We start from the raw sequence: 215,274 nt of genomic DNA, 5'->3' as shown, positions 1-215,274 counted from the left end.
CTTCGGTTCGTGCGAATTGCGTACTCAGTTTCGCGTTCAATGAAGCAGATAAATTGTCAGCCTGCTTCCCTGAGATCGTGTCTCGCGGGTTCACAAACACAATGACCGAGTAGGTGCGGCCCGCTTTCAAAACAACAACGTCAACCAACGCGATATCTTCTGAGGCGAAGTGTTCTTCAGCAATTGCACGCGCACTTTCGACGATCTCTGCTCCGGCCGAGGCACCCACAAGCTCACCCAAACTGCTTTTGAAGTCGGACCAGTATGTGCCCGATGCGATGAGGCACAAACCGATAACAATGATTGAGTCCCCGACCGGTGCAATGAACGCCAATGGGCCAGATTGAAAAAGATAAACAAGCCCGAAGCCCAAGCCAGCAGTCCCGGTGATAACACCGTCAAAGGCCGCTGCCCGGGCTTCGAGCTTCAGTATGTCGCTATTTTTTCCTGTTTTTTTCCAACAGCGTAGGTGATTTAGCCAAAGCCCGACGCAGATCAGACAAATGGCAACCGTGTAAACACCAACGACCTCGTACTTCACGGGCGCAGGTACAGTACCACCGATATATGCCGCAATTTTGGCAACAGCATTAATGAGAGCGAATGCGACGAGGCCCAGAAGGGACAAGGACCTGAACGTGGTAAAAACTGCTTCATCGGCAGCATAGCCAAGCGGTCTTGCATCATCGGGTTGCGCAAATGACTGTTTACCTACGCGAACAGCTATAATAGCAGCAAAAAAGCCAACAAGAGAGAAAAGCCCATCAACAAGAAGCGCTTGTGAGTTCGACAGAACTGAAGCTACGACACCAGCGAAACCCATTGCAAGGTTGCCCACCATGCCAACTCGCAGGGCGGAGCTTTCGAAACTCATTGCCGTAGCCGACATTCTAGTTGCTTCCACTGGCTTGACTTGCTTCTTCCATATTTGAAGGAGCCAAGCCTTTATGTCCAGTTTCTGAAGGTCTGGCGCGATACCCCTCAGCAGCACGTAGTCCTGTGATACAGGTTGAGAATTTTGGCGGATAGACAGGTGCTTTTTTGTTGCCAGTTCCAGCGAAGTTTAGAAGATCTGTTCCGATAGGTAACTTGTCCGATTCAGCCGATGGACTCAAAACTACATTCTGATGTAACTCAGAAATTGCACTAGGGTGGGCTTTAGCAGGGGCGTCTGAATCCGCCGATGTGAGTTTTGGTAAACTTGTCATACATTGGTCCTGATGCACGAAACGCAGAAAATCCTCCGCAGCGAGCTCAATTTAGCAAGAGAAAAGCGATGAGTCGTTTTGCAAAAAACGGGCATTAACTATCAGTCGCCACTTGGCTCTGGCGCATTGCCGCGCCACCATTCTTTTTGAAGGGATCCCTAGGCCTTTTCGGGCAATGCGCACCGCTGATCGCCAGAACCAGACTGTTCTTACGGTTCTCCGGAGATGCGCGGGTGAATATAGTCCGGTTCGATCCCGTCTTTTTTCATCGCAATGCCGGTTAGAAACTGAAACATGGTTCGCCGAACAAGCCGCGCGGTTTGTTGGCCGCGGTTATCGTAGAAGGGGTTGAACTCAACGAAATCAACGCCGACGATGGTTTTTGTTGCCGCAAATTGGCGCAACATGGGGAAAAGGTCTTCGGGATGCGAACCGATGGGCGATGAGGAGCCTGTTCCGGGTGCATAGCTCATGTCAAAGGTGTCAATGTCGAAGGAAACGTAAACAAGATCTATGTCTTCTAAGTCTTTGTATATTTTTTCAAAAGTCTCTTCGACGCCGTCTCTCCTGATCTCGTGGATGTGATAAACCTTCCCGCCTTCAGAGGCCACCTGATCCCACTCCTCTGGACCAAAGACCGGTGTAGACATGCCATACTGAATGACATGGCGCCCTTCGACCATACCTTCCTGAACAGCGCGATTCATAAAACTGCCTGAATGGTAATAGGCACCAAACTTGCCCATGCCAGCGTCTCGGTCGAGATGGACATCAAAATGCACGAAAGCAACGTTGTTCTTTCCGTAGACATCAACGATACCGCGGAAAGTGCCGTTGGGAACCGAGTGGTCCCCACCAACGATGAAGGGAATTGCGCCGACGGAAGCAATCTCCCGTGTCATACGACGTATTTCCTCTAAAGTCGCAGATTGATTGTACGCATTTAGTCCGGCATCGCCGTAGTCAACCGCATTTAAGATTGTGAATGGAGCGAGAAGGGTCTCGTATTCAACCCAGCTTAAAGGGAATTTGGGGTCACCGTAGCCGCCATAGTCGCGTGTAGTTCGCACCTCGGCCGGCGCCCACATATTGCCTGCGGAGTGCGGAAGCGCTCCAGTTGGTGCGCCGAATATCGCAACATCGATTTCGCCGGCCTGTAAGTCTTCGGGTGCAAGAGCAACGGGCAGCTTAAAGAACGTTTGGATACCCACAGGTTCCATTTGCAGCTGGTATCGTTGTACGTCCATTGGTCCTGCAGGACGTCCGGATGGTTCACGTTCTGCTCGCCAGATGTCCGTAGACTTGTCCTGTTTGATATTCATCTTTGTCGGGTCGTCAGGGATCTGGTGAGGCATCGGACCGATGTTTTCATTTGGCGAAGCTGCAGCAATGTCCTTGAGCATTTGCGCTGAAGTTTCAAAAGGAATGGCTCCAAGTACCGCGGTGAACACGGCTGTGGACAACAACTTGCAGTAATTCATCCTCTTTCCTTTCAAATTCAAAGAAGTCCGGTTCTGTCATTGGATTGCGTGTGATTTTGGCGGACAGGTAGCAAGGGTGCTACGTAATTAGTGCATTTGGAATCTATCTTTGCGGAATTAACCCTTGCCGAACACAGTGCCGCGCGTACAGATTAACTGCATGGGTATACAGCGTATTCTTCTGCATGAAGCCGAAGATATTTCGGAGTTTCTGTTCCAAGCAACTGGGATGATGCCTGGCTATACTCAATTCTCAGCAGGCCCTGCAAAACTTGAATACAAGGTTGTGGATCTAGACGGCGTCACTCTGCTTTGGGCTTCGGGGATTGCTCATTGCAGGTGGCAAGACCAGATGTCTGACGATGGTCGAGTGCATTTTGGGATAGTGCTGAACGCAAAAGACGGCGTCAGATCGCTTGGTCACGAACTTGGCCCTAAAGACGCGATGCTGTTTCGCCCCGGCCAGGAAATGGACTATGTGTTTCTGGGGCCGGTTGAAACACTGGAAATAGGTGTATCCAAAGAAATTGCAGACAGTCTTGGCTGGACTTTTTCAGGAGCACCTTTGGCACGCATCCGAGGAACGCGATTGCAACAACTCGAGACTGTGTGTCGCCAAGCAAGAAAGATCACTGTGTCCAACGGTGAATATTTGAGGCCTGAACTAATGGCAGAAGTGCGTGGGATGGTTTTAGATGCTCTGGAGCGGGCGTTGTGCCCTTGGTTACCTAAAGGTACCAATTCGAGTTCGGAACTTAATGAATGCACGAAGCGATATTCGGTATTGAAGAACTTTGATCGCCTTCTTGTAGAGTTTGGCGATGGGTTGCCAGGCTTAAGCTCCATTTCAAGGGAATTGGGCGTTGGGAGGCGCACGTTGTTCTATTCGCTACGTCAGTCGCTAGGTATTACGCCAAGGCGGTACATAGAAATACGACGCCTCGCAGAATTGCGAACCCGGTTGAAAAATACCGGCCCTGAAGGAAATACAGTTACTGAACTGGCAACCGAACTTGGGTTTGGGGATCTTGGGCGCATGGCCGGAAAGTATCGTCGACAGTTTGGAGAGAGCCCGAGCCAGACGTTGCGCTCCTAGTTTAACCAGCTCTGCCTAGGTCGCTTAAGCGTTTCGCTTGGAAGTTCTCCGAACAATGACCGGTATTTGCCTGCCATACGCCCCAATTCTGAAAAGCCATGATCGTTCGCTAGATGGGTCACAGACGAGTTGTCCGGCTCGCTACGATACAAGCTTGCGCGAAGACCGTTCAAACGTACGACTTCTCGGAATCTCCTCGGTCCAATCCCATAAGCTTTTTGGAAAGCTTGAAAAATACTGCGCCTGGACACGCCAATTTCTTCAGCCAAAGCGCCAACACTGACACGTAGGTTGTTGTCTTTGTCCTGCAGTAGTCTACGGGCATCGCGGAGCAAATCAGCCCGTGCTCCACGCGACAGAACATCACTGTCATGGTGTTTGGGTGACGCCCAAGGTTGAAGGGCAACTTCTAAAGCATCGATGAGTTTAGACCGAGTGTCCGCGAGAGAGCTAAAACACCAATCTCCAGAGTCGTCATTGAGAGCCGCAGAAAAGCCTTCCTGCGCAATCGACGCCAGGCTTCTTGCGACGTCTTCAGGCACATCAGTAATTTGACCACCACGGCAATTCCACCCGAGCTTTTTGGGAAGTTCTTCCGTGAACGTAATCTCCAGAGTTTTGTATCTGCCGTTTGTGAACAACTCCGCCGTTTCACCTGGCCTCAGTAGATGGGCGGTGGTGTTAGAAATGCCAGACTGGCCTATCCGAGGGCTGCCATTTGCTGAAAGCATGATCGCAAATCGCCACTCACGCGCCAACATAGTGTCGGTCCAGAGATGTTTGCCTTCCCCTGATACTTGCAGGAGCCTGATGTCGCCAAAATCGATGCTACGGGCGCTCAGGATCGCGGGGCCAGAAGTGAATTGCATAAAGCGGGTGTCTGTATTGGTTTGCTCAAGATAGAAGTTTTCCAGTGTATCCTCATCTGCGAGATCAATTGAAAAACGATCGAATGCCAAAGCAGTTACCCCTCTATCAACAAACCCAAAGTCTCGGGGATGGGTATACAGGTCGAATGCCAATACCCGATCACGTAACTCATGCCGGGCGATTGCAAAGATGTGTGCTACTTGCACTTTTTGCACAGTCATCAATAGCCTGAGAAAATATCCTCTCCGTAGTCAAGTTAAATTTGGTCTTAAAATGAGAGGATTAGAAAGTGGCGCGTCGCTTACCAGTATTGTTCAAATGGTCCGCTCTGCTCGCAGCAACACTAGCTGGAGTGGGATACGCACAAGACAATCCCGCACCAGATTTTTCCGCTGATCCTTTAGTTGATGGGTTCCCATCTTCGATGCAGCCGTGGAGAGATCCAAGCAATCCAAATGTTCAAATCCTCGATCCTGGCTGGAACAAATACTATCTGCGCAAGGATATGGTAGGTGATAACCCTCCGCGGGAACCCGGTCCAATTGATTTACAGCGCTACTACGTCGTGCCGACCAAGCACGCATTTCCCACGTATTTCGGTTTGCCGATCGCTTTGACAACTGAAGATCTGATTGCCGGAGAGGTTGACGTGGCTATTGTTGGGGCGCCGAGCCAGTTTAATCCAGCTGACGGCAACGGCTGGGCAGCGAATTATATGCGCGTAAACCACAACTATGATTTTGCCCAGTCGGGGCATGATATGTGGTTCAACAACCAGTACTTCGATATCCTGAACGTTGTGGACTATGGAAACGCCAACGCCCACCCATCTTTAATGATGCAGAACTTTGCGGATCAGGCTGGTGTGTTTAAGGAAATCCTCGATGGCGGTGCGATACCCTTCGTAATAGGCGGAGACCATGGCACCCAGGTCGCGTCACTAATGGCGCTGATTGATCACTACGGTCCGCAGAGTTTTACAACAGTCCATTTTGACGCCCATACCGACCTTGCACCGCCTGATGGGCGACTTGGAATGTTCACCCATGGGGGTGCAGCCCTCCGTTTCGCGCACGAGCAAGGGTGGACCACCGGAGATCAGATTTTCCACATCGGCCTTCGCGGTGCGTACGAGAGCGTCGAGAGAATGGACTGGATGTTCAACAATCAGACCAACTACTACTTCATGCCGAAGTTTGAAAAAAATGGATTTGATGCAACTGTCGACGAACTGATCTCAGAACTCGAAGGACGCCGGCTGTATATCTCAATCGATATGGATGTTCTGGACGGCTCGTTGGCGCCGGGTGTATCAAACCCTGAAATAGGTGGCTTTACCACGCTACAATTCATGCAGATTCTTCGAAAGCTGGCTCTTCAAAACGAGATACTGTTGATCGATTGGGTTGAGTATTCTCCGCTTTTGGACGACCGCCGTCGCTCCACAGGCAACGTTATAAGCCGTTTGCAGCGACATACCCTGGCCGCGATGGCCGCTCGCAAAGAGGGTATCACTGATCCAAACTATGTTCATCCTGCAATGCTCGAGGATAACAGCAAGTAAGGTAATGAACTGGGCGAATGATGCGTTGCATTCCAAAGAGTTGCCTTTTTCGGAAAAGGCGCCTTGAATTGGGGCGTCTTTTTTCGGTGCGGTAACATAGGTTCAGAAATGTCCATCAGTACTTCAGACCATCCCTCGGGAAGACCTGCCGGTAACGACAGTGGTACGCCGCACTCATTTCTCTTTCATCTCGTCAGAGAGCCGTTGTTTCAGTTTCTCGTCCTCGCAGCACTTTTGTTCATCGCGCAGGCGCTTTTTGCAAAGGACCATCGAGATCTGATCGTGGTGGATGCAGTGACGCAGGAATACCTTTTCGACCAAGAGTCGGAATTGCTTTTGCGCCCGCTAAGTGAAGCAGAAAAACAGGACCTAGTCAGAAACTTCGTTGAGGAAGAGATCCTGGTCCGAGAGGCAGTGAAGCGAGGTTTTTCTGACGGATCCCGTATTCGTGCATTACTTCTTCAAAACATGCGGTTTTTCATTGCCGGAGACTTGCCAGAGCCGACAGAAGCGGAACTCAAAGAATACTTTGACAGCAACCAAGAGAAGTTTCTGAGCCCTCCCAGTTATGACCTTGAACATGTGATGTTTAATTCGATCAGCGAAGTTCCACCTAACCTTCTGGAAGAGTTGAACGAAGGCGCAGATCCCACATCCCTCAGTGACGTCGACATCACCTTTGGAAATACACTGAGATACATGGACCAGAAACGCCTTGTGCAGGCGTTCGGCGGCGAAACGGCAAAAGAGGTTTTGGCGGCCATTGACAAGAACGACGATTGGCAAGGACCGTTCCCATCCCAGACTGGGACGATTCACTTCCTCAGGGTTCTCAAGGAAAACCCCGCTCAGTTGCCTGAGTTTGAGCAGGCTCAAGATTGGGTTGCCACCCGGTGGATGACGGACAAATCCCGTGAGTTGATGGAGAAAGAACTGGAATCCGTAGAAGGCGACTACAAGATCGAGATAGCGCCGCTGCAAAAGGCCAAAGACGTTGATTAGGTTATTCCTCATCTCTGCGTGGACTGCGACGCTAATAGCGCTACAAGGGATCGGTTCTCATGCGCATACACTCGGCTTGGATCGCGCGGAACTGATTGAAACGGCTCCCGGCGAATACAGACTAGTCTCAAAAGTACCTAGTAGATTGTCTGCTGCGATATTGTCACCTGATTTGCCTGAGCAGTGTGAGTTTGGGGGGAGCCCGAATGGTGAAAGGGGATCTTATTCGGTCACATTTACCTTCACCTGTGCCACCCCCATGACATCCGAAGATCACCTGGTGCTTCCGTGGAACCGCGAAGGGGCTCTGTTGACGGTTCGTTGGTTTGGTCAGGAACCTGTCACGCGTTTGGTTAAACGAGAGGGGACGACTATCGAAGTCAACCTGGTCGAATGGCTGGCTGGTTCGGGATCTGCATCACGCGCGGCTAAGCGCTACACCGTTCTGGGAATTGAACACATTTTGGAGGGTTTGGATCACTTGCTGTTCGTGCTGGCTTTGCTGTTTCTTGTAGAAGGCTGGTGGATGCTGATCAAAACAATAACTGCGTTTACAGTAGCTCATTCGATAACACTGGGTTTGGCCACGCTGGGATTTGTTTCGCTACCGTCTGCACCTGTAGAGGCGGCAATTGCACTTTCGATCGTTTTCCTGGCGTCCGAGATCGTCTGGAAGTCCCGCGGTCGTTTTTCTTTGGCGGCAAGAGCGCCTTGGGTTGTGGCATTTGCGTTTGGACTATTGCATGGGCTCGGATTTGCTGGAGCCTTGGCCGAAATCGGACTGCCGCCATCTGAGATTCCGATTGCGCTTCTTTTCTTCAACGTTGGCGTCGAGCTTGGTCAGTTAATCTTTGTTGCTGCAGCATTGGTCGTAGGATGGGCGTTCTTGCAAATACCAGCTGCACAACGATGGGAGACAAGCGCTCAATTGATCCTCGTATATGGTATTGGAACAATCGCAACATACTGGATGATAGAGCGGACTTACTCAATTTTTGTTTAGGCAGTTTGAAGGCGTCTACTTGGCTTAAAAAACTCACGGAGGGCCCGGTATTACTTCTTCCTCTTGTAATACGCGTAGTATTCCGATGATTGTTGCGGTGCTGGTGTCGATTGATCCTCTTAGGAAAGCGCCCAGTCCACCATCTCCTATTTCACGTGGTCCGCCGGTTTCATAAACTGGGTCCAAAGGTTCAAATTCTTCAGGAAATGCAGGGCAAAACGGCCGTTCGCTCAAAAAGCGTCCAGCGACTTCCAGCAGGATGGAACGCAGCGCTTCGACATCTTCAACGAAGCTCTCAATATCCCGCAAATGCTCAAGGGGTTGAACGGCTGCGTCTATTATTTCGTAGGTTACGCACTTTTCGCTAAACCGGGCCGTAGCTGAAGCTGAAAAGTCGAAAATCCATCTGTCCATCGGTTTACCGCGTACAAAGACGTTTTCGTTTGTCTTGGTGCATTCAAAGAACTGAGTATCCAGTTTTCCTCTTAGAGAGATAATTTCACCTTGTGCCTCAACAACAAACTCACTGAGATCGGTACGGGTTCCACATGTGTCTGAAATTGGTTCGTCAGCAAACATGTCCGGTAAACGAGCTTGCAAATCACTAAAGTCAAGCACGGCTTCAATGCCAACTCGTGTTGGCGAAACCGCAGTCATAATGACATTGAGACCGTAATCAATTTCCGTTGTGCCGACGACCAGAGTGTCCTTTATGTCGAATTCGGCAACTTGTGCTGTTGAAGGGGATGTGAGACCGAAGCCGCCGATCAGAAACATCGTAAAACACACGTGCCTCATTGTTGCCCCTCGATAATGTCGCTCAATTCCATCACGTTGAGCAGTTTGACAAGTGTCGTCGCGTCTGTATCGATCAATCCCTGAATTTCGGCGCCGATGCCGCCTTCGCCAATTTCGAGCGCTTTGACGAGTGTGGCCTGCGGTGATACCGGCTCCAATTCCTTCGGGACTGTTAGGCAGATTGGGTTGCCGTCAAAATAGATCTCTGCCTGTTTGATGATTTCGGCGCGCGCAGTCTCAATGACACCGAATAATCTTGCGACAACCCCAGTAAACCCACGCGGGTCGAGTTCAAGCTCAACCACGGAAAACCTTACACATTGGTCTTCGACGAAGGCTTCCACTTTTGCCTTTGCATCAATTTCTTGTGTCAACCAAGGATTGCCCCGCTCTTGGCCCGGGGAGTTCTGATCGCAGGAAAAGAATCGTACAAACAAAGTTCCACGCAATTCGACGTGATCTTCAATCGCCTCTGTTTCTAAAATATTAACTGATACTTCTCGTGAGCAACTATCATCATAGACCCCCGATGCTAGCTCTGGGAATCGTGCTTGGATCGCCCTCAAGTCCGCCACGACGTTCGCCCGCAAACGGGTTTCTGTCGCCGGGCTCAAACCTGCGAAAAACACAATATCAAACGATTCCTCGCCTATGGGCACCTTGCTAGATAGAAGGAGTTCGATGTCGCCTTTGTATTTGGTGGGATCAATTCCTTTACGATTTTCGGCGGCTGCAAGCAGTGCTTGAGGGGTCAATTCACTTGTTGGTTTTGGTCGGTCGCGCTCGCATGCGGCAAGAATGCCAAACAGCAGAGATATGGACAAAACTATCCGAAGGGAGCGCTTCACTCTGGCAAACATGAGCAAATATAACAATCGAAGACGTCCGATAGTGTATGCGAAAATCTGATATTAGAAAAATAGTGTAAATCCTATACGCAGTCGAGGAATTTCGAAGCTTTAGCAAATACTTGGGTCTGAAAAGCAAATGCGATCAGAGCGACTTCATAGACCAGGTAACAGCGTGGCATGCCAACTTGAAAGCAAAAAACTGTTCAGAATAGGATGCCTGTAAAGATTACGGAACCCAGGCTTATTGCCCGGCACACTGCCGGTGTGGCGATTGACAAGCCGATTTCTTACCTTATCCTTAATCAGTTGATTAGCTTAAAGAACCTAGGGTGCTGGACTTAGAGTTCAGTTGCGTTCGAAGAATGGCATATTCATATTGGACGGGCGACGGGATCAGCTTTTGCCGAACCGGAGAGCCAATGAGGACCATTGAAAAGCTTATTTTGGTATGTGGTTTTCTTCTGTTCATTAACGGCTGCACCCACGTGCCATTTGACTCTCCTAAGGAAAGCTCACGGGCTATCCCCGCCGATGGGACTCGTGCCGGACGTGTAGTGTCTGACCTTACAGGTCACGATGGCCAACTATTGGCAATGCTGCCCTTGTTCGACGGCAATGACGCGCTCGGGGCGCGACTGAGAATGATCGAAACGGCGGAAAGTTCAATTGACATACAGACGTTTCTGATCAAACCGGACTTGGCCGGTTCGCTGATGTGGCTCGCCCTGTATTCCGCAGCAGAGCGAGGCGTGAAAATCAGGCTGTTGTTCGACGACGTTTTCACGACGGCACGTGATGATCAGATCGCGACACTGAATGCCCACCCGAACGTGGAAATTCGCGTTTTCAACCCGCTATCCCGAAATAGCAGTGTGGCTGTCAATTTCCTGTTGGATTTTACCCGAGTGAATCGCCGCATGCACAACAAAGTCACGATCACAGACGGCAGCTATGCAATTTTAGGCGGCAGAAACATTGCTGATGAATACTTTAGTATTGGAACAAATTACGACTTTGCCGACTTCGATCTCTTTGTGGCCGGAAAGCCTGTTCATGTCTTGTCAAACACCTTTGATGCGTATTGGAATGATGCTTGGTCCCTGCCTTTTGACGCCATAGACGATGGCGACATTGTTCCTTTGAGCGAGGCGTATGAACAGTTTCAAAAGCGCGCTCTCGACGAGGAAGTCGCGATTTACGACCGAGCCCTGGCATCTGATTACATAAGATGGCTCGAGAGTGGTCAAGTTCCTGTTTACTATGGCCGCGCAAATATCGTGGTGGATGACATTGAGAAGCTTCGCACTCCTGCTGGCACCGGACCATTTGCTGTAGGAAACGCATTTTTTAATAGTCTCGGACGCGCTAAAAAAAGCGTAATTGTTGTTACGCCGTACTTTATTCCAGAAGACTACGGTGCGGCGTATTTTGAGCAACTGGTCAGAAAAGGAATTGACGTTTCGGTCGTGACTAACTCTCTTGCCTCGACCAATCATCCGTACACTCATGGTCATTATGCGCGCTATCGTAAGCGACTGTTGCGCGCCGGAGTTAACTTTATTGAGGTACGCGCCAGCGTACCGCCTTCGAAGGAAGGCGTCGAAACGCCTTTGACCCTACACACCAAAATCGCCTTGATTGATGACGTTTATGTTTTTGTGGGTTCTGCAAATGTCGACCCTAGGTCCATCCGACAGAACTCTGAAATCGCAATGTTGGTGCGCAGCTCTAGTCTGGCGAAGCAGATCAAAGCGCAATTGGATGCGGCATTACCACTACACTCTTATTCGGTAACGCTCAACGACTCAGGAAAGCTCCAATGGGTATATGCGAATACTGAAACGAACGCGCCGATATCGAAAGAGCCATCAGCTGGGTTTTGGCGCAAACTGATCGCCAAGATTTCCGGTTGGCTGCCAATTGAACGCCAGTTGTGAAGTGGGTTTTCACAGACATTCAGCGCTAAGAAACCCCAAGACTTTGCGATGTAGGACGTAGCACAACTAACATCTTTTTCTTGGAAAAAGCGTATCTATCGGTGCCATGAGATTATAACAATTGCCAGCTGGCACGGACCCAGCCAAAAAAAACTTATAACAACACTAAAATAAGCCCCTTTGTGTCGTTCATCACTGTCCGTAACTCGCACTTGGTATCAAATCATATCGGCAAAGAGGCTCTACTCGCGTCATCGCTTCCAACGGTTTCACTGTGTCATGTGTGCCTCATATTTCGTAGGTGCGCCCCTTAACCTAAATCCATTGTGATTGATGCAGATAATACCGCTCCATACACGTTGATCATCAACTTGACGCTTGCAATGGAATCTCGGGTTTTAGGGTTCGAGCGAGCAATTTTCTCTTCGATCAAACAAAACTCAAGCATCGCCACGGCTTGTAATTTCTGACGTGAATCGTGCTAGCCGACGGGCAACAACAAGTCCTGAGCCATTTTAACTTCCACTTTACGCAAGGTTTTTCTGATCAGATTGCTTTTGCCAACTTTGGCAACTGGTTTGACGGGGCACTTTCAATATTTCAGTTGTTCGGCAAAGGCCAAATCCTGCTCCCGCAACCAGCGTCGGAAAATCCCAGATCAGCCCGTTCAGACTACAATTGATCCACTGGATCAATCGCTTAACGTCGTCACCTCGTCAGGGCCATAACCTGAAGGTCAGAGGCTCAAATCCTACTCCCGCAGCTACTTCTAAAGAACAAGCCGCCAAAGGGCAGCATTGATCGTTCCGAGCCAGACCAATCATCGCCGTCAACGTGTTCTTCAGTAGTGCTCCTCACAGTATTGTTTACACAGGCACAGTTCATTGCGTACGATCCGGTCGAATATTTCCGACTTTATAAACAAAGGGTTTGATGCCATGCCAGAAACGCTGGACCTGCATAAGTACGAAAATCTAAGTCCTTTCCAAATCAAAGACGAACTCATCAAGCTGGCACAGAAAGAGTCGCGCCAGATGGCTCTTCCCTATCTGAATGCGGGACGTGGCAACCCCAACTGGATCGCAACACAGGCACGCGAGGCGTTTTTTCTTCTGGGTCAATTCGCGATGACCGAAGCGCAGCGCCATCGCAATGAACAGCAGGTCGGTTTGGCCGGAATGCCGCAGGGGGATGGATGCTATGACCGGCTTAAGACGTATTGTGCGGATTCGATAGATAAGAATGGCCCTCCTGGTGCTGACACTCTGGTTGATGTGGTGGACTTCGCGATTGAAAAGTTCGGCTTTGCCCCTGACGATTTTGTATTGGAATTGACCGACGGCATTGTCGGTGACCACTACCCGATGCCTGATCGGTGTATGCAGCATAACGAGGCGATCGTCCATGAATACGTGATGTGGGCGATGTGCGCCGGTCACCGGCCCGATGTGAAATTCGACATATACGCGGTCGAGGGCGGCACGGCTGCGATGTGCTACATCTTCAAGGCGCTCAAGAACCAGCGTCTGCTGAATGCTGGTGACACCATCGCATTGGGCACGCCGATATTCACGCCTTATCTGGAAATGCCAGTGCTCGAGGACTATGGGCTGAATGTCGTGGATGTATCCTCGGCCGAGAAAGATCACTTTCAACTGACCGATGACGACCTCGAGCAACTGGCCGATCCGAAGGTCAAGGCTCTGTTTCTGGTCAATCCGGGCAACCCGTCTTCGGTCGCGATCAGTTCCGAGGTCATGGCCCGGTTGGTCGAATTCGTCAAAACCCGTCGTCCGGATCTGATCATCCTAACGGACGACGTTTATGGTACTTTCGTTCCGAACTTCCAGTCGGTGATGGGGCATCTGCCCGAGAACACGATCGGGGTCTATTCCTTTTCAAAGTACTTCGGCTGCACCGGTTGGCGTCTTGGCGCAATCCTGGTGGCCGAAAACAACATCTTCGACAGGATGATTGCCGAGGCGCCGGCCGAGACAAAGGCCGTGGTCAACGCGCGGTATGAGACGCTGACCCCGGATCCTTCGTCCTTCAAGTTTATCGACCGCATTGTGGCCGACAGCCGCGATGTGGCGCTGAACCACACAGCGGGGCTGTCATTGCCACAGCAGGTGATGATGACACTGTTCTCGCTGGTCGAACTGATGGATGAACAGAAAGGCTATCAGAAATTCTGCTGGGGTATCCTGAAACACCGCTTTGATGAGTTGGTCGAAGGCTTGGGCATTGAAGTGCCCGACAACCCGTTGTTCGACAAATACTACGGCATCATCGATTTCGAATTCTGGCTTCGGAAATACGTGGGCGAAGAGGTGGTTGCCTGGATCAAAGACAACGTCCACCCCCTAGATATTTCCTTCAAGCTGGCACAGGATCACGGGATTGTTCTGCTGAACGGATCGGGTTTTGATGCCCCCAACTGGTCGGCGCGGGTGTCCTTTGCCAACCTGGACGACAGCGCGTATCGGCAGATTGGTCGCGCGGTCCGGGCTGTGGCCGTTGGCTATGTGCAAGCTTACCGCGCGTCGAAAGGGTTGCCGTTGCACGGCTAGGTGCGGGCGCAAGAAGCTGAGCGGGCAAAGCTTTGGCCATCTCCCTGCCTGACGATACTTTGCAGCCTAGCCATCACCTATGGGCCGCTGGGCTTGGGGCAGTGTTCCTATGGGACAGCCTAAGGAACAAATGCCACGACCAGCGGTCCCCAGAGGGTCAGGAAGATGTTTGCCACGGCGTAGGTCATTGTAAAGGCGGGCGTTGGGGTCGCATTGCCCGTCTTTTCCAGCAGCGTTGCAAAACCCGGATTTCCCGAACGTGAACCGGTTACAACGGCGCAGGCCTCGACCGGGTTCTTGATGCGCAGGACAAAATAGTTGATCGGGAACTGTACGATCATCGGCATCAGCGTCACCAGGATTCCCAGAAGCAGGAGGGTGATGCCGTATTCCTGAATCGCTTGCAGCGCAGGTTGCCCGGCATTCAGGCCGACGACACCCACAAAAACGGCCAATCCGAAACTTTGAAGGAAATTCGCCGCACCCCGATTAATGCCGCCAATCTTGGGTCGTCTGATGCGCAAATAGCCGATGATCAGCCCCGTTACGAGGCATCCTAGCCCCGAGCCCAGTGCCACTTTGGTACCTGCGATGTTAAAGCTGATCTCGCCGATCAGATAACCGATCGCCACACCGATCCCCAACGCCACGAAATTCGTGACCGAGGCCGACGGAGGCACATAGCCCGCAAGCTTCGAAACCCGATTCAGATCGTCCTTGTGGCCGACGATACTGATCTCGTCGCCCGCATGGATTTCGGTATTTTGCAGAACCGGTATGTCATGGCCCATTCGGGTGATTTTCGAGATATGGACACCGCGCCGCTGATCCGCTGTAAGCGCCGCGCGCAGTTCGGCAAGGGTTCTACCGGTCAGTTTGCGGTTGGTGACCACAACGTTGCGACGCTCTTCCACAACTGTCAGTTCCGGCGGATACTCACCGATTTCACTACTGACAGTGCCTTCGAATTGAGTGAGAGTTGCGACAAGGCCTGAGACGACGATGACGTCCCCGGCATTGACCGACGTCTGCGGCGTTGGATCGACGGGAGCACCGTTTTGCAGCAACCGTTCGACCACGAGGTCGCCCTGGTAACCGCTCTCAATGTCCTTAACCGGTTTTCCAACTATGGCCGCATCGGCGTTCACCTGGTATGCCCGAGCTTCAAAGCGGTTCATCGGAAGGAACTCGCCTTCTTCCAGCTTGTGACCACCACCGCTGAGTTTCTGAGCCAGCTTGATAGCTTCTTGTCGCAGATCAACGCGCATAATGATCGGGATGACACTGACGGCCAGAATTGGGCCGATTGAGCCGAAGATATAGGTAACCGAGTAACCCACAGCGATGTTCGTCTTTAGCTTTTCGGCTTCATCCGAGGCAAGACCCAGCAGATCGATAGCGTTTCCTGCGGTTCCGATAATGGCCGATTGTGTCAGACCGCCAGCCGCCAGACCCGCAGCCAGTCCTTTATCCAACCCCGCCAGTCTGGCCACGACGACAACAAAGAACAATCCCCACAAGGTCATCATAAAGGCGGCCAATAGTTTGGTCAGCGCCGTCCGGTTCAATGCTGCGAAAAACTGAGGGCCTCCGTTGTAGCCCACCATGAAGATAAACAATGAAAAAAAGACGTTCTGGACATCCGCGCTCAGGTTTATGCCGCCAATCTGACCGACAAATACGGCCACAAGCAAAGTGCCCGCGATACCGCCCAGCTCAAACTTGCCGACCCGGAATTTCCCGACTCCGTAGCCCAGACCCAGACACAAAAAAAGCGCCATTATCGGAAAGGCGCGTAGTTGTTCAGTGATCAATTCCATCATCAAACCCCTGGGCTTCTACACTGCTCGAGCCGGCACTGCTTGTGACGTCTCAGCACATTGAAAAGACAATAGATTTAAACTCATTCCGCTATGTCGCTGACAGGTAAGCATCGAGGGAGAGTTCTGTCAAATTCTGACATATCGGCAAAACCGAATGCGTGTTCGCAGCCTCTCGTAGGGAACTCTGCGCCAAACGAGCCACTTCAGGACGGATTTGTTCATTTCCAGCCAGATTATTGTCACTGTCGATCCGCCCCCACTTGATCTGCACGCCGTCCCTCACTTGCCGGACCAAGATACGTTCGACCAGACCCGGGACGAGGTCCGGCGATCCGGAGCGGATCGACCGATCCGATATTTGCTTTTTAAGTGATCATTCGCGTTGCAGAGTTTCTGTCGCTCGTCCCGCGAAAGTATTAGCCGCGTTTGGTTGTTATCAACAAAGCCAGCATCCTTTAGAAAACGCCTTGCGGCTGCGGCGCGAAAGCTTGGTGCGAGAAGTCTTGGTGATGAAATTTCGGCTGCCACTCAGAATACCCGGTCCACTTAGTTTTTTGGCCACGGCGGCGAGCCGATCTCAGTGAGCCACGAGCGTAGCGTACTGACGGGCGGAGACCGTTGGTCGCCGTCCCGGCAAACGAAGCACAGGGCGTTCTCGTCTTCAACGCTGACATCACTGAGGTAGACCAGCCGTCCTGCCGCCAGATCGTCAGCGACCAGAATCTGGCGCACAAGGATGGCACCTTGCCCATCGATGGCAGCTGCAATCAAAACGGCCGAATTTGGGAAAGCCGAACTTTTCGCTTGAACATCCGGGTGGCGTATTCCGGCCTGTGTCGCCCATTTGTCCCAGTGTGGATGAAACTGATCATGCAAAAGTGGAAGCTGAATTATGGTGTCAGCGGCAACCGGACCTTCCGCCACCAAGGAAGGCGCGGCAACAACGACGAGGCGTTCCTTCCAAAGGCGCTCGCAGTAAAGCCCACTCGACGGATAGCCGCCGTACCGCAGGGCCACATCGACCTCGCTGTCAAAGAAATCGATGATTTGATCATCGGTATCCAGACGAATGGAGATGCCGGGGTGGCGCTTGCGGAACTCCGGAAGCCTCGGCACAAGCCATTTGATCGCCAGGGAAGACGAAAGCGATACCGTGAGCGAGCGCCGTGTTTTCGCGCGCTTAATCGCTCCAATCCCTTGTTGCAACGTTGCGAATGAGTCCTGTGTCGCCAGATGCAGACGTGACCCTGCATCAGTGAGTTCGACACCACCCGGCAGTCTTCGCAGCAACCTAACATCCAGGTATTGCTCAAGTTGCTTGATCTGGCGGCTTACCGCGCCATGCGTCACGCCAAGGTCATCGGCTGCTTTGCTGATGTTCAAGCGTGATGCGGCTGCGTCGAAGGCTTGTAATGCTCGAAGATGTCTGATGATCGTCATGACTGTGATTTTATCTCACATCTATGTGTCGTAAAGTCGTTTTATTATAGGCTAGATTCCGCATATCTTAGTCAGGATAAGGCGGAATAATCATAGCGTAGAAAGTGAGATGACTGGTGTCAGAGTGGCCCTGATGACCGGAACTGGCCAGGGCATTGGAAAAGGGTGCGCCGTCGAGATGGCGAAAGCGGGCTACAAGGTCTCGCTGATGTCCCCATCGACGCGATCCAAAGCCTTGGCAGAGGAATTGGGCGGGATTGGACGCCAGGGTTCGGTCCTCGACACCGATGATCTGCAAGCAATGGTGGACGCCACACTCGACAAGTACGGAAGGATCGATGCCGTCGTCAGTAACATGGGCCATGGTGGCGGCGTACCGGAAGCGATCAAGACGGTTGGCTTTGATCCGGACTTCGACGGGCCGTTGCTGGAATTGCCGGATGAGTTGTGGCACGAAAGTCTCGACATGTATGTTCTGAACGTGGTCAAACTGGCACGCATCGTGACCCCGATCATGATTGAACAAGGCGGCGGTTCATTCGTGAACATCTCGTCCATGAACACGGTTGAACCGCGCGCGCCCTACCCGATGAGCATGCTGCGCGGTGCGCTGCATAGTTTCGCCAAGCTGTTCGGAGATCGGTTTGCCCGCCACAACATCAACATGAACAACCTGATGCCTGGTTTTTGCGAGAACGTGAATCTGTCCGATCTGGCAAGACGGTCCATCCCCGCGCAACGCCCGGCAACATTCGCCGAGATCGGCCAAGCCTGTGTCTTCCTTGCCTCGGAAGGAGCGCGTTATATTAACGGGCAGAACATCCTGTCGGATGGAGGGATGAACCGTGCGGTTCGATGACTTTGGGAAGGTAAAGGCATGATCGTAAGATCGCTCGAAGGTATTGTTGGGACAGAGCGGGATGTTACCGCCCCGGGATGGAACAGCAGACGGCTGTTGCTCGCGTCCGACGGCATGGGATTTTCGATGACCGATACAATCATCGAAAAGGATGCGTTTCTCGAGCTTGAATACACCCATCACCTGGAAGCCTGCTACTGCATCGAAGGCAGAGGTCAGATCAGGCGATTTGACCAAACGACATGGTACCCGCTGGAACCTTTCACGCTATACGCTTTGGATCAAAACGACAGACACCTGGTACAAGCTCTGGACGGTGACCTCCGTCTCGTCTGCGTCTTCAACCCGCCCCTCACCGGGAGGGAGGTTCATCGCGAGGACGGAAGCTATGCGCCAATTGAATCCTGACGCGCACAGTGAGTTATTTCCAAGTTTCGGAAAAGGCGCATTGCCAATAGTCCATTCCGGGGTCATTGCGACCATCAACCGAAGCATTGTGAGAGCCCGCTTCGCGGACACGGCAGTCATCCAATTCTTTAGATCAGTTGTCCTGATTAGGATAAAACTCTTCGTTGACAGCTATTGGACTTGGTCACCAACCCTAATACCGCTTTGCAGCTGCTCCTTCCGGCCAGCATCAACCGGATTTCAATTCACTGGACTTTCGAAAGGTCGATCGTAGATTTGTGACATTCTTCGAAAGAGGTGCCCGCGTGTTGGTCAGGATCGGTTCACTCGTTTTCTGGGTATGGTGTTTGTTTTGTTTCGGCGCTGCGTCTTCTGTCGCTGATGTAGTGCACCGTTGGGTCCAGCTTGGGCCCGATGACGAAGTTGTTGTACGCGCAACCTCTACATCGCCTGACTGCCCCAACTTGCAAGTCGATGGCCATTTGGTCGCCATGAACAAAAGGGCGATACCAGACAGCCAGTTTCCGGAAATCGTCTGCGAGCATCGCGCGCCAAAAAGGGCGCAACAGATAATGCTTGAGGGAAACGCGCTGCCAATTCTAAATCCAAGCGTCCAGCGGATTGTCGTGATTGGAGATACCGGCTGCCGCATTCGGGGCGGCAGGGCTCAGGCCTGCAATGACCCGGTTGCCTGGCCATTGGAATCGATCGCGGCAGAAATTGCATCCAGATCACCGGATCTGATCATCCACGTTGGCGATTACCTGTACCGGTCAAGTGAGTGCCCAGACCCGGAAAAGTGCGGTGGTTCCCCTTTTGGTGACAATTTCCGGGCCTGGTCTGCAGATTGGTTGGACCCGGCCGAAACCCTGTTCGCTCTTGCCCCCTTCATATTTGTCAGAGGCAATCATGAAAGTTGCGGGCGCGGCGACAAAGGGTGGTTCCGGTATTTTGCACCTGGTCTCGTTCCGGATGATTGTCCGGCTGTGACTGAACCCTGGGTAGCCTCTGTCGACGGGTTTGATCTGATCGCATTCGACTCGTCCGCCGGTCCTGCCCCAAAAAGCAGCCCCGATCTGTTGCCCGAATATGGTCGAATGGCCGGGGATATGTTTGCAAACATCAGTGGCGAAACCTGGTTTCTCACTCATCGCCCACTTTGGGTAAACATTCGTGCCTTCGGTGAGCTGATTGATGGCGACGACACACAGCGCGCGGCGTTTGGCGAGGCCATGCCAGAACCATTGAACCTTGTCCTGTCTGGCCATATTCATGCGTTTCAGGCAATCGATTTGGCAGATGGGCCGGTGCAGGGGATAAGCGGCAACGGCGGGACACAGCTGGATCCAATGCCAACAGGTGCTTTGACCAATGTTGAAGTCGCCGGAAGCCTGGCAAGTCTCGTGGTCAACAACAGTGATTTCGGCTTCCTGATGTTGACCAGAGAGGTTGGAGACAGTTGGTCGATGGAGGCGATTGACGCAAAAGGAAACGCACTAAATCGATGCCTCCTGAGAAGCCGCGCGCTTTCTTGCGAGTGATATCACCGGATGGCACAACTACTCATCGCACCGGTTCAGAATGCGTAGCGCACGCCGAATTCGGTGTAGTTCTGATTTAGGACCAGATCGGCCTTTCGACTTTTTCCAAGAACCAGTTCGGCGTTGGGCAGGTCGTTCCCTGTTGCGCGTTGCAGTGCCGTTACGGGGTCGAGGCCGTGTTTGATCCACCGTTGTTGCAGCCTGCTTTCGAGTTCTTCCAATGTCGGGCTGACAAACACCGTCAGGGCAAAGACCTCCGCCAATGCATTCCAGGGATCACTGTCCATCAGAAGGTAGTTCCCCTCAACGACGACAATCGGAGTTTCTGGATGAACGGAAATCGCGTTTGCAATCGCCAGATCCATCTGTCTGTCGAACTTTGGGTGAAAGACTTCATGCTGCGCAGACTGCAGGCCCTTGATCGCCTTACAGAACCCAACCGCATCGAAGGTTTCCGGGGCACCTTTCTTGGCCAGTAGGTCCCGTGCTTCCAAGACGCGATTGTCCAGATGATAGCCGTCCATGGGCACCAGCGTTGCCTGTGGAACCCCCAAGCCCTGATCAGTGTTGAGCGATTGAACGACGGCCTCCGCCAGGGTCGATTTTCCGGATGCAGGGGGGCCGGCGATTGCGACAATCATCCGGACACCGGCCTGCCGTCGGGCGGCGATCAGGTCGCAAACGTGTTTTACGTCCTGCTCGATCACGCGGCGTCCTCTTTCGGGGGTTCCTTGGCGCCGGTCATGAAAGCCACAGCGTCGGACATCGTGTAGTCCTTGGGATCGATTGTGCAGAGCCGTTTGCCCAACCTGTGTACGTGAATACGATCGGCGACTTCGAAGACATGGGGCATGTTGTGGCTGATCAGGATGATCGGAATGCCTCGCGCCCGAACATCCTGGATGAGTTCAAGCACCTTGCGGCTTTCTTTCACGCCCAGTGCGGCTGTTGGTTCGTCCATGATGATGAACTTGGTCGCAAACGCAGCGGCACGGGCAACGGCCACGCCCTGGCGCTGGCCTCCGGACAGGGTTTCGATTGCCTGATTGATCGATTGAACGGTCATCAAACCAAGCTCGGTCAGCTTGTCACGCGCGAACTTCTCCATGGCTGGCCGGTCGAGCTGACGCAAGTATTTTCCCATGAAGCCCTGTTTGCGGATCTCGCGGCCCATGAACATGTTATCCGCAATCGAAAGGGCAGGGGACATCGCAAGCTGCTGATAGACGATCTCGATCCCCATGTTCCTTGCGTCAATCGGAGAGGTGAAGTTGACCTTCTTCCCCTCAATCAGGATCTCGCCCTCATCCGGGATCGTGGCGCCGCAGATTGCTTTGACGATGGATGATTTGCCCGCGCCGTTATCCCCGATGACCGCTAGGATTTCGCCCTGACGCAGTTCAAAATCGGAATGGTCGATGGCGGTTACATGGCCATAACGTTTTACGATCCCGCGGCCCTGCACGACTGGAGTTGTGTCTGACATCAGCCCGATACCTTTCTGATCCACTGGTCAACCGCGACCGCCGCGATGATGAGAAGTCCGATAAGCAGGAAGGTCCACTGTGCGTCCGCTCCCAGTAGCCTGAGGCCAAGCGTGAAGACGCCGACGATCAGGGCACCAAACAGGGATCCCAGAATTGAACCGCGCCCCCCGAAAAGCGAGATACCCCCGATCACAACCGCGGTGATGCTTTCGATGTTGGCCAATTGCCCGGATGTCGGCGAGACCGATCCGATACGCCCGATCAGAGCCCAGCCAGCGAAAGCACAGATCAGACCGGACAACATGTAGACCGACATCAATGTTCTGTGGACATTGACCCCTGACAGTTCTGCGGCTTCTGGATCGTCCCCCACTGCGTAGACATGTCGGCCCCAGGCCGTGTGTTTGAGCGCGTAGGCCAACACAAAGATCAGCACGAGCATGAATATGACGCCAACGGTGAATGTTGCTCCACCGATGCTGAACTTGGTGCCGAAGAACTGAAGGAAGGGGGCGTTTGCCTCGATGTCCTGGCTGCGAATGGTTTCGTTCGCGGAATAGAGGAAGTTCGTGGCCAGAACGATCTGCCACATTCCAAGTGTGACGATGAAGGGGGGAAGCTTGACGCGACTGACAAGCCAGCCATTGAGCGCTCCGATCATGGTTCCGGCGGCCAGTCCGCACATAACGGCAATTGGCACCGGAATGCCGTATCGGAAGGAAAACTGCCCCATGATGACAGAAGAAAACACCATGATCGCGCCAACGCTGAGATCGATGCCAGCGGTCAGAATGACCAGGCTTTGCGCTGCGGCCACGATGCCGACGATCTGCACCTGCTGAAGGATCAGGGTCATCGCGAAGGGCGAGAAGAACTTTGAGCCCAAAAGCAGTCCGAAAATCAAAATCGCACCGACCAGGACGATTAGCGGCACAAAGGACGGGTTAACATGCAGAAGATGCTGCAACTTCCCCAGAACGCCGTGGCGATGATCCTCAAAAGTCGCAACAGTTTCTGTTTTGCTGGCTGCGGATTCAAATCCCTGGGCGCTTTGGTTTGCTTCGGACATATCTCCCCCTTTTCGTGGGCGTTATGCCGCCCACGAGATTAGTGTACAGGAAGTTTCGGTTTGCTGGTGAAAGGAATGATGAGGCGCTTCGGCGCGCCTCATCCAACAGGCCTGCGCTTAGCCCCAGCAGAGCTCCAAGCCTTCAGCGACCGAAATCGATTCCACACCATCTACGGGCTGATCGGTAATCAGCGCAACGCCGGTATCGTAGAAGTCTTTACCGGGTGTGTTTTCTGGCTTCACGCCCTCGTCGGCCCATTTCTTCACGGCCTCAACACCAAGCGACGCCATCAGCAGGGGGTATTGCTGGCTTGTGGCACCGATTACTCCGGCCTCAACGTTTTGTACGCCGGGGCAGCCGCCATCGACCGAAACGATCAACACGTCGTTTTCACGCCCGATGGATTTCAGAGCCTCATAGGCACCCGCGGCCGCCGGTTCATTGATCGTGTGAACCACGTTGATCGTTGAATCCTTGGCCAGAAGGTTTTCCATGGCCCGGCGTCCACCTTCTTCGTTTCCGTCGGTCACGTCGCTGCCGACCAGCCGTGCATCTGTTTCATCGCCGATAACATTTGGATCCGCCAATTCCACTCCGAACCCGTCGAGGAAGCCCTGATTGCGCAGAACGTCCACGGTCGGCTGGCTGACATTCAGATCAAGCGTCGCGATTTTGGCGTCCGCTGCCGCATCACCCATTTTGGCCTTCGCCCATTGCCCGATCAGCAGACCTGCCTTGTAGTTATCTGTCGCAAATGTCGCGTCCGCCGAGTCAATCGGGCTGAGCGGCGTATCCAATGCGATCACAAGAACACCAGCGTCCCGAGCCTGCTGAACCGCGGGGACAATCGAACTTGTGTCAGACGCTGTCAGCAGAATTCCCTTGGCGCCATCGAGGATGCAGGTTTCAATCGCCTGGACCTGAGTTTCGTGGTCGCCATCGATTTTGCCAGCAAAAGCCTTCAGGGTCATGCCAAGCTCTTCCGCCTTCGCGGTCGCACCCTCCTTCATTTTTACAAAAAATGGATTGGTGTCAGTCTTGGTGATCAGGCAGACGGTCTCACCGGCCGCTTGCGCAGATGCGGCAGCCAGTGTGAGTGCAGTCGCCGATGCGGCAAGCTTGAGTAAATTTCTCATGTTGTCCTCCCATAAAATCATCGTCGTCCCGCATGGCGCGCCAGCGAGACCTACCTCCATCCTCCAATGCAGGTCGTATCCAACAAACCGCGATTCGAGCCTCGATGTCAATAAGTAAATAAAGTTTATTTATTAATTCGATCAGATATCTTTTCATAAGAAAACAAGGTGGTTATGTTCGGGATTATGGAGAAAGAAGCACTTAAAATGCTGACCGGCGGGGTAAGTCAAAGCGGTGTTCGCGATCATAACGAGCGCCTGATTTTGACGGTTTTACAACGCCATGGACCGGCAGCGGGTGCGGATGTTGCCCGGTTGACCGGCCTTTCTCCTCAGACCGTTTCAATCATCCTGCGCAAACTTGAAAAGGATGAGATTCTCAAACGTGGAACCCCTTTACGTGGGAAAGTTGGCAAGCCTTCGGTCCCGATGGAGTTGAACCCGGAAGGCATCCTTTCGGTCGGCATGAAGATTGGGCGGCGCAGTGCAGACCTGCTTTTGATCGACTTTACAGGCAAGCCGCGCCGCCAGCTTTCCACCACTTATGACTACCCGCTGCCAGAAGCCGTATTCGGATTTCTGGAGGCTGGCCTGGAAACGCTTTTGGCGCATGAGCCCCGGAAACTTCGGGATCGCGTTTGCGGGATTGGAATTGGCACCCCATTCGAGCTTTGGAAGTGGCACGACCTGACGGGGCTGGCGGCCAAACAGTTCCGGTCCTGGAAGAACGTAAACTTCTTTAGCGAGGTGGCCAGGTTCAGCAGTTTGCCTGTTTTTGTCGTCAACGATGCGACAGCAGCGTGTCACGCCGAACATCTCTACGGTCGCGGCGCGGAATACCGCGACTATTTCTACTTTTTCATCGGCTCGATGATCGGCGGCGGGGTCGCTTTGAATGGCACGGTGTTCGAGGGCAACCAGGGCAACGCCGGGGCCCTGGGCGCGATGCGCACCACCGGCCCCCTGGGCGAAAGCCAGCAGCTGATCGACACAGCCTCGCTGTTTTTGCTTGAGGACAGGCTGGTCGAAGCGGGCGTCGATCCGGGCATTCTCTGGAAGAAGCCGCAGGATTGGAGCAGCATTTCCCGGTATGTTGAGCCGTGGATTGGCACAACAGCTCAGGAATTGGCCAAAGCCGCGCTTTCGATCTGTGCTGTCATTGATTTCGAGGCAATCTTCATAGATGGGGCATTCCCGCCGGAGGTCAGGGAAGAACTGGTTTCAAGGGTGCGTCGCTATCTGGCCAACCAGGACAAGCGGGGGTTGATCCCGCCGGTCGTTGAAAGTGCAGCGGTCGGGGAAAACGCGCGCGGCATAGGCGCGGCGAGCAGTCCGATCTTTCGCCAGTTTCTGTTGAACACCAATGCGGGGCTTTCCGGAATGTAGCGGAAGCGCATTACAGGCATATTGGAGCAGAAGCTCGCAAAACCCATTCGAAACAAAATTCCCCCAAGCATCTGCACCCGGGGGAATTTCAGTTCTGTATCTTTGACCTGTCAGAACGGCTGATCGGCCAATCTCAATTGACGAAAGCCTAAATGTCGAACTTGACGCCCTGCGCCAGCGGCAGTTCGGCCGAGTAGTTCACGGTGTTGGTCTGGCGGCGCATGTATGCCTTCCAGGCATCCGAGCCACTTTCGCGCCCGCCGCCGGTTTCTTTTTCACCGCCAAACGCGCCACCGATCTCGGCGCCGGAAGGTCCGATGTTGACGTTGGCAATGCCACAATCCGATCCGGCCGCGGTCAGGAACTGCTCGGCCTCGCGCATGTTCAGGGTGAACACGCAGGATGACAGGCCCTGCGGCACATCATTCTGAATGTCCAGCGCTTCGGCAAAGTCGTCATATCCCATGACATAAAGGATCGGCGCAAAGGTTTCGGTCTTCACCACCGCGCTTTGACCGGGCATTTCGACGATAGCAGGTTCCATGTAGACGCCGGCCGGCACGTTTTCGGTCACCCGATTACCGCCAAAGACAGTTCCGCCCTCGGCTTTTGCGGCCTCCAACGCTGCGGTCATGGCCGCGCCCGAGGCTTCATCCACCAGCGGGCCGACCAAGGTGCCTTCGGCCAGCGGATTGCCGATGGGCAGACCGGCATAGGCCTTCTTCAGACGGCTCACTAGTTCCTCGTGGATCGAGTTGTGCGCGATCAGGCGACGCAGGGTGGTGCAGCGCTGACCGGCGGTGCCAACAGCAGAGAACACGATGGCACGAACCGCCATTTCCAGATCGGCCGAAGGGCCAACGATCATAGCGTTGTTTCCGCCCAGCTCCAGAATGCACTTGCCGAAACGTTGCGCCACGATGGGGGCCACCGCGCGGCCCATGCGGGTCGAACCTGTTGCCGAGATCACCGGAACATCCTCGCTGGCCACCAGCGCTTCACCCAGGGCGGCGCCCCCGATCAGGGTTTGCAGCAGGCCGTCAGGCGCATCGCCGAACCGGGCGAGCGCGCGCTCAAAAATCCTCTGGCAGGCCATGGCGGTCAGCGGCGTCTTCTCGGACGGCTTCCAGATCACCGGATCGCCACAGACCAGGGCCAGCGCCGCGTTCCAGGACCAGACCGCGACCGGGAAGTTGAAGGCCGAGATCACGCCGACCGGACCTGCCGGATGCCATGTCTCCATCATCCGGTGACCGGGGCGCTCGGAGGCGATGGTCAGACCGTAAAGCTGACGCGACAGGCCGACAGCAAAATCGCAGATATCGATCATCTCCTGCACTTCGCCCAGACCTTCCGAGGTGATCTTGCCAGCTTCCCAGCTGACCAGAGCGCCCAGATCATCCTTGGCGGCCCGCAGCTCCTCGCCCAGCAGGCGGATCAACTCGCCGCGGCGCGGTGCCGGAACGACACGCCAGGCTTTGAAAGCCGATTGCGCGCGGGCAAAGACAGCGTCCATCTCTGCAACCGGTGTCTCGTGCACTTGTGCCAGCAGGCTGCCATCGATCGGAGACGTCACCTTGAGCGTGCCGCCGTTCAGTTCGGCCTCGGTCAGATCCAAATTCGCAAGCGTGGTTTGGGCTGTCATCACAATGTCTTTCATATCTCAGGCTGCCTTGTTCTGTTTGGTGACGTCACCAGCGCGATAAAGCTGGCCGAATTCGGTGTTGAGGAAGTCATCAAGTTTGACCTGTTCCTGCCGGACAAACCCCTTCGCGGGCAGTGCGCCGATGCGCATCAGGTCAACCACGCCCAGAACACCTGCGGCGGTGGTGACCTGAATGGCGCTCCAGACCTGTCCGTTGATGGTGCGGGCAAAGGACTTGTTGATCAGGGACTTCTCGCGCAGCACCCCGTCAATCCTGCCCTTGGCGGTGCAGTAAACCAGAACGACGTCCTGGTCGGTGCGGGGCAATGCGGCTTCGAAAATCTCTTTCAGCAGATCGCGGCGGCGTTCCAGCCCCAGATCGTTCAGAAGCAATTTCAGAATGTCGCAATGGCCCGGATAGCGGATCGAGCGATAGGACACGGCCCGCGCCTTGCCTTCCAGCGTTTCCGGCAATGTGCCCAAGCCACCCGAAGTGTTGAAGCACTCGTATTCCACGCCGTCATGGCCCAGAACCTCGTAATCTTCCAGCGGTGCAGTCTTGACCAGCTTGCCGTTCACGATGGCATCGCACGGGTTGCAGTATTCGTTGATCAGCCCGTCGGTTGACCAGGTCAGATTATATTTCAGCGCATTTGTCGGATACAGCGGCAATGCGCCCACCCGCATATGCAGGCTGTCGATCTCGTCAAACTCTGCAGCCAGAGAAGCGCCGGCAATCCCGACAAAGCCGGGTGCTAGGCCGCATTGCGGCATGAACGCCGTCTCGCTGCCCTCGGCAAGCTCGCGCACCGCCTGGGTTGCGGCGACATCTTCGGTCAGGTCGAAATAATGCGCGCCCGCAGCCTTGGCTGCCTTGGCAATGGTCGGGGTCAGAAAGAACGGTGCTGCCGAAATGACGGCATCAAATCCCGTCAGCTCTTTGGCCATGCCGTCCGCGTCAGTGGCGTCGATCTGTTTGGTGCTAACGCCTATTTTCGCGATATCGCCCAAGGCTTTCAGGTCATGATCCGCAACCGTAACACTGTAATTCGGCGACCCTTTCAAAAGCGTCGCGATCATCTGCCCGATCTTGCCGGCCCCGATGACACAAATATTCCAGGACATCAGTTTCTCCACAAAAACTGTCTTGCGTGGAAAATGGCTGAAAGGGGTTACGCTTCATAGGGACCAATCTGACGAATTGCATCCAGAAGCCGTCAAAATGACGGAATTTTTGTCAGTTCGGTAGGTCGGTTGCAAAGCACCGTGGCACGTAACGAGGGTTGCAAATTGACATGACGTTGAAATCACGAACGGCTCAAAAAGCCGAAGGCCTTCTGGGCGCGGTGTATCAGGGGCGATCCGTGGGCGTGGCGCAGCAGGTTTCAATTGCGCCCTCAAACTCGAGCCGCAATTGAAAGCAATGAGACCTAAATTTCCAGCGAAATTCTGTGAGCTGGACTACGCCGCGCCCGAAAACTCGGCCCACTTCTGGCGAAGTGTCGCCGTCAGGCCGGTTGGCTGAGGTTCAGCCTGCTCCGAAATCTCTTCAGCCGAAGCCAGCACCGGAAACTCGGAGCGTACTGTTTGAAGCGACGGAGTGCTCTGCGAGAGCTCCTCACACATGACCGCGGCAATTGCGGCCTCCAACTCGGCCTCGTCCAATTCCTGTGCCGGGGACTCCATCGTCCTTAGACGCAGATACGGGTAATACGGCCTTTCATATTCCTCATGCATTGTAACACCAAACCGTTAACTCAGACATTCGCAGATCGATGCGCCACACTTGAATCCAACACATCGCCTGAAAACTTGTTCTGCCAGGAATGCGTCACACTCGCCCCACATGCGGCGGCATTGCAGCTTAAATGTGGCAAAACATTGTCAGTCGGGCAAGCTAGGAGCGGCACCGGACGGAAAAAACCGTTCAAACTGACCAGCTTAGCAAACAAAGGGGTAGGTTTTGGCGGGACTGTTTCCCGATGCTCCATTATGGGAACGATTTTTGCCCATAATCGCGACGGTCAGTTCCGGTACTCAATCGGTGTCACGCCACCGATTCACGATGGGATACCGGCGATCCAACCAGAAGGCGCGTTTGGTCAGCCTTGTTCCCGGCGCAGACTGAAACCGCTTGTACTCGCTGATGTAGATCAGATGTTCGACCCGACGGGCCTCGGCCTCGTCAAAACCTGCCGCCACGCAATCGGCGATCGAGCCGTCCTGGTCGACCAGGATCTCCAGGATGGCATCCAGAACCGGATAGTCGGGCAGGCTGTCACTGTCTTTTTGGTCCTCGCGCAGTTCAGCGGTTGGGGGCTTGTCGATAACTGATGGGCGGATGACCTCACCCGCCGGTCCCATCATCCAGTCGCGATGATTGGCATTGCGCCAGCGGCAGGTCTCGAACACGCGGGTCTTGTACAGATCCTTGATCGGATTGTAACCGCCGTTCATGTCGCCATAAATGGTGGCATATCCCACCGCGACCTCGGATTTGTTGCCGGTTGTCAGCAGCATCTCGCCAAACTTGTTGGAAATTGCCATCAGCAGAAGTCCACGCAGGCGAGACTGAACATTCTCTTCGGTCAGGTCTTCGTTTCGACCTTCAAACAACGGGGCGAGCGAATTGGTGACAGCGGCGCGGCTTTCCGAGATCGGAACAAAATCGTAGTGCACGCCCAACGCCTTTGCGACGGCCTCGGCGTCGTCCAGCGAGGCCTGGCTGGTATATTCCGATGGCAACATCACGCAGCGCACGTTTTCCGACCCAAGCGCATCTACCGCTATCGCCGCCACCAGAGCGGAATCGATGCCGCCTGACAGGCCAAGCAGGGCTTTGCCGAATCCTGTTTTCCCCATGTAATCGCGCAAGGACTGAACCATTGCGCGATAATCCTGTTCCCATTCATCCGGTTGCGGCACGATTTCTGCCGGTGCAATGCGCCAGCCATCTTCGCTACGTTCCAGATCAATATGTGTGATCGCTTCATCAAACACGGGCATCCGGAACGCCAGCTCTCCACCCGGATTCAGGCCGAATGTTCCGCCGTCAAAAACCTGGTCGTCCTGACCGCCCACCATGTTGAGGTAGATCAGCGGCAGTCCGGTTTCGACAACGCGCGCCACCATGTGGTTCAGGCGTATGTCGTATTTGTCGCGGAAATACGGTGATCCGTTGGGGATCAGCAGAAACTCGGCGCCGGTTTCTGCCAGCGTTTCGGTTACATCCTCGTGCCAGCTGTCTTCGCAAATCGGGCTGCCGATGCGGGTGTTGCCCACCGAATAGGGGCCACCCAGCGGTCCGGCGTCATAAAGGCGGACTTCGTCGAAAACCGTTTCATTGGGCAGGTGATGTTTCAGGACTTTGCTGGAAATCCGCCCACCCTTGAGGATCAGATAGGCGTTGAACAGTTTGCCATCCTCGACCCACGGACCGCCAATTGCCAGCGCCGGCCCATCGGCGCAGCGTTCAGCAAGCGATTCGACCGCAGCCATGGCCGCTTGGTGAAACACCGGCTTCAGGATCAGATCCTGCGTGTTGTACCCGGTGATGAACATTTCGGGCAACGCCACCAGATCGGCCTTTGCATCGCGCCCTTGTTCCCAGGCGGCATGGGCTTTGGCAGCATTGCCGTCGATATCCCCGACAACGGGGTTGAGTTGCGCCAGAGTGATGCGGAAACGGTCGGCCATACTGCCCTCTTGCCCTCGACTGTCCTATTGCCATTTACCAGATCGCACCGTGAGGAAAAGACAAATGCGGCAAAAGCCGTTGCCCTGCCCTGAGTGGTGCCTTAGTTTTGCGCAACAGAACGCATTCAAAGCATGACCGGCCAGGCGTGAAAACCCATGAACTTGTTTCGCATATCTATAGCCGTTTCACTTTTGGCCCTGACGGCGGTCAACGTGGCCGCGCAGGGTGACGACGTCATCATCGCCGATGACGAGGTTGGCGGCGTCTACGAGGGCACGTTTGAAAATGGACTACGTCATGGGACCGGCACGTATCGCCTGCCTGACGGTTTCGAGTATTCCGGTGAATGGTTCGAAGGCGAGATCAAGGGCAAGGGCATCGCGCGCTACGCCAATGGCTCGGTCTATGAAGGGATGTTTGCAAAAGGCCAGCCCGAGGGGCGCGGCAAGATCGTTTTTGCCGATGGCGGCAGCTACGAAGGCGATTGGGCCGGCGGATCCATCAACGGGACAGGTATCGCCGAATACGCAAACGGAATGCAGTATGAAGGCGAGTTCAAGGATGACCGCCATCACGGCAAGGGCATGATCAAGGATCCTGCCGGCTATGTCTATGACGGTGATTGGGTCGACGGCGTGAAGCAGGGCAAAGGCCGGATAACTTACGCCGAAGGCGGCGTCTATGAAGGCGATATCGAAAACGGGCTGCGTCATGGCCAGGGTACGCTGACGCTTTCTGACGGGATGATCTACACGGGGGACTGGTCACAGGATCTGATCACCGGCAAAGGCCGTCTCACCCAGGCCAACGGCGATGTCTACGAAGGGGACATGGTCGAGGGTCGGCGCGAAGGAAAAGGCAAGGCGACCTACAAGAATGGCGCGACATATGAAGGCGACTATGTGGATGATCGCCGCCACGGCAAAGGCCGGTTTCTCGGCGCGGACGGGTTCGACTATAACGGCGAGTGGTCCGAAGGCCAGATTGAGGGATTTGGTGAGTTGATCTATCCGGATGGATCAACCTATGTCGGGGACTTTCAGGCTGACCTGCCGCACGGCAAGGGTATGAACACTTTTGCGGACGGTACGATCTACGAAGGCGATTGGATCGCCGGCGTGTTCGAAGGCAACGGCAAGGCGACCTATCCCAGCGGCGTCGTCTACACCGGACAATTCAAGAATGCCCGCAGCCATGGCCAGGGCGTTCTGACATTTGCCAACGGCTACAGATACGAGGGCGAATGGGTTGACGGCGAACGGCACGGCAAGGGCAAGGCCAGTTTCGCTGACGGCACCGTTTACGAGGGTGATTTCCGGAACGGTGAGCGCCACGGCGAAGGAACGATCACAGCGCCAAACGGGTTCAGCTACACGGGCGGCTGGATTGACGGCAAGATCAGTGGTGATGGTATTGCCACCTACGCAACCGGCGACGTTTATGAAGGCAGCTTTGTTGACAACAAACGGCAAGGCAACGGCACCATGAAATATGCCAACGGGCTGGAAGAAACCGGTGTCTGGGAAAATGGTGCGCTGGCGGAAAAGGCTGACGAATCCCAGGACGCCACGGATGCGGATGAACCAACGCAGGAAAACGCAGAGGAACCGGCCGCTTCGGATGGGTGACCCTTACCTACCAGGGTATCCGTTCACCGGCCCAGTCAAAAAAGCCGCCGCTATCCGCAGGCATTAATCCTTCGATGACGGACAGCAGATTGCGGGCAGCTTCATCCGGTTCGACTGCCGGGTGCCGCCCCAGATATTTTCGCGTAAACTCGGTTTTGACCGTACCGGGGTGCAGCGCCACGCAAATCGCCTGTGCATGTGTGCGTTCCAGTTCAATTGCAGCGGTGCGCGTGATCTGATTGACCGCTGCCTTTGCGGCGCGGTAGCTGATCCATCCCCCAAGCCGGTTGTCCCCGATGGAACCGACGCGCGCGGACAGGATGGCAAAAACCGAACGCCGATCCCGAGGCAGCAACCGATTTGCGTGGCTAAGCACAAGGGCTGGCCCAACCGCGTTCAACGCGAACTGGTCCATCATCGCCGTTGAAGACAGCGACCGGATGGTCTTTTCCGGCCCGTGGCCATCGATCTCAAGCGCGCCAGTGGCGACCAGAACCAGATCAAACGGGCCCTGAAGCTTGTCCAGCGCGGAGTGAACCGCGTCGGGTTTCGTCATGTCAAATCCATCGGCCGAGCGGGACAACCCGGTCACGCTGACCTGTTGCAGGTCCAGCTGCCTGCAAATGGCGCGTCCAATTCCTCCGCTTGAGCCGATGATCAATGCTGATTTCATGTGCGCCAACCTAGAAGGATACCCGTCCGAATCAATGCCCGGCTGAAAAGGCCGGGTCCGGTCAGAGGATCGCAAATTGGTTCTTTTCATTCCTTGCGGGCTCTGTATAACCTCACAGTCATGATCAACCGCGCAGATATCCCTTATGCCGACACCGCTTTTTGCGGTGCGTCGCTGCGTGGCCTACTGATCCTAATCCGCCTCTGAGCGTGCCATTCGGCGCGCCCGCTCAGAGGAGGACGCCCGCGCGCCATAGGCTTTAGGACAGAAGAAGAAAGAGAATCCCATGACCAACGTGACCGACCAAGACCGCGTCTTGATCTTTGACACCACTTTGCGCGACGGCGAGCAAAGCCCCGGCGCCACCATGACCCATGACGAAAAGCTTGAGATCGCCGAGCTGCTGGACGACATGGGCGTCGACATCATCGAGGCCGGTTTCCCAATCGCCTCTGAGGGTGACTTCAAAGCGGTTTCCGAAATCGCCCAACGTTCAAAAAACAGTCGCATCTGCGGTCTGGCCCGCGCAAATTTCGCGGATATCGACCGCTGCTGGGAGGCGATCAAACACGCCGAACAGAACCGCATTCATACATTCATCGGCACCTCTCCGCTGCATCGCGCCATTCCGAACCTCACGCAGGACGAAATGGCGGAAAAGATCCATGAAACGGTCAGCCATGCCCGCAACCTGTGCGAGAATGTGCAGTGGTCGCCAATGGACGCGACCCGGACGGAATGGGATTACCTGTGCCGCGTTATCGAGATCGCGATCAAGGCAGGCGCGACCACGATCAACATACCCGACACTGTCGGCTATACGGCACCACTGGAATCCGCCGATCTGATCAAGCGCCTGATCGAAACCGTTCCCGGCGCAGATGAAGTCGTCTTCGCGACCCACTGTCACAATGACCTGGGGATGGCGACCGCGAACTCTCTGGCGGCCGTGATCGGCGGGGCGCGTCAGATCGAATGCACCATCAACGGCCTTGGCGAACGTGCGGGCAATACCGCGCTGGAAGAAGTTGTGATGGCCATGCGGACCCGCAATGACATAATGCCGTTCCGCACCGGGATCGATACCACCAAGATCATGCATATCTCGCGCCGGGTCGCCACGGTGTCGGGCTTCAACGTGCAGTTCAACAAGGCCATTGTCGGCAAGAACGCCTTTGCCCATGAAAGCGGTATCCATCAGGACGGGATGCTGAAGAACCGCGACAATTTCGAGATCATGCGCCCCGAGGATGTGGGATTGTCTGGCACTTCGCTGCCCTTGGGCAAGCACTCGGGCCGCGCGGCATTGCGGGACAAGCTGAACACGCTGGGCTATGAGGTCGGTGACAACCAGCTCAAGGACATCTTTGTTCGGTTCAAGGATCTGGCTGACCGCAAGAAAGAGGTCTTTGACGACGACATCATCGCGCTTATGACGCTGGATGATGACGAAGCGAACGATTTTCTGCAGCTGGTGTCGATGAAAGTCACCTGCGGCACCGGAGGTCAGGCAGAATCGACGGTTGAGCTTGAGGTTGACGGAAAGGATGTCATCGCCACGGAATACGGTGACGGCCCGGTTGATGCGACGTTCAGGGCGATCCGCGCGATCTTCCCGAACGAGGCTCATCTGCAGCTCTATCAGGTGCATGCCGTCACCGAAGGGACGGACGCCCAGGCCACTGTTTCGGTGCGGCTGGAAGAGGATGGCATGATTGCAACCGGCCAATCGGCGAATACCGACACTGTGGTGGCCTCGGCCAAGGCTTATATCCATGCTCTCAACCGCCTGGTCGTGCGCCGTGCAAAAGCCGGGCCGGGGGCGGACACGCGTGAGATCAGCTACAAGGACCTGACCTGAAGAGCGGGAAAGCTCCCGCACCCGCGGCGGTCCGGCTGCGCAGAACCACCTTGCGGCTTTGGGCCCGGCACCGCGCTTTGGCGCGGTGCCGGGCCCAAACCAATTGACTGCATCTTTGATGCCGGCAAACGGGGCGAGGGTTCCTCCGTTGTTTGCGCGAACGTCTCTCAGATCCTGTCGAACAGGGCCGTAAGCCGCGCGGTTTCATCTTCGAAACCGTACGGAGCGTTGATTATGAACATCCCTGAACCGATCATGTTGTGCCCTTCCCGGGCAGGCGGAAAGATCACTTCGTGGCGCATCACCTTTGGCAATGCCTGATTGGTCAGGGCCGCCAGCATATGCTTATGACGGTCATCGGCCAGAATCGGGTACCACAGCGCGATCACCCCGACATTCCACTTGCGGTGCAGTTTGGCGACGATCACCGGTAAACGACCATATTCGGCCTTCACCTCGTAGCTGGGATCGATCAGCAACATTCCACGACGCGGCGTGGGCGGCAGCAGGGATTGCGCCAGTTCATAGCCATCCTGCCGATACACCCGTGCGTTTCGGGCCGTTAGCGCGCCTGAAAGGGCCGCGTATTCCTTTGGGTGCAGTTCCGCGAAATGCAAATTGTCCTGTGGGCGTAACAGGCTGGCTGCGATCATGGGAGAACCCGGGTAACAGGCCGGTCCATACCGGGCCTGTATGTCCGAGATTGCCCGGGCCAGCGGGTGTTCCGGATCGAACCAGGCCTCGCGCCGCGCCCTTTCGATGCCCGCGTCCGCTTCGCCGGTTTTGCGGGCCTCCTCCGAGTCCAGATGGTATAGCCCGCGTCCGGCGTGGGTTTCGATGTAGCTCAGCGGTTTGTTTTTTTGCGTCAGATAACGCAGCGTCCAGGCCAGCAATGCGTGCTTTTGCACGTCCGCCAGATTCCCGGCGTGGTAAATATGTTGATATGAAAGCATTTTGCCTTCTAAAGTCCCTATCAATGAGGCGAAAAGGCGCTGATTGTCACGGAATCAGGCCTTTAATCGGGCGTGTTGGCACCCTATAAGTCATCCGTCCCGGAACCGTCGAGTCGCGGGCAGTAGAAAATTCTGACAGACAGGATCAGGGGAAACATGGGGATCTTTGGCAATCTGGGCGGCCTGTTCACAGCGGACATGGCCATTGACCTTGGGACGGCGAACACGCTGGTTTATGTCAAAGGGCGCGGCGTCATTCTGTCCGAACCCTCTGTGGTCGCCTATCACGTCAAGGATGGCGTGAAGAAAGTGCTGGCTGTGGGCGAAGACGCCAAGCTGATGCTGGGCCGGACCCCCGGTTCCATCGAGGCCATCCGCCCGATGCGTGAAGGGGTCATTGCCGACTTCGACACCGCCGAGGAAATGATCAAACATTTCATCCGCAAGGTGCACAAACGCTCGACCTTTTCGAAACCGAAAATCATCGTTTGTGTTCCGCATGGTGCGACACCGGTCGAAAAGCGTGCAATCCGACAGTCGGTTCTGTCCGCGGGGGCCCGTCGCGCGGGTCTGATCGCTGAACCCATTGCGGCCGCCATTGGCGCGGGAATGCCGATCACCGATCCGACCGGAAACATGGTCGTCGATATCGGTGGCGGTACAACCGAAGTTGCGGTTCTGTCGCTGGGCGACATCGTTTATGCCCGCTCGGTTCGCGTCGGTGGGGACCGGATGGACGAGGCCATCATCTCGTACCTGCGCCGTCAGCAGAACCTGCTGGTAGGTGAATCGACCGCCGAGCGTATCAAAACCACCATCGGCACTGCCCGTATGCCCGATGATGGCCGTGGTCAGTCGATGCATATCCGTGGTCGCGACCTGCTGAACGGTGTGCCAAAGGAAATCGAGATCAGCCAGGCTCAGGTGGCTGAGGCGCTGTCCGAACCAGTCCAGCAGATCTGCGAGGCGGTGATGACCGCGCTGGAAACCACGCCGCCCGATCTGGCAGCGGACATTGTGGACCGGGGGGTCATGCTGACCGGCGGTGGCGCTCTGTTGGGTGATTTGGACCTCGCGCTGCGCGAACAGACCGGTCTGGCCGTGTCGATTGCCGATGAAAGCCTGAATTGTGTGGCTTTGGGAACCGGCAAGGCGCTGGAATACGAAAAACAACTGCGCCACGCGATTGACTACGAAAGCTAAGGCGCGCACCCTTCCAATACAGGGTTAACAATCGGGCGCGAGCAGCACGGGAAGGAGTCCTGTGGCAAAGGACCGATCACAGCGCGACGAATACACCACCCCCTTACGCCGCTTGTTGCTGGGGATCGTTGTTTTGTGCCTGCTGGGTATCTTTCTGGTCTGGCGCATTGACAGCCCACGGGTCGAGAGGTTTCGCGCTCAGGTCGTGGATGCCGTGGTGCCCTCGATGGAATGGGCCATGGTGCCGGTCACGGCCACGGTCAACCTGGTCCGCGATTTCCAGAGCTATCAGCGGCTGAGCGAGCAGAACCGGGAATTGCGCAGTGAACTGCGCCGGATGCGTGCCTGGAAAGAGGCGGCGCTGCAGCTGGAACAGGAAAACGCCCGGCTGCTGGACCTGAACAACGTCCGGCTGGATCCGCGCCTGACCTATATCACCGGTGTTGTCATGGCCGACAGCGGCTCCCCCTTCCGGCAGTCTGTCGTTCTGAACGTGGGACAGCGGGACGGTATAGTCGATGGCTGGGCCGCCATGGACGGGATCGGGCTGGTTGGGCGCATCTCCGGCGTCGGCGCCGACACGGCGCGTGTCATCCTGATGACGGACGCCTCGAGCGCTATCCCTGCCACCATCCAGCCTTCCGGGCAGACCGCTTTGATCAAGGGGGACAATACAGCGGTACCATTGGTCGAGTTTCTGGAAAACCGTGAACTCGTCCGACCCGGCGACCGGGTCATCACGTCGGGCGACGGTGGCGTTTTCCCGGCAGGATTGCTGATCGGTCAGATCACCGCCGATCCGGGTGGCAGGTTGCGCGTGCGTCTGTCCGCCGATTTCGAGCGGCTCGAGTTTCTGCGCGTGCTGCGCTACCAGTCGGCGCCCGCCATTCGTGATTCCGGGGATATCGTTGGTCCGCTGCGGCCCGAAGCATCCCTGACCCCGGATGAGGCCGCAGATGGATAAGGCTGTTTCCCATCTCTGGGCCATGCGCTGCCTCTATGTTTTTCTGGTGGTTCTAGTGCTGTTTCTGCACCTGTTGCCGCTGAACACGCAGCCGGACCGCTGGCCGTTTCCGGATGTTCTGATCGCCCTCACATTCGCCTGGGTGCTGCGGCGCCCCGAATACACGCCCATCGCAATTGTGGCCGTTGTCATGCTGATAGCCGACCTGCTTCTGCAACGGCCGCCGGGGTTGCTGGCGGCACTGGTCGTTGTGGCAACAAACTATTTGCGCTCGGCAGCGCCGGGAATGCGGGATGTCGGATTTTTTGGCGAATGGAGCTCGGTCGCGGCGGTGATGACCGGTATCTTTGTGCTCAACCGTTTCATTCTGTCGGTTCTGTCGGTCCAGCAGGCCGCCTTTTGGCCGACAGTTGTTCAACTGATTTTGACCATCGCCATCTATCCCTTGATTGTACTGATCAGTCAGAATGGTATGGGCGTCCGCCGTATTTCAGCTGCGGATGCCGGTATTGTCGGGGCGCGGGCATGAAGCAGAAACGCACCAAATCCCAAGGCCTTGCCTACAAACGTCTGCCGCGCAGGGCGTTGGTTCTGGGTGGTTTGCAGGCGGTCTTTATCGGTGGTCTGGCTGCGCGGATGCGGTTTATGCAGGTTGATCAGGCCGATCAGTACCGGCTGCTGGCCGAGGAAAACCGGATCAACATCCGCCTGATCCCGCCGACACGCGGGCGCATCTATGACCGGAACGGGCAGGTCATTGGCCAGAACTCGCCGTCCTACCGGATCGTGATCGTGCGCGAAGACGCGGGTGATATCGACTCGGTCATTGCCAAGCTTTCGGAACTGATCCCCCTGAACGAGGATGAGATCGAGCGTGCCAGGACGGAAATGCGCCGGTCCGCACCCTTCCTGCCGGTCACGTTGGCAGATCAGGTCACGTGGGAGGACATCTCGAAAGTGGCGGTGAACGCGCCTGCCCTGCCCGGCGTGACGCCCGAAGTCGGTCTTACCCGCCAATATCCCCGGTATGAGGATTTCGCCCATATCGTCGGTTATGTCGGCCCGGTCAGCGACTACGACCTGAGCCAGATGGAAGACCCCGAGCCGGTTTTGCGCATCCCCCGGTTCCAGATCGGCAAGGTCGGGCTGGAGGCCAAGCAGGAGGCCACCCTGCGCGGCAAGGCCGGGGCCAAGCGGGTCGAGGTCAACGCGACCGGTCGCGTGATGCGGGAACTGGACCGCCAGGAGGGTGAAGCCGGGGCCGACCTGCAATTGTCGATCGACGCCGATCTGCAGCAATACGCACAGGCCAGATTGGCCGGGGAAAGCGCGGCGGCGGTTGTGATAGACTGCGAAACCGGCGATCTGCGTGCGATTGCCTCGGCCCCCAGCTTTGATCCCAACCTGTTTGTACGCGGTATCTCGGTCGCCGATTACAGGTCGCTGACACAGGACAAATATCGTCCGCTGGCAAACAAGACGGTACAGGGTACCTATCCACCGGGGTCGACCTTCAAAATGATCACGGCCATGGCTGCGCTTGAGGCAGGCGTGATCGGGCCCGGCAACACGGTATATTGCCCGGGTCATCTGAAAGTCGGCAGCCGCAGGTTCCATTGCTGGAAGCGCGGCGGGCACGGTACGGTCGATCTGGAAACCTCTCTCAAACGCAGTTGCGACGTCTACTACTATGATGTTGCCCTGCGCGTGGGCATCGACAGGATATCCGACATGGCCCGAACCTTCGGGCTGGGCATCAAGCACGATATTCCGATGTCGGCCGTGGCAGGGGGGCTGGCGCCAAATCAGGAATGGAAACAGCGGGTCCACGGGCAGGAATGGCTGGTCGGGGACACCGCGAACGCCTCGATCGGTCAGGGCTTCATGTTGGCCTCGCCCATGCAGCTTGCCGTCATGACCGCGCGGATCGCCACAGGCCGCGCCGTGACGCCGCGCCTGGTCCGGTCGGTCAACGGGGTCGAACAGCCCTCGGGCGCGGGTGAGCCACTTGCGGTCAATCAGCGGAACCTGTCACAGGTGCGCAAAGCGATGTTCTCGGTCTCCAATGACCGGCGTGGAACGGCCTACCGCAGCCGTATCATCGCAGATGAGTTTCGCATGGCGGGCAAGACGGGTACCAGTCAGGTCCGCAATATTACCAAAGCTGAACGCGCCGCTGGCGTGATCCGAAACGAAGACCTGCCCTGGGAACGGCGCGACCACGCGCTGTTTGTCAGCTTTGCCCCGTACGATAATCCGAAATACGCCATAGCCGTCGTCGTTGAACATGGCGGCGGTGGGTCCAAGGCGGCGGCCCCTGTCGCGCGGGACATCATGCTTCAGGCGCTCTACAACGGTACGCCCCCGCTTGAGGCGTATCCGGTTGCCGACCGCGAGCGCATCAAGGAACAGCAAAAACGGCTGGAGGGCGATCGCCGCCCCAAAGCGCGTCCGGATGAAAAGGACCGCGCATGAGCTATCTTGAATATGCCGTCAAATCCACGCCGTCGGGGTTTCGCAAGTTTCTGTATATGAACTGGCCGCTGACCCTGCTGTTGATCAGCACGGCCAGTGCCGGGTTCCTGATGCTGTATTCGGTGGCGGGCGGTTCGTGGACCCCGTGGGCCGAACCGCAGATGGAGCGGTTCGGGATGGGTCTGGCGGCCATGTTCATCGTGGCGCTTGTGCCGATCTGGTTCTGGCGCAACATGTCGGTTCTGGCCTATCTCGGCTCGATCGTTCTGCTGATCTTTGTCGAGCTTTTCGGCACGGTCGGCATGGGCGCGCAGCGCTGGATCGACCTTGGGTTCATGCGGCTTCAACCGTCCGAGGTCATGAAGGTTGCCCTGGTCATGGTGCTGGCCGCCTATTACGACTGGTTGCCGTCGCACAAGACCTCGCGCCCGCTTTGGGTGCTCATCCCTGTTGCCCTGATCCTGATCCCAACGTTCATGGTGCTCAAACAGCCTGATCTGGGTACGTCGATCCTGTTGCTGGCTGCTGGCGGTGGCCTGATGTTTCTGGCTGGTGTCCACTGGGCCTATTTCGCCGCCGTGATTGCAGCAGGTGTCGGGCTGATCGCCACAGTGTTCAATAGCCGTGGGACAGACTGGCAATTGCTCAAGGACTACCAGTTCAGGCGCATCGATACGTTTCTCGATCCTTCCACCGATCCGCTTGGCGCGGGTTACCACATTACACAGTCCAAGATTGCCCTGGGATCCGGGGGCTGGAACGGACGCGGGTTTATGCAGGGCACTCAGTCGCGGTTGAACTTCCTACCCGAGAAACATACCGATTTCATCTTTACCACACTGGCCGAAGAGTTCGGGTTCGTCGGCGGCATCACGCTGTTGATCCTGTATGCTCTGATCCTGATTTTCTGCATGGTTACCGCGCTGACGACCAAAGACCGTTTCTCATCGCTTGTGACTTTGGGCATTGCACTGAACTTCTTCCTGTTCTTTGCCGTCAACATGTCCATGGTCATGGGTCTTGCCCCGGTTGTCGGCGTTCCGCTGCCCATGGTCAGCTATGGCGGCTCGGCCATGCTGGTTCTGATGGCCGCGTTCGGCATCGTTCAAAGCGCGCATATCCATCGTCCTCGTTAATCTGAAAGGCAATCCATGACAGTGAATGTCCTGTTTTCCGCACGTCCCGGGCTTTGGCCTGTTTATGAGCCGTTGCTGCGCCAGGGCCTGTCCGAAGCCGGGCTGGAGTTTGAGTTGTCGCCAGAGATTTCACCGGAACAGGTCGACTACGTGGTTTACGGACCGACGGGCGGATTGCGGGATTTCGGGCCCTTCAGTCGGCTCAAGGCTGTACTCAGCCTGTGGGCCGGAATCGAAAGTATCGCGGACAATGAAACACTGATCGTGCCGCTGGCCCGGATGGTCGATCACGGGCTGACACAAGGCATGACAGAATGGGTCGTCGGGCATGTGCTGCGCTACCATCTGGGGATGGATCGTCACATCACCGTCCAGGACGGCGTCTGGACGCCTGAAGCGCCGCCTCTCGCGCAGCAACGGCATGTAACGGTTTTGGGTCTGGGCGCTTTGGGGCTGGCCTGCGCCAAGGCACTGGCCGCGCTGAATTTCAATGTTACCGGTTGGAGCCGCACGCCCAAGGACGTCGACGGCGTGACTTGTCTGCATGGGCAGAAGGGATTGAAAAGGGCGCTGTCTCAGGCAGAAATTGTGGTTCTGCTGCTGCCCGATACGGCAGCGACGGAAAACACGCTGAACACGGAAACGCTGGCTCTATTGCCCAAAGGTGCCCGAATCCTCAACCCGGGTCGCGGGCCGTTGATCGACGATGATGCCTTGCTGGATGCGTTGAATTCCGGGCAGGTGGGCCATGCCACGCTGGATGTGTTCCGGACCGAACCACTGCCGCCCGAGCATCCGTACTGGGCACATCCCAACGTGACTGTGACACCTCATATCGCGTCCGAAACCCGCGAGATCACTGCCGCGCAGGTTATCTGCGAAAACATCCGGCGCGGTGAGGCGGGCGAGCCCTTCCTGCATCTGGTGGATCGCCAGTTGGGGTACTGACGCCCCCCCGGATCAGGCGGCGATCAGGCCCCGCCCTTTCAGCAGTGCCTCGACACCCGGCAGACGGCCACGGAAGGCGAGATACAGGTCTTCGGCCTCGCGTGAGCCTCCGGTGGACAGGATGTTGTCCTCAAGCGCCTGGGCGCGATCAGGATCGAAGGCGCTGCCCGCCTCCTCAAATGCCGCAAAGGCGTCGGCATCCATGACCTCGGACCACATGTAGCTGTAGTAGCCGGAACTGTATCCGTCCCCGGAAAAGACATGCGCGAAATGCGGAGTGGCGTGGCGCATTCCGATGGCTCGCGGCATTCCGATTTCGGCCAGAACTTCGGCCTGTTTCGCCATGGGGTCGGCTGGGGCCGCGCCGTCGTGGAATGCCAGATCGACCAGAGCCGAGGCGACATATTCCACGGTCTGAAAGCCCTGATCGAAATTGGCCGCTTTCAGTACCTTCTCCAACATGTCCTTTGGCATCGGTTCGCCGGTTTCTGCATGCGTTGCGTATTTTGCCAGTACCTCGGGCACTTCCAGCCAGTGTTCGTAAAGCTGGCTGGGCAGTTCCACAAAGTCCCGCGCAACGCTTGTGCCCGAGATGCTTTCATAGGTCACATTCGACAGCATCTGATGAAGGGCATGGCCAAATTCGTGAAACAGGGTGCGCGCGTCGTCGTAGGACAGCAGCGCCGGGTCGCCTTTGGCGAAGTTGCAGACATTAATGACAACTGGCGCCTGTTCCTTGGGGAATTTCGCCTGCGCGCGCATTGCGCTGCACCAGGCACCGGACCGTTTGGAACCGCGCGCGAAGTAGTCCCCGATGAACACCGCGATATGCTTGCCATCGCGCGTCACCTCCCATGCGCGGCAATCGGGGTGATAGAGCGGGAAATCCAGCGGCTTGAATTCCAGCCCGAACAGCCGATTGGCGCAGGCAAAGGACGCCTCGATCATACGCTCCAACTGCAGATACGGCTTGAGCGCGGCCTCATCCAGATCATGCTCGGCCTTGCGCCGTTTTTCCGCGTAATATCGCCAGTCCCAGGCTTCCAGCGGCCCGTTGACCCCGTCCTCCTGCATCATTTGCGTCAGGGTTTCGGCATCGGCATCTGCGCGCGCCTTAGCAGGCTTCCAAACCTGCATCAGCAGGTCCCGCACCCTATCCGGCGTCCGGGCCATTTCCGTTTCCAGCTTGTAATCGGCAAAGCTGCCATAACCCAGCAGCGTAGCGCGTTCTTCGCGCAACGAAAGGATTTCAGCGGCAATCCCGCGATTGTCGGTTTCCCCGCCTTTCGCACCACGCGCCGCCCACGCGAGATACGCCTTTTCGCGCAGATCGCGGCGGGGCGAGAATTGCAGAAACGGCACGATCAAGGACCGTGACAGGGTCACAACCGGGCCATCCAGCCCTTTCTCCTTGCCGGCCGCACGGGCGGCATCGGTAACAAAACCGGGCAGACCGGCCAGATCACCCTCGGTCAACTCCATGAACCAGTCTCTTTCATCCGCCAGCAGGTTCTGGGTGAAGGATGTGCCCAACGTGGCCAGGCGGGATTTGATTTCCTGCATGCGGGTATCGTCATCACCCTGCAACGCCGCACCCGCGCGCACAAAACCGCGGTGGGTCAGCATCAGGACACGCGCCTGTTCGTCGGTCAGGCCCAATTCACCGCGCCGCGCCCAAAGATCGGCGACCCGCTGAAACAGAGGTTTGTTGGATGAGATCGCGGAAAAATGGGCCGCCAGTTTGGGTGAGAAATCGCGCTGAAGGGCTTCGCGCGCCGGGTTGCTGTCCGCACCTGCGACCGTAAAAAAGACCGCCAGAACCTTGTCCAGCTGTTCCCCGGCGGCTTCGAGTGCCTCGATTGTATTGGCGAATGTCGGGGCGTCCGGATTTGTCGCGATGGTATCGATCTGGGCGGTGTGCGCGGCCAATGCCTGATCCAGCGCCGGGGCAAAATCATCGTCCGAAATCTCGGCAAATGGGGCGATTGCAAAAGGGGTGTTCCAGTCGGACAGGATCGGGTTGGTCATTCAGATCTCCTTTGTCCGACAAGGTAGGCAGCCTGCCTGTGATGGTCCAGAGGGCGGGCGTGCACGTCGCCTGAAAAAGTCGCAATCCGGCTTGCATCGGTAGTGTGGCGCACGCAGGGTCGTCGGCAAAGGGAGACAGGATATGACCAAGCCGAACCGTCCCGCCGGGATCATGACCAGGGCCATCCACGCAGGCGATGCGCCGGATGCCTCGACCAACGCGTCTGCTCCGCCGATCCACATGAGCTCGACCTATGTGACCGAGGATCTGGCGGGTTTTTCGGCCCATGACCTGACGCCGGACAGCCCGTTTGTCTATTCGCGCTGGGCGAACCCGACGGTCGCGGGTCTGGAGGCCAAGATTGCCGCGTTACAGGGGACTGAAGCCTGTCTGGCAAGCGCGTCCGGGATGGCTTCTGCGTCAGCGATCTTTTTCACCTTTCTGTCCGCCGGAGATCATCTGATCGTGTCGGATGTTTCTTATGCAGGGGTCGCGGAACTGGCACGCGAGACTTTGCCGCGTATGGGGATCGAAGTCTCGGCGGTCAACATGTCCGATCCGGCCTCGGTGGCGGCCGCAATTCGCCCCAACACCCGCCTGATCCACACGGAAACGCCGGTGAACCCGATCGGTCGCCTGACCGATCTGGCCGCCGTCTCGAAACTGGCGCGTGACGCCGGGGCGTTGCTCAGCTGTGATGCGACCTTTGCATCGCCTTTGGGCATGGACACGGTGGGTCTTGGCGTTGATCTGACGATGCATTCGATTACCAAATATATCGGCGGCCATGGTGATGCGATTGGCGGCGCCGTTGCCGGGTCCGCCGAGCTGATCGCGAAAATGCGGATCGAGGCAGGTATTCATCATGGAGGCGTTTTGTCCCCCTTCAACGCCTGGCTGATCGCGCGCGGGGCTTCGACCCTGCCGTTGCGGATGAAAGCGCACGAGGCGGGTGCAATGGCCGTGGCGCACTGGCTGGAAGACGACCCACGTGTCACGAAAGTCATCTATCCGGGTCTTGCCTCGCATCCGCAGGCGGATCTGGCGGCACGGCAGATGTCGAACAAATCCGGCATGATTTCGTTTCAGGTAGGTAGCGCCGCGGATGGCGAGCGTATCGCGCAGCAGATGATCGAGCGGCTTGAGGTGATTCACTACGCGGTGTCGCTGGGGCATCATCGCAGCCTGATTTTCTGGATGGGAACCGATGGCCTGATGGAAACGTCCTTCCGGCTGAGTGGTGCGCAGCTTGAGGACTACCGCGCCTATGCCAGCGACGGTATTTTCCGCCTGTCTGTCGGGCTTGAAGACGCCGAAGACCTGATCGCCGATCTGGATCGCGCATTGGGTTAGCGCTACGCTCCCGCCCCCGCGGGACACATCAAAGACTTGCCCTGGCGGGGTTGGGCCGGGCCGCGCGCCGCTGGCGCGCGGCGGATTGGGTTAAACCCCGGCGCTTGCGCAGATCGGGCAATCGTCGCGTTTGGACAGGGTGATCTTGCGGCTTTCGCCGTAAAGCGCGTCATAGATCAGCATTTCGCCGCGCAAGGCCTGCCCCGCGCCGGTGATGACCTTGATGGCTTCCACCGCCATCATGGATCCGACCACACCGGGTAGGGGGCCAACGACACCCGCTTCGGCACAGGAAGGAGCCAGCCCGGGGGCCGGGGCTTCGGGGAAAATGCATTGATAGCAGGGGCCATCCGCAGCCGGATCAAAGACGCTCAGTTGCCCCTCCCATTGCGACAGCGCGCCCGAGATCAGAGGCTTGCCAAGCGCCACTGCCGTTCGGTTGGCCAGATAACGAGTGTCGAAATTGTCGGTACCGTCCAGGATCAGGTCAAAATCGCGGAATAGCTCTTCGGCGATCTCATCTGTCAGGCGGCGATGATAGGGCAGAACCACCACATTCGGGTTCTGCGCCTCCATTGCCTGTTGGGCGGAAAACACTTTGGGCATGCCGATATCCGCGTCCCGATGGATCACCTGCCGCTGCAGGTTGGCGTTTTCGACCTCATCATCGTCGATCACGCCGATTGTGCCGACACCTGCCGCTGCCAGATATTGCAGGGCCGGGGCGCCAAGCCCGCCGGCACCAATGACCAGAACCCGCGCCTTTTTCAGCCGTTTCTGCCCGGGTCCGCCCAGTTCGCGCAGAACGATGTGTCGGGCGTAGCGGTCAAGTTCGGTTTCGCTGAATTGATCAGATGGCATAGCAGGCTCCTTGGCAGGCACTGCGCGAGCGCGCAGCATCCTCAACAACCTGCCATAAATCAGAGCAAGACCGGCCGCGCCACCCAGGATCAGCCAGACGGCCGCCGATCCGCCGGTCGCCTGCCTTAGCGGGTTTCCATCCGGCAGCACCAGTTGGGCAATGATGACCCCGGCCAACAATACGGCAACGGATACATTCCGCGCCCCGCGTGAAACTCCGGCAAAATACCCGATGCCCCAAAGCCCGGCGGCAAGCCCCAGAACCAGTATCATCAGCCGCGCCCGGTCGAACCGAAGCCACTTGCCCCGCGTTCGGTGTCGGACAGGGCAACCGCGGCCTCGAACACGGCCTGCACAACCGGGGCCACCACAAGTTGCGCAATGCGTTCGCCATGCGTGATCTCGAACACATCCTGCCCAGCATTCAGAACGATCACACCCAACGGGCCGCGATAGTCGCTGTCGATGGTGCCGGGCGTGTTTGGCAAGGTAATTCCGTGTTTCAGCGCAAGCCCGGAACGGGGGCGCACCTGCACCTCATACCCGTTGGGAATTTCGATCCGCAGCCCGGTCGGCACCAGTGCCCGCTGACCCGGTTCAAGCCGGATCGGCGCGCCACCCGGCAGATTGGCCCGCACGTCCGCGCCCGCCGCGCCCGATGTTTCATACGAGGGCAGGGGAACCGAAGGGTCCGCTCCATCTTCACGGATTACACGAATTGCTACCATTGCTGCACCTCTTGCCGTGCCACGCGGGGCCGGTATCTTATTCTGTCAAAGCGTCGGCGATTTTGGCGGCCAGTTTCCGGGCCACTTCATCCTTGCCCATGCGAGGCCAACTTTCGGCCCCATCTTGCGAGATGAGGGTCACGGCGTTTTCCGAACCGCCCATGATGCCCGTCGCGGGGCTGACATCGTTCGCGACGATCCAGTCGCATCCTTTGCGCGTGCGTTTGGCCGTCGCATTTTCGACTACGTCATTGGTTTCGGCGGCAAAGCCGACAACCAGTCTGGGCCGCCCTTCCGTCATGTGCGACACACGTTTCAGGATGTCAGGGTTTTCGGCAAACTCCAGCGCGGGCAGGCCGTCGCGGCTTTTCTTCAGCTTCCGATCGGACGCGCTGGCAACCCGCCAGTCAGCCACGGCTGCGGCAAACACGCCGGCATCGATAGGCAGGGCTGCATCGACCGCCTCGGACATCTGGCGCGCGGTTTCCACTGGGATGACCTGCACGCCATCGGGCGGAGGTACATCTGCTGGGCCGGTTACAAAGATCACGTCGGCCCCCAGGGATGCCAGCGCGCGGGCCACGGCCGTGCCTTGCGCGCCAGACGACCGGTTGGCGATATAGCGCACCGGGTCGATGGGTTCGTGGGTCGGTCCCGACGTCACCAGAATACGCTTTCCGGACAGGGGGCCATTGCCCAATGCGGCCTCGATCGCGGCCACGATCTCCAGAGGTTCCGACATGCGGCCCGGTCCGAACTCGCCGCAAGCCATATCGCCTTCGTTCGGACCGACGAACCGGACGCCATCGGCCTGCAATTGCCTTAGGTTTCGTTGCGTCGCGGGATGATCCCACATACGCACATTCATTGCGGGTGCGCACAGCACGGGCGTATCCGTTGCCATCAACAGGGTCGAGGCCAGATCATTAGCGAGCCCAGCAGCCATCTTGCCCATCAGATCCGCCGTTGCCGGAGCCACTACGATCAGGTCAGCAGAACGGGACAGCTGGATATGGCCCATCTCGGCCTCATCCGTCAGATCGAACAGATCTCGGTAGAGTTTTTCTCCGGCCAGAGCGGACACGGACAAGGGCGTCACGAATTCTTCTGCCGCGCCCGTCAGGACCGGCGTCACCGCCGCACCGTGTTCTTTCAGCCGCCGGATCAGGTCCAGCGACTTGTAGGCCGCAATCCCGCCGCCAATGATCAGCAATATGCGTTTGGATGCCAGCATCATCTGCCCTTCCCGTCCCGGTCGGTCCCGACATTAGGCAACGCAAGCAGGTTGTTCCAGTTGTTAATTCTGCACACCAAAGGCTTCGCACGGATCTTCCCGCTCGGCAGCGGGGCTGTCGATTACGGTGTCAAACGTGCCATCGATAACGCCATCTTCGGACTGGCCCAGAACATAAAGCTTCAGACCGGGGCTCAGGCGCGACAGGAAGGTCGGGATACCGCGGTCTTTGCGAGCGTGGCCGTTGCCAGTGATAACCGCGACCGGCCCGCCGGTTTCATCCTTTGCGCGCAGGATCGCGCGGGTCAGGACCGCATCCCGCAACCTTTGAATCGCAACCATCTGGGGCAACATCTCGGTCGGAACCGCGTTGCAATGCGCAGCAAGCTGATCGGCCTCGCGCGCGGCCTGATCATCGGCTGACAGGGGTACCGTCAGGCCAAAGCGCGCGGCATCGGCGCCAAACGTCGTGGCGGCACCTCGTTCCATGGCAGTTCGGGCGGCCTTTCGTGGAACCATCGCCCCGTAAACCGGCGCATCCGTTGCCTCGAAGACGGGGTAATACATGCTGAGCGGTGGCCAGCCTGACTCGGCCCATTGCAGAATACGTGACAATTCCTCGGGGTCGGAGGCTGCCGTCTGAGCCAGACGTTTGGCACCTTCTTCCGTCACCATTTCCCAAACAACGGCAGAAGGCGAAACCGCCTCAAGCGCCTGGGTCTGAACCAGGTGATGGCGCGGGTTGTCGTGAATTTCACCCAGTATGACCACATCCGCCGCCTGCATGGCGGCCGTCACATCATCGGGGATCAGGCTGTCGGCCTGCGCGGGTCGCGCCAACCCGGAGGTAAGGGTCAGGGCCCAAACAAGAATCGCAAACTGTTTCATGCGATGAAGTGTTGCACCTCGCGCGATTGGCCTTCAAGGTTCTTGCGCATTTTCACAAAGGCGGCGGCTTCAAGCTGACGTACACGTTCCTTAGACAATCCCAGTTCCTGCCCGAGGCTTTCCAATGTCCGGGAAGGTTCACGCAGTTTGCGCTCGCGCACGATGAAACGCTCGCGCTCATTCAGCGATTGCATCGCTTTCAGCAACCATTCACGCAGCTGTTCGGTGTCGTGACGGCTTTCCACGGTTTCAGCGGCCTGTTCGCGATCGTCTTCAAGCGCGTCGATCCATTCGCGCCCGTCTTCATCGGCCGACTGCACCGCATTGAGCGAGAAATCTGAACCGGACAGACGCCCCTCCATCATTTCGACGTCGCGCAGCGGGACACCGATTTCGGCCGCGATCATCTGGTGAAGCTGATGGCGATCCAGTTCCATACCCTCGGTCGCTGCTTCACGTTCCAACCGGGCCTGAACCCGCCGCATGTTGAAAAACAGAGATTTCTGCGAAGAGGTCGATCCGGTCCGCACCATCGACCAGTTTCGCATCACGTAATCCTGTACGCTGGCCTTGATCCACCAAACCGCATAGGTCGAAAAGCGCACGCCGCGGTCCGGGTCAAACTTGTCGGCGGCTTTCATCAGGCCCAACCCGGCCTCCTGAATCAGATCATTCATCGGCGCGCCATAGCGCTTGAACTTGGCGGCCATTGAAATCGCCAAACGCATATAGGCGGTGATCAGGCGATGCAGCGCCTGCTCATCTCGTTCATCCCGCCATGCATAAGCCAGCCGAAGTTCGGTTTCAGCGTCCAGCAGCTCGGCTTTCATTGCCTGCCGGGACATCGAAAAATCTTTTGCGTTATCCAGTGCCATGCAAATCTCCCCTTCACAGGCGCGGGCCGGGCTTGCCATGCCGACCTAGTGTCGATACGCACAGAAAGACCAGATGGATCATTTGAAAGGTAGGGATCGTGAGCTCCGATTTAACCTTTGTACTGGGCGGGGCGGCCTCGGGGAAATCTGCCTTTGCGGAACAACTGGTTGTTTCAACTGCAAAAAGCCGGGTTTATCTTGCAACTTCACAAGTGCTTGATGGCGAGATGCACGCCAAGGTTCAGCGCCATCTGGATCAGCGCGGGGAAGGCTGGACCACGATTGAGGCGCCCATGGATCTGGCCCCGGTTCTGGCCGAACTGGCAGCGGATCAGATCTGTCTGATCGATTGCGCCACCATGTGGCTGACCAACCATTTGCTTGCAGAATCCGATCTGCAATCTGCGCAGGAGGATTTGCTGAACGCACTGCGCGATTGCCCGGCCCGGCTGGTTGTCGTGTCCAACGAAGTCGGTCATGGCATCGTGCCCGAAAACGCGCTGGCCCGCCGGTTCCGCGAGGCGCAGGGGCGTCTGAACATTGCGCTGGCCGCGCAGGCCAAGCTGGTCGTGCAGGTGACAGCCGGATTGCCGCTGGTCCTCAAGGGGCAATTGCCATGACACGTTTGTTTCTTGTCAGACACGGGCCCACACATGCCAAAACCATGGTCGGCTGGTCGGATCTGCCTGCTGATCTGAGCGATCAGGCCGCAATTGACCGGTTGCACGAGCACCTGCCATCAGATGCTCTGATCGTGTCATCCGACTTGTCCCGTGCGGCGGATACGGCAACGGCCATTCAGGGCACGCGGAGACGGTTGCCGCATCACCGTGATTTGCGGGAAATCAACTTTGGCCGCTGGGAGATGCGCGCCTTTGCCGAGATCGAGGCGGAAGATCCCGAACTTGCATTTGCCTATTGGGACAATCCCGGCGACATACGCCCGCCCGGTGGCGAAAGCTGGAACGACGTGCGCCTGAGGGTGGACCGGGCCATTGATCGGCTGATCGCAGCGCACACAGGCGCGGATCTGGTCATTGTCGCCCATTTCGGCGTTATCCTGACACAGGTGCAACGCGCGCTTGATCTGGATGCGCAACAGGCATTTTCACACCGGATCGACAATCTGTCGGTGACGCGGATTTCGCGGGACGGCAGCACATGGTCGGTTGGGTCTATTAATCACATTCCGTGATAAGAGTGCCCACAATTCTCTGATTTACTGATGCAAAGCCCTGCGGCATCGTTGCCGCATGACTTATGACCTGTATATCGGGGACCGCCTGTTTTCCAGCTGGTCCATGCGTGGATGGCTGATGCTGGAAAAGTTCGGCCTGCCTTATCGAAGCCATTTGATCGGTCTGTATTCCGGCACAATGGACGAAGACATGAAATCTCTGGCTCCGGCACGGCTTGTGCCGGCCTTGCGTTTGCCGGACGGAACTGTGGTTGGTGAAAGCCTGGCCATGGCCGAGACGCTGGTTGAACGGCACCCCGAGGCAGGCTTGTGGCCCAACGAACCGGCGGCCCGCGCAACCGCGCGCTGGCTTTGCACAGAAATGGTGTCGGGTTTTTCGGCGTTACGCAGCCAATGCCCGATGCAACTGCTTCACTGCTGGGTGGGTTTTGACCCTTCGCCCGAAACCCTGTCAGACCTGAAGCGCATCGAAACATTGTGGGATCACGCCCGTTCGGTGTCCGGTGCGGCTTCGGGTCCGTTGTTCGGCGCGTATTCTCTGGCAGATGTATTCTATACACCAGTTGCGGCCCGCATCATTGGCTATGGGCTGCCGGTGTCCTCGGCGAGCCGCGACTATTGCCTGGAGTTGCTCTCGGACCCTTGCGTAAGGCAATGGCGGGCCATGGGCTTGACCGTGCAATACGATCCTTTTCCTTACGCGCAGGACCTTTCTTCAATCCCGTGGCCCATCGGCGGGGTTTCACAGGCCAGGCCAGTTGCAAGCGGCCCCTCCGCCAATGAAAACTGTCCCTATTCCGGTAAAGTAGCCACCCACTTCCTGGAGCTTGACGGCGCAAGTTGGGGGTTCTGCAACGCGTTTTGTCGGGACAAGACGGTCGCCGACCCCGAAGCATGGCCGAAATTCAAGGCGATGGTCGGGAAATGAACACCGCCGTTAACCATTCCTAAACCGCACCCATGGCAGCAACGTCCTGTTAACCAACAACAGGAAGACAATGGTTGCCCGCGCCCACACTGTCGCATTTCAAGGGGTTGATGCCCGTCCGGTCGAAGTTCAGTGCGCCGTTTCACCGGGGTTGCCAGCCTTTTCGATCGTAGGCCTGCCGGACAAAGCCGTGTCCGAAGCGCGCGATCGTGTGCGCAGCGCCCTCAGTTCCATGGCCATCGCCCTGCCGTCCAAACGGATCACCATCAACCTGTCGCCCGCCGATTTACCGAAAGAGGGCAGCCATTTCGACCTGCCCATTGCCGTGGCCCTGCTGTCGGCGCTGGAGATCATTCCTGCCGATGCCGCGGAAGGAACAGTTGCGCTGGGCGAGCTGTCCCTGGATGGATCGCTGGTCCCCGTCGTCGGCGCCTTGCCCGCGGCCATGACCGCCGCTGCCGAGGATCGTTCCCTGTTGTGCCCCAAAGCCTCAAGCGCGGAAGCGGCCTGGGTTGATGCCACGCAAGTGATCGGCGCCGAATCTCTGGGCGATGTGGTCCGGCATTTCTCGGGTCAGTCGCCATTGCCGGTCGCGCAGCCCGGCGAAGTGACACTTGCGCCCATTACGCGAGACCTGCGCGATGTGAAGGGGCAGGAACGCGCCAAACGGGCGCTGGAAATTGCTGCGGCGGGGCGACACCACCTGATCATGATCGGCACACCGGGATCGGGCAAATCAATGCTGGCCGCCCGGTTGCCCGGTATCCTGCCACCGCTGACAGCGGTCGAAGCACTGGAAACCTCGATGATCCAGTCCCTGTGCGGCTTGCTGGACGAAGGCGGCATCAACCGCAGCCGCCCCTTTCGCGAACCGCACCACACCGCTTCGATGGCGGCCATCGTCGGCGGCGGAAAGGGTGCCAAACCCGGTGAGATTTCCCTGGCCCATAACGGGGTGCTGTTCATGGATGAGTTCCCCGAGTTTCCGCGCACCGTGCTGGAAACTTTGCGCCAGCCAATCGAAACCGGCGAGGTCATGGTCGCCCGCGCGAATGCGCATGTGAAATACCCTTGCCGGTTCATGCTAGTAGCGGCCGCAAACCCATGCAAATGCGGCTATCTGAGCGATCCTGCGCGTGCCTGTTCGCGGGTTCCGATGTGTGGCGAGGACTACCTGGGGCGCATTTCTGGTCCTTTGATGGATCGTTTTGACCTGCGAATCGAAGTTCCTCCGGTCGGGTTTACCGATCTGGATCTGCCGCCGTCAGGTGACTGTTCGGCTGTGGTTGCAGCGCGCGTGGAACGGGCGCGTGGCATTCAGGCAGCGCGATTTCAGGGAAACCCGTCGGTGCGTCAAAACGCTGATATCGAGGGGGCGCTGCTGGAGGAAGTTGCCGCGCCGGACGCCGAAGGCAGGGAGTTGCTGTTGAAGGCGGCCGAACGGTTTGGACTGTCAGCCCGCGCGTTCCACCGTATCCTGCGCGTTGCGCGCACGATTGCGGATCTCGACGGCGCGCCTGACATCCGCAAACCCCATGTGGCCGAAGCGCTGAGCTTTCGCATCAGCGCCCGGACGATGGCCTAGAGCTTTGCCTCAATTGCGTCCCAGATTTTGCCTGCGACGTTGACCCCGTCGAACCGTTCCAGTTCCTGAATACCGGTGGGCGAGGTGACGTTGATCTCAGTCAGGTAGTCGCCGATCACGTCGATGCCGACAAACACCTGGCCTTTTTCCTTCAGCAGCGGACCGATCTTGGCGCAGATTTCAAGATCCCGGTCGGACAAGCCGATCTTTTCTGGCCGGCCGCCAACATGCATGTTGGACCGTGTCTCGCCCTTTGCTGGAACGCGGTTGATGGCACCAACCGGTTGCCCGTCCACCAGAATCACGCGTTTGTCGCCGTTTTGGACATCGGGCAGGAATTTCTGCACGATCAGAGGTTCACGCGAAAAGCCCGTGAAAAGTTCATGCAGCGAGGTCAGGTTGCGGTCATTGGTATCCAGGCGGAACACACCGGCGCCGCCGTTGCCGTAGAGCGGCTTCAGGATGATGTCGCCATGTTTTTCCTTGAAGGTTTTGATTGTCTCCAGATCCCGCGCAATTGTGGTTGGCGGGGTCAGGTCAGGAAAATCCAGAACCAGCAGTTTTTCCGGGTAGTTGCGCACCCAGAAGGGATCATTCACCACAAGGGCGTGCCCGTTCAGGCGGTCCAACAGGTGCGTGGAGGTGATGTAGTGCATGTCGAACGGTGGGTCCTGACGCAGCCAGATCACGTCGAAATCGGCCAGATCCACTTCGCGTTCTGGCCCCAGAACCGCGGGATCGCCGGGAACGCGCTGTACCGTCATGTCCCGGCCAAGCGCTGTAATGCGACCTTCCTGATAAGCAAGCTGATCGGGTCCGTAGAAAAACAACTGATGTCCGCGGGCCTGTGCCTCTTCCGCCAGCCTGAACGAACTGTCTGCATTGATGTCCACGGTCCCGATTGGGTCCATCTGAAAGGCGATTTTCATGGCGTATCCCTCGTTTTCTCGCCTGATACATGGCGCAGAGGGGCAGGGGGTTCAATGGCGATCAAACCTGACCGAAGGCGTTTTCGATGATTTGAACCGCTCCGCTCGCGTCGACCAGAGCCGCGTCAAATCGGACATTCGTCAGCTGCCCATTGGGTTCATGCTCCAGAAACTGGGCTGCGGAGGTGTAGATTCGGCTGATCTGGCGGGGGCTGATCCGCGCTGCGGCCTTTTCAAAACTGCTGCTTTTCTTGACTTCTATGAAGACGATACCGTCCGCATCGCGTGCAATCAGGTCGATCTCACCACCGGCCCCGCGCCAACGACGGTGAGTGATTGTGAAACCACGCCGTTCATAATCAGCCGCGACGCACAGTTCCGCAGACTGACCCGCGTGGTAGGAAACTGACCCCCTGACCGAACGACTGGCCATTTCACTCCTTCCCGAGTTTCAGAGCCTTCTGATAGAGGGGGCGGCGCGGCAGTTTGAACATCTGCGAGACAAGATCAGCCGCGTCCCGAACCGAATGGGTTTCCAAGGCTCTTTTCAGAGCCTCTTCTACGTCAGAGTCCTTAATGTTTTGCGAATGGCCGCGATCAACCAACAAGACAACTTCGCCCTTTACGGTTTCGCCGCGATAGGCTTCGGCCAGATCCCCAAGCGTGCCGCGCCGGACCTCTTCAAATTTCTTGGTCAGTTCGCGGCACAGCGCGGCCTGACGGTCGGGTCCAAGACCCTCGGCGAGATCGGACAGGCTGGCGGCGACGCGCTTTGGTGATTCGTAGAACACCAGCGTACCGGGTATGTCGCGCAGCGCCTCAATCCGGCTGCGGCGCGCGCCCGAGGCATTGGGAAGAAAGCCTGCAAAAAAGAACGCATCCGTGGGCAAACCGGCAAGCGTCAAGGCCATCAGGGCAGCAGAAGGTCCGGGGGCACAGGTCACGGAATGCCCGGCCTCGACCGCCTGCCGGCCAAGGTCGTAGCCGGGATCGGCAATCAGCGGCATCCCGGCCTCGGATGCGTAGGCCACTGACATTCCCTGCGCCAGCGCGTCCAGGATTTTCTGGCGCGCGCCTGCGCCGCTGTGGTCGTGGTAGGCCTGAATGCGCCGCCCTTCCAAGGGAATTCCATGAATCTCCATCAGGCGCCGCAGGCTGCGGGTGTCTTCGGCGGCGATCATGTCAGCCGAGGCCAGTACATCCAGCGCCCTGAGCGTGATGTCGCGCGCCGTTCCGATCGGAGTGGCAACAAAATACAATCCCGCGCCTAATCTGACCTTCTGGAAATTCAAAGCTGGACCCTCACTGCATGACGTTTATTATCGCGGCTCAATAGAATAGCAGCGTTCCAAGCCGCCGGATCAGGGAGTTTTCATTTAGATGTTTACCGTTTGCAAGCCCGTTCGCAAGTTGGCGAAATCCGCCGTTGTCCTCGCCACTGCCGCGCTTCTGGCCGCTTGTGAGCCCGGCGGACTGGGTGGGGGTCCTTCGATCAACGCATCCAAACCGGTGCCTGTCGCCCTGCTGGTTCCACGCGGATCGGCGCAATCGGGGGATGCAGCATTGGCCCAAAGCCTTGAAAACGCCGCCCGTCTGGCCATGGCTGATCTTCAGAATGTGCAGATTGATCTTCGGGTTTATGACACTGCAGGAAACGCGGGTATCGCCGGCACGGTGGCCAAACAGGCCGTGGATGATGGTGCGAAGATCATCATCGGCCCGGTTTACGCGCAGGCAGCCAATGCCGCCGGTTTGGCCGTTCTGGACAAAAGCATCAATGTTCTGTCCTTTTCCAACAACACCAGCGTCGCCGGTGGAAACGTGTTTGTGCTGGGACCGACCTTTGAAAACACGGCTGGTCGGCTGGTGAATTACGCGGCCCAGCAGGGCAAAACCGGAATGGTCGTCGTTCACAGTAACGATGGGGCAGGTCAGCAGGGCCAAACCGCAATTATTTCAGCCCTCAGCACAAGCCGGGTCAACAATGCGGGTTCGGTTGGATTTGACCGCTCGCAGCAGGGCGTCATCGGCTCGGTTCCGACGATTAAGTCGACGGTCGATGCAACCGGGGCCGATTCGATCTTTCTGACGGCAACCACCGCCGGTGCCTTGCCGCTGTTCAGCCAGTTGCTGCCCGAAGCTGGTATTTCTCCGGCTACGACGCAATTCATCGGGCTGACACGCTGGGATATTCCGCCGCAAACACTGGAATTGCCGGGTGTGCAGGGCGGGTGGTTTGCCTTGCCGGATCCGGCAAAGGCACAAGCCTATCGCCAACGGTACAATGCGACCTATGGCGAGGCACCGCACCCGATCAGCGGTTTGGCCTATGATGGCATCGCGGCCATCGGCGCATTGGTCGGGCAGGGGAAATCGGACGCGCTGACAGGTGCCGCCCTGACTCAGAATGCTGGGTTTCAGGGCGTTGGCGGCATCTTCCGTCTGCGATCGAATGGAACAAATGAACGTGGTCTGGCGGTTGCCACGATCCAGAACAAACAGGTGGTTGTGATTGACCCTGCTCCACAAAGCTTTGCGGGCGCCGGTCTCTGAGCCCGAAGGCAGCCTGATCTGCCCGGCAAACGAGATTTTTGACAGTGAGGGCGTCAGTGCCCGTTTGTCTGAAGCCTTCGATAACTGCAATGACAATGCTGAAATGCGCGCGGAAACCGTGCGCGTTTTGCGTGATGCGCAGAAGGCCGGACGCATGGCCATCGCCAATGCGTTTGCGGAGCAACCCTTTGCGGCGCGACCATTGACGCGATCGTACACCTACCTGACGGACCAGTTGGTCGGAACCGCGATGCTGGTCTCCGGCCGATATCTTCACCCGTTGGCCAATCCGACCCAGGGTGAAAAGATCGCGGTTCTGGCGGTCGGAGGGTATGGCCGGGGCGAGATGGCCCCTTCATCCGATGTCGATCTGCTGTTTCTGACCCCCTACAAGATCACCGCGTGGGCCGAGAGCGTGATCGAATCCATGCTCTACATCCTTTGGGATCTGCGATTGAAGGTCGGGCATTCATCGCGCACGATCCGGGATTGCCTGCGTTTGGGCGCGGATGATTTCACGATCCGCACTTCGATGCTCGAGCAGCGGTACCTTGCCGGGGACAGGGAATTGGCGACGGGTCTGGAAGAGCGCCTGAAAGCGGATCTGTTCAAGGGCAGCGAGCGTGAATTCATCGAAGCCAAGTTGCAGGAGCGGGACGCACGACACCTCAAGCAAGGCCAGCGATATATGGTCGAGCCCAATGTGAAAGAGGGTAAAGGGGGTCTGCGCGATTTGCAGTCATTGTACTGGATCGCCAAGTACATATATGGCGTTCACGACGTGGCCGAGCTTGTTCCGCTTGGCTTGTTTACACCTGATGAATTCAAGGGCTTTGTCGAGGCCGAGGAGTTCCTGTGGGCTGTCCGGTCGCATCTGCATCTGATCACGGGGCGCGCGACCGAGCAGCTGGCCTTTGATCTGCAGGTCGAGGTTGCCGACCGCATGGGCTATCAGGACCGCGCCGGTCGGCGAGCGGTCGAGGTGTTCATGCAGCGATATTTCCGCGAAGCAACACGTGTCGGAGAACTGACGCGGATCTTTCTGACCAAGCTGGAGGCCGCGCATGTAAAAGGTGCGCCGCTGCTGGAACGCATCTTTCGCCGCCGCCGCCGTGTCAAATCAGGCTACACAGTGGTGCATGGCCGTCTGGATGTTGGTGACCCGGACAAGTTTCTGTCCGACAAACTGAACCTGCTGCGTCTGTTTGAGGAAGGGTTGCGGACCGGGATGCTGATCCACCCGGATGCAATGCGCCTGGTCACGGCCAACCTGCATCTGATCGACGATGAAATGCGCAATGACAAAGAGGCGCAGCGCATCTTCCTCGACCTGATGCTGAAACACGGCAACCCGGAACGCGCCCTGCGCCGGATGAACGAACTTGGCGTGTTGTCGGCCTTCCTGCCCGAGTTCGAGCCCATCGTGGCGATGATGCAGTTCAATATGTATCACAGCTATACGGTGGACGAGCACACCATACAGTGCATCGTCAACCTGGCGCAGATCGAACGCGGAGAGTTGGTTGAATCGCTGCCGCTCGCCTCGTCGATCCTGAAAGGGGGCGTCAATCGCAAGGTTCTGTATGTGGCGCTGCTGTTGCATGACATTGCCAAGGGGCGGCCTGAAGATCACTCGATTCTCGGCGCCCAGATGGCCCGCAAGATCGCGCCGCGTCTCGGGTTGAACAAGTCAGACACCGAAACGGTCGAATGGCTTGTGCGTTATCACCTGCTGATGTCGGACATGGCACAAAAACGCGATATCTCCGACCCGCGCACGGTGCGTGATTTTGCCAAGGCAGTGCAGACAGTCAAACGGCTGGACCTTTTGACGGTGCTGACGGTTTGTGACATTCGCGGCGTCGGCCCAGATACATGGAACAACTGGAAGGCTACCCTGTTGCGCGCGCTGCATGCCGAAACAAAACGCGCGCTGGAAACAGGGATGGAGGATCTGAACCGGGCCAACCGCGGGGCCGAGGCCAAGAAGGCGCTGCGTGTTGCGCTGGACGACTGGTCCAAGGCCGACCTGAAAACCGAAACCGGACGGCACTACGATCCTTACTGGCAGGGTCTCAATCTTTCCACCCACATCGAATTTGCCGAGATGCTGCAGGCTTTGGAAACCAGCGGCGACCCCGGAGCGATGGAAATCCGCCTGCACCCGGACGAAGACCGCGATGCCACCCGCGCCTGTTTCGCCATGGGCGATCACCCCGGAATTTTCGCGCGGATCGCCGGCGCGCTGGCGCTGGTCGGGGCCAACGTCGTGGATGCACGCAGTTATACGACCAAGGACGGCTATGTGACCGATGCGTTCTGGATACAGGATGCCGAAGGCCACCCATTCGAAGCCAGCCGCCTGCCACGCCTGACCCAGATGATCCACAAAACCCTCAAGGGTGAGGTGGTGGCGCGCGATGCGCTGAAATCGCGGGACAAGATCAAAAAACGCGAACGCGCCTTCAACGTTCCGACCCACATCATGTTCGACAATGACGGGTCTGAAATTTACACGATCATCGAGGTCGATACCCGCGACCGTCCCGGTTTGCTGTTTGACCTGACCCGAACCCTGGCGGCATCCAACGTGTATATCGCCAATGCTGTGATCGCGACCTACGGCGAACAGGTGGTCGACACCTTCTATGTCAAGGATATGTTCGGGTTGAAATACTATTCGGAAAGCAAGCAGCGCGGGCTGGAAGCCAAGCTGCGTAAAGCGATCACCGAAGGCGCCGAGCGCGCGGCCTCATGAAGCAGATCCGCCTGTTTTCGGGCCTGTTCACGGTCGGCTTCTGGACGCTTGCCAGCCGCATCCTGGGATTTCTGCGCGAAATCCTTCTGGCCGCCTATATTGGTCCGGGGCCGGTCATGGATGCATTTGTCGCGGCCTTCCGCCTGCCCAACATGTTCCGTCGCTTCTTCGCCGAAGGCGCGTTCAACGCAGCGTTTGTTCCGATGTTCTCAAAGCGCCTTGAGGGCGGCGAGAACGCACAAGAGTTTGCGCAGGACGCCTTCAACCTGCTGGCGTTGGCTGTGTTGGCGCTGGTCGGCCTCGTCATGGTCTTCATGCCCGCGCTGGTCTGGGTCACGGCCGAGGGCTTCTATGGCGACGAACGTTTCGATCTGGCGGTGGACTATGGGTATATCGTCTTTCCCTACATCCTGTTCATGTCGCTGGCGGCCTTGTTTTCTGGCGTCCTGAACGCGACGGGCCGGTTTGCCGCCGCTGCGGCCGCGCCGGTGTTGCTGAACATCTTTGCCTGTTCGGCCCTTATTCTTGGTGCTGTATCCGGTGGCGAAGTCATCCGCTGGCTGCTGGCGGTCATTCCGGCGGCCGGTGTCGCACAGTTGGCACTGGTCTGGGTCGCAACCGAGCGCGCAGGTATCCGTATTCGTCCCGGGCTTCCCAAGCTCAGCCCTGAGATGCGCAATCTGGTTCGTGTCGCGGTTCCTGCAGCTTTGGCGATGGGCGTGACGCAGGTCAACCTGGTGGTGGGCCAGTTGGTGGCGTCGAAAACCGAAAAAGCCGTCAGCTGGCTGTTTGCGGCAGACCGGCTTTACCAGTTGCCATTGGGTGTGGTGGGCATCGCTGTGGGCATCGTGCTGCTGCCCGATCTTTCGCGCCGCTTGCGTGCGGACGACAAGGACGGTGCGCGCAACGCCTTTTCCCGTGCGGGCGAATTCACGCTGCTTCTGACCATTCCATCGACCGTGGCGTTTGTGATCATTCCCACACCGCTGGTTTCGGTGCTGTTCGAGCGGGGCCAGTTCGGCCCCGAAGACACAGCCGCCACGGCGCTGGCCGTCGCGATTTACGGGGTCGGCCTGCCAGCCTTCATGCTGCAAAAGCTGCTGCAACCGCTATTCTTCGCCCGGGAAAACACCCGCACGCCGTTTCACTACGCGGTGGTGGCCATGATCGTGAATGCTGCCCTGGCCTTTGGCCTGTATCCGGTGGTGGGTTGGATCGCGCCCGCCATTGCGGCTTCGGCTGCCGGGTGGGCGATGGTGGCGCTACTGGCCATCGGCGCACGCCGGATGGGGGAAGAGGCCCGCTTTGACGCCCGCTTCAAGCGCCGTGCATGGCGGATCGTCGCGGCCTCGGTTGGATTGGGCGTTGTGTTGTTTGTAGCGCTGCACCTGTTCGGCTGGGTCTTTGCCCTGCCCGGATGGCGTTATCCGGCCCTGTTCCTGCTGATTGCGATTGCCGCGATCACCTATTTCGCTCTGGGCCACCTGTTGCGGGCATTTGAAGTATCGGAATTCAGGCGCGCCTTGCGCCGGTCCTGATCCGTCAGTCGCGCCGGATGCGCCCGACAATCCGGGCCCATCCGCCCGGGGCCAAAAAGAATGACAGGCCAAAGCCGGTGGCAAACCCGCCCAGATCGGCGACCCAGTCGGACGTGCCGCCAAACAGCAGGCCGAACAGCAGTTGGATGCCCATCAGCACGGCAATCAGGCTGAAAGCGCGTGACTGGTTTTCGCCGACCAGCGACAGTTTGCGCCACAACAGCCAGGTGAACGCGCCGATCAGACCGTAGACCGGTGGGAACCCGCCGACCAGCGGGTAGCGGGGATCCAGGATCAGCGCATAGGCCAGTGCACCGCCGACACCTGACAGCACAAAGATCAACAGCATGGGAAAGCCGCCAAACACCTCGGCCACCATTTTGCCCATGGCCAGCACGAACACGCAGACAAAAATGGCCTGCGTGAAATTGGCCGAGACAAAGGGATAGGTCACGAACCGGATCAAATGTTCGAAGGGCCACCGCCCGTTTTGAACCATCCAGTCGAAGATGTCCGGCGAGAAGGCATAGCTTTGCAGCGCGTCCAGCCGCCATCCGACAGCCGAAGGTCCGCCGACGATCCCGCGCGTACCAAGGGAAAACGCCAGTTCGATACCCATGATGAACAACACCAGCGCCACAACGACAGGCGGCAGAGGGTTCACGGCAGGTGTATATTGTTCGCTGCTCATTGGGCGGGCCTTTCGCGGCTGTTGACGTCCCTTGACCTCATGGGTAAGCGACGGGGGCTGATTTTTCCAGACGGGAGTTCCCTTCGATGACCGAAACTCAATTCACGCCGCGCGTGTTTTCCGGCATCCAGCCTTCGGGAAACCTGCACCTTGGCAACTACCTGGGTGCGCTCAAGCGTTTTGTGGATATGCAGGGCCCTGAATTCGAGACCATCTATTGCATGGTCGACCTGCACGCGATCACCGTCTGGCAAGACCCGGAGCGTCTGCGCGAAAAGACCCGCGAAGTCTGCGCTGGTTTTATCGCCGCCGGTCTTGATCCGGAAAAGTCGATCCTTTTCAACCAGAGCCAGGTGGCCGAACACACGCAGCTTGCGTGGATCTTCAACTGTATCGCCCGGATGGGCTGGATGCAGCGGATGACGCAGTTCAAGGACAAGGCGGGCAAGAATGCGCAAAACGCCTCGTTGGGTCTTTTTGCCTATCCTGCGCTGATGGCGGCGGACATTCTGACCTATCACGCAACCCATGTGCCTGTGGGAGAGGATCAGAAACAGCATCTGGAACTGACCCGTGACATCGCGATCAAGTTCAATCACGACTATGGGGTAGATTTCTTCCCTGTGACCGAACCGGTCATCGGTGGTGCTGCGCCGCGCGTGATGAACCTGCGCGACGGAACGCGCAAGATGTCGTCTTCGGATCCGTCCGACATGACCCGGATCAACATGACCGATGACGCCGACGCGATCGCCAAGAAGATTCGCAAGGCCAAGACAGACCCGGATGCGCTGCCGTCCGAGATCGACGGGCTGGCAGAACGCCCGGAGGCGCGCAATCTGGTAAACATCTATGCCGCCCTCAGCGACCAGACTGCCGAGCAGGTTCTGGCCGAAGCAGGCGGCAAGCAGTTTGGCGAGTTCAAACCGATGCTGGCCGAACTGGCGGTGTCGAAGCTGGCGCCGATCTCGTCCGAGATGGCCCGACTGATGGGCGAAGAGGCCGAGATCGACCAGATTTTGGCACGGGGCGCCGAGAAGGCCCGCGCGATTGCATCTCCGATCCTGCAGCAGACCTACGAAATCGTGGGCATGGTCGGCGCCAAACAGGGCTGATTACGCTGGACGTTGCCTCAACGCCTTCCTAGGTTTGCCAAAAGCTAGGGAGGGCGCCATGGCAGTCGGCAAGAATATCCGTACCTATTTCGAGGGTCAGTGGCATGACGGGGATGCCCCGATCATGCGCGCGGCCGATCACGGTGCGTGGCTGGGATCGTCCGTCTTTGACGGGGCGCGGTATTTTGATGGCATGGCCCCGGACCTTGAGGCGCATTGTGCCCGCGTGAATCGCTCGGCCGAGGCGCTGATGCTGACCCCATTCGTGACCACTGATCAGATGATCGGGATCGTCCGCGAAGGCTTGGAAAGCTACAGCCCCGATGCCGCTGTCTATATCCGTCCGATGTACTGGGGTATCGATGGCGACGCGACCGCGATCGTACCGCAGGAAAACAGCACCGGTTTTGCGGTCTGTCTGGAAGAAATTCCAATGGCGCCCGAGACCGCGTCGGCAACGCTGGGCACCACACGATTCCGTCGCCCGGTTTTGGAATCCGCAGTCGTGAACGCCAAGGCCGGCTGTCTTTACCCCAACAACGCCCGGATGTTGCAGGAGGTGCGCGGAAAAGGGTTTTCAAATGCGCTTGTCACTGACGCCCTTGGACATGTGGCGGAAACCGCAACGGCCAACATTTTCATGGTTCGCGATGGCGAGGTGTTCACACCCACCCCAAATGGAACCTTTTTGGCCGGGATCACGCGCGCGCGTCATATCAAGAACCTGCTGGCAGATGGCGTCACCGTGCACGAAGCCATCCTGAGCTTTGATGATTTCCACAACGCTGACGAAGTGTTCATGACCGGGAACATGAACAAGGTCACACCGGTCACGGCACTGGAAGATACCCGGTATCAGGTCGGCCCGATTTCCCGCCGCGCCCGTGAGTTGTATTGGGACTGGGCCGCCAGCAACCGCTAACACGTCAATGCGGCGCGCTTCCGAGTTGCCAGTATCCCCACTGTCGGGCATGATCCCGGAAACAAAAGAGGACACAAATGCGTAAGTTCCTGGTCATACTTGACGACAGCCGCGAATGCCTGAATGCCATGCGTTTCGCGGCAATGCGTGCGGCGCATACCGGCGGAGGGGTAACGGTTCTGTCGGTCATCCCTCCGGATGAGTTCAACCACTGGATCGGTGTGGCGGAAGTCATGCGGGAAGAAGCGCGCGAGCGCATTCACGCACATTTCGAGGTGTTTGCGAAATGGATGCGCGACAAGCAGGGTATCGAACCCGAACTGGCCATCCGCGAAGGCGACCCGGTGCCTCAGATCATTGAACATGTCCAGTCGGACCCTGAAATCGGGGTGCTTGTTCTGGGTGCGGGCGTTGAAAAGAAAGGGCCCGGCCCGCTGGTGACGCAACTGACACGCAACTCCGGCAGTCTTCCGATCCCGATCACTATCGTGCCCGGGGATCTGAGCAAGGAAAAGCTGGAAGCTATTACCTGAGGCCCCTACATGACCCGCCGTATTCAATTCTGGTTCGAATTTGCTTCGACATATTCCTATCTCAGTGCGATGCGGGTTGAACTGGTGGCGGCGCAAAAAGGGGTTGCCGTGGATTGGCAGCCCTTTCTTCTGGGCCCGATTTTCGCGGCGCAGGGATGGGACAATTCTCCGTTCAATATCTATCCCGCCAAAGGGCGCTATATGTGGCGTGACATGGAGCGTCTGTGCAAAAAGCGCGGGTTGGATTTCGTGCATCCGAACCCTTTTCCCCAAAACGGAGTTCTGGCCGCCCGGCTGGTTCTGGCCATTGAGGATCAGGACCAAAAAGCGGCATTTGTGCGCGCTGTGTACCAAGCAGAATTTGCCGACGGGCGCACAATCTCGGACGAAAGCGTGCTGGCTGATTGTCTTGTCGTTGCCGGGTTGCGCAGCGATATGATTGCGCGATCAAAGGATCCGGCTATCAAGGAAGCTTTGTTCGAGCAGTCCAAGCGCGCTCAGGCCCTGGACCTGTTCGGGGCGCCCAGTTTCGTAGCAGGCGACGAGCTGTTCTGGGGGGATGACCGGCTGGAGGATGCGGTCGATTTTGCCAGTACGATTTAGAATCGTTCCAAATCTTGACTTCCACGGCGCCTGCCCGCATATCAGGTACAACCCAACCGGAGCCGCGCCATGTTCATTCAAACCGAATCGACGCCCAACCCTGCAACATTGAAATTCCTGCCCGGCCAAACCGTTCTGGAAGCGGGTACGGCAGACTTCCCGACGGCCGAAGCTGCCGAGAAGTCACCCCTGGCCAAGCGGATCTTTGAGGTGAACGGCGTTACCGGAGTTTTCTTCGGCAATGATTTTGTAACAGTCACGAAGTCTGACGACGTGCAGTGGGATCACATCAAGCCCGCAATTCTGGGCGCGGTGATGGAACACTACCAGTCCGGTCAGCCGGTTATGGGCGCAGACGCCGCAACCGCCTCTGGGCACGCCGAACATACCGGCGAGGACGCGGAAATCGTCAATCAGATCAAAGACCTGCTGGACAGCCGCGTGCGTCCGGCCGTGGCACAGGATGGTGGGGACATCACCTTTCACGGCTTTGACCGTGGGGTCGTATATCTGCATATGCAAGGCGCCTGTGCGGGCTGCCCATCGTCGACCCTGACCCTGAAAATGGGGATCGAGAACCTGCTGCGTCACTACATCCCCGAAGTGACCGAGGTGCGCCCGGTTGCCGTCTGATCCGACCATACTGGCATTCGACACATCGGCCGCGCATTGCGCGGCCGCTTTGTTGCGGGACGGCGAAATCGTGACCTCCTGCGCTGAACCCATGACGCGCGGCCAGGCGGAACGCCTGATGCCGCTGCTGCACGAGGTTCTGGCCCTGGGCGGGTGTACTTGGGCGGATTTGGATGCGATCGGCGTTGGCATAGGTCCGGGCAATTTCACCGGAATCCGAATCTCGGTTTCTGCCGCGCGCGGTTTGGCGCTGGGCCTGGGAATTCCGGCTGTCGGCGTGACGGGATTCGATGCTCTGGCCGAATTTGCGCCTCAGGGCAGCATCCCTGCGATTCGCGCGCCGCGAGAGCAGGTTTATGTTTCCTTGCATGATTCTGACCCGGAACTGATCGGCCAAAAGACGGCAGAAACGTTTGGAGTCCTGGTTCTGAACGACAACGCGGATTTGCAAGCCCGCGCGATTGCCCGGATTACGTGGCGTCGCTGGCAGTCTGTATCAGAGGCACCAGCGCCGCTCTATGTCCGTGCGGCCGATGCGGCCCCATCGAAAGATCTGCCTCCGGTGTTGCTGGACGAATGAAACCGGAGGATCTTGCAAAGACGCATGCCGCGGCCTTTACCCGGGCCCGCCCGTGGAGCGCCCAGGAGTTCTGCGATCTTCTGGAAAACAGATTCACGCATGTTGTTGGAAATGAACGATCATTTGCCGTCATTCAGGTTATTGCCGATCAGGCGGAGCTTTTGACGATTGCAACTCACCCGGCCTATCAAAGGCAGGGGCTTGCAAGGCAATGCATGAAAGACTGGCACAACAAGGCAAAAAAACTGGGTGCCACACATACTTTTCTGGACGTAGCGGCCGACAATTTGCCGGCAATTTCCCTTTATCAGAGCTGTGGTTACAAGGTCTGCGGCCTGCGTAAGGGGTATTACCTTCATGAAAACAATCAGAAGCTCGATGCGATCCAAATGGAATGCAGCCTGATCTGAAGGCAGGCAAGTTTTTTACCGATTGGTCAAAATAGTGGTTGACCATGGCTGTTGCAAACGGCCTTAATTCCCGCCATCACAACAGTTATGCTCGCTCTGAGTGGGTAAAGGGGGCTATCTTGGCTCCAGCCGACAAAAAAACAAAACGGGAGTAACCAATGACCCTGATGAAATCCTTGATGGGTGCCGCAGCCGCAGTCGCGATGACAGCGGGTGCCGCAATTGCAGAACCGGCCCTGATCTTTGACCTGGGTGGCAAGTTCGACAAATCGTTCAACGAAGCGGCCCATAACGGCGCGTCACGTTGGGCCAATCAGACCGGCGGTACCTACCGCGAGATCGAGCTTCAGTCCGAAGCCCAGCGCGAGCAGGCCCTGCGCCGCTTTGCGGAAGCCGGCGCCAACCCGATCATCACCATGGGTTTTGCAATGGCCGATCCGCTGTCTGCTGTTGCAGGCGACTATCCGGACACCAAGTTCGTCGCGGTTGACGTAACCTGGCTGGACGCGCCGAACATCCGTCAGATCGGCTTTGCCGAGCATGAAGGCTCGTATCTGGTCGGCATGATGGCCGCGATGGCGTCCAAGTCCGGCACCGTCGGCTTTATCGGCGGCATGGACATTCCGCTGATCCGCCACTTCGGTTGCGGCTATGCACAGGGCGCCAAGGCTGTGAACCCGGACATCAACGTGGTAGCCAACATGACCGGCACCACCCCGGCCGCCTGGAACGACCCTGTAAAGGGTTCGGAACTGACCAAAGCCCAGATCAGCCAGGGCGCTGATGTGATCTATGCGGCTGCCGGCGGCACCGGTGTTGGCGTTCTGCAAACTGCGGCAGACGAAGGTATCCTGTCGATCGGTGTGGACAGCAATCAGAACCACCTGCACCCGGGCAAGGTCCTGACATCGATGCTGAAACGTGTGGACGTTGCTGTTTATGAAGCGATGAAAGCGGGTGAAGACCTTGAAACCGGCGTATTCGCCATGGGTCTGGCCGAAGACGGAGTTGGTGTCGCAATCGACGATAACAACCGCGAACTGGTACACCCCCAGATGGCTGATGCCGTAGAAGCTGCACGTCGTGGCATCATCGACGGGGACATCTCTGTTGTCAGCTACTACGAGAACGACAGCTGCCCGGCACTGCAGTTCTGATATCGCATGGGACGGGGGATTTTATCTCCCGTCCCAACTCACTCTGCCGCTGTTTGACTACGCGGCCCTTCGGCAATTGAGGGCAAGACATGACCGTCCCCGCCATTGAGCTCAAAGGGATTTCCAAAGCCTTTGGGCCGGTTCAGGCCAACAAAGACATTTCCATCAGCGTCGCCCCCGGCACGATCCACGGGATAATCGGTGAAAACGGTGCGGGCAAATCCACGCTGATGAGCATCCTATACGGGTTTTACAAAGCCGACAAAGGCGAGATCTGGATCAACGGGACAAAGACCGAAATCCCTGACAGCCAGGCCGCGATTGCCTCGGGGATCGGGATGGTGTTCCAGCACTTCAAACTGGTCGAGAATTTCACCGTTCTGGAGAACATTGTTCTGGGCGCTGAAGACGGCGGGCTGCTGGCCCCGTCTTTGTCCAAGGCGCGCAAGGAACTGAAAGCGCTGGAAGAAGAATACGAACTGTTCGTGGATCCGGACAAACGCATCGACGAGATCGGCGTGGGCATGCAACAGCGTGTCGAAATCCTGAAAGCCCTGTATCGCAAGGCCGAGATTTTGATTCTGGACGAGCCGACCGGCGTTCTGACCCCGGCCGAGGCTGATCAGCTGTTCCGCATCCTTGACCGTCTGCGGGCCGAGGGGAAGACCATCATCGTGATCACGCACAAGCTGCGTGAGATCATGGAGAACACCGATACGGTCTCGGTCATGCGCCGCGGGCAGATGACTGCGACGGTCAAGACTGCCGACACCAGCCCCGAGGAACTGGCCGAGCTGATGGTTGGACGGAAGGTCCTGCTGCAAGTCGATAAAGTGCCCGCCCAGCCAGGCAAACCGGTGCTGGAGATCGAGAATCTGCGGGTGAGCGATCAGGCGGGTGTCGAGCGCGTAAAAGGTATTGATCTGACGATCCGTGCCGGTGAGATCGTCGGCATCGCTGGTGTTGCTGGCAATGGTCAGTCCGAATTGCTGGAGGTTCTGGGCGGAATGCGACCGGGGCAGGGGTCCATCAAACTTAACGGCACCCCACTGGCGCTGAGCGGGCCGGGTTCGGACGGGCGCGCGCGCCGCGATCAGCACATCGCGCATGTCCCCGAAGACCGGCAGCGCGAAGGTCTGATCATGAATTTCCACGCCTGGGAAAACGTCGCCTTCGGCTATCACCGTGACCCTGCCTACAAGCGCGGCATTTTCATGGACAACGCTGCCCTTCGGGCCGATACCGAGGCCAAGATCGAGAAATTCGACGTCCGCCCGCCCAACCCGTGGCTGACAGCCAAAAGCTTCTCGGGCGGAAACCAGCAGAAAATCGTCGTTGCCCGCGAGATCGAGCGCAACCCCGACCTGCTGCTGGTCGGCCAGCCCACACGCGGTGTGGACATTGGTGCGATCGAGTTCATTCACAAACAGATCGTCGCGCTGCGTGATCAGGGCAAGGCAATCCTGCTGGTCTCGGTCGAGCTGGAAGAGATCTTCTCGTTGTCCGACCGGATTGCGGTGATGTTTGACGGTCATATCATGGGCGAACGTCTGCCCCATGAGACAGATGAAAAAGAACTGGGCCTGTTGATGGCCGGTGTGGCGGGAGAGGCCGCGTAGTATGGAAAAAATGCCCAAATGGGCCGATGTCGTCCTGATCCCGCTGATCAGTCTGATATTGGCCGCAATCCTCTCGGCACTGGTCATCCTGGCCATCGGTGAAAACCCAGTCGAGGCCGTGAAGCTCATGGTTTCCGGCGCGCTTGGGTCGACCTATGGCTGGGGTTACACCCTGTATTACGCGACGAACTTCATGTTCACGGGGCTGGCGGTGGCCGTCGCCTTTCATGCGCGCATGTTCAACATCGGCGGCGAAGGACAGGCCATGCTGGGCGGCCTTGGGGTTGCCATCGTCTGCCTCTATGTCCCCTGGCCACACTGGAGCATTGCCCTTCTGGCCGCCTGCGCCGCGTCAATGGTTTTCGGTGCGGCATGGGCTGCGATCCCGGCCTATCTGCAGGCCAAGCGCGGCAGCCATATCGTGATTACCACGATCATGTTCAATTTTATCGCAGCGGCGGTTCTGAACTATGTTCTGGTCAATGTGATGCGCCCCCCGGGGGCGCAGGATCCGGCGACCGCCCGGTTCCCCGAAGCCGTTCATCTGCCTACGTTCCAGTCCATGTTCTCGACGGCCGAAAACGTTCTGTTCAAAGGTGCCCCGGCCAATATCACCTTCTTTGTCGCGGTTCTGGCCTGTTTCGTGGTTTGGGCGCTGATCTGGCGCACCCGGCTTGGCTATGAAATCCGGGCCTATGGTCATTCGGAAACCGGGGCCGTCTACGCAGGCATCTCACCCGTGCGCATTACCATCATCGCCATGCTGATCTCGGGCGCGCTGGCTGGCCTTATGGCCATCAACAACGTCATGGGCGAGGCGGAGCGGCTGGTTCTGAACTCGACCGAGGGCGCGGGTTTCATCGGTATCGCGGTGGCGCTCATGGGGCGCTCTCATCCGTTCGGGGTGTTTCTGGCGGCGATTCTTTTTGGTTTCCTGTATCAGGGCGGGGCCGAGCTGGCGTTCTGGACCAGTATTCCGCGCGAGCTGATCGTGGTGATTCAGGCGCTGGTGATCCTGTTCACCGGCGCGCTGGACAACATGGTTCGCATGCCGCTTGAAAAACTGTTCCTGGGTATGCGGAAAGGAGCTGAGTGATGGAAACATTCCTGATCATCATCCAGGTCCTGGACTCAACCATCCGCCTTGCAACCCCGCTGCTGCTGGCCTGTCTGGCCGGGCTCTATTCCGAACGGGCGGGCGTCTTCGACATCGGACTAGAAGGCAAGATGCTGATGGCGGCTTTCTTTTCCGCCGCCGTGGCAGCAGTGACCGGGTCGGTCTGGCTGGGCTTGCTGGCAGGTATTGCTGCTTCCTTGGTTTTGTCGGCCCTGCACGGCGTTGCGTCGATCACATTCAGGGGCAATCAGTTGATCTCGGGCGTTGCGATCAATTTTCTGGCGGCGGGGATGACCGTTCTTGTGGCGCAAAGCTGGTTCCAGCAGGGGGGGCGAACACCTTCACTGATCGGCGGCGGACGGTTTGGACCGATCGAATTTCCCTTTGCCGAAGCACTAAGCGGTGTTCCGTTCATTGGCCCGATTTATTCCGAGTTGCTGTCTGGGCATTCGATTCTCGTCTACGTCGCCTTTCTGATGGTGCCTGCCACTTGGTGGATCCTGTTCCGCACCCGGTTCGGCCTGCGACTGCGCGCCGTGGGTGAAAACCCTGCCGCGGTGGATACGGCCGGTGTTTCCGTTGTGGGGCTTCGCTATGCCGCTGTTGCCATCTGCGGTCTGCTTTGCGGGATCGCCGGTGCCTATCTGGCCACCGCGCTTCAGGCGGGGTTCGTCAAGGACATGACAGCCGGGCGTGGCTTTATCGCGCTGGCGGCCCTGATCTTTGCGAAATGGAGACCCTGGCACGCGATGGGGGCCTGCCTTCTGTTCGGTCTGCTTCAGGCCATCGCCCTGCGATTCCAGAACATCGATCTGGGTGGGGTCGTCATACCGGTGCAAGTCATGGACGCGTTGCCCTATATCCTGACCGTGGTGATCCTTGCCGGGTTCGTGGGCAAGGCCGTGCCGCCACGCGCCGGGGGCGAACCCTATGTGAAGGAACGCTGATAGGTCCAGTTCGGACTAGTATCTCAGTCCTGTTCGCTGCAGAGCGGCATGCAGAGTTGATTTTGCATGTCGCACCCGCTCTAAAGGGGTATGCAAACGCCCTCTTTCATAACCCGGTCTGCAGACAGGCTTTTTTCGCTTTCCGAATCCTCGGACTCTGGCTCCGGGATTGTTGTGCGGGTCAGTCTGTCTTTGCCGCAGGTGGGTCATAAACAGAGATTGTTCGCCCAGAACGTTGCCAAGACCGTGCCGGTGCGTCGCACTTGCGGCCAGACCCATTGCAATAAGACGGGCTTTGTCACATTACACGAACACACCCAGCCCGTTTAGAGAACATCATGCAGATTTACCTTCCAATCGCCGAAGTATCCGTGAACGCCTTTCTGCTGTTGGGTCTGGGCGGAATGGTGGGCATTCTTTCCGGCATGTTCGGAGTTGGCGGCGGGTTCCTTATGACCCCGCTGCTGTTCTTCATCGGCATCCCTCCCGCTGTGGCAGTTGCGACCGAGGCCAATCAGATCGTGGCGTCGTCGTTCTCTGGCGTGTTGGCGCATTTCCGGCGAAGGACCGTGGACTTTCGAATGGGCACCGTGTTGCTGACCGGAGGTCTGATCGGCGCGGCGCTGGGTGTTGTGGTGTTCAACTACCTCAAAAGTCTGGGTCAAGTCGATCTGCTGGTGACACTGTGTTACGTCGTGTTTCTGGGTGTCGTCGGTAGCCTGATGTTCATCGAAAGCCTCAACGCGCTGCGCAAGTCAAAAAAGGCCGGAGGTTCCCCCCCCAAGCGACGTCAGCGCGGCTGGGTTCACGCCATGCCGCTCAAGATGCGCTTTCGGACTTCGGGCCTGTATATTTCGGTCATTCCACCAGCGCTGGTCGGTCTGTGCGTCGGCGTGCTGTCCGCCATCATGGGCGTGGGCGGCGGGTTCATCATGGTGCCTGCGATGATCTACCTGCTGGGTATGCCGACCAAGGTCGTTGTGGGAACATCGCTGTTTCAGATCATTTTCGTGACGGCGTTTACAACAATGCTGCATGCCACCACGAACTACACTGTTGATGTGGTCCTGGCGGTGCTTCTGCTGGTTGGTGGCGTTATCGGGGCGCAGATCGGCACGGTCATCGGGTCGCGCATGCCGGCCGAGCAGTTGCGTGTTCTGCTGGCGGCCCTGGTGCTTGCCGTATGCGGAAAACTTGCGCTGGACCTGTTGCTTCAACCCTCCGAGTTGTACTCGCTTGGCGATGCGGGAGGGCACTGATCATGATGCGTTATCTGATCGCCGTTCTGTGCCTTTTTTGCCTGCCCGCGTATGCAGAGGATGAGCAGGTCGTTCTTGGCCTCAGCCAGGACCGAGTTGCCATCACCGCAAACTTTGACGGTTCCGAAATACTGATCTTCGGGGCGGTCAAGCGCGAAGCGCCGATCCCGCCGGGCCCGCCGCTGGAAGTGATCGTTGCGGTTGCCGGGCCATCCAGCCCTGTAACGGTGCGAAGAAAAGAAAAGCGGCTGGGTATCTGGGTGAACACCGACAGCGTGTTGGTCGATCTGGCACCCAGCTTTTATGCCGTTGCAACCAGTTCACCGCTGAATTCCATCCTGTCGGACGTAGAAGATCTGCGCCACCGGGTTTCGATCGAACGTGCCATCCGGTCGGTGGGTGCCGCGATGCATATACGCGGCGCGCAGGACTTTGCGGATGCGGTTGTTCGAATTCGCGAGCATGAGGGACTTTACTCGATCCGAGAAAACACCGTGGCTGTGGATGAGCAGACCTTGTTCAGAACCTCGATCGACATGCCTGCAGACTTGACCGAGGGCGACTATGTCGCGCGCATTCTGCTGACACGCGGCGGAGAGGTTGTTTCCCAATTCGAGACGGTGATCGACGTGCGCAAGGTTGGACTTGAACGGTTTCTGTTCAACATGTCCCGCCAACAGCCGGTCTGGTACGGTCTGATGTCGCTTGTCATCGCGATCTCGGCCGGGTGGGGCGCCTCGACCGCGTTCAGATTGCTGCGCGAGAAGTAAACCTTTAGCCCCGGCCGATGTAAGGCATCGTGGTGGCCATCACCGTCATGAACTGAACATTCGCCTCGGGCGGCAGCGAAGCCATATGCAACACAGAGCGTGCCGCATCCTCGACAGACATAGTCGGGTCCGGGGTCGTGCCTTCTGCCATCGCCGCGTCGACCAGGCCCTGCACTATTTGCGTGCGCGCGTTGCCGATGTCGATCTGGCCGCAGGCAATTCCAAAGCTCCGCCCGTCCAACGACAGGCTGCGGGTCAATCCGGTGATCGCGTGTTTCGTCGCCGAGTAGTGGACCGAGTTGGGACGCGGGACATGGGCCGCTATCGAACCGTTGTTGATGATACGCCCACCTTGCGGCGACTGATGGCGCATGATGCCAAAGGCCGCCCGGGCACACAGGAACATCCCGTTGAGGTTCACGTTGACCGAGTTGTACCAGTCGTCCAGCGCGATCTCGTCAATGGTTCCGCCAGGCGCGAAGATGCCCGCGTTGTTGAACAGCACGTCCAGACGGCCAGCCTGTTTGGTGAAAGCATCGAAGGCGGCGGCGACTGCGTCCGGATTCGTTACATCGGAAACCAAGGGGACAGCGTTTTCGTGAGCCTCTGACATTGCCGTCAGAACATCGGCACTGCGCGCCAGAAGGCCGACGCGCCAGCCTTCTTCCAGAAACAACTCGGCGGTTACCCGGCCGATACCGGAACTTGCGCCGGTTACGATGATAGTCTTCATGTGTCTTCAGCCTCCAGAACCAGAGATGCCACGGGCGCTGTGCGCAGGTCATCAACGCGCAGTGGATGAGATGGCTTGGACAGGCGATTGCGCACGACCCAGATCAGCCGTTCCTGCGCGCGGGTTATGGCCACATAAGCCAGGCGCTTCCACAGGGGTTGTCCCGCCTCGGTACGACCCATTCTGGCGGCAGCGTAGATATCGGGCGCAAAAACCTGCACCGTGTCCCATTGCGACCCCTGCGCTTTGTGAATTGTCACGGCAGCACCATGCAGGAAGGTTGCCCCCATACGGGCGGCATAGGGGATAAACGGTTCTTCCTCGTCCGGTTTCTCGATCTTGACGATCGAGGCGGCGCTGACCTGCGGATCTTCAGCCCCCATCACATGCAGACGTGAAAAACCCGGTTTGCGCCCGGGACCCAGATAGATGACCTGCGCGCCCTTGATCAGGCCGCGCGCTTCCAGATCCAGCCGCTTCTTGCGGTGTTTCAGCGGCAGTTCCAGACCGTCGCAGATCAGGGGTTCACCCTCCAGCAACTCGGTGTCGGGGGCGCCGTGAACATGCCGGAAGGCGTTGATCAGGCGAATGCGCGTGGCGTTGCGCCAGACCAGAACCGGGCTGCGCGCCATCAGGTCAACCTCGACCCGCTGCCCCCAGACGACGCGGTCATCCTGCCGGGCGGTCTGCTCGACCAGCCTTTCGAAATCCTCGAACCCCATTGCCGGGTCCGCCAAGGCATGGGCAAGATCCAGAATCGGGTTATCCGCATCCTGCCGGTGGACCCGGTGCAGTGTCAGCTTCCGAGGCTCGGGCAGAGCTTCGAATACCATGCTGCCGGACTGGTTCACAGGCGCAAGCTGGGCCGGATCTCCGAACAGCAGCAAGGTTGGAAAAATCTCTTTCAGGTCCTCGAACTGCCGGTCATCCAGCATCGAGGCTTCGTCCACAAACCCGATATCGAGCGGTTCGTCCCGGCGTTTCCACCCGGTAATGAAATCCGAACCCCGGAGCCCGGCAGCGGCTAGCGCCCCGGGGATGGATTTGTTGTTGGCATAGAATGCCGCTGCCCGATCCAGCGCCTCATCCGTCAGCCCCTCGATTTCAGGGCGTTCGTCATTGCCTGCGAGCCATTCGGCAATACGCTCATATTCCGGGTCGTATACAGGCGTGTAAAGGATGCGGTGGATGGTTGTTGCGGGAACCCCGCGCAGGCGCAGAACGCTGGCCGCCTTGTTGGTCGGGGCCAGAATGGCAAGGCTGCGCTTGTCCTTTGACTTACGGCTTTCAAAATCGCCGGACACGATCTGAACACCGGTTTCGGCCAGCGCCTTGAACAATTCAGCCAACAGCAAGGTTTTGCCTGACCCGGCCTTGCCGATCACGGCCATCGTTTCTGTCTTTCCACCTCCGGGCGGCCTGAGCAGCGCGTCATCGTCAAGGTCGACGCCCGCCGATTTCAGCATCTCGGAAATGCTGTCATAGGCGGCGGCCTGATCATCGGAAAAGGTGACAAGAGGCAAGGACATGGCGCGACCCTACAGGGCCGCGTCAGTCATCACCAGACGCGGAGTCCGCTTTTCCCGAATTCAGGCCGAAAGCGCGAACCGATGTTGCGCACTGCCCCCGAACGCTGCACGAAACCACAGCCGGGACAGGTCTCGGGAAACCCCCGCCCGTTCAGCCACCCGGCTGCAGTCCTCGGCTGAATAGGGCCAGAGCCCGACCGAGATCTGATCCCGGCCCTTGCCCTGCGACCCCAGCACCACCGGCGAAGACCCTATCAGACGGTAGATCCGGATCATCCTTGCGTCGAAGACACCGGCAATATGGGTCAGGCCAAATCCTTCCATCACTTCGCCACCGCTCAGCATTATGACACCTGCCGTGTGCGGGCTGGCATTGCGCGACAGGCAGAACCGCGTAACCTACCAGATCAGCGGGCTGCGGATAGGACTGCCGCCCGTCAGATGACCAAAGACATCGTTTACCATGACCGGGCCGGTTGTCGGCAGTATCCGCATCGAACCGCCATGGCTGCCATCGGGTTCTTCCCAGATGACATAAAGCGGGTTCAGATCGTCATACCGATCCCGTTCTTCGCCGTTTTCGTCGACATCAACATCCCACCCCAGCCGGGTCTTGAACTGATCGGCGCGGTCCAGAAACATCCCCTTGGCAAGTTTTGGAAATTTATGCAGTTCGTCAGCATATACATAACGCAACATGACTTGCTCCCCTCGTCGTCCTGTGCAGGAACGAATGGGGTACAAATCCGTGGTTAATTTCCCGTTTGGTGACCGCGCGTTGCTTAAGTGGCTGTTAGGACTCGCCGTTCTGGTTTTCCCGGCTATGCGCCTCGCGATCTTCTCGGATTCGGGCCAGTGCTTTCCGCAGCAAGGGAACGCGATTGGGGCGAAAGCTTTCATCCGAAATCGTCATGTCCTGCATCCGGTCCAGACGGAAAAACCGGAAATCCCGGCGCAGGTGGCACCAGCTCAGCAGAATACTGGCCCGATCCATATAGACGATGCTCAGCGGATTGACGCGCCGCGTGGTGGCATCGCCTTTTGCATCGGTATAGGCGAACTCGACCGTGCGTTCATCCCACGTGGCCTGCCGCAGATCAGGGACATGAATCGTGGGCGTGGCCGGGCGGTCAAAACGTGTTGCCGTCAGCACCGCATGGCTTAGCCTGTGGGACTGACGCTGTGGCAGGCGGCCCTGCAATTTGCGCAGCGCCGCGCTGGCTGCGTCGGACAGGGCAGGGTCCCCGATCTGCTGCACTTCGCGCAGGCCAAGAACAAGGGCTTCAAGTTCATCATCGGTAAAACCAAGCGGGGGCAAGGTCGCGTCTTCGATCAGGGTGAACCCAAAACCGGCCTCTCCGTCGATGACTGCGCCAAGGCCGCGCAATGTGTCTATGTCGCGGTGAACCGTGCGGGCCGAGACACCAAGATCCTGCGCCAGTTGTGAGGACGTTCTGGGAGACGGGCCCGAGCGCAGGGCCTGCATCAGTTGGAACAGTCGGGTGGTTCGGGTCATGATGCAACTTAGCCTAAACCTGATGTCAGTTTCTGTCATCAGTCGAGGTTATGCATCGACCATCCCATTTAGGAGCGATTTTGATGCTGACCCTTCTGACCTTCCCATCCGCCTTTGGCCAATACAGCGCCAGCCCTTTTTGCGTGAAAACGGCTCTCATGCTCCAGCACTCCGGCCAGTCGTGGCAGCGGTCGGATCTGTTGGATCCCCGAAAGATGCCGCACCACAAGCTTCCGGTGTTGCGCACACCCGACCGGTTGGTGCCGGACAGTGACCTGATCCGGGACTGGCTGGAGGCGCAGGGCGCCGAATTCGACCGGGGCCTGAGCGACATTCAAAAGGCGCAATCGCGTGCTTTGGTGCGAATGGCTGAAGAGCACTTGTATTTTCAGATCGTTCTGGACCGCTGGGGCAATGACGAGGTCTGGCCGATCCTGCGAAACACGTTCTTTACCTCTGTACCGGCTTTGATCCGAAAGCCGGTTTCCAATGCCATCCGAAAATCCGTTCTGAAAGGATTGCAGGCGCAGGGGGTTGGCCGATTTTCGGTTGCTGAACGGATGGAACGAATCGAGCGGGATCTGGAATCCATCGCCGCATTTCTTTGGCAATCTCCGTTCCTGCTGGCGGAACACCCGACATCGGCGGATATGAGTGTTGGTCCAATTCTCGCGGCGATGCGGGCGACACCGTCGGACACTCCGCTGACGCGGCGGATCAAACAGGATAAACTGCTGAACAGCTATATTGACCGCATGGAACAGGCGATCCCATTGGTATGAGACCCTTTGAGAACCCGGCAGTGGCACAGGCTTTCGAGGAACTGCCCCAGGGCACTCGAAAGGGTGCCCTGATCCTGCGAGAGCTGGTCTTTGAGACCGCAAGCGATCTGGAAGCCGCGCAGCCGTTGGCTGAGGCGTTGCGCTGGGGCCAGCCTGCCTACCTGGCGCCCAAGGGATCAACGGTCCGGCTTGGTAGCCACAAGTCCGCCAGCTTCGCCCTGTTCGTGCATTGCCAGAGCCGGTTGATGGGCGATTTCACCTCGGCCTTTCCCGGTGAAGACCGGATCGATGGCAATCGGGCCGTGTTGTTCGATGACATTGACCAGATCGACGAAACCCGTCACGGTTGGCTGATCGCGCGGGCGCTGACTTATCACCTCTGACGGCGTTTGCGTTCGACCTTGCGCTTGATCTTGTCCTTCTTGCGCTTGGTACTGACCGCCTTGCGCCGGGTTGCCCGCTTTGCCGGCCCCCGTTCGCGCGGCAAGGCCTGATCGTCAATCGACAACAACTCCAGCTCCAGCCCGCCGGTCACAGGCGTCGCTTCAGTCAGACGAACAGTGACACGCTGACCTATGGCGATGATCAGGCCGGTGTCCGACCCCATCAGGGTTCCGGCCTCGCGGTCGAAATGGAAGAACTCCCGACCCAGTGAGCGCACCGGCACCAGCCCGTCCGCGCCGGTTTCATCCATCTTCACGAAGGCACCGAACCGGGCGATGCCGCTAATGCGACCGGTGAACTCATTGCCCACCCGCTCGCTGAGATAGGCGGCAAGATAGCGGTCGGTTGTGTCCCGTTCCGCCATCATCGAACGACGTTCGGTGTCCGAGATGTGGGTCGCGGTCTCTTCCAGGCGATCGATGTCATCCTCGGTCAACCCATCCTTGCCCCAGCCATGGGCCGAGATCAGCCCGCGATGCACGATCAGGTCGGAATAGCGACGGATGGGCGAAGTGAAATGCGCATAGTTCCGCAACGCCAAACCGAAGTGGCCGAAATTCTCGGGGTTGTAATACGCCTGCGCCATCGACCTGAGGGTGGTGAGGTTGATCAGCTCCGCATCCTCGGTTCCGGCAGCGGCGTTTAGCAGCGCGTTCAGGTGGCGTGTCTGCAACACTTGTCCCTTGGCCAGGTTGAGGCCCGCGGCCTGAGCCGTTTCGCGCAGGCTTTCCAGCTTTTCGGGGGCAGGTTCTTCATGCACCCGGAACAATAGCGGCTGGCGCTTGGCGATCAGCGTCTCAGCTGCCGCGACATTGGCGAGGATCATGAACTCTTCGATCAGTCTGTGTGCGTCCAGACGTTCGCGGAAGGCCACGCTCAGCACCTCGCCGGTGTCGCTGAGGACAATCTTGCGTTCGGGCAGGTCAAGTTCCAGTGGTTGCCGTACCGAGCGCGCCTTTTTCAGCGCGGTATACGCAGCATAGAGCGGTTTCAGAACCGGTTCCAACAGGGGTCCGGTACGGTCATTGGGATTACCGTCAATAGCCTCCTGCACTTCGGTGTAATTCAGCGAAGCAGCAGAGCGCATCAGGGCCCGAACGAAGCGGTGGCCGATCTTGTTGCCATCCGCGTCGATCTGCATTCGAACGGCGATACAGGCGCGCGGGACGCCTTCGTGCAGCGAACACAGATCACCCGACAAACGATCCGGCAGCATCGGCACCACACGGTCGGGGAAGTAACTGGAATTGCCGCGTTTGCGTGCCTCGCGATCCAATGCCGTACCTGGCTGCACATAAGCTGCCACGTCTGCAATCGCGACCCAGATGACATGGCCGCCAGGGTTCTTGGGATCGTCGTCGGCATGCGCATAGCAGGCGTCGTCATGGTCCCGTGCGTCCGACGGGTCGATGGTCAGCAACGGCATGTCCCGCAGGTCTTCGCGCCCTTTCAGGCCAACGGGTTTGGCCTTGTCAGCCTCGTCAATCACCTTGTCCGGAAAATCGTCCGGGATGCCGTGCTGATGGATGGCGATCAGCGACACGGCCTTGGGCGCAGACGGATCACCCAGCCGTTCCACGATCCGCGCACGGGGCAGGCCCATGCGGTTTTTTGGCCCGGCCTGCTCGGCCTCGACCAGTTCGCCGTCTTTGGCGCCCAGCACCGCGCCATCCTGAACCAGCCATTCGGTCTGGCCGGTCTTGTCGATGGGAACGATCCGCCCGCCCTCGGCCCCTTTGCGGAAGATGCCGACGATTTTGCGCGGGTTGGTTCCGATACGGCGGATCAGTCGCGCCTCGTAATTGTGGTCTTCCTCATGCACCACCGTCAGGCGGGCCAGGATGCGGTCCCCTTCGCCCAGCGCCGGATCGCTGGCGCGGGCAATGATCAGGACAATGGGTTCAACGCCTTCGCCATGCCATTCCAGCGGGCGTGCAAACAGATCGCCGTCAGCGTTCGGCGCCTTCACCTGCAATACACTGACGGGAGGCAGACGGTCGGGGTCGCGATAGCTGCGCTTGCGCTTTTCCAGATGCCCCTCGGCCTCTAGCTCCTTGAGGATACGCTTGAGGTCAATTCGGTCCGCGCCCTTGATGCCAAAGGCCTTGGCGATATCGCGTTTCGAGGTCAGGGTGGGGTTCGCCGAGATCCAGTCCAGGACCTCCTGCTTGGTGGGGATGCGAGTCATGAATTCGGCCTAGCACGGGGATGCGACCGCGTCATGACCAAAAAACAGTCGTGTGGATCAGGTTTGCAGATCTGCGACGGTATCCACGTCGTTCAGATAATCCAGCAGCACGAAGCTGCGATCGGGGATCGAGGCGCGTGTGTCCGCCAGCGCGTGTTCCGTCGACCAGCGCACGTTATTGAACGATCCGGGTGGCAGCGCCGCTACGCCTTGCGCACCAATCAGCCAGTACCCGCCATCTGTCGCAGGTCCAAATACCATTTGCGTCGCCCCCAGGGCGCGAAAGGCGCTTGCGATGTGGTTTCGGGTAATACCCGGTATGTCGGCACCGATCAGGCAGACGGGCCCGTCCGGAGCGCTGCGTAACATCCGGGCCATGCGGACGCCCAGATCGCCTTGCCCTTGCGCGACGCGCGGCAAATCGGCGGGCCAGATCCGGCTGGCCAAACCCTCCCGATCGGGTGAAACGGCCAGCATGATCTGCCACCGAGGATCGCGCAGCCGCCGGATCAGAGCCCTTGCCTGATGCCGAAACCACCACGCTGCACCAACCATGCCGATATCCCGACCCAGTCGCGTCTTGACCCGACCCGGGCGTGGTTCCTTGATCATGATAATCAAAGTGCGTTGCATGGATCAGGCGAAGTAATCCCCGAGAATGCGGGTATAAATCGCCTTGAGCTGTTCGATTTGCGCGACTTCGACGCATTCGTCGACCTGATGCATGGTGCGCCCGACAAGCCCGAATTCGACCACCGGGCAATGGTTCTTGACGAAGCGCGCATCCGATGTGCCGCCGGTTGTGGACAGCTCGGGAGCGATTCCGGTTTCGGCTTCGATCGCGCGCGAAACCAGATCCGACAGGGGGCCCGGCGGCGTCAGAAAGCTTTCGCCGGAGATTTTGATGCGGGTATCGATTGTGACGCCAAACTCTTCGGCAACCCGGTCCGCTTCGGCGTGCAGCCAGTCGCTCAGGCTTTGCCCGGAATGAAGGTCGTTGAAGCGGATGTTCACTGCCCCACGACATTGCGCGGGGATCACGTTCGTGGCCGGATTTCCGGTATCGATTGTGACGACCGCAAGGGTCGACGCATCGAAATGGTCCGAGCCCTGATCCAGCTGGTGGCTGGCCAGCCGGTCCATCAGCCGAGCGATGGCGGGCACCGGGTTCTTCGCGCGATGAGGATAGGCCGAATGGCCTTGTACCCCACTGACAGTGAACCATGCGGTCATCGAGCCGCGCCGCCCGATCTTGATCATATCACCCATGCGGTTCGGGCAGGTGGGTTCGCCAACCAGACAGACCGACATACGTTCGTCCGCAGCGTCCATGTAATCCAGCAATGCGGTTGTGCCGTCCAGCGCATCGGCTTCCTCATCCCCGGTGATGGTCAGGATGATGGCTCCGTCCGGCGGAGTGTCCCGTACAAAATCAATGGCTGCGGCTGCAAACGCAGCGACGCCCGACTTCATGTCCGTGGCGCCCCGGCCATACATGACCCCGTCGCGTATTTCGGCCCCAAAGGGCGGCATGGTCCATGCTGCCTCATCACCTACAGGAACGACGTCGGTATGCCCGTTGAAGCCGAAGCTGCGCGCATGGCCCTTGCTGCCCCAGCGCGCAAACAGATTGCTGATCCCGCCGCGATCCGCCCGGGTGCATTCAAAGCCCGCGTCCGACAGGACTTTCTGCAACAGAACCAGCGCGCCGCCTTCCTCGGGTGTGACCGATGGGCAACGGATCAGGTCTGCCGTCAATTGTACCGGGTCTGTCATCGCGGGCCTCTTGTCTGTATTGCTGGGCAGGTTCGTGCACAGATTCAACGAATTGGCCCGATTGCCAACCCCAGGGCGCAAATTTTCCACCTGTTTTGCCCACGCATGTCTGGTTGAGACGTCCGGAAAACATGGCGCTTTACCCCGCGATCACCTTGCCGCCCGGTCCAAAACTAAGCTAGAGGGCCGCGAAACAGGTATCTTGTCGATGAAACGCCTATTCTTCGCAGTGGTCTGCCTGACTTTCGCCGTTCTTGCACAGCAAAGCCAGGCGCAATCGCTTACGGTCTCGACCGTAACACGCCCCCCGTTTTCCTATGTCGAGGACGGGGACCAGAGCGGTTTTTCCATGGACTTGCTGGAAGCCCTGTCCAGCGCGCTGGGCTGGGAGTATTCGGTCAACCGGCTGGATGCCTTTGGGGACATGCTGAATTCGGTGCAGGACGGGACAGCCGATCTTGCGATCGCCAATATCTCGATCACCGCGTCACGCGAAACGAGTATGGATTTCAGCCAGCCGATTTTCGAATCCGGTTTGCAGATCATGGTTCCGTCCGAAGCAATGCGCCGGCCATCCCTGCTGCAGGCGCTGTTGTCGCGCGAACTGTTCATAGCGATCGGGCTGGCTTTTGCGATCCTGCTGGGCGGCGGGATGCTGATGTGGAGTTTCGAACGACGTGCGCAACCCTATTTTGACCGCAAGCTGAACGAGGCATGGTTCCCGTCTTTCTGGTGGGCGTTGAATCTCGTGGTCAATGGCGGCTTCGAAGAACGCATGCCCCGGACGCCTTTTGGCCGTTTGTTGGGGGTCATTCTGGTTGTTTCTTCGCTGTTCATCGTGTCCGTTTTCACGGCCCGGATTACATCGGTCATGACAGTGGACGCGATCACCGGCAGCGTAAACTCGGTCAACGACCTCTATGGCAAGCAGGTGGGCACGATCTCGGGCTCGACCGCGGCCAACTTTCTGAACCGTCGCGAAATTGAGTTTACCGGCTATCCCGGACTGGAAGAGATGCTGACATCCTTCGAGAAAGAGGAATTGGACGCGGTCGTCTTCGATGCACCGATCCTGTCCTATTACGCTGCGCATGAAGGCCGGAAAATCGCCTCGGTGACAGGCGGAATTTTCCTGCGCGAAACCTATGGTATCGCCTTTCCGACCGGCTCGCCTTTGGTCGAAGAAGTCAACCAGGCGCTGCTGTCCCTGCGTGAAGACGGCACGTATTCGGAAATCTACCGCAAATGGTTCGGGGCGCGGAACTAGGACTGTTCCAGCTCCCCGAAAAACGGCGTCATCTGCGCGACGATGACCGCGTTTTCATCCAGCGCCCGTTGCATCAGAGCACGTTCGTCAGAATCGATGTCATGGCCCTGCGCCTCACGCTCGGCCAGTGTGCCATAGCCGGTAACATCCAGCGGAGCAGTATCGGCCTGTTTCAGAATCGCCACGGTTTCCCGTACCGCTTCCGCCTCGTCCACGCCGCTGGCAAAACACATCAGTGCGGCACCGGTCGCGCCCTCGGGCAGACCGTCACCTTCTTTCCGTCCGATCTGAACCAGCAGCGTATAGACCTGCTGGCGAGAGGGTTTCTTTTGCTTGTCCATATCCGGGCCTTAGCGCCGCACCCGGACATGGTCAAGTTCACGGTTGCCCGGATCAGCCAGCAACGACGTTCTGTTTCTGCACGCCCAGACCTTCGATACCCAGTTCGATTTTGTCACCGGGCTTCAGATAGGTCTGCGGTGTCTGACCCATCCCGACACCCGGCGGTGTTCCGGTGGCGATCACATCGCCCGGCTGCAGGGACATGAACTGGGAAAGGTACGAAACTACTGTCGCAACGGCGAAATGCATCGTCCGGGTCGATCCGTCCTGATAACGATGCCCGTTCACCTCAAGAAACATTGCCATGTTTTGCGGGTCCGAAACCTCGTCCCGCGTCACCAGCCACGGGCCAATCGGACCAAACGTATCCGCCGACTTGCCCTTGACCCACTGGCCCGAGCGATGCAGTTGGAAATCGCGTTCAGACAGGTCGTTGATCACGCAATAGCCCGCCACATGGTCTAACGCTTCGGCTTCTGACACGTATTTTGCGGCTTTGCCGATAACCACGCCCAGTTCGACCTCCCAATCGGTTTTGACCGATCCGCGCGGGATTTCCACGGTGTCATTCGGCCCCATGATGGCCGAGGTTGCCTTGAAAAAGACGACTGGCTCCTGCGGCAGTTCCATACCGCTTTCGTCAGCATGGTCGGCATAGTTCAGGCCAATGCAGATAAACTTTCCGACCTGCCCGACACATGCACCGATCCGGGTATTCGCATCGGCTTGCGGCAATTGAGCGGGGTCCAGCGCGCGGAGTTTTTGCAGGCTCTCATCGCCCAGCGTTTCGCCGGCAATGTCATCCACAACCCCCGACAGGTCCCGAATTACTCCGGTATCATCCAGAAGGCCCGGTTTTTCCTGACCGACAGGCCCAAAGCGCAGAAGTTTCATCCTGTTTCCCTCATTCGTTCAGATCGTCCAGCCGCCATCGATGGCAAAGGGCTGTCCGGTGGTGTATTTGCTGGCGTCGCTGGCCAGGTAGAGTGCGAGTTCCGCGATCTCTTCGGCGGTTCCGATGCGCCCCATGGGCTGGCGCGCGATGAAATCCGTCATCGCCTTCTGATAGTCGCCGGTTTCGCTCAGCCGGTCATGCAGAGAGGGGCTGTCCACAGTCCCCGGACAGATCGCGTTGCAGCGAACCCCTTGCGTGACGAAATCCGCCGCGACCGATTTGGTCAGACCAATGACGGCCGCTTTCGAGGCGCAATAGGCAAAGCGGTTCGGCACGCCCTTGATCGACGAGGCAACCGACGACATGTTGATGATCGAGCCGCCGCCGTTTTCCAGCATGTTCGGCAAGATCAGCCGGGTCAGCCGATACATGGCCTTGACGTTCAGGTCGAAACTGAAATCCCAGTCGCGGTCCTCGCATTCCAGAATGGACCCGTTTGCAACATAGCCCGCGCAATTGAACAGCACGCCCAGTGCCGGCAAGTCCGCGACAGCGGCCTGCACAGCATTGGCATCCGTCACATCCAGTTGCAGCGTGGTCACGCCCGCTGTTCCATCAAGCGAGGCCAACGCGTCAGAGTTGATGTCGCATGCAATGACCTGCGCCCCTTCGGCGGCAAAAAGTTCGACTGACGCTCGGCCGATGCCTTGGCCTGCCGCTGTGACCAGGGCGGTTTTCCCGGCCAGTCGCGCTGGTGTTCCTTCGTTCGGCATACCGGACCTCATCCCTGTTCCGGCAGCAATTCGGCCGGGATATTCTGATAGCAAACGGGACGCAGGAAGCGCCGGATCGAAAGAGTTCCCACAGAAGTTGCACCGAAGTTGGTCGAGGCCGGGTAGGGCCCGCCATGCACCATCGCGTCGCAAACTTCGACCCCGGTGGGGAACCCGTTGGCCAGAATGCGCCCGGCTTTTCGCTCCAGCAGAGGCAGGAGCGAACCGGCATCCTGCGCGTCGCCCGCATCCATGTGAACGGTGCAGGTCAACTGGCCTTCGATCGTACGGGCGATATCGCGCATTTCGCTGATATCCTGAACGCGCACGATGATGCCGAGCGGGCCAAACACCTCTTCCTGCAATCGATGGTCCGATTGCCAGTCTTTGCCGGAAACACTGAACAGCCAGGGTCTGGCCGAGCGTGTCTCACAGCTTTTGCCCAGGATCCGGGTAACACCGTTGCAGGCCGCCACGCGATCTGACCCTTGCCGGTATGCGTTCGCGATTCCGTCGGTCAGCATAGTTTGGGCAGCAACCTCCTGCAGCGCAGCTGCTGTGGCCGCTTCCAGTGCGTCGGCATCCGGGCCATCGATCACCACGGCGATGCCGGGATTTGTGCAAAACTGACCTGCACCCATGGTGAGCGAACCGGCCCAGCCCACACCGATCTCCGCGGCGCGGGCAGCTGCCGCCTGAGGCAGGATAAACATCGGGTTGACCGACCCGAGTTCACCGAAGAACGGAATAGGCTCGTCCCGTTGCGCGCACAGATCGAACAGCGCCCGCCCCCCGGCCAGGCTGCCGGTGAAGCCAACTGCGCGGATCAATGGGTGCCGAACCAGCCGTTCACCGACTTCACGTGTGTCACCCTGAACCAGCGAGAAGACACCCGGGTGGACCCCGCAAACCTTGATGGCGGCGTCGATGGCCTGTGCGACGATCTCGCCAGTGCCGGGATGTGCCGGGTGCCCCTTGACGACAACCGGGCATCCGGCGGCCAGCGCCGCGGCGGTGTCACCGCCCGCAACCGAAAACGCCAGCGGGAAATTGGAGGCGCCGAATACGGCAACCGGACCCAGAGGGCGCTGTATCATCCGCAGGTCCGGGCGCGGCAGGGGCGCGCGGTCGGGCATAGCAGGGTCATGGCGCGTGTCCAGATAATCACCCTGAAGGATGTAATCTGCGAACAGGCGCAACTGTCCCACTGTCCGCCCGCGCTCTCCTTGCAGGCGGGCTGCGGGCAGGCCGGTTTCCTGGCTGCCAATTTCGGTGATTGCATCCCCCCGGGCATCGATTTCGTCGGCGACCCGGCGTAACAGCTCTGCCCGTTCGGCGCGCGAGGACCAGCCGTAGGTTGCAAACGCCTCTTCGGCGGGGTCGACGGCGGCGTCGACGTGAGATGCCGTTCCTGCCGCAAAGTCATGGGCGGGGCCTTCTGTCGGCTGCGAAGCAAAGACAGTGTCCGCGCCAATCCATTCGCCAGCGATCAGGTGTTTTCCGGTGAGCATATTGTGGTTCTTTCTTACAGCAGGCCGCGCCGGGCCAGGTTTCGCATCAGATGGGACGCCCCGAAACGCCATTCGGGGCACTCAGTCGCCAGACGCACTGTGTTGGTCAGTGTGCCCAGCTTTTCACTGGCGATGGTTACAACGTCTCCCAGCTTGTGTGTAAACCCTCCTCCGGGTGTTTCCCGATCCTGCGTCGGGGCGAACAGGGTCCCGAGGAACAGCATCAGGCCGTCCGGATACTGGTGATGCCGCCCGATCGTCTGGCAAACAAGATCTGCAGGATCGCGGCTGATCTGGGACATGGAGGAGCTTCCGTTCAGGTTGAAACCGTCCGGACCGTTTACAGTCAGTGTCAGTTCGGCCTGTCGTACATCGTCCAGCGAATAGTGGTCATCGAACAGCCGGATCAGCGGACCGATCGCGCAGGACGCATTGTTGTCCTTGGCCTTGCTCAGCAACAAGGCCGAGCGCCCCTCGATGTCGCGCAGATTGACGTCATTGCCCAATGTCGCACCCATGATCACGCCTTGCGAATTCACGGCAAGCACGATTTCGGGTTCTGGGTTGTTCCATTCCGAAACCGGGTGCAGGCCAATCTCGGCCCCGTACCCAACCGACGACAGGACCTGTGCCTTGGAAAATACCTCGGCGTCGGGTCCGATGCCCACCTCAAGGTACTGGCTCCACAAACCTTCTTCGATCAGGGCTTGTTTTGCCTTTGCAGCTGCGTCCGATCCGGGGACGATATCGCCTAGTTTCTTGCCGATGCGGGCACCGATCCGGTTGCGAATGCTGTCGGCCCGGGCCGGGTCGCCACCGGCCTTTTCTTCGATCACGCGTTCGACCATTGAGCCGGCAAAGGTGACGCCGCAGGCTTTGACGGCCTGCAGATCACAAGGGGCAAGCCAGGCAAAGGCATCGCGGACAGGGTCCAGCACCTCACCTTCGGCAGCGCGGACATATTCCACGGCATCTTCGCGTTCGAGGATGTCCCGGACCGTAGGCGCGGTTCTTGATGTGATGTCCATCAGGCTTTCACCGCGCAAGGTGACAACGCACGGGCCAATGCCGGCCCGTTCGATACGACCCAGCCACACTCCGTCGCGGTCAAATTCAGACAGGTTCATTTCAATCCCTCAGGCTGTAGGCGCGCAGCGCATTGCCGCCCAGAATTGCCGAGCGTTCTTCAGGGGTCAGACCCGAAAGCAGTATGTCGGTAACCTCGACCCAACGTTCATAGCTGCTGGCAAGAGTGCAAACCGGCCAGTCGCTGCCCCAGATCAGGCGTTCGGGTCCGAACACGTTCAGCAGATGATCCACGACAGGGCGCAGGTCGCCGATGTCCCAGCCGGGCTGCGCTTCGGTCACAAGTCCGGACAGCTTGCAAAACGCATGGCTGTTGCTGGCGATTGCGGCAATGTCATCGGCCCAGTCAGACAGCCGATCGTCCCGGATCGCCGGTTTTGATGCGTGATCCACGATAACCCGCATCTGCGGGTATCTGGCCAGCAAACTGTGCAACGGCCCAAGATGCTTGGGCAAGGTCAGCGCATCAAAGGTCAGTTCGTGAGCGATGAGCGCCGCAAAGGCCGGGTGCAGAGATTCTCGCAGCATCCATTCAGGATCCTCGATATCCTGAATCATCGGGCGCAGACCGACGAGGAGTGGGTTTTCTGCCAGCGCTGCGATCTGCTGCGGGGCGTCTGGTGCTTCGAAATCAACCCAGCCCACGACGCCTTTGACAAAGGAAGTTTTGTTCGCCAACGACAACATGAACTCAGTTTCGGCAACGGTCGGGGCAGCCTGAACCAGAACAGTGCCATCAATTCCGGCACGTTCAATCAGGGGCAGCAGATCGGCGGGCAGAAAATCCCTGTAGATAGGCCCCATCTCGGCTGTCAGCCAGCCGTAATCACCCCGATCCAGAGACCAGAAATGCTGATGAGCATCAATTCTCATGCAATCACGCCCTTTTTCAGGATGATATTGCCGTAAAGCCTGCGCTCGCCGGTCTGGACGATGACGAAAGCTTGGGATGCGCGTTCATAGAATGCAAAGCGCTCAAGGCTTTGTATTTCGACGGGGTTGTCGGCTGTCTGTTGAATGATGGATTGAAAGTCGGCCACCGCCTCGGGGACCGCCTCGGGGTCTCCCACCACCTGCATGGTCAGGGCGGGGTCGGGAACAAAATTATCCAGCGGCATGACCGAGAGAACGGCCCGAAGAATATCACTGGCCGAGGATCCATCCGCCCTCAGGCATTCGGGGCCTACGCTGGAGCCGGGAAAATTGGCGTCAGCGATAACGATGTCATCCCCGTGACCCATGGATCGCAAGGCATGTAGTAGGTCAGGGGAAAGCAGTGGATTGATGTTACGCAGCATGGGCCGTCTCCGATGGCAGGGGGGCATCCGCGCGGATCAGGCCTTCGGATTTCAGATCCGACCACAGCGAAGCGGGAATATTGCGCTCCAGCAAGGCGACATTCGCATTCACCTCGGCCGCACTGACCGCCCCGGGTACAACAGTTTTGACACATGGATGCCCAAGAACGAACTGCAGGGCGGCCGCAATCAACGGGGTGCCGTGAGCGTCACACACGGCCTCGATTTTGCGCACTTTGTCCATGATGTCCGGTGGCGCATCCACGTAATTGTACTTTGCTCCGGGAACCGCGCCGGTCGCCAGAATGCCCGAGTTGTAGGGGCCGCCCAGAATGATGCCGACATCGCGCTTTTCGCAGAGCGGCAGAAAGCTGTCCAACGCCTCCTGTTCCAGCAGCGTGTATCGTCCAGCCAGAAGGAAGCCGTCGAAATCCCCCAGACCCAGCAATTTCTCGCACACCTGCCATTCATTGACCCCGGCGCCGATCGCGGCGATTTCGCCCGCCTCACGCAATTCAGTCAGTGCTCGGTAGCCGCCGCCGTCAAAAAGCTCTCGGACCTTCGCGTCGGATGCTTCCTGACTGCCCTGGCTGAACACGCAAACATCATGCACCAGAAGAATGTCGGCATTGGCGACACCGATCCGTTCGCGACTGGCTTCGTAGGATCGCATGACACCGTCATAGGTGTAGTCGAATACGATGCGTTTCCTGGGAACATCCACGAAAGCTTCGGGTGTGACCTCGTGCGGTTCGCAGTCCACAAGAAGGCGCCCGATCTTTGTGGAAAGCTGAATGTTGTCACGTCCAAAGACGGGGATGGCCTCTCCGAAACGCTGTTCAGACCGGCCCAGCCCGTATTGCGGGGCGGTGTCAAAGAAACGGATCCCGGCATCGAAGGCCGCATGCAGCGCGGCCTGTGCGTCGGCATCGGACACCTTGCGATAGAGGTTTCCCAATGGCGCGCCCCCGAAACCCATGCGAGTCAAAGGAACAGGGCGTGAAGTTCGGTTGTTGAGGAGTTCGGTCTGAGAAACGGTCATCCTGCCTCTCGTTCTGGGTGGGAGCTGATGTTGAACAGGTGCGGCTTTTCGCGTTCCAAAACCTCGATGCGCGGCATCAGCTGTCCCAGGTGATGGCGCATCGCCTCCTGTGCGGCTTGTTCGTTGCGGTCCTGGACCGCGTCGAATATCGCGCGGTGTTCCTGCAGCGTTTCCGCAACGCGGCCCGGGGTAGGCAACAGCAGCATGCGTGCACGGCTGACCTGCAGTGAAACCGTTTGCGCCACGTCCGGTAGCCGGACAAAGCCGGTAAAGGCCATCAGCAGGGCGTGAAATTCCTCGTCGGCCTGATAGAACCCGGGGATGTCCTCATCCTCGATCAGCAGTTCCTGCAGCCGCATGTTGCGACTCAGGCGCTTGCGCTGGTCTTCGGTAAAATCACGAGCGACCTTGGCGACGGTAGCCAGTTCAAGGGCTTCGCGCAGAAAGACGCCCTCGCGGATTTCCGACATCGAGAAATAGGACACCCGCGTTCCCGATTGCGGAACCACATCCACCAGCCCTTCGGCCGCCAGCCGGGCAATCGCCTCGGCCACGGGCGCACGCGAGACACCAAGCCGCTCACAGATAGGCGCCTTTTTCAGATTTGCGCCCGGCAGGAAATCCAAGGACAGGATAGCCTGCTTGATCGCAAGATAAACACGGTGTGCCAGCGAGCCTTCTGTCACGGCAATTTCAGGCAGCAAGGTTGCGTCGATGTCTTGAGGTCGGTTCATGATTTTCGATCTAGCATACTAACATGTTAGTTGACAAGTGTGGGTTCGCTCATTAGCAATTTGTGCAGGCAAGTGGGAAAACAATGCAAGCACAGCAGAAAAACAAGGGCCTTCAGGGCAAGACGCAGGACACCGTCAGGCTGAACCCGGATGACAATGTGGTCATTGCGCTGCGGGATCTTTCGGCTGGCGACTGCCCGACAGGAGTGCCTGCGCCTTTGCCGGGTTCAATCGGGCGCGGTCACAAGATTGCCGTGGTGCATATCCCCGCAGGAGCGAATGTCATCCGGTATGGCCAGATCATCGGGCAGGCCAAGTCAGATATTGCGCCGGGCGCGCATGTCCATGTCCACAACCTTGGGATGGGAGAGCATCAGCAGGACTATGCGCATGCGTCTGCCTGCGTGCCATTGCCAGAAATACATCGCACCCGGACCTTTCAGGGGTTTCACCGGGCGGACGGTAAAGTGGGCACGCGTAATTACATCGGCATTTTGACCACCGTAAACTGTTCCGGCTCGGTCGCGCGTTTCATTTCCGAGGCGGCCGAGAAATCGGGCCTTCTGGATGCTTACCCCAACGTCGACGGCATTGTGCCGATTGTTCATGGCACCGGTTGCGGAATGTCCGGCAAGAACGAAGGCTATGCCGCCCTGTTCCGCACATTGGCAGGCTATGCGCAGCACCCGAATTTTGGTGGCATTCTTCTGATCGGTCTGGGCTGCGAAGTCATGCAGGTGTCCGATCTTGTCGGGGGGCGTCCGATCCGGCCCGATGGCGCGCTCCGCTACATGACGATCCAGAACGAAGGCGGCACGCGCCGAACCATCGAGCGGGGCCTGGAAGAGCTGCGCGGAATTGCCGAACTGGCCAATCAGGCGACCCGGCAACCCGCGCCCGTCAGTGCAATCACCGTCGGAATGCAATGCGGCGGTTCAGACGGGTATTCCGGCATCACGGCAAACCCGGCGCTTGGCTACGCCTCGGACCTGCTGGTTCGGCACGGTGGCACGACCATTCTGTCGGAGACGTCCGAAATCTACGGTGCGGAACATCTTTTGACCCGTCGTGCCGAAACCGTCGAAGTTGGAGAAAAGCTGATCGCCCGCATCCGCTGGTGGGAGGACTACACCGAACGAAACGGCGGCGAGATGGACAACAACCCCAGCCCCGGCAACAAGCGCGGCGGGCTGACGACGATTCTGGAAAAATCGCTGGGTGCGGTCGCCAAGGGCGGTACGGCGCCTCTGCGCGATGTGTACGAGTTTGGCCAGATCGTCGACAAACACGGGTTTGTTTTCATGGACAGTCCGGGGTTTGATCCCTGCTCGGTCACAGGTCAGGTGGCGTCAGGGTCGAACCTGATTGTGTTCACCACCGGGCGCGGCTCGGTTTCCGGCTATCAGCCGACACCCTGCATCAAGCTGGCCACCAATTCCGAAATGTATGCCCGCATGTCCGACGACATGGACCTGAACTGCGGCGACATCGTCACCGAGGGCGTCAGCATCGAAGCCAAGGGCGAGGAACTGTTCGAGATTCTGATCCGCGTCGCATCGGGCGAACAGACGAAAAGCGAGCAGCTTGGCTTCGGAGGGGTCGAGTTTGTTCCGTGGCAGATCGGAGCGGTGATGTGAACCGGATGCGACACGGGGACTGAGGGACAAATGGGAGGAGAAATGACGAAACTGGTCGAAATGACGGGGATTGAAAAACACTTCCCCGGCGTGCACGCGCTGAAATCCGTGCAGTTCGATCTGGTGCCCGGCGAGGTTCACGCGCTGATGGGAGAGAACGGCGCCGGGAAAAGCACGCTGATGAAAATCCTTTCAGGCATTTATCAGCGCGATGGTGGGTTATTGTCGGTCGAAGGCCGGGTCGTCAGTCCGCAATCCCCGCGTCAGGCGCAGGATCTGGGGATCGGCATTATTCATCAGGAGCTGAGCCTGATGAACGACCTGACTGTGGCGCAGAACATCTTTATCGGCCGCGAGCCGCGCAAAAGCTTTGGTCGACTGGACGATGCGGCGCTGAATGCACAGACAGCCGACATCTTTGCTTCGATGAACCTGGGGCTCGACCCAAGGGCGCTGGTCGGCGGCCTGACCATCGCCAAGCAACAGATGGTCGAGATTGCCAAGGCTCTGTCCTACCGCTCGAAAGTGCTGATCATGGATGAACCAACGGCGGCGTTGAACGATGCAGAGATTGCCGAACTCTTTGTAATCATTCGGCGCCTCAAGGCCGAAGGCGTGGGCATCGTCTATATCAGCCACAAAATGGACGAACTGAAACAGATCGCCGACAGGGTAACGGTGATGCGTGACGGCGAATATGTCGGTACGGTCGGTGCTGCCGAAACCCCGATCAGCCAGATCATCGCGATGATGGTGGGTCGCGAGGTCAAGGAAGAACCGCTGGAAGTACCCGATCTGGCCGGGGCCGAAGTTTCGCTTGAGATCAGCAACCTGTCACGGGGCGTTGAAATTCAGGGTGTCAGCTTCTCGGTCCAGAAGGGTGAGATACTGGGATTTGCGGGTCTGATGGGGGCGGGCCGGACCGAGGTGGCGCGAGCCATATTTGGAGCGGACCCGAAAGACAGTGGTGAAATCCGGGTGCACGGACAATCCGTCTCGATCAGATCCCCCAGGGATGCGGTGCGGGCCGGGATCGGATACCTTTCCGAGGATCGCAAGCACTTCGGCCTCGCTACCGGCATGAACGTACGGGACAATATCGCGCTGGCTTCGATGGATCTTTTCACCGGGACAGGCGGCGTTCTGAACGACAGTGAAATCGGCACCGCCGCCAAAAGCTACATCAATCAACTGGGCATCCGGACGCCATCCGACGTTCAGGAAGTGCGGCTGTTGTCAGGGGGCAACCAGCAAAAGGTTGTCATTGCCAAATGGTTGCTGCGGGATTGCGATATTCTGATCTTTGACGAGCCGACGCGCGGCATCGATGTCGGCGCAAAATCGGAAATCTACAAGCTGCTGGAAGAGCTGGCAGAACAAGGCAAAACCATCATCGTGATCTCATCCGAACTGCCCGAGATCATGCGGCTGAGCCATCGCATCGCCGTGATGTGCGAGGGCCGGCTGACCGGCATCCTGCCCGGCGGAAAAGACACCACTCAGGAAGACATCATGCATCTGGCCACCCAACGCAAGGCGGCGATGCAGGTTACAGGGACAGTGCAATGACCACAGCAACGGATCTCGACAAGAAAAAGCCACTTGCGGGCCTGTCAGAAAGCGGCGCGTACCAGAAGCTGCTGGCCTTCGCCAGTCTGATCGCCCTGCTGATCGGCTTCTCGATCGCATCGCCCAACTTCATGCAGACCTCGAACATGATTGCCATTCTGCAGGCAACGTCGGTCAACGGAGTGTTGGCGGTGGCAGCGACATTGGTGATCATTACCGGCGGTATTGACCTGTCGGTGGGCACGCTGATGACGTTTTGCGCAGTCATCGCGGGTGTGGTTTTGACTTATCTGGGCATGCCATTGCTGCTGGGTGTGGCTGCGGCCATCGCGGCCGGTGCGTTTTGCGGGCTGTGCTCGGGCACATTCGTGGCGAAGATGAAAATCCCGCCCTTCATCGCCACGCTGGGTATGATGCTGATCCTGAAGGGTCTGTCACTGGTGATTTCCGGCACGCGGCCGATCTATTTCAATGACACACCTGGTTTCGACCAGATCTCGCGCGGGTCGCTGATCGGTGAGGTCATTCCGGCGCTGCCGATCCCCAACGGCGTTCTGATCCTGTTTCTCGTGGCCATCGCCGCCTCGTACATCTTGGGGCGCACCGTTCTGGGCCGTTATACTTTTGCGCTGGGCTCGAACGAAGAGGCAGTGCGCCTGTCCGGTGTAAACACCGACATGTGGAAAATGCGCATCTATGCGCTGGCCGGTGCGATCTGCGGCATTGCGGGAATCCTGATCGCCTCGCGGCTGAATTCGGCGCAACCGGCATTGGGTCTTGGGTACGAGCTGGAGGCGATTGCAGCCGTGGTGATCGGCGGCACATCCCTGTCCGGCGGGCGCGGCACCATCCTGGGCACGCTGATCGGCGCACTGATCATGGCGGTTCTGACCAATGGTCTGCGGGTGCTGTCGGTCGCGCAGGAATGGCAGACCGTCGTGACCGGAGCAATCATCATCCTTGCCGTCTATGCCGACATGGCCCGGCGCAAGAAAACCGGCTGATCATTTCAGAAACGAAAAAAAACGACCAACTGGAGGAGAAAATCATGTTTACACGTCGTTTCATTCTGGGGGCGCTCAGTGCTGCCAGCCTTTCCGTTCCGGCCTCGATGGCCGTGGCCGAGGACGTCTATATCCCGCTGGTGTCCAAAGGGTTCCAGCACCAGTTCTGGCAGGCCGTGAAGGCCGGTGCCGAGCAGGCGGCGAACGAATACAATGTCACCATCACGTTCGAAGGGCCTGACAACGAAACCATGGTGGATCGCCAGATCGATATGCTGGCCGCTGCGCTGGCCAACAACCCCAAGGCCATCGGCTTTGCCGCTCTGGACAGCCAGGCGGCGATCCCGCTGCTGAAACAAGCCAATGACAAGGGCATTCCGATCATCGCATTTGACAGCGGGGTAGACAGTGACATTCCGGTGTCCACTGCGACCACAGACAATCTGGCTGCTGCGGGTCTGGCCGCTGACAAGATGGCTGAAATGCTGGGTGGCAAAGGAAAGGTTGCCGTCGTGGCTCATGACCAGACCAGCCGCACGGGCATCGACCGTCGCGATGGGTTCGTCAATCGCATTGCCGAGAAGTATCCCGATATCGAGGTCGTAACCGTTCAGTACGGACAGGGCGACCATCTGAAATCCACCGAGGTGACAAAGGCGATCCTGACAGCCAATCCAGATCTGAACGGCATTTTCGGAACCAACGAAGGATCGGCGATTGGCGTTGTGAACGGTGTGCAGGAACTGGGCACCGAAGGTCTGGTCATTATTGGCTATGACAGCGGCAAGGCCCAGAAGGACGCGATCAAGAGCGGCCTGATGGCAGGGGCCATTACCCAGAACCCCGTCGGTATCGGATACGAAACGGTAAAGGCGGCGGTGGCCGCGTCCAAGGGTGAAAGTGTACCAGCCCTGATTGATACCGGGTTCTACTACTATGACGCGTCCAATATGGAAGATCCGGCAATCGCCGCCGTATTGTACGACTAAGTCTAAACGCCCCAAAAAAAGCCCGTCGTTCGGTGGGCTTTTTACTTCGATGGCAACACACCGAATAGACACAAAGGCTCAGAAGGATCTGCGCATCGAGTGATCCCAGCGCGGTGCGTTTCAATACTGAGTTTGATGTGGATTGTTTCGGCTACGTGCTATCGGGGTCGGCAGGTCTCCGGCGAAAATGTTGGCTGACATTTTCTGCAACAAAAGGAAACCGGGCGTGGGTGCGATTGATTGCCTGAAGACCTGTCTCGACGCCATCCGGATACGGTCGCCAAGCTGCCGTGGCTCAGTCCAGAAACAGATAGTCCAACTGCATGACCGACCGCGCTTTTTCTAGCGAAATCCTCAGAAACGCGGCGATCGCCGCTTCGTTTTCTTCACGTTCGGCGGATTCGCGAAGGCGAAAATGGCCCTCAAGCCCTGCACCGCGGATCAGTTCGGATTCGTAAGCCAATGAGTTTCTGAGCGCGGGCAACAGGTGGGCGACCCGCTGCGTCGGCGTGTTTTCCCCGGCCAGTCCGACACGGCGGGCGTGGCCGATCAGGTACTCATCCGAGTAATCGCATTCGATCTCCAGAACACGCGTCCGGGCCTGATCCGCACAAAAATCCTGAATGATCTCAAGGTTTGCAGGGTCCACGCAAAGGACCAGCCTGTCAGTTTCAAAACATTCGAAAAGCATGCGCACCACGGCGCGCCGATGACGTCCACGTTTGACCAGGGTGGTTTCAATACCTCCCAGGTCCGGCAAAGGCGAATCCTGTTCGTTGAACAGGTATTCAACGCAGGGAATGTCTGTTTCCGACATGATCTGATCGACCAGCCGCTTGGCGACGTGCCACTTCTTGCAGGCGATCAGGTAGATTTCGCGTCCGGGGTCCAGCGTGTTTCCAGCTTCCCAAAAACGCGGGGCATAACGCCGGCCAACGCGCCCGCGCCCGGCCAGAAAGTCATAGAGGCTGCGCCCTTCATTCGAAATCTGGAAGTCAATGCCGTCGCTGGCATAGAGCCTGCCCAGTCTTTCCTTGAGCTCAAGCGCTTCGGGGCTGATCTTGCGGGCGAACAGATAATCCTGACCTAGCAGCATGTCATAATGGTCGTTATAGAACGTCACCGGCATGCCGTAATCCGAGAACATCAGAAAAGTCAGCGTCCGGTTCTCGATTTCCTGTCTTGGGATCAGATGGCGGACAAGCGTTTGAAAAAAGGTCTCGTCCGGAATCCAGGTTGTCGCGAAGAACCGGACGACATCGCGTCGCTGGCGCAGGAAATCCAGGATCTTTTCCACGGTCTGGCGTCGCAGACACCACCATTGGCTGCCGATCATAACCTGCAGGTCTTGCGGTATTTCACGGGTCAGGCCCATACGTTTTTGTATTTCGTATGACGCATAGAACCGCCCGCTTTGCGTACGTTCATTGAAATAGTGTCGATAGATCAGCCGGTCCTCCTTCATGCCGGTCTTGATCCAGTTGCTTTCGAAAAAGTCGTGGCTTTCGATGAAATCCAAATCGTTGCGGTCCAGGAAATCGTGAACGTATTCGGCTGTCTTGATCGCCATGCAGTCGCCTGACAGCATGTAGAAATGCGTTGCGCGCGGAAAACTTTCGACCGCTGCCGAAAGCGCGTGGAGCGTTGCCTGAACCAGCGACCAGGCACCCCAGCCGCATTTGATCCGTTTGACCGCGAATGCGACGTTCGGGTTGTCCTTCAGGGCCGTTTGTATTCTGGCGTAATCTTCAGCCTTTGCACGCGCATCGAAATGGATCGCCATGCAGTCACCGGCCGCAGTCAGTTGCCGGGCCTGCGCGATGATCGCGTCGGGGTCTTTGTGGCACAGCAAAATATAGGCAATCTTTGCCATCTGAGTTACGCGATTTCCGTTTCTGCCTGTTCGCAACCGTGATACTGAGGATGAGCGATTGAATAAACAGAATTTTTTTGCTTCTTTGGGGTCCAAAGCCGACGCGTCAATCTGAGACCCGATCGGATAAGGAGGCACAGCAGATGGGTTTTCCCGGCACCTGGATGACCGAAAGCGAAAGCATGGTTTACCGTGTTGTGCCCAAATGTGCCTGCTCGACCATCGGACAGATCATGTATTATTCCGATCATGGCAGGTTCTTTGATGGCGACATACATGATGCCAAAGATGGCATGCATAAATGGGCTTTTGGCCCGAGTCAGGACCCGATTTCAAGCAATGTCCGTTCGCATGCGTCTTATTCCTTTACCTGCGTGCGCAACCCGTACACCCGCGTTCTGAGCTCGTTTTTCGACAAGATCTGCGGCATTCAGCGCAATGGGAAACGGTATCGCGGCAACCTTGTGCCGACGCTGGTTTACAATTACGGCATCGAGGTCGGCGGCGACGACGGCAAGGGAGAGTTCGACCAGATCGCCAGCTTTCGCCGGTTCCTGCTTTTTGCGCGTGATACGATTCGCTGGCGGCGCCCGATGGATCCGGACATTCACTGGTCGGCGATGTCCGGGCATGTCTCGACCTTCATCGTGAATGGCGGGCGGTATGACCGGATTTTCTGGACCGAACGTTTCAACGACGGGATGCAGGATGTTCTGGATCACATCCAGACCCCTCACGCCATAGCATTGTCGGATATTCCGCGGTTCAACGAATCCGAAGGACACGGGCCCAAGCGCGCGCATCCGGTCGAGGCTTATTTCGACGACCTGTCGATGCATCTAGTTTATGAGATCTACAAACAGGATTTCGATCTATTCAAATACGATTTCGAAAACCCGGCAAACAAGATGCCGATCGGTGAAATCGATCTGGACGAGGTTCACGCCAAACTTGGTGATTGACAAAACCGCAAACGCTCCCGCCCATCGTCAGCGCTTCTTGCGAAACACCTCCTTTGGTTGGGCGCGGCGCCGCGCAATGCGCGGCGCCGGGCCCAAGTCCGAACGTGGCATCGGCAACGCCGATGGTGCGATTGGGCGCGGGAGCTTTTGTTAAGTAGGCAGACCCGCCGGTTCTTCGCGAAAAGAACCGGTCCGTTTCGGGGTCAAACCTGACGAACGGCCCCTTTGGCTGCACTGGTAGTCAGCTTTGCGTAGGCTTTCAGCGCGGTTGAAACTTTGCGCTTGCGCGGCTGCGTGGGCACCCACCCTTTCTCGTCCTGTTCCTCGCGACGGGCAGCAAGTTCTTCGTCCGACACGGCCAGATGGATGGAGCGGTTTGGAATGTCGATCTCGATTGTATCGCCGTTCTGCACCAGGCCGATCTCGCCGCCCTCGGCGGCTTCAGGCGAGACGTGACCGATGGACAACCCCGACGTGCCGCCCGAGAAGCGCCCGTCTGTCAACAGGGCGCAGGCTTTACCCAGACCCTTGGATTTCAGATACGAAGTCGGGTAGAGCATTTCCTGCATCCCCGGCCCGCCGCGCGGACCTTCGTAGCGGATGACCACCACGTCACCTTCCTTGACCTTTCCGGTGAGGATATCGTTTACCGCCTGATCCTGGCTTTCGCAGACATAGGCCGACCCGGTGAACTTCAGGATGTCTGCATCCACCCCGGCAGTTTTCACGATGCAGCCGTCGCGCGCGATGTTTCCGAACAGAACAGCCAGACCGCCATCCTGGCTGAACGCATGTTCTTTCGAGCGGATCACCCCACCTTCGCGGTCGGTGTCCAGCTCCTTGTAACGGTTCGACTGGCTGAATGCCTGGGTGGTGCGCACGCCACCGGGGGCCGCCTTGAACAGCTCCTGCGCCTTGGGGTTGTTGGCGATCTTGATGTCCCAATTGGCAATCGCTTCACCCATTGTGGCGGAATGGACCGTGCTGCATTCTTCGTGCAACAGGCCTGCACGGCTCAACTCGCCCAGGATCGAGAAGATGCCACCGGCGCGGTGAACGTCTTCCATATGCACATTCTCGGTGTTGGGCGCGACCTTGCACAAACACGGCACCTTGCGGCTGAGGCGATCCATGTCGGACATGGTGAAATGCACCTCACCCTCATGCGCGATGGCCAGCAGGTGCAGAACGGTGTTGGTGGACCCGCCCATCGCGATATCCAGGCTCATGGCATTTTCGAACGCATCAAAGGTCGCGATCTCACGCGGCAAAAAGCCTTTCTCGTCCAGATCGTAATGCCGCTTGGTGATCTCGACGATGCGGCGGCCGGCTTCCAGGAACAGATCCTTGCGATCCGCATGGGTCGCCAGGGTCGAGCCATTGCCCGGCAGCGCCAGACCCAGCGCCTCGGCCAGACAATTCATCGAGTTCGCGGTGAACATGCCCGAACACGACCCGCAGGTCGGGCAGGCGTTTTCCTCGATGTGCTGAACCTGTTCGTCGGTGTACTTGTCGTCCGCGGCGGCAACCATCGCGTCCACGAGGTCGATTTTCTTGACGTCCAGATCCGCGATGTCGATCTTGCCGGCCTCCATCGGTCCACCTGAGACAAAGATCGCCGGGATGTTCAGGCGCATCGCAGCCATCAGCATGCCGGGGGTGATCTTGTCGCAGTTCGAGATGCAGACCATCGCATCTGCACAATGGGCGTTAACCATGTATTCAACCGAATCCGCGATCACCTCGCGCGAGGGCAGCGAATAGAGCATGCCGTCATGGCCCATTGCGATGCCGTCATCTACCGCGATGGTGTTGAACTCTTTCGCAACACCGCCTGCGGCCTCGACCTCGCGCGCAACCATCTGGCCCAGATCCTTCAGGTGCACATGCCCGGGCACGAATTGGGTGAACGAATTGACGATGGCGATGATCGGTTTGCCAAAATCGTCATCCTCCATGCCAGTGGCGCGCCACAAGCCGCGTGCGCCCGCCATGTTGCGGCCATGAGTGGAGGTTCTGGATCGGTACAATGGCATGATGCTGTTTCCCTGTTGCCTCGGGTTGCATAGATCGGGTTTCGTGCGTTATAGCGCACGTATCACATGTGCGCTATAACGCACAAGAGGATTCGCGGGACGCTGACATGAACTCTGACGATATTACACTGAAGCTGAGGGATGTGCGCGCAGCATCCGGCCTCAGCCTGTCCAAAGTGGCCGAAATGACAGGCGTCAGCAAAGCAATGTTGGGTCAGATCGAACGCGGTGAATCCAGCCCGACGATCGCTACGCTCTGGAAAATCGCCAAAGGGTTTCAAGTGCCGCTGAGTGCTCTGATCGACACGGCGATCGGCGATCCATCCGTCTTTCAGACGGTCACGTTTCCCGGCAGTATAGAGGTCAAGATCGTGTTCCCTTTCGATCCCGCATTGGGGGCTGAGACATTCCACGTCAATCTGAACCCGAACCAGAGCCACGAATCGCCTGCACACGCGGTTGGTGTTACCGAGGAAGTCTTTGTTCTGGGCGGAACACTTGAAATTCTGCGTGGTGAGGAATGGGTGCCCTTACATGCCGGACAGGGATTGCGCTTTGCAGCCGACGTGCCTCATGGGTATCGCGCGGGGGCGCAGGGTGCTGCTTTTTTGAATATGCACCATTACGGACAGCTCTCTGACAATTCTGAAAACGGCATGGCTCATTGATGACCGATATTCTGAACACCCTCACGATCGTGGATGCAATCGGTTCGTTTGGCGCTTTGATCGTGGTCGCCGCGTATTTCGCAACGCAAATGCGAATGATGAATTCCGACGATCTGGCCTTTCCGGTGATCAACCTTCTGGGCTCGGTGCTGATCGTCTATTCTCTGGTGCACAATTTCAATCTGGCTTCGATGCTGATCGAAGGGTTCTGGATTTTGATCAGTTTCATCGGAATTATTCAGCATTTTCGCCTGCGCAGCGCGGCAGAATAGCCCTATCCAGCCTTGAACCCCTATGCTGCCGGGTATAGGGAAAAATCAAGCTCGCTCAGGGGAGGCATTGATGCAGGACGATCCGAAAACCCTCGTATCTACCGAATGGCTGGCCGCACATATCAAGGACCCGGATCTGCGGATTCTGGACGGGTCGTGGTATTTGCCTTCGCAAAACCGCGATGCCCGGGCTGAATATGACGCGGGTCACATTCCCGGGGCGCGGTTCTTCGATATTGATGAGATTTCAGACCGCCGTTCGGACCTGCCGCACATGGCCCCTCCGGTCGAGAAATTCATGTCGCGCCTGCGGGCGATGGGCGTGGGTGATGGTCATCAGGTCGTCGTCTACGACGGGGCCGGTCTGATGTCCGCAGCCCGGGTCTGGTGGCTGTTCCGGCTTATGGGTCAGGAAAACATCGCCATTCTGGATGGGGGATTGCCGAAATGGAACGCGGAAGGGCGCGAGCTCGAGGATCTGCCGCCCGTCATCCGCGACCGCCACATGACAGTCCGGGTGCAGAACCATCTGGTTCGGGACGTCACGCAAGTGTCTGCGGCAGCGAAACTGGCAGATCACGAGATCATTGATGCCCGTTCTGCCGCCCGTTTCGCCGGAACTGAGGTCGAGCCGCGGGAAGGCCTGCGTTCGGGGCATATTCCAGGATCGCGCAATGTCCCGTTTGGCCAGTTGTTGAACGCCAATGGCACAATGAAATCGCCCCAAGATTGCCGTGCCGTTTTCGAGGCTGCCGGCGTTGATCTGTCGAAACCGGCGATCACGTCCTGCGGATCTGGCGTTACCGCTGCAATCCTCAGCCTTGCGCTTGAACGCATGGGCAAGAAAGATCACTCGCTTTATGACGGCTCCTGGGCTGAATGGGGCGCCTTCCCGACCCTTCCCGTCGCAACCGGAGAGAACTGATGTTCGAATTCCTCAAGCCGCAGCCTGCGGATAAAATCCTGATGCTGATGCAGATGTACCGCGAGGACCCGCGTGATCAGAAGATTGATCTGGGCGTGGGCGTCTACAAAAATGCCGAGGGTGTGACGCCGGTGATGCGCTCGGTCAAGGCCGCCGAGCAGCGCATACTGGAAAAGCAGGAATCCAAAGCCTATACAGGGCTGGCCGGCGATCCGGCCTTTGCAGATGTGATGATCGGCCTGATCTTGGGCACGTCCGTACCGCGGGGAAACATTGCAGCTGTTGCGACCCCTGGCGGGACCGGTGCCTGCCGACAGGCGTTCGAATTGATCCGCATGGCCAACCCCTCGGCGTGCGTCTTCGTGTCGAACCCGACATGGCCGAACCACCTGTCCATTCTGAATTATCTGGGCATGGAGACGGTTCAGTATCGATATTTCGACGGCGATACCCGCGGCGTTGATTTCGACGGCATGATCGAGGATCTGAAAACCGCCAATGCGGGCGACGTCGTTCTGCTGCATGGTTGCTGCCACAACCCGACCGGCGCCAATCTGAACATGGTGCAGTGGCAGGACGTCGTAAACCTGATCAACGAGCGTGGTTTGGTGGCGATGATCGACATTGCTTACCAGGGGTTTGGCGACGGTCTGGAAGAAGACGCGCAGGCGGTCCGGTTGGTGGCGTCATCGGTCAAGGAATGCCTGATCGCGGCGTCCTGTTCCAAGAACTTCGGTGTCTATCGCGAGCGTACCGGCCTGTTGATGGCCGTCAGCGCGGACGCGGGGCAGACGGCTTTGAACCAAGCCACTCTGGCCTTCCTGAATCGCCAGAACTATTCCTTCCCGCCCGATCACGGTGCGCGGGTTGTGACGACCATCCTGATGGACGAAGCGCTGCGTGCTGAATGGCAGGCCGAACTGGAAGAAACCCGTTTGTCCATGCTGGGATTGCGCAAGCAACTGGCGGACGAGCTGCAACGCCTGAGCGGATCGGACCGGTTCGGTTTCATCGCTCAGCACCGCGGCATGTTCTCGCGCCTCGGCGCCTCGCCGGAACTGGTTGAAAAACTGCGGACCGACCATGGAATCTACATGGTTGGTGACAGCCGTCTGAATATCGCAGGACTGAATGCAACAACCGTGCCGATTCTGGCCAAGGCGATTGTCGACGTTGGAGCTTGAGTTCGCTTGCTTTGAATAAGAAAAACCCGGGCAGAACTGCCCGGGTTTTTTTGTTTTTTCTTAAGGTTTAGCCCTTGGAGAATTCCGGATAGGCTTCCATACCCAGCTCGCCCATGTCGAGCCCGTTGATCTCTTCTTCTTCGCCAACCCGCAGGCCGACCGTGGCCTTGAGAACCGAGAAGAGGACATAGCTGACCACGAAGACGAAGATGCCGATGGCGGCAAAGCCGATGATCTGGGTCACAAAGCTGGCGTCACTGTTGGTCCATGCCACGATGAACGTACCCCAGAAACCTGCGATCAGGTGAACCGGGATAGCGCCGACCACGTCGTCGATCTTCATGCGGTCCAGCATCGGGACGGTCAGGACGACGATGACGCCACCGATTGCGCCGATGATCAGCGCCTGGAACAGCGACGGGGCCAGCGGTTCGGCGGTGATCGACACCAGACCAGCCAGCGCGCCGTTCAGTACCATCGTCAGATCGACCTTGCCATACATCAGTTGCGTCAGGATCAGCGTGGCGACGGCACCCGCTGCAGCAGCCATGTTGGTGTTGGCAAAGATGCGGCTGATGTCGGCCATGTCTCCGATGGTGCCCATTGCCAGCTGCGAGCCGCCGTTGAAGCCGAACCAACCCAGCCAAAGGATGAACGTGCCCAAAGTTGCCAGCGCCAGGTTCGAACCGGGGATCGGAACAACCTTGCCGTCCTTGTTGTACTTGCCGATACGCGGGCCCAGCACGATGGCGCCTGCCAGCGCCGCGAAGCCACCTGCGGCATGGACCAGAGTCGAGCCAGCGAAGTCACTGAAGCCCATCTCGGACAGCCAACCGCCGCCCCACTGCCAGGATGCTTCGATCGGGTAGATGATGCCGGTCAGCACGATCACAAAGGCGAAGAACGGCCACAGTTTGACACGTTCCGCCATGGTGCCCGAGACAATCGACGCAGTGGTGGCGCAGAACATCAGCTGGAAGAAGAAGTCCGAACCGACGGAGGCATAGGACAGGTCGGTTTCCACTCCGGCAAGACCGACGGGTTCTAGCGATGTGGGTGCGATTGCGCCCAGGAAGCCAGGGATCATCCAGCCATCACCCGGATACATCAGGTTGAAGCCGACCAGCCAGTACATGATGGCGGCAAACGAAAACAGGCCCATGTTCTTGATCAGCTGCATCGCCACGTTCTTGGAGCGCACCAGACCGGCCTCGAGCATGGCAAAGCCAGCGGCCATCCAGAACACCAGGAACCCGCCAACCAGAAACAGCAGCGAGGTCAGGATGTATTGCGTGTGCTGCGCGGTCTCGCCAGCGGCGGCCTCTTGCGCAAGGCCCATCTGCGGCAGCACGACAAGCGCGGCAGCAGGGATGAGAGATTTCATCAGGTTCATGTGACTTCCTCGAATGACTATGAGTGGGGACGCCTTACAGCGCCTCTTCGTTGGTTTCCCCGGTCCGCACGCGCAGGGCCTGCTCGACATCGAGGACGAAAACCTTGCCATCGCCGATCTTGCCGGTTTTGGCTGTTTTGGTGATGGTTTCGACGATCTGGTCGGTCATCGTGGCGGGAACCACGATTTCCAGTTTGATCTTGGGCACGAAGTTCACCGCGTACTCGGCGCCGCGATAGATTTCCGTGTGGCCCGACTGCGAACCAAAGCCCTTGATCTCGGTTACCATCATGCCGCGCACGCCCGCTTCGGTCAGTGCCTCGCGCACCTCCTCAAGCTTGAACGGCTTGATTGTCGCAATGATCAGTTTCACGTCTTTCCCCTCTGCTTCCCGGGCAGGCCGGTTTGTTTGCACCTGCAGAAAAAGAGCCTGAGCGGGCGTCATAGGAAACGGTCTGACAGCCCGGACGCGAGGGAAATCAGGGCAAAGTTGCACATTTTTTGCACAAAATTTCCGACATGTTTAAATTTTAAGCGAATCTGAGAGGGAAATTACCGGAATTTCACACCTCTACATGACCGCGTTGCCAAGGTAAGGTGACGCAAAAGCACAATCGGGCAGAGTTTGAGCATGACTGAGTCCAAGCGCCGAAAGCCGCCACTGGTCGCAGAAAAAAGGTATCCGTCGAAGGGCCGCAAGCCCACGGCGACCAAGCGGGCTGCAAAACCCGCTGGCAAGAAATCAAACGCCCGAAAGACGGCGATGCGCAGGACTGGGCGAAAGAAAACGCGTCGCACCGGCGGCGGTGGCGGCGGCGTGTTCCGTCGCATGTTCCGGTGGGTTTTCCGCCTGCTCTGGGGGCTGACGTGGCGTGTCGGCGCAATCGTCGGGCTGTTGCTGATGTTGGCCGTCGGCGTGGTCTATTCTACGCTTCCGGATGTTGATGCGCTGCTGGACGGTCGTGCGCGTGGTTCGGTCACGCTGCTGGATCGCAACGGCAAAGTCTTTGCCTGGCGCGGTGATCAGTTTGGCGGGGTGATAACGGCCAGCACTGTCTCGCCCCATCTCAAAAACGCCGTTGTGGCGACCGAGGACAAGCGGTTCTATCGCCATTTCGGTGTCAGCCCACGGGGTGTGGCCAGCGCGGTTCGCATCAATCTGAGTGAAGGGCGCGGTCCCTTGTCGGGCCACGGTGGGTCGACCATCACGCAGCAGACGGCCAAGCTGTTGTGTCTGGGTGTGCCTTATGTGCCAAGCGAATGGGAATCAGAGGCCGCATATGAAGCTGATTGCCGGCAGGGGTCACTCTGGCGCAAGGCCAAGGAAGCCATCTACGCGATGGCGATGGAGGTCAAATACTCCAAGGATGAGATTCTCACGATTTATCTGAACCGCGCTTTCCTTGGCGCCGGTGCGCGCGGGTTTGAGGCCGCAAGTCAGCGGTACTTCGGGATATCGGCGGCCGAGGTCAATCCGTCCCAGGCTGCGATGCTGGCCGGGTTGCTGGTCGCCCCGACGCGGTTTGCACCCACCAACGATCTCCAACGCTCGCAGGACCGGGCACGGCTTGTGGTCGGGTTGATGGAGGCGCAGGGCTACCTGACAGCCTCTCAGGCATCAGCAGCGCGAAATAACCCGGCAGAGCTTTCCGAAGCCGCCGCCGCGCGGGCAGGCGGGTACTTCGCCGACTGGGTCATGGCCAGCGGGCCCGAGTTCTTTACGCGCAATACGACCGAGGACGTGGTAATCCGCACCACCCTGGATCAGCGCCTGCAGAAATCGGCTGAAGAGGCGCTGCAGTACATTTTTCAGGAAAAAGTGCGCGACGGGTCCAAGGCGCAAGCCGCGATCGTTGTGATGTCCGCTGATGGCGCCGTGCGCGCGATGGTCGGTGGTCGCAAGACCCGTGTATCGGGCGCGTTCAACCGGGCGACCCAGGCGCTGCGCCAGACCGGTTCCTCGTTCAAGCCCTTCGTTTATGCTACGGCGCTGGAACTGGGGTATTCCCCGTTGGATATCGTCGTGGACGAGCCCTACTGCATCGACATTCCCGGTTCCGGGCAATGGTGCCCCAAGAACTATACCAAGAAGTATTATGGCCGGGTCACGCTGGCGGATGCGCTTAAGAACTCCTTGAATATACCAGCAGTGAAAGTCGCCGAGATTTCCGGGCTGGAAAACGTTCGCACGGTTGCCAGCGGTTTCGGTATCGCCAGCGATCTTGCGCAGGGCCCCGCACTGGCGCTGGGCGCGTCGGAAAGCACGCTGATCGAGATGACGGGAGCATATGCCGGCATCCTGAACGGTGGCTCAGCGGTTGAACCGTACGGTCTGACGGAACTCAAGCTTCTGGGTGATGAAACGCCGGTGATGGTAACGACGACAGGGATTGGTGAACGTGTGATCCGCGATGACGCGGCCCGGCAACTGACCTGGATGATGGAGCGTGTCGTTTCCGAAGGCACCGGCCAACGCGCGAAGCTGCCGGGTTGGCAGGTGGCAGGAAAGACCGGCACGACGCAGGCGGCCCGCGATGCGTGGTTCATTGGCTTTACGGCGGACTATGTGGCGGGTGTCTGGATGGGTTATGACGACAACACGCCGTTGTCCGGAGTGACAGGTGGCGGTCTGCCCGCAGAGATATGGAGGGAAACCATGCTGCGCGTGACCGAGGGGATGACGCCCACGCCATTGCCGATGATGCTGCCGGAGCAACCCAAGCAGGTGGCAAAACCCAGAAATCCTAAACGCAAACCCGGTGGTTTTGCCAAAGCGGTGGATAACTTGCTGAAGGATATTTTTGGCGGGAACTGACCCGCGCCAAAAAAAGGGGAAGGCAGCGACCTGCGCGCCGCCTTCGGTGTTTTTCAGACGCTGGCGTCCAGCGCGGCCAGAATGGCGTCGCCCATTTCGGTGGTCGAGACCGGCTCGACCCCTTTTTCGGCCAGCAGATCGGCTGTGCGCACGCCGTCGGCCAGAACTTTCTCGATCGCGGCTTCAAGGCGGTCGGCCTCGGCGCCCTGATCAAAGCTGTAGCGCAGCGCCATGGCAAAGCTGAGGATACAGGCAATCGGGTTGGCTTTGCCCTGACCGGTGATGTCCGGGGCTGACCCATGCACTGGTTCATACATCGCCTTGGGGCGGCCATTCGCCATCGGCGCGCCAAGGCTGGCCGACGGCAGCATCCCCAGCGAACCGGTCAGCATCGCGGCGCAATCGGACAGCACGTCGCCGAACAGGTTGTCGGTGACGATTACATCGAACTGCTTGGGTGCGCGAACCAACTGCATCGCACCGTTATCGGCATACATATGGCTCAGTTCGACTTCGGGGTATTCCTGGCCGACGCGAGTAACAACCTCGCGCCACAGAATGCCCGATTCCATCACGTTGGCTTTCTCCATCGAGCACAGTTTCTTGTTCCGGCGCATGGCCAGTTCAAAGGCCGAACGTGCGGCGCGTTCGATCTCGGATTCGGTGTAGCGCTGGGTGTTGATGCCCACACGCTCGTTGCCTTCTTCGAAGATGCCGCGCGGCTCGCCGAAGTAGACGCCCGAGGTCAGCTCGCGCACGATCATGATGTCGAGGCCTGCGACCACGTCCTTTTTCAGCGATGAGAAATCCGCCAATGCGTCAAAGCATTGTGCCGGGCGCAGGTTGGAATACAGGTCCATCTCCTTGCGCAGGCGCAGCAGACCGCGTTCGGGTTTCAGGCTGAAGTCCAGATCATCGTATTTCGGACCACCCACGGCACCCAGAAGAACCGCGTCGACCTCCTGCGCCTTGGCCATAGTCTCATCCGACAGGGGCTTGCCGTGCGCATCATAGGCCGCGCCGCCGACCAGATCCTCGCTCACGTCAAAGTGAAGGCCGCGGTTTTCGCCGAACCAGTCGATGATTCTGCGCACTTCGGCCATAACTTCCGGGCCAATTCCGTCTCCGGGCAGGATGAGGAGCGAGGGGTTGGACATGAAGGGTCTCCTTGCGTTTTGTCGCAATGGCCCTAGCGTTTGCGCCGCATCGGGTCAATGAGACGAACCCGTCAAATCAGAAGGAAAACACATGTTGATACCGGGAAACGCCGTTCCTGAACTGAAAATCCAGACCGTGGGGCACGGAACGTTCGATCTGGATGCCGACAAGGGCGAAAACGGGACACTGGTGATTCAGTATCGCGGTTTGCATTGCCCGATCTGTATCCGGCAGATGGGCGAGGTGGAAGCTGCGCTGGATGACTTCGCCGCGCTTGGTGTCGAAGTGATCATGCTGAGCACAGACACGGCCGAGCGGGCGGCTGAAACTGTTGGAAAAGCGGGCACGTCGCGGCTGAGGGTCGGGCACAGTCTGCCGCTGCCTGCGGCACGAGATAACTGGGGTTTGTATATGTCCAAAGGGCGGGAAGGCACCGCCGAGGCCGCATTTTTCGCCGAGCCCGGGCATTTCTATATTGCCCCGGACCGGACGCTGTATTTCGCATGGCTGCAATCGACCCCATTTGGCCGGCCGTCGGTTTCGGACATGAAAGGCGGTATCAAATACGCGCTCGACAACAGCTATCCGCCGCGCGGTACCTACACAGGGGCGCTCTGATCGCTTACAGGCTGGCCCGCAAACCTTCGGCCAACAGGTCCCAGACCCTGCGAATGCGCGGTGTCTGTCGCATCGCCTGAGGGGCGGCAAGCCACACCGGCAATACCGGAATCTCCACGTCCAGCTGCAGAATCTCGACATCCGGATCCGCTTCAGCCACCTGCACCTGGCTGAAACCGATGCCGCAGCCGGCGCGGATCAATTCCCAATAGGCGCTTTGCAGATCGCATCTTGTGGCAAAGTTGTCCCGATTGGCGGGCCAACCCTTGTTGCGCATCTCGGTGATGATCTGTTCGTTGGCGTCAAATCCGACCAGATCATGCCGGAACAGGTCCTCGGGGGTTTGAGGGCGGCCAGCCCGATCCAGATACGAGCGGGCAGCACAGAAACAAAGCGGCACGTCCCCGAGATAGCGGGATACAATGTCCACCTGTTCGGGCCTGTACATGCGCACGGCGATGTCTGCCTCGCGATACAGCAGGTTTTCGCTGGTGTCCGTGGCAACCAGCTCAAGTTGTATGGACGGCTCCTGTATGCGGATCTGGGCCAGAATTGGCGGCAGAAGGTGATGCGAGGCAAAGACCGAAGCCGTAATGCGGACCGACCCTTCCAATTGCGTCGATTGCCCGGCCGCAGTCAGATTGAAGGCGTTCATGGCCGCATGCATCTGCTGGGCCATCGGCAAAAGCTGAGCACCTGCATCGCTGAGGCGCAGGCCTCTTGCATGCCGTTCGAACAGGGAAACACCTAAATCGGCTTCAAGGGTCTGGATCTGCCGCCCGAGCGTTGGCTGACTGCGATTGAGCTGACGCGCCGCAGCCGAGAGAGAGCCGGTTTCCGCCACTGACAAAAAGCTTTGAATCAGCGACCAGTCTGAGTGGGTGAGGGATTTATCCATTCACAGATGAATACATGATCTGCTGTTTTCGGCAATTCCCCATGTGATGTGAATGGATATCTTGGCTCTGACAGGAGAAAGCCATGACAAAAACCGTTCTCATTCTGGGGTCCACAGGCCGGTTCGGCCGAAATGCAAAGGCAGCGTTTCAAGATGCGGGCTGGCAGGTCCGCACCTTCGACCGCAAAACGCAGAGTTTGCAGGCGGAAGCCCAAGGCGTGGATGTGATCGTCAACGCGTGGAACCCGAAATATCCGGATTGGGAAAGACAGGTTCCAAAACTGCACAAACAGGTGATTTCCGCCGCAACGGAAACAGGCGCCACAGTTATCGTGCCCGGAAACGTCTATGTTTTTGACGCCAACGCGCCAGGGCCATGGTCTGCGGACACACCGCATGAGGCAACGAACCCCTTGGGTCGTATTCGGGTCGAGATGGAAGACGCGTACCGTTCTTCGCCGGTTTGCACGATCATCCTGCGGGCAGGTGATTTCATAGATACCTGTGCCTCCGGAAACTGGTTCGATCAGGTTATCGCCAAGCCATTGCAAAGGGGTTGGATCACCTATCCGGGTGATCCGGACATTCCGCATTCCTGGGCCTATCTGCCGGATCTTGCAAGAACCGCGGTAGAGCTGGCGGAACGCAGGGCCAGCCTGCCCAGGTTCTGCGATGTTTCCTTTGCGGGGTATACGCTGACCGGCTCGGAACTGGCGAAGGCACTGTCGCGTGTGACCGGAGCCCAAGTCCTTGTGAAGCCGATGCGGTGGTGGCCCATATATTTGGCCCGCCCGTTCTGGCGGCTGGCGCCGCATCTGATTGAGATGCGGTATCTTTGGAATGTGCCGCACAGTCTGGATGGAACTGCGCTGCGCGACTTGCTTGGGCGGATTCCGCAAACTGATCTGGATGTTGCATTGCGTAAAACATCGCCAGAGTTTCGTGTATCGCAATCCCAGTCATCGCACGCAGTCGGCGCCTGACAGGCGCACGCCTCAGGGCGCAGTCAGGTCGACCCAGACCAACCTGTGCCTGCTGGCGCGTTTTGCGGTTTTGCGAAGGGCCGAGTCTTCTGGTGGCCAGAACATCCCCGACCCTGCAACCGTCAGATCCGAGGATGGCAACACATAGTCTACCCGCAGTTCGCCGACCCCTTTCCAGCGAACTGTGTTGGTGTCACCCTCACCATTGCGAGGGATCGGGTCCTGCAAGCGTGGATCGGCCAGCAGTTTCCGGATTTCGTCGCGATGACCCTCGCCACCTTCGTGGTCCAGATTGGCGTCCCCGGCAATGACAAACGGGGCGGTCGGTGCCGGTCCCAAATGCCCGTCCAGAAGCAGTGACCAGAACCGAAGCTCATCGCGGTTGCGCAATCCGTTGCGGTCTTCAGGGCCGTCGAAGACAGGTGGCGTGGCATGAAACGTGAAAAGGTTCAGTTTGCCGATCGGGGTGTCGACTGGCACGACCCAGTGACCGGTTGATGACAGGCGTTGCACGTCTTGCGCCTGAGCTGAGGGAAATGGCCTTTCTGCCTGCTGTGGCAGTTGCGCCCCTGGCAAATCGCGCCACAGCAGCGCAGAGAAATCCAGCGTCTCGGACTGAATGATCTTATATCGCGACAAGACCGCAAGCCCGCCGTGCCCCGTGAAACGCCCCCAGCCTTGTGCATCGCCGGGTCCTTGCGTTTCGCCATCTCCATCCAGATCGACCTCCGTTTCCAGTCCGGAATTGGGCCGTACCGAAAAACTGTGGGGGTAGTCCAAGCCTTGGATGCGCAATTGTTCGGTGAACGCGGTCAGAGTCAGGCCGTCCAGATCCCAGTCGATACCTTGCAAAGCCACGATGTCGGGTCGAACCGCGCCCAGAACCTCGACCACTGCCTGAACCTGATCGTCACCCTGCAGTATGTCGCGCAGCAAAAGACCCGGACCTTCCCGGCTGAGTTCCGTGTTGAAAGTCGCGACGCGTACCGTCTCTGCCTGCGCTGCGAAGGGCAGCAGCAACAGGACAAGGGCGCGGATCATGCAGTCTGCGTTGACTCGGCTGTGGAGTATGCGCGGCGCTTTTCGACGATCAGCCCGGCAATGCGCAGGGTCGCCATCCCCCGCATGATCATGCTGGCAGGCAGGAAGGCCCACGCACACATGGTCCAGATCAGCGTCTGCGGATTGCTGAGCGAGATGGGATTGGCAAAATCGGTCAATAGCTTGATCAGCGCGGGAATCAGGAACGGCAGAAGGATACCGATCGAGATATTCAGTCGGCCATCGCGCTGCAGGCGGGTGACGACGTCACCGCCCTTGGTCGGGTCAAACAGCGGCAGATTGGTCCAGACATTGAACGCGCCGTTTCCTGTCGGCCAGCCGCGCAGCTTCACGGCATAAGCAAAGCTTGCAATTGTCACCAGGGCCGCGACATAGGCCACACTGGCGGTCGCCCGAACCAGTTCGATCATCGACTGCCCGGCGTCAGCAGGAAGCATCAGAACGATCAGCCGAACCGGTGAATATGGAAAGTCAGCCACGTTGGCTACAGCGAGGCCCATGGAATAGACCGCGCGTGTCAGCTCGGTCGGGGCGTACATGTTTTTGCAGATCAGCGTCAGAAACGTGACCATCGACAGCAATCCGACAAAGCGCAGCCGGTTTACCGGCGGTGCATCACGGAATTCAATGAAACTGGGGAAGGCAGAGTTGTATTCTGCAAAGGTCAGGAAAAACGCGAGGATCGCGAGAAAGACGACAATCTCGGTTCCGTTCGTCGAAGATATCGGCAGATATAACGCAGGGGTAAGCACCATCAGTGCCACCAGTATTCCACGTATCGCCGCCCCGGTTGTGCGCGCAATCAATATTCCGAACCCTTTCAAACTGGATCAGTCAGTTCTGTGCCGACTTCATTCCAACTTGTGCCTGCCGAGTGAGTCATCGGCGGATGCCTGTTTTGAAGCAAGATGAACAAAACCGGTCAATCAGCTCAAGCCAAGGGGCAGAAAACACGTGCTTTCAGGCAAAATGATGGCGCAACTGGTGCGGGATTGCATCATTTTTGACGCAAATCCGACGTGTATGTCAAATTGATACCTACATGTTGTGGGCCGCGCGTTTTCAACCCCAAGAATGCGAGCGGGGCCGCCTTGGCGACCCCGTCAGGTTGAGTATCCCCAGATTCGTTTCCAGAATCAGACCCACGGGCGGGACTGGCTGGCATGTTCCTCGAATCTGTCGATGTGATGGTCTTTTTCCATCGTCAGGCCGATATCGTCCAGACCGTTCAGCAGGCAATGCTTGCGGTGCGGGTCAATTTCGAACTCGATGACAACGCCGTCCGAGGTGGTGATCTGCTGATCTTCCAGATGCACGGTCATGCGGGCGTTTTCGCCCTTGTGTGCATCTTCCATCAGGATCGCGTGATGCTCTGCCTCGACCACGATAGGCAGGATGCCGTTCTTGAAGCAGTTGTTGAAGAAGATGTCGGCGAAGCTGGTCGAGATCACGACCTTGATGCCGAAATCCTTGATCGCCCAGGGCGCGTGTTCCCGCGACGAGCCGCAGCCGAAATTGTCACCGGCCACCAGAATCTCGGTGTTGCGGTAGGCGGGCTTGTTCAGGACGAAATCTTCGTTCTCGCCGCCATGATCGTGATAACGCATCTCGTCAAACAGCACGACGCCAAGGCCGGACCGTTTGATGGTTTTCAGATGTACTTTCGGAATGATCATATCGGTGTCGATATTGATCAGCGGCATTGGGGCGGCCACCCCGTGGACTTTTTCAAACTTTTCCATGTTCACACTCCTGCGGGAGAGGGCCGCGCCCATGCCCCGCGTTTAAGCTTCTTTCGCTTCTGTCGTTTCGTTTGGTGCGCCTTTGACGAAGAGCGCCATGAAGACCAGACCGAACCCGTTGAACAGCATCTCGATGCCAAGCAGGATGCCCAGCAACCGCAGCAGAACCGTTGGTTCCGCAGCCGCATAAGACCAGATGATGCCTGCCAGGATGATCGACAAGATCCCCGAAATCAGGGTCGGCCAGAAAAATGACGTTCCGCGCATCTGAACTGAAAGGATGATTCGGGCAATCCCGCCTGCCATGAACAGGATCAGAACAACCGTTGCCAGCGTCAGCGTACCTTCCAGCGGGTTGTCCAGGAAGGACCAACCCAGGAACAACATCACGGCCCCCATGATGAAGGACAGGATTTTGTTACCCGTTCCTTCAACCGAAAACCCCCCGGCAACCTGCAGTACGCCGGAGATCAGCAACAGCACACCCGTAACCAGTGTGACGGCAATTGACGCCACATAAGGCGCGCCCAGCACAAAGACGCCGAACGCTATGGACAGCAGCCCCAGCAGGAGCCATTTGACCCAATCACTCATTTCAGTCTCTCCCTCAAATATCTAGATATGAGGGTAGCTTACATCAGTTCACGGACGTCTGTCAGCCGTCCTGTGATTGCCGCTGCGGCAGCCATTGCCGGGCTCAGCAGATGGGTGCGTCCGCCCCGGCCCTGACGACCCTCGAAATTGCGGTTCGAGGTCGCGGCACAGCGCTCGCCCGGCTGCAACTGATCGGGGTTCATCGCCAGACACATTGAGCATCCCGCCAGACGCCATTCGAAACCGGCCTCTTTGAAGATGTCTGCCAGACCTTCTTCCTCGGCCTGAGCACGGACCAGACCCGAGCCGGGCACGACCATCGCGCGCATGCCGTCCTTGATCTTCTTGCCTTTCAGGATCGCGGCGGCGGCCCGCAGATCTTCGATTCGGCCATTGGTGCACGAGCCGATGAAGACGGTGTCGATTTCCACATCGCTCAGTTTCTGACCGGCTGTCAGGCCCATGTACTCGATCGAACGACGTGCTGCATCGACCTTGCCGCCTTCAAAATCCTCGGGGTGGGGCACTGTTGCGGTGATCGGCAGAACGTCCTCGGGGCTGGTGCCCCAGGTCACGACCGGCGCGATGTCTTCGCCACGCAGGGTGACGACCTTGTCGAAATGCGCACCTTCATCGGTGTAGAGCGTCCTCCACCAGTCCATCGCGGCTTCCCACTGCGCGCCTTTCGGGGCGTGCGGGCGGCCTTTGACATATACAAAGGTGGTCTCATCAGGTGCGATCAGGCCTGCGCGGGCACCGCCTTCGATCGCCATGTTGCAGACGGTCATGCGGCCTTCCATCGACAGATCACGGATCGCTTCGCCGCAATATTCAATGACATAGCCGGTGCCGCCGGCGGTGCCGGTCTCACCGATCACGGCCAGGGTGATGTCTTTCGCGGTCACTCCTGGTTGCAGTTTGCCAGTGATTTCCACCTTCATGTTCTTGGATTTCTTCTGGATCAGCGTCTGCGTGGCCAGAACATGCTCGACCTCAGACGTGCCGATGCCGTGGGCCAAGGCGCCAAACGCGCCGTGGGTGGCGGTGTGGCTGTCGCCACAGACGACGGTCATTCCGGGCAGGGTCCAGCCCTGTTCCGGGCCAACGATGTGCACGATGCCCTGACGAACGTCATTCACCGGGTAGTAGTGAATGCCGAAATCCTTGGCGTTCTTGTCCAGCGCTTCGACCTGAATGCGCGATTCCGGGTTTTCGATCCCGTTTACGCGATCCGGCGTGGTGGGAACGTTGTGATCCGGCACGGCAATGGTCTTTTCTGGCGCGCGCACCTTGCGGCCCGCCATGCGCAGGCCTTCGAACGCCTGCGGGCTGGTGACTTCGTGCACCAGGTGGCGGTCGATATACAGCAGGCAGGTGCCATCATCGGCTTCGTGCGCGACATGGGCATCCCAGATCTTGTCATAGAGTGTCTTGGGGGACATCGGTCCTCTCCCGTAAGTAATGAGAAATAGCTGGCGAGTTGGCTCAGGCGGCCGATAGGCGCGCCAGGACCGTGCGGGCAGCCCCGTAGAACCGTTCACGCAGACGCGCGCGGTCTTCCAGATTCTGAAGTTGGGCCACATTGAGTCTCATGCGGTTCAGATATAACGGCCACTCACGTCAATCAAGGTTCAATACCGGTGCAGTTCGCGTGCGGGCTTGCATCGCCTCGCACAGATCGCCAATCTGGCGGGCATGAACCAGGATTTGCTACCGGAAACGCTGTCCGAGCTTTACGCGAACATGACGGCGGCTTTTTCAGAACAGCTTGAAAATCTGATCGAATTGATCGTCACGCCGGGCTGGAGGCAGTACCAACTCGTCATCATCCTGTTAGTGTGGTTGTTGGCGTTCCTGCTGAAACTGCTGACACAGAGCCGGTGGGAGGCCTGGGCCCGCGCGCGCTCCGGCTGGCCGAAATGGCGACTGCGCATTCTGGTCCAACTGATGCGGCGCCTGACGCTCGTATATTTCACGCTGCTGTCCTGGGGACTTTATTGGGGGATGCAGCAGGCGACATGGCCCTCGCGCAGTTACATCATCGGTGTTTTTGCCACATTGGGCCTGGCCTGGCTGGCCATCGCGCTGGTCTCGCGGCTGGTGCGGAACCGAACGCTGCGGCAGATATTCAAGTGGTCCATGTGGGTCTATGCAACGCTGATTGCCCTGGGGTTGACCGATGATGTGGCCGGGTTCCTGGACGGGGTGGCGATTTCCATCGGCGATCTGCATATCTCGGCGCTTGGGATCATCAAGGCTGTCCTGCTGATCGGCATCCTGCTGACGCTGGCCCGGCTTGGAACGCGCGCGGCCGAGCGCGGGCTGAAAAGCAACGACGACATTACGCCCTCGATGCAGGTGTTGCTGGCCAAGGGCATTCAGGTGCTGCTTTACGGCGCGGTTTTCATGGCCGCGATCCGCACGCTTGGCTTCGACCTGACGGGGATCGCGCTGTTGTCCGGTGCGATCGGTGTCGGCATCGGTTTCGGGCTTCAGAAAGTGGTGTCGAACTTGATTTCCGGGATCATCATCCTGATGGACCGGTCGATCAAACCCGGCGATGTCATATCGCTGGGCGACACGTTCGGCTGGATCAATGCGCTGGGCGCGCGTTATGTTTCGGTCGTCACTCGAGATGGGCGCGAATATCTGATCCCGAATGAGGATCTGATCACCAATCAGGTGGTGAACTGGTCGCATTCTGACAAGTTCGTTCGGCTGGATCTGAAGTTCGGCACCAGCTATGGCGATGACCCACACAAGGTACGTGCCACGGCCATCCGGTCCGTTAAAACGGTGGCCCGGGTGCTGAGCGGCGGCTCGCACGAACCTGTCTGCCACATCACCGGTTTCGGCGACAGCAGCGTGGACTACGTGTTGCGGTTCTGGATCAGCGACCCGACCAAGGGGCTGACGAATATCCGGGGCAATGTCTACCTGGCGCTGTGGGACGCGTTCAAGGATGAGGGAATAACAATACCCTTCCCGCAGCGTGAGGTTCGCTTGCTTCCCGACGACGCAGACGCGCAACAACTCTCGAGAGAGTGAAAGGGCCAGGCGCCCTGAAATCGCCCATTCATTGAAATGTTGCATTCCCCTTGTTACCTTAATAGTACCCCAGCGCCGGGGTTTTGGCGGCGCGCAGCAAAGGAGGACTATGTCCTGTCTCTACATACACAGGCGGGTTTGCCCGCCGATGATGGTGCCAGCGTAATGGCCCACTCTCAGTCAATCAGCGACAAGCTGCTTGAACGCATCCTTTCCTCACTTTCCGATGACAAGGCCGAAGACGTCGTGCAGATCAACCTGCAGGGCAAATCGTCGGTTGCGGATCACATGGTGATTGCCTCGGGTCGGTCGACCCGTCAGGTCTCGGCCATGGCGGAAAAGCTGACGGATCGCATCAAGCAGGAATTCGGTTTCACCTCGAAGGTCGAAGGCAAGGATGCCGGCGACTGGGTGCTGATCGATACGGGCGACGTGATCGTCCATATCTTCCGTCCCGAAGTGCGTGAATTCTACCAGCTGGAAAAGATGTGGCTGCCTCAGGGCGGCAGCGCCTCGGCGAACTGAGGCGCCATCCCGGCCTGCATTAACTGGCCGGAGGCTAGAGAGACATGCGTATCAGCATAGTTGCGGTCGGGCGATTGCGCGCCGGACCGGAGAAGACCCTGCTTGACGATTATCTTACCCGATTTGACCGGACCGGCCGTGCGCTGGGCCTTGGTCCTGCGCGGGTGATCGAGGTTGAAGATAAGAAAAACGCCGGTATGGGCGCCGAGGGCGCGCTTCTGCGCAAGGCACTGCCCAAAGGGGCTGTAATCTGTACAATGGATGAGCGGGGACAGGTGTTGTCCTCTCCCGATTTTGCGCGGAAGCTGGGCAACTGGCGGGATACCGGGCGACAGGATCTGGCGCTGATCATTGGCGGGGCGGACGGAATAGATCCGGGTCTGCGCGCCGAGGCCGACTTTTCCATTTCCTTTGGGTCGATGGTCTGGCCTCACATGTTGGTCCGTGTGATGTTGGCCGAACAACTCTACCGGGCCGCAACTATTCTGTCGGGCGGCCCCTATCACCGGGTCTGACATGGCACAGCTTCTGATCATCTATCATTCACGCACCGGTGGTAGCCGTCAGATGGCCGAGGCTGCGGCAGAGGCGGGGCGGGCTGAGGCAGATGTGGTGTTGAAAACCGCCTGTCAGGCTGAGCCCGAGGACCTGCTGCGCGCCGATGGATACATCTTCTGCGGACCCGAGAATCTGGCGGCGATTTCGGGTCAGATGAAAGAATTCTTCGACCGCAGCTACTATCCGGTTTTGGGAAAAATCGAAGGCCGTCCGTATGCACAAATGATATGCGCCGGGTCAGATGGCCAAAATGCCGCCCGTCAGATCGCAAGGATCGCGACGGGATGGCGATTGAAAGAGGTGCAGCCCCCTTTGATTGTTTGCACCCATGCCCAGACGTCCGAGGCTATACTGGCCGAAAAGACCATCCCGGCCGACCAACTGGACAAATGCTCCGAAGTTGGGGCAGCCATGGCCGCCGGCCTCAGTCTGGGTGTGTTCTGATCGTCACTTCAACTGGACGATTGTCGTCTCGGCGTTCCAGCCGTCCACGCTGCAACGGGCCTGCACCTGAACCTGCGACGTGCCCGCCGGTATCGTGATGCCGCTCAGGGATCGCGTGAAAGGCTGCTCGGTCTCGTGTGGATGGTGCAGAACGCGAATACCAATCTGTTCGCCGTTCATGTTGAGAATACGCCAACCATCCGCGTAGTGATCCCAGCCGGTGTCAGGGTGACGGATGGTGACATCAAACCGCCACGTATCCCCGTTGCTGCTGGTCGAGACATTTTCGATCACGGGCGGGTCGGCGAGGGCTGGCGCAGCAAGGAGAAGGTTGAGAATCAGGTATCGCATGGTCCGAAGCTACGGTTTTGTAAGCGGATTGTTAATCACGTCTGTGTGTCTGTCTGACCGGTTGTCAGTGCAATGTGAAGAGCTGATCGGTGTGACCGTGCGTTTGGACGGTACTGATCATGTGGGGCCGAAGCGGCCACCAGATGAATGCTTGTCAGCCCTCCCTTTTGGTAATATTATTTTACCAAAAGGGAGGGTTCGCCATGGAAATGCCACTGCCTGATCCGGACGTGATTTCACGAAAGCACAGGATCACAATGCGCCTGCAACAGGTTTTGCCAAGCGATGCGATCATTCACGATCAGGCTGAAACCCGGGCCTATGAATGCGACGCCCTGACGGCATACAGGTGCCCTCCGATGCTGGTGGTTCTGCCATCTACCACGCAAGAGGTTTCGGAGGTTCTGCGTATTTGCCATCAGGAAGGCGTGCCGGTTGTGCCGCGTGGTGCGGGGACGTCTCTGGCCGGAGGCGCCCTGCCAACCGCCGACTGTGTCATTCTGGGCGTCGCACGTATGAACGATGTGCTGGAGGTAGACTACGACAACCGTTTCATCCGGGTGCAGACGGGCCGAACGAACCTGAGTGTTACCGGTGCAGTCGAAGACAATGATTTCTTCTATGCCCCGGACCCCTCATCGCAACTGGCCTGCGCGATTGCCGGTAATATCGCAATGAATTCGGGTGGGGCGCATTGCCTGAAATATGGGGTGACGACCAACAACCTGCTGGGCGTGAAGATGGTAATGATGGACGGCAGCGTGGTCGAAATCGGCGGGGCGCATCTGGATTCAGACGGACTGGACCTGCTTGGCGTCATCTGCGGCTCGGAAGGGCAATTGGGTGTCGTGACCGAGGCAACGCTGCGCATCCTGCGCAAACCGGAAGGCGCCCGGCCTGTTCTGATGGGTTTTGACGATAACGAAGTCGCCGGGCAGTGCGTGTCCGACATAATAAAGTCAGGCATTCTGCCGGTGGCAATCGAATTCATGGACCGTCTGTGCATTCAGGCCTGTGAGAACTTTGCCAAAGCCGGGTATCCGGATTGCGAAGCCCTGCTGATTGTCGAGGTCGAAGGATCCGAGGCCGAGATCGACAGCCAGTTGTCGAAGATCGTCGAGATCGCCAAACGTCACAACCCGGTCGAACTGCGCGAAAGCCAGTCCGCCGAGGAAAGCGCCCGAATTTGGCTGGGGCGCAAATCGGCCTTTGGAGCGATGGGGCAGATGAACGATTATATGTGTCTCGACGGCACGATCCCGGTTTCATCGCTTCCAAAAGTGCTGCGACGTATCGGCGAGATGAGTGAGGAATTCGGACTGCCTGTCGGCAACGTGTTTCATGCAGGCGACGGCAACATGCATCCGCTGATCCTGTTCGATGCCAACAAACCGGGCGATCTTGAGAAATGCGAAGCGTTCGGTGCCGAAATACTGAAGCTATGCGTCGATGTCGGGGGATGTCTGACCGGCGAACACGGGGTCGGAATCGAAAAGCGCGATCTGATGACGCATCAGTACGGGGCGCAGGATCTTGAAGCGCAGATGGCGGTCAAGGATGTGTTCGATCCGAACTGGCTGCTGAACCCGGCCAAAGTGTTTCCACTGGATGTTTCGGCGACGCGCCGAATTGCTGCGGAGTAGGGGGCACTGCCCTCGTCACGCGATCGCCCCGAGGATTTTGGAACAGAAGAAGAGACATGAGACCTGAAACAGAGGCCGAACTGGCCGAAATGGTAGCCGGGCTGGCGCAGCCGGTGCGAATTGCCGGGGGAGGTACCCGAGGTGTGACCGGGCCGGATGCGGACCTGAGTGTGACAGGATTGCGCGGGATCACCCTCTATGAGCCTGGTGCGCTGACATTGGTCGCCCGGGCCGGAACTTCGGTAGCGGATATCAATGCCGCGCTTGATGCCGAAGGCCAGAGGCTTGCGTTCGAGCCGATGGATCATCGCGCGCTGATGGGCACAACAGGCGAGCCGACAATAGGGGGCGTGGTTTCTGCCAATGTCTCGGGGCCGCGCCGCGTGCAGGCGGGGGCGTGTCGGGACTTTCTTTTGGGCGTGCGCTATGTCGGCGGTTTGGGGCAAGTGATCCGAAACGGTGGCCGGGTGATGAAAAACGTTACCGGATACGATCTGGTCAAGCTGTTGGCCGGGTCGTGGGGGACGCTTGGCGTGTTGACCGAGGTCTCGCTGAAAGTTTTGCCGCGCTCGGAAAGTTCGGCAACTCTGGTGTGGAGCGGGTGCGACTGGACACAATCCCTGAAACTGTTCAGCGAGGCGCTGGCGTCCCCTTTCGAAGTCACGGGTGCCGCGCGACTGCCGGGCGAATCACAGATGAAACAAACAACGTCCGAGACGGTCATTCGTATTGAAGGGTTCAGCGATTCAGTTGCGTATCGGGTTGGCAAACTGGCAGAAATGTTCAACCATCAAAAGCCCGACCGAATAGTGACCGACGCTGCGGAAAACGAGGCGATCTGGAAGGCTGTTCGTGATGTCGAGCCCTTCGCAGACACTGCGGGAAATGTCTGGAAAACGTCCGTCAAGCCGACAGACATGCTGCGCGTCGTAGACCAGCCGGGCTGCACTCATCTTCTGGATTGGGGCGGAGGGCTGATCTGGACGCTTGCGCCCGAAGGGGTCGATCTTCGGGCCGCGCTGGCCGAGGTTCCGGGGCATTCCACGCTTGTTCGGGGCAACGATGCTGAAATCGCACGGTTTGGTCGTTTTCAGCCCGAACCTGCAGGGGTGGCCGCGCTGACGCAGGGATTGCGACAGCGGTTTGACCCGAAGGGTTTATTCAATCCGGGCCTGATGGGGTAGGGTAATGCAGACAACTTTTTCCGAAGAACAGTTGCAGGATCCCGCAATCCGAAGGTCCAACGACATCCTGCGGAGTTGCGTGCATTGCGGTTTTTGCACTGCGACCTGCCCGACATACCAGGTTCTGGGGGATGAGCTGGACAGCCCGCGCGGGCGTATCTACCTGATCAAGGACATGTTGGAGAACAATCGCGTTCCGGACGAAAAGACCGTCAAACACATTGACCGTTGTCTGTCCTGTCTGGCTTGCATGACCACCTGCCCGTCGGGCGTGCATTACATGCATCTGGTCGATCACGCGCGCGAGTATATCGATACGAACTACAAGCGCCCCTTCATGGATCGTGCACTGCGCTGGATGCTGGCGCAGATCCTGCCTTACCCGATGCGGTTCAGGTGGGCTTTGATCGGGGCAAAGCTGGGGCGGCCATTTCGCTTTCTGATGCCTGATGCGCGTTTGCGTGCAATGCTGGATATGGCACCAAAACACATCCCGCCAGTGAGCCGAAACGATGATCCGCAGTGCTTTGAGTCCAAGGGCGAACGCAAAAAGCGCGTGGCGTTGATGACAGGTTGCGCACAAAAGGCGCTGAACACCGATATCAATGACGCCACAATCCGCCTGTTGACCAGATTGGGGTGCGAGGTCGTGGTCGCCGATGGCGCCGGTTGCTGTGGAGCGTTGACCCATCACATGGGCAAGACGCGCGAAAGTCACGCTTCTGCCGCGACCAACATCCGGGCCTGGACGCGCGAGATGGACAGCAAGGGGTTGGATGCCATCGTCATCAATACATCGGGCTGCGGGACCACCGTGAAGGATTACGGTCACATGTTCCGCAACGACGCGCTGGCTGCGGATGCGGAACGTATATCTGCAATTGCCATGGATGTGAGCGAGCTTCTGATGCAGCTGGATCTTCCGGAAAGTGATGACCGGGGCATGAGTGTGGCGTATCACGCGGCCTGTTCGCTGCAGCACGGGCAAAAGATCAAAACCTACCCCAAGGATTTGCTGAAGCGCGCAGGTTTCACCGTGTCCGAGCCGGCTGACAGTCATCTGTGCTGTGGCAGCGCCGGAACCTATAACCTGTTGCAGCCTGAAATTTCGGCCCAGCTCAGGCAACGCAAAGTGCGGACACTGGAAGCGAAAAAGCCCGATGTGATCGCCGCCGGAAATATTGGGTGCATGATGCAGATCGGGTCGGGAACAGGTACGCCCGTCGTGCACACGGTCGAGTTACTGGACTGGGCGACTGGCGGCCCAATGCCCAGGGCCTTGCAACAAAGCCGAACAGCCGACGGCGGTGACGTACCCATTCTGAAGTAATCGCGGTTGATGCAACGCTGCCTCAATTGCGATGGAAAAACCCCGACTGGGCCTGCGCCCTATTTTCGCCGCACCGTTTGCGTAACAAACTGTCTTTAGCAATACCGGAGACATGCGTGCGAAACTGGATCAGGGCCATAGCGTTTGCTGTGTTGCCAATGGCAGCCATGGCGCAGGACACGGGGCTGAAAAGCCTTGAGACTTCGGATTCCGGGCGCGAGTGGATGGCCGTCGGGCGGTTGGATATCGCCGGTACCGGTTTTTGCACCGGGACACTGATTGCACCCGGACTGGTTCTGACTGCAGCACATTGCCTTTTCGACAAATCGACGCGCCGTCGGATTGACCCCGCGTTGATCGAGTTTCTCGCTGGTTGGCGCCTGGGCCGCGCATCGGCGTACCGCGCTGCCCGGCAGGTCGTAATCCACCCAGAATACCGTTTTGACGGCGGAACCCCGTCAGAACGTGTCCGGCATGATATCGCGCTGATCGAGTTGTGGCAGCCGGTCCGGAACACAACGGTCATTCCTTTCGAAACTGGTGAACGCCCTGTGCAGGGCGAAGAAGTGGGTGTTGTGTCCTACGCACAGGACAGGGCCGAGGCGCCATCCCTGCAGGAGGTTTGTTCTGTCGTGACCGGGCAGGGGGGTGTTCTGGTGATGTCCTGCGACGTGGATTTTGGCGCTTCAGGCGCGCCGGTGTTTTCCTTTGCTGGTAATCGTCCCCGCATTGTCTCGGTCGTTGCGGCCAAGGCGATGATGGGCGGCAAGAGCGTCGCGATCGGTACGGCGGTTGAGGATGCGCTGCAATTGCTGCGTGCAGAACTGTCGGCGGGGCGCGGATACGGCTCTAAAACCGGTGATTCAGGCAAAAACATCGGGGCAAGGTTCGTAAGGCCATGATCAGGTTTCTGCTGTTCTTCCTGTTTTGCCAGTCCGTTCTGATCGGTGCAGCATCCGCCCAGACATCAAGCAAACGCACGCTGGTGGACCGCGATGATCTGTATGGATGGGAAGCGGTCGGACGATTGGATTTGGGGTCGCGGTCGTTTTGTACCGGAACGCTGATTGCGCAGGACCTGGTGCTGACGGCAGCGCATTGCGCCCTGGACAAGAAAACCGGCAAACCTTACCGGTCTGGCGAGGTGGTTTTCCGCGCCGGGCTGAGCAACGGCAAGGCGTTGGCCGAACGCAACGTGGTGCAGATCGCCGCCCATCCCGCCTATGGCGCGAATGAACCGCTTTCGCCTGAAGCGGTTCGCGCCGACGTCGCGCTCATGCGTCTGGAAAAGCCAATCCCTTACACGATTGCCGATCCCTTCGCCTTGCATGGCGGGCAAATTCTCAACAAGGAAATCACCATTGCCTCATACGGGTTGGGCCGGTCCGAGGCGATTACGCGCGAACGATCATGCCGAATTCTGGAACGACGTCTGGGTCTGATTACCTTTGATTGCGATATTACCTTTGGGTCATCCGGTTCGGCCATACTGGCGAAAAATGGCCCGCGCTGGCAGATCCTGTCCGTGGTGTCCGCCGTCGGAGTCTATGACGGAAAAAGGGTCGGATTTGGTATGGAACTGGCCGGCGTCGTGTCCGAACTCAAGGCGATCATGCGGCGGGATGCGCCGCAACCCAAGGCCTCGATCCGCCGGTTGCAGGTGGGATCGGGCAAGTCCAGCTCTGGTGCGAAATTCATCGGTGCTGGCGGGTCTTGAACTCGGCGAAATCGCTACCCATGTGAATTGTGCCGGATCGCCACAACGGGGTTCGGGAAACATCACCGCCCGTCCGAACGGAGGGCAACAAATCGTGAATCGCTCAAACATGAGGATACGACACATGCGTACATTTGATTTTGCACCGCTGCACCGCGCCACCATCGGTTTCGACCAGATCGCCGACATGATGGACCGCGTTCTGACCAACGACGTGGCTCAGCCCAGCTACCCGCCCTATAACATCGAAAAAACCGATGCCGACACCTATCGGATTTCCGTCGCTGTCGCCGGTTTTTCGGAAGATGACCTGTCGGTCGAAGTGAAGGAAAACGCGCTGATCGTCGCCGGTAAGAAAGTCGCCGAAGACAAACAGCGCAGCTACCTGCACCGCGGCATCGCCACGCGCGCGTTCCAGCGCCGCTTTGCGCTGGCCGACCATGTCCGTGTCACCGGCGCCAGCCATGAAAACGGCATGCTGAACATCGACCTGAAACGCGAAGTGCCCGAGGCCCTGAAACCGCGCCGGATCGAGATTTCTTCGGCGAAAGCCATCGAGAAGGATGTGGTTGACGCCAAGGCCGTGAACTAACGCGCTTTAAGATCCTGCGACGGTCTCCTCCTCCCGGACCGTCGCAACACCCGCCCCGCGTTCCTCCAGACGCGGGGCGTTGTTTTTTTGTGGGGTCAGTGAGTGGCCGTAATGCGGACAAAGCTTCCGTTCGCAGCGGTGGCTCCAAGGTCCGCTCCGCTCACGCAAGTCAGCTTCATGCAACATCGACCGGAAGTTGATGTGCCTCTCCCCATTGCCTCGGCGATTGCCCATACGTGCGCTTGAACTCGCGACTGAACTGGGACGGGCTGACATAGCCAACGTCCATCGCGGCTTCGTTCACAGGCATCCCGCCCGCGATCTTCATGGCGGCGTTGTTGAGCCGCATCGACTTAACGAACTGGATTGGGGCCATCGTCGTAACCTGCTTGAATTTGCGATGGAAGACGGCCCGGCTCATACCCGCTCGGCTTGCCATATCGTCAATCGAGATCGGCGCATCCAAGTGTGACGACACGTGCGCAATGGAACGTGCGATGGCGTTGCCAGCACCGAATGCCTGCCGTGCGAATGTGCCAGCTTCTCCCTTCAGGATCGAATAGAGCACCTCACGCAATCGCGCCTCGCCGAGAACCGCTGTATCCGTCTCGCTGTCTCCGAGCCGCAGTAGCCGCAGCAGCGCATCAGTAAAACCATCGTCCCATCGCGCGAGCCTAATTCCGGGCTCCCGCAGTTCTTCTTTGACCGAAGGCAGAACGCCCCCGGCATTTTCCATCTCCATCGCCAGCTCGGCCATAACACGTTGTTCCAGTGAGATCATAACCCCGTAGAGAGGATTGTCATGCGAGGCCAATGGCGTACCGGCCTTGACCGGTATCGACATCGGACAGCAGAGATATTGACTGCTGTCGTATTCGTATCTTCGGCCATCCAGAACGGCTTCCTTCACCCCACTCACGATGGCCACGATGCAGGGCTCGTAAACGGCAGGAACACAGGGGATTGAAAGCGTGGCGCGAAACAGCCGTACACCCTTGATGCCCGTCTCAGTCAGGCCGTCCGTTTCGGTTCGGTCTGCAATGATTTGCTTGATCTGATCCTTGCTCATAAGAGGGATGTAATGGCTCCAGATCGATGCTGGCAACTATTTTGATGCAATTGGGCAAGTATTTGCGATAATTTTGCCTGTTTCCGCGTTCTTATGAGAGCTATCTGCATTTCCATGCTTCAACAAAGTTCGCTCGGCCCATGCGCCAACGCGGATAGGAGATAAAAAATGCCAGATACCACATTTGGACCCAAAGGCTGGATGCCTGAGCGCCTCGGCGACCTCTCCGGCAAGACCTACCTCATCACGGGTGCCAACGCCGGTGCCGGGTTCCAGGCCGCGCGGACGCTCCTAAAAAAGAACGCCAAGGTCGTGATGTTGAACCGTTCGGCTGAGAAGTCTCAGGCAGCTGTTGCGGACCTGAAGAGTGAGTTCGGCAGTGAAGCAGAAGTGATCTTCATACGAATGGACCTGGCTTCGCTCGCAAGCGTGCGTGAAGCTGCAGACGAGGTTCTAAATTCCGTTCCCCGGATTGATGCGCTCATCTGCAATGCTGCCATCGCGCAGGTGCCAACCCGCAAGCTGACAGAAGATGGGTTCGAGAGCCAGCTTGGCACCAACCATTACGGTCACTTCCTACTCTGTGGTCTTCTGTTCGAGCGGATCGAAGCCTCGAAGGGTCGGATCGTTGTAGTTGCCAGTCTTGGCTACAACATGGGATTGAAGACGATCAAATTCGACGACATGAACTGGGAAGAGAGTTACGGGCCTAATACCGCATACTCACAAAGCAAGCTCGCGCAAATGATGTTCGCCTATGAACTACAGGACAGGCTTGCAGCCGTAGGGCGAACCAAGGTCGAGGCCTATGTCTGCCATCCCGGCTCGTCGGCAACGTCACTGATCAGTACAAGTGGCAGCCGGACGATGCGGTTCATCTGGTGGCTTATGACCATGACGCCGATGGTTCAAACGGCCGAGCAAGGGTCGTATCCCGAAGTCATGTGCGCCACCGAAGAGAATTTGACCGAACAACGCGCGCTCTACGGACCAACAGGCCGCTTTGAAGCCGTTGGCCCGGTCGGCAAGGGTACATTGAACCCACATGCGTATGACAAACCGGTAATGACAAGGCTTTGGGAGGTGACTGAACAAGAAACAAGCTTCAAGTGGGAGATTTGATCCAACGGGCCCCGTGCGGCTGGTGATGCTTCACCCACCATCGGACATTCGTGCTCCGTGCAGCATTTAGTAGAATGGGCTCAAGGCTGACATTAAAAGAAAAGCCCCGCGCAAATTTCGCACGAAGCACATCTTACTCAGTGTTTGAAAGTTGGATCCTCGACCACCAACCCGATCGACCAGAACACCGTGTCGCCCGCGGGCAGGATGGCCTGTCCTTCGATCTTTTCCAGAAGCTTACCGTCGGTCGAGGCCAGGAAGGGCAGCAGGTCGCGTTGGAAATCAGCAACGCCTATTGAAAGAAGGTGACGCTTTGGGTGCGCTTTTGTGGCAAGCGCACCCAAACACCGGACCGGGCCTTATCAAACCGACAGGCAGACGTATTTCATCTCCAGATAGTCTTCCATACCGTGGTGGCTGCCTTCGCGGCCTAGGCCTGACTGTTTGACTCCGCCGAACGGGCCAAGCTCGGTCGAGATGATGCCGGTGTTCACGCCGACGATGCCATACTCCAGTGCCTCGACCACTTTGTAGACGCGGCTCAGGTCATTGGCGTAGAAGTAGGAGGCCAGACCAAAGATCGTGTCGTTGGCCATGGCGATCACATCGTCCTCGTCCTCGAACTTGAACAGCGGCGCGAGCGGCCCGAATGTCTCGTCCTGCGCGACCATCATGTCCTGCGTCACACCGGTCACGATTGTCGGCTGGAAGAAGGTGCCACCCAGGTCATGCGGCAGACCGCCGGTCAGAACTGCACCGCCCTTGTCGGTGACATCCTTGATGTGTTCCTCAACCTTGGCGACAGCTTCGGCGTTGATCAGCGGACCGGTGGTGGTGCCGGAGGTCAAACCGTCGCCGACTTTCAACGCTTCGACCGCAGCTTTCAGCTTGGCTGCAAACTCATCGTAGACACCGGCCTGTACGTAAATCCGGTTGGCGCAGACACAGGTCTGGCCGTTATTGCGGAACTTGCACAGCATGGCACCTTCGACGGCTGCATCCAGATCGGCGTCGTCGAACACGATGAAAGGCGCGTTGCCGCCCAGCTCCATCGAGCACTTCATGACCTGATCGGCGGCTTGGCGCAGCAGGATGCGTCCCACCTCGGTCGAGCCGGTAAAGGTCAGCTTGCGCACACCCGGGTTTTCGCAGAACTCCTTGCCGATCTCGCTGGCACGCGAGGACGGCACGACGTTGAACACACCCGCCGGGATGCCGGCCTTTTCGGCCAGAAGGCCAAGAACCAGCGCGGATAGCGGTGTTTCGGCTGCAGGGCGGGCGACAAACGCGCAGCCAGCGGCCAGCGCGGGTCCTGCCTTGCGGGTAATCATCGCGTTGGGGAAGTTCCAAGGCGTGATCGAGGCTGCAACGCCGATCGGCTGTTTCAGAACCATGATCCGCTTGTCGCGCTGATGGCCGGGGATCGTCTCGCCGTAAACGCGCTTGGCCTCTTCGCCGAAGAACTCGATGAAGGATGCACCATAGCCGATCTCGCCAACGGCCTCGGCCAGTGGCTTGCCTTGCTCGGCGGTCAGGATTTTGCCCAGATCCTCGGCGTTTTCCATCATCAGGTCGTACCAGCGGCGCAGGATCACGGCGCGCTCCTTGCCGGTCAGCTTGGCCCACTCCTTCTGCGCGGCCTCCGCCTGTGCAATCGCACCAGCGACCTGAGCGCGGCTGAGATCCGCAACCTCGGCAACCACATCGCCGCGCGCGGGGTTGGTCACTGCAAAGGTGCCATTGTCACCGTCCACCCACTGGCCGCCAATATAAGCTTTGGTCACCAGCAGATCGGGGTTTTTCAGGATTGATTTAAGGTCGGTTGTTGCGTCCAGCATGAGTCAGTCTCCGGCAGGAAAAGATTTGCGCGCACCCAACCATGTGCCGCGGGTTTTGTCCATGGCCACTCCGGAGGACGGATCAATCCAGAATATGGACAACAGAACGTCAGCGTCGGCTGATAATACAGCTTTGGATTGTATCGTCGCGCCTATCTTTTTCTGATTGATTTTGCCAAAGTTCTGGTGATTTCGAGACCCATGGGGATGTAAATCGTCATAACATTCACTATCTCATTGGGTAGATAAGAAAAAACAAGGACAGGACAGATGTCGAACCAACAGTTCGAGGCATTGATTCAGGAAACTCAGACCAAAGTGCGTGAAAGTCAGTCACAGATCGAAGGGCTGACCTCGCGGATTGAGGCCGCGCGCGCCAAGATCGGCACTGCCGAGGCGGATATCGACATCGAGAACGCGACGCTTGAGGACGTGCATGCCCATACTGAGGTGATGAATGCGAATATCGCCGAGCTGATCATGGGGCTGGACGACGTGACCAACGCCTTTTCCAAGGATTTCGACGAGATGCGCTCGAAAACCGGGTGGGAGAGCTTTGTCGGCATCTTTGCCAAGGCCAAGTCCGAGTCGATGCGGCAAGAGAGGATGCGCACGGCCAATATCGACGACAAGCTGCAGGACCTGATCGCCAAGTCGGATGTGATCGTGAAACTGCTGGAAGGTCAGCTGTCCGTGCTGGAAGAGCAGCGGGTGAAGGTCGAGGACAATCTGACCGGCACGCTGGACGATCGTGAGGCCACCGTGGCCGAGCTGGAGGCTCTGCGCGCCGAGATTCAGGGCATGGACCCGACCATCATCACTTTGGAAAACAAGATCAGCGTTGAACAGGACGCCGCCGCACGCACTCAGCTGGAGACCGAGCTGGCCGAGCTGAACAAGCAATACAACGCCAAGGTTCAGGAAGAGCAAGTTAAGCTGGCCAAAAGCCAGACGCTGGAGCGCTATATTGAAAAGGGCAAAACCTGGGTCGATTCACTACAAAACCAGGCAGCGACGCAGATGGTGCTGATCAACAAGCTGCAGACAGACACGCAACAGCGTGTGGTTCTGTATGACGCGCTGACCAAATCTCTGAAAACCGCGCAGCAGCAGGACGTAGCCCACCGCATCAACGAGATCGGCGTGCAGACCGACCAAGAAGCGCAAACTGCCATGGCCGCCATCGGCACGGCGACCAACCAGAAAATGGCCGACATGCTCGAGGCGCATGAGGACCACATGGTCTTTGCCCGCGACGTGCTGGAGAAAAAGGCCAAGGCGGATGAACGCTTTGCCCGCCGGTTTGCCTCGATTGTCGAGAAGCATGATAAGAATTTGTATGGGGGCTCTTAAGGAAAGGCTCCGCTATGAGTGACGGCGAAAGACGTCCTCCTCCGGCGTTGTCTCGCAAGGACATTGACCTACCGGATTGGGTTGAGACGGCGATGATCGTGCGGTGGTTCGCCATTGGGATTGGCGTCGTTCTATATTGGATCACAGAGTCCTATTGGGCTATTGCGTTGAGTATGCTGGTATTCTTCGCGGTCGGTCACATCGTCTATCGCCTTTACCGGAAAGAAGATCCTGTTTCCGCTGAAATTGCGTTCTACAACGAGAACGATGGCTACCATTCGGGTGACGGCGATGGTGATGGAGATGGTGGAGACTAATGAATACTAACCCCACCCAAGACCATGTCGGCCTAACCGACACTTTCGCCTCGCGCCGCTATTTCCGCAAATTCGAGGTGATCACCGTCCACCTTCTGCGCGTGGCCGCAACGATGGAGGCGGAGGGCGCGATCAGCAAGCAAGAGGTGCGGATCGTGTCGCGTTACCTCTCGGGGTTGCTCTACACCTTCCGCGCGCTATCCATGAAGTACCTGCTGGTTGGGCGCGATACGGGGCGGTTCTTTGGCAGCCTCGCCATGGACAAGCGCGACAGCGGGTTTCCGGTGGCGGCCGAATTGCTGACCATGGCCAACGACGCGCAGCAGGCGCAGGTGCATCTGGCGAATATGCCCTCGGAAGATGATCTGAAAACCGACATGGTGCGAACGATCATCGGCGATCAGGCAATCCCCACGAAGCTACAATTTGCGCTGTCGCAAAGGCTCTACTACGAGGAATTGCTGAAGGGACAGCTTTTCTGGGCTCGCAACGATCCCGAATGCCACTGGATCGGGAATGAAGGCGAGCGGCGCAAATTTCTGATCCACTGGGCGGTCTATGACAGCCAGATCAACCTGCCGGTCATCTACCTGATGCAGTTGGAGGACAGTGGCAAAACCGCCTTGCCCAAGGACCAACGCCGCTGGCCCGAAGTGCAGGCTCATCTGATGGCGCAGTCCTTGTGCGGGTTGAAACTGGTGACCATCGCCAAAGGCTTCGACCAGGATTTCGACGACCTGCACCCCAAGCACCTGCGCCGCGTCCATGTGGGGCCGATGTATTCCTCGGCCTATACCGAGCAATCCGGCCCCCTGCGGCAGGTGCTGGAGGATGCGCAGGCGCCCGAAGGTCAGGACTGGGCACTGGCCTGGACCACCGAAGAACTGCAAAGCGAAGAGGTTATCGAGGAGCGCGCCGGTTGGTTCTCAACCGTTGAGCGCGAGGTCTTTGCGCTGGACCCGTTCGGCGGGCAGGGGGCCGAGACCGGGGCCACGCGTACCCAACGTTCCATCATCCTGCCGCAGCGCCCGTTTCAGGTGCTGGCCGAGCGCAACCCGCCGGGGTTTGCAGATGTGCGCAAGTTCGTGGTCAGCAAGGCGGGGCAGGTGTTGAGGTATTGAGATTTTCGCCTTCGGCGAGAGTATTTTTGAAAAGATGAAGTAAGGGCGGCTTTTGAGATGAGTTTGACGTCGGATCAGATGGAATTGCGTGAGGCGGATATTCGCAAGCATTATCCGGCGGCAACCGCTTTGCTGAACGGTTTCGAACACGCGCCTCGGATTGCAAAGGCGGTGGAGGTGGCGCTTGAACGGTCTCCGGGCGTTACGACTGGGCGACGATTTCGGTCGACGACACCGGGTTTGGTGACGCGGCGCACGGTGCGCGCCGATGGGGTGCATCTGGTGGAACGGATCGAGGCGTCGGACGATGGTGACACGCTGGTTTCGCTGCAGCAGGCCACCACGCAGCAGGCCATCCGGCGCGCCATCGCAATCGCTCTGGCCGTCGCTGAGGCTTACGCGGAACAGACGCCGCTGGCCGATCTAAAGCGTGCGAATTTGGCCGGGGATTTGCCCGCTGCACGCAAGACCGAGTTCTCGGAACTGCTGACGGCGGAGGCTCTGATCACGTCGCACGTGTTTGGCAATGCGCTGGCTTACCTGATGTCCTCACATCTGGGTGAGACCACGGTTGATATCGGCGAGATTGAGGAAGTTCTGACTGACAACGGCCAACTCGCTCTGCATGGCGCGTTGTGGGAACTGGACCAGACCTTTGCCAAACACGCTCCCGATGATGCGTATTTGATCGCCGCAACCAGCGCCTATGCCGAGCAACTGATGGAGAAGGCCGCCCTGCGCGCGCAATCGGCTGGCCATCTGGCCCCGTTCCAGAACGCTGCCTGGCATATCGAGTCTGACGACCTGACGATCCGGGGGTTTGAGCCAGCCTCCAAAGCCAAATCCACCACCCTGACCATGACGTTCAAGAAACCGAACGAAGTGGTGGGCAACCATATCGCCAAGTATCAGGCGATGAAGCTGGCCAAGATGCTGATGGCCTATGACTTCGACCGCCGCCTGAACCCGTTCGCGGAACTCGGCGGGTTCATCTTCACCTTCATGGGTGATGGCAAACCAGGCACCGGCAAGACAACCCTGATCCAGATGATCGCCGGGCTGATCAACGATTATTGCCAGAACGCGGGCTATCCGTTCCGCTATCAGAACCTGAGCACCGACAATATCGACAGCTATCAGGGCAAATCCGGTCAGAACGCCAAGGCGTTTATCAACACGATCATCGACCCCTCGGTTATCGGTTTTGGCACCATCGACGACATCGACCAACTGGCGGGAAAACGCGGTGACCGGCAATCCAGTGCCGGCCAGTTGGAAATCACTGCCGTGCTGATGGAGAGTTTTGCCGGTGCCAACACCGTCGTGCGCGGCAATTGCACCTTCGGCATGTTCTCGAACTACCCCGAGAATGTGGACGACGCCTTGCGCCAGCGAGCAGGCGCGCGGTTCCTGGTGGACGGGCCGCAGACGCGCGAGGATTACATCGACATCCTGCATCTGCTGATGGGCCGCAACCACGACATCCCGCTGGGCGAACACGAAGCTTATGCCGCGCAGGAAATTAAGAAGGCCGTCGCCGCCAGTTTCGAAAGCCACTCCCGCCCGCATGAGGACGCTTTGCTGCAGGTCTATGACCGGGTGTCTGGTGAGATCGGTCAGATGGATACCATCGCCAAGCTGGGCACCTACCTCAAGGCGATCCAACAGGCGGATGAGCGTTTCACCGGCCGTGCGATCAAGAATATCACCGACGCGGTCAAGGTCCGCGCGATGGATTTCGAACTGCCCGATGAATGGATGGAGAACCCCGACCTGTTCCTGTTCCGCGACTACGACACCAAGAAGGCCATGATCGAGGACCTGCGCCAACCGATCACGGTGGAAATGGTGATGCAAGAGATCAACCGCTACGCCGACAGCGAGTTCCGCTATGCCGACAAGAGCGACGAGGTCGCCATCGAGAACACCGTCCGCGAGATGGGCCGGATGGAAGAGGCCAAGCGGCGGTATCTGGAGGGGAAGGGGTGACGCCAGGTCTTGCCGAGATAGTTTCAGCGATTGCCAATACCGTCACAGCTTTGGCGGCGATTTCTGCAGCGATAGCCGCTTGGATTGGGCTGAATACTTGGAAAAAACAAACTAAGTGGCAGCATGACTACGAACTCGCTATCGAATTGTATGGTCGATTTCGCGAAAGACGTGAAATCTACAATTATTTTAGATCACCTCATTCAGTTTTGCCCGAGATCCAGAACGCGGAACGCAAAAAACAGATCGACAACGTACGCGCGAACGGAAAACGAACAGAAGCTCTCATTCTGTATTGGCAGGTGTTGAAAGAAACAGAAAACAAACAAGCTCGACTGTTCGATGAGGCCGAGTTGCGTTGGGGCGTGGACCTAAGACAGTTAAGTGAACCAATTATTGAATTGGAACACGAGCTGATTTGCTCTCTAGATGATCTTCGCGAGGTAGAAATCGGTAGTTTCCGCCCAACAGAAGAAGTAAAAAAAGAACTCGATAAAGTATTGAAAAGTCGGAGAGATTCAGAGAATCGAAAAGAGCGCTACAACAGTTGTTTCAGGCAGCTAGAGGCGGTTCTGAAGCCAAAGATTGTTCAGGTAGGATAGAGGAGGGCACTAAACAATGATCCGCCTCATCGAACAAGGCCTGATGTTCGGCAACCTCGTCCACATCTCCAGCCCGGCCTTAGTCGAGCGGTATAACCGCGCATTGCAGCATCTGGCGGGCAAAACCACAGAGCTGACGGATTTTCATGTCGATATCTCGGGCTATTCGCCGGAGGTGGGGATTGAGCTGGAGGATGAGCTCTACCTCAACCCCAACGGGGTCAACCGGCAGTTCATTCTGTTGACGACCGAGCAGAAACGCGCGCCGTTGCTGAACGTCAAATTCTCGACCTCGCGCGATATCCTGCGCGAATTCATCGAGATGAACGAGGCGCAGCTTTTCGCCCTGACTGCCACCGATGCGGTGGCCGGAGAGCTGGTGAACTCGGTCATCAAACTCACAACGCCGCGCGATCTGCTGAACCTGCGCAAGATCGAGATTGAGGCCGACACCGCGGGCGGCACTCTGCGCAAGGCACAGCAACTGGCGGGGATGGTCGAACGGTTCAAAACCGAAGAGGATGCCTGGTTCGATGATGTTCTGATCGCGAAGATGATCGAGACTGCCAAGGAGACGGGGGACGTCACGCGCAATCCTGTCCGCCTGCGCCACACCGCATTCGAGCAGCGCAACTTCTGGACGGCGCATTTCGGCGGGCTGTATCTGTTCCCGGATCTGGATCACCCGGCGGCGATTTGTATGGGGGACAGGCCGGATGGCCTGCCGATCAAGTACATCTTTGGTCCGTCGCAGCGGAACCAAATTGCAAAATTTCTCGACTACAACGATCTGGTCGAACCCATCGTCAAGGCGCGCGGCGTGGATGCCGCCGCGATCTTGCAGCAGAAGATGGATTTCCTGACCATCGATGCTGCTGCGGATGCCGATGTCGATCTGACCGGGCTGGACCGCAGGGACATGCGCCGTCTGGCGCGCAACCATTCGGACCGTCTGCCCGAGGCTTATCACGGTCTGGCGCAGTTGCTGCGCTGGGCGACGGACGGGGGGCCCTGGCCGCGTGTAACTTCGGATCATCCGGCCTATTTCTATACTTTGCGCGCCGCCGATACGCCGCACCGCGATCTGGTGAATATGCTGCTGGCCGAACTGGCCCCGCTGGATCCGCGCCAGATGTTCATTTGCCACAAAGAGCTGTTCTACCGCACTTATGCGACATGGCCGGAAACAAAAAAAGCCTATGTTGCCGAGTTCCTTGCGCGAGAGTATCAGGTGGACAAGGCAGGCGCCCGGGCCGCGCTGTTCGGGCATGAGCCGGACATGAGTGGCAGTGATCGGGTCAGCGATGATATCATCGCGCGCGTTGGTCCCTGGGGCGCAGTAGGGAGAAGTTAAATGTTGGTCGCACTCCGCTTTCTGATCCCGTTGCTGATCGTTCTGACCGTCTTGTATGTGGGCGTATCAATCTATTCCCGCCGGGTGCGACGCGGTAAACTGATCGCGCGTTGGGAGAAAAAGGGCATGACAGGCGACAGGGACGCCTTTGTCCAGCGCGGGCTGAAAAAGTACGACGGATCGTTTCGCCGCAAACTTATCCTTGGGATCTATGTCGTGCCGCTGGGCCTGATCGCGATCCTGATTTATGTTTCGAATTTCATGTGAGGGTTTGACCAATGCGTTATGTCAAATGGGCCATCATCATCCTGTTCTGGGGCACGATCGCGGCGGTGTCGAACTACACCCTGCCGCAGCATGACGTGGTTCGAATCTCGGACACCTATGAAAAACGGATCGACCCCGGTGAGAACAGCATCTTCTGGTCGGTTCATGATGTCGGCAGCGACCCGACCACACCGAACCGTGATGTGTTCTTCATCCAGACCCGCAAGACCAACGGCAAGGTCATGGTCTATCGGAACGAGGATACAGGCTGGGGCTGGCCGCCCTATTTCAAGCTGAACTCCTCGAACCTGCAGGCAGAAGCGGCAGACCTGAAATCAACAACCGAGGCGCCGCGTTGGGTGGTGGTACGTCACTACGGCTGGCGCAGTGAATTCCTTTCGATCTTTCCGAACGCCGTTAAGATATGGCAGGTCGACAGCCCGGATGTGCGGATCATTCCATGGTTCAACATCATCTTCCTGACTGTTTTCTTCGCCCTTGTTTGGGCCATCTGGGTGCGCTGGCGCAGGTTCCGAGAAGCCCGCATCGACCCAATGATGGAGAATGTGGAAGACGGCCTGTATGCCGCAGGCGACGCGATCGAGGAACGCAGCAGCAGGTTTCGCAGGTGGCTGAACAGTTGGAAGTCAAAGTAGGGCCGAATATGACTGGGCCGGCCTTGGTGTCACCGAACAATGAATTCAGCATGCAGCGCACCGGCGGCTTTGATCGTCTTCAATATGTCAATCATGTCCCTTGGAGAAACGCCCAAAGCGTTCAAACCGGCCACCACTTCTGACAAGGTTGTCGCTTCGGGTATTTCTGCCAGCCCGGTGCCTTCTTCTTCGTCAATACCTGCGACGGTTCTGGGAACGACCACCGTTTCGCCACGCGCGAACGGGTTGGGCTGGATTGCGATCGGAGCCTCTTCGACGGTGAGGGTCAGATTGCCTTGGGATACCGCCACCCTCGAGATACGCACCTCTTGACCCATCACGATGGTGCCCGAGCGTTGATCAACCACGACACGAGCCTTGGTTTCCGGCTCTACCAGGATGTTTTCGATGCGTCGAAGTGCATGTGCAGCTGATCGTGCGCCGGTGGCGGGAATGCTTAACTCCACCGTGCCGGAATCTCTCATGATGGCCACTGCCTTTCGGAATTCTGAATTGACTGCAGTTTCGATTCGTTCACCCGTTGTGAAATCCGGTTCTCGTAGGGCCAGGCGGATTTGACTGAGCGACGACAGTTCAAATTCGATTTCACGCTCAACCTTGGCGCCGGACGGAATGACGCCAGAAGTCGGAACTCCGCGCACAACGGATGCGGCCTCGCCCTCTGCCGCCCCGCCCAGAAGCTGGGATAGCGATGTCGCCTGAGCGGCAATTGATCCTGCTGTCTGAAGGGCAAGCACGAAAAGCCTCAAGCTTAAGCCAAGTGCCAGACCCGTCAGGATTTCGGTGCCGATCAGCCGCACTACGGGGAACAGTCCAGACATCGCCCCGGACGGGTCAATTGCGGAAGAAACCACGAGCGTAAATGCCACTGCTATCGCCAGTTTTACGCGGGCCGGAATGCTGCGCTCTCCGAAGGCAGGCAGAAGGGAAACCAAAGCGGAAACCCGCAGGAAAACGGCGAACAAGTGCTCAAGCTCGCTACTGATAAACGGCAGCAAGTCGGGGGGCAGGCCGATCACGCGGGCACCGTACCGACAGGTGCCGGCCTGGCTTCCAAGCCGATTTCTTCAAATGACAGAACCGGGTTCGAGATGCCGCGTGCGTGCAGGATCGTGCGCAGCAACCTGCGTCGACGGGTCGAAGTCACAACGGCCGCAAACACGCCCCGATCCGCGGTTTGCGCAACGCTTTGCACGACACCGTCTGCAAGCTTGTTGAACAGGTTGGGCGGAAGCGCGACGTCGAGACCTGCGCTTTGTGCGTCGATTTGGTAAGTGGCGAACGTGTCCTCCCACTCCGGTGCCAGTTGGATCAGTGGGATCGACCCATCTTCGCGCTTCATGTCGGCGACCAGCTGGAACCCGAGACGTTGGCGCACCAGTTCGCAAATCCCTTCGGGCAGAGTTGTGGTCAGCCGGGCCTCGGCCACGGTTTCCAGGATCAGGGCCGTGTTTCGGATGGACACCCGTTCGTCCAGCAGCAGCCGCAGAACGGAATGTAATGTATCGATCGGGACCTTGTCCGGGATCAGTTCGTCCAGCAACTTGCGGTTGGCCTCGGCCCGGCCCGGATCGCTCAGCCGAGTCATTTCGGACAAAAGACGCCGCAGCGACTTGAGTGTCAGCAGTCGGGAGAAGTTCTGCTTGATGATTTCAAGCAGATGGGTCGCCAGGATTTCGGGGGGCGAGACGATCGTTGCGCCGCTCAGGGCCGCAGCCTCCCGATCTTTGGGCAGTATCCAACGGGCAGGTGCGCCGTAGACAGGTTCGGTCACATCATTTCCGTCCGGCAGAATGTCCGGCCCTTCCTGAACCAGCGCCAATACAAGGTCGGGGTTCAGAACACCGCGCGCCTGTTCGACGCCCTGAACTTTGATAACGTAAGTGCCGGTTGGAAGATCGGCGCGATCGGTCAACCGAATTTCGGGCAGGATCAGACCAAAGCCAGAGGCGACATATGTCCGCATATTGGCGATCCGCGCGTCCAGACCGGTGCCTGGGTTTAGAACCATGCTGACCAGATCCGGCGCGAATTCCAGATGAACGTCGTCCAGGTCCAGGATGTCTCCGATGGCCTGCGGGGTCGGGGCATCGGTTTCGGGTGCCGGTGAGTGCGCTTTTGTCAGCTCGGATTTTTGTTTGCTGTAAACGCTGTAGGCTGAGTATCCCAAAACACCTGCGCCTAGAATGAAGGGCAGAAACGGCAGGCCTGGCACCAACGCAAACAGGGCCATCAGCAGCGAGACTGTGCCCAATGCAGCCGGGTGCCGCCCCAACTGCGAGAAGATGGCGCTGTCGGTTGCCCCCTGCGTGCCGCCCCGCGCCAGCAGCAGCGCGGACGCGATTGAGATAATGACCGCAGGGATTTGTGAGACCAGCCCATCACCAACCGTCAGGATCGAATAGGTTTCGAAGGCGGATGCAACCGGCATACCATGCACGATCACGCCCATGACCAGACCCATGACAAGGTTCAGCAAGGTGATCAGCAACCCGGCAACGGCGTCGCCCTTGACGAATTTGGACGCACCGTCCAGCGAGCCGAAGAAAGTCGTTTCCTGCTGTTCTGTTTCGCGCCGTTCCTTGGCTTGCTGATGGTCGATGGCCCCTGCGGACATGTCGCTGTCAATTGCAAGTTGTTTGCCCGGCATCCCATCCAGCGCAAACCTGGCTCCGACCTCGGCCATGCGGGCGGCGCCCTTGGTGATCACCATGAAGTTAACGATCAGCAGAACGCCAAACACGACGAGACCCAGAAAGATGCTTCCGCCCATGACGAATTGGGCAAACCCCTCGATCACATCACCTGCGGCGTTGGTGCCCGAATGACCCTGACCGATGATCAGTTTGGTGGATGAAACATTCAGCGACAATCGCAGCATCAGGGATGCCAGCAGGATCGTTGGAAAAGAGGAGAAATCCAGCGGGCGTTCGATAAACAGGGTCAAGGTGAAGATCAGAATAGCCAGCGCAAACGACGCTGCCAGCCCCACATCCAGAACCCAGGCGGGCATTGGCAGGATCATCATCACGATGACCGTCATCAGGGCCAGCGCCAGCAAGACGGTCGGCGAGAACACAGAGCGGGCATCGAACCTGAACACGATCACCCCCTTAGTTGAAGACGATAAAGGCGGGGGCACTATCCGCTACCGGAACCAGCGACCCCAGCATTACCCGTTTTGGCGCTTCAGATCGCGACGGAAGCAATGGAGCAGAGGAATGTGTGAAAGGATCGCGGGCAACTGCCGCATAGCTTGTCGGCTCGTCCTCGTTGAGGCGCGCCAACTCGGTCTGAAACCGCTCGGAATAGGTCTGGGCCAAAGCGGGAGTGCGAGAGTGATAGGCACCGGCCGCTGCGGGCCACGATGCAAACTCTGCAAACAGATCTTTCAGAAAACGGGCGGCATATCTGGCGTTCTGATCCGGGTCGAACATTTCGTCAATCGACCGGAATGCCTGCCCGTGCCAGCGATAGTTGATCTGGAAGCAGCCGATGTCGAAACTGCGTGCGCCCGCCTTGAAGATTTGGAAAACATGGGATTTTGCCTCGACCTCGGTGTCAAACCAAAGACCTTGCCCCTCGACATTGATCGCCCACGGCCATGGACGCAGGGTGCCAGCGACATTAAGACCGGATTCCACGCGCGCGATGGCCCGCAGGACATCCAGAGGAACCCCTTCCGACAAAGCGGCTTGCCTCATGGCCTGATCACACAGATCGGCGGTTCTTGCGTCAGGTCGTGCATGCAGCGAACGCCCGGCAAGAAGCAGAATCAGAAGAAAGGTGAATATTCGATGGGGCATTCTGCCTGTCCGGGATCTTGATCAGTCCGGGGCAGGCTAGCCGCGCATCGGTTTACATAGGGTTATCGCAGCATCAGTTCCGGTCGATCCGGCGGCCAAACACAACGCTTGTGTTGGTTCGCATGACGCCCGGGATCTTGGCGAGTTCGTCGACGAGGATGTCCAGATCTTCGATATGCGGTGCTTCGGCACTCAGCAGCAGGTCGAATTCTCCGTTGATGGACAGGCACAGTTTGACCTCGGGATAGGCTTCAAGACGTTTGATGATGCGGGCCGTTTCTTTTTGCTGCACTTCCAGCAGAACGATGACTTGTACACGCGGTGTGTCTTGCGGGCTGTGCAAAACCACGGAGTACCCTGCAATTACACCGCGATCTTCCATGCGGCTGATACGCTCGTGAACGGTGGTGCGCGCCACGCCCAGCTTTGCTGCGATCCGGGTTGTTGATTCACGCGCGTTCTGCTGAAGTGCGGCAACGATATTTCGATCAAGTTTGTCCATGGTGGCCAAGGTTTAGAGCATTAGCATACAGATGCTCAAGTTCCTGCTGACCTCATTTGTGTCGCGGCAAAATCCCGTCCCGGCAGCGCCTGGTCACAATCACGCTCGATGGATGGCGTTGAGTTTGCGGACCAAACCTCCTATCTCGTGGTTTGAGACCGAACAAAGGAAAAATCCGTGGCGAACCACTTGTACAAAAACGACCTGCCGGATGGGCTGGATTTGGGCCCGGTCGTGGCGATCGACTGTGAAACCATGGGTTTGAATCCGCATCGGGACAGGTTGTGCGTTATCCAGATGTCGGGTGGCGATGGGCACAGCCATATCGTTCAAGTCGAAAATGGGCAGACATCAGCTCCGAACCTGTGTGCCATGCTGGAAAATCCAGATGTGCTGAAGCTGTTTCATTTCGGGCGATTTGACATCGCGGCCATGTACCACACATTCGGTGCGCTGGCGGCGCCGGTCTATTGCACCAAGATCGCCAGCCGACTGGTACGCACCTATACAGACCGACACGGGCTGAAGAACCTGTGCCAGGAACTGATCGGCGTCGACATCTCGAAACAGCAGCAAATGAGCGACTGGGGTGCGGAAAACCTGACCGAGGCTCAGCTGGACTATGCCGCCTCGGACGTTCTGTACCTGCATCAGTTGCGCGATGCGCTGAACGGTCGTCTGGCACGCGAGGGCCGGACCGAGATGGCGCAGGCCTGTTTTGATTTCCTGCCGATGCGTGCCAAGCTGGACCTCGCCGGCTGGCCTGAAACGGATATTTTTGCGCACTCATGACTGACAACGAATCCTTTCTGAAAACCGCGCGGCAGGTCATCACTGACGAAGCCCGTGCGCTTGACGTTCTGGCGGACGGCCTGGATGAGAATTTTGCCACTGCCGTGCAGATGATCCTGCAGGCAACCGGTCGGATCATTGTCAGCGGGATCGGCAAATCGGGCCATATCGGCCACAAGATCGCGGCGACGCTGGCGAGTACCGGGACACCCGCCTATTTCGTGCACCCGGCCGAGGCAAGCCACGGCGATCTGGGCATGGTGTCGAAGGGCGATGTGGTTCTGGCGATTTCGAACTCGGGCGAGGCACCGGAACTGGCCAATCTTCTGGCCTTTACCCGGCGGTTCGGCATCCCTCTGATCGGTCTGTCCAGCAAGCCCGAAAGCACGTTGATGAAACAGGCGGACGTGCATCTGCTGATCCCGTCGATGGGTGAGGCCTGCGGCTTTGGCATGGTGCCTTCGATTTCGACGACGCTGACGCTTGCAATGGGGGATGCGCTGGCGATTGCCTTGATGAAGTACCGCGATTTCCGGCCTGAAAACTTCCGTGACTTCCACCCCGGCGGCAAACTCGGCGCGCAGCTCAGCAAGGTTCGCGATCTGATGCATACCGACACGCCGATCGTTTCCTCGGGCACGCCGATGAGCGAGGCGTTGCTGGTCATGAGCCAGAAGGGTTTTGGCGTTGTCGGCGTTAGTGATGCCGAGGGGCGGTTGCTGGGCATCGTGACCGATGGCGACCTGCGGCGGCATATGCAGGGTCTGCTTGACCTGACCGTCGATCAGGTGATGACCGAGAACCCGCGTACCATCGGACCGGGTGAACTGGCCGAGAGCGCCGTGGCTCTGATGACGATGCAGACGCCCAAGATTACCTGTTTGTTTGTGGTCGATCCGGCCTCGGGCGGGCGGGCTGAAGGCATTTTGCACATTCACGATTGCCTGCGCGTCGGGTTGGGCTGAAAGGTGGAAACTGTGGACCGCTATTCCCGCATGGTACAGTTCTTGAAGGTGCTGTTGCCACTGGTGGCTATCCTGATGCTGTCCACGGTGTTCCTTCTGTCCCGCAGCATCGAGACAGACGTGTCGGTTCCATTCCCGCAAACGGAAATCAACGATCGCCTTGCCGACCAGGTTATTACTCAGCCCGACTACCGGGGCATAACCCGCAAGGGCGAAGACGTGCATATCAAGGCGATACAGGCGGCCAAAGGGGCCGAAGGATCGGTCCCGACTGCGGCCGAGTTTCGGGGGCGTCTGGGGCTGTTGAATGGCGGTGTCATAACATTGGATTCAAATTCGGGCATGATCCGACCTGACAAAAAGACGGCAACTTTTGTCGGCGATGTTGTCATAACCACTACGGACGGCATCCAGGTCACCACGGATTTGTTGAACACCTCGTTGGATGAAATCCGCGGGGACACACCGGGTCAGGTTAACGGAACCGGACCGATCGGTGATTTCTCGGCTGGGCGCATGACATTTGGGACTGAAAAAAAGGATGGACCGGTCCATATTGTTTTTACAGATGGCGTAAAGCTGGTGTATGAGCCGGCAAAAGCAGAAAGATGAAGTGTGTTTGATTTTCGAATTGCCCTTGTTTGCATCGCTCTGGTGACGAGTGCCGTTTCCGCGACCGCGCAGGAAACGCAGGTGGCGTTTGGGTCGACCCAGGCGGACCCCAGTTTGCCTGTCGAAGTGACGTCGGAAACACTCAACGTCAATCAGGAAAACGGATCGGCCGAGTTTCTGGGAAATGTCATCGTGATTCAGGGCGAAATGCGTCTGACTGCAGAACGGGTTCTGGTCATCTACAACAACGAGCGTTCGGCGATCGAGCGGCTAGAGGCCACGGAAGACGTGGTTCTGGTAAGCCCTCCCGACGCGGCGCAGGGGGATTGGGCCGAATATACGATTGATTCCGGTGTGATCCTGATGAAGGGCAATGTTCTTCTGACACAGGGGCCAAGCGTCATCAGCGGCGATCAGATGAATGCCAACCTGACTACCGGCACCGCAACCATGACCGGTCGGGTGAAAACGATCCTGCAACAGGGCAACAACTGATGGCACGACCCAACCTATCCGTTGCCGACGGCACCTCGGGTCTCAGAATCGAGAAACTGCGAAAGTCCTATCGCAAGAAGACCGTGATCCGGGATGTTTCGATGACACTGGGCCGGTCCGAAGTTGTGGCTTTGCTCGGTCCCAACGGGTCGGGCAAGACGACGACGTTCTATTCTGTCGCCGGGTTGGTTTTCCCCGAGGCGGGCACGGTCACGCTGGACGGGCACAATGTCACGACTTTGCCGATGTACCGGCGGGCTCGGATGGGGATCGGTTATCTGCCTCAGGAGATGTCGATTTTTCGCGGCATGAGCGTCGAGGACAATATCGCCGCTGTGCTGGACATAACCGTCAGCCACGCCCATCGCCGCAAGGAACGTCTGGAAGAACTTTTGTCCGATTTCTCGATCGAGCATTTGCGGCGGGCCCCGGCCCTGGCTTTGTCAGGGGGGGAAAGACGCCGGGTGGAAATCGCCCGCTGCCTGGCTGCCGATCCCAAGTATTTGCTTTTGGATGAACCGTTTGCGGGTGTGGACCCTATCAGTGTTGGGGATATCCGGCATTTGGTTGCCGACCTGAAAAAGCGCGGAATTGGTGTTTTGATCACGGATCACAACGTCCGCGAAACGCTGGAAATTGTGGACAGGGCCTACATCCTGCATGACGGAAAGATGCTGATGTCCGGCACGCCGGACGAAGTTGTTGAAAACGAGAATGTGCGCCGCGTGTATCTGGGTGAAAACTTCAGGATTTCATAGGCTTGCGCTGATCTGCACTTGCTGCATGTCGGAAATTACACAAATACGCTTTTGTTTTGATTGACTCTTCCGCCGCCTCTTGGCTCAATTGGCTCATGGCAGTTTTGCGGTTCCAGTCTGGATCACGATATCCCTTCTCCGAAGGGCGCGATGGCAGACAACCACAAAACATGTCGCTACCCCCCACCCGATAAAAACAAGCTCGCCGCGTAACGTGGCGTCAGAATGGGTGTGAATTGTGAAGGAGATCACATGCGTTACCAAATCAGCGGAAAACAGATCGACATCGGCGCGGCGCTGCAGACCCACGTGCAGACCGAGCTGGGCGAGGTTGTGGGTAAGTATGCCCAGCGCCCGACGGACGCCGCCGTCGTCTTTTCCCGTTCAGCGCATGAATATGTATGCGAGACCACGGTGCATCTGTCGACGGGCCTGACCGCCCAGGCCAAGGCCCACGCAATCGAGATATATGCGGCATTCGAGGCTTGCTGCGACAAAATGGAGACACAACTGCGCAGATACAAGCGCCGCCTGAAAGACCACCATAAGGATCGATCCGAGCCGGTTGAACTCTTCGGCGCGTCCTCATATATCCTCGCCTCTAATGAATCGGAGACGGCTGACGAACCCGAATCGCTGCAGCCCATGATTGTGGCTGAGATGGAAACAAAGATACCATCTCTCAGCGTTGGCGAAGCTGTTATGCAAATGGAACTTGCAGGCGCCCCGGTGCTGGTGTTCCGTAATGAAAACAAGGACGGATTGAATGTCGTGTATCGCCGGGATGACGGCAATATCGGGTGGATCGATCCGTAACAGGCAAGATTGAAAGACGGGCCCCGGTTTTGGCCGGGGCAACGTCATGGAGCGTGATCATGGAGCTGTCGAGCATACTGAAGCCCGAAGCCGTACGTGTATTGTCATCTGCTTCCAGCAAGAAGCGGTTGTTTCAGGAAATCAGCGATGTCGCTGCCGCCACCCTTGGGCTGGACGCGCAGGAAGTTGTGGACAGCCTGCTGGAGCGTGAAAGCCTCGGCCCGACCGGGGTTGGCCATGGCGTGGCGCTGCCACATGCGAGATTGCCGCAGCTTCAGGCCGTTTCGGGCGTATTCGTCATGCTGGAAAAGCCTATTGATTTCGGTTCGGTCGACCGTCAGCCAGTCGACATTGCCTTTTCGTTGTTTGCGCCGGAAGAAGCGGGTGTCGATCATCTCAAGGCTTTGGCGCTTGTGTCGCGGACCTTGCGTGACACATCTGTCTGCGCAAAGTTGCGGGCAAATCCTGACCCCGTCAAACTTTATGCCATTCTGACTGAAGCGCAGTCGATGCAGGCTGCGTAACCTGGCTCTATTGAAAAAGCCCCCGCTATCCGGAGGCTTTGTTGCGGCCCGAGGCGATCAGCCGCCTGTGCCCATTTCCAGTGTCCACCAGATTTTGCCGCCTTTTTCCTGATGCCAGGCAAAGCCCATCTGGCTTGCCTTCGGATCCATGATGACGGCGCGCGGGCCGGGCTCCTGCATCCATGCGGCCAGGGTTTCGGTCTCGGTCTCGTAGGTTTCCGATATCGCTTCGCCCAGGAAGGTTCCGAAGTAGCCTGCGCGCGCGGCGCGATCGATGGGCGAGGACCCGTCCGATCCGAAATGCCAGGGGCGGTTCTGACGGGCCATGTCTTTGGAATGGGTGGCTGCGGCTGCATTCAGTTGGGCATTCAGTTGAACCGGTTGCAGGCCCGAGGCCTGACGGAGTGCATTCACCGAATCCAACATGCGGAATTGTAGTTTATCGGTGCTGCCGCGAATCTTGTAGACTGTCGGCAACGGCCGCCCGTCGGCCCCCAAGGCCGTGGTTGAGGTGTCCGTGCATGCCGCCAGCGCGACAAGGCAAATAACTAGCAGAGAAAGGATACGCGTCATGGTCGACCTGATAATTGTGTTATCAACGGGCATAGCGTGACTGAACGCGCTGGGCAAACGTACAATGGCCACAACACGCGTGATTCTGCCGGTTTGATTTGCGACTGAAGCATTCTGGCAATAAAATGATCCGAAATTTCCAAGTCACCTAAGCAAAGGACCCTTTGTCATGGTCAAAAAAAGTATTCAGCCCTCGACGCGCCGCGGATTTCTGGCAGGTGCGACGTCCGTGCTGGCCACGCCGGCAATCGCCCAGTACATTCCCGGAGACCCATTGCGTCCTGCTCCGGAAGCAGAACCGGCGGTTCGCCGCAATGTTTCGGGCTTCCGGGCGTTGGACTGGCAGCCCTATTTTTCCAATACCAGAAACGGTGCCATTTTGGTCGATACCGTCTCGCGGGCGCTGCATTATTGGTCAGATGATCAATCTGTATACAAACTCTACCCATCTTCGGTTCCATTGACCGAAGAACTGACCCGCCGCGGACGGACGAGCGTGATCCGGAAGGTCGAAGGCCCAAGCTGGTCGCCGACGCCGTCGATGAAGAGGCGAAATCCGGAATGGCCCGACTATATCCCGCCTGGTCCGGATAACCCTTTGGGAACACATGCTTTGTACCTGAGCTGGAAATACTATCGCATTCACGGCACCCATGACACGCGCAAAATCGGGCGCCGGTCTTCAAACGGGTGTATCGGCCTGTTCAACGAGGACATTGCCGAGCTGTTTTCTATGGCGAAGGTTGGCACGCAAGTGTTGCTAATTTGACGACATTTTCATGCACGAACCCGCTTAGCGATCAAGTTGCAATTGCAATCCCTGCGCATTGCTGATTAGAAAAAAACACGAGGTAAGTCTTAGATGTGTGGCTCCACTAATCGGAATCACGCAAATTCTGGAGGTTAATATGAAAAAACTCGTTCTCGCCGCTGCTCTGACCGCTGCTGCTTCGACTGCCTATGCTGGCAACCTGGAAGAGCCGGTTGTAGAGGCACCTGTCGTTGTCGAAGAAACCCAAGGTTCGTCGCAGGGTATCATCCTGCCGCTGATCCTGCTGGTTGTTGTTGCCGCAGCTGTTGCAGCAAGCTAATTCGACAAGCTGATCAAAGAAAAGGCGGTGGATTTATCCATCGCCTTTTTTTGTGTCCGGTCTGTGGGTCGTTCAGTCCAGCCAGCCCCTGAGATTGTCTTCGATCACCGCGCCTAGTGCGGCGATATGCGAATCATCGGCGTTGAGGCATGGGATATAAGTAAAGCCCTTGCCGCCGGCCTCCTCAAAGCTTTCCCGAATTTCTTCGTTGATTTCTTCCAGCGTTTCGATGCAGTCGGCTGAAAAGGCCGGGGCGATTACCGCGATGTTCTTTTTGCCCTGCCGCGCCAGATCGGCGACGTGATCGACGGTGTAGGGCTTCAGCCATTCCTCGGGTCCGAACCGGGACTGGAACGTCGAAACCAGCTGATCGTCTGTCCAGCCCAGCCGCTCTTTCAGCAATCTGGTCGTTTTTGCGCATTGGCAGTGATAGGGGTCGCCTTGCTGCAAATAGCGTTCCGGCATCCCGTGATAGGAACAGACGAGAATGTCGGGCCTCGTCTCCATCTCTGCATAAGCGCGCTCAACCGACCCCGCCAATGCGTCGATGTAGGCAGGTTCGTCAAAATACGCGGGTACGGTCCGGGTGGCCGGTTGCCAGACCTCCTCCATCAGCGCCCGGAAGAACTGATCATTTGCTGTCGCTGTCGTGGCTCCCGCGTATTGCGGGTAGAGCGGGAAGAACAGGATGCGGTCACAGCCCGCCGCCACCATCTCGTGTACTTTGGACTTGGTCGAAGGGTTGCCATAGCGCATGCAGAAATCGACCATCACCTGATCGCCGTAACGATCTTGCATCGCGTTGCGCAGCTTGGCTGTCTGGTCCTTGGTGATAGTCATCAGCGGGCTTTCGCCCTTGTCGTGATTCCAGATCGATTTGTAGGCCTCACCTGAACTGAACGGGCGCTTGGTCAGGATGATCCCCTGCAGGATCGGTTGCCACTTCCATTTTGGATAGTCGATCACGCGTTGATCCGACAGAAACTCGTTCAAATAACGCCGCATCGGCCAATAGCTGTAGTCATCCGGCGTGCCCAGATTTGCCAGCAAGAGTCCGACGCGACCCGTTTTGACCTTTGGGTGGTCGGCGGGTGCATGGGCGGGGCGGGTTGCGTCAGTCATTTGAGCTTCCTGAGTTTTTGTGGTCCGGCCTGAGATAAACGGAAATGCCCGGCGGTCAATCGGACAGTTTGCCTTCTTTTGTCCCTAAAGCTTCAGCTAGTCGCATGCGGGCGGACCCGGGGCGCAACGGTTGCGGTTGGCTGTCGTGCGGGGACCAGCCTGTCAGGCAGATCAATTCGAACGTCGCCAGCAGACGGCCCTGAGGCGACGCAAAGTGGCGGTTGTAGATGGTCTGGGCTTTGTCAAAGACAAGGCGTTGAGTCGGGTATTTCAGACGGGCGGTCAGAATATTGGTCTCACCCATTGCGCGAAGATCGTGCATCAGGTGCATCAGGTCACGGTATTCCGCTGTCACGGTTGCCTTGTCGGCCACGGGCAATGCAAATCCGGCCCGCTGCAATAGCCCACCCAGATCCCGCAGTTCTGCCATCGGGGCGATACGGGGGCTGAGCCCCCCGGTTACTTCGATCTCGGCCTGTCCGAGGGCTGCACGCAGTTCGTGCAGGGTTTCACCACCGGGACAGACGCCCAGCAGCAGCCCGTCCGGGCGCAGGGCGTGACGGCATTGGATCAATTGCCCGACCGGGTCATTGGTCCAGTGCAGCGCCATCGTGTGAATAACCAGATCATGCGATCCGCGCTCCAGCTCCAGAACCTCATTATCCGCGATGATGGTGGCAGCGGGCAGAAAATCGCGCCAGAGATGCGGGAACGGAGTGATAATCGCCGGTGCCGTAAAGGTTCTGTTAACCATCAAAAGCCGATCTTGCACCTCATCCATGGCAGCGTGATGCAGGAACAACGCATCGTCCCGGGCACGGGCGCGGCGCATGGTCAGTATCGAGCGATCAAACGGCGAGGGTGCAGTGTCGGCAGGCAGTTTCATGGGTCGCAAGTATCGCATGTGGCAGCGGATTCAAACCGTTGTTGCACTGATCTACCCGCCGCGTTGCCTGGGATGCGGCGTATTGACGGAATCCGACTTTGGTTTGTGCGGCTCCTGTTGGCGTGACACGCCATTCATCGGCGGGACCGTCTGCGAAACCTGCGGAATGCCGATAGAGGGCGAGGCGGATGGTCACAGAATCGAGTGCGACGATTGTCTGGCGAGCCCCCGACCATGGAGGGACGGGCGCGCAGCGCTGTTGTATCAGGGTCAGGCACGATCGCTGATCCTGAGCTTCAAGCACGGTGACAGGCCCGAACTGGCCCGAACAGCGGCCCTTTGGATGGCGCGGGCAGGCCAAGATCTGTTTCGCGACGAGATGCTGATCGCACCTGTCCCGTTGCACTGGTCGCGCCTGCTGAAACGGCGATACAATCAGTCTGCCCTGCTGGCGCAAAGTCTGGCCCGTGAAACCGGCCTGGACATGTGTCCGGACCTGCTGGTGCGTCGAACAAAAACCCCGGTTCTGGATGGCAAAACCGCAGCGGAACGGGCGGACATCCTGTCAGATGCGATCGCAGTTCACCCCAAGCGGCGAAACCTGCTGACAGGCCGCGATATCCTTCTGGTGGATGACGTGATGACATCCGGCGCGACTTTGGCAGCCTGTACCCGGGCATGCCAGATCGCGGGGGCAAATCATATTTTCGTGTTGGTACTGGCGCGCGTTGCCAAGGATGCCTAATTCGCTCAAGATTGCGCGAAATCTAGGGAACGGAACATGAAGCCGGTAGAAATCTACACCTCGCCGCTATGCGGCTTTTGCCACGCTGCCAAACGCCTGCTCAAGCAGAAGGGTATCGATTTCAAGGAAATCGATGTCCTGATGGACCCCAAGCGAAAACCAGAGATGATCAAACGGGCCTCGGGTAAACGCACGGTGCCTCAGATCTTTGTAGGTGACATCCATGTCGGCGGTTGCGATGACCTGTACGAGCTGGATCGGCAGGGCAAGCTGGACCGTCTGCTGGCGGCCTGATGAAAACGGCGCTGTTGCAAATCACTTCGTCGGATGACCCGGCAGAAAACCTCATTATGGTGCGCGCCATGATGGCCGATGCGGCAGCGCAGGGCGCGCAGTTTGTCCTGACGCCCGAGGTCACGAATTGCGTCTCGACAAGCACCACACGGCAGCGCGAAGTTTTGCAGCACGAAGAAGATGACATCACGCTGGCCGGCCTGCGAGAACAGGCCGCCACGCTTGGTGTCTGGCTGCTGATCGGCTCGCTGGCGGTCAGGACCCATGACGCAGATGGGCGATTCGCCAACCGGTCCTTCCTGATCGACCCGAAGGGTCAGATCGTGGCCCGCTATGACAAGATTCACATGTTCGACGTGCAGGTCACCGAGTCTGAGACCTTCCGCGAATCCAGGAACTATCGGCCAGGCGACAAGGCAGTGATTGCCGAGACCGATTTCGGCAAGGTTGGCATGACTGTCTGCTATGACATTCGCTTCCCGCAACTTTACGCGGCGCTGGCGCAGTCCGGCGCGCGGATTCTGACTGTTCCGGCGGCTTTTTCACCGGTTACCGGCGCGGCCCATTGGGAACCGTTGTTGCGCGCGCGCGCGATTGAGACCGGCTGTTGGGTTCTGGCCCCGGCGCAAACGGGTGAGCATCCGAAAACCCGCGGCAGGACCCGTCATACCTATGGCCACAGCCTGGTTGTGGCCCCTTGGGGAGAGGTGCTGATCGACGCAGGTAACGATCCGGGCATTCACATTTTCGATTTGGATGATAGTTCTGTGACACAGGCGCGCAGCCGTGTGCCCTCATTGACTCACGTGCGGCCTTTCGACGGGCCCTGATCCAGAACCGGAATATGACGGACGAGAAAAATGCCCTCGCGGTCACGCTTTTCAGCGAGATCCTGACCGCCGATCAGCTTTTGCGCAACCGGCTCAGCCGGGTGCTGCCCAAGGGCATGGAGATCTCGCATTTCTCGGTGCTGAACCATCTGGTCTTTGTCGGAGACGAGCGCAGCCCGGCGCAACTGGCCAACACATTCCATGTGACCCGAGGTGCGATGACCAACACTTTGGCCAAGCTGGAATGGGCCGGATACATCCACATTCGACCCGACTGGGACGATGCCCGTCGTAAGATGGTGGCGATCAGCCCCGCCGGCCGCCGTGCGCGCGATCAGGCGATTTCGTCGATTGCACCGCTGATCAACCGAGTGGTCGGAGAGTTGGGTCTGGAGCGGGTCCGCAGCACCCTGCCCGTGTTGCGGGATTTGCGGTTGCAGCTTGAGGGTGAATAGGGGCAATTCGGCATCCAGCGTCAGATGGGCGCTTGCCCCCATCTCGAACAGCTCAGCCCGGCTTCACGCTTGCGGTCACGTAATTCACGCTGAGGTCGCGGTCGGAAATTGACCAATTCCACAGGATTGGGTTGAACACGAACCCCTTGCGGTCGACCGGGTCCAGCCCTGCCTGGCGCAGCAGGTCGAACAATTCGTCTGGTGTGATGAACTTGTTCCACTCATGAGTGCCGCGCGGCAGCCAGCGCATGACCACTTCGGCTCCGAAAATCGCCATGGCGTAGGATTTCGGATTGCGGTTGATGGTCGAACAGATCTGCAGTCCGCCGCGTTTCAGCAGGTGCTGGGTCGCCGTCAGGTAGCTGAGCGGATCAGCAACGTGTTCGACAACTTCCATGTTCAGGACAACGTCGAACTGTTCGCCTGACTCGGCCAGCGATTCGGCCGTTGTGTGGCGATAGTCGATTTGCAGCCCGGATTGTTCCGCATGAATACGTGCGACGGGCAGGTTGCCTGCGGCGGCGTCGGCGCCGACGACTTCGGCCCCCAGTCGGGACATCGGCTCGCTCAGCAATCCGCCACCGCAGCCGATATCCAGAAGACGCAGGCCTTCAAAGGGTTCAGGGTCCTTCAGGTCGCGATCGAACTCGCCCGCAATCTGTTGTGTGATATAGTCCAGACGGCACGGATTCAGCATGTGCAATGGCTTGAATTTACCATGCGGATCCCACCATTCCGCGGCCATCGCTTCGAATTTTGCGATCTCGGAAGGGTCGACCGTGTTCGGATGCGCTTGCATTCCTGTCTCCGTATGCTCTTTTACCCGTAAGGACTATATAGGCCAATAATGGACAAGTACCCGGACCAAAAGCGCGCAGTTCAATATCTCTACCCGCCGACCGACCCGTTCGATCAGCGGATGGTGGATGTGGGCGACGGGCATCGCATCTATATGGAACAATGCGGCAATCCCGACGGGATACCGGTCGTGGTTTTGCATGGCGGCCCGGGTGGCGGCTGCAGTCCGGCGATGCGCCGCTATTTTGATCCTGATGTTTACCGGGTGATTCTTTTCGACCAGCGCGGCTGTGGCCGGTCCCGGCCCCACGCTGCGGTCGAGGACAACACGACATGGCATCTGGTTGACGATATCGAACGCTTGCGGGTTTTGCTGGACATACATGAGTGGATCGTTTTTGGCGGCAGCTGGGGGGCCACCTTGGCGCTGATCTACGCGCAGGCCCATCCGGATCACGTTGCCCGTCTGGTGCTGCGTGGCGTGTTCCTGATGACAAAGGCCGAACTGGACTGGTTCTATGGCGGTGGGGCCGGAAAATTCTGGCCCGAGCAGTGGGCGAAATTCACGTCCCTGCTGCCCGAATCTGAACTGCACGATACAATCACCGCCTATCACAAACGCCTGTTTTCAGGCGATCGCGCGACCGAAATCCTGTATGCCCGCGCCTGGTCCAGTTGGGAGAATGCGCTGGCTTCGATCCATTCCAACGGATCGACCGGGGAAAGCCCCGGAGAGTATGCGCGCGCCTTTGCTCGGCTTGAAAACCACTATTTCATGAATGGTGGATTTCTTGAGAAAGACGGCCAGATTCTGGATCGGATGGATCGGATCGCACATATTCCCGGCCATATCGTTCAAGGTCGCTATGACATGATCTGCCCGCCGCAGGCAGCCTGGAATCTGGCCGACCGTTGGTCCAACGCCGAGCTGAAAATGGTGCGGCAGGCAGGCCACGCCCTCTCTGAGCCCGGAATTAGCGCCGAACTGGTCCGTATCATGGACCGTGTGGCCGAGGAGGCTGTAGCATGACACGGATCGACCGCCGAGCCCTGTTTGCGTCGGGTGCCGCTGCCGCTCTGCTGGCGGCGACCGGAGCTTCGCTGGCGGATACGCCGAAATCGGGCGGGGCCTTGCGGTTGGCCGTGCCCCGTGATGACAGCCTCGAGCAAGTGGCGCGCGGCGCGGTGTTCGACACGCTGACCGAGATTGCGCCGGATGGCACCTTGCGTGCAGAACTGGCAACCAGTTGGCAAACCGATGCCGAGGCGCGCGTTTGGAATTTCGAGCTGCGCCGGGACGTTCTGTTTCACGATGGCGCGGTTTTGGAAATGGGTGATGTTCTGGCCGTTCTGGAAGAAGTCGGACAGGCCAAAGCGCTTTCCCTGACTTCGATACGATTGGAATTGGCCGCGGCCAATCCGGGCCTGCCGTTTCTTCTGGCCGACAGTCGGTTTGTCATTACACGCAAGGGGCAGGGGGTCACGCCACTGCACGCCGCGAACGGGACGGGGTGTTACCGTGTCGAGCGTGCCGAGGATGGCCGCCATTTCCTCGGGCGCAAGGTGAACGGTCACTACAAGGACGGACGGGCCGGTTGGGCGGACTCCGTGGAAATCATCGTCATTCCGGATCCAAATGTCCGCGCTGAAGCATTGCGGGATGGGTATGTCGACATCGCTGCCTTGCCTGCCTCGGAGGGGCTGAAGGGCCAGAGAGGTCTGCGGTTTTATCCCGCCGAATCGAAGATGGCACTGGCGTTGGCCGCTCATGTAGGGATGCCCCGCCAGATCGGAATGGGCCGCGCGCTGGACGACGGGCGCATCGCCGAAAGGTGGTGGGTGGCGTAATTCCGTTCAGTGTGACCTGCCGGGGGTTGCAGTTTCGGGAAACCCTGCGTATATGCAGTTTCAACAGCGGCGTGTCGGGCTAGGGTCCGGGGCTCCACCGGAAAAGATCGACGGGCCGCGCGCCCGTTTTTTTGTGCCCGATTCATGGGTAGAGAACCTGATGACAAACGACCTGATAGCCAAAGCTGCCATCGATCGGCGACTGGCCGAGATCATTACCCCCGTGATCGAGGATCTGGGGTATGAGCTGGTCCGTGTCCGCCTGATGAGCGGCAAACAGACCACGCTGCAAATCATGGCCGACAAGCCCGATGGCGGTATCGAAGTGGATGATTGCGCCGAGATTTCAAACGCGGTCAGCGCCACGCTGGATGTCGAGGATCCGATCCTTGACGCCTATACATTGGAAGTGTCCAGCCCCGGTATCGACCGCCCTCTGACCCGTCTCAAGGATTTTGAGACGTTCGAGGGGTATGAGGCCAAGATCGAAACCGCCGAGCTGATCGACGGCCGCCGCCGCTTCAAGGGTGAGTTGGCCGGGATCGAAGGGGAAGAGGTTCTGATCAACATTCCCGAGGGGTCAGAAACGATCACCATCGGTCTGCAGTTCGACTGGCTGAGCGACGCCAAGCTGGTCCTGACCGACGACCTGATCAAGGAAATGCTGCGCCAGCGCAAGGATGCCGGTGCCCTGAACGAAAACGCTTTCGACGAGATTGAGACCGAAGGGTCCGAAGAGGAGACGAACTGATGGCAATCACCTCAGCCAACCAGCTGGAGCTGCTGCAGACCGCCGAGGCCGTGGCCCGCGAAAAAATGATCGACCCCGGTCTGGTTGTCGAAGCGATGGAAGAATCGCTCGCCCGTGCCGCCAAGAGCCGCTACGGCGCGGAAATGGACATCCGCGTGTCGATCGACCGCAAGACCGGTAAGGCGACCTTCACTCGCGTCCGCACTGTTGTCGAAGATGACGAGCTGGAAAACTATCAGGCCGAGTTCACCGTCGAGCAGGCCAAACAGTATATGGAAGACCCGCAAGTCGGTGACGTCTTCGCTGAAGAAGTGCCGCCGGTTGAAATGGGCCGTATCGCGGCGCAGTCGGCGAAACAGGTGATTCTGCAAAAAGTCCGCGAGGCCGAGCGGGATCGTCAGTACGAGGAGTTCAAGGATCGCGCGGGCACAATCATCAACGGTGCCGTGAAACGCGAAGAGTTCGGCAATGTCATCGTCGATCTGGGCGGTGCCGAGGCCGTTCTGCGCCGCAACGACAAGATCGGCCGCGAAAGCTATCGCCCGAACGATCGTGTACGCGCCTATATCAAGGAAGTCCGCCGCGAGGTTCGCGGGCACCAGATCTTCCTGTCGCGTACCGCGCCGGAATTCATGGCTGAGCTGTTCAAGATGGAAGTGCCGGAAATCTATGACGGCATCATCGAGGTCAAGGCCGTGGCCCGTGACCCCGGTTCGCGCGCGAAGATTGCGGTGATTTCCTATGACGGCTCAATTGATCCCGTCGGTGCCTGCGTAGGTATGCGCGGCAGCCGCGTGCAGGCCGTTGTGAATGAGCTGCAGGGCGAAAAGATCGACATCATCCCGTGGAACGAGGACCAGCCGACTTTCCTGGTGAACGCGCTGCAACCCGCCGAGGTTTCCAAGGTGGTTCTGGACGAAGAAGCCGGTAAAATCGAGGTTGTGGTCCCCGAGGAACAGCTGTCGCTCGCCATTGGCCGCCGTGGTCAGAACGTGCGTCTCGCAAGCCAGCTGACTGGTCTGGACATCGACATCATGACCGAGGCCGAAGAGTCGGCGCGTCGTCAGAAGGAATTCGAAGCCCGCACCAAGCTGTTCATGGAAAGCCTGGATCTGGACGAGTTCTTTGCCCAGTTGCTGGTCTCAGAGGGTTTCACCAACCTCGAAGAGGTTGCCTATGTCGAGATCGACGAGCTGCTGGTCATTGACGGTGTTGACGAAGGCACCGCGCAGGAACTGCAAACCCGCGCGCGGGAATTCCTGGAAGCACAGGCCAAGGCTGCGCTGGATGCTGCCCGCGCCCTGGGCGCCGAGGACAGCCTTATTGAATTCGAAGGCCTGACACCCCAGATGGTTGAGGCGCTGGCCAAGGACGATGTGAAGACACTGGAAGACTTCGCGACCTGCGCGGACTGGGAACTGGCCGGTGGCTGGACCACGGTCGATGGCGAACGCATCAAGGATGACGGTGTTCTGGAGCCTTTCGGCGTCACGCTGGAAGAAGCACAGGATCTGGTCATGACGGCCCGCATCATGCTGGGTTGGGTTGACCCGGCCGAACTGGAACAGGCCGAAGAAGACAGTGAAATTGCAGACGAGGAGGCCGAGGCCTGATTTCAGGCCTCGGGTGGCGTGAATGGGTCGCGGTGGCGTCCATAAAGACCGGTCCGAAGGACCTGAACGCAAGTGCATCGCCACGGGCGAAGTTCAGCCTAAATATGGGTTGATACGCTTTGTGACGGGGCCGGACGGTCAGGTCTATCCGGATGTCGCGGCGAAACTGCCGGGACGTGGGGTCTATGTGGCGGCGGATCGCGCCGCACTGGACCGGGCCGTGGGCAAGAAACTGTTTGCACGCGGGTTCAAGGCTCAGGTGACCATACCGCAGGATCTGGCGGATGAGGTCGAGCGGCAGATTTCGCGCCGGGTGATTGAACTGCTGAGCTTGGCCCGCAAGTCCGGCGATGCGGTCGCCGGCTACGAAAAGGTCAAGACGTGGCTGGACCGGGAAGAGGCCCAGGTACTGATTCAGGCCACCGATGGATCGGGGCGCGGCAAGTCGAAACTGAGCACGCCGCATTTTGGAAAATACATCGGTTGGCTGACGGCGGACGAGTTGGGACAGGCATTTGGGCGCCAAACCGTGATTCATGCGGCTCTGGCCTCTGGCGGACTCGCCAAACGTGTTGTAGAGGAAGCGCAGCGCCTGCGTGGCTTGCGCGAAACGGATGACGGCGGCAAGGGCCGCTCGGAAGGGTAAGAAGCTTTATGAGCGATAGTGACGGCAAAAAGACATTGGGTCTTCGTGGCGGGGCACGCCCCGGAAATGTGAAACAGAGTTTCAGCCACGGACGCACCAAGAATGTCGTGGTGGAAACCAAACGCAAACGCGTGGTGGTCCCCAAGCCGGGTGCCAGCAAGCCAGGTGGCGGCGCTGCGCCGTCGGGTGATCCTTCACGTCGTCCGGCCGGCATCTCGGATGCCGAAATGGCGCGCCGCATGAAGGCATTGCAGGCCGCCAAGGCGCGCGAAGCCGACGAGGCTGCTGCCCGCGAGGCGGAAGAAAAGGCGCGTGAAGAAGAACGCGCCCGCCGCCGTGCCGAGCAAGAGGCCAAGGAACGCGAACAGCGTGAGGCCGAAGAACGTGCGCGCCAGAAGGCAGAAGACGAAGAGCGCAAGCGCAAAGAGGCGGAAGAAGCCGCCAAACGCGCCGCTGAGGCCCCGACCCCCGAAGAACCCAAGGCGGCCCGCAGCCCGGCCAGCAAGCCTGCGCCAGCGGCGACTCCGCGCAAGCAGGATCGCGAACGCGAACAACGTGGTCGCGGCAAAGGGCGTGACGACAACCGCAGGTCCGGCAAGCTGACACTGGGTCAGGCCACCGGTGGCGAAGGTAACCGTCAGCGCTCGATGGCGTCGATGAAGCGCAAGCAGGAGCGTGCGCGTCAGAAAGCCATGGGCGGCCCGGTCGAGCGCGAAAAGGTGATCCGCGACGTACAGTTGCCCGAAGCGATCATGGTTTCGGAACTGGCGAACCGTATGGCCGAGCGCGTGGCCGATGTAGTAAAATCCCTTATGCAGATGGGCATGATGGTGACGCAGAACCAGACCATCGACGCCGATACAGCCGAGCTGATCATCGAAGAGTTCGGCCACAAGGTCACCCGTGTTTCCGATTCGGATGTCGAGGACGTCATCAAAGAGGTCGAAGACAGCGAAAAAGATCTGCAACCGCGCCCGCCGGTCATTACGATCATGGGTCACGTTGACCACGGTAAGACCTCGCTGCTGGACGCGATCCGCGATGCGCGGGTCGTCGCAGGCGAGGCCGGTGGCATCACCCAGCATATCGGCGCCTATCAGGTCGAAACTGATGGCGGCACCACGCTGACCTTCCTGGATACGCCGGGCCACGCGGCCTTTACCTCGATGCGCTCGCGCGGTGCCCAGGTCACGGATATCGTGGTTCTGGTGGTTGCGGCCGATGACGCGGTGATGCCGCAGACGATCGAGGCGATCAACCACGCCAAGGCGGCCGAAGTGCCGATGATCGTGGCGATCAACAAGATCGACAAACCGGACGCGAACCCGGACAAGGTCCGCACCGACCTGCTGCAACACGAAGTGATCGTCGAGAAGATGTCGGGTGAAGTTCAGGACGTCGAAGTGTCGGCCATCACCGGTCAGGGCCTGGACGAACTGCTGGAGGCCATCGCGCTGCAAGCCGAGATTCTGGAACTGAAAGCCAACCCCGACCGCGCCGCCCAGGGCGCCGTGATCGAGGCGCAGCTGGATGTGGGCCGTGGTCCTGTGGCCACTGTTCTGGTTCAGAACGGCACGCTGCGTCAGGGCGATATCTTCGTTGTGGGTGAACAGTACGGCAAGGTCCGTGCGCTGATCAACGACAAGGGCGAACGCGTCAAGGAAGCTGGCCCCTCGGTTCCGGTCGAAGTCCTGGGCCTCAATGGTACGCCCGAGGCCGGTGACGTTCTGAACGTGACCGAGACCGAAGCACAGGCCCGTGAGATCGCAGCCTACCGCGAACAAGCCGCCAAGGACAAACGCGCCGCCGCCGGTGCAGCGACCACCCTTGAGCAGCTGATGCAGAAAGCCAAGGAAGACGAGAACGTGGCCGAGTTGCCGATCCTCGTCAAAGCCGACGTGCAGGGTTCTGCCGAAGCCATTGTTCAGGCGATGGAGAAGATCGGAAACGACGAAGTGCGCGTGCGTGTACTGCACTCGGGCGTTGGTGCGATTACCGAGACGGATGTCGGCTTGGCTGAAGCCTCCGGCGCGCCGGTCTTTGGTTTCAACGTACGTGCCAACGCGTCAGCCCGGAATACGGCGAACCAGAAGGGTGTTGAGATCCGCTATTATTCTGTGATCTATGACCTCGTTGATGACGTGAAAGCGGCCGCATCGGGTCTGCTGAGCGCCGAAATTCGCGAGAAGTTCATCGGCTACGCCGAGATTCGCGAAGTCTTCAAGGTCACCGGTGTTGGCAAGGTTGCTGGCTGTCTGGTCACCGAAGGTGTTGCCCGTCGTTCCGCAGGCGTCCGTCTACTGCGCGACAACGTGGTGATCCACGAAGGCACGCTGAAGACGCTGAAGCGCTTCAAGGACGAAGTGGCCGAAGTCCAGTCGGGTCAGGAATGTGGTATGGCATTCGAGAACTACGATGACATCCGCCAGGGCGACGTCATCGAAATCTTCGAACGCGAAGAAGTTACCCGCACGCTGGACTGATCCAGACACAATCAGACAAAGAAAAACAGCGGCTCATTCGGGCCGCTGTTTTCGTTTTGTCATTTCAGGTCCAGTCCAGCACCACTTTGCCGGATTGACCGGATTTCATGGCCTCAAACCCTTTGGCGAAATCGTCGACGTTGAACCGATGAGTGATGACCCGGCTGACATCTAGGCCGTTCTGAAGCATGGCTATCATCTTGTACCAAGTCTCGAACATCTCGCGGCCATAGACGCCTTTGATGGTGATCGCCTTGAACACGATGCGCGACCAGTCGACCGGGGATTTGCCGGGCGGGATACCCAGAAGGGCAATCTTGCCACCCATCACCAGCGCTTCGACCATCTGATCCAGCGCGGCTTGTGAGCCTGACATCTCCAGGCCCACATCGAACCCCTGTTGCATTCCAAGCGCAGCGATAACGTCTTTCAGGTCTTCGCGACTGACATCGACGGCGCGAACTGTGGGCACGACATGTTCGGCAAGCTTCAAACGGTCCGGGTTGATATCGGTGATCACCACATGCCGTGCCCCGGCATGACGGGCGACCGCGGCAGCCATGATGCCAATGGGACCCGCTCCGGTAATCAGAACGTCCTCTCCCAGCAAATCAAAGCTGAGCGCCGTGTGCACCGCATTGCCGAGCGGATCAAGGATCGCTCCGATTTCATCCGGGACGTCGTCTGGCAAGGGCACAACGTTAAAGGCGGGCAGCTTCAGGTATTGGGCAAACGCCCCCTGTTCGTTTACCCCGATGCCGCGCGTGCCGGGGTCGAGGTGAAACTTTCCTGCGCGGCTCTGGCGGCTGTCGGTTCCGATCAGATGCCCTTCCCCCGAGCAGCGCTGGCCAACCTCAAGACCCGTCACGTTACGCCCGATCTCAACAATCTCTCCGGCAAATTCGTGGCCGGTGATCATCGGCACCGGAACAGTATGCGCGGCCCATTCATCCCAGTTCCAGATATGAATATCGGTGCCGCAGATACCGGTCTTGTTGATCCTGATCAGCACCTCATCAGGGCCGATTTCCGGCACCGGAGACCGCACCATCCAAAGCCCTTCCTCGGGCCTGGACTTCTCGAGCGCTTTCATGGTGTTGGGTCGCATCAGATCACCCCCAACTCCTTGCCGACCTTACCAAAGGCCGCCAATGCGCTGTCCAGTTCGTCCCTGGTCAGGGCCGCATTCATCTGCGTTCTGATCCGCGCCTTTCCGCGTGGCACGACGGGAAAGAAGAAGCCCGAAACATAGACGCCTTCGTCAAACAGTCGTGCGGCCATGTCCTGCGCCAACTGCGCTTCTCCCAGCATCACGGGGATGATCGGGTGCTCGCCGGGCAGCAGGTCAAATCCCAGTTTTTCCAGACCCGCGCGCCAGTATTTCGCATTGCCGAACAGCTGAGCGCGCAGCATGTCGCCCTGTTCGACCAGACGGATGGCTTCAAGCCCTGCGGTGACGATGGAAGGCGGCAGCGAGTTTGAGAACAGATAGGGCCGCGCCCGCTGCCGCAGCAGGTCAATCACTGGCTGCGGCCCGGCGATATAGCCGCCGATTGCCCCCCCAAGTGCCTTGCCCAGAGTTCCCGTCAGAATGTCCACGTCGACACCGAAGTGATCCGGTGTTCCGGCACCGTTCGGCCCCATGAAGCCGGTGGCGTGGCAGTCATCTACCATGACGATGGCATCATACTTGTCCGCCAGTTCGCGAATTTTTGGCAGGTTGGCCAGATAGCCGTCCATCGAGAACACGCCATCCGTGGCAATCATGATATGCCGCGCCCCGTCCTCGCGCGCCTGTTTCAACCAGGCTTCAAGGTCGTTCATATCATTGTTCATGTAGCGATAGCGCTTCGCCTTGCACAGCCGCACGCCGTCAATGATCGAAGCGTGGTTCAGACTGTCCGAGATAATGGCGTCTTCGGGGCCCAACAAAGGTTCGAACAGTCCGCCATTTGCGTCGAAACAGGCTGCAAACAGGATGGAATCGTCCTTGTTCAGGAACTTCGCCAACGCCTGTTCCAGTTCCCGATGAATATCCTGCGTACCACAGATGAAACGCACCGAAGCCATGCCGAACCCTTTAGGTCCCATCGCGTTCGTGGCAGCCTCGATCAGCGCAGGGTGATCGGCCAGACCCAGGTAATTGTTCGCACACAGGTTGATAACCTGCCTGTCGCCCACCGTAATCTCACCGCCCTGGGGCGAGGTGATCATTCGTTCGCGTTTGTACAGGCCTTCTGCTTCGATCTGCGCAAGGGTGTCCGTGATGTGGGACAGGAATGCATCTGCCATGGCGACCTCCGTTCATCTGAGTCGCGTTTCTAACATAGCGGACAATTTTCCCAAATAGGGGAATTACAGTATGAAGGAAAAATTTCCGTGAAGGCGGAAATTTGCTGATGTCAGGCGTTTTTCACGATCAGGAAAACCCGTGCCGGGCCATCGGCGGAAATGGAATGCGCAATATCCGCCGCATACCGTGCGGTATCGCCTTGCTTCAGGTCCGAAACGGCGTTCCCCGAAGTGACCCGGACGGCGCCCTCCAAAACGGTTAACTGTTCCCGTGCGCCCCGCTTATGGGGCTGGCTGTTCAACGCACCGCCGTCTTCGAACTGAATATCGTAAACTTCGTGCCCACCGGCCTCTTCCGGCGGCGACAGGATGTGAATCCGGCATCGCTCGCCCATGTTATCGATACTTGGCACTTCGGTCTTCTTGAGCACCTCGATTTGATCCTTGGCTTTGGAGTCTTCCAGAAGGCCCGCAAAATCCACCTGCAGGGCGCGGGTCAGGTTCCACAGTGTCGAGATGGTCGGGCTGCTTTCGCCCCGTTCGATCTGGCTGACCATGGACCGGGAGACGCCGCTTAAGTTGGCGACCGCTTCGAGGGACAGGCCCTTGGCCCTGCGTGCCTCTTTCAGGCGGGCGGGGAGGCGTGTCAGGATATCGTCTGTGTTTTCCGTCATGACGGAATTTCATGCGCGCTGAGCGGAGCATTGTCAATTCCGTCCGTGACGGGACGTCTTGCGCGACATCATCATTCTGCGTGTGCATACTGCGGTCAAATTCAGGAGGAGTGATCCATGACCGACATCGTAATTCTCGATGGTGCTCGCACCGCGATTGGCACCTTTGGCGGGGCTCTGGCCTCGACCGCGCCGATTGATCTGGCGACCGTTGCGACCGAGGCGGCGCTGGAGCGGTCCGGGGTCGAAGGCGCGCAAATCGGGCATGTGGTTTTCGGTCATGTGATCAACACCGAGCCGCGTGACATGTATCTGTCGCGGGTTGCTGCGATGCAGGCAGGAATTCCAAATGGCACCCCCGCAATGAACGTGAACCGGCTGTGCGGGTCTGGCGCGCAGGCGATCGTGTCGGCGGTGCAGTCGCTGATGTTGGGCGATGCGGAATTCGCCGTTGCAGGCGGCGCCGAAAGCATGTCGCGCAGCCCTTATATCATTCCGCAGGCGCGGTGGGGCGCAAAGATGGGTGATGTCACCTCGCTGGATATGATGCTGGGAGCACTGAACTGTCCGTTCGGAACCGGGCATATGGGTATCACCGCCGAGAACGTCGCGGACGAGCACCAGATCAGCCGTGAGCAGATGGACGCTTTTGCAATGACCAGCCAGACCCGCGCGGCGGAAGCGATCGAGGCGGGTTATTTCGAAAGCCAGATCGCGCCAGTGCAGGTCAAGGTCAAGCGCGACATGGTCGATTTCAAGATTGATGAGCACCCGAAAGCAACCTCGCTTGAGGCGCTGTCAGGTTTGCGACCGGTGTTCAAGAAAGACGGTCGTGTTACTGCCGGAAATGCCTCGGGTATCAATGACGGGGCAGCGGCCATGGTTCTGGCGACGGCAGACGCCGCCGAGAAAGCCGGATTGAAGCCCAGGGCGCGCGTTTTGGGATATGCCCATGCCGGGGTTCGGCCCGAAGTGATGGGGATCGGACCGGTTCCGGCGGTTCAGAATCTGCTAAAGAAGACCGGGCTGTCCACCGAAGAGTTTGATGTCATTGAAAGCAATGAGGCGTTCGCTGCGCAGGCTTTGGCTGTCAATCAGGAGCTTGGGCTGGACGCATCGAAGGTTAACCCCAACGGTGGTGCGATCGCTCTGGGCCACCCGGTGGGCGCGACCGGTGCGATCATCACTTTGAAGGCCCTCTACGAGTTGGAACGCACCGGTGGTTCCAAAGGTCTGATCACCATGTGCATAGGGGGCGGCCAGGGGATTGCCATAGCAATCGAGCGCCTTTGATCTGAGATCGGGCAGGGGGGCTGTCTGCCCCCCATCGCGCCATGGCGCGATTCCCCCCGAGGATATTTTTGGCCAGATGAAGCAGGCGGGCCGGAGTTAACCCAATACTGTAATCAAAAGCACCGCCGCCGCACCGAAAACGGCGCCGATTGCGGCGGTCAGAAGTGACGCCACGATTCCGTTGCCTTTGGTTTCTTCCTGCTGGGTCTGCGCAATCAGCGCGTTTTCAACCAATCCAGGCAGGCGTGGGCCAAACCGGGCCAGAACCATTGCTGTCTTGCCGAAGTCCCGCATAACAGCGCGCGGGCCGATTGACTGTTTGATGTAATCTTCAACCACGGGACGCGCGACCTCCCAGATGTTCATGTGGGGGTCCAGTGACCGCGCGACGCCTTCGACCACAACCATGGTGCGTTGCAGCAGGATCAGTTCCGTCCGGGTTTCCATCCCGAACCGTTCGGTTACTTCGAACAGGTAGCTCAGCAAACGCCCCATGGAGATATGGGTAGCGTTCATACCGAAGATCGGCTCTCCGACCGCGCGTAGGGCCCGGGCGAACTCGTCGACGTCCTGATTGGCGGGGACATAGCCCGCCTCGAAATGCACTTCGGCCACGCGCTTGTAGTCGCGACGGATGAAGCCGAACAGGATCTCGGCATAGACCCGGCGGGTGTATTCGTCGATATGGCCCATGATGCCATAGTCATAGGCAATGATGTCGCCGTTTGCCGCGACTTTCAGGTTTCCCTGATGCATGTCGGCATGAAAGTAGCCGTCGCGCAGGGCGTGCAGCAAAAACAGGCGCAAGACCCGCTGGGCCAGATCGTTGCGGTTATGATCCGCGGCATCCAGAGCCTCGTTGTCGCCAAGCGGGATTCCATCTGCCCAGCTGAGCGTCATCACCCGGCGTGCGGACAACGACCAAACCACGGGCGGCAGCCAGAAGCCCGCATCGTCTTTGGTGTTGGCGGCGTATTCCGAAGCAGCCGCGCTTTCCAGACGCAGGTCTAGTTCGCCGCGTACGATTCCGTCGAAATGCTCGATGACCTCCATCGGGCGCAACCGGCGCGCGCCGGGGGCAAAGAGATCAACAATGCGGGCGGCAAAATAGAAAGCGTCGACATCCTTTTTGAAGGCGCGTTCGATGCCGGGGCGAAGGACCTTGACGGCGACGTCTTCGCCCGTGCTGGTCAGTTTGGCCTTGTGAACCTGTGCGATCGAAGCGGCGGCAATCGGATCGCTGAAATCACTGAAGATTTCGGCCACCGGCTGCCCCAGTTCCCTTTCCACTTCGGCCATTGCTGCAGCGCGGGAAAAAGGGGGAAGTTTGTCCTGTAACACACGCAGCTGGCTTGCCAGTTCGTTGCCTACAACATCCGGGCGGGTCGACAGCACCTGGCCAAACTTGATGTAGGCCGGACCCAGTGCGGTCAGGGCACGCGTCGCCGGCGGCATCTTGGGATCGCCTTTGTAACCCAGCCATTGGAAGGGTTTGCCCAACGTATGCGCCAGGATGCGCACAGCACGCGGGGCTTCAAACGCATCCAGCACGACATTCATGGCACCCGTGCGCTCTAAGGTGGCGCCTGTGCGGATCAGGCGGATGATATTATGAGGGCCGCGCATAGGTCAGATCTTCCATCCGGAATGCAGCGCCGCGATGCCCATGCTCAGGTTGCGGTATTTGGCATTCTCGAATCCCGCTGCGCGGACCATGTTCAAAAAGGTTTCCTGATCCGGGAATTTGCGGATCGATTCGACCAGGTACTGATAGCTGTCGTAGTCATTGGCGATCAGCTTCCCCATGCGCGGGATGACGTTGAAACTGTAGAGATCATAGAGCTTTTGCAGCCCGTCATTGGGCAACTGGCTGAACTCCAGCACCATCAGGCGGCCACCGGGTTTGAGAACACGGAACGCTTCGTTCAACGCCTCTTGCGGGCGGGTGACGTTCCGGATTCCGAACGAGATGGTGTAGACGTCAAACGTGTTGTCCTCGAAAGGCAGTGCCATGGCATCACCGACCACCCAGTTGAGGCTGTCCGACATCTGGTCGGCTTCGGCGCGCTGGCGGCCTTCGATCAGCATCGGTTCGGTCAGATCCAGAACGGTGGCGTGGCCGTGGCCCGCGCGTTGTAGGAAGCGAAAAGAAATATCGCCCGTGCCGCCCGCCACATCCAACAGCCGCTGACCAGGGCGCGGAGCCAGCCAGTCCATCATCGCGTCTTTCCAGACACGGTGGATGCCCATCGACATGACGTCGTTCATCACGTCGTATTTCGAGGCGACCGAGTTGAACACGCCCTGTACTCGCCCGGCTTTTTCAGCCTCGCGCACGGTTTCGAACCCGAAATGTGTGGTCTTGTCGCTGTTGTCGGACATTTGCCTTGCCGTTTGTCGAATTTCGCCTCTGTTATAGGGCTCTGGAACCGGGGCACAATGCGGCCCTTTGGATTAGGAGCCGTGTAATGCCGGAATTGCCCGAGGTCGAGACAGTAAGACGCGGCCTGACCCCTGCGATGGAGGGGGTGGTGATCGAAAAGGCGGACGTGAACCGACCGGATCTGCGCTGGCCGTTTCCGGAACGCATGGCCGAGCGGCTGACGGGCCAGCGGGTTGACCGGCTGCGGCGGCGGTCCAAATACATTCTGGCCGATCTCGGCAGCGGCGAGACGCTTTTGATCCATCTGGGCATGTCCGGGCGGATGACCGTCTCGGGCGATCCGCTTGGGCAGTTCGTGCACGAGCATCCGATGCCGGCAAAACACGATCACGTCGTGTTTCACATGGCCAATGGCGCGCGGGTGACCTTCAACGACCCGCGCCGGTTCGGGGCAATGGATCTGCTGCCGACGGCCACGGCTGAGGAACAAAAACTTCTGTCGGTTCTGGGGCCGGAACCCCTGGGCAATGATTTTCACGAGCAACACTTGGTCGATGCGTTTCGCGGAAAGAACACACCGGTCAAATCTGCATTGCTGGATCAGGGAATCGTTGCCGGGCTCGGCAATATTTACGTCTGCGAGGCGCTTTATCGTACCGGGGTGTCGCCACGTCGCAGGGCCAGGCAAATTTCTGCGGCGCGGGTCGCGGCGCTGGTTCCTGTTATCCGGCAGGTGCTGCAGGAGGCGATTGAGGCGGGTGGATCGTCGCTGCGGGATTTCCGCCAAGCTGATGGAGAACTTGGATATTTTCAGCACAACTTTGATGTCTATGGCCGAGAGGGCGAGCCCTGCCGGACCGAAGGTTGTGACGCCGTGATCAGGAGAATCACCCAGTCCGGTCGCTCATCCTTCTATTGTGCGCAATGCCAAAGATAGCTTGATCCAAGTTTTTCGCGTGGTAAGGAATCGTACTTGAACGGAACAACCGGAAGCTTACATCCCATGGCTTTTGAGACGATCATCGTCGAAATCGAAGACCACGTTGCCCTTATCAAGCTCAACAGACCGGACGCGATGAACGCGCTGAACACCCAGTTGATGGGTGAGCTGTACACCGCGCTGGAAGAGGCAGATGAAAACGACAAGGTGCGCTGCATCGTCATCACCGGCTCGGAAAAGGCCTTTGCCGCGGGCGCGGATATCAAAGAGATGTCCGAGATGAGCTTTGTCGATGTCTACAGTCAGAACCTGTTTGGCGACGCGAATGATCGCGTCTCGGCTATTCGTAAACCGATCATTGCTGCGGTGGCAGGATATGCGTTGGGTGGCGGCTGTGAACTGGCGATGCTGTGCGATTTCATCATTGCCGCTGATACTGCCAAGTTCGGCCAGCCCGAGATCAATTTGGGTGTCATCGCCGGTATCGGCGGCACGCAACGCCTGACCCGCTTTGTCGGCAAGTCCAAATCGATGGACATGAACCTGACCGGGCGCTTCATGGATGCGGAAGAGGCCGAGCGTTCGGGGCTGGTCAGCCGTGTTGTTCCGGCAAAAAAGCTGATCGAAGAGGCGATAGGGGCCGCGCAGAAGATCGCAGAGAAATCGCAACTGACGGCGATGGCGGCAAAAGAGGCCGTGAACCGCAGCTATGAGTTGCCACTGAGCGAGGGAATGCTGTTTGAACGGCGCGTGTTCCACTCGATGTTTGCGACAGAAGACCAGAAAGAGGGCATGGCCGCGTTTCTTGAAAAACGCGCGGCGCAGTTCCGCGACAAGTAAGCGGTGCCCTGACCAGATCGGAACAGGCGGGCCTTTGCCCGCCTTTTTCATACCTGCCTTGCGCATTAAAAGAATCGGCTTGGCAAACCTCGCCAACTTGGATAGTAAGCGCCGCTATACATGCGCGTGCGGCCCGCTCGGCCCGACTCACACTCGTGATTTCTGATCCGGTGCGGATGTTTCCGTGGCGCGCAACCCTAGATAACCGTACCGAACAAAGGTCAGAAACACATGGCTAACTCGCCTCAGGCAAAGAAACGCGCACGTCAGAACGAAAAGCGTTTCGCTGTAAACAAAGCACGCCGTTCGCGCATCCGCACCTATCTGCGCAAAGTTGAAGAAGCAATCGCATCCGGCGACAAGGACGCGGCAACCGCAGCCCTGCGCGCAGCCCAGCCCGAACTGATGCGCGGTGTCACCAAAGGTGTCTTCCACAAGAACACTGCCGCCCGCAAGATGTCGCGCCTGTCGTCGCGCGTAAAAGCACTGGGCTGACGCCGGTGCCTGACCTAGCGTCAGGTAAACAAGGCTGATCCATTTCAGAAGGCGTCGCAATGTGCGGCGCCTTTTTGCTGTTGCCGATATATCGCGCCTTCACAAAACCGAGAGATTCTTTCCGCCGGATTCCTGAGTCAATATCAGAGATTCATTGCCGCCGGCCGTTCGGTCTTGTTACCACTGTTCCAGCGATTCACTCGCTTGGGGGGACAGGCTGTCCTGGCGATCGGACTGACGGGCATCAGGAAGATCCATGGATGAATGTCGGCGACCGGTCTGGCCGGTTTGGCGATCTGCTTCGGGTCTCGGGAAACCGAGGTGCTCGGTCCTGTCTAAAATTGGAAGGTGATGCGTAACCTGGTTTTCGGGCGCGCTCCGGCTGTTGGAGCGTAGCAGTATCAGCGATGCGCAGAAAAAGAAAATCTTACCGCCGTTCTATTTGGTTCGGCGCAAGGGTGCCTTTTGCGTGAGTGAACGCCCAGAAGACCGGGTGATCCGGACAAATTCAAAAAGGCCTGAAGGCCTATAAAGAATGGGATGCGTGAGGCGCTGAATGACACAAGAGAAATGGGGACTGCTGCGTAACAAGTTGCTGAAGGTTGTTGGCCGGAACAACTACACCACCTGGATCGAACCTCTTGAATTTCAGGAGTTGGAGGACGGTGTAGCGGTGTTTTCGGTGCCGACGAATTTCATGGGCAACTATGTGAGTCAGAATTTTGCGGATCTCATTCTCTATGAACTGAACACCTCCGGTGAACCGGTAGAGCGTCTGGCCTTTCGCGTCGCGGCCAACTCGCCCGCGCGGCCGGCAGTGGAACCCGTAACGGCAGCGCGGGAAGTGGCGGAACCCAAAAGGGTCGAACCATCTTATCAGGATGATGGCAATGGTGCCCTGGATTCGCTGCAGGCGGCACCGTTGGATGCCCGCTTCACGTTTGACAGCTTTGTGGTCGGCAAGCCCAACGAACTGGCCCATGCTGCGGCGCGCCGGGTTGCAGAAGGCGGGTCGGTTACTTTCAATCCGCTGGTCCTTTATGGCGGTGTCGGGCTGGGTAAAACGCACCTGATGCACGCTATCGCCTGGGAGCTAAAAACCAAGCGCCCTGAGTTGAATGTGCTCTATCTGTCGGCCGAACAGTTCATGTACCGCTTTGTACAGGCTCTGCGCGAGCGCCGGATGATGGATTTCAAACATCTTTTCCGGTCGGTTGATGTTCTGATGGTCGATGATGTCCAGTTCATCGCGGGCAAGGATTCAACTCAGGAAGAGTTCTTTCACACTTTCAACGCCTTGGTGGATCAGAATAAGCAGATCATCATCTCGGCCGACCGCGCCCCGGGTGAAATCAAGGATCTGGAGGATCGAGTGAAGTCGCGCCTGCAATGCGGATTGGTGGTGGACCTGCACCCCACCGACTACGAATTGCGCCTTGGCATCCTGCAGAACAAGGTTCAGCAGTACAGCAGCACATATCCGGATCTGACCATCGCGGACGGGGTTCTGGAATTCCTCGCACACCGCATCTCAACCAATGTGCGCGTGCTTGAAGGGGCTTTGACGCGTCTCTTTGCGTTTGCCTCGCTGGTTGGGCGCGAGATCGATATGGAACTGACTCAGGATTGTCTGGCCGACGTCCTGCGCGCGTCCGAGCGTAAGATCACCGTTGAAGAGATTCAGAGGAAAGTCTCGGACTACTACAACATCCGCCTGTCCGACATCATCGGTCCGAAGCGCCTGCGTTCATACGCGCGTCCGCGTCAGGTTGCGATGTATCTGTGCAAGCAGCTGACCAGCCGCTCGTTGCCCGAGATCGGCCGCCGCTTTGGCGGGCGTGACCACACCACGGTCATGCATGGCGTCAAGCGGATCGAAGAGTTGAAGCTGACCGACGGTCAGATCGCGGAAGACGTTGAAATGCTGCGGCGGTCTCTGGAAGCCTGATTTCAACCCAAGCCCTTCATCAACGCCCCGGTTCACCAGGTCCGGGGCGTAATCATGTGCGCTATTGTCCACGCCTGGCCTGGAACTGTGCTTTGGAAACCACGCGGCCCTTGACGTGTTGGGCAATCCGACCCAGAAAACCATAAAAAATCCTTGTGCCTCAGGGTGGAACCGCTAACGTGCCAGTCCCGCCCATGTCGGCACGCAAGTCAGAGGAATTGAGGGTATGAAGATCAGCATCGAACGCGGCACCCTTCTCAAGGCCGTTTCGCAGGCCCAATCCGTTGTGGAACGCCGCAACACAATTCCGATCCTGGCCAATGTACTGATCGAGGCTGAAGGCAACCAAGTGCAGTTCCGCGCCACCGATCTGGATATCGAAGTGGTGGACAAGGCCCCTGCGCAGGTTGAAAAAGCCGGGGCGACCACGGTGGCGGCAACGACCCTGCACGAGATCGTGCGCAAGCTGCCCGACGGCGCGCTGGTCACGCTGACGGCTGACAGTGCTGCGGGTCGCCTGACGGTTGAGGCCGGGAGATCCAACTTCTCGCTGGCGACATTGCCGAAAGAAGATTTTCCGGTGATGGCTTCTTCGGAGTACCAGTCGAATTTCACAGCCTCCGCAGCGTTGCTGCGCCGGTTGTTCGACAAGTCCAAATTCGCCATTTCGACTGAAGAAACCCGGTACTACCTGAACGGTGTTTACATGCATGTGGCGGATGGGTCCGAGGGCGGCAAGGTTCTGCGCTGCGTGGCCACCGATGGACACAGGTTGGCGCGCATTGACGCCGACCTGCCGGATGGGGCGGCGGGTATGCCGGGCGTCATCGTGCCGCGCAAGACCGTGGGCGAATTGCGCAAGCTGCTGGACGATGACGAGATGGATATCGCCGTCTCGGTCAGTGAAACCAAGGTGCGGTTCGCAACGCCGGATATCACGCTGACCTCAAAAGTGATCGATGGCACGTTCCCCGACTACACCCGTGTCATTCCGCAGGGGAACACTCGCAAGTTGGAAGTCGACGCTGCCGAATTCGCGCAGGCCGTGGACCGTGTTGCAACCGTTTCATCAGAGCGGTCGCGGGCGGTAAAGCTGCAGCTGGATGCGGACAAGCTGGTCCTGTCGGTGAACGCGCCGGATAGCGGTGCGGCCGAGGAAGAACTGGCCGTAGCCTATGGCGACGAGCGGCTGGAGATCGGGTTCAACGCGAAGTACCTGCTGGAGATCGCTTCTCAGGTGGATCGCGAGAATGCGGTGTTCATGTTCAATTCGGCTGGAGACCCGACGCTGATGCGTGAAGGCAATGACCAGAGCGCGGTCTACGTTGTCATGCCGATGCGTGTCTGATCGCGCTGGCGCGCGATGCCTCCGGCGGGAGTATTTTGAAAAAATGAAGGGAGGGGTCGTGGCTTTGGCCCTGACCGAACTTACGGTCTCGCATTTCCGGTCCCACAAACTGGCGCGTTTGTCTTTGGATGGGCGGCCCGTGGCGATCCATGGACCGAACGGGGCCGGCAAGACCAATATCCTAGAAGCGGTTTCACTGTTTTCGCCGGGTCGTGGAATGCGACGGGCGAGCGCGGCAGAGATGACGCGGCGACCCGAGGCGCTGGGCTGGAAGCTGTCCGGGCTGTTGCAGGCGCAGGGACAGCGATACGAGATTGAGACCTGGTCGGAAGGTGGTGCGGCGCGGCAGGTTCGGATTGACGACAAGGCCGCCAGTCAGATCGATCTGGGCAAGCTGGCGCGGGTGGTCTGGCTGATTCCGTCGATGGATCGGTTGTGGATCGAGGGCGCCGAAGGGCGGCGCCGGTTCTTGGACCGGATCGCGCTGAGTTTCGACCCAAGCCATGCCGAGGCATCGTTGATCTACGAAAAATCCATGCGGGAACGGAATCGCTTGCTGAAGGAGCAGGCGAGGGATGCCCATTGGTATGCCGCCCTGGAAGGTCAGATGGCGGAGATGGGGCACCGGATAAATGTGGCCCGGTTATCGGCGCTGGACCATCTGCGGGCAGCGCAGGATCAGGCAGAAACGGCATTTCCGTCTGCTGAATTGGAGCTGGTGCAGACCGAAGGGACGATGCCCGGGACGGCGGAAGACTTGCGTTACGCATTGAATGAAAGCCGCTTTCGCGATTTGGCGGCGGGGCGGACTTTGGTTGGGCCGCATCGGTCGGATCTGTATGGGGCGTATGCGGCCAAGGGCGTGCCTGCCAGGGATTGTTCAACCGGCGAGCAGAAGGCGCTTTTGGTTTCGCTGATCCTGTCCAACGCGCGGGCTTTGGCCGGGATGGTGGGTGCGCCGCCGATCGTGTTGCTGGATGAAGTTGCCGCCCATCTGGATGCCACCCGACGGGCCGCGCTTTATGATGAGATCTGCGCGCTTGGTGCTCAGGCCTGGATGACGGGCACCGGGCCTGAGTTGTTTGCGGAATTGGGTGAGAGGGCCCAGACGCTGGTTGTCACGGAAGGCGACGAAGGCTCGGTCGTGACGCCTTAGGCGGGTTCGCTGACCTTGCGTTCCCAAAGGAAGCTGCGCATGACTTCATCCACAGGTGTTTTAGCCATGTGATTGACGTAGTTCGACATGGTCTTCTGAGCCAGACCCAGTACCACGTCCAGAACAGCACGGTGTGAGTAGCCAGCATCAAAGAAGGTTTGCAATTGCGCCTCGGTGACGTTGCCGCGGGTTTGCATCATTTGCAGGGTAAAGGTGCGCAGTGCTTCGAGTTTGGCATTGGGCAGCGGGGTTTCGTTGCGAAGCGCTTCGGTGATCTCATCCGAAACCTTCATCATCTTCGCGATGCCGGTATGAGCGGGCACACAGTAGTGGCACTCATTTTCAACATTGATGGTCTGCCAGACGACGGTTTTCTCGTCATTGTCGAAATCGGTCTGCATGAACAGGCCGTGCAGGACCTGATAACCTTCCAGATGCTGGGGGCTTTCAGCCATCACCTTGTGCAGGCCGGGCAAGCGGCCAAACGCGGCCTGGGATTTCTCGAGAAGCGGTTTGGATCCTTCTGGTGCGGATTCGAGGTCGTGGGAGGGGAAGTTGGCCATGTCGGAACTCCTGTTTTCTGGCGACTGAGTCCGAAATAGTCTTTCTTGAGTGATCACTCAAGTATATATTTGAGCGAGCGTTCAAGAATAGGTGAAGAAGATGCCCCGCAAACCCGCATATGACCGAGACGCTCTGATCGCGAAGGCCAGGGATATTTTTTGGCGTCAGGGCTGGGCCGGGACGTCGCTGAAGGATCTGGAACGCGAGTTGGGCCTCAAACCGGGCAGTTTTTATGCGGCATTTGGGTCCAAGGATGCGCTTTATGCGCTGACGTTGGAACGGTACGCGCAGGATGGTGTGGCGCGCCTTATGGCGCTGGCCGAGGAATTAGGGCCGCTTGAAGCATTGAAGGCGCAGCCACGGATCGTGATCGATTCTGCCCAGATGCCTGCAAGGGCCTGCATGTTGGCCAAAACCTACGCCGAGTTGCAGTCGAAGGATCACGAACTGGCCGAAAAGGCGAGCCGTCATATGGCGGATATGAAAGTGTGTTTTGCAACGCTGTTTCGCCGCGCGCAGGAGGCCGGAGAAATCGGCGCGGATAGTGATCCGGACCGTCTTGCGGCGCGGTATCAATCCGACCTGTTGGGGCTGCGTTTGTCGGCCGAGCGCAGCGATGTGAATGCCCTGGAAATCGCGGCGGAAATCGCGGCGGATATCGACCGGCTTTGATCTGCTGAAAAAACCAAGTTCCGCCACAAAATGTGGGGGGATCGCGTGACATTCCCCACCAGAAAACGTATAAGTTACCAAAATAATATAGGTACTAACGGCATGTCCGAAGACGCACAGGCATCACAAGAATACGGCGCGGATTCTATTAAGGTTCTCAAGGGCTTAGAGGCCGTCCGCAAGCGCCCTGGCATGTATATCGGTGATACCGATGATGGCTCGGGTCTGCACCACATGGTGTACGAAGTTGTCGATAATGGAATTGACGAAGCTCTGGCCGGTCATGCCGACCATGTGACCGTAAAAATTCACGCCGATTCCAGCGTTTCGGTCAGCGATAACGGGCGCGGGATTCCGGTCGATATCCACCCCGAAGAAGGCGTGTCTGCCGCCGAGGTCATCATGACCCAGTTGCACGCGGGCGGTAAGTTCGACAGCAACTCGTACAAGGTGTCGGGCGGTCTGCACGGCGTGGGCGTATCGGTGGTGAACGCGTTGTCGGACTGGCTGGAGCTGCGGGTCTGGCGCAACGGAAAAGAACATGTTGCCCGGTTTGAAGGGGGCGAGACATCCGAGCATCTGAAGGTCGTGGCCGAGTGTGGTGGCCGCACCGGGACAGAGGTGCGGTTCCTGGCTTCGACCAATACGTTTTCGAACCTGGAGTATTCCTTCGAGACGCTGGAAAAGCGCCTGCGCGAACTGGCCTTCCTGAACTCGGGCGTGCGGATCATCCTGATCGACGAACGTCCGGCGGAGCGGCTTGAGACCGAACTGTTCTATGAGGGCGGCGTAAAAGAATTCGTCAAATACCTGGACCGTTCGAAAACTGCTGCGATGCCCGAGCCAATCTATATCAAGGGCGAGCGCGATGATATCGGTGTCGAAATCGCAATGTGGTGGAATGACAGTTACCACGAGACGGTTCTGCCCTTCACCAACAACATCCCGCAGCGCGATGGCGGGACACATGTGGCCGGATTCCGGGGCGCGCTGACCCGGACGATCAACAACTACGCGCAGTCCAGCGGAATCGCCAAGAAGGAAAAGGTCAGCTTTACCGGCGACGACGCGCGCGAAGGCCTGACCTGTGTGTTGTCGGTGAAAGTCCCCGATCCGAAGTTCTCGTCCCAGACCAAGGACAAGCTGGTCAGCTCCGAAGTACGCCCGGCGGTCGAAAGTCTGATGAACGAAAAGCTGGCCGAGTGGTTCGAAGAAAACCCGAACGAGGCCAAGACCATCGTAGGCAAGATCATCGAGGCTGCTCTGGCGCGCGAGGCTGCTCGCAAGGCCCGCGAACTGACCCGTCGCAAGACGGCGATGGACGTGAACTATCTGGCGGGCAAGCTAAAGGATTGCTCCGAGAAAGATCCGTCCAAGACCGAAGTCTTCCTCGTCGAGGGGGACTCGGCTGGCGGTTCTGCGCAGACGGGCCGGGATCGTCTGACTCAGGCCGTTCTGCCCTTGCGTGGGAAGATCCTGAACGTCGAGCGTGCCCGGTTCGACCGGATGCTGTCTTCTCAGGAAATCGGCAACCTCGTCATGGCCCTGGGTACCGGCATTGGTCGGGATGAGTTCAATATCGAAAAGCTGCGCTACCACAAGATCGTCATCATGACCGATGCCGACGTGGACGGCGCGCATATCCGAACCCTGCTGCTGACCTTCTTCTATCGGCAGATGCCGGAGCTGATCGAGGGCGGGTATCTCTATATCGCGCAGCCGCCGCTATACAAGGTTTCGCGTGGTAAGTCAGAAGTTTACCTGAAGGATCAGGCCGCGCTGGACGATTATCTGATCAATCAAGGGGTTGAGGGCGCGGTGCTGAAACTCGGTTCGGGGGAAGAAATCACCGGCCAGGATCTGACCCGCGTGGTCGATGAAGCACGGCAGTTGAAACGTGTACTGGATGCGTTCCCGACCCACTACCCGCGCCATATACTGGAACAAGCTGCCGTTGCCGGGGCCTTTGTGCCGGGCGCGGTTGATGCCGACCTGCAAGGCGTGGCCGACAAGGTCGCCGCCCGTCTGGACCTGATCGCGCTTGAATATGAACGCGGGTGGCAGGGCCGGATCACGCAGGACCACGGCATTCGGCTGGCCCGCATCCTGCGCGGTGTCGAAGAAGTGCGCACGCTGGATGGCCCCATGCTGCGCTCGGGTGAGGCGCGCAAGACGGGCAGCTTCACGCAAAGCCTGCAAGAGGTTTACAACACCCCTGCGACCCTGATCCGCCGGGACCGTATGCAATCGATTCACGGTCCACTGGACCTGCTGCGCGCAATTCTGGAAGAAGGCGAAAAGGGCCTGTCGCTGCAACGGTACAAAGGTTTGGGTGAAATGAACCCCGACCAGCTTTGGGAAACAACGCTGGACCCCGACGCACGCACACTGTTGCAGGTGCGGGTGGATGATATGGTCGAGGCGGATGATCTGTTTACCAAACTGATGGGCGACGTGGTCGAACCGCGGCGGGAGTTCATCCAGAAAAACGCGCTGAGTGTTGAGAACTTGGATTTCTAGTTAGGTGTAGGTTTGCGCATAACACTTCGCGCACCCCATAAGTTTACGTAGTTCGCCCATAGTTTTGCGCTGCGCGTTTGTCTGCATTAGCGACGAATTCAATCAGTTTATGGCTTAGTCGTCGCGGTTATGGCCCTTTGCATTGCTCAACCCCGCAAAGGGCCTCCCTAAGGAAACTTGGATTCTCGCGAAGGTCTGCGATGCGCAGAAAACGTACTTTGCAAAGTTCAAGCCGTTTCCTGAGACCAGACCTTGATTCATTGAACGGTATTGGCAAAATGAGCCCCGAGCCGACCTCAGTTGAGGCGCGGACCTTCGCTCACGCAGCATGACAGCGCGGCCCATTGCGGTCACTCGTCCTGACATCACCATGCTGCGGCGCGGCCCGTCGAAGGAGACTTTCGCCGCACTCGCAAAATCAGGTGATGGGCCAATTCACGGTCTGCGGTACAGTGTGGTCAAACGACAACTCTGTCTACGCTCTCAATTATCTAGAACTTGTCAGGCTCGCAAAGAAATTCTTCAACTATGTGAAGTGTTGAAATGTGTGCTTCATGCACTTCGCTACTTCCACAATCGCACTCTTCCGGATGGCTCTCGCGAATCCAGAACCCGTCGGCATTGCGACGATAGAACCAGCCTTTGTTGAAACCAACGCCTGTCATGTCTAGTCCAGGATGTTCGACCATCAACTCGCATACCTCGAATTGATCTGGTCCTCTTGGGAGCACACCAACCCCCTTTTGGTAGAGCGTCATTTCGCCCATGTTTGCGTGCTGGATCAATTCGTCGACTTCGAATGCAACTGTGCCGTTTTCCTGGACAAGCGCTTCGATCTGGGGAAAGCGCATGGGTGTGTTTTTGTCGGCACTGCCGAACAAGGAAATCTCAGGCACACTCACGACGATGCCTCCAAGCGGATCGCCATCGATTGACCCGAATTTCTCTTCGATTCTCTCGCCGCGGAAAAACGCAGTTCGAGGCCAGGCTATTTTAACGAAGCTTTCCGAGTATTCCGGGAGCTCAAGGGATCTCCTGAATGCTGGAATAGAGAAACCGCCGTTGCTCACGCCTTTGATCTCCCGCCAGGGCAAGCCAAGCAACGCGTTTAGGATAGGATCTCCCTCTGGCGATGGGAAAAGTGAGTTTGTGCCTTCAAAGCCGTTCTGAGCCGCATACTCATGGAATATTGCCCGATCAGCGACGATATGCGCTCTGAAACAACCGATAGGTAAAGGAGCGTTCCGCAGAGGCCCAATGAGCCAAGCTGACTGCGCTTGAATTCGAGACACGAAGCCGTCTATTTCTAGCGTTCCAAGATCAACTACACCGGCCTGCGTCGCCATGTCTTTGTCGAAAATGTAGAGATGGCCATCACCTTCCTCGAAGGTATATTTCGCCATTCGTTTGCGGAGCCATACGGGGCGCTCTTCGTAGTCCTCGCTCATCTCGATTATTGGGTTTTCTGAGTATTTGTGGCATGCGAACCAAGCGCCCACAGACGGATCGGAAGAGCAATCAATGTAGAAAGAACGCCAGCCGTAATGCTGCAACAGAGCTTGCGTGTTTTCTAGTCGATTTCCGTGCCCCTTTTGGAAAGCGTCCAAGACGTTCTTGGCGTACCGGCTCCACCTCAGCATTTCGCTCGGGATGCAACCGGCGCGGTCGAAAGAGGTCGTAACGGTTGGGTAATGGGAAGTTTGTCCCCGGAAGAGGGCCTGTTCGCCGTGCTCTCTGATGAGAGTTTCTAGCTCCTCGACACTACTCGCTGTGATCTGCTTCATTTTGTCCCCAATTAACGGCGATAGCGAGCAGAAAATCTGATTTCTGCACGCGTATCCGGCCGCAACCCTGCACATTCGATCTGAAATCAGGTCGTGTTTATCCAACAAAAGCGGAGCTCATCACCAAGTTCAAGGGAACGGGATACAAACCAAAACCTTACACCCCTGATTTTGAAGTCATCTGTTTTGATGGCCGGAAGCTCTTCGTGGAAGTGCGACACTCGTGGTCGCGTGAACACGCCTCATAGGTCAGCTCCTGTTGATACCCAAACAGCATATGGCTCGTGATATCTTTTCGGTCTCCGGTGAGCCAAGGTTCGAACCCCTTTTGTTCGGAGATCGTACGCGCCATCGCATCTTCAGCGGTCACCGGTTTGATGAGCTTTTCGAGTATCTCCAGCGCTTCGGTATTCCAATCGACAGATACATCCCAAGCCTGCTCAGCGGCTTCTGTGCGTTCGACCTGAAGTTCATGAGTGCCCGCATCCAGGTCATCGGCATACTCGATGTTTCTGTAGAGCCCTGAGTAGGAAAAGTTTGCGGATCCGGCGACGGCACCTTTTGGCGAGCTGACGATTTTTGAGTGTAGCCGCCGGTCCCCGGTTATCCCTAACTTGTGTTTGGCAAGCTCCGGATCGAAGACACGCAAGTCAATTTTGCCGGTTTTGATGGCGTGTTTTGCCAGCACCGCGATAAGATCGTGATCCTCTTCCACTTGAAGCCCGGAGCGCTCCAGCCAGTAGAGTTTCATTTCTTCGGTGACTGGTTTGGGGTTGGTCAGCCTTTTGGTATTAGCCGTGTCGATCCCGAACGATATCCGGATCCGGATATCGCTGTCGTTTTCGGGATCCCTCAGCTCTGGCAATTCCTTCATCAAAATCGACAGTGAAGACAAGAAGTCCTGATACCCGGTGACAATCAGACAATCCCCAGAGGTGATATGGGGCCGATAAAGATTGATGACCGGCCGGTCGATATTGGTGCCGACCTTCGCAACCGGTTCGACACCAAGCTTGTCTTCGGGCTTTTGATTTGCTTCGGTGAGCTGCTTTGGTTTGGAACGCAGCCAATCAGGGAGTGAAAACAATGAACAAGACTTGGTTTTAGGACGCTTAGTCTAATATTGATACTGCGGGCATCGTCCTTCAAGACATCACAGGAAGAAACATTCGTTTTCCTGAAACTGTCGAAAACGCGCACCGGTTTTGTGGCAGAAAGCCAGGATTTCGAGATTTAACATAAGTCGCAATTATGGAGCGGTTGCAGCCCTTGCGCCTTTGTCAGCCAACCGCCGGCTAATCCGAACTTCGGACACTCGTGAACATCCCTTCAGCGGTAATCGTGAGCACAAAGTTCAAAGAGCTTCCTCGAACTCAAAGGTCAGCGATGCGCAGAATGCTGACTTTGCAAATTTACGAGAACGGCTCAAATGAAATTGCCTTTAACCAAGCAGCAACAAGTTGGGGGTGTCGTCTGGCAAACTTACCGTTCGCAGTATCCCAACAGAATCTCTGAGCGGAACCCGAAATTGCTTTAAGGTTGCGTAAACAACGTTGGTTCCTCACTTTGAGAAAACGTAATCCATAGCAAGATTGAAAGAGAATTAAATGAAACGCCTGTTTCCATCTCTGCCGGAGAACGCGACACTTGGAAGTGTCTATCAAGCCTTTCCAGATAAACTTTCTCCGCTTTGTGCGTACGAAAGCCTTGTGATGAGGGGCGAGAGCGACCTCTCGGTTGCTGAACGTGAACTCATTGCGGCCTATGTCTCGGGATTGAATGCTTGTGCGTATTGCCATGGGGCGCACATCGTTTTCGCCAAAGCCTACGGTATTGAAGTCGAGACAATCGAGGCACTGATGGAAGACCGCGATACGGCGCCCGTCGAGGATCACCTCAAACCGTTGCTGGCATACATTGAAAAGCTCACTGTCTCACCATCCCGAATGACAGAAGCCGACGCTAGAGCAGTCTACGCGGCAGGCTGGTCGGAGAGTGCGCTGTTCGATGCTATCCAAGTTTGCGGTGTCTTTAATCTCGTGAACCGCTTCATAGAAGGAACAGGTGTCCAAAGCCCTGGCACCGACCCAAGAGAAGCGGACGAAGCCACTTTAAACCGATGCCGCAGTGACAGCTTCTATACCGATTTCGGACGAGAGAACGGCCTCGACATCCCTTGAATTGATGTTGTTCTAACGTTCGAAACGCCACGAAAAGCTGGTCCGATAGAGCGGCAGATGCGTCCTTCGCTCTCGGGGTTAAATCATTCGTCGGATCAAGTCGGCGCATTCATTTATTGTTGGTGGATCCATGTTCAAGCCTCAACGATCCGTCCTGCTTTTCGTAGATAGCTCAATTTCTGATAAGGTTTTGGGGGCATGTGGGCTTTGTAGGGGTGGAGAGTTGCTTAAATTTGACGCTGAAACAACGAAATTACTTGAAATCGCCTATCAAGGCGCAGAACTGACGCGGCGAAGACAGGCTTCATTTGATGCGCTGTGCCCGGCTCCTGGTGAAACTATTTTGGACATCGGTTGTGGCAACGGGATGTTAACAGTTGAGTTGGCCCGGGCAGTTGGCTCGGATGGCTATGTCATCGGGATCGACCCAAGCGCTGACATGACGGCAGCTGCTAGAGAACGGTGCAGCGACTACGCAAACGTGGAGTTTCGTGCTGGTGCCGCAAATAGCTTGCCCATTGAGGATGAGAGTGCTGACAAGGCCGTCTCGGTACAGGTCTTTGAGTACATCGAAGACGTAGACGGTGCGTTGGCTGACACGCTGCGGTGCGTCAAACCCGGCGGGCGCCTCGTCATCAGCGATCTACACTTTGGCAGCTTGATCTGGTTCAGCGATGAGCCCGACAGAATGCAAAAGATGCTGACATCCTGGAACCAGCACTTTGTGAGTGGTTCCGTCCCGGAAAGACTGCCCGCGCTGATAAAGGCTCGCGGCGACCGTGTGGAAGATGTCTTGTCGTTCACAATGACGGATCACCAGTTGAAGCCTGATGGCCTCGCAATCATGATGATGCACCTCATGAAGCAATACACTGTCGCAAATGACCATGTTGATCCCGCAGTTGCGCAATCGTGGTTTGATGAGCAGCTCAGCCTTGCAAGGACTGGACGCTTCTTCTTTTCGATGACCCAATTTGTTGTCGTGGTGCGCAAAAAGGGGTGATTGAGCTAAGTAAATCGGCCTGGGTTCTTTCGCGGGCTTCATGAAAGTCTCGTATTGGTACTTACTCAATGGCTACAACACAGGTGCGTGGCTGCCACTTCCAGCTTGCAGCTGCATTTGGCGTGATCTAATCGCCTTATTCGGCCGATTGTCACCAAGTGTCGTCAGAACCTTCCTGGATACAGACTCACCATGTTCTGCACGTCAAGCTCACTCGAAAACGCATCGGGATTACTCCAGATCACGTCATTAATATAGTCGCGTTCAGCGTGAAAATCGTCAGCTGTAGGCCGCGGCTTCCGGGCTTCGGGGAAGCCTCTCTTGGTCCTACCGAACAGTCCACCAAATACGGTCCAGATGCTGGGTGACATTGTATGGGAAGCCATCTCATGGTCCTTTCCGAGTTGCTTGCGCTGTCGCAACAACAGTAACTGTTCACCTGTTTTTCTGGTATCCGGCACAAAATTGTGCTGTTCTAAAAAAATGAAGAACGGGTTCCGAAATTGGTCGGATATTCGTGTGTTCCTCTCTGTCTTGAGAGAAGGATCGACGCTTGCGGCCTCCAGAAAGCTAAAGGTCTCCCAACCAACGGTCGCCCGACGCATTGATGTTCTCGAAAGAGAAACAGGCTTGACGCTGTTTGAGCGTGGTACGCACGGGTTCAAACCGACCCCAGAAGCCCTTCGCCTCGTTCCCCTCGCCGAAGCAATCGAGGCTTCAGTCCTCGAATTTACCGATTGCGCGAAGGAATTGACGTCGACACAACCCATCCGTATCACCGCTTATTCGGCAAACTTCTCCGCACGCATGATTGAAATCGTAAACGAGTTTTCCGCCGACAATCAGGATGTCGCATTCGAGTTTTTGTCCAGCGTTCGGGCGCTGGACCTGATGGCGGGCGAGGCCGACATTGCTTTGCGCCTTGCAAGAACCGATCCCGATCCTGACCTGATCTGTCGTAAGATCAGCACGGCCCGCTGGTCTTTGTTCGGCAGCAAAAATTACGCGGACAAATTTGGCTTACCGGGGTCAACGAATGATCTGGCCGGGCATCAGTTTGTTACCTTTCAGCGGGACGATGTACCGAATGTATTCCACGAATGGTTGACCAATCACGTGGCACCGGAACAGATCGTTATGTCTTTCACTGAACTCGAGCTTATGCATGCGGCAATCAGATCAGGGCAAGGCCTTGGTATCAGCAATGTCAAGCTGGTGGAAACAGACATGTCTTTCATCCGATGTTTCGACGAAATCCCTGAACTTGCGGTGCCGCACCTAATGCTCATTTCGCCGGAAGCCTATCGTCGGCCAGAGGTTAAAGCCTTCGTTAAGTTCTTCGCACCTCGCTATGCGGCAATCTACAAGTAGTTATTTAGGCAAAAAGGATTGAGAACACGCGAACAAACTAGTTTGCATGTACGCCACGACCGCAGCAATAGAAGCCTTATGTGGCGAGCCCAAGGATACTCTTGAAGATGACAATGGGAGATCAAATTGATCGCCGCGCCCCAGTCGCTGCAAACCGCCTTAACTCCGACATGCCATCACGTGGTGCATGACCAGGTTAAGAACTTCAACATCGTTCTGGTTAAATGTCTGGTATCGGAATTTGACCGTTCCCCGGTCTGGCTTCGAACGTGACGGTGTAATTGCCTCAACCGTAACGCGCACGCTGATCGTGTCACCGGAATACACCGGAGCCAGCCACCGTACCTCGTCCATACCATGTCCACCCAGATTGGTTCCGGTAAGTACACCAGTGTCGCGGAACAACCTGAAAGTAAGCGCTATTGTCTGAAATCCACTGGCTATGAGACCGCCGAAAATCGACTCTGCGGCAGCCACTTTGTTAACGTGGAAGGGCTGCGGGTCATGAACCAGTGCGAAGTCAATAATCGCTCCCTCGGTCAGCGTAATGCCTCCGGTTTCGAAGGTTTCGCCAACCGACAAATCGTCGATGTATTTTCCGCTAGGCATGGCAAAAGTATAGTTTGATGCAGACTCAACCGTCAACGCGGAGCCAAGCTCGGCCGCCACTAATGCCGCATTGTCTTTCGACCATGGCAAAGATCGTAATGGAGAACTAAGTCAGTGGTCGTTGACCTATGCCGCGGCGACAAATAGGTGCGCTTCTTGCGGTACGTGCAATACGCCTTCTTTGTCATATCTAGACAAAGCGTCTGCAACCTCTTCCACGACCTTGTTGGTGACGTCAGCACCTGCATCCCTAAGATCGGTTTCGATTGGCAGCGCCATGATTTGCGCGCGAAGATCAATAAATCTTCGCTCAAGTACCAATGGCTCGTGACGAGCTATCTTGAAGCCTGCATCGACCAACAAGTTCGAAATGAGGTCCCCATCTCGAAACGAAAAAGGCGCTCTGGCTTTTACTGCGGCATCTGTTCCAACATGCCGTTCGAGAGCTTTTGCAAGCGCTCCATTGAAGGGCGACACTGCGCGCCAACATGTCAAAAATAGCTGACCGTCATTGCGCAAGATCCTATGAACCTCTTGCAAAGCGGCGGATTTGTCGGGGAAGAACTGAAGCCCCTGTTGTATGAAGGCATAGTCAAACGTAGCATTTCCGAAAGGTAACTCGGTTACATCTGCTGCATACCACTCGAGCACATGACGACAATCCGGCTGATTGGACTGCGCGACCTCAATCATGGTTTCGTTCAGATCTACGCCAACAACCCGGCCTTCGCCCGTCAGTTTCCTTGCAATCTCTCGCGTCAAAGCCCCGGTGCCGCATGCGATGTCGATAACACAAGTGCCGCTTCGAAGCTGAACCTTCTGCATTGTTGCTTCAGCCAATGGGCCGAACATCGCAGGCACACTATGGTTGTTGTACTTCTGCGCAGCCTCTTTGGTCAGCCGGAAATTGTCCGTCATCAAAAATATCCTCCTAGCAACGCGTCAATAATTGGACCGCCCAAAGTGACCCAAAATCGTAGTCTCACGAGGTTTCAACCGGAAGGCTCTCATCGGCGCTCCACTCAGCCCATGAACCATCGTACAGGCGGGACTTTTCGAACCCCATTTGGCGCAACGCAAGGAGCCCACAAGAAGCAGCTATGCCACGGCCGCAATAGGCGATGACCTCATCGTCAGTTTGAATTCCCTTGTCCTGATAGTGCTTGAGGAGCTTGGAATGATCCGCCAACTTGAATGAACCACGTTCCTTTAGTTTAGCTGCACGTTCGGCAATGGGTATGTGTGCCAAATCCGGATCGATGTTCGATATCGCCGGTATGTTGACGGCACTGGGAATATGTCCCGAGCGACCTCCCCATGTGTGAACTCCGTCGCCTCGGAAGAGGTTGTTTGGTAGAAAGTCCACAATTCTGACTCCGGGCTTACCCATCGCATCCAAGACATCAGCTTTGCGGGCAATCCAATTGCTCTGCACTGTTGGTTCAAAGTCACCATGCTCAACGGTTAGATCGCCAGTTTCAGTGGGTCGACCTTCGAGTTTCCATTGCTGCAAGCCGCCGTCCAAGACCTGCACGTTTTTATGGCCATAGTGCGAAAGTGCCCACCAAAGACGCGCAGACGCCAATGGAAGCCCGGAGTCATCGTAGACCACGACATGACTGTCGTTGGAAACACCCAACTCGCGCATCCTTTCCCCGAAGTCCTCTCGGCCGAGCATCATGTCGGGAGTGTTCTGAGTGCTGTCTGCAAGCTCCGTCGACATGCCAACATACACGGCGCCAGGAATGTGCTCGGCCTGGAACTCGCTCCTATCGTCATAGGCTACGCCCTTGCCGTTTTCCTCCCTAAACTTCCAGCGAACATCAATGATGCGCAGTTTCGGGTTAGTCAGGTTATCTGCCAACCAAGCCGTATCAATGAGCGGGCGAGTTTGGGTTGTCATACCTACTTTCTCCTCTAACCGGACGCGGGTCGAGCCGTATGTAATAATCCCCAAAATTGCTTTCGGAGTCCAATTTTGGAAAATCGGGATTTGATAAAGCAAATATGATTTAAACGGCATGTTGATGATTTCATGAGACTTCTGAAAGAAACGGATGCTGAAATCATGGCGCCTCGTAACGTCGATTTCCTTTGACTCGTTTATGGGTAGGCATGCTCATATAGCTCACTGACGGACAGGTTTGGTACAGAAAGTGGAAGGTTTGGATGCTTGAAGATCGGTACGGAAGCCCGCTAACGACCACATCACAAACTGCGCGAGACGCCTACGTTGAAGGCATCGACCGATTTCTGGGTGCTTTTGATGATGTTGAAGAAGCTTACCGTTCTGCAATGCAGGCAGATGATAGCTTTGCCATGCCCCATGTCGGGCTTGCTCGCTACCTTGTTACCGTCGGGCGTGGACAAGATGCAAAGCGTCAAATAGCCGTCGCAAAGGAACTGTCGCATGGTGTCAGCCCGCGCGAAGCCGCCCAGATCGACATTATCAGCGATCTCATTGAGGGGCGTGCACCGCAGGCCTACAGGCGCATCCGGGATCACGTCACAGACCATCCGCGAGATATTTTGCTTGCTCAGACATGTACCAGCGTATTTGGCTTAATAGGGTTTTCAGGTCAGGCTGGACGCGAGGCGGAGCAGCTTGCGTACACAACCATGTTGAAGCCGCACTATGGTGACGACTGGTGGTTTCTCTGCCAGCATGCATTTGCCCAGATGGAGGCCGGACAGATCGGCCCGGCCGCGGAAAACATCGAGCGCGCGCTTGAGTTGAAGCCAGACAGCGCACACAGTGCACATGTCAGGGCCCATCTCTACTATGAGAACGGGGAGACGGACGCTGGCTACGCTTATCTGCGCGAATTCTGGCAAGACTATCCCTTCACAGCGTATCTGCACTGCCATCTCAGCTGGCACGTCGCTCTGTGGGCGCTTGAGAGCGGCGATGTGGCAGGTATGTGGAAGCTGTTCGATGATTATGTTTCCCCCGACCGACCTCCTGCGCCACCACTGAACGTTTTGACTGATAGTGTGGCAATTGTTCACCGCGCCTTTTTGGCTGGCGAGCAAATTCCTCAGGAGCGTTGGCAACAACTCAGCGACTATGCTGTTCAGTTCTTTCCTTCACCAGGCTTGGCTTTTGCGGATGTTCACGCTGCTCTTGCGCATGCGATGGCTGGAAACAGAGAGCGTCTGGAAGCAACCATTGACGGCGCAAAGGGACCCGCAGGCCCCACCGTTGCTTCGGTAGCAGGCGCATTCCGTGCTTTGGCGGATGGAAACGCGGACGAAGCGATTGAGAAATTCGTAAGTGTCATGTCTGAGCACGAACGCCTTGGTGGTAGCCGGGCGCAACGCGATATTATTGAGTTTTCATTGGCGCATGCGCTGGCAATATCGGGAAAATCGAATGAAGCTCGACGTATCCTCAACATGCATCGACCGCATACCTCTCACGACCATGCAGTTGCCACGCTAGAAGAATAGGGTGCCCGTATTTTTGACGCCCGCAATGAGCGCAAATTACACGTTTTCAACGCCAGTTAGAACAGAAGCTGTCGCACGACGTTACCAGGCCCCAAAAGTGTTAGTTGGCGGAAAAGACCAACCTGACTGCCGACATCAGCTTTGTCAAAAGCCCGTCTTAGGTGTGCGAGCGGTGTTTGTGGTCTTGTCGGTGGGCTACTGTGGATGGATTGGACGACGCGTCACTCACGTAGCCGATAAGTTGGTCAGTCGCCAAGAAGAGTGCTTCGATCAAATGGGGCTCATATAAGTCGGGTCTATGCCTTGGGTCGGCTTTGATGTCGCCAGTATCGAGAAACAGCCCATTGTGGTAACCTCCTACCTTTAATTAGGGGGTTATTGTGATGGAATACTATGATCTCGGTAGCTACAGCCGAAAGATCACAACCTCGTCGGACGAAGCCCAGCTTTGGTTTGATCGTGGTTTGGCTTGGACTTACGCGTACAACCACGAAGAAGCGATTGTATGCTTTCAGAATGCCGTGGCTGCGGATCCAAATTGCGCAATGGCGCACTGGGGCATCGCGTATTGCATTGGGCCGAACTACAACAAGCCCTGGGAAACATTCGAAGAAGACGAGAAGCCTGACTGTATCGCCTTGGCAAAAGCGTCAATCGAGGCTGCTGCATCGTTAAAGGACAAACTGACGCCTGTTGAACGCGCGCTCATCGAAGCCATTCCAGCGCGTTATCCATCCTCATCGGATATCGAGGATTTCAGCCCATGGAATGATGCATTCGCTGATGCGATGCGAAAGGTTCACTCCGAATTCGATCAGGACCTGGACGTGTCCGCGATTCTGGCCGAGTCGCTCATGAACCGGACACCTTGGCAGCTTTGGGATTTGCCGTCCGGAAAGCCCGCCGAAGGGGCCGATACGCTCGAGGCAGTATCTGTGCTCGAAAATGCGTTCGATACACTTTCCGGAGCATGGGAGCACGCAGGACTATTGCACATGTATATTCACCTGATGGAAATGTCGCCCCACCCCGAACGGGCACTGCGTCACGGGGATGTGCTCGGCACGCTGGTGCCCGAGGCCGGGCATTTGTTGCACATGCCGACCCATATCGACGTGTTGTGCGGAGACTACATGAACGTGGTACTGCGAAATCACAAAGCCATATTGGCAGATCGCAAGTTTCTTAAGCGAGAAGGCCCTGACAATTTCTATTCCGTCTATCGGTGCCACAACTATCACTTTAAAATATACGGTGCGATGTTCTTGGGGCAACCATCGGCAGCAATCGAAGCCGCCGATGAGCTTGTCGAAACTTTACCTTCAGAGACACTTCGGCCAATGGCTGATTGGTTCGAGGCGTTCATTCCTATGAAACAACATGTATTGATCAGGTTTGGACGCTGGCAGGCTATCCTTGATCAGGAGTTACCTGAAGATGCGGAGCTCTACAGCGTCACTATCGCCATGATGCGGTATGCAAGGACGGTTGCCTTGGCCAACCTACACAGGGTCGCCGAAGCCGAGAGTGAAAAAGCCAAGTTCTATGATGCTCTGGCCAGAGTTCCTGAGACCCGAATGCTGTTCAACAACACATGCCGGGACATTCTGAAGGTCGCTGAGCAAATGATGCTGGGTGAGTTGGCCTATCACGCAGGAGAGCACGAAACGGCCTTTGACCACCTGCGAAAGTCAGTCGAGATCGACGACAACTTGCCGTACGACGAGCCCTGGGGCTGGATGCAACCCACCCGTCATGCGCTGGGTGCTCTTCTTCTTGAGCAGGGCCAGATGGAGGAAGCCGAAGCTGTTTACCGTGCAGACCTTGGCCTGGATGCAACGCTTAGCCGGGCCTGTCAGCATCCGGGCAACGTCTGGAGCCTGCATGGCTTGCACGAATGTCTCGTCCGGCGCGGTGAAACGGTCGAAGCCACCCACATTAAGCTACAACTGGACAAGGCCACTGCTCGCGCCGAGGTGCCGATCAAGGCATCGTGTTATTGCAGGCAGAACGCTTTGGCCGCAGAGTAGTCACTGATCAACAGCAATGGCTGGGGCATTTGCGAGGCCCGCTTCTGCCGTTGACCGGGACTTGTTTAACTTCGTTGATGGCAACCGTCTGGGCGACCACAAGACCGGCAATCATCGCTTGGATGCCGTTTTACGGTAAATCAGCCGCATGGTAGCATAGCGTAAGATTTGCAGTCGGGGGGCAACATGGTCTTAACATTCGCACAAATGGAAGCTCAAGAAATATCCAAAGCAAATCCAATTTCAGCAACTGACGCGCTGGCAGTACTGATCGAAGACCCCAACGCACTTGTGGTGGACGTAAGGGATAGCGCTGAAATGGCGGCCACAGGTATCAGCCCGAGAGCAATTCCGGCTCCTGGTCGCGCCGTCGCTTGGATGGCAGACCTTGAAAGTGAATACAGATCTCAAGAGTTACAGGATCGTGCAAGGCGAATTTTCACCACTTGTGGCGGAGCTCCGAGCTATCGAGGCGCGGCAGCGGCAAATGTATTGACTGCGATGGGTTTTCAAAACGTGCAGTTCATCGATGGAGGGATGGCGGCTCTGATCGCAGCGGGCTCCTCTACAAAGCAGCCTTAAAAAAGGCGAAACCAACGGTGATGAGCAAACACGCAGGGGTCAATAGAAGCTTCTCAGCTTGCAGAGTTGTGTCTCGATACGACTTGCGACTGAGATTTTAGCCAATTGACGAAAACCTTAGCCTCGGGGCGCTGAAATTCTGCCTGCGTCTGGATGTAATAGACGCCGAAGAGAGGCTCAGAGAACAATTCAATCATCCGACCAGATGACAGATCGTCCTCGAAAAAAGCTCTGGCAGAATACGTGATACCGTCACCCCGGCGAACCGCAGTCATGATCAGGTTCCCCGGCATGTGATTTATCGTCAATGGCTCGAGAGGTACGACCCCATGATAGGTGAACCAGTCGGCCGCTTCGTTGGTGCCCAGTTCCTGCAACCAAGGCAGTTTTGTCAGAGAGGCCGGGTCACGCAGATCTTGGCCTTCCACCAGTGAAGGTGTCCCGATCACGACCATGTCGGAAACAAGGACAGTATCCTCCTCTTTTCTCGGCATGCGTCTGTCGTGATACCGAATGGCGACATCGATACCACCTGGTCTTATCTGAACCAGTTCCGAAGTTGGGTTCAGCATCAAAGTGATCTCTGGATGTTCGCGTTGAAACTCTGCCATTCTCGGCAACAGCCACTCCACCGCGAATGCTGGTGACATTGTCACTTGAACGGGACGCTGTGCTGTGTGTTCTGCCAGTCGTTCGACACCCCTTCCAATGATTTCAAAGCCGATACCCAGTTCACGCGCAAGAATGATGCCTGGCTCTGTCAATTCAATGCTGCGCCCACGTTTAGCAACAAGAGCTACACCCAAGTGCCTTTCCAACGATTTCACCTGCTGGCTGACAGCCGCTTGGGTCACGTTCAAGCGTTCAGCCGCTACAGTGTAACTCCCAGCCTTCGCAACCGCTGAGAAGGCGCGCAAAGCGTTCATTGGGGGAAGGTGCAACCAATCCATACTGTAGTTTTTCTAAAGTTTTGTTAGACTATTTGAGTCGCATGATATCGACATTCTTGACATTATTCACAGTGAAATCTGCGCTGCTATTATAAAATATTGGAGCGGATGCTTTAGTGCTGATGTCAACCTAGCCGCATGCCAGGAGATCTTGATACGATGGAAAAACTTCAAGGTGGATGTTACTGTGGTGCTGTTCGATACCAGATCGCGACACCACCTGTCTGGTCGGGACATTGCCATTGTCGTTCATGCCAAATGGCCCTTGGCGGTGCCTTTGTAACTTGGGCTAAAGTGGCAGCGGAAGACTTCGTAGTTATCAAAGGCGAAATCCAACACATTGAGAAAACTCCGGGTATTCGCCGCGGGTTTTGTCGGGACTGTGGAACGACGTTGACCTATGCCGCCCTAAATGAAGTAGAGGGCCAAGACTGGAGCGCTGACGCTTGGTTTTCTGCTGTAACGTTGGACGACCCATCGATTGCGCGACCCAAGGCCCACATCTTCGTGTCACATCAGCAGCCATGGATAAAACTCGACGACGGGCTGCCGACGTTTCCTGAGTTCTAAGCAGCTTTTCGAGCGAACGGAGGAGAAAGCGATGAACACTGTTTATTCATATGCCTGCAAGGATTGCGAGGGCATGGAGGCCTGCCCAGGCAAAGTGGTTGCAGCGACCAAGGACGAAGTCTGGAAGCTCATGGAACTGCACGCGGTGGTCGCCCATGGAGAGGACCCCAGCTCGTGGGATGCCGACACTCGAGAATATCTGGAAACACTGATAAAGCCCGCGTGATCAAATAAATTAAGCTTCAAGTTCCTACGGATAATCGGCCCAAATTATCAACTTGGTTGTTTAACCGCGAAGGGCAGCTTTAGTCTGCTACTGGGAAATTGCTGGGCCCATTTGTGAGTATCCGGGTTTGGGCTGCGGCCTACCGCCAAGGCGCCTAGAAGCGCACGGCCATCACGAACCCAAATCGGAAACGTGTGAGATTGGTTTGCATCACAAACCATCCTGCTACAGCGAAACCCTGCTCCTATTCAGGCAAACCGGCTAGTCGCAATGACGCACAGTCTTTCTCCAGCCTTTTTCTGTCAGAGAAAAGTTGAGTATTCGCCCAGTCCGATATGGAAAACTGAGGGCGGTATTTCATCACATTCCGTGCTTCATCGCGAGCGGCCTCAAGGTTCTCCGTCTCTACATGGACGATTACGAGGTCGAGGTGACCAAAGCCTTCAACCCTTTGACCATATTCGGTGAATGCTTTCTTGGCTTCCTCGTATTGACCGTCGAGTCGAAGGGCTAAACCCAGAACGCCTGCATACCAACCTGGATAGTGAGGGTTCAGGGTAATGGCTTGTTGTGCGACTTGGATCGCTTCATTTGCCTGGCCATTGAAAGCTAGGGTGATTGACAGTCTGGCAGCTACGTCAGCGTGGTTTGGATTCAGCGCTAGTGCCTCGTTGAACTTCTCGATAGCCGAAACCAGCTTGCCATCGATTGCATCCGCAAAACCCGCAATAGCGTGAGCCTCTGGGTTGTAGCTGTCTATTTCCAGAGCCCGTTGAGCGCAGTCACGAGCCTCCGCTAGCGCGGCACGCCGGTCAGCAACAAATCCATGTCGTGCTTCGACAGTGCAAATGAATCCCAAAGTACAATACGGAGCCGAGTAACCCGGGTCGAGTGCAATTGCCTGTTGTGCAAATCGGCGAGCGTCGGCCTGAGCTTCCCTGGTAATTCTGCGCGAAGCCTCAACGGCCTTTAGTTGAGCAGTCCACGCGCCTAGGTTATTTGTGCCGGATCCTCTGAAACGAGCCATTTCTCCCGCCAACAGTTCGACTTGAAGCTCGGTTGCAATCCTAAGTGCGATTTCATCCTGAACTTCGAATACATCTTCAATGAGGCGATCATAGCGGTCTGCCCAAATATGCATGCCGGACTTTGCATCGATTAGCTGTGCTGTGATCCTCACCCGGTTACCGCTTTGACGGACACTTCCCTCAAGAACAAGATCGACACCCTGCTCCAGACCGACCTGTTTCACGTCAACGGAGCGACCTTTGTAGACGAATGTAGAGTTACGCGCGACGACTAGTAAATTCGGGAGTTTTGATAAAGTGGTGATGATCTCTTCGGTAATTCCATCTGCAAAAAACTCCTGATCGGGGTCAGAAGAAAGATTATCGAAAGGTAAGACGCCGATTAGCAGAGACTTTGTATGGCTAGCCGGAGTTACTCGCGGTGGGGCAGAACCTGGCGGCGACCATTGGAAAATTTCTATTGGTGACGGCGCATTCTTAAACTGTCGCTCTCCAGCGCGATAAAATTGCTCAGCGAGGCGCTCGTCAAGGCTGCGATGGACGACATCTGAAATTAACACAGCCCCTTCGTTGGAAGCCTCTTGTAGACGTGCAGATAGATTGATGCCATCGCCGAAAATGTCATCTTCGTCGAATACGACATCTCCAAGATGCACACCCACTCGTAGTTTCAATGAGGACTGAGTCGACACCTGGCTTTGAAGATCAAGGGCGCATCGTACTGCATCAGATACCGAGTTAAACTCGACTATCCATCCATCACCCATCCTCTTAACGACATTACCTCGATGATCGCTAACCAAAGGATCAAATAACTCTCGACGTAGAACACGAAGTTCGCTGAGAGTCCTATTTTCATCTGCCTTAATCTGGCCTGAGTAGTTTACTACATCGGCCGAGAGTACTGCGGAAAGTCTGCGGTCTCCATTCATGTCTATTGGTAACGCAAATTACGCTGCTTGGAAAAGACAACATGATTTCCTGAACGTCGCGCATGTCCTAGTGAATGGTTTGGTGCAAAACTGAAAAGCTTGACTGTGAATGCCTGCTTCGGGCTGTACCTGCCAAACATGCAAGCTGCGGAGAATGGCCGCTTCGAGCCCAAACCAACCGATGTTGCTGAAAGCACCAATGTCAGCGATGCGCAGAAAGCGGACTTTGCAAAGTTCAAGTCGTTTCACGAGAGCAGACCATCATTCACTGAACGGCATTGGCAAAACTCGTCCCGATCTACAGTTGCCTTGAGAGCTGGATGGAGCGAGTGCATTCGGAATTTCCGAGGTCATACTTCCGAATGCTGCGCCTTCACCAATTCAAAATGTCAGTCGCGCTCGTAATCCAAGAACGGTCACGGCTCCGTCGCTTGAGTTAAATGCTGGATTATCCAAGTACTGTATACTTGGCGTAATCGCGAAGTTCTGAGCGACCTGCCAGCGATAGAATGCTTCCACTGCGACCTGGTCTTCATCTGAATTCGGTGGGCGGCCCCAACTGGCACCAAGCCCCACTTCACTCGCTCGGAAAACGCCCTTCGTAATACCAGCGGCTGCGTATCTTTGGTACGGTGTGCTGGCATCTTCGTTTGCCCATGCAAGTCGGGCAAAAGTTCCAATGCGCGAGTCTTCGAAGGTGTAGCTCCCTGTTAGCCCCACACCGTAGTTGTCATCGTCGGTGTGCCAAAGAGCTACGTGAACGTTGTTAAATAAAAACGAAGCATCGGACACGCTTTGATCGGTCCAACCAAACTCAAGAGCTTTGAAGTAGGCGCCATCCCCAAGAGTATCAAAGCTCAGGCTATCGTATTGCCCATTGGCATCCATGACCATGCCGAGAACATAGAAATTGGTGCGTGGAATACCGATGTACCCAGAGATTCCAAACGAACCGGCCGACGGATAGCCAATAGTAGGGTTCAAGATAATGCTGTTGTTTTGGAACGACGTAAGATTGTCGGAGTATGGCGTAATGTCGAACTGCGAGAAGGCACTCATGTAGCCTACATTGACCTCAATTGGGGCATCGCCAGCGTCTAATCGCTGACGCCATTTCAAGACCGTGATCCCCCATTGTTGATTAGACCAATCCGGTGCGCTCGTTCCGACCCAACCAAAGTTGGCTGCCAGCGCCTCTGGCGGCAAGGCTGTACCAATCCGGTGGCGGTTTTCAACTCTGAAGTCCAAAGTACCTTTTCTGGAGGGATCGTGTCGGTTTAACAGGTCCCACGAAAAGAAGGCCCGGAAAATCCCACCAGTTGCGTGAGTCTCGCCTACAGAATTGTCGGACCACTGAGTGTTGAAGCTGTAGTCAAAACCCAGATTGAAGCCATAACGTTCGGCCAAACGAGCTTTCCAATCCAACCACGGTTTCAGCGCACTATCGATTGCAGGAAAATCGAATTCGGCCTCTCTGACTGCTTCAAGTTCCTCCAGCGTTCCCTCTACCGAGGTGGGAGCAGTTGGAATAACCGGTGCTGAATCGGTGGTGTTTCCAGCATCCTGCGCTCTCAATTCAAAAGGTGAAGCTAACAAGGTAAGTGTGAACAGAGTTAGAAGTGTGAAAATGCGCGAGGAAGCCACACTTGCACTTTTCGAATTTGGCTCTTGTGTACGCAATAGTTCGGTCACGATCAGATACCTGCTTTTGTACCCAACGACCAAATCGACCGCCGGGGGCATTTTTTTTGATCAGATAATTCCGAGGAAAGGCTTGCGCAGCGTACCCTCGTAGACCCACTTAGTCAGTGTCGTGTAATCCCAGACAGGCATGCGCACTGCGTCCTGAACCTTATAAGCAGCAGGCGGCAGTTCAGTGCATTCCAAAAGGATACACTTAACTTCCGGGTTACTGGCAACCAGGGCCTTTGCGCCTTCCACGATCTCGTTCTCAAGCGCGAGCATGTTGTAACTACCGGTGAGTTGCAGCACGTTTTGCATTTCTGGACCATTTTCCAGCCCTTGGATAACGAGCCGCTCCGCTTTCTGCTGGGGGGTGACGCCACAGTTCTCAATCGCCGGTGAAGCAGCAAGAGCCTCGCCATTGGCAGTCACGATGCCAACTTTTGAACGTGGCGGTAAACTCGCAATCATGGCAGGCAGTTGGAGTAGGCTGGAGGAGAAAAGAGGCGTATCGATTTGCTCGGCGATTGCTTGTTGGTAAGTTCCGTAGAACCCACAGTTCGCCATGATCGCACGAACGCCTTGAAGCTCCAGCCACTTCGCGGCCTTAACCATTTCAGCAGTAAAAGACTCGGTCGGAACGGGGGCAAGAATGTCATAGACATTTGGGGGAACGGCTTCCCGGTACAACATCGGAAAATCGAATGTTGTTGCATTGCCCATGTTGCCCGGCGCCATCGGCAAATACGCTCGTGCCTGAATAAGGCCAATTGTTACACCCCCTACATTCCTGCCGAACCACCAGTCAATATTGGCGTCTTTGCCAGCGGTGAACTCTGGAACATAGTAGTCACTCGTACGTTCTGCCGGTGGCGACAATTGTTCGGATGGGGTGGTGTACCAGTCGGGTGCCTCTGCCGGTGGGTCTGGGGTATAGAGCGCTTGTGCTTGAGCGTCACGGGTAGCGGCGACAAACCCAGCAGCTAGCGCAGCGGCGCTTCCCGCCTTAAGAATATCGCGCCGGATGAGCGAACTTGGTGCCCCATCGTCTGGTCGAATATCCGCGTCGGGGGTCTCATTGATTTCTTGGAAGCGAACTTTTTTGTCGCTGTCGTTGTTGGGATTCTCGGTCACAGTGAGCCCTCCATTTGGCGAATAGCGCGGTGTCGGAATGGGTTGCTGGCGTTAGCCGCAACGAGACATTTTATGGGGTTCACTCTGACAGTTCTGATCGTTTTCAGTCTGACGATTTCGATCAAGGCGATGCGATTATTGACGGAAATCATCAGGGCGGCGACAATAAATCCTATTCTGATGTCATAATGGCTATGTGGATCATGGACCTTGCATATTTCGAGGATCAGGCATGAGCGGCCCAACGCAACCCCTGATCCGGCTTTCAACGGGTAAGCCAGCGCTTTCCGCGCTGGACGCCGTTTATGATTGCTCTGACGAATTACTCACGCGGATTGGTTTGGCCCGAGAGTCCTTCGATGATCCGGAGATATTCGTTCATGCAATCGTCATGTACCAGTTCTTTGAGGAGGCAGCTTCCGCAGCTGAAGACCCATTCTTTTTGGCAAGGATCGGCAAAATGATAGCAGGATCAAAGTGGCCTCCCTTGATTGAGGCCGCAGATTGCGCTGTTACATTGGGATCGTTCCTCACCAAACTGGTTGTGGTGGCAACTGATCATTCGAGTTCCACCGAGCATCACTTGGATGTAAGCGGAAAATCAGGCTTCCTGTTTGGTCGCAGATACTACGACACACCGTTCGTACCAGCTCAGATAGATGGTTTCTTTGCAGCGATGTTCGGAGAAATTATTAAGCGATCCATCGGCGAAAAATGGAACCCCGATGACGTGATGGTCACAATAAGCGACCCAAACGCACTTCCGTCCGAATTTCTTGGATGTTCGGTTTTGGCTGGAGATCGACGTGGGCATCGCGTCGCATTCCCAGCAATCTGGCTAACGGAGCCATTTTCTTCCGATGACTTTTTCAAAGGGCCAATTGAACGATCTGGCACGTCGCTACCTCCGAAGCGAGTAATTGTCAGTGTTCGAGAAGCTCTCAAACCACACATTGGCGTGCAGCCATTAAACAATGAAATTGCCGCAGGTATCTGTGGTCTTTCAGAGCAGCAACTGTCACGTAAACTTCGCAAGGAAGGCACAAGCTTGGGCAAGTTGATTGCTGAATTGAAATGTGAACATGCAGAAATGCTTCTTTCTCAGCAGAAGGCCAGCGTTGCAGAAGTCGCAGAGGTGCTAGGGTATTCCGACGCAACCAGTTTCGCTCATGCCTTTCGTGGCTGGACAGGTAAGGCACCGAGTGACCTAAAAAAGCAGCGTGAAAACTAGGTGCCCTTACTGATTGCAAACTAGGACAAGATCGAGCAGGAAGAGGTCGTTCAGTCCGAAAGACAAATAGTCGGCTCGGGATATTGAAGGTCAGTGCTAAGCTGATTAGCCGTTCAGAACAGTGACGGCTTCAAGTTACCTTGCTCGCATTGACGCGAGGCCGTTGAACGGCAGGTTTGTTGCGCTCTACGAAACTGCACAGTCTAGGGCGAATGTCCGGTTTGGGCTGCCATCGGCCGAAAAAACAGGGCGCAGAGAAACGCGTAATTGAGGCCGCGGCGGTAGGACAAAAGAGTAAAGGTCGGCGTCAGCCGGTCATACCTGCCGCCCGTAGCCCATTGGTGAGAAGTTTAAAATCATCCGGTCGCCGCCACATAGACCGAAACCCGCGAGTAAGGCTATCTAACGTATCATCCTCAACCACAATACCTCGACTTGTGAACTCATCGTGACGTTCAGAAACAAATTCTTGCAATGCGTCAGAGGCGTCTCGCTCCCGTTTGAGCTGCGCGTAGGAGGCGGCGACAAATGCTGTGGCCAACGAGTTAAGCCGCGCTGCTCCCATTAGAAAACTAAGCGCTGCTTCAAAGTTGCCGTTGAAAAATTCGACCTGCCCCATAATCCAGTCGATGGCAGGCGGATGTAGCGGGTCCAGCGCCATCGCTTCCGAAACTACTTCGCGCGCCTTTTCGTGCAAGCCGAGCAATAGGAAAGCGTAGCCGCACCATGCCATCGACTCCGCCTCGTTTTCTATCATGGAAAGTGTCTTGTTGAATTGTGCCTCTGCCTCATCCCAAAGGCCAGCACAGAGATAGGAAAAACCAAGTTGGTCCTGAATGTAGACGTCCCGGTTATCCAGTGCCACGCCCTTTCGGGCAATTTTCAAAGTGTGGGCCGGTGCGTCAGCGTCCGCCAGCCCAAGCCACAAATCTATGACATATGTATCTGAAAGATACATATAAGATCGCGCGATGGTCGGATCGAGTGCGACCGCTCGTTCCAACAACGCTCTCGCCTTGGCCGTATCTCGTGCGTTCAGACCATCGCGTAGCGCCTTGCCCTTGAGCATCAGTTCATAGGCCTTCATCTGATCCGTTGGTTTCTGTGTCGAACGGTCGACGACATCGTGCTGGACCCTGCCCGGCAACACTGCGACGATATTTCGAGCCACTTCGTCTTGAACCGCCAGAACGTCTTCCAGTTCGTGGTCATATCGATCCGACCAGAGTTGAGTGCCCGTACCCGCGTCAGCGAGCTGTACCGAGATTCTCACGCGACTGCCGACCTTTCGCACGCTGCCTTCAACCAGGTAATCAGCGCCGAGAGCCTCCGCGATTTTGGCCGGATCTGTGTCCTGTGTCCGGAACCTGAAAGACGCATTTCTGGAAACAACCTTAAGCGTCCGAAAACGCGATAAACCCACAATAATGTCTTCCGCAATCCCGTCGCTGAAGAAGGCCTGCTCGGGGTCATCGCTCATGTTGTGCAGTGGCAAGACCGCAATAGTGGCTGTTCCTGACGATTCAGGCCGATCCGGTTTAGCGCATACAGCGCTTGACCCGCCAATGCGCCAAGCATGTACCGGTTCGGCAACGTTCTTTACTGTGTGCTGACCAGCATCCTCCCAAGCAACCGGTATACGATTTCCGACCACACGATATACGGCGTCCGACACCAACACACCGCCCGGTGGGGCAAGCTGCTCCAGTCTCGACGCCAGGTTCACACCGGAACCAAAAACATCTCCGTCGCGCATGATTATATCCCCAAGAGTAACGCCAATACGAAATTGGAGAGGGTCCTTACCTGCCGCTGATGCGTTTTGCCATTCAACCGCGCAGGAAACGGCGTCGACTGCGCTGTCGAAGCTGGCGAGCAGACCGTCACCCATCTGTTTGACGATGCGACCGTAATACCGACCGACAAGCGGAGCAGCAATATCGTCAATGTGCGCTGAAAGGACTTCGAGCGTGCCTTTCTCGTCCCGCTCCATCCGAGCGGTAAAGCCGACAAGGTCAGCAATCAGGATGGCCGCTAGCTTTCGCTCCACGTGTTGTCCTCCTTTCTGTTTAATACTGGTCGCTAAGTGTTTAGACCATGCGAAAATGAACAGGGTCGGTTTCTGACCTTGCTTGAAGTCGGTTTCAGCGTTGGGGAACTATGCCATTTGTCTGCGCGAAAGGCTTGGAGGACAAACAGCCGAGTTGTCCTCGCCTTGAGTTGCGCCATGTCCGCTTTGGGGCTGAAAATTCTACTCTCGGGGTTCGCGCAAAAAAAGGCCGCTCGAAAGCGGCCTGATAGATTAAACCTCGGTGGCTTCCGCGATGGCGAGTGCGTCTTCGATGTCTACACCCAGGTAACGCACTGTACTGTCCATCTTGGTGTGACCAAGCAATAGCTGCACGGCTCGCAAGTTACCTGTTCTACGATAAATCTGCGCCACTTTTGTGCGTCGCATTGAATGGGTCCCATACTGACTGGGATCAAGCCCAACCGAAGCGACCCATGACTGAACCAACCTCGCGTACTGACGAGTAGAAATATGCAGCCGATGCTGAAAACGCCCTGGCCACAAGTACTCGGATCTTTTCATTGCAGGTTGTTTCAGCCAATTCAAAAGCGAGTTTCTCGTACCACTACTAATTTCAAAACGAACGGGTATCTTTGTCTTGCTTTGGTTGACAGACGCGCGTTCCTTTACTTGTCCAGCGGCAAATACGTCTGCAACTTTCAGGCGAACAAGATCGCAACCACGGAGCTTACTATCTATTGCTAAATTGAAGAGTGCTAAGTTCCTATAATCTTCTGAAATTTCTAAGCGAACGCGTATTGCCCAGACATGCCTTGGCAAAAGCGGGCGCTTCTGGCCAATAACCCGACCTTTGTTCCACGCAGATCGGCCAACTCGAATGACGGGTAGATTTAAAGCTTGCATGACGAATACTCCACACCGCCACGCACCACCTCATCGCCCACACAGTGTCAGCGTCTATTGGTTACCATGCTTGGTCTCCGTCATGAAAAATCTGACTTTGTCGAAGCCTGACCGGCGCCACAAATATGCGATTTGGTATAGGGCGAATAGCAGAACTATGGATTCAATAGATCAGGATGGATAATCTTCGGCGTAGGGGAGAACGGAAGTGGAACGCCGCCTTACCACTATCTTGAGTATTGACGTCGTGGGTTACTCGCGGCTGATGGAACGCGATGAGGCAGCGACGCTGGCTGCACTAAAGTCGCATCGGCTGGAACTCATTGACCCCTTTGCGGCGAGTTTTGGCGGCAAGACAATCAAGCTAATGGGTGATGGTGCGCTGCTGGAGTTCGAAAGCACCGTACAGGCAATGAAATTTGCCGTTTCTGTTCAAAACGAAATGCTTTCTCGAAATTCGGACGTTCCAGAAAGCGAACGAATTGTGTTTCGGATCGGCATCAATATCGGAGATGTGATTGCCGAGGATGGAGACATTTATGGTGATGGCGTCAATGTCGCCGCTCGACTTGAAGGCTTGGCTGAGCCCGGAGGTATTTGCATTCACCGCAGCGTAAGGGACCAGGTGCAGGACAAGCTGGATCTGAATTTCGAGGATCTGGGTGAGACCGAAGTCAAGAACATAGAGAGACCAGTCCGAGCCTTCGAAGTCGTTCTGGATGACAAGGCCAAGGCTTTGGCTATTTCAGAGCCAGTTGTGCATACGAAACCACACATGTCCAAGTGGGCGCCAACTCTAATCGGTGCAGCATGCATCTGTTTGGTGCTGGTTGCGGTCATATGGTGGCGATCCAGAGATGTGGCACCCCTGACCGAACAAGAGGAGTTGGCGCTTGCCATCCCAGACGAACCGTCCATCGTCGTTTTGCCCTTTGAGAACCGCTCAACAGTTGAAGAGGTCGGCTATCTGGCAGAAGGTTTTGGAACAGCAATCACGACGCAGCTTTCGAAGTTTCCACAGCTATTTGTGATTGCTGGTTCTACTTCGATTACCTTTGCGGACAGCTTGGTCAAACCGCGAGAAATTGGTCGAGAGCTCGGTGTGCGATATGTTTTGTCAGGTAGCGTTCAGAGCGTTGGCGAGAATATTTCGATTAACTCAACACTGATAGAGACAGAGTCGGGGCACGCTCTATGGTCGGAACAATATGACGTTGGCGTCGAAGAATTGTTTTCCGCTCAGGCCGACCTTATTCGGGAAATCGCATCCACCCTGAAAATAGTAGTTGAGGAAGAAGAAATCGCGTCGCTTAGGAAACGGCCAACCGATGATCTAGAAGCGTATGAACTTTTTCTGAGGGCTGTCGCCAAAAGCAAGCTGCTGAATACTGCGAGTCGGAAAGAGGCAATAGAACTTCTGGAACGAGCAATAGTGCTCGATCCAGACTACCTTTCTGCCCATATTGAACTGAGCGGTCGCTATCTTAGCCTTTGGCGCTTTGGTGGGTCGGACGATCCAGAAACCGCGCTGAACAAAGCCCGCAGGCACGCACAGCGTGCGTTAGAACTGGATCAATCGGACTATCGCGTTCAACACCGCTTGGGCCAGCTACATTTGTTTGCAGACCACGATCATCAACTCGCGTACCAGGCATTTCAGCGGGCAATAAGGGAGAACCCCAATGATCCTGAGGTCCTATATGGTATGGGCTTTTTAAGGTCGCTTATGGGTGAGCCAGCCGAAGCGATTGAGTGGAACAACAAGGCAAAAAAGGTCAACCCACGTTATCCCGGCTGGTACAATTTTAACGCGGCCCTTTCTCAATTCCTAGTCAGAGATTACGAACAGGCAATTCTGCTGGCAAAAACCGGTGTCTCAACTTATCCAAAGTCGCTTCCTCCGCGCCGAATCTTGGTTGCAACCCTTGCTGAAATGGGACGTCTGGAAGATGCTCAGGTTGAAGCAAAGAAATTACTCGAAATCCGGCCGGACTTCCGTGTTTCTACACACAGAAACACACCCTTTATGCATACTGAGGACCAGGACCGGTATTTTGGTGCGATGGTTGCTGGTGGATTGCCCGAATAACAAGGTTTTCAAAACCCCGAATACTGGCTGTATGCGCGGTTTCCCCAAGCGTTCGCCTGCTTTGTCTCAAGGCATAGTTGATGCAAAGCTCGATTTTGAATGTCCGCTTTGGGCTGGGACCAGCCAATCATGCTTGCTGCGGAGAACGGCAACACTGAGCCCAATTTACCCGTTTTGATTGTTGTAAACATCCGGAGGTTATGCCGACCCTTCCGTCATCCATGTGCTCCACTCGGGTGATCGGTTTAGGGCTTTTCCGTCTGCACCCGCTGAATGTGCAATGCTGTAGGCTACAATACTTCCTTCTCAATGGAGTGGGGTACTATGGTGTTCGACTGGTTCGAAAACAGGGAAAATTGACAAACCAACAAAATCGCAACGGTCGTATTCGTTCAGTCTAAATTGGCCTATGGGTTCTTAAGTCACACCGTGCTGGGCAAATCTTACCAATCCTTAAAGAAAATCGCCCAAACAACAGCAATGATGACTCCGGCGCCGGCTGCGAACACCAATGCTATGGCGCTGAAGAACAAACGCGACTGGCTGGAGCGGCGGATAATCGAAAAGTGAATTCTAATCTGGCCTCTAAGCAAACCATCTGCTGCCATCGATAAAGCAAAAAGGCCAAGAGACAGCGCACTGGATCCCCCATAGCCGTTGCCATTGCTCATCCTCAGTCAATGCCAACGGCAAACCGGTTACGACAAAAAGCGCTGCGAAGACCCACATCAAATACGTAGATATCATCAAACCGGTAACCACATGCCTTATTCTATCCAGTAGTTAATCAATGCGGCTTGTGCAAATTCACCAAGATTAGGGTGGTCGCTGAAATGGTACAGAAACCTCAACACGACCTCCTTCTGTGCAGGCGTCAATTGGTTGAACTTGGACTTCCGGAACTCGTGCAGCAATTCTTTCGATGTGCCGGGGTCGAGTGCCCGAAGAATGCTTTCACTGGCATATTCCGGGCTGTCTGAATTTCGCAGAGTCCATATCAGATACGCGGGCAAGTAGTACTGAAAGGCTTTGGGGCTGAAAGCCGTGGGGGCAGCGTAACTGTATACGATCATTTTACCGGTCATCTCATGCCATTTGACCCCGCCGTAGAATTCAAGAATATCCACGTCATCCATACATTCGGGGTGAAGCAGTTCATCATCAGCAGGTGGATCAAGGCCGTCAAATGCAGCAATGATCTGAGTTGCAAGAGCTTCCGTTGTTGTCGTTACCTTTGGCATGGTGACATATTAAACTGGCTGAAACCCCGAAATCGAGCGTGTCAGCAACAATTCGGATTCGAGTGATTGCAATGGATAACGGACAGAGGCTCTTTCAGGACGTCAGTCATGAATTCCACGACAATTCCATTTATGCCCTAAAATTGGTTTCGCCTGACCCAGACAACAATGACTGGGTGAGCGAACTAATACTCGATATCGACCACATTGAGGAGTGGATCAGGCAGGACAACGAGCAATTCAGTTTTTCCGTTTCCCAGGTCAATCTGTGTTTCGAGGGCGTTTCCGATCTGTTCGTTTCCTTTTCGTTTCCGAAATCGACCGTTACACCGCTGCCAATCGACCGGATTACCCGGTCCAGAGAACCAGTTCGGATCCACGGAATAGATTATTCCGAATTTGCCTGGACCATCGGGCTGAATGACCGCCGCGGCGGTCGCATTTGCTTCCACGCTACTGGGTATCGCTTTGAAAGCGTCGGAAAACCCGTCACCTGCGAGGAACAATATATACCCAAACACTTGCGCCTACCGCAGTAGGTGCAGAAGACTGTGTGACCACCTCGGCAACGAATGCCATAGGAACCCACCTGCCATCTCACTTCAATCGCAATTGGGTACGCATTTGGTAGGAGGTACTGCACCTGTCACAGTTGGCTGCGAGTGTATTCAGCATAGTTAGACCAAATACGTAAACGAGTTTTCGTTTGCTAAGGATCAGCTTTGCCGCGCCTTTCAGATGCTACAATGCCCGCTTTGCGTGGCGATATCACTATGAGAAAGTACCGCCGCCCTGTCTGGCATGGTCGTCGCGGTCGAACCAAACCAAAGACAACTGTATCAAGCCATTGTCGTCGAGGGTCCACTCCTCCCAGCCCAACAGGCGAACAGGAGAATTTTCACGCCTTCCGGGACCGACGAGCATACCGGTAAAGAGAGCGTGGTTCCCTGATAAACGAAAATCATGCAGCAACACGGAAGAACCAGGGAAATCGCGGAAGAACGGGGCTGCGTAATCCGAAGCAATTGCTTCCCGACCTTGTATCGCCGCGCCGGAATTGAGCCGAGCCGCCCCGTCTTCTGCGAAATGTGCTGCTACCTGTGCCGGATCGTTGGAACTCCACGCAGCAGCATACGAAGAAGCTTTCTCCAGCGCATCAGCAAACAACATTTTGGTTGCTCCTTTCTCGAACATGGCCACTCTTTGGCTTTGAGGGTGAGACCATGGACTTATCTTAGACGCGTATGTGCAATAAGTCATAGGTATCCGCGTTTTAGGCGTTCAATCCCAGCGCAGCGAAAGAGTGCTCCTCAAACCGGGCGCTCGCAGACCCAGCGGCGAAAATGTCGGACGAACTAAATTTTCTTGTTGCTGCGGAGGTAACAAAAGTCCGCCACAAAGTTTGTGCCAGCCGATATTCAGTAATCACGTGTTTGGCAGGCTTCGCTGCTGTATTCTACAAATCGTGAGCGCTATTCCGTGGACCCAATCAGAGCATACGACTAGCATCAGTGATTACTCAGCACGAAGGGAGACACACATGTCGAAGTTCACTAATAGAACAACTGCCCATAGGGTTGCTGCACTCGTAATCTGCTGTTTCGCAATGGCTGCACAGGCTCAATCGGCGAGTGAGGAGATGTCATTTTTCATAACCAGTGTGGGTAAGGGGGACGGCGCCAATCTGGGCGGGCTAGAAGGCGCCGATGCTCACTGCAATGCGCTTTCTTCTGCGGCCGGTTCTTCCAAATCCTTTGCAGCTTACCTGAGCACCTCAATGTCCATTGATCGCAGCACCGACCCGATGACAATCACCAATGGCATTTCTGCGCGCGACCGGATCGGGTCGGGCCCTTGGTATAATGCCGATGGAGAGCTTATCGCCAACAATGTTGAAGACCTGCACAGTGACGGTGTGAATATCAATCTTCAAACCGCGCTCGACGAGAATGGTAACCCTGTCAATGGGCGTGGCAGTCAGCCGAACAAACATGACATTCTGACAGGCTCCGATTCCGCAGGACACTTTTCGACGGCAGGTGGCGATACGACGTGCAGCAACTGGACTTCGAATAGTGAAGACGGGTCTGCGATTGTTGGGCACCATGACCGTGTAGGTCTCAACGATGCTCGAAACATGTTGTCCTGGAACTCATCGCACGGCTCGCGCGGTTGCGGGGAGGAACATCTGCCACGTTCTGGCGGGGCGGGCCTGTTTTATTGCTTCGCAACTGACTGATCAGGCGGCATTGGAGCGCGTGTCAGCAATATTGCACCTGGTATTGCTAAGTTAGTTTTTAGGGTCACGTTCTGGAAACGGTTTTTGGGCAGCAAAGCCCGATTGCCGTTTAGACCTGTGGCCGACACCGAATTAGGAGATTCGCAATTTCTATCGACAGTTTCGCGGACTCTGAGATTGGAAAACACTTGACCGACGCTGCACGTCGTTGTCGCATGGTTTTCTTCACCGGACTACCAGCATCTGGAAAGTCGTTCCTGTTGCGTCAGCAGATATCCATTGCGATCTCCTTGGGACGTCGTGTGCATATCATGCGTTGGGACACGGGGCTCGCGGCGTTTCAGACCGAAGACATACTCGAGAGTTATCCAGATGTTTCAGATGGAACTCATCCGTTGGTACGAAGGGCCGCTGGATTGTGGGGGCGGAGAGCCCTGGCGCGATGGCTGGTAGAGAATACCGACCCCACAGACATGATTGTCGGTGAAGTCCCTATCATCGGAAACAGGTTTTCCGAGTTCATCCAGGTGCAGCCGGATCAGGTTGAACCAACCTTAGCATCCGAGGAAACCACATTCATCTATCCTGTTCCCACAAAAAGCTTGCGTGCCGATCTCGAAGCCATCCGAAGGTCAACGTTTGCGAACCCAAAACATCCTGATGAGGCCAGAGATGCGCCTCCACCGACAATGGAACTGGCCTGGCGCCTAACATGCGCCAAGGCTGTTGAATTGGGCTTAGTCTCTAAGGTTGACACCCATTCTCCGTATGAGGAGGCGATCTATGTCCGATTTTTTGAGCACCTGCTGCAACACCGAAACGCCGTCAGAATTGCGGTCGATACGATTTATTCAGATGCCGGGTCAGCCCATGACCTGAATGCGAACATCATGGAACTCAGTGCAAGCCCAAACGAAGTGCAACGTGCTGTCGCAGAGGTAGAGGCTGCTTTCACAGTCCAGGAAGTCGTCCGAGACGTCGAAAACTGGTATCAGGTGTAGTCCCGGGCAAAAGTCAGCTCCATTGGTATACCCGAAACCGATAAGGTTGGTTGCGAAGGTCCAAATTGGGCTGCGAGCGGCCAATGATGCTGACCGCAGGTAGCGGCAGTTCTAAGTTCAACCAGCCGTTGCCGGGCAGCCATTTGCTGGGTTAGCCTTGTCAGTATGAGCGCGAACGTTTCGATCATCGGGACATGGGTATTGAAGAGTTTCGTCGCGGAGTTTGACGACGGCTCCACTCTCCAACCCTACGGCGACAACCCGCAAGGCCGCATCGTCTACGCGGGCGATGGGTTCATGTCGGCTCACTTATGGAACCCCGACACCCATGTTGAGGGAACCAACTCACGTGACTACCCAAGCTACTTCTCGTACTGCGGTGATTGGTCAATTGAAGGCGAAGTCGTTCGGCACCGAGTTCATGCTTCGACCGAAGCATCTTGGGCTGGGCAGGACAAATTGCGAACCATGGCGTCAATCGGCGAGCTACTGGAATTGACGGCGGAAGAGGTCGTGTTCGGGGGAAAGGAAGGAAGGGGTATTTTGGTTTGGGAACGCCTTAAGAATTAGCCGACAGCGGCAATCGGCCAACGATCACTTCGTTCGCAACTAGGGAGTTGAAAAGTCTAGTTTCGAGTGTCGGCTTTGGGCTGCGTGCGGCCAATCATGCTAACAGCAGACAACGATGGCACCGAGCCCAATTCAGTCGTTTACAGCAGACAACATGATTTCCTGGACGTCGCGCATGTCCTAGTGAATGGCTTGGTGCAAAACTGAAAAGCGTGATTGTGAATGCCTGCTTCAGGCTGGTTGCGGTCAACCATGCTCATCGTAGAGACTGGTAGTACATGGTTCCGCAGAGCAGTGTTGGCGAAATGCTTGTCCGGGGCGCTTTGGTTCCTAGCAGGAGAGGCGCTTAGAAGAAGCGCGCACTACTACAACGACAGTCGCCATATAAGACTTCGTATGTAAAATATTGGGTAATGGCGGCAGGTAACTGTACTAGCGGTCTGGGTCTGTATCGAGTTTGCCCCAGAGATCATCAACCAGATCTGAGAAGCCATCATTCGAGGTCCCCTTGGGCAGTAGACCAGCTCTTCGCCGGCGTTCGATCTCGGCCAGTAGTTCCTCCTCTGTAGCTGTTTCAACCACATCACATCGTCCGAGGCTCTCCTCGACCGATTGTTTGATGTCTTTGAAATCAATTGCGTTCGTGACGTCGCCCGCCATGTCAGACACCTCCTGAGGATGGTAGGAGGCGTCGGAATCGAACCGACTCGTGCACTCTAATCTGGAGCAATTACAAGGATATAAGCCTCGCCCGCATACCAATGCTGCCTCCCACGGATTTTGCGTGGGTTATCGACCTCAGGCCGATATTCGATGGCAGTGGATGCGTGTGAACGTCATGACCGCAAGCTGAACCAGTTCGCATAACCATGTCAAGACGGAGCGTGCTGTACTTAGAAATTCACCGCGTAGTTCTGGGAACCTTCTAGCTTAGCGTGTGCCCGATACACTGATGCATGTTATTTTGCTGGTCAGTACAGCGTCGAGTAGCTCTCAGACAGCGAAGCGATTCGATACCCTGTAATCCGGAATCGAACTCAGAAACTCCGTCGATAGTTCGCTCTGAACCGACGCGCGTCTTTTTATCTGCGTCTGATGCGCTCCGTTCTGGAGAAATACAAAAGTCTTGATCTGACCAAACCTCAGCGGCAGCATTGACCTGCATCTTTCGAAAAATGGAGATACCGGTTGCAAGACCTTGTAAGTCTCATTCCATTTAGCGTCTCGAGTAATTTGTGATGATACGTTCCTCACCTGAATTGCTGGCAGTTTCGAGGCGTTGGTATGAAATACTCAGAACAAAGAAGAATACTGACGAGTTGCAGGATTTTTTGTCGAAAGCAGATGAACTAAGGTTCGTTGGGACAGGCGAAGGTGAGTTCTGGAGCGGGCAAGCAGTTCGCGATGGGGTTAGCGGATTTTTTGCGGAGATCCCGGCACCCGTCGTTTTCGAAGAAGTTGAAGCTGAGGCCTTCGAAAACGGAGAAACGGGATGGTCATCCTTCGTCCACAAGATTCAGTTTGTCGGCTTTGATGAAGCCGTCTTCTACCGCACAGTTCTGATTTTTGTCCTGGAGGGAGCAGCCTGGAAGATCATCAATCGCCACGCTTCAGTGCCAACTCCAAATATTGAACTCGTGGGTAAAGAACAGCTGGCCATCCAAAAACTGGTTGATGCTGCGCGTGAAGATGGACCCGATCTGATCCAAACCGAAGGTTTGGCTTCAGTACTTTTCACTGATGTAGAGGGCAGTACAACGTTGGCGGAGGCGTTGGGCGATCAGCGTTGGTCGGTGCTGATCGAAAACCACTTCCAAATCTTGGCGGCGATCATTGAAAAGTATCATGGCCAGTTCGTGAAATCCCTTGGAGACGGAACGTTGTCCGTCTTTCCGTCCGCGAAAGAAGCACTAACGGCCGCTATTAAGATTCAGGGGGCCATTGCATCGGCATCCGCGGAGCCATCCTTCGGTGTTCGGATTGGGATTCATACTGGTGATGTCGTGCAATCTCGTGGAGATTTTTTCGGTACGGTGGTCAATAAAGCGTCACGCATAACGACCGTTGGTGCGGCGGGCGAGATACTTGTTTCAGATGCGACTCGCGCCATGGTCGGAGGACGAACCGATTTCTCATTTTCTGAAATAGAACCCAGACTCCTGAAAGGTCTACGCGGTCACCACGTTTTGTATCGGCTGGATTGGCAAGATTAAGTCTTGGGGGCGCCGTAACTCCGGCAAATCGCCTAGTCTCGTAGGGGAGCAGCACCGCCAGTTGTTTTGAGGTTCGCGGCACACCTCACATCGCCAACAATTCCCGATGAATTGCGACCATCGCCCAGGTGTCGCGCGTGCAATACGCCACAAGATCAGAATAGACCTTCTCGCGCGCTGGATCATCCGGTTCGGTCAGTGTTACGTCCTTCCAAAGGCGAGACGCGCTCGCCCCCTCTTTGATGTCCAGATCATCGTATGAAAGTTCTGGCAAAAACGCTGGAAGAACGGCCTTGATAGAGGCGCTTCCCTTGAACGCGGGATCGTTGATCACTTCATCTGCAAACGGCTTCATAAGATCTACAACGCGAGCGTTTAAGTCTTCTAGAAATTCTGCGTGCTCTGGATAAGTTTCCGCCATTTCCGTATTGCGCGATTTCTCGAAAGGCGCATACCAAACCACTATTGAGCCGACGTCTCCCATGTCCTCACGAAGTCTTTTAAGCAAGGCTGGCATCGGATTACTGGCGTCTCGGTGGAGATACTCCCTGTGCTCGATTTCTCCGCCAGGCTCATGCTGGACATGCAAGGAATACTGGAAAGCCACTTGCTGATAGGGACGCGTTCCGTCCCAGGGTGGCAGCAAACTCTGGGACGTCTCGTAGTCAAAATAATAAACCGGATACACAATCTCGCTCAGAAACCTGTTCAACTCCTGATGATCGATTGTGCGCCCACCATTCGCCGTAGCTCTCAAGTAGCGTTGCGTCGACTTGCCCAACACAGATGGATCGCTGATCTCGTCAATCTTTGTGATCCCATTTACGATGAGTTCCGAGGCTTTTTCCGCATTCATGAACGGAAGGCGATGGATGCTGTCCTGCGCGAGAGGTGGGTCGAGTTTTTCGCGGATCTCCAGCCATTCACCATAGGATTTAAGGCGCGCACGTTCGGGGGACGGATCAGGCATCGTACCGCTGGCAACGATACTCAATGCCTGATCGATACGCGTGCGCGTTTTTTCGAGCTGCTCAGTCACCGCATCCGTGATGTCAGTGATGCTGACAAGCTCTTGAGGATTGATTTCGCAGTTTCTGACGTAGTCACGGTTCACATGTGCCACTTCGCAGCGCGTAATGGGGAACCCGGCTGCCTCAAGCACGACACGTTGGAATGCGAGATCAAGAGTGTGTTCGGGCTTTGCAGAAGTCCCGCTCTTGATCTCTGTCAGAACGTACCCATCGCCGCTGCGGCTCACGATGTCGGAGATGCAAGTTATGGTTCCATCTTCATAGCGTCCCTGAGCCACGGCGTTCGCACCATCTCTCCAAGCATCCAGAGTGCGTGCAGGCAGAGCTTGGTATTCAGAAAAATCTGAAAAACCGAGGCGAACGAGATCACCAAAAAGCTCCTCTGCATAAGGCTCAAACGCGTGCCCCTCGTCAAAGCGTGCTTGCAATGAGGGGTCAATTGGCGGCAACAGATGCCTGGCGTGTTTTTTGATCCATAGCCAGGCAGGGTGCCTGAGAAACATCATGTAATCTGATTTGGATAGCATCGTGTAATTTGCTTCCCAGAATTGATGGAACCAGTGGAAGACCATCATGGTCAGCTATTGAGAGCAACTTTTCTTTGGTGCAGTCGGCGTCACCACTCTACCAAGGCCTCATGTAAATCGTACTGATAGCTCGGTGTCCATCACGCCACCAAAACCAGCTGACCATTCTTCACCCGGAGACACTGGCCATGCGTCTGTCAAAGTACCGGT

The 215,274-nt window shown here is 57.3% G+C and carries 207 protein-coding genes, 1 tRNA gene and 1 pseudogene; 118 read left to right on the top strand and 91 right to left on the bottom strand.

Annotated features, from left to right (window positions below; genetic code table 11):
* The 3 genes from ACR0MI_RS12625 to ACR0MI_RS12615 form a co-directional block, all read right to left on the bottom strand.
* A partial coding sequence (locus tag ACR0MI_RS12625; RefSeq protein WP_480441620.1) for a cation efflux transmembrane domain-containing protein occupies positions 1–889 on the bottom strand: 889 nt, incomplete at its 3' end.
* 1 nt (position 890) lies between these two features.
* On the bottom strand, positions 891–1,208 hold the full coding sequence (locus tag ACR0MI_RS12620) for a hypothetical protein (RefSeq protein WP_480441622.1): 318 nt from the start codon (positions 1,206–1,208) through the stop codon (positions 891–893).
* Between the two features lie 209 nt (positions 1,209–1,417).
* Positions 1,418–2,689 carry an arginase family protein gene (locus ACR0MI_RS12615; RefSeq protein WP_480441624.1) on the bottom strand — a complete coding sequence of 424 codons (1,272 nt, stop codon included), beginning with the start codon at positions 2,687–2,689 and terminating at the stop codon, positions 1,418–1,420.
* Between the two features lie 160 nt (positions 2,690–2,849).
* Between ACR0MI_RS12615 and ACR0MI_RS12610 the strand changes: the two genes are divergently transcribed.
* Positions 2,850–3,785, top strand: coding sequence for a helix-turn-helix domain-containing protein (locus ACR0MI_RS12610; RefSeq protein WP_480441626.1), 936 nt, complete (start codon positions 2,850–2,852; stop codon positions 3,783–3,785).
* On the opposite strand, the gene ACR0MI_RS12605 is transcribed toward ACR0MI_RS12610, so the two are convergent.
* The gene (locus tag ACR0MI_RS12605) at positions 3,782–4,876 is read right to left on the bottom strand and encodes a helix-turn-helix domain-containing protein (protein WP_480441628.1); all 1,095 of its coding nucleotides are present in this window, start codon (positions 4,874–4,876) and stop codon (positions 3,782–3,784) included. The genes ACR0MI_RS12610 and ACR0MI_RS12605 overlap by 4 nt on opposite strands.
* A 68-nt stretch (positions 4,877–4,944) precedes the next feature.
* Here ACR0MI_RS12605 and ACR0MI_RS12600 point away from each other — a divergent pair, with 68 nt between their 5' ends.
* The 3 genes from ACR0MI_RS12600 to ACR0MI_RS12590 all read left to right on the top strand — a co-directional run bounded on the left by ACR0MI_RS12600 (position 4,945) and on the right by ACR0MI_RS12590 (position 8,224).
* Positions 4,945–6,219 carry an arginase family protein gene (locus ACR0MI_RS12600; RefSeq protein ID WP_480441630.1) on the top strand — a complete coding sequence of 425 codons (1,275 nt, stop codon included), beginning with the start codon at positions 4,945–4,947 and terminating at the stop codon, positions 6,217–6,219.
* A 108-nt stretch (positions 6,220–6,327) separates the two neighbouring features.
* Positions 6,328–7,221, top strand: coding sequence for a peptidyl-prolyl cis-trans isomerase (locus tag ACR0MI_RS12595; protein ID WP_480441632.1), 894 nt, complete (start codon positions 6,328–6,330; stop codon positions 7,219–7,221).
* A gap of 259 nt (positions 7,222–7,480) precedes the next feature.
* Entirely contained in the window at positions 7,481–8,224 is a 744-nt protein-coding gene (locus ACR0MI_RS12590; protein ID WP_480441634.1) for a HupE/UreJ family protein, read from the top strand.
* Positions 8,225–8,257: 33 nt separating this feature from the next.
* Here the strand turns inward: ACR0MI_RS12590 and ACR0MI_RS12585 are convergent, their stop codons facing one another.
* Together ACR0MI_RS12585 and ACR0MI_RS12580 are read right to left on the bottom strand one after the other, a co-directional pair.
* A complete protein-coding gene (locus ACR0MI_RS12585; protein ID WP_480854503.1) occupies positions 8,258–9,001 on the bottom strand; it encodes a hypothetical protein in 744 nt (247 codons plus the stop codon).
* 17 nt (positions 9,002–9,018) lie between these two features.
* Positions 9,019–9,846: a hypothetical protein gene (locus ACR0MI_RS12580; protein ID WP_480441638.1), complete on the bottom strand. Its 828-nt coding sequence runs from the start codon at positions 9,844–9,846 to the stop codon at positions 9,019–9,021.
* Between the two features lie 446 nt (positions 9,847–10,292).
* On the opposite strand from ACR0MI_RS12580, the gene ACR0MI_RS12575 reads away from it, so the two are divergent.
* Entirely contained in the window at positions 10,293–11,810 is a 1,518-nt protein-coding gene (locus tag ACR0MI_RS12575) for a phospholipase D family protein (protein WP_480527421.1), read from the top strand.
* A gap of 938 nt (positions 11,811–12,748) precedes the next feature.
* On the top strand, positions 12,749–14,380 hold the full coding sequence (locus ACR0MI_RS12570) for a bifunctional aspartate transaminase/aspartate 4-decarboxylase (protein ID WP_170619568.1): 1,632 nt from the start codon (positions 12,749–12,751) through the stop codon (positions 14,378–14,380).
* A 119-nt stretch (positions 14,381–14,499) separates the two neighbouring features.
* Here ACR0MI_RS12570 and aspT read toward each other — a convergent pair whose 3' ends face one another.
* On the bottom strand, positions 14,500–16,200 hold the full coding sequence (gene aspT / locus ACR0MI_RS12565; RefSeq protein WP_170817157.1) for an aspartate-alanine antiporter: 1,701 nt from the start codon (positions 16,198–16,200) through the stop codon (positions 14,500–14,502).
* Positions 16,201–16,749: 549 nt separating this feature from the next.
* On the bottom strand, positions 16,750–17,643 hold the full coding sequence (locus tag ACR0MI_RS12560; protein WP_170615763.1) for a LysR substrate-binding domain-containing protein: 894 nt from the start codon (positions 17,641–17,643) through the stop codon (positions 16,750–16,752).
* Between the two features lie 109 nt (positions 17,644–17,752).
* On the opposite strand from ACR0MI_RS12560, the gene ACR0MI_RS12555 reads away from it, so the two are divergent.
* The 3 genes from ACR0MI_RS12555 (at position 17,753) to ACR0MI_RS12545 (ending at position 20,451) form a co-directional block, all read left to right on the top strand.
* Positions 17,753–18,502: an SDR family oxidoreductase gene (locus tag ACR0MI_RS12555; protein ID WP_170615761.1), complete on the top strand. Its 750-nt coding sequence runs from the start codon at positions 17,753–17,755 to the stop codon at positions 18,500–18,502.
* 18 nt (positions 18,503–18,520) lie between these two features.
* Complete coding sequence (locus tag ACR0MI_RS12550) at positions 18,521–18,910, top strand: ectoine synthase (RefSeq protein WP_170615759.1); 390 nt, start codon at positions 18,521–18,523, stop codon at positions 18,908–18,910.
* 491 nt (positions 18,911–19,401) lie between these two features.
* Entirely contained in the window at positions 19,402–20,451 is a 1,050-nt protein-coding gene (locus tag ACR0MI_RS12545) for a metallophosphoesterase (protein ID WP_170817156.1), read from the top strand.
* Between the two features lie 35 nt (positions 20,452–20,486).
* Here ACR0MI_RS12545 and ACR0MI_RS12540 read toward each other — a convergent pair whose 3' ends face one another.
* From ACR0MI_RS12540 to ACR0MI_RS12525, 4 genes are all read right to left on the bottom strand, one after another.
* Positions 20,487–21,158: a nucleoside triphosphate hydrolase gene (locus ACR0MI_RS12540; protein WP_480536844.1), complete on the bottom strand. Its 672-nt coding sequence runs from the start codon at positions 21,156–21,158 to the stop codon at positions 20,487–20,489.
* Positions 21,155–21,937, bottom strand: coding sequence for an ATP-binding cassette domain-containing protein (locus tag ACR0MI_RS12535; RefSeq protein WP_170615755.1), 783 nt, complete (start codon positions 21,935–21,937; stop codon positions 21,155–21,157). The genes ACR0MI_RS12540 and ACR0MI_RS12535 overlap by 4 nt, the downstream gene beginning before the upstream one ends.
* A complete protein-coding gene (locus tag ACR0MI_RS12530; RefSeq protein WP_170615753.1) occupies positions 21,937–23,007 on the bottom strand; it encodes an ABC transporter permease in 1,071 nt (356 codons plus the stop codon). The genes ACR0MI_RS12535 and ACR0MI_RS12530 overlap by 1 nt, the downstream gene beginning before the upstream one ends.
* Before the next feature lie 117 nt (positions 23,008–23,124).
* The gene (locus tag ACR0MI_RS12525; RefSeq protein WP_170615751.1) at positions 23,125–24,144 is read right to left on the bottom strand and encodes a sugar ABC transporter substrate-binding protein; all 1,020 of its coding nucleotides are present in this window, start codon (positions 24,142–24,144) and stop codon (positions 23,125–23,127) included.
* Between the two features lie 186 nt (positions 24,145–24,330).
* Between ACR0MI_RS12525 and ACR0MI_RS12520 the strand changes: the two genes are divergently transcribed.
* Complete coding sequence (locus ACR0MI_RS12520; RefSeq protein ID WP_170615779.1) at positions 24,331–25,530, top strand: ROK family transcriptional regulator; 1,200 nt, start codon at positions 24,331–24,333, stop codon at positions 25,528–25,530.
* A 148-nt stretch (positions 25,531–25,678) separates the two neighbouring features.
* On the opposite strand, the gene amaB is transcribed toward ACR0MI_RS12520, so the two are convergent.
* Positions 25,679–27,175 (bottom strand): L-piperidine-6-carboxylate dehydrogenase, encoded by a 1,497-nt coding sequence (gene amaB, locus ACR0MI_RS12515; RefSeq protein ID WP_170615749.1) that lies wholly within the window; start codon positions 27,173–27,175, stop codon positions 25,679–25,681.
* 18 nt (positions 27,176–27,193) lie between these two features.
* Positions 27,194–28,300, bottom strand: a complete 1,107-nt coding sequence (locus ACR0MI_RS12510; RefSeq protein WP_170615747.1) for a saccharopine dehydrogenase NADP-binding domain-containing protein — start codon at positions 28,298–28,300, stop codon at positions 27,194–27,196.
* A gap of 170 nt (positions 28,301–28,470) precedes the next feature.
* On the opposite strand from ACR0MI_RS12510, the gene ACR0MI_RS12505 reads away from it, so the two are divergent.
* Entirely contained in the window at positions 28,471–28,593 is a 123-nt protein-coding gene (locus ACR0MI_RS12505; RefSeq protein ID WP_480854494.1) for a hypothetical protein, read from the top strand.
* A 43-nt stretch (positions 28,594–28,636) separates the two neighbouring features.
* Here ACR0MI_RS12505 and ACR0MI_RS12500 read toward each other — a convergent pair whose 3' ends face one another.
* Positions 28,637–28,912 carry a hypothetical protein gene (locus ACR0MI_RS12500; RefSeq protein ID WP_170615745.1) on the bottom strand — a complete coding sequence of 92 codons (276 nt, stop codon included), beginning with the start codon at positions 28,910–28,912 and terminating at the stop codon, positions 28,637–28,639.
* Between the two features lie 300 nt (positions 28,913–29,212).
* A complete protein-coding gene (locus ACR0MI_RS12495; protein ID WP_170817155.1) occupies positions 29,213–30,871 on the bottom strand; it encodes an NAD+ synthase in 1,659 nt (552 codons plus the stop codon).
* Positions 30,872–31,027: 156 nt separating this feature from the next.
* On the opposite strand from ACR0MI_RS12495, the gene ACR0MI_RS12490 reads away from it, so the two are divergent.
* Entirely contained in the window at positions 31,028–32,500 is a 1,473-nt protein-coding gene (locus ACR0MI_RS12490; protein ID WP_170817154.1) for a 2-isopropylmalate synthase, read from the top strand.
* 7 nt (positions 32,501–32,507) lie between these two features.
* Here ACR0MI_RS12490 and ACR0MI_RS12485 read toward each other — a convergent pair whose 3' ends face one another.
* The gene (locus ACR0MI_RS12485; RefSeq protein WP_170615739.1) at positions 32,508–33,173 is read right to left on the bottom strand and encodes an SDR family NAD(P)-dependent oxidoreductase; all 666 of its coding nucleotides are present in this window, start codon (positions 33,171–33,173) and stop codon (positions 32,508–32,510) included.
* Between the two features lie 286 nt (positions 33,174–33,459).
* On the opposite strand from ACR0MI_RS12485, the gene ACR0MI_RS12480 reads away from it, so the two are divergent.
* Complete coding sequence (locus ACR0MI_RS12480; RefSeq protein ID WP_170615737.1) at positions 33,460–35,034, top strand: 2-isopropylmalate synthase; 1,575 nt, start codon at positions 33,460–33,462, stop codon at positions 35,032–35,034.
* A 167-nt stretch (positions 35,035–35,201) separates the two neighbouring features.
* Here the strand turns inward: ACR0MI_RS12480 and ACR0MI_RS12475 are convergent, their stop codons facing one another.
* Complete coding sequence (locus tag ACR0MI_RS12475; RefSeq protein ID WP_170817153.1) at positions 35,202–35,987, bottom strand: 23S rRNA (adenine(2030)-N(6))-methyltransferase RlmJ; 786 nt, start codon at positions 35,985–35,987, stop codon at positions 35,202–35,204.
* Positions 35,988–36,143: 156 nt separating this feature from the next.
* Between ACR0MI_RS12475 and ACR0MI_RS12470 the strand changes: the two genes are divergently transcribed.
* The 6 genes from ACR0MI_RS12470 (at position 36,144) to ACR0MI_RS12445 (ending at position 42,713) form a co-directional block, all read left to right on the top strand.
* Complete coding sequence (locus ACR0MI_RS12470; protein WP_039523195.1) at positions 36,144–37,190, top strand: rod shape-determining protein; 1,047 nt, start codon at positions 36,144–36,146, stop codon at positions 37,188–37,190.
* Positions 37,191–37,251: 61 nt separating this feature from the next.
* A complete protein-coding gene (gene mreC / locus ACR0MI_RS12465; protein WP_170615733.1) occupies positions 37,252–38,154 on the top strand; it encodes a rod shape-determining protein MreC in 903 nt (300 codons plus the stop codon).
* Entirely contained in the window at positions 38,147–38,683 is a 537-nt protein-coding gene (locus ACR0MI_RS12460) for a rod shape-determining protein MreD (protein ID WP_170615731.1), read from the top strand. Before mreC ends, ACR0MI_RS12460 begins: the two co-directional genes overlap by 8 nt.
* Positions 38,680–40,629, top strand: coding sequence for a penicillin-binding protein 2 (gene mrdA, locus ACR0MI_RS12455; protein ID WP_170615729.1), 1,950 nt, complete (start codon positions 38,680–38,682; stop codon positions 40,627–40,629). Before ACR0MI_RS12460 ends, mrdA begins: the two co-directional genes overlap by 4 nt.
* A complete protein-coding gene (rodA, locus tag ACR0MI_RS12450) occupies positions 40,626–41,765 on the top strand; it encodes a rod shape-determining protein RodA (RefSeq protein ID WP_170615727.1) in 1,140 nt (379 codons plus the stop codon). Before mrdA ends, rodA begins: the two co-directional genes overlap by 4 nt.
* A gap of 15 nt (positions 41,766–41,780) precedes the next feature.
* Complete coding sequence (locus ACR0MI_RS12445; protein ID WP_170615725.1) at positions 41,781–42,713, top strand: 2-hydroxyacid dehydrogenase; 933 nt, start codon at positions 41,781–41,783, stop codon at positions 42,711–42,713.
* A gap of 12 nt (positions 42,714–42,725) precedes the next feature.
* On the opposite strand, the gene ACR0MI_RS12440 is transcribed toward ACR0MI_RS12445, so the two are convergent.
* Complete coding sequence (locus ACR0MI_RS12440; RefSeq protein WP_170615723.1) at positions 42,726–44,741, bottom strand: M3 family metallopeptidase; 2,016 nt, start codon at positions 44,739–44,741, stop codon at positions 42,726–42,728.
* Positions 44,742–44,883: 142 nt separating this feature from the next.
* On the opposite strand from ACR0MI_RS12440, the gene ACR0MI_RS12435 reads away from it, so the two are divergent.
* Positions 44,884–46,095, top strand: a complete 1,212-nt coding sequence (locus ACR0MI_RS12435; RefSeq protein ID WP_170619574.1) for an aminotransferase class I/II-fold pyridoxal phosphate-dependent enzyme — start codon at positions 44,884–44,886, stop codon at positions 46,093–46,095.
* Positions 46,096–46,185: 90 nt separating this feature from the next.
* Here ACR0MI_RS12435 and ACR0MI_RS12430 read toward each other — a convergent pair whose 3' ends face one another.
* The 5 genes from ACR0MI_RS12430 to ACR0MI_RS12410 form a co-directional block, all read right to left on the bottom strand.
* On the bottom strand, positions 46,186–47,229 hold the full coding sequence (locus tag ACR0MI_RS12430) for a molybdopterin-synthase adenylyltransferase MoeB (protein ID WP_170615719.1): 1,044 nt from the start codon (positions 47,227–47,229) through the stop codon (positions 46,186–46,188).
* Positions 47,229–47,684 (bottom strand): dUTP diphosphatase, encoded by a 456-nt coding sequence (dut, locus tag ACR0MI_RS12425; RefSeq protein WP_170615717.1) that lies wholly within the window; start codon positions 47,682–47,684, stop codon positions 47,229–47,231. The genes ACR0MI_RS12430 and dut overlap by 1 nt, the downstream gene beginning before the upstream one ends.
* A 37-nt stretch (positions 47,685–47,721) precedes the next feature.
* A complete protein-coding gene (gene coaBC / locus ACR0MI_RS12420) occupies positions 47,722–48,918 on the bottom strand; it encodes a bifunctional phosphopantothenoylcysteine decarboxylase/phosphopantothenate--cysteine ligase CoaBC (protein ID WP_480441720.1) in 1,197 nt (398 codons plus the stop codon).
* Between the two features lie 63 nt (positions 48,919–48,981).
* Positions 48,982–49,806 carry a ChaN family lipoprotein gene (locus ACR0MI_RS12415; RefSeq protein WP_170615713.1) on the bottom strand — a complete coding sequence of 275 codons (825 nt, stop codon included), beginning with the start codon at positions 49,804–49,806 and terminating at the stop codon, positions 48,982–48,984.
* Positions 49,803–50,681, bottom strand: a complete 879-nt coding sequence (locus tag ACR0MI_RS12410) for an RNA polymerase factor sigma-32 (protein ID WP_170615711.1) — start codon at positions 50,679–50,681, stop codon at positions 49,803–49,805. Before ACR0MI_RS12410 ends, ACR0MI_RS12415 begins: the two co-directional genes overlap by 4 nt.
* A gap of 98 nt (positions 50,682–50,779) precedes the next feature.
* Between ACR0MI_RS12410 and cobU the strand changes: the two genes are divergently transcribed.
* The 4 genes from cobU (at position 50,780) to ACR0MI_RS12390 (ending at position 54,392) form a co-directional block, all read left to right on the top strand.
* Positions 50,780–51,301: a bifunctional adenosylcobinamide kinase/adenosylcobinamide-phosphate guanylyltransferase gene (gene cobU, locus ACR0MI_RS12405; protein WP_170615708.1), complete on the top strand. Its 522-nt coding sequence runs from the start codon at positions 50,780–50,782 to the stop codon at positions 51,299–51,301.
* A complete protein-coding gene (locus ACR0MI_RS12400; RefSeq protein ID WP_170615706.1) occupies positions 51,298–51,876 on the top strand; it encodes a histidine phosphatase family protein in 579 nt (192 codons plus the stop codon). The genes cobU and ACR0MI_RS12400 overlap by 4 nt, the downstream gene beginning before the upstream one ends.
* A gap of 58 nt (positions 51,877–51,934) precedes the next feature.
* Entirely contained in the window at positions 51,935–52,807 is an 873-nt protein-coding gene (locus ACR0MI_RS12395; protein WP_170619576.1) for a glutathione S-transferase, read from the top strand.
* Between the two features lie 70 nt (positions 52,808–52,877).
* Complete coding sequence (locus ACR0MI_RS12390; RefSeq protein WP_170615702.1) at positions 52,878–54,392, top strand: YifB family Mg chelatase-like AAA ATPase; 1,515 nt, start codon at positions 52,878–52,880, stop codon at positions 54,390–54,392.
* Here the strand turns inward: ACR0MI_RS12390 and gshB are convergent.
* The 3 genes from gshB to rsmI all read right to left on the bottom strand — a co-directional run bounded on the left by gshB (position 54,389) and on the right by rsmI (position 56,613).
* The gene (gene gshB / locus ACR0MI_RS12385) at positions 54,389–55,321 is read right to left on the bottom strand and encodes a glutathione synthase (protein ID WP_170615700.1); all 933 of its coding nucleotides are present in this window, start codon (positions 55,319–55,321) and stop codon (positions 54,389–54,391) included. The two genes, ACR0MI_RS12390 and gshB, sit on opposite strands and share 4 nt — an antisense overlap.
* A 61-nt stretch (positions 55,322–55,382) precedes the next feature.
* On the bottom strand, positions 55,383–55,754 hold the full coding sequence (locus ACR0MI_RS12380; protein ID WP_170615698.1) for a YraN family protein: 372 nt from the start codon (positions 55,752–55,754) through the stop codon (positions 55,383–55,385).
* A 1-nt stretch (position 55,755) separates the two neighbouring features.
* Positions 55,756–56,613, bottom strand: coding sequence for a 16S rRNA (cytidine(1402)-2'-O)-methyltransferase (gene rsmI, locus ACR0MI_RS12375; RefSeq protein ID WP_170817152.1), 858 nt, complete (start codon positions 56,611–56,613; stop codon positions 55,756–55,758).
* 88 nt (positions 56,614–56,701) lie between these two features.
* Between rsmI and ACR0MI_RS12370 the strand changes: the two genes are divergently transcribed.
* Genes ACR0MI_RS12370 through murJ form a run of 3 tightly spaced genes read left to right on the top strand, consistent with a single transcriptional unit; the run spans position 56,702 to position 62,170 of the window.
* Positions 56,702–57,874: a penicillin-binding protein activator gene (locus ACR0MI_RS12370; RefSeq protein ID WP_170615693.1), complete on the top strand. Its 1,173-nt coding sequence runs from the start codon at positions 56,702–56,704 to the stop codon at positions 57,872–57,874.
* On the top strand, positions 57,834–60,632 hold the full coding sequence (locus ACR0MI_RS12365; protein ID WP_170615692.1) for a [protein-PII] uridylyltransferase: 2,799 nt from the start codon (positions 57,834–57,836) through the stop codon (positions 60,630–60,632). Before ACR0MI_RS12370 ends, ACR0MI_RS12365 begins: the two co-directional genes overlap by 41 nt.
* A complete protein-coding gene (gene murJ / locus ACR0MI_RS12360; RefSeq protein WP_170615690.1) occupies positions 60,629–62,170 on the top strand; it encodes a murein biosynthesis integral membrane protein MurJ in 1,542 nt (513 codons plus the stop codon). The genes ACR0MI_RS12365 and murJ overlap by 4 nt, the downstream gene beginning before the upstream one ends.
* A 4-nt stretch (positions 62,171–62,174) precedes the next feature.
* Here the strand turns inward: murJ and ACR0MI_RS12355 are convergent, their stop codons facing one another.
* Entirely contained in the window at positions 62,175–62,861 is a 687-nt protein-coding gene (locus ACR0MI_RS12355) for a rhomboid family intramembrane serine protease (RefSeq protein ID WP_170615688.1), read from the bottom strand.
* Positions 62,862–62,947: 86 nt separating this feature from the next.
* On the opposite strand from ACR0MI_RS12355, the gene trpS reads away from it, so the two are divergent.
* From trpS to ACR0MI_RS12290, 13 genes are all read left to right on the top strand, one after another.
* The gene (trpS, locus tag ACR0MI_RS12350) at positions 62,948–63,976 is read left to right on the top strand and encodes a tryptophan--tRNA ligase (protein ID WP_170615686.1); all 1,029 of its coding nucleotides are present in this window, start codon (positions 62,948–62,950) and stop codon (positions 63,974–63,976) included.
* Positions 63,977–64,034: 58 nt separating this feature from the next.
* On the top strand, positions 64,035–64,898 hold the full coding sequence (locus ACR0MI_RS12345; RefSeq protein WP_170619577.1) for a branched-chain amino acid aminotransferase: 864 nt from the start codon (positions 64,035–64,037) through the stop codon (positions 64,896–64,898).
* A 77-nt stretch (positions 64,899–64,975) separates the two neighbouring features.
* Positions 64,976–65,431: a universal stress protein gene (locus ACR0MI_RS12340; RefSeq protein WP_170615682.1), complete on the top strand. Its 456-nt coding sequence runs from the start codon at positions 64,976–64,978 to the stop codon at positions 65,429–65,431.
* Between the two features lie 9 nt (positions 65,432–65,440).
* Positions 65,441–66,034, top strand: coding sequence for a 2-hydroxychromene-2-carboxylate isomerase (locus ACR0MI_RS12335; RefSeq protein WP_170615680.1), 594 nt, complete (start codon positions 65,441–65,443; stop codon positions 66,032–66,034).
* A gap of 69 nt (positions 66,035–66,103) precedes the next feature.
* The gene (locus tag ACR0MI_RS12330; protein ID WP_170615678.1) at positions 66,104–66,667 is read left to right on the top strand and encodes a NifU family protein; all 564 of its coding nucleotides are present in this window, start codon (positions 66,104–66,106) and stop codon (positions 66,665–66,667) included.
* The gene (gene tsaB / locus ACR0MI_RS12325) at positions 66,657–67,247 is read left to right on the top strand and encodes a tRNA (adenosine(37)-N6)-threonylcarbamoyltransferase complex dimerization subunit type 1 TsaB (protein WP_170615675.1); all 591 of its coding nucleotides are present in this window, start codon (positions 66,657–66,659) and stop codon (positions 67,245–67,247) included. Before ACR0MI_RS12330 ends, tsaB begins: the two co-directional genes overlap by 11 nt.
* A complete protein-coding gene (locus ACR0MI_RS12320; RefSeq protein ID WP_170615673.1) occupies positions 67,244–67,657 on the top strand; it encodes a GNAT family N-acetyltransferase in 414 nt (137 codons plus the stop codon). Before tsaB ends, ACR0MI_RS12320 begins: the two co-directional genes overlap by 4 nt.
* Positions 67,658–67,815: 158 nt before the next feature.
* Positions 67,816–68,814, top strand: coding sequence for a BMP family lipoprotein (locus ACR0MI_RS12315; RefSeq protein ID WP_170615671.1), 999 nt, complete (start codon positions 67,816–67,818; stop codon positions 68,812–68,814).
* Positions 68,815–68,903: 89 nt separating this feature from the next.
* Positions 68,904–70,433 (top strand): ABC transporter ATP-binding protein, encoded by a 1,530-nt coding sequence (locus tag ACR0MI_RS12310; RefSeq protein ID WP_170615669.1) that lies wholly within the window; start codon positions 68,904–68,906, stop codon positions 70,431–70,433.
* A gap of 1 nt (position 70,434) precedes the next feature.
* Positions 70,435–71,529: an ABC transporter permease gene (locus ACR0MI_RS12305; RefSeq protein WP_170615667.1), complete on the top strand. Its 1,095-nt coding sequence runs from the start codon at positions 70,435–70,437 to the stop codon at positions 71,527–71,529.
* On the top strand, positions 71,529–72,497 hold the full coding sequence (locus ACR0MI_RS12300; RefSeq protein ID WP_170615665.1) for an ABC transporter permease: 969 nt from the start codon (positions 71,529–71,531) through the stop codon (positions 72,495–72,497). The genes ACR0MI_RS12305 and ACR0MI_RS12300 overlap by 1 nt, the downstream gene beginning before the upstream one ends.
* A gap of 338 nt (positions 72,498–72,835) precedes the next feature.
* Entirely contained in the window at positions 72,836–73,756 is a 921-nt protein-coding gene (locus tag ACR0MI_RS12295; RefSeq protein WP_170615663.1) for a sulfite exporter TauE/SafE family protein, read from the top strand.
* Positions 73,757–73,758: 2 nt separating this feature from the next.
* Complete coding sequence (locus ACR0MI_RS12290; protein ID WP_170615661.1) at positions 73,759–74,526, top strand: TIGR02186 family protein; 768 nt, start codon at positions 73,759–73,761, stop codon at positions 74,524–74,526.
* Positions 74,527–74,530: 4 nt separating this feature from the next.
* Here the strand turns inward: ACR0MI_RS12290 and ACR0MI_RS12285 are convergent, their stop codons facing one another.
* From ACR0MI_RS12285 to ACR0MI_RS12270, 4 genes and pseudogenes are all read right to left on the bottom strand, one after another.
* Positions 74,531–75,259, bottom strand: coding sequence for an SDR family oxidoreductase (locus ACR0MI_RS12285; RefSeq protein WP_170615659.1), 729 nt, complete (start codon positions 75,257–75,259; stop codon positions 74,531–74,533).
* On the bottom strand, positions 75,256–76,788 hold the full coding sequence (locus tag ACR0MI_RS12280; RefSeq protein WP_170615657.1) for an AAA family ATPase: 1,533 nt from the start codon (positions 76,786–76,788) through the stop codon (positions 75,256–75,258). The genes ACR0MI_RS12285 and ACR0MI_RS12280 overlap by 4 nt, the downstream gene beginning before the upstream one ends.
* A 60-nt stretch (positions 76,789–76,848) precedes the next feature.
* A pseudogene (locus tag ACR0MI_RS12275) lies at positions 76,849–77,487 on the bottom strand (acyl-homoserine-lactone synthase).
* A gap of 94 nt (positions 77,488–77,581) precedes the next feature.
* Positions 77,582–78,304, bottom strand: coding sequence for a helix-turn-helix transcriptional regulator (locus ACR0MI_RS12270; RefSeq protein ID WP_170615655.1), 723 nt, complete (start codon positions 78,302–78,304; stop codon positions 77,582–77,584).
* An 83-nt stretch (positions 78,305–78,387) separates the two neighbouring features.
* Here ACR0MI_RS12270 and ACR0MI_RS12265 point away from each other — a divergent pair, with 83 nt between their 5' ends.
* Together ACR0MI_RS12265 and ACR0MI_RS12260 are read left to right on the top strand one after the other, a co-directional pair.
* Positions 78,388–79,086, top strand: coding sequence for a glutathione S-transferase family protein (locus tag ACR0MI_RS12265; RefSeq protein ID WP_170615654.1), 699 nt, complete (start codon positions 78,388–78,390; stop codon positions 79,084–79,086).
* Entirely contained in the window at positions 79,083–79,469 is a 387-nt protein-coding gene (locus tag ACR0MI_RS12260; RefSeq protein ID WP_170615652.1) for a DUF1801 domain-containing protein, read from the top strand. The genes ACR0MI_RS12265 and ACR0MI_RS12260 overlap by 4 nt, the downstream gene beginning before the upstream one ends.
* Here ACR0MI_RS12260 and rnr read toward each other — a convergent pair.
* From rnr to dapE, 3 genes are read right to left on the bottom strand one after another with little or no spacing between them, the layout of a single operon-like run.
* Positions 79,460–81,718, bottom strand: coding sequence for a ribonuclease R (rnr, locus tag ACR0MI_RS12255; RefSeq protein ID WP_170615650.1), 2,259 nt, complete (start codon positions 81,716–81,718; stop codon positions 79,460–79,462). The two genes, ACR0MI_RS12260 and rnr, sit on opposite strands and share 10 nt — an antisense overlap.
* Before the next feature lie 57 nt (positions 81,719–81,775).
* The gene (locus ACR0MI_RS12250; protein WP_170817151.1) at positions 81,776–82,351 is read right to left on the bottom strand and encodes a TIGR04282 family arsenosugar biosynthesis glycosyltransferase; all 576 of its coding nucleotides are present in this window, start codon (positions 82,349–82,351) and stop codon (positions 81,776–81,778) included.
* Between the two features lie 3 nt (positions 82,352–82,354).
* Positions 82,355–83,494, bottom strand: coding sequence for a succinyl-diaminopimelate desuccinylase (gene dapE, locus ACR0MI_RS12245; protein ID WP_170615645.1), 1,140 nt, complete (start codon positions 83,492–83,494; stop codon positions 82,355–82,357).
* 208 nt (positions 83,495–83,702) lie between these two features.
* On the opposite strand from dapE, the gene ACR0MI_RS12240 reads away from it, so the two are divergent.
* Entirely contained in the window at positions 83,703–84,761 is a 1,059-nt protein-coding gene (locus ACR0MI_RS12240; protein ID WP_170615643.1) for a transporter substrate-binding domain-containing protein, read from the top strand.
* Here the strand turns inward: ACR0MI_RS12240 and ACR0MI_RS12235 are convergent.
* The 9 genes from ACR0MI_RS12235 to ACR0MI_RS12195 are packed head-to-tail and all read right to left on the bottom strand — an operon-like array spanning position 84,758 to position 92,442.
* On the bottom strand, positions 84,758–85,102 hold the full coding sequence (locus tag ACR0MI_RS12235; RefSeq protein WP_170615641.1) for a hypothetical protein: 345 nt from the start codon (positions 85,100–85,102) through the stop codon (positions 84,758–84,760). The two genes, ACR0MI_RS12240 and ACR0MI_RS12235, sit on opposite strands and share 4 nt — an antisense overlap.
* Positions 85,103–85,154: 52 nt before the next feature.
* Entirely contained in the window at positions 85,155–85,997 is an 843-nt protein-coding gene (locus ACR0MI_RS12230; RefSeq protein ID WP_170615639.1) for a fumarylacetoacetate hydrolase family protein, read from the bottom strand.
* Positions 85,998–86,015: 18 nt separating this feature from the next.
* Positions 86,016–86,771, bottom strand: coding sequence for an SDR family oxidoreductase (locus ACR0MI_RS12225; RefSeq protein WP_480854467.1), 756 nt, complete (start codon positions 86,769–86,771; stop codon positions 86,016–86,018).
* Positions 86,772–86,779: 8 nt separating this feature from the next.
* Positions 86,780–88,282 carry an aldehyde dehydrogenase (NADP(+)) gene (locus ACR0MI_RS12220; RefSeq protein WP_480854465.1) on the bottom strand — a complete coding sequence of 501 codons (1,503 nt, stop codon included), beginning with the start codon at positions 88,280–88,282 and terminating at the stop codon, positions 86,780–86,782.
* A 14-nt stretch (positions 88,283–88,296) separates the two neighbouring features.
* A complete protein-coding gene (locus ACR0MI_RS12215; RefSeq protein ID WP_170615633.1) occupies positions 88,297–89,409 on the bottom strand; it encodes a fumarylacetoacetate hydrolase family protein in 1,113 nt (370 codons plus the stop codon).
* Between the two features lies 1 nt (position 89,410).
* The gene (locus ACR0MI_RS12210) at positions 89,411–90,241 is read right to left on the bottom strand and encodes an amidohydrolase family protein (protein ID WP_170619582.1); all 831 of its coding nucleotides are present in this window, start codon (positions 90,239–90,241) and stop codon (positions 89,411–89,413) included.
* Positions 90,238–90,666: an RbsD/FucU domain-containing protein gene (locus ACR0MI_RS12205; RefSeq protein ID WP_170615629.1), complete on the bottom strand. Its 429-nt coding sequence runs from the start codon at positions 90,664–90,666 to the stop codon at positions 90,238–90,240. Before ACR0MI_RS12205 ends, ACR0MI_RS12210 begins: the two co-directional genes overlap by 4 nt.
* Positions 90,656–91,708: an aldo/keto reductase gene (locus ACR0MI_RS12200; protein WP_170615627.1), complete on the bottom strand. Its 1,053-nt coding sequence runs from the start codon at positions 91,706–91,708 to the stop codon at positions 90,656–90,658. Before ACR0MI_RS12200 ends, ACR0MI_RS12205 begins: the two co-directional genes overlap by 11 nt.
* Positions 91,705–92,442 (bottom strand): GntR family transcriptional regulator, encoded by a 738-nt coding sequence (locus tag ACR0MI_RS12195; protein WP_170615625.1) that lies wholly within the window; start codon positions 92,440–92,442, stop codon positions 91,705–91,707. Before ACR0MI_RS12195 ends, ACR0MI_RS12200 begins: the two co-directional genes overlap by 4 nt.
* 83 nt (positions 92,443–92,525) lie before the next feature.
* On the opposite strand from ACR0MI_RS12195, the gene ACR0MI_RS12190 reads away from it, so the two are divergent.
* Genes ACR0MI_RS12190 through ACR0MI_RS12175 form a run of 4 tightly spaced genes read left to right on the top strand, consistent with a single transcriptional unit; the run spans position 92,526 to position 97,641 of the window.
* Entirely contained in the window at positions 92,526–94,079 is a 1,554-nt protein-coding gene (locus ACR0MI_RS12190) for an altronate dehydratase family protein (protein ID WP_170615623.1), read from the top strand.
* 42 nt (positions 94,080–94,121) lie between these two features.
* Positions 94,122–95,648 carry a sugar ABC transporter ATP-binding protein gene (locus ACR0MI_RS12185; protein ID WP_170619583.1) on the top strand — a complete coding sequence of 509 codons (1,527 nt, stop codon included), beginning with the start codon at positions 94,122–94,124 and terminating at the stop codon, positions 95,646–95,648.
* Positions 95,645–96,652, top strand: a complete 1,008-nt coding sequence (locus ACR0MI_RS12180; RefSeq protein WP_170615619.1) for an ABC transporter permease — start codon at positions 95,645–95,647, stop codon at positions 96,650–96,652. The genes ACR0MI_RS12185 and ACR0MI_RS12180 overlap by 4 nt, the downstream gene beginning before the upstream one ends.
* 44 nt (positions 96,653–96,696) lie before the next feature.
* Complete coding sequence (locus tag ACR0MI_RS12175) at positions 96,697–97,641, top strand: ABC transporter substrate-binding protein (RefSeq protein WP_170615617.1); 945 nt, start codon at positions 96,697–96,699, stop codon at positions 97,639–97,641.
* Positions 97,642–97,936: 295 nt separating this feature from the next.
* Here the strand turns inward: ACR0MI_RS12175 and ACR0MI_RS12170 are convergent, their stop codons facing one another.
* The gene (locus tag ACR0MI_RS12170) at positions 97,937–99,514 is read right to left on the bottom strand and encodes a DUF5928 domain-containing protein (RefSeq protein ID WP_170615615.1); all 1,578 of its coding nucleotides are present in this window, start codon (positions 99,512–99,514) and stop codon (positions 97,937–97,939) included.
* Between the two features lie 143 nt (positions 99,515–99,657).
* Between ACR0MI_RS12170 and ACR0MI_RS12165 the strand changes: the two genes are divergently transcribed.
* Positions 99,658–100,476, top strand: a complete 819-nt coding sequence (locus ACR0MI_RS12165; RefSeq protein ID WP_170615613.1) for a sulfotransferase family protein — start codon at positions 99,658–99,660, stop codon at positions 100,474–100,476.
* 203 nt (positions 100,477–100,679) lie between these two features.
* On the opposite strand, the gene ilvD is transcribed toward ACR0MI_RS12165, so the two are convergent.
* Entirely contained in the window at positions 100,680–102,512 is a 1,833-nt protein-coding gene (gene ilvD, locus ACR0MI_RS12160) for a dihydroxy-acid dehydratase (RefSeq protein ID WP_170615611.1), read from the bottom strand.
* A 107-nt stretch (positions 102,513–102,619) separates the two neighbouring features.
* Here ilvD and ACR0MI_RS12155 point away from each other — a divergent pair, with 107 nt between their 5' ends.
* The 4 genes from ACR0MI_RS12155 (at position 102,620) to ACR0MI_RS12140 (ending at position 105,561) form a co-directional block, all read left to right on the top strand.
* On the top strand, positions 102,620–103,180 hold the full coding sequence (locus ACR0MI_RS12155; RefSeq protein ID WP_170619584.1) for an XRE family transcriptional regulator: 561 nt from the start codon (positions 102,620–102,622) through the stop codon (positions 103,178–103,180).
* Entirely contained in the window at positions 103,180–103,452 is a 273-nt protein-coding gene (locus ACR0MI_RS12150; protein WP_170615607.1) for a CBU_0592 family membrane protein, read from the top strand. Before ACR0MI_RS12155 ends, ACR0MI_RS12150 begins: the two co-directional genes overlap by 1 nt.
* Before the next feature lie 70 nt (positions 103,453–103,522).
* Positions 103,523–104,377: a 3-mercaptopyruvate sulfurtransferase gene (gene sseA / locus ACR0MI_RS12145; RefSeq protein WP_170615605.1), complete on the top strand. Its 855-nt coding sequence runs from the start codon at positions 103,523–103,525 to the stop codon at positions 104,375–104,377.
* Entirely contained in the window at positions 104,377–105,561 is a 1,185-nt protein-coding gene (locus ACR0MI_RS12140; protein ID WP_170615603.1) for an amino acid aminotransferase, read from the top strand. The genes sseA and ACR0MI_RS12140 overlap by 1 nt, the downstream gene beginning before the upstream one ends.
* 67 nt (positions 105,562–105,628) lie before the next feature.
* Here ACR0MI_RS12140 and ACR0MI_RS12135 read toward each other — a convergent pair whose 3' ends face one another.
* On the bottom strand, positions 105,629–106,954 hold the full coding sequence (locus ACR0MI_RS12135) for an ammonium transporter (protein ID WP_170615601.1): 1,326 nt from the start codon (positions 106,952–106,954) through the stop codon (positions 105,629–105,631).
* A gap of 34 nt (positions 106,955–106,988) precedes the next feature.
* On the bottom strand, positions 106,989–107,327 hold the full coding sequence (locus tag ACR0MI_RS12130; protein ID WP_170615599.1) for a P-II family nitrogen regulator: 339 nt from the start codon (positions 107,325–107,327) through the stop codon (positions 106,989–106,991).
* Positions 107,328–107,585: 258 nt separating this feature from the next.
* On the opposite strand from ACR0MI_RS12130, the gene ACR0MI_RS12125 reads away from it, so the two are divergent.
* Positions 107,586–109,769, top strand: coding sequence for a PBP1A family penicillin-binding protein (locus ACR0MI_RS12125; protein WP_170615597.1), 2,184 nt, complete (start codon positions 107,586–107,588; stop codon positions 109,767–109,769).
* A 53-nt stretch (positions 109,770–109,822) separates the two neighbouring features.
* On the opposite strand, the gene leuB is transcribed toward ACR0MI_RS12125, so the two are convergent.
* Positions 109,823–110,926, bottom strand: a complete 1,104-nt coding sequence (leuB, locus tag ACR0MI_RS12120; RefSeq protein WP_170615594.1) for a 3-isopropylmalate dehydrogenase — start codon at positions 110,924–110,926, stop codon at positions 109,823–109,825.
* Between the two features lie 91 nt (positions 110,927–111,017).
* Here leuB and ACR0MI_RS12115 point away from each other — a divergent pair, with 91 nt between their 5' ends.
* Positions 111,018–111,545, top strand: coding sequence for a redoxin domain-containing protein (locus tag ACR0MI_RS12115; protein WP_170615592.1), 528 nt, complete (start codon positions 111,018–111,020; stop codon positions 111,543–111,545).
* Between the two features lie 4 nt (positions 111,546–111,549).
* On the opposite strand, the gene ACR0MI_RS12110 is transcribed toward ACR0MI_RS12115, so the two are convergent.
* Complete coding sequence (locus tag ACR0MI_RS12110) at positions 111,550–112,443, bottom strand: LysR family transcriptional regulator (protein ID WP_170615590.1); 894 nt, start codon at positions 112,441–112,443, stop codon at positions 111,550–111,552.
* 83 nt (positions 112,444–112,526) lie between these two features.
* Between ACR0MI_RS12110 and ACR0MI_RS12105 the strand changes: the two genes are divergently transcribed.
* The gene (locus ACR0MI_RS12105) at positions 112,527–113,426 is read left to right on the top strand and encodes a Rossmann-fold NAD(P)-binding domain-containing protein (protein WP_170615588.1); all 900 of its coding nucleotides are present in this window, start codon (positions 112,527–112,529) and stop codon (positions 113,424–113,426) included.
* A 12-nt stretch (positions 113,427–113,438) separates the two neighbouring features.
* On the opposite strand, the gene ACR0MI_RS12100 is transcribed toward ACR0MI_RS12105, so the two are convergent.
* The 6 genes from ACR0MI_RS12100 to ACR0MI_RS12075 all read right to left on the bottom strand — a co-directional run bounded on the left by ACR0MI_RS12100 (position 113,439) and on the right by ACR0MI_RS12075 (position 118,405).
* On the bottom strand, positions 113,439–114,467 hold the full coding sequence (locus ACR0MI_RS12100) for an endonuclease/exonuclease/phosphatase family protein (RefSeq protein WP_170615586.1): 1,029 nt from the start codon (positions 114,465–114,467) through the stop codon (positions 113,439–113,441).
* A complete protein-coding gene (locus ACR0MI_RS12095; protein ID WP_170615584.1) occupies positions 114,464–115,294 on the bottom strand; it encodes a hypothetical protein in 831 nt (276 codons plus the stop codon). Before ACR0MI_RS12095 ends, ACR0MI_RS12100 begins: the two co-directional genes overlap by 4 nt.
* Positions 115,295–115,624: 330 nt before the next feature.
* Positions 115,625–116,230, bottom strand: coding sequence for a 3-isopropylmalate dehydratase small subunit (gene leuD, locus ACR0MI_RS12090; RefSeq protein ID WP_170615582.1), 606 nt, complete (start codon positions 116,228–116,230; stop codon positions 115,625–115,627).
* A gap of 42 nt (positions 116,231–116,272) precedes the next feature.
* Positions 116,273–116,824: a DUF308 domain-containing protein gene (locus ACR0MI_RS12085; protein ID WP_170615580.1), complete on the bottom strand. Its 552-nt coding sequence runs from the start codon at positions 116,822–116,824 to the stop codon at positions 116,273–116,275.
* A gap of 38 nt (positions 116,825–116,862) precedes the next feature.
* Positions 116,863–118,266, bottom strand: coding sequence for a 3-isopropylmalate dehydratase large subunit (gene leuC / locus ACR0MI_RS12080; RefSeq protein WP_170615578.1), 1,404 nt, complete (start codon positions 118,264–118,266; stop codon positions 116,863–116,865).
* A 43-nt stretch (positions 118,267–118,309) separates the two neighbouring features.
* Positions 118,310–118,405 carry an isopropylmalate isomerase gene (locus tag ACR0MI_RS12075; protein ID WP_480441683.1) on the bottom strand — a complete coding sequence of 32 codons (96 nt, stop codon included), beginning with the start codon at positions 118,403–118,405 and terminating at the stop codon, positions 118,310–118,312.
* A 114-nt stretch (positions 118,406–118,519) separates the two neighbouring features.
* On the opposite strand from ACR0MI_RS12075, the gene ACR0MI_RS12070 reads away from it, so the two are divergent.
* From ACR0MI_RS12070 to ACR0MI_RS12055, 4 genes are all read left to right on the top strand, one after another.
* Positions 118,520–119,872, top strand: coding sequence for a mechanosensitive ion channel family protein (locus ACR0MI_RS12070; RefSeq protein ID WP_480854454.1), 1,353 nt, complete (start codon positions 118,520–118,522; stop codon positions 119,870–119,872).
* 165 nt (positions 119,873–120,037) lie between these two features.
* Positions 120,038–120,397 carry a ribosome silencing factor gene (gene rsfS, locus ACR0MI_RS12065; RefSeq protein ID WP_058276550.1) on the top strand — a complete coding sequence of 120 codons (360 nt, stop codon included), beginning with the start codon at positions 120,038–120,040 and terminating at the stop codon, positions 120,395–120,397.
* A 44-nt stretch (positions 120,398–120,441) separates the two neighbouring features.
* The gene (gene rlmH, locus ACR0MI_RS12060) at positions 120,442–120,912 is read left to right on the top strand and encodes a 23S rRNA (pseudouridine(1915)-N(3))-methyltransferase RlmH (RefSeq protein WP_170615576.1); all 471 of its coding nucleotides are present in this window, start codon (positions 120,442–120,444) and stop codon (positions 120,910–120,912) included.
* 1 nt (position 120,913) lies between these two features.
* Positions 120,914–121,399, top strand: coding sequence for a flavodoxin family protein (locus tag ACR0MI_RS12055; RefSeq protein ID WP_170615574.1), 486 nt, complete (start codon positions 120,914–120,916; stop codon positions 121,397–121,399).
* 3 nt (positions 121,400–121,402) lie between these two features.
* On the opposite strand, the gene ACR0MI_RS12050 is transcribed toward ACR0MI_RS12055, so the two are convergent.
* Positions 121,403–121,750, bottom strand: a complete 348-nt coding sequence (locus ACR0MI_RS12050; protein WP_170615572.1) for a hypothetical protein — start codon at positions 121,748–121,750, stop codon at positions 121,403–121,405.
* A gap of 203 nt (positions 121,751–121,953) precedes the next feature.
* Between ACR0MI_RS12050 and ACR0MI_RS12045 the strand changes: the two genes are divergently transcribed.
* The 6 genes from ACR0MI_RS12045 to ACR0MI_RS12020 all read left to right on the top strand — a co-directional run bounded on the left by ACR0MI_RS12045 (position 121,954) and on the right by ACR0MI_RS12020 (position 128,216).
* Positions 121,954–123,393, top strand: a complete 1,440-nt coding sequence (locus ACR0MI_RS12045; protein ID WP_170615570.1) for an FAD-linked oxidase C-terminal domain-containing protein — start codon at positions 121,954–121,956, stop codon at positions 123,391–123,393.
* A gap of 56 nt (positions 123,394–123,449) precedes the next feature.
* Positions 123,450–124,577, top strand: a complete 1,128-nt coding sequence (locus ACR0MI_RS12040; RefSeq protein WP_170817149.1) for an FAD-binding protein — start codon at positions 123,450–123,452, stop codon at positions 124,575–124,577.
* 4 nt (positions 124,578–124,581) lie between these two features.
* Positions 124,582–125,907 (top strand): glycolate oxidase subunit GlcF, encoded by a 1,326-nt coding sequence (gene glcF, locus ACR0MI_RS12035; RefSeq protein ID WP_170615566.1) that lies wholly within the window; start codon positions 124,582–124,584, stop codon positions 125,905–125,907.
* Positions 125,908–126,023: 116 nt separating this feature from the next.
* A complete protein-coding gene (locus ACR0MI_RS12030; RefSeq protein WP_321250447.1) occupies positions 126,024–126,809 on the top strand; it encodes a trypsin-like serine peptidase in 786 nt (261 codons plus the stop codon).
* Positions 126,806–127,624 carry a trypsin-like serine protease gene (locus tag ACR0MI_RS12025; RefSeq protein ID WP_170615565.1) on the top strand — a complete coding sequence of 273 codons (819 nt, stop codon included), beginning with the start codon at positions 126,806–126,808 and terminating at the stop codon, positions 127,622–127,624. Before ACR0MI_RS12030 ends, ACR0MI_RS12025 begins: the two co-directional genes overlap by 4 nt.
* 124 nt (positions 127,625–127,748) lie before the next feature.
* Complete coding sequence (locus tag ACR0MI_RS12020) at positions 127,749–128,216, top strand: Hsp20 family protein (protein WP_170615563.1); 468 nt, start codon at positions 127,749–127,751, stop codon at positions 128,214–128,216.
* A gap of 175 nt (positions 128,217–128,391) precedes the next feature.
* On the opposite strand, the gene ACR0MI_RS12015 is transcribed toward ACR0MI_RS12020, so the two are convergent.
* On the bottom strand, positions 128,392–129,285 hold the full coding sequence (locus tag ACR0MI_RS12015) for an AraC family transcriptional regulator (RefSeq protein WP_170615561.1): 894 nt from the start codon (positions 129,283–129,285) through the stop codon (positions 128,392–128,394).
* Positions 129,286–129,453: 168 nt separating this feature from the next.
* On the opposite strand from ACR0MI_RS12015, the gene ACR0MI_RS12010 reads away from it, so the two are divergent.
* Positions 129,454–130,407: an SDR family oxidoreductase gene (locus ACR0MI_RS12010; RefSeq protein ID WP_170817161.1), complete on the top strand. Its 954-nt coding sequence runs from the start codon at positions 129,454–129,456 to the stop codon at positions 130,405–130,407.
* 137 nt (positions 130,408–130,544) lie between these two features.
* Here ACR0MI_RS12010 and ACR0MI_RS12005 read toward each other — a convergent pair whose 3' ends face one another.
* On the bottom strand, positions 130,545–130,751 hold the full coding sequence (locus tag ACR0MI_RS12005; protein WP_170615557.1) for a hypothetical protein: 207 nt from the start codon (positions 130,749–130,751) through the stop codon (positions 130,545–130,547).
* Positions 130,752–130,769: 18 nt separating this feature from the next.
* Positions 130,770–132,245, bottom strand: coding sequence for an NAD-dependent succinate-semialdehyde dehydrogenase (locus ACR0MI_RS12000; protein ID WP_170817148.1), 1,476 nt, complete (start codon positions 132,243–132,245; stop codon positions 130,770–130,772).
* Positions 132,246–132,515: 270 nt separating this feature from the next.
* On the opposite strand from ACR0MI_RS12000, the gene ACR0MI_RS11995 reads away from it, so the two are divergent.
* From ACR0MI_RS11995 to ACR0MI_RS11960, 8 genes are read left to right on the top strand one after another with little or no spacing between them, the layout of a single operon-like run.
* The gene (locus tag ACR0MI_RS11995; RefSeq protein ID WP_170615553.1) at positions 132,516–133,598 is read left to right on the top strand and encodes a coiled-coil domain-containing protein; all 1,083 of its coding nucleotides are present in this window, start codon (positions 132,516–132,518) and stop codon (positions 133,596–133,598) included.
* Positions 133,599–133,612: 14 nt separating this feature from the next.
* On the top strand, positions 133,613–133,915 hold the full coding sequence (locus ACR0MI_RS11990) for an OPT family oligopeptide transporter (RefSeq protein WP_170615551.1): 303 nt from the start codon (positions 133,613–133,615) through the stop codon (positions 133,913–133,915).
* The gene (locus ACR0MI_RS11985) at positions 133,915–135,036 is read left to right on the top strand and encodes a hypothetical protein (protein ID WP_170615549.1); all 1,122 of its coding nucleotides are present in this window, start codon (positions 133,915–133,917) and stop codon (positions 135,034–135,036) included. The genes ACR0MI_RS11990 and ACR0MI_RS11985 overlap by 1 nt, the downstream gene beginning before the upstream one ends.
* Before the next feature lie 57 nt (positions 135,037–135,093).
* Complete coding sequence (locus ACR0MI_RS11980; RefSeq protein ID WP_170817147.1) at positions 135,094–137,025, top strand: ATP-binding protein; 1,932 nt, start codon at positions 135,094–135,096, stop codon at positions 137,023–137,025.
* Positions 137,022–137,627, top strand: coding sequence for a hypothetical protein (locus ACR0MI_RS11975; RefSeq protein ID WP_170615545.1), 606 nt, complete (start codon positions 137,022–137,024; stop codon positions 137,625–137,627). Before ACR0MI_RS11980 ends, ACR0MI_RS11975 begins: the two co-directional genes overlap by 4 nt.
* A 16-nt stretch (positions 137,628–137,643) precedes the next feature.
* Positions 137,644–138,981, top strand: a complete 1,338-nt coding sequence (locus tag ACR0MI_RS11970) for a DUF6638 family protein (protein ID WP_170615543.1) — start codon at positions 137,644–137,646, stop codon at positions 138,979–138,981.
* Positions 138,982–139,248: a hypothetical protein gene (locus tag ACR0MI_RS11965; RefSeq protein WP_170615541.1), complete on the top strand. Its 267-nt coding sequence runs from the start codon at positions 138,982–138,984 to the stop codon at positions 139,246–139,248.
* An 11-nt stretch (positions 139,249–139,259) separates the two neighbouring features.
* Positions 139,260–139,904 (top strand): DUF1523 family protein, encoded by a 645-nt coding sequence (locus ACR0MI_RS11960; RefSeq protein WP_170615539.1) that lies wholly within the window; start codon positions 139,260–139,262, stop codon positions 139,902–139,904.
* Positions 139,905–139,933: 29 nt separating this feature from the next.
* Here ACR0MI_RS11960 and ACR0MI_RS11955 read toward each other — a convergent pair whose 3' ends face one another.
* The 4 genes from ACR0MI_RS11955 to ACR0MI_RS11940 form a co-directional block, all read right to left on the bottom strand.
* Entirely contained in the window at positions 139,934–140,944 is a 1,011-nt protein-coding gene (locus tag ACR0MI_RS11955) for a flagellar basal body P-ring protein FlgI (RefSeq protein WP_480441697.1), read from the bottom strand.
* The gene (gene flhA / locus ACR0MI_RS11950; protein WP_480441722.1) at positions 140,941–142,968 is read right to left on the bottom strand and encodes a flagellar biosynthesis protein FlhA; all 2,028 of its coding nucleotides are present in this window, start codon (positions 142,966–142,968) and stop codon (positions 140,941–140,943) included. Before flhA ends, ACR0MI_RS11955 begins: the two co-directional genes overlap by 4 nt.
* Before the next feature lie 70 nt (positions 142,969–143,038).
* Positions 143,039–143,731, bottom strand: a complete 693-nt coding sequence (locus tag ACR0MI_RS11945) for a lytic transglycosylase domain-containing protein (protein ID WP_170615535.1) — start codon at positions 143,729–143,731, stop codon at positions 143,039–143,041.
* Positions 143,732–143,804: 73 nt separating this feature from the next.
* Positions 143,805–144,233, bottom strand: a complete 429-nt coding sequence (locus tag ACR0MI_RS11940; RefSeq protein ID WP_170615533.1) for an Lrp/AsnC family transcriptional regulator — start codon at positions 144,231–144,233, stop codon at positions 143,805–143,807.
* Between the two features lie 177 nt (positions 144,234–144,410).
* Here ACR0MI_RS11940 and ACR0MI_RS11935 point away from each other — a divergent pair, with 177 nt between their 5' ends.
* From ACR0MI_RS11935 to ACR0MI_RS11905, 7 genes are all read left to right on the top strand, one after another.
* A complete protein-coding gene (locus ACR0MI_RS11935; protein WP_170615531.1) occupies positions 144,411–145,025 on the top strand; it encodes a ribonuclease D in 615 nt (204 codons plus the stop codon).
* Positions 145,022–145,990, top strand: coding sequence for a KpsF/GutQ family sugar-phosphate isomerase (locus ACR0MI_RS11930; protein WP_170615529.1), 969 nt, complete (start codon positions 145,022–145,024; stop codon positions 145,988–145,990). Before ACR0MI_RS11935 ends, ACR0MI_RS11930 begins: the two co-directional genes overlap by 4 nt.
* A 12-nt stretch (positions 145,991–146,002) precedes the next feature.
* On the top strand, positions 146,003–146,602 hold the full coding sequence (gene lptC, locus ACR0MI_RS11925) for an LPS export ABC transporter periplasmic protein LptC (protein WP_170619590.1): 600 nt from the start codon (positions 146,003–146,005) through the stop codon (positions 146,600–146,602).
* Positions 146,603–146,605: 3 nt separating this feature from the next.
* The gene (locus ACR0MI_RS11920; RefSeq protein WP_170615525.1) at positions 146,606–147,097 is read left to right on the top strand and encodes an LptA/OstA family protein; all 492 of its coding nucleotides are present in this window, start codon (positions 146,606–146,608) and stop codon (positions 147,095–147,097) included.
* On the top strand, positions 147,097–147,855 hold the full coding sequence (gene lptB / locus ACR0MI_RS11915; protein WP_170615523.1) for an LPS export ABC transporter ATP-binding protein: 759 nt from the start codon (positions 147,097–147,099) through the stop codon (positions 147,853–147,855). Before ACR0MI_RS11920 ends, lptB begins: the two co-directional genes overlap by 1 nt.
* 252 nt (positions 147,856–148,107) lie before the next feature.
* Positions 148,108–148,671 (top strand): ribosome hibernation-promoting factor, HPF/YfiA family, encoded by a 564-nt coding sequence (gene hpf, locus ACR0MI_RS11910; protein WP_170615521.1) that lies wholly within the window; start codon positions 148,108–148,110, stop codon positions 148,669–148,671.
* Positions 148,672–148,730: 59 nt separating this feature from the next.
* Complete coding sequence (locus ACR0MI_RS11905) at positions 148,731–149,195, top strand: PTS sugar transporter subunit IIA (RefSeq protein WP_170615519.1); 465 nt, start codon at positions 148,731–148,733, stop codon at positions 149,193–149,195.
* A 57-nt stretch (positions 149,196–149,252) separates the two neighbouring features.
* On the opposite strand, the gene dalA is transcribed toward ACR0MI_RS11905, so the two are convergent.
* Positions 149,253–149,768 (bottom strand): divisome-associated lipoprotein DalA, encoded by a 516-nt coding sequence (gene dalA / locus ACR0MI_RS11900; RefSeq protein ID WP_170615517.1) that lies wholly within the window; start codon positions 149,766–149,768, stop codon positions 149,253–149,255.
* A 169-nt stretch (positions 149,769–149,937) separates the two neighbouring features.
* Between dalA and ACR0MI_RS11895 the strand changes: the two genes are divergently transcribed.
* Together ACR0MI_RS11895 and ACR0MI_RS11890 are read left to right on the top strand one after the other, a co-directional pair.
* A complete protein-coding gene (locus ACR0MI_RS11895; protein ID WP_170615515.1) occupies positions 149,938–150,537 on the top strand; it encodes a L,D-transpeptidase in 600 nt (199 codons plus the stop codon).
* A gap of 139 nt (positions 150,538–150,676) precedes the next feature.
* On the top strand, positions 150,677–150,859 hold the full coding sequence (locus ACR0MI_RS11890; RefSeq protein ID WP_010442520.1) for a hypothetical protein: 183 nt from the start codon (positions 150,677–150,679) through the stop codon (positions 150,857–150,859).
* Positions 150,860–150,931: 72 nt separating this feature from the next.
* Here ACR0MI_RS11890 and hemH read toward each other — a convergent pair whose 3' ends face one another.
* Together hemH and ACR0MI_RS11880 are read right to left on the bottom strand one after the other, a co-directional pair.
* A complete protein-coding gene (gene hemH, locus ACR0MI_RS11885) occupies positions 150,932–151,981 on the bottom strand; it encodes a ferrochelatase (protein WP_170817144.1) in 1,050 nt (349 codons plus the stop codon).
* A gap of 55 nt (positions 151,982–152,036) precedes the next feature.
* On the bottom strand, positions 152,037–152,867 hold the full coding sequence (locus ACR0MI_RS11880; RefSeq protein ID WP_170615511.1) for a methyltransferase domain-containing protein: 831 nt from the start codon (positions 152,865–152,867) through the stop codon (positions 152,037–152,039).
* Here ACR0MI_RS11880 and ACR0MI_RS11875 point away from each other — a divergent pair.
* Genes ACR0MI_RS11875 through ACR0MI_RS11860 form a run of 4 tightly spaced genes read left to right on the top strand, consistent with a single transcriptional unit; the run spans position 152,866 to position 155,191 of the window.
* The gene (locus ACR0MI_RS11875; protein WP_480441703.1) at positions 152,866–153,612 is read left to right on the top strand and encodes a double zinc ribbon domain-containing protein; all 747 of its coding nucleotides are present in this window, start codon (positions 152,866–152,868) and stop codon (positions 153,610–153,612) included. The two genes, ACR0MI_RS11880 and ACR0MI_RS11875, sit on opposite strands and share 2 nt — an antisense overlap.
* Before the next feature lie 36 nt (positions 153,613–153,648).
* Positions 153,649–153,906 carry a glutaredoxin 3 gene (gene grxC, locus ACR0MI_RS11870; RefSeq protein ID WP_170615509.1) on the top strand — a complete coding sequence of 86 codons (258 nt, stop codon included), beginning with the start codon at positions 153,649–153,651 and terminating at the stop codon, positions 153,904–153,906.
* Positions 153,906–154,736, top strand: a complete 831-nt coding sequence (locus tag ACR0MI_RS11865; protein ID WP_170615507.1) for a carbon-nitrogen hydrolase family protein — start codon at positions 153,906–153,908, stop codon at positions 154,734–154,736. The genes grxC and ACR0MI_RS11865 overlap by 1 nt, the downstream gene beginning before the upstream one ends.
* A gap of 14 nt (positions 154,737–154,750) precedes the next feature.
* Positions 154,751–155,191, top strand: coding sequence for a MarR family winged helix-turn-helix transcriptional regulator (locus tag ACR0MI_RS11860; RefSeq protein WP_010442526.1), 441 nt, complete (start codon positions 154,751–154,753; stop codon positions 155,189–155,191).
* A 52-nt stretch (positions 155,192–155,243) separates the two neighbouring features.
* Here the strand turns inward: ACR0MI_RS11860 and ubiG are convergent, their stop codons facing one another.
* Positions 155,244–155,990 carry a bifunctional 2-polyprenyl-6-hydroxyphenol methylase/3-demethylubiquinol 3-O-methyltransferase UbiG gene (gene ubiG, locus ACR0MI_RS11855; protein WP_170615505.1) on the bottom strand — a complete coding sequence of 249 codons (747 nt, stop codon included), beginning with the start codon at positions 155,988–155,990 and terminating at the stop codon, positions 155,244–155,246.
* A 48-nt stretch (positions 155,991–156,038) separates the two neighbouring features.
* Here ubiG and pip point away from each other — a divergent pair, with 48 nt between their 5' ends.
* From pip to infB, 6 genes are all read left to right on the top strand, one after another.
* Positions 156,039–157,019: a prolyl aminopeptidase gene (gene pip / locus ACR0MI_RS11850; RefSeq protein WP_170619593.1), complete on the top strand. Its 981-nt coding sequence runs from the start codon at positions 156,039–156,041 to the stop codon at positions 157,017–157,019.
* The gene (locus tag ACR0MI_RS11845; protein ID WP_170615501.1) at positions 157,016–157,837 is read left to right on the top strand and encodes an ABC transporter substrate-binding protein; all 822 of its coding nucleotides are present in this window, start codon (positions 157,016–157,018) and stop codon (positions 157,835–157,837) included. The genes pip and ACR0MI_RS11845 overlap by 4 nt, the downstream gene beginning before the upstream one ends.
* 160 nt (positions 157,838–157,997) lie before the next feature.
* Positions 157,998–158,588 (top strand): ribosome maturation factor RimP, encoded by a 591-nt coding sequence (rimP, locus tag ACR0MI_RS11840; protein ID WP_170619594.1) that lies wholly within the window; start codon positions 157,998–158,000, stop codon positions 158,586–158,588.
* Positions 158,588–160,201, top strand: a complete 1,614-nt coding sequence (gene nusA / locus ACR0MI_RS11835) for a transcription termination factor NusA (protein WP_170615497.1) — start codon at positions 158,588–158,590, stop codon at positions 160,199–160,201. Before rimP ends, nusA begins: the two co-directional genes overlap by 1 nt.
* Before the next feature lie 22 nt (positions 160,202–160,223).
* Positions 160,224–160,847: an RNA-binding protein gene (locus ACR0MI_RS11830; RefSeq protein WP_170615495.1), complete on the top strand. Its 624-nt coding sequence runs from the start codon at positions 160,224–160,226 to the stop codon at positions 160,845–160,847.
* Positions 160,848–160,855: 8 nt separating this feature from the next.
* Positions 160,856–163,330, top strand: a complete 2,475-nt coding sequence (infB, locus tag ACR0MI_RS11825) for a translation initiation factor IF-2 (protein ID WP_170619595.1) — start codon at positions 160,856–160,858, stop codon at positions 163,328–163,330.
* A gap of 64 nt (positions 163,331–163,394) precedes the next feature.
* Here infB and tdh read toward each other — a convergent pair whose 3' ends face one another.
* From tdh to ACR0MI_RS11810, 3 genes are all read right to left on the bottom strand, one after another.
* Positions 163,395–164,423 carry an L-threonine 3-dehydrogenase gene (gene tdh, locus ACR0MI_RS11820; RefSeq protein WP_170817158.1) on the bottom strand — a complete coding sequence of 343 codons (1,029 nt, stop codon included), beginning with the start codon at positions 164,421–164,423 and terminating at the stop codon, positions 163,395–163,397.
* A 14-nt stretch (positions 164,424–164,437) separates the two neighbouring features.
* Positions 164,438–165,622: a glycine C-acetyltransferase gene (locus ACR0MI_RS11815; RefSeq protein WP_170615491.1), complete on the bottom strand. Its 1,185-nt coding sequence runs from the start codon at positions 165,620–165,622 to the stop codon at positions 164,438–164,440.
* Between the two features lie 110 nt (positions 165,623–165,732).
* On the bottom strand, positions 165,733–166,296 hold the full coding sequence (locus ACR0MI_RS11810; RefSeq protein WP_170615489.1) for a helix-turn-helix domain-containing protein: 564 nt from the start codon (positions 166,294–166,296) through the stop codon (positions 165,733–165,735).
* Between the two features lie 117 nt (positions 166,297–166,413).
* Between ACR0MI_RS11810 and ACR0MI_RS11805 the strand changes: the two genes are divergently transcribed.
* Positions 166,414–167,589: an acetyl-CoA C-acyltransferase family protein gene (locus tag ACR0MI_RS11805; protein WP_170615487.1), complete on the top strand. Its 1,176-nt coding sequence runs from the start codon at positions 166,414–166,416 to the stop codon at positions 167,587–167,589.
* Between the two features lie 96 nt (positions 167,590–167,685).
* Here ACR0MI_RS11805 and ubiB read toward each other — a convergent pair whose 3' ends face one another.
* Together ubiB and ubiE are read right to left on the bottom strand one after the other, a co-directional pair.
* Positions 167,686–169,215, bottom strand: coding sequence for a 2-polyprenylphenol 6-hydroxylase (gene ubiB / locus ACR0MI_RS11800; RefSeq protein WP_480854434.1), 1,530 nt, complete (start codon positions 169,213–169,215; stop codon positions 167,686–167,688).
* Positions 169,216–169,218: 3 nt separating this feature from the next.
* Positions 169,219–169,971 carry a bifunctional demethylmenaquinone methyltransferase/2-methoxy-6-polyprenyl-1,4-benzoquinol methylase UbiE gene (gene ubiE, locus ACR0MI_RS11795; RefSeq protein ID WP_170615483.1) on the bottom strand — a complete coding sequence of 251 codons (753 nt, stop codon included), beginning with the start codon at positions 169,969–169,971 and terminating at the stop codon, positions 169,219–169,221.
* Positions 169,972–170,057: 86 nt separating this feature from the next.
* Here ubiE and mutM point away from each other — a divergent pair, with 86 nt between their 5' ends.
* The 6 genes from mutM to recF all read left to right on the top strand — a co-directional run bounded on the left by mutM (position 170,058) and on the right by recF (position 176,699).
* Complete coding sequence (mutM, locus tag ACR0MI_RS11790) at positions 170,058–170,909, top strand: bifunctional DNA-formamidopyrimidine glycosylase/DNA-(apurinic or apyrimidinic site) lyase (protein ID WP_170615481.1); 852 nt, start codon at positions 170,058–170,060, stop codon at positions 170,907–170,909.
* Positions 170,910–170,975: 66 nt separating this feature from the next.
* The gene (locus ACR0MI_RS11785; protein WP_170615479.1) at positions 170,976–171,752 is read left to right on the top strand and encodes an enoyl-CoA hydratase; all 777 of its coding nucleotides are present in this window, start codon (positions 170,976–170,978) and stop codon (positions 171,750–171,752) included.
* A 231-nt stretch (positions 171,753–171,983) separates the two neighbouring features.
* Complete coding sequence (gene rpsT, locus ACR0MI_RS11780; protein WP_170575014.1) at positions 171,984–172,247, top strand: 30S ribosomal protein S20; 264 nt, start codon at positions 171,984–171,986, stop codon at positions 172,245–172,247.
* Positions 172,248–172,803: 556 nt separating this feature from the next.
* Complete coding sequence (gene dnaA / locus ACR0MI_RS11775; RefSeq protein WP_170615477.1) at positions 172,804–174,195, top strand: chromosomal replication initiator protein DnaA; 1,392 nt, start codon at positions 172,804–172,806, stop codon at positions 174,193–174,195.
* A gap of 226 nt (positions 174,196–174,421) precedes the next feature.
* Entirely contained in the window at positions 174,422–175,543 is a 1,122-nt protein-coding gene (gene dnaN, locus ACR0MI_RS11770; protein WP_170615475.1) for a DNA polymerase III subunit beta, read from the top strand.
* Positions 175,544–175,586: 43 nt separating this feature from the next.
* Positions 175,587–176,699: a DNA replication/repair protein RecF gene (recF, locus tag ACR0MI_RS11765; RefSeq protein ID WP_170615473.1), complete on the top strand. Its 1,113-nt coding sequence runs from the start codon at positions 175,587–175,589 to the stop codon at positions 176,697–176,699.
* On the opposite strand, the gene ACR0MI_RS11760 is transcribed toward recF, so the two are convergent.
* Entirely contained in the window at positions 176,696–177,262 is a 567-nt protein-coding gene (locus tag ACR0MI_RS11760; RefSeq protein WP_170615471.1) for a carboxymuconolactone decarboxylase family protein, read from the bottom strand. The genes recF and ACR0MI_RS11760 overlap by 4 nt on opposite strands.
* Positions 177,263–177,362: 100 nt before the next feature.
* Here ACR0MI_RS11760 and ACR0MI_RS11755 point away from each other — a divergent pair, with 100 nt between their 5' ends.
* Together ACR0MI_RS11755 and gyrB are read left to right on the top strand one after the other, a co-directional pair.
* Positions 177,363–177,935, top strand: a complete 573-nt coding sequence (locus ACR0MI_RS11755; protein WP_170615469.1) for a TetR/AcrR family transcriptional regulator — start codon at positions 177,363–177,365, stop codon at positions 177,933–177,935.
* A 102-nt stretch (positions 177,936–178,037) separates the two neighbouring features.
* Entirely contained in the window at positions 178,038–180,455 is a 2,418-nt protein-coding gene (gene gyrB, locus ACR0MI_RS11750) for a DNA topoisomerase (ATP-hydrolyzing) subunit B (protein ID WP_170615467.1), read from the top strand.
* Positions 180,456–180,946: 491 nt separating this feature from the next.
* On the opposite strand, the gene ACR0MI_RS11745 is transcribed toward gyrB, so the two are convergent.
* Together ACR0MI_RS11745 and ACR0MI_RS11740 are read right to left on the bottom strand one after the other, a co-directional pair.
* Positions 180,947–182,239 carry an FRG domain-containing protein gene (locus tag ACR0MI_RS11745; RefSeq protein ID WP_170817143.1) on the bottom strand — a complete coding sequence of 431 codons (1,293 nt, stop codon included), beginning with the start codon at positions 182,237–182,239 and terminating at the stop codon, positions 180,947–180,949.
* Between the two features lie 157 nt (positions 182,240–182,396).
* Entirely contained in the window at positions 182,397–183,326 is a 930-nt protein-coding gene (locus ACR0MI_RS11740; protein ID WP_480854429.1) for a phospholipase D family protein, read from the bottom strand.
* A gap of 520 nt (positions 183,327–183,846) precedes the next feature.
* On the opposite strand from ACR0MI_RS11740, the gene ACR0MI_RS11735 reads away from it, so the two are divergent.
* The 3 genes from ACR0MI_RS11735 (at position 183,847) to ACR0MI_RS11725 (ending at position 186,793) form a co-directional block, all read left to right on the top strand.
* A complete protein-coding gene (locus ACR0MI_RS11735; protein ID WP_093964968.1) occupies positions 183,847–184,419 on the top strand; it encodes a carboxymuconolactone decarboxylase family protein in 573 nt (190 codons plus the stop codon).
* A 223-nt stretch (positions 184,420–184,642) separates the two neighbouring features.
* Positions 184,643–185,422: a methyltransferase domain-containing protein gene (locus tag ACR0MI_RS11730; RefSeq protein ID WP_093965079.1), complete on the top strand. Its 780-nt coding sequence runs from the start codon at positions 184,643–184,645 to the stop codon at positions 185,420–185,422.
* A gap of 483 nt (positions 185,423–185,905) precedes the next feature.
* The gene (locus tag ACR0MI_RS11725) at positions 185,906–186,793 is read left to right on the top strand and encodes a LysR family transcriptional regulator (RefSeq protein WP_170408191.1); all 888 of its coding nucleotides are present in this window, start codon (positions 185,906–185,908) and stop codon (positions 186,791–186,793) included.
* A 159-nt stretch (positions 186,794–186,952) separates the two neighbouring features.
* Here the strand turns inward: ACR0MI_RS11725 and ACR0MI_RS11720 are convergent, their stop codons facing one another.
* From ACR0MI_RS11720 to ACR0MI_RS11710, 3 genes are all read right to left on the bottom strand, one after another.
* Positions 186,953–187,402, bottom strand: coding sequence for a MaoC family dehydratase (locus tag ACR0MI_RS11720; RefSeq protein ID WP_170415301.1), 450 nt, complete (start codon positions 187,400–187,402; stop codon positions 186,953–186,955).
* Between the two features lie 126 nt (positions 187,403–187,528).
* A complete protein-coding gene (locus ACR0MI_RS11715; protein ID WP_170517481.1) occupies positions 187,529–188,320 on the bottom strand; it encodes a class I SAM-dependent methyltransferase in 792 nt (263 codons plus the stop codon).
* A 64-nt stretch (positions 188,321–188,384) separates the two neighbouring features.
* Positions 188,385–189,305, bottom strand: coding sequence for a sulfurtransferase (locus tag ACR0MI_RS11710; RefSeq protein ID WP_170700154.1), 921 nt, complete (start codon positions 189,303–189,305; stop codon positions 188,385–188,387).
* 266 nt (positions 189,306–189,571) lie between these two features.
* Between ACR0MI_RS11710 and ACR0MI_RS11705 the strand changes: the two genes are divergently transcribed.
* The 3 genes from ACR0MI_RS11705 to ACR0MI_RS11695 all read left to right on the top strand — a co-directional run bounded on the left by ACR0MI_RS11705 (position 189,572) and on the right by ACR0MI_RS11695 (position 193,464).
* On the top strand, positions 189,572–190,852 hold the full coding sequence (locus ACR0MI_RS11705) for a tetratricopeptide repeat protein (RefSeq protein WP_170415296.1): 1,281 nt from the start codon (positions 189,572–189,574) through the stop codon (positions 190,850–190,852).
* Between the two features lie 383 nt (positions 190,853–191,235).
* Complete coding sequence (locus ACR0MI_RS11700) at positions 191,236–192,882, top strand: tetratricopeptide repeat protein (RefSeq protein ID WP_170415561.1); 1,647 nt, start codon at positions 191,236–191,238, stop codon at positions 192,880–192,882.
* 186 nt (positions 192,883–193,068) lie between these two features.
* A complete protein-coding gene (locus ACR0MI_RS11695; RefSeq protein ID WP_170415294.1) occupies positions 193,069–193,464 on the top strand; it encodes a rhodanese-like domain-containing protein in 396 nt (131 codons plus the stop codon).
* Positions 193,465–193,517: 53 nt separating this feature from the next.
* Here ACR0MI_RS11695 and ACR0MI_RS11690 read toward each other — a convergent pair whose 3' ends face one another.
* On the bottom strand, positions 193,518–194,390 hold the full coding sequence (locus ACR0MI_RS11690) for a LysR family transcriptional regulator (RefSeq protein ID WP_170740962.1): 873 nt from the start codon (positions 194,388–194,390) through the stop codon (positions 193,518–193,520).
* A gap of 183 nt (positions 194,391–194,573) precedes the next feature.
* Between ACR0MI_RS11690 and ACR0MI_RS11685 the strand changes: the two genes are divergently transcribed.
* Both ACR0MI_RS11685 and ACR0MI_RS11680 read left to right on the top strand, forming a co-directional pair.
* The gene (locus ACR0MI_RS11685; RefSeq protein ID WP_480854420.1) at positions 194,574–194,984 is read left to right on the top strand and encodes a GFA family protein; all 411 of its coding nucleotides are present in this window, start codon (positions 194,574–194,576) and stop codon (positions 194,982–194,984) included.
* A 31-nt stretch (positions 194,985–195,015) separates the two neighbouring features.
* Complete coding sequence (locus tag ACR0MI_RS11680; RefSeq protein WP_170415288.1) at positions 195,016–195,210, top strand: DUF1059 domain-containing protein; 195 nt, start codon at positions 195,016–195,018, stop codon at positions 195,208–195,210.
* Positions 195,211–195,454: 244 nt separating this feature from the next.
* Here ACR0MI_RS11680 and ACR0MI_RS11675 read toward each other — a convergent pair whose 3' ends face one another.
* The 3 genes from ACR0MI_RS11675 to ACR0MI_RS11665 all read right to left on the bottom strand — a co-directional run bounded on the left by ACR0MI_RS11675 (position 195,455) and on the right by ACR0MI_RS11665 (position 199,987).
* Positions 195,455–197,170, bottom strand: coding sequence for an adenylate/guanylate cyclase domain-containing protein (locus tag ACR0MI_RS11675; RefSeq protein ID WP_480854418.1), 1,716 nt, complete (start codon positions 197,168–197,170; stop codon positions 195,455–195,457).
* 381 nt (positions 197,171–197,551) lie between these two features.
* Complete coding sequence (locus tag ACR0MI_RS11670; protein WP_170817141.1) at positions 197,552–198,862, bottom strand: carbohydrate porin; 1,311 nt, start codon at positions 198,860–198,862, stop codon at positions 197,552–197,554.
* A gap of 60 nt (positions 198,863–198,922) precedes the next feature.
* A complete protein-coding gene (locus ACR0MI_RS11665) occupies positions 198,923–199,987 on the bottom strand; it encodes an aspartate/glutamate racemase family protein (protein ID WP_170537956.1) in 1,065 nt (354 codons plus the stop codon).
* Positions 199,988–200,016: 29 nt separating this feature from the next.
* On the opposite strand from ACR0MI_RS11665, the gene ACR0MI_RS11660 reads away from it, so the two are divergent.
* Both ACR0MI_RS11660 and ACR0MI_RS11655 read left to right on the top strand, forming a co-directional pair.
* Positions 200,017–200,223 (top strand): hypothetical protein, encoded by a 207-nt coding sequence (locus tag ACR0MI_RS11660; RefSeq protein ID WP_170817140.1) that lies wholly within the window; start codon positions 200,017–200,019, stop codon positions 200,221–200,223.
* On the top strand, positions 200,220–201,218 hold the full coding sequence (locus ACR0MI_RS11655) for an AraC family transcriptional regulator (RefSeq protein ID WP_170666162.1): 999 nt from the start codon (positions 200,220–200,222) through the stop codon (positions 201,216–201,218). Before ACR0MI_RS11660 ends, ACR0MI_RS11655 begins: the two co-directional genes overlap by 4 nt.
* A 307-nt stretch (positions 201,219–201,525) precedes the next feature.
* Here the strand turns inward: ACR0MI_RS11655 and ACR0MI_RS11650 are convergent, their stop codons facing one another.
* Both ACR0MI_RS11650 and ACR0MI_RS11645 read right to left on the bottom strand, forming a co-directional pair.
* A complete protein-coding gene (locus ACR0MI_RS11650; RefSeq protein WP_170555188.1) occupies positions 201,526–203,268 on the bottom strand; it encodes an adenylate/guanylate cyclase domain-containing protein in 1,743 nt (580 codons plus the stop codon).
* Positions 203,269–203,520: 252 nt separating this feature from the next.
* Positions 203,521–204,153 (bottom strand): tyrosine-type recombinase/integrase, encoded by a 633-nt coding sequence (locus tag ACR0MI_RS11645; protein WP_170517499.1) that lies wholly within the window; start codon positions 204,151–204,153, stop codon positions 203,521–203,523.
* 208 nt (positions 204,154–204,361) lie between these two features.
* On the opposite strand from ACR0MI_RS11645, the gene ACR0MI_RS11640 reads away from it, so the two are divergent.
* Positions 204,362–206,242: a tetratricopeptide repeat protein gene (locus tag ACR0MI_RS11640; RefSeq protein WP_170517502.1), complete on the top strand. Its 1,881-nt coding sequence runs from the start codon at positions 204,362–204,364 to the stop codon at positions 206,240–206,242.
* Between the two features lie 443 nt (positions 206,243–206,685).
* Here ACR0MI_RS11640 and ACR0MI_RS11635 read toward each other — a convergent pair whose 3' ends face one another.
* Both ACR0MI_RS11635 and ACR0MI_RS11630 read right to left on the bottom strand, forming a co-directional pair.
* Complete coding sequence (locus tag ACR0MI_RS11635; RefSeq protein ID WP_480854413.1) at positions 206,686–206,913, bottom strand: hypothetical protein; 228 nt, start codon at positions 206,911–206,913, stop codon at positions 206,686–206,688.
* Between the two features lie 96 nt (positions 206,914–207,009).
* Entirely contained in the window at positions 207,010–207,483 is a 474-nt protein-coding gene (locus ACR0MI_RS11630) for a DUF6714 family protein (RefSeq protein WP_170517511.1), read from the bottom strand.
* 176 nt (positions 207,484–207,659) lie between these two features.
* Between ACR0MI_RS11630 and ACR0MI_RS11625 the strand changes: the two genes are divergently transcribed.
* On the top strand, positions 207,660–208,022 hold the full coding sequence (locus ACR0MI_RS11625) for a hypothetical protein (protein WP_170817137.1): 363 nt from the start codon (positions 207,660–207,662) through the stop codon (positions 208,020–208,022).
* A 232-nt stretch (positions 208,023–208,254) separates the two neighbouring features.
* Here the strand turns inward: ACR0MI_RS11625 and ACR0MI_RS11620 are convergent, their stop codons facing one another.
* A complete protein-coding gene (locus ACR0MI_RS11620; RefSeq protein ID WP_170517517.1) occupies positions 208,255–208,677 on the bottom strand; it encodes a nuclear transport factor 2 family protein in 423 nt (140 codons plus the stop codon).
* Positions 208,678–209,023: 346 nt separating this feature from the next.
* Between ACR0MI_RS11620 and ACR0MI_RS11615 the strand changes: the two genes are divergently transcribed.
* The 3 genes from ACR0MI_RS11615 to ACR0MI_RS11605 all read left to right on the top strand — a co-directional run bounded on the left by ACR0MI_RS11615 (position 209,024) and on the right by ACR0MI_RS11605 (position 211,293).
* Positions 209,024–209,722: a hypothetical protein gene (locus tag ACR0MI_RS11615; protein ID WP_216599838.1), complete on the top strand. Its 699-nt coding sequence runs from the start codon at positions 209,024–209,026 to the stop codon at positions 209,720–209,722.
* A 215-nt stretch (positions 209,723–209,937) separates the two neighbouring features.
* Positions 209,938–210,723, top strand: coding sequence for a DEAD/DEAH box helicase family protein (locus ACR0MI_RS11610; RefSeq protein ID WP_170817136.1), 786 nt, complete (start codon positions 209,938–209,940; stop codon positions 210,721–210,723).
* A gap of 165 nt (positions 210,724–210,888) precedes the next feature.
* Entirely contained in the window at positions 210,889–211,293 is a 405-nt protein-coding gene (locus ACR0MI_RS11605) for a lipocalin-like domain-containing protein (protein ID WP_170517526.1), read from the top strand.
* A 432-nt stretch (positions 211,294–211,725) separates the two neighbouring features.
* Here ACR0MI_RS11605 and ACR0MI_RS11600 read toward each other — a convergent pair whose 3' ends face one another.
* Complete coding sequence (locus tag ACR0MI_RS11600; protein ID WP_170817135.1) at positions 211,726–211,953, bottom strand: hypothetical protein; 228 nt, start codon at positions 211,951–211,953, stop codon at positions 211,726–211,728.
* 19 nt (positions 211,954–211,972) lie between these two features.
* A tRNA-OTHER gene (locus tag ACR0MI_RS11595) sits at positions 211,973–212,066 on the bottom strand.
* A gap of 465 nt (positions 212,067–212,531) precedes the next feature.
* Here ACR0MI_RS11595 and ACR0MI_RS11590 point away from each other — a divergent pair.
* Positions 212,532–213,506 carry an adenylate/guanylate cyclase domain-containing protein gene (locus ACR0MI_RS11590; RefSeq protein WP_170517546.1) on the top strand — a complete coding sequence of 325 codons (975 nt, stop codon included), beginning with the start codon at positions 212,532–212,534 and terminating at the stop codon, positions 213,504–213,506.
* 85 nt (positions 213,507–213,591) lie between these two features.
* On the opposite strand, the gene ACR0MI_RS11585 is transcribed toward ACR0MI_RS11590, so the two are convergent.
* Positions 213,592–215,112 carry a DUF2779 domain-containing protein gene (locus ACR0MI_RS11585; RefSeq protein WP_170817134.1) on the bottom strand — a complete coding sequence of 507 codons (1,521 nt, stop codon included), beginning with the start codon at positions 215,110–215,112 and terminating at the stop codon, positions 213,592–213,594.
* Positions 215,113–215,274 lie beyond the last annotated feature (162 nt).

The sequence above is a fragment of the Ruegeria sp. D4 genome, assembly GCF_056534475.1.
The sequence above is the reverse complement of the archived record's forward strand: the minus strand, read 5'-3'. Positions and strand labels throughout refer to the sequence as shown.

What these genes read in the sequence shown, in the direction of transcription:
- gyrB (WP_170615467.1), top strand. Translation starts at nt 178,038, where the DNA reads ATGTCCGAAGACGCACAGGCATCACAAGAATACGGCGCGGATTCTATT.
- ACR0MI_RS12015 (WP_170615561.1), bottom strand. Translation starts at nt 129,285, where the DNA reads ATGAGCAAGGATCAGATCAAGCAAATCATTGCAGACCGAACCGAAACG.
- rsfS (WP_058276550.1), top strand. Translation starts at nt 120,038, where the DNA reads ATGGCCCACTCTCAGTCAATCAGCGACAAGCTGCTTGAACGCATCCTT.
- ACR0MI_RS12605 (WP_480441628.1), bottom strand. Translation starts at nt 4,876, where the DNA reads ATGACTGTGCAAAAAGTGCAAGTAGCACACATCTTTGCAATCGCCCGG.
- ACR0MI_RS11600 (WP_170817135.1), bottom strand. Translation starts at nt 211,953, where the DNA reads ATGGCGGGCGACGTCACGAACGCAATTGATTTCAAAGACATCAAACAA.
- ACR0MI_RS12480 (WP_170615737.1), top strand. Translation starts at nt 33,460, where the DNA reads ATGACCAACGTGACCGACCAAGACCGCGTCTTGATCTTTGACACCACT.
- ACR0MI_RS11880 (WP_170615511.1), bottom strand. Translation starts at nt 152,867, where the DNA reads ATGAAACTGCCTGCCGACACTGCACCCTCGCCGTTTGATCGCTCGATA.
- ACR0MI_RS12050 (WP_170615572.1), bottom strand. Translation starts at nt 121,750, where the DNA reads ATGCGATACCTGATTCTCAACCTTCTCCTTGCTGCGCCAGCCCTCGCC.
- ACR0MI_RS12155 (WP_170619584.1), top strand. Translation starts at nt 102,620, where the DNA reads ATGAACTCTGACGATATTACACTGAAGCTGAGGGATGTGCGCGCAGCA.
- rlmH (WP_170615576.1), top strand. Translation starts at nt 120,442, where the DNA reads ATGCGTATCAGCATAGTTGCGGTCGGGCGATTGCGCGCCGGACCGGAG.
- ACR0MI_RS11990 (WP_170615551.1), top strand. Translation starts at nt 133,613, where the DNA reads ATGAGTGACGGCGAAAGACGTCCTCCTCCGGCGTTGTCTCGCAAGGAC.
- ACR0MI_RS12140 (WP_170615603.1), top strand. Translation starts at nt 104,377, where the DNA reads ATGTTCGAATTCCTCAAGCCGCAGCCTGCGGATAAAATCCTGATGCTG.
- amaB (WP_170615749.1), bottom strand. Translation starts at nt 27,175, where the DNA reads ATGACAGCCCAAACCACGCTTGCGAATTTGGATCTGACCGAGGCCGAA.
- ACR0MI_RS11845 (WP_170615501.1), top strand. Translation starts at nt 157,016, where the DNA reads ATGACACGGATCGACCGCCGAGCCCTGTTTGCGTCGGGTGCCGCTGCC.
- ACR0MI_RS12445 (WP_170615725.1), top strand. Translation starts at nt 41,781, where the DNA reads ATGACAGTGAATGTCCTGTTTTCCGCACGTCCCGGGCTTTGGCCTGTT.
- ACR0MI_RS12485 (WP_170615739.1), bottom strand. Translation starts at nt 33,173, where the DNA reads ATGAAATCAGCATTGATCATCGGCTCAAGCGGAGGAATTGGACGCGCC.
- ACR0MI_RS11755 (WP_170615469.1), top strand. Translation starts at nt 177,363, where the DNA reads ATGCCCCGCAAACCCGCATATGACCGAGACGCTCTGATCGCGAAGGCC.
- ACR0MI_RS11680 (WP_170415288.1), top strand. Translation starts at nt 195,016, where the DNA reads ATGAACACTGTTTATTCATATGCCTGCAAGGATTGCGAGGGCATGGAG.
- ACR0MI_RS11710 (WP_170700154.1), bottom strand. Translation starts at nt 189,305, where the DNA reads ATGACAACCCAAACTCGCCCGCTCATTGATACGGCTTGGTTGGCAGAT.
- ACR0MI_RS12525 (WP_170615751.1), bottom strand. Translation starts at nt 24,144, where the DNA reads ATGAGAAATTTACTCAAGCTTGCCGCATCGGCGACTGCACTCACACTG.
- ACR0MI_RS12010 (WP_170817161.1), top strand. Translation starts at nt 129,454, where the DNA reads ATGCCAGATACCACATTTGGACCCAAAGGCTGGATGCCTGAGCGCCTC.
- ACR0MI_RS12315 (WP_170615671.1), top strand. Translation starts at nt 67,816, where the DNA reads ATGACCCTGATGAAATCCTTGATGGGTGCCGCAGCCGCAGTCGCGATG.
- dapE (WP_170615645.1), bottom strand. Translation starts at nt 83,494, where the DNA reads ATGACAGACCCGGTACAATTGACGGCAGACCTGATCCGTTGCCCATCG.
- coaBC (WP_480441720.1), bottom strand. Translation starts at nt 48,918, where the DNA reads ATGCTGGCATCCAAACGCATATTGCTGATCATTGGCGGCGGGATTGCG.
- ACR0MI_RS12345 (WP_170619577.1), top strand. Translation starts at nt 64,035, where the DNA reads ATGGCAGTCGGCAAGAATATCCGTACCTATTTCGAGGGTCAGTGGCAT.
- ACR0MI_RS12435 (WP_170619574.1), top strand. Translation starts at nt 44,884, where the DNA reads ATGACCAAGCCGAACCGTCCCGCCGGGATCATGACCAGGGCCATCCAC.
- mrdA (WP_170615729.1), top strand. Translation starts at nt 38,680, where the DNA reads ATGAAGCAGAAACGCACCAAATCCCAAGGCCTTGCCTACAAACGTCTG.
- ACR0MI_RS12555 (WP_170615761.1), top strand. Translation starts at nt 17,753, where the DNA reads ATGACTGGTGTCAGAGTGGCCCTGATGACCGGAACTGGCCAGGGCATT.
- ACR0MI_RS11610 (WP_170817136.1), top strand. Translation starts at nt 209,938, where the DNA reads ATGGTTTTCTTCACCGGACTACCAGCATCTGGAAAGTCGTTCCTGTTG.
- ACR0MI_RS12535 (WP_170615755.1), bottom strand. Translation starts at nt 21,937, where the DNA reads ATGTCAGACACAACTCCAGTCGTGCAGGGCCGCGGGATCGTAAAACGT.
- ACR0MI_RS12260 (WP_170615652.1), top strand. Translation starts at nt 79,083, where the DNA reads ATGAGACCCTTTGAGAACCCGGCAGTGGCACAGGCTTTCGAGGAACTG.
- dalA (WP_170615517.1), bottom strand. Translation starts at nt 149,768, where the DNA reads ATGACGCGTATCCTTTCTCTGCTAGTTATTTGCCTTGTCGCGCTGGCG.
- ACR0MI_RS11785 (WP_170615479.1), top strand. Translation starts at nt 170,976, where the DNA reads ATGGCTTTTGAGACGATCATCGTCGAAATCGAAGACCACGTTGCCCTT.
- ACR0MI_RS12055 (WP_170615574.1), top strand. Translation starts at nt 120,914, where the DNA reads ATGGCACAGCTTCTGATCATCTATCATTCACGCACCGGTGGTAGCCGT.
- recF (WP_170615473.1), top strand. Translation starts at nt 175,587, where the DNA reads ATGAAGGGAGGGGTCGTGGCTTTGGCCCTGACCGAACTTACGGTCTCG.
- ACR0MI_RS11815 (WP_170615491.1), bottom strand. Translation starts at nt 165,622, where the DNA reads ATGGCAGATGCATTCCTGTCCCACATCACGGACACCCTTGCGCAGATC.
- ACR0MI_RS12295 (WP_170615663.1), top strand. Translation starts at nt 72,836, where the DNA reads ATGCAGATTTACCTTCCAATCGCCGAAGTATCCGTGAACGCCTTTCTG.
- ACR0MI_RS12285 (WP_170615659.1), bottom strand. Translation starts at nt 75,259, where the DNA reads ATGAAGACTATCATCGTAACCGGCGCAAGTTCCGGTATCGGCCGGGTA.
- ACR0MI_RS11700 (WP_170415561.1), top strand. Translation starts at nt 191,236, where the DNA reads ATGGAATACTATGATCTCGGTAGCTACAGCCGAAAGATCACAACCTCG.
- ACR0MI_RS12110 (WP_170615590.1), bottom strand. Translation starts at nt 112,443, where the DNA reads ATGGATAAATCCCTCACCCACTCAGACTGGTCGCTGATTCAAAGCTTT.
- tdh (WP_170817158.1), bottom strand. Translation starts at nt 164,423, where the DNA reads ATGAAAGCGCTCGAGAAGTCCAGGCCCGAGGAAGGGCTTTGGATGGTG.
- aspT (WP_170817157.1), bottom strand. Translation starts at nt 16,200, where the DNA reads ATGGAATTGATCACTGAACAACTACGCGCCTTTCCGATAATGGCGCTT.
- ACR0MI_RS12400 (WP_170615706.1), top strand. Translation starts at nt 51,298, where the DNA reads ATGACACGTTTGTTTCTTGTCAGACACGGGCCCACACATGCCAAAACC.
- ACR0MI_RS11945 (WP_170615535.1), bottom strand. Translation starts at nt 143,731, where the DNA reads ATGCCCCATCGAATATTCACCTTTCTTCTGATTCTGCTTCTTGCCGGG.
- ACR0MI_RS12585 (WP_480854503.1), bottom strand. Translation starts at nt 9,001, where the DNA reads ATGTTTCTGATCGGCGGCTTCGGTCTCACATCCCCTTCAACAGCACAA.
- infB (WP_170619595.1), top strand. Translation starts at nt 160,856, where the DNA reads ATGAGCGATAGTGACGGCAAAAAGACATTGGGTCTTCGTGGCGGGGCA.
- leuB (WP_170615594.1), bottom strand. Translation starts at nt 110,926, where the DNA reads ATGTCCAACCCCTCGCTCCTCATCCTGCCCGGAGACGGAATTGGCCCG.
- ACR0MI_RS12045 (WP_170615570.1), top strand. Translation starts at nt 121,954, where the DNA reads ATGGAAATGCCACTGCCTGATCCGGACGTGATTTCACGAAAGCACAGG.
- ACR0MI_RS11715 (WP_170517481.1), bottom strand. Translation starts at nt 188,320, where the DNA reads ATGACGGACAATTTCCGGCTGACCAAAGAGGCTGCGCAGAAGTACAAC.
- ACR0MI_RS11810 (WP_170615489.1), bottom strand. Translation starts at nt 166,296, where the DNA reads ATGACGGAAAACACAGACGATATCCTGACACGCCTCCCCGCCCGCCTG.
- ACR0MI_RS12100 (WP_170615586.1), bottom strand. Translation starts at nt 114,467, where the DNA reads ATGATCCGCGCCCTTGTCCTGTTGCTGCTGCCCTTCGCAGCGCAGGCA.
- ubiE (WP_170615483.1), bottom strand. Translation starts at nt 169,971, where the DNA reads ATGTCCGACAACAGCGACAAGACCACACATTTCGGGTTCGAAACCGTG.
- ACR0MI_RS12190 (WP_170615623.1), top strand. Translation starts at nt 92,526, where the DNA reads ATGCAAGCACAGCAGAAAAACAAGGGCCTTCAGGGCAAGACGCAGGAC.
- ACR0MI_RS12150 (WP_170615607.1), top strand. Translation starts at nt 103,180, where the DNA reads ATGACCGATATTCTGAACACCCTCACGATCGTGGATGCAATCGGTTCG.
- ACR0MI_RS11930 (WP_170615529.1), top strand. Translation starts at nt 145,022, where the DNA reads ATGACTGACAACGAATCCTTTCTGAAAACCGCGCGGCAGGTCATCACT.
- ACR0MI_RS11630 (WP_170517511.1), bottom strand. Translation starts at nt 207,483, where the DNA reads ATGCCAAAGGTAACGACAACAACGGAAGCTCTTGCAACTCAGATCATT.
- ACR0MI_RS11940 (WP_170615533.1), bottom strand. Translation starts at nt 144,233, where the DNA reads ATGGACAAACTTGATCGAAATATCGTTGCCGCACTTCAGCAGAACGCG.
- ACR0MI_RS12210 (WP_170619582.1), bottom strand. Translation starts at nt 90,241, where the DNA reads ATGAGAATTGATGCTCATCAGCATTTCTGGTCTCTGGATCGGGGTGAT.
- leuC (WP_170615578.1), bottom strand. Translation starts at nt 118,266, where the DNA reads ATGTCCCCCAAGACACTCTATGACAAGATCTGGGATGCCCATGTCGCG.
- ACR0MI_RS12415 (WP_170615713.1), bottom strand. Translation starts at nt 49,806, where the DNA reads ATGAAACAGTTTGCGATTCTTGTTTGGGCCCTGACCCTTACCTCCGGG.
- ACR0MI_RS12310 (WP_170615669.1), top strand. Translation starts at nt 68,904, where the DNA reads ATGACCGTCCCCGCCATTGAGCTCAAAGGGATTTCCAAAGCCTTTGGG.
- ACR0MI_RS12430 (WP_170615719.1), bottom strand. Translation starts at nt 47,229, where the DNA reads ATGATACTGGTTCTGGGGCTTGCCGCCGGGCTTTGGGGCATCGGGTAT.
- hpf (WP_170615521.1), top strand. Translation starts at nt 148,108, where the DNA reads ATGCGTTACCAAATCAGCGGAAAACAGATCGACATCGGCGCGGCGCTG.
- ACR0MI_RS12440 (WP_170615723.1), bottom strand. Translation starts at nt 44,741, where the DNA reads ATGACCAACCCGATCCTGTCCGACTGGAACACCCCTTTTGCAATCGCC.
- ACR0MI_RS12370 (WP_170615693.1), top strand. Translation starts at nt 56,702, where the DNA reads ATGTTTACCGTTTGCAAGCCCGTTCGCAAGTTGGCGAAATCCGCCGTT.
- ACR0MI_RS11875 (WP_480441703.1), top strand. Translation starts at nt 152,866, where the DNA reads ATGGGTCGCAAGTATCGCATGTGGCAGCGGATTCAAACCGTTGTTGCA.
- ACR0MI_RS12510 (WP_170615747.1), bottom strand. Translation starts at nt 28,300, where the DNA reads ATGTCCTGGAATATTTGTGTCATCGGGGCCGGCAAGATCGGGCAGATG.
- lptB (WP_170615523.1), top strand. Translation starts at nt 147,097, where the DNA reads ATGGCACGACCCAACCTATCCGTTGCCGACGGCACCTCGGGTCTCAGA.
- ACR0MI_RS12105 (WP_170615588.1), top strand. Translation starts at nt 112,527, where the DNA reads ATGACAAAAACCGTTCTCATTCTGGGGTCCACAGGCCGGTTCGGCCGA.
- ACR0MI_RS12380 (WP_170615698.1), bottom strand. Translation starts at nt 55,754, where the DNA reads ATGGCCAGTCGTTCGGTCAGGGGGTCAGTTTCCTACCACGCGGGTCAG.
- ACR0MI_RS12270 (WP_170615655.1), bottom strand. Translation starts at nt 78,304, where the DNA reads ATGACCCGAACCACCCGACTGTTCCAACTGATGCAGGCCCTGCGCTCG.
- ACR0MI_RS12240 (WP_170615643.1), top strand. Translation starts at nt 83,703, where the DNA reads ATGAAACGCCTATTCTTCGCAGTGGTCTGCCTGACTTTCGCCGTTCTT.
- ACR0MI_RS12235 (WP_170615641.1), bottom strand. Translation starts at nt 85,102, where the DNA reads ATGGACAAGCAAAAGAAACCCTCTCGCCAGCAGGTCTATACGCTGCTG.
- dnaA (WP_170615477.1), top strand. Translation starts at nt 172,804, where the DNA reads ATGACACAAGAGAAATGGGGACTGCTGCGTAACAAGTTGCTGAAGGTT.
- glcF (WP_170615566.1), top strand. Translation starts at nt 124,582, where the DNA reads ATGCAGACAACTTTTTCCGAAGAACAGTTGCAGGATCCCGCAATCCGA.
- ACR0MI_RS11590 (WP_170517546.1), top strand. Translation starts at nt 212,532, where the DNA reads ATGATACGTTCCTCACCTGAATTGCTGGCAGTTTCGAGGCGTTGGTAT.
- ACR0MI_RS11635 (WP_480854413.1), bottom strand. Translation starts at nt 206,913, where the DNA reads ATGAGCAATGGCAACGGCTATGGGGGATCCAGTGCGCTGTCTCTTGGC.
- ACR0MI_RS12560 (WP_170615763.1), bottom strand. Translation starts at nt 17,643, where the DNA reads ATGACGATCATCAGACATCTTCGAGCATTACAAGCCTTCGACGCAGCC.
- ACR0MI_RS12520 (WP_170615779.1), top strand. Translation starts at nt 24,331, where the DNA reads ATGGAGAAAGAAGCACTTAAAATGCTGACCGGCGGGGTAAGTCAAAGC.
- dnaN (WP_170615475.1), top strand. Translation starts at nt 174,422, where the DNA reads ATGAAGATCAGCATCGAACGCGGCACCCTTCTCAAGGCCGTTTCGCAG.
- ACR0MI_RS11890 (WP_010442520.1), top strand. Translation starts at nt 150,677, where the DNA reads ATGAAAAAACTCGTTCTCGCCGCTGCTCTGACCGCTGCTGCTTCGACT.
- ACR0MI_RS11905 (WP_170615519.1), top strand. Translation starts at nt 148,731, where the DNA reads ATGGAGCTGTCGAGCATACTGAAGCCCGAAGCCGTACGTGTATTGTCA.
- ACR0MI_RS12070 (WP_480854454.1), top strand. Translation starts at nt 118,520, where the DNA reads ATGAACCAGGATTTGCTACCGGAAACGCTGTCCGAGCTTTACGCGAAC.
- ACR0MI_RS12505 (WP_480854494.1), top strand. Translation starts at nt 28,471, where the DNA reads ATGACGTTGAAATCACGAACGGCTCAAAAAGCCGAAGGCCTTCTGGGC.
- ACR0MI_RS11805 (WP_170615487.1), top strand. Translation starts at nt 166,414, where the DNA reads ATGACCGACATCGTAATTCTCGATGGTGCTCGCACCGCGATTGGCACC.
- ACR0MI_RS12085 (WP_170615580.1), bottom strand. Translation starts at nt 116,824, where the DNA reads ATGAGTGATTGGGTCAAATGGCTCCTGCTGGGGCTGCTGTCCATAGCG.
- ACR0MI_RS12185 (WP_170619583.1), top strand. Translation starts at nt 94,122, where the DNA reads ATGACGAAACTGGTCGAAATGACGGGGATTGAAAAACACTTCCCCGGC.
- ACR0MI_RS12355 (WP_170615688.1), bottom strand. Translation starts at nt 62,861, where the DNA reads ATGAGCAGCGAACAATATACACCTGCCGTGAACCCTCTGCCGCCTGTC.
- ACR0MI_RS12575 (WP_480527421.1), top strand. Translation starts at nt 10,293, where the DNA reads ATGAGGACCATTGAAAAGCTTATTTTGGTATGTGGTTTTCTTCTGTTC.
- ACR0MI_RS11960 (WP_170615539.1), top strand. Translation starts at nt 139,260, where the DNA reads ATGCGTTATGTCAAATGGGCCATCATCATCCTGTTCTGGGGCACGATC.
- ACR0MI_RS12570 (WP_170619568.1), top strand. Translation starts at nt 12,749, where the DNA reads ATGCCAGAAACGCTGGACCTGCATAAGTACGAAAATCTAAGTCCTTTC.
- ACR0MI_RS12335 (WP_170615680.1), top strand. Translation starts at nt 65,441, where the DNA reads ATGACCCGCCGTATTCAATTCTGGTTCGAATTTGCTTCGACATATTCC.
- ACR0MI_RS12265 (WP_170615654.1), top strand. Translation starts at nt 78,388, where the DNA reads ATGCTGACCCTTCTGACCTTCCCATCCGCCTTTGGCCAATACAGCGCC.
- ACR0MI_RS11970 (WP_170615543.1), top strand. Translation starts at nt 137,644, where the DNA reads ATGATCCGCCTCATCGAACAAGGCCTGATGTTCGGCAACCTCGTCCAC.
- ACR0MI_RS12170 (WP_170615615.1), bottom strand. Translation starts at nt 99,514, where the DNA reads ATGGCAAAGATTGCCTATATTTTGCTGTGCCACAAAGACCCCGACGCG.
- ACR0MI_RS12545 (WP_170817156.1), top strand. Translation starts at nt 19,402, where the DNA reads ATGAACAAAAGGGCGATACCAGACAGCCAGTTTCCGGAAATCGTCTGC.
- murJ (WP_170615690.1), top strand. Translation starts at nt 60,629, where the DNA reads ATGAAGCAGATCCGCCTGTTTTCGGGCCTGTTCACGGTCGGCTTCTGG.
- ACR0MI_RS11690 (WP_170740962.1), bottom strand. Translation starts at nt 194,390, where the DNA reads ATGAACGCTTTGCGCGCCTTCTCAGCGGTTGCGAAGGCTGGGAGTTAC.
- mutM (WP_170615481.1), top strand. Translation starts at nt 170,058, where the DNA reads ATGCCGGAATTGCCCGAGGTCGAGACAGTAAGACGCGGCCTGACCCCT.
- leuD (WP_170615582.1), bottom strand. Translation starts at nt 116,230, where the DNA reads ATGGAAAAGTTTGAAAAAGTCCACGGGGTGGCCGCCCCAATGCCGCTG.
- rnr (WP_170615650.1), bottom strand. Translation starts at nt 81,718, where the DNA reads ATGACTCGCATCCCCACCAAGCAGGAGGTCCTGGACTGGATCTCGGCG.
- ACR0MI_RS12220 (WP_480854465.1), bottom strand. Translation starts at nt 88,282, where the DNA reads ATGCTCACCGGAAAACACCTGATCGCTGGCGAATGGATTGGCGCGGAC.
- ACR0MI_RS12125 (WP_170615597.1), top strand. Translation starts at nt 107,586, where the DNA reads ATGACTGAGTCCAAGCGCCGAAAGCCGCCACTGGTCGCAGAAAAAAGG.
- ACR0MI_RS12530 (WP_170615753.1), bottom strand. Translation starts at nt 23,007, where the DNA reads ATGTCCGAAGCAAACCAAAGCGCCCAGGGATTTGAATCCGCAGCCAGC.
- ACR0MI_RS11585 (WP_170817134.1), bottom strand. Translation starts at nt 215,112, where the DNA reads ATGATGGTCTTCCACTGGTTCCATCAATTCTGGGAAGCAAATTACACG.
- sseA (WP_170615605.1), top strand. Translation starts at nt 103,523, where the DNA reads ATGCAGGACGATCCGAAAACCCTCGTATCTACCGAATGGCTGGCCGCA.
- ACR0MI_RS11980 (WP_170817147.1), top strand. Translation starts at nt 135,094, where the DNA reads ATGAGTTTGACGTCGGATCAGATGGAATTGCGTGAGGCGGATATTCGC.
- ACR0MI_RS11605 (WP_170517526.1), top strand. Translation starts at nt 210,889, where the DNA reads ATGAGCGCGAACGTTTCGATCATCGGGACATGGGTATTGAAGAGTTTC.
- ACR0MI_RS12135 (WP_170615601.1), bottom strand. Translation starts at nt 106,954, where the DNA reads ATGAACCTGATGAAATCTCTCATCCCTGCTGCCGCGCTTGTCGTGCTG.
- pip (WP_170619593.1), top strand. Translation starts at nt 156,039, where the DNA reads ATGGACAAGTACCCGGACCAAAAGCGCGCAGTTCAATATCTCTACCCG.
- ACR0MI_RS12250 (WP_170817151.1), bottom strand. Translation starts at nt 82,351, where the DNA reads ATGCAACGCACTTTGATTATCATGATCAAGGAACCACGCCCGGGTCGG.
- ACR0MI_RS12395 (WP_170619576.1), top strand. Translation starts at nt 51,935, where the DNA reads ATGACTTATGACCTGTATATCGGGGACCGCCTGTTTTCCAGCTGGTCC.
- ACR0MI_RS12195 (WP_170615625.1), bottom strand. Translation starts at nt 92,442, where the DNA reads ATGAACCGACCTCAAGACATCGACGCAACCTTGCTGCCTGAAATTGCC.
- ACR0MI_RS11720 (WP_170415301.1), bottom strand. Translation starts at nt 187,402, where the DNA reads ATGCCTAGCGGAAAATACATCGACGATTTGTCGGTTGGCGAAACCTTC.
- ACR0MI_RS12300 (WP_170615665.1), top strand. Translation starts at nt 71,529, where the DNA reads ATGGAAACATTCCTGATCATCATCCAGGTCCTGGACTCAACCATCCGC.
- ACR0MI_RS11725 (WP_170408191.1), top strand. Translation starts at nt 185,906, where the DNA reads ATGAAGAACGGGTTCCGAAATTGGTCGGATATTCGTGTGTTCCTCTCT.
- ACR0MI_RS12115 (WP_170615592.1), top strand. Translation starts at nt 111,018, where the DNA reads ATGTTGATACCGGGAAACGCCGTTCCTGAACTGAAAATCCAGACCGTG.
- ACR0MI_RS11685 (WP_480854420.1), top strand. Translation starts at nt 194,574, where the DNA reads ATGGAAAAACTTCAAGGTGGATGTTACTGTGGTGCTGTTCGATACCAG.
- ACR0MI_RS12215 (WP_170615633.1), bottom strand. Translation starts at nt 89,409, where the DNA reads ATGAACCTGTCTGAATTTGACCGCGACGGAGTGTGGCTGGGTCGTATC.
- ACR0MI_RS12330 (WP_170615678.1), top strand. Translation starts at nt 66,104, where the DNA reads ATGTTCATTCAAACCGAATCGACGCCCAACCCTGCAACATTGAAATTC.
- trpS (WP_170615686.1), top strand. Translation starts at nt 62,948, where the DNA reads ATGACCGAAACTCAATTCACGCCGCGCGTGTTTTCCGGCATCCAGCCT.
- ACR0MI_RS11895 (WP_170615515.1), top strand. Translation starts at nt 149,938, where the DNA reads ATGGTCAAAAAAAGTATTCAGCCCTCGACGCGCCGCGGATTTCTGGCA.
- ACR0MI_RS12305 (WP_170615667.1), top strand. Translation starts at nt 70,435, where the DNA reads ATGGAAAAAATGCCCAAATGGGCCGATGTCGTCCTGATCCCGCTGATC.
- ACR0MI_RS11655 (WP_170666162.1), top strand. Translation starts at nt 200,220, where the DNA reads ATGAGCGGCCCAACGCAACCCCTGATCCGGCTTTCAACGGGTAAGCCA.
- ubiB (WP_480854434.1), bottom strand. Translation starts at nt 169,215, where the DNA reads ATGCGCGGCCCTCATAATATCATCCGCCTGATCCGCACAGGCGCCACC.
- ACR0MI_RS12340 (WP_170615682.1), top strand. Translation starts at nt 64,976, where the DNA reads ATGCGTAAGTTCCTGGTCATACTTGACGACAGCCGCGAATGCCTGAAT.
- ACR0MI_RS12165 (WP_170615613.1), top strand. Translation starts at nt 99,658, where the DNA reads ATGGGTTTTCCCGGCACCTGGATGACCGAAAGCGAAAGCATGGTTTAC.
- ACR0MI_RS11995 (WP_170615553.1), top strand. Translation starts at nt 132,516, where the DNA reads ATGTCGAACCAACAGTTCGAGGCATTGATTCAGGAAACTCAGACCAAA.
- ACR0MI_RS11745 (WP_170817143.1), bottom strand. Translation starts at nt 182,239, where the DNA reads ATGAAGCAGATCACAGCGAGTAGTGTCGAGGAGCTAGAAACTCTCATC.
- ACR0MI_RS12610 (WP_480441626.1), top strand. Translation starts at nt 2,850, where the DNA reads ATGGGTATACAGCGTATTCTTCTGCATGAAGCCGAAGATATTTCGGAG.
- ACR0MI_RS12180 (WP_170615619.1), top strand. Translation starts at nt 95,645, where the DNA reads ATGACCACAGCAACGGATCTCGACAAGAAAAAGCCACTTGCGGGCCTG.
- rimP (WP_170619594.1), top strand. Translation starts at nt 157,998, where the DNA reads ATGACAAACGACCTGATAGCCAAAGCTGCCATCGATCGGCGACTGGCC.
- ACR0MI_RS11695 (WP_170415294.1), top strand. Translation starts at nt 193,069, where the DNA reads ATGGTCTTAACATTCGCACAAATGGAAGCTCAAGAAATATCCAAAGCA.
- grxC (WP_170615509.1), top strand. Translation starts at nt 153,649, where the DNA reads ATGAAGCCGGTAGAAATCTACACCTCGCCGCTATGCGGCTTTTGCCAC.
- ACR0MI_RS12475 (WP_170817153.1), bottom strand. Translation starts at nt 35,987, where the DNA reads ATGCTTTCATATCAACATATTTACCACGCCGGGAATCTGGCGGACGTG.
- ilvD (WP_170615611.1), bottom strand. Translation starts at nt 102,512, where the DNA reads ATGCCATTGTACCGATCCAGAACCTCCACTCATGGCCGCAACATGGCG.
- ACR0MI_RS11675 (WP_480854418.1), bottom strand. Translation starts at nt 197,170, where the DNA reads ATGAATGGAGACCGCAGACTTTCCGCAGTACTCTCGGCCGATGTAGTA.
- ACR0MI_RS12460 (WP_170615731.1), top strand. Translation starts at nt 38,147, where the DNA reads ATGGATAAGGCTGTTTCCCATCTCTGGGCCATGCGCTGCCTCTATGTT.
- ACR0MI_RS12230 (WP_170615639.1), bottom strand. Translation starts at nt 85,997, where the DNA reads ATGAAACTTCTGCGCTTTGGGCCTGTCGGTCAGGAAAAACCGGGCCTT.
- ACR0MI_RS12225 (WP_480854467.1), bottom strand. Translation starts at nt 86,771, where the DNA reads ATGCCGAACGAAGGAACACCAGCGCGACTGGCCGGGAAAACCGCCCTG.
- ACR0MI_RS12590 (WP_480441634.1), top strand. Translation starts at nt 7,481, where the DNA reads ATGACATCCGAAGATCACCTGGTGCTTCCGTGGAACCGCGAAGGGGCT.
- ACR0MI_RS12020 (WP_170615563.1), top strand. Translation starts at nt 127,749, where the DNA reads ATGCGTACATTTGATTTTGCACCGCTGCACCGCGCCACCATCGGTTTC.
- ACR0MI_RS12470 (WP_039523195.1), top strand. Translation starts at nt 36,144, where the DNA reads ATGGGGATCTTTGGCAATCTGGGCGGCCTGTTCACAGCGGACATGGCC.
- ubiG (WP_170615505.1), bottom strand. Translation starts at nt 155,990, where the DNA reads ATGCAAGCGCATCCGAACACGGTCGACCCTTCCGAGATCGCAAAATTC.
- ACR0MI_RS12200 (WP_170615627.1), bottom strand. Translation starts at nt 91,708, where the DNA reads ATGACCGTTTCTCAGACCGAACTCCTCAACAACCGAACTTCACGCCCT.
- ACR0MI_RS12280 (WP_170615657.1), bottom strand. Translation starts at nt 76,788, where the DNA reads ATGTCCTTGCCTCTTGTCACCTTTTCCGATGATCAGGCCGCCGCCTAT.
- ACR0MI_RS12410 (WP_170615711.1), bottom strand. Translation starts at nt 50,681, where the DNA reads ATGGCACTGGATAACGCAAAAGATTTTTCGATGTCCCGGCAGGCAATG.
- ACR0MI_RS11735 (WP_093964968.1), top strand. Translation starts at nt 183,847, where the DNA reads ATGAAACGCCTGTTTCCATCTCTGCCGGAGAACGCGACACTTGGAAGT.
- ACR0MI_RS12025 (WP_170615565.1), top strand. Translation starts at nt 126,806, where the DNA reads ATGATCAGGTTTCTGCTGTTCTTCCTGTTTTGCCAGTCCGTTCTGATC.
- ACR0MI_RS12390 (WP_170615702.1), top strand. Translation starts at nt 52,878, where the DNA reads ATGGTTGCCCGCGCCCACACTGTCGCATTTCAAGGGGTTGATGCCCGT.
- ACR0MI_RS12550 (WP_170615759.1), top strand. Translation starts at nt 18,521, where the DNA reads ATGATCGTAAGATCGCTCGAAGGTATTGTTGGGACAGAGCGGGATGTT.
- ACR0MI_RS11965 (WP_170615541.1), top strand. Translation starts at nt 138,982, where the DNA reads ATGTTGGTCGCACTCCGCTTTCTGATCCCGTTGCTGATCGTTCTGACC.
- ACR0MI_RS12040 (WP_170817149.1), top strand. Translation starts at nt 123,450, where the DNA reads ATGAGACCTGAAACAGAGGCCGAACTGGCCGAAATGGTAGCCGGGCTG.
- ACR0MI_RS12000 (WP_170817148.1), bottom strand. Translation starts at nt 132,245, where the DNA reads ATGCTGGACGCAACAACCGACCTTAAATCAATCCTGAAAAACCCCGAT.
- ACR0MI_RS11865 (WP_170615507.1), top strand. Translation starts at nt 153,906, where the DNA reads ATGAAAACGGCGCTGTTGCAAATCACTTCGTCGGATGACCCGGCAGAA.
- ACR0MI_RS11645 (WP_170517499.1), bottom strand. Translation starts at nt 204,153, where the DNA reads ATGCAAGCTTTAAATCTACCCGTCATTCGAGTTGGCCGATCTGCGTGG.
- flhA (WP_480441722.1), bottom strand. Translation starts at nt 142,968, where the DNA reads ATGACGGTCATCGTGATGATGATCCTGCCAATGCCCGCCTGGGTTCTG.
- ACR0MI_RS12290 (WP_170615661.1), top strand. Translation starts at nt 73,759, where the DNA reads ATGATGCGTTATCTGATCGCCGTTCTGTGCCTTTTTTGCCTGCCCGCG.
- nusA (WP_170615497.1), top strand. Translation starts at nt 158,588, where the DNA reads ATGGCAATCACCTCAGCCAACCAGCTGGAGCTGCTGCAGACCGCCGAG.
- ACR0MI_RS12620 (WP_480441622.1), bottom strand. Translation starts at nt 1,208, where the DNA reads ATGACAAGTTTACCAAAACTCACATCGGCGGATTCAGACGCCCCTGCT.
- gshB (WP_170615700.1), bottom strand. Translation starts at nt 55,321, where the DNA reads ATGAAAATCGCCTTTCAGATGGACCCAATCGGGACCGTGGACATCAAT.
- ACR0MI_RS12175 (WP_170615617.1), top strand. Translation starts at nt 96,697, where the DNA reads ATGTTTACACGTCGTTTCATTCTGGGGGCGCTCAGTGCTGCCAGCCTT.
- ACR0MI_RS11860 (WP_010442526.1), top strand. Translation starts at nt 154,751, where the DNA reads ATGACGGACGAGAAAAATGCCCTCGCGGTCACGCTTTTCAGCGAGATC.
- ACR0MI_RS12615 (WP_480441624.1), bottom strand. Translation starts at nt 2,689, where the DNA reads ATGAATTACTGCAAGTTGTTGTCCACAGCCGTGTTCACCGCGGTACTT.
- ACR0MI_RS12205 (WP_170615629.1), bottom strand. Translation starts at nt 90,666, where the DNA reads ATGCTGCGTAACATCAATCCACTGCTTTCCCCTGACCTACTACATGCC.
- rodA (WP_170615727.1), top strand. Translation starts at nt 40,626, where the DNA reads ATGAGCTATCTTGAATATGCCGTCAAATCCACGCCGTCGGGGTTTCGC.
- ACR0MI_RS12320 (WP_170615673.1), top strand. Translation starts at nt 67,244, where the DNA reads ATGAAACCGGAGGATCTTGCAAAGACGCATGCCGCGGCCTTTACCCGG.
- dut (WP_170615717.1), bottom strand. Translation starts at nt 47,684, where the DNA reads ATGGTAGCAATTCGTGTAATCCGTGAAGATGGAGCGGACCCTTCGGTT.
- ACR0MI_RS11620 (WP_170517517.1), bottom strand. Translation starts at nt 208,677, where the DNA reads ATGTTCGAGAAAGGAGCAACCAAAATGTTGTTTGCTGATGCGCTGGAG.
- ACR0MI_RS11760 (WP_170615471.1), bottom strand. Translation starts at nt 177,262, where the DNA reads ATGGCCAACTTCCCCTCCCACGACCTCGAATCCGCACCAGAAGGATCC.
- ACR0MI_RS12490 (WP_170817154.1), top strand. Translation starts at nt 31,028, where the DNA reads ATGAACTTGTTTCGCATATCTATAGCCGTTTCACTTTTGGCCCTGACG.
- ACR0MI_RS11615 (WP_216599838.1), top strand. Translation starts at nt 209,024, where the DNA reads ATGTCGAAGTTCACTAATAGAACAACTGCCCATAGGGTTGCTGCACTC.
- rpsT (WP_170575014.1), top strand. Translation starts at nt 171,984, where the DNA reads ATGGCTAACTCGCCTCAGGCAAAGAAACGCGCACGTCAGAACGAAAAG.
- ACR0MI_RS12595 (WP_480441632.1), top strand. Translation starts at nt 6,328, where the DNA reads ATGTCCATCAGTACTTCAGACCATCCCTCGGGAAGACCTGCCGGTAAC.
- ACR0MI_RS12495 (WP_170817155.1), bottom strand. Translation starts at nt 30,871, where the DNA reads ATGGCCGACCGTTTCCGCATCACTCTGGCGCAACTCAACCCCGTTGTC.
- ACR0MI_RS11705 (WP_170415296.1), top strand. Translation starts at nt 189,572, where the DNA reads ATGCTTGAAGATCGGTACGGAAGCCCGCTAACGACCACATCACAAACT.
- ACR0MI_RS12500 (WP_170615745.1), bottom strand. Translation starts at nt 28,912, where the DNA reads ATGCATGAGGAATATGAAAGGCCGTATTACCCGTATCTGCGTCTAAGG.
- hemH (WP_170817144.1), bottom strand. Translation starts at nt 151,981, where the DNA reads ATGACTGACGCAACCCGCCCCGCCCATGCACCCGCCGACCACCCAAAG.
- ACR0MI_RS11985 (WP_170615549.1), top strand. Translation starts at nt 133,915, where the DNA reads ATGAATACTAACCCCACCCAAGACCATGTCGGCCTAACCGACACTTTC.
- ACR0MI_RS11830 (WP_170615495.1), top strand. Translation starts at nt 160,224, where the DNA reads ATGGGTCGCGGTGGCGTCCATAAAGACCGGTCCGAAGGACCTGAACGC.